Origin of the sequence: Pseudomonas sp. PvP025 (genome assembly GCF_017832155.1) — a bacterium.
Lineage (GTDB): Bacteria > Pseudomonadota > Gammaproteobacteria > Pseudomonadales > Pseudomonadaceae > Aquipseudomonas.
Genome location: NZ_JAFIBJ010000001.1, coordinates 1 through 229,730, shown reverse-complemented (window position 1 = coordinate 229,730; position 229,730 = coordinate 1). Strand labels below are relative to the sequence as shown.

Sequence of the window (229,730 nt, the reverse complement as noted above, 5' to 3'; positions counted from 1 at the left end):
CAACGACCGGTTGCGTCGCTGCGGCGAAATCACCGAGACCTTCCCCGGCCAGTTGATGACCCCGGCGCTCAAGCTGTTGCTCACCCGCCTGGAGCTCAACGTCAACCAGCGCCTGCTCAACCTCAACAGGTCCAGCGCGGCACTCAAGGCGCGGATCAGCGAACTCGATGCACTGATCGCCCAGGGCGAATCAATCCCGGTCGCCAACCCGCCCGCGCCGATCCAGACCGAAGCCAAGGCCAAGGACGTGCGCTTCCTCCTCGAAGCCTTGCACGGCCAAGTCACCCGCGCAGCTCAGGATGGGTTCCTGCCGGCCAACGAAGCCAAGCACTGGATCCGCGAAATTCGTCACCTCCTGGTGCTGCTGCATATCGAGTTCTTCAACAACCTCGGCCAGCACGCATTGCTGCAAGGCCAACCCGGCCAGGCACGCCTGGCCTTCGAGCGCGGCGTGCAATACCTGCGCAAACAACCGGAACCGGCGCTCTACAGCACCCAACTGAAAATGCTCGAATCCCAACTGGCCCGCGCCAACTCCACCGTCCTGACCAACAGCCAGCCCGCCGAAGACGAAGTCAACGAACTGACCGAAGGCCTGAAAGTCGACGACGCCGATGCAGCGTGGAAGAAGAAGGCAATCTACGACTGATCCGCTATTGCTCTTGATCTCAGGCGCCCCGTCAACCACGCTGGCCGAACGCAGGCTTGAATCCGTGGCTAAGCGAGGTGCCGAGAGGTGGGGCAAGAGCCTATGGCTACTTTTGCCTGGGCCGGCATTCCGGCGCTTTCCAAAAGTGACCTGCCGTAAGGGCGGAACCAATCTCCGCCGTTACCGCAGCAACGGAGATATACACAATAGGCCGCCATCGGCAGCAAGCCCCCTCTCACATTCGACCGGGCCCCACAAAATCTCCCCGTAAAAGCCCGCGCAGTGCCATCACTTTGCACCTATCCCCCCGCCCCCGACTAGCGTAAAAAAGTCCCCTAACTCCCGCCAGCCCGAGGCCCCCACATGCCTGTCGCCATAATTGATGGACAACCCCTCCACTACCTCGACCAGGGTGCCGGCCCAGTCGTCCTGCTGGGCTCAAGCTACCTCTGGGACTACACCATGTGGGCACCCCAGATCGAAGCCCTGTCGCAGCAATATCGCGTCATCGTCCCCGAACTATGGGGCCACGGCGAATCAGGCACGCTGCCCCCGCAAACCCAGTCCCTCGACGACCTGGCTCGCCAGACCCTGGCCCTGCTGGACCAGCTGGAAATCTCCCAGGTCAACCTCGTCGGCCTGTCGGTCGGCGGCATGTGGGGCGCACGCCTCGCATTGCGGGCCCCGGAGCGCATCAATAGCGTGGTGCTGATGGACACCTACCTCGGTGCCGAACCGGAAGCCACCCGCCAGTACTATTTCTCATTGTTCAAGATGATCGAAGACGCCGGCGCCATTCCCGAGCCATTGCTGGATGTGGTCGCGCCGATCTTCTTTCGTGCCGATATCGACCGCGAATCCGCGCTCTACCAGGGTTTTCGCAGCGCCTTGCAGGCTTTCCCCAGAGAGCGCCTGGTACACAGCATCGTGCCCCTGGGCCGCCTGATCTTCAGCCGTGAAGACATCCTGCAACAGCTGCCGCGCCTGGATGCCGATACCACGCTGGTGATGTGCGGCGAGCAAGACAAACCGCGCCCACCGGCCGAGTCCGCCGAAATGGCCGAGCTGATCGGCTGCGCCCTGACGCTGATCCCCGATGCCGGGCATATTTCGAGTCGGGAGAACCCGGATTTCGTCAATGAAGCGCTGCTGACGTTCCTCGCCAACCACGCCTGACTGCCCTCCCTCTTTAATCGCCGTGTTGCGCGGCGATCAAAGGCGGAAGTGCCCTACCATGCCCTTGAGTTCGGCCCCCAACTGCGCCAGCTGGATGCTCGACGCAGCGTTGCCCTGCATGCTCAATGCCGACTGATCGGCACTCGCCCGGATGCTGGTGACGCTGCGGTTGATCTCTTCGGCCACCGAGCTTTGCTCCTCGGCGGCAGCGGCAATCTGCTGGTTCATCTGCTGGATCAAGGACACGGCCGTCGCGATACTGCCCAGGGCACTTTCGGTTTCCAGCGCGTCACTCACCGCCAGCTTCACCAGTTCGCCACTCTGCTGGATCTGCTGCACCGACGACTGCGCCGCATTGCGCAAGGTACTCACCAGCCGCTCGATTTCTTCCGTCGATTGCTGGGTCCGTTTGGCCAACGCTCGCACCTCGTCGGCCACCACCGCAAAACCCCGCCCCTGCTCACCGGCGCGGGCGGCTTCGATGGCTGCGTTCAGGGCCAGCAGGTTGGTCTGCTCGGCCACGCTCTTGATCACGCTCAGAACCGTGCCGATGTGCTGGATCTCGGCACTGAGGCTTTCGATACTGGCGCTGGCACTGGTGCTGGAGGTGGCGAGCAATTCGATGCGCTGCAGACTCAGGCGTACCACCTGCTGGCCGCTGTCGACCTTCTCATCCGCGGTCTGCGCGGCTTGCGCAGCCTCTTCGGCATTGCGCGCCACGTCATGCACGGTGGCGGTCATCTGGTTCATCGCCGTGGCGACCTGCTCGGTTTCTTCCTTCTGGCTGCTGACTTCGATGTTGGTCTGTTCGGTAACGCTGGACAACGACTGCGCCGAACTGGCCAATTGCTCGATGCCGGCTTGTAGCCCGCTGACCATCTGGCTCAGGCCATTACCCATCTGCTGCATCGCCTGCATCAACTGGCCGATTTCATCGCGGCGGCTGACCTCCATGCGGCCAGTCAGGTCGCCGGCCGCAATCTGTCTGGCCACTGCGATCACGCTGCGCAGCGGCGCGACGATCAAACGGGTAATCAGCCACGCTGCCATCAGCCCCACCAGCAATGCCAGCGCAGACGAGCCGATGATCAGCAGCGTGCTTTTGACCAACTGCGCCTGCATCGACTGGTCTTCGGCGTCATACGCCTGGTTGACCCGGCTGACCACCTGATCGGCGCGCTCATGCAATTGTTTGTAGACCCCTTTTTCCTGGGCCAGCAGGTCGGTGTATTCACCGAGCTTTTCGCTGAACGCGGCGATATGCCCGGAGACCTCATTGAGTACAGTCTGATAGCCGGCGTCCTTGACCGACGTTTTCAACTGCTCGACCTGGGCCAGCGCCTGCTCGGCCTGTTCGATCTTGCCCTGCTCGGCGTCCTCGGCATCCGCGCGGCGGCTCTGGTCCAAACGCAGCCGGGCTTCGTTCATCGCCTGCAGCATCAAGCGCGATACCTGACTGATCTGCCCCGCCTGCTGAATCAGCTCGGCGCCTTCGCGGCCCTGACTCTCCTTGAGGCCTTCGGCGCCATCGTCCGCCAGGCCCGACTGCAACACGTCGAGGTTGTTGGCCACGCTGGACACCGACCAAGTGGCCATTTCCAGCGCCAGGTCCTTGGTCTGGGTCAGTTCGACAAACTCGTCGAATGCCTTGCGGTAGGCGCCAAGGGCCTGCTCGACATCGGTCATCACCGGCCCATTGGCCGCCGACTGCACCTTGAGACTGGCCGCCAGCGCGGCCAGTGCATCGACGCGTTCATGCAGGGCATCCACCGCTTTGGGGTCGGCGTGCAGCGCGTAGTCCTGCTCGATCAAACGCACCTTGAGCAAGCCGTCGTTGAGTGACGACATACGCTTGAGCCCATCGAAACGCTGGCCAACGGTGTGCAGGGACCACACGCCAATCGCAGCCACCAGCGCCGTCAGCAGCAATACCAGCGCAAAACCCAAGCCCAGCTTCTTCGCCATACCGAGGTTGGCGAAACGTCGTTGCACGCCCGAAATCATTGCACTTGCCCCTCCAGCAATGGCGGATGCCACACGCCCGGTTTATCAGCAGCGAGATTGGCAACCACAGGGCCCTGAACACAAGTCATTGACGCCACAATAATGGCAAAAAGCTACGTACTGGTCGTTTTCAGAATGGTCGAGGTCGATCTGGCCGGCCCCATCGCGCGGAATAACGCCAGCGCGCGCTGATCACCCGCATGGGCCACATTGATGCGCAGCCAATCGCTGGGCTCACCCGCCGGATTGAACAGCGCGCCTGGCGTCAACAGCACACCCAACTGCCGGGCGCAGGCCTGCACCCGCGAGGGGTCGCCCAACCCTGGCCGTGCCCATAGAAACATGCCGCCAGCGGGCACGGTGAACACTTGCCATTCCTCGTCTTCCAGCACTTGCAGGGTGGCGGCCATCTGCGCGTTCAAGCGCTTGCGCAAGCGTTGCGCCCACTTTCGGTAAGTGCCGTTGGCCAGCAACGTCGTCACGACGGCTTCGGCGAAACGCGAGGTGCCGATGCCCGTCAGCGTCTTGAGGTGAGCCAGTTGCGCAATGAGCGAGGCGCCCGCGCTCAGATAGCCCACGCGCAAGGCGCTGCTCAGGGTCTTGGAAAAGCTCGATACATAGATGACGCGATCAGCATGGGGCAGTGCCGCCAGCCGTGTGCAACTGGCATGTTGCAGGTCACCGTAGACGTCCTCCTCGATAATCAGGAAGTCGTTGCGGCGCGCAAGTGCCAGCAAGCGCTCGGCCACATCGCGGCTCAGGCTGGACCCGGTGGGGTTGTGATAGAGGCTGCTGGTGAACAGGCACTTGGGCCGATGACGTTGCAGCAGCGCTTCCAGCGCAGGAATATCCGGGCCGGAACAGGTGCGGGGTACCTCCAGCCGCGTGACGCCGTGAAACGCCAATTGACGGTAAAGGTTGCCATAGCCCGGCGTCTCGACCACCACCGCATCCCCGGCCTTGAGCAGCGTGCGGATGAGCAGGTCCTGGGCATGGCTGGCACCGTGGGTGGTGAGAATGCACTCCAGGTTGCTGCTCACCTGAATCTGGTTCAGGCGCTTGAGCAATTGCTCACGCAACGCCGGCAACCCCAGGGGCGTGCTGTAGTTGAACAGGCCGGCGGTATCGGTACGGCTGACTTCGCGGATCGCATAACTGAGGTCATCACTTTCGCGCCAGTCGTCCGGCAACCAGCCGCAGCCCAGTTTCAGTTCCCCCAGAGGACTGTCGGTGAAGGCCCCCCACTCGCGTTCCGCACCTTCATGCCACGCAGGTTCGTAAAATACCGGCGGCGGCGCCACCACAAACCCGGAGCCTTTGCTGGAGGCCAGCAGCCCCTGAGCCACCAGCCGCTCAAGCGCCTCGACCACGTTGGACTGGCTGAGCAGGTTGTCGAGGGCCAATTGCCGAATGGAGGGCAGACGCGTGCCGGGGCTGACTCCATTACTGCGGATCCACTCGGCCACCGCGCTGACGATTTGCTGCACCACCGGTACAAGGGCTTGTCGATCGATCCCTAAATCCATGAGCCACTCACTTGAACTGTCAGTTATTCAACCCGAGCAGTTAAGCACAGAAGCCTCTTCAGGCCCTTTTTGAATTCTTATTAAAGTATTGATTTTATTGAATTATTTACCTGATGACACACATTCGAAGCGGCGTTCGTCCGTTCTGGAAACGCCCCACAACCACCCCCGGCGTTTTCGAATGGCCGGCGGGATCACGTCCTAGATCGCCGTCGCGCCACCGTCCACCGCCAAGGCCTGCCCCGTGGTAAAGGCCGCGCCATCACTGCACAGGTACAACACGGCGCTGGCAATTTCCTCGACCTTGCCGATGCGCCCCACCGGGTGCATGGCTGCGGCAAACTCGGCTTTGCGTGGGTCGGCTTCCCACGCACGGCGGAACATGTCGGTGTCGATCACCGCCGGGCACACCGCGTTGACGCGGATTTTCTTTTTCGCGTACTCAATCGCCGCCGACTTCGTCAGGCCGATCACCGCATGCTTGGAGGCCGCATAAATGCTCATCTTCGGCGCCGCGCCCAGCCCGGCCACCGACGCGGTGTTGACGATCGCCCCGCCGCCCTGGGCCAGCAGCAGCGGCAACTGGTGCTTCATGCACAGCCACACGCCCTTGACGTTGACCCCCATGATGGCATCGAACTCGTCCAGGCTACCGTCCGCCAGCTTGCCCTTCTCGATTTCGATGCCGGCATTATTGAACGCGTAATCCAGCCGGCCATAGGCGGCGATGGTGTGCGCCATCAACTGCTGCACATCCTCTTCGAGGGTAACGTTGCAGCGCACAAACACCGCTTCACCACCGGCCTGACGAATCAGCGTGACCGTACCCTCGCCGCCCGCCACATCCAGATCAGCGACCACCACCTGCAAACCCTCGGCGGCAAACGCCAGCGCGGTGGCGCGGCCGATACCGGCGGCGGCGCCGGTCACCAGGGCGACCTGGCCGGAAAATGTCATGCTCATGGCAAAGATCCTGTGGGAGAGATAACTGTAGGGCGAGTCTAGCCAAGGCCAGACCTGGCGCGTCAGCACTATCAAAAGCCCGGTTGTGGCGGCATGGATCGCAGTGATAAGTGCACCGGCAGCACTATCATTCCGGCCTATCGGCGAGCATTCGCACGTCGGGCAAACACTTGCATTCACGCCACCGCAGGTCTATCACTCGGGGTTCATTTCTCAAGAGTCCCTGCCATGACTGACCAGACCAACCGCCAGTTCCTGCTCGCCAAACGCCCGGTCGGCGCGGCCACGCGTGACACCTTCACCTATCAGGAAGTCCCGGTGGGGACGCCTGGCGACGGTCAGGTGCTGGTACACAACGAATACCTGTCCCTGGACCCGGCGATGCGTGGCTGGATGAACGAGGGCAAGTCCTACATTCCGCCGGTCGGCCTTGGTGAAGTGATGCGCGCGTTGGGCGTGGGCAAGGTGATTGCCTCGAACAACCCGACATTTGCCGTCGGCGATTACGTGAACGGCGCGCTGGGTGTGCAGGACTACTTCGTCGGCGAGCCACGTGGCTTCTATAAGGTCGATCCGACCCTGGCACCATTGCCGCGATACCTGTCGGCCCTGGGCATGACCGGCATGACCGCTTACTTCGCGCTGCTGGACACCGGCGCGCCGAAGGCCGGCGAAACCGTGGTGATCTCGGGCGCCGCCGGCGCAGTAGGCAGCATTGCCGGGCAGATCGCCAAGCTCAAGGGCTGCCGTGTGATCGGCATCGCCGGTGGCGCCGACAAGTGCAGGTTCCTGGTGGATGAGCTGGGTTTCGACGCGGCCATCGATTACAAAAGCGAAGACGTGCCCGCCGCCCTCAAGCGCGAGTGCCCCAAAGGCGTGGACGTGTATTTCGATAACGTCGGCGGCGATATTCTCGATGCCGTCCTCAGCCGTCTGGCGCTGAAAGCGCGGGTGGTGATTTGCGGCGCCATCAGCCAGTACAACAACAAGGAAGCGGTGAAAGGCCCGGCCAACTACCTGTCATTGCTGGTCAATCGCGCGCGCATGGAAGGCTTCGTGGTGATGGACCATGCCGCCAACTTCGCCGCCGCCGGGCAGGAAATGGCCGGTTGGATGGCTCAGGGCAAGCTCAAGAGCAAGGAGGATATCGTCGAGGGGCTGGAGACATTCCCCGAGACGTTGATGAAGCTGTTCAATGGCGAGAACTTCGGCAAGCTGGTGCTCAAGGTCAGCTGAGGCACTCTCTCTGAGACCTGAGTACACCTGTGGGAGGGGGCTTGCGCCCGATAGCGGTGGATCAGTCGATGCCTGTGTCGACTGTCACACTGCAATCGGGAGCAAGCCCCCTCCCACATTTTTTCTGTGCTTGCCTTGAGTATCAGGCGATTTCAGCGACGACCGCTGCCAGCGCCTTGGCCGGATCGGCGGCCTGGCTGATCGGACGGCCGATTACCAGGTAGTCCGAGCCCGCGTCCAGGGCCTGGCGCGGGGTGAGGATGCGCCGCTGGTCGTCTTGCGCGCTGCCCGCCGGACGAATCCCTGGCGTCACCAATTGCAGTGACGGGTGCGCCGTCTTCAGCGCCTGGGCTTCCAGGGCCGAACAGACCAAACCGTCGAGCCCGGCTTTTTGCGCCAGGGCCGCCAGGCGCAACACTTGCTCCTGGGGCTCGATATCCAGGCCGATGCCGGCCAGGTCTTCACGCTCCATGCTGGTGAGGACGGTCACGCCGATCAACAGCGGTTTGGCGCCGCTGCGCTGTTCCAGCACTTCACGGCAGGCGCTCATCATGCGCAGACCGCCGGAGCAGTGCACATTGACCATCCACACGCCCATCTCGGCCGCCGCCTTGACCGCCATGGCGGTGGTGTTGGGAATGTCGTGGAATTTAAGGTCGAGGAACACCTCGAAACCCTTGTCGCGCAGGGTACCGACGATGTCTGCCGCACAACTGGTGAACAGCTCCTTGCCGACCTTGACCCGGCAAAGCCTGGGGTCCAACTGGTCGGCCAGCTGCAGTGCGGCTTCACGGGTAGGGTAATCCAGGGCGACGATGATAGGCGTCTGGCAGACGGACATTGGCATGGGCTCTCAGGCAAGTCGAAATCGGCGCGGATTGTAGCGCAAGCGGCGCCGTTGCGGGATCCGGTGATCGGTAAATACCGACGGTACTGGCTGTTCTGCATTTGTGTCGGCGCCGATACATTCACGACATGCCCTCAACACGCCCCGGCGCTAGCCTCGCGCCCACGACCGAGCGTCCAGCACTTCCAGCCATGGGGCTGGGCGCCTATGCTGAGCGTATCCACCAGGCAGATGACCGCACTATGCAGACCCCCTCCGCCATAAACGACGCGCCCAAAGACGCGGTAATTGCCGACGACAAGCGCTGGAATACCCGTGCCCTGATTGTCGATGATGATGTGCCGATCCGCGAACTGCTGATCGATTACCTGGCGCGCTTCAATATTCTCGCCACCGGCGTCAATGACGGCGCCGCGATGCGCGTGGCCATGCAGGCCGGCACCTTCGATGTGGTGGTGCTCGACCTGATGCTGCCGGGCGAGGACGGCCTGTCGCTGTGCCGCTGGCTGCGCGCCGAGTCGGACATCCCGATCCTGATGCTGACCGCACGCTGCGAGCCCACCGACCGCATCATCGGCCTGGAACTGGGCGCCGACGATTACATGTCCAAGCCGTTCGAGCCCCGTGAGCTGGTGGCACGCATCCAGACCATCCTGCGCCGGGTGCGCGATGACCGCACCGAGCAGCGCGCGAATATCCGCTTCGACAACTGGCGCCTCAACAGCGTCCTGCGCCAGTTGGTGGCCGACGACGGCCTGGTGGTGCCGCTGTCCAATGCCGAGTTCCGCCTGCTGTGGGTGTTCATCGAGCGTCCGCGTCGCGTACTCAGTCGCGAGCAATTGCTGGACGCTGCGCGCGGTCGCTCCATCGAAGCCTTCGACCGCAGCATCGACCTGCTGGTGTCGCGCCTGCGCCAGAAACTGGGCGACGATCCAAAAGCGCCGCAGTTGATCAAGACCGTGCGCGGTGAAGGCTACCTGTTCGACGCACGGGATATCGGCTGATGCGCAACGCCTTCAACACGCTGTTCGGGCGGCTGTTCGGGGTGCTGCTGGTGGCCATTGTGCTGGCCCACGGGCTGACGATTTTCTGGTTTCACCACTATGGCCCGCCCCCGCCGCCCACCGGCGACCTGTATGTGCAGATGGCCGATGGCAGTTTCACGCCCGTGCACCAGAAGCGCCAACGCCCGTGGTTTGGCGGCCCGGTCGTGCCGCTGACGTTTCAGGTCATCACGTTGATCATCGCCGCATGGTACGGCGCCAAACTGCTGAGCCGGCCGATCCAGCGCCTGAGCGAAGCGGCCGAGCGCCTGAGCCTGGACCTCGACAGCCCGCCGCTCAACGAGTCCGGCCCCCGCGAGGCACGACAGGCGGCCTCGACCTTCAACCTCATGCAACGGCGCATTCGCGAGCAGGTTAGCCAGCGCGCGCGCATGCTCGGCGCCGTGTCCCATGACCTGCGCACGCCACTGTCGCGCCTAAAGTTGCGCCTGGAACAGATCGAAGACACCCGCCTGCAAGGCCAGATGCGCCAGGACCTGGACGACATGATCGGCATGCTCGACGCCACCCTGAGTTACCTGCACGAACAGCGCACCAGCGAAACCCGGCACTGGCTCGATGTGCAGGCGCTGGTGGAGTCACTGAGCGAAAACGCCCAGGACCAGGGGTGCGACGTGCAATATGCGGGTTCATGCACGCCGCTGCAGGTGCAGCCGATGGCCCTGCGTTCGGGCCTCAACAACCTGATCGACAACGCGCTGCGCTACGCCGGCGGCGCACGCGTGGAACTGACGGACAGCCGCGAGGCCCTGATGATTCGTGTCATCGACCACGGCCCGGGGATCGCGGCGGATCAGCGCGAGGCCGTGTTCGAGCCATTCTTTCGCCTGGAAGGCTCGCGCAACCGCAACTCTGGCGGCGTCGGCCTGGGCATGACGATTGCCAGGGAAGCCGTCGAACGCCTCGGCGGCCGCCTGAGCCTGGAGGAAACCCCAGGGGGTGGTTTGACGGCGGTGATGTGGCTGCCTCGGGCTTGAATCCTGGTAGGAAGGTGGCGCAGCAAACGGGAGCCTCTGCGGCAGGCCGCTCTGTTGTGGCGAGCGGGCTTGCCCTAATGCCAGTCAGTTAAGCGCAGCTCCCCTGTGCGAGCGGCGGTGCGACGATTCGACTTGCCCGCGAAAGCGGTGTGTCTTCAACATCAATGTTTGCTGGGCCGACGCCATCGGGAGCAAGCCCCCTCCCACATTTTGTACAGCGTTCGCAAACCATTCCGGTCGGCTCTCAGGCCGCCGCGCTTTTGATCTTGATCTTAGGCACACCGAGCCTGGGCGAGGTGCCGAGTGTTGGGGCAAGAGCGTTTTGCTTACTTTTGCGCTTTTCAAAAGTGAGCCGCCGTAAGGGCGGAACCCTAAGTCGCCGTTACCGCACAAACCGATATATACACCGAAAAGTCGCACCGCTCATTGCTTCGAGCATCACACTGGCTTAACTGAACGGCATTAGGGCTAGCCCCGCGTTGGGGTGCGCAGCGCCCCCCATCAAGGTAAACGCGCTGTACCTGACACTGCGCAGAGCATGGTTTTGGGGCTGCTGCGCACCCCAGCGCGGGGCAAGCCCGCTCGCCACAACAAGCCCGCTCACGGCGCCCCCCCCCCACAGTGTAATTTGCAGACTTATGTTTCCCGCCGCTCCTGGGCCTGGCTCGCGCTCCAGTCCATCAGCAGGCTGTACGCCACTGCCAGCAAGGTAGGGCCGATGAACAGGCCGATAAAGCCAAAGGCGATGAGGCCGCCGAACACGCCAAGCAGCACGATCACCAACGGCAGGTTGCCGCCGCGGCTGATCAGGTAGGGTTTGAGCACGTTATCCACGCCGCTGATGATGAACGTGCCCCAGATGCCGAGGAATATCGCGTGGCTGTAGTCGCCTTTCCACGCCAGCCATGCCGTAGCCGGGATCCACACCAACGGCGGGCCCATGGGAATCAGGCTGAGCAGGAAGGTGACGATGCCCAGTACCAGCGCGCCGGGCACGCCGGCGATCAGGAAGCCGATCAGCGCCAGCAGCGCCTGGGCGGCGGCCGTGCCGATCACGCCATTGACCACCCGTTGCACGGTGCCGGCCACCAGTTCGATGTAGTAGCCGGCCCGCTCTCCGATCAGGCGTTCCAGCAGGCGGTGGGCGAACATCGCCAGGCGTGGGCCGTCGCGGTAGAAAAAGAACACGAAGACCAGGCTCAAGGTCAGTTCGAGAATGCCGCCGCCTATTTGCGCACTGCGCGCCAGCAGCCAGTTGCCCACCTGGCCAAGGTACGGCTTGATGCTGATCATCAGCGCGGCCCCCTGCTCGTCGATGCTGTCCCACATGCCCACCAGCCGCTCGCCCACCAGCGGGATAGAACCCAGCCAGGTGGGCGCTTCGGGCAGGCCATCGACCTGGATATCCTTGATCAATACCGTGGCATCGCGCACATGGTCGGCCAGGTTGAAGCCCAGCCACACCAGCGGCAGCGCCACCAACAGCATCCAGCCCAGGGTCAGGATGCCGGCGGCCAGCGACTCGCGCCCGCCCAGCGCACGGGTCAGCAGACGCATCAGCGGCCAACTGGCAAAAGCCAGCACCGCGCCCCAGAACAGCGCCGACCAGAACGGCGCCATCACCCAGAAGCTGGCACCAAACAGCACCAGCAGCAGGATTTGCACCAGCAGGCGATCATTATTGGGCATGGAAAATCTCGAAAGGAAGGTCTCAGGAACATAGCTTAGGCGAACGGCACGGGTCCGTTCGCCCGGGGACGCTCAGCGTATCAGATGCAGGTGCAAGCCTTTAGTGTCACCGCTGCCGGTTTCCAGGCGGGCTGCGCGTACGCCGCTGCCAACCAGCGCCTGGCGCCAGGCCTCGGCCGAAGCGCCGCTCAAGCTGATGCGCAAGTTGGTGTCGAGGTTAAGTGCTCGGGAAATCAGCGTCAGCCAGGTGGCATCCGGCTCGGCGGCCAGCGCGGGAAAGTCCAGTTCGCCGGTGCTTTTCAACTCACGCAGCAGTGTTGCGGAGGTGGGCAGCAGCGTACCCAGCGGCGTGGCGGAATCGAGTTGCTCGACGTGGAGATAGGCGCGGCGATTGCCTCGCGTGATGCCATACAGCGCCACCAGGGAATTGTCCTGCGGGGCTGCCAGGCGCAACAGCAGGTATTCCTGCTGACCGTCGGCGCCCACCAGCTTGGCGTTGCCGAACACTTCATTGGCCCACAGGCTGCTCTCGCCGCAGTCACGGGCCTGGCACCAGAACAGCAATTGCGCGCCGTTGGCCTGCAACGCTTCGCGCGTGGCGGTAAACGCGGCGCTCGATGTGTGTTCGGCGGGCAGTTCATAGGTGATGGCCGTGGCTTGTCCACGGGCGGTGGCCTGGCCCTCGGAACGCAATTGGCCGCTGATCCTGCGGATCGCGCCCATGGGGTAGATGCGCTCTTTCTCTTCAGCCGGGCGGTAATCGACGATCTGCGCGTCGACCTGACGGGCGACGGCAGGCAGATCCTGACTGCCCGGTACATCGGCGGCGAATACCAGCGGGCTGAACATACCCAGCCCCAGAACACGGAAACATCGTTTACCCAGGCTCATCGGATCGGTGAGCCTGGGCCAGTGCAAGCAGGCGTTATGTTTGGATTGTTCATGGTTGACTCCCTTTCAATCCGCCCAGCCTCGGCAGTTGACCGCACCAAGTCAAGGCGCGGAGAAGAACCGATTGAAACAGTCTGCAACAAGAACCGCGCCGGGCTCATCATTCAGGTGTAAATGATGGCCGCCCGGCAGCGTGGTCGCCGAGAAAGGCAGCTGGGAAAGCAATTCGGGATGTTTCGCCAGCATGCCCTCTGCCGCCACGATCAACTGCGCAGGGCAAGCCACGCGACGTACGAACGCCATCGCCTGCTCGTCGGTCAGGCGCATCGGCGAAGCCAGGGTCAGGCGGCTGTCGGTGCGCCAGGTGTAACCGCCAGGCACCGGCATCAGGCCCCGCTGGGCCAGCAATTCGGCGGCTTCGCGGCTGACGGCCACCAGGCCTTTCATGCGCGCCTCAACCGCACGGTCCAGGGTGGTGTAGACCGGTTTGCGCTTGTCCTGCAGGCTCAGTTGCGCCTGCAACGCCATGCCCAGGCGCTCGGCGGCATGCTCGCCGCTGGCGGTTGGCGGGATCACGCCGTCGATCAAGCCCAGGTGCGTGACCCGTTCCGGCAAAGCCCCGGCCAGGGCGGTGGACACGACGGCGCCGAGGGAGTGGCCAAGTAATGCAAAACGTTTCCAGCCCAGTTGTTCGGCCACCTGCAGCACATCGAACACGTAATCCCACAAGGCATAACCGGCGCCCGTCGGGCGATGCGCCGAGTGACCATGGCCGGCCATATCAATGGCGACGATGCGCAAGCCGGTGAGTTTCGGCGCCAGACGCGCAAAGCTGTTGGCGTTGTCCAGCCAGCCATGCAGGGCGATCACCGGCAAGCCGTCCTCGGGGCCGAACAGATGGGCGGCCAATTCGATATGCGGCAGGCTCAGACGTACTTCTTCGACGGGCGTGCTCATGCGCAACTGCGCTCACGGTTTTCCCAGCGGGCGAACAGGGTTTTGATCAAGGCAGCGGTGTCCTGTGGGTGTTCGAGGGGGAACATATGGCCACCAGGCACGGTGAGCGTTTCGCCCATGGGCAGGCGGTCGACGCCGCTGGCATGGTGACGCATCACCACCCGGCTCTGGCGGCCACGCACCATCGCCAACGGCACCCGCAATTGACGCACCTGTCCCGGGCTGGTGTGGGGCACGCCGCGGTAGATGCTGATTTCGGTGGCCGGGTCGAAGCGCAGCCGCAGGCGATCGCCCACCGGGTACAGGCCATGCTGCAGATAAGCCTCGAAGCAGTCCGGGTCGAACCCGCGAAACAGCGTCTTGGTTGCAAAATAACTGCGCGCAGCAGCCAGGTCGGTAAATTCTTCGCGGCGACCCAGAGTGCGCCCGGCTGGCGTGAGACGGTCGATAAAGCCAAAACGCTTGGCCGCGCGGATCACCCAGCGGTCGGCACGCGTGAGTACCGGCGAGTCGAGCATCACCACCCCGCGATACAGCTGCGGGCAGCGCATGGCCGCATGCAGATGCAGCACGCCACCCAGTGAATGGCCCACGCCCCACACCGGTTGGGGTTGCTGCTCAACATGATGGATCAACTCATCCACCAGATTCTGCCAGTTGTCATCCACCGGGAACCTGGGATCGTGACCGTGCTGGGGCAAGTGAGCCACTTCGTATTCCGGCGCCAGGCCGGCAAACAACTTGCCATAGGTGGCCGACGGGAAACCATTGGCGTGGGCAAAAAACACGTGCTGCGACATACCGAACCCTCTGCACAGACAGTGGAGCGATTGTCCCCATGCCTGGCGTGTACGGCAATGACCGTAACTGCCAGGAATGATGGCACTCACGCCACGCCTATCGCGCCGGCGGGTTCTCGCCCAGGGGCACGACGGCCATGGTCAGACGCGATACGCAACTGGCCTTGCCCTCGTCGCTGGTCAGGCGAATGTCCCATACCTGGGTGGTGCGTCCGATATGAATCGCCGTGGCGACCGCCGTCACCCGCCCGCTGCGCACACCGCGCAGGTGGTTGGCGTTGACCTCCAGGCCCACGCAATAGAACTTGCTGGCATCGATGCACAGGTAGGCGGCCATGGAGCCGACGCTTTCGGCCAGCACCACCGACGCGCCGCCGTGCAGCAGGCCGTAGGGCTGATGGGTGCGGTGGTCGACCACCATGCTTGCAGTCAGGGAGTGCTCATCGAAGCTTTCGAAGCGGATGTCCAGCAGTTCACCGATGGTGTTTTTCTGCAGGGTATTGAGGTGTTCGATGTTCGGTTGGGTGCGCCACAGGCTCATTGGGAGTGTCCTTTCTGTTGTTGTTATCAGGATGACCTACGGATTTTTCACGCTGACCAGACTCATCAGCCCCGCCAGCGGAAAATCGCCTTCCAGTTCCGCGAGGCTCGCGGTGTGCATCGGCTGCGACTGACGCAGATGGCCGTGCTGCAAAAAGCTGATCAGGCTGCCCACCAGAGGCTGATGGCTGACCAGCAGCACATTGTCATCGGTGTCGAGGTGTTCCAGCACCTGGGGCGGATTAGCGTCCGGCGTCAACCACGGCACTGTGCGGATATCGGCCTGAAAACCGAGGGCCTCGCGCACCAGCTGCGCGGTTTGCTGCGCCCGTACGTAAGGGCTGGCAATGATGGCGCTGATGGGCTGGCCGATCAGGTGCGCAGCACTGCGCAACACTTCGCCACGGCCGTGCTCGGTGAGGTTACGCTCGGCGTCGCTGCGCGCGTGGGCTTGGGCCTCGCCGTGGCGCAGAATCCACAGCTTCACAGCTTTGGCTCCTCATCGCGCACCGGGTGCGGCGCCGGTGGCACACTGTGGGCGGCCTCGCCTTCGGGTGCACGCGGGGTCGGCCAATCGGCGAAGGGCCAGGGCTTGTGCTCGGTATGGAAGCTGCCGAAGCGGCCGATCTGCGCCAGGAACTGGCTGAGGCTGTCGCCGAAGTTCATCAGGCCCAGGTTCGGCGCGCCGTAGACCAGACGGTATACCAGCTGCACCACCACCAGCGCGCCGAGCAGAAACTGCGCGACCTGCCACACCAGGGCGAACACCAGCATCCAAAGGATGCGCAGCACAATGGACTCATACTTGGGGGCTGCTTTGGGATCGTTCATGACGCGTTCCTCAGTTGAAACCACTGGTGGAAATAAAGTCGACATCGGTTTTCGGCTCGGCGCGCATCAGCAGCTCAATCACCTGCTCCAGGGTGCGACCCTCGAACAGAATCGCATGCAAGCCAGCCACCAGCGGCATATAGACGCCCACTTCCTGAGCCTTGGCCTTGAGCACCTTGAGGGTGTTGACCCCTTCGGCCACCTCACCCAGGCGCGTCACCGCGTCGTCCAGGCTCAGGCCCTGGCCCAGCGCGAAGCCGACCTGATAGTTGCGGCTTTTGGGCGAGGAGCAGGTGACGATCAGGTCGCCCACGCCCGCCAGGCCCAGGAAGGTCATGGGATTGGCGCCCTGATTGACCGCAAAGCGGGTCATTTCCGCCAGGGCGCGGGTGATCAGCATGCTCTTGGTGTTTTCGCCCATGCCCAGGGCCACGGCCATGCCGGCGATGATGGCGTAGACGTTTTTCAGCGCCCCGCCCAGCTCGACGCCAAACCGATCGCCGCTGGCGTACACGCGAAACGTACGGCCATGCAGCACGGCCTGGACGCGTTCGCACAAGTGCTCGTCCTCACTGGCGACCACCGTGGCGGTCAGCGCGTGCTCGGCCACTTCCCGCGCCAGGTTCGGCCCGGACAGCACGCCGATGCGTGCCTGTGGAGCGATCTCCTGGAGGATTTCGCTCATCAGTTTGAAGGTCTGCGCCTCGATGCCCTTGGTCAGGCTGACCAGCAGCTTGCCGGCCAGGCGTTCGGCGTGGGGGGCCAGCACCGAGCGCAGGGCGCTGGAGGGCAGCGCGACAAAACACAGGTCGCAGGCCTCCAGGGTCGCCAGCAGGTCGGTGACGGGCTCGACCGCCTCATGAATTTTGATGCCTTTAAGGTAACGGGGATTTTCCCGGTGCACGCGAATGGCCTCGGCCTGCTCGGGATCTCGCATCCACTGGCGCACCGCGTGGCCATTCTCGGCCAGCAGGTTAGCCACGGCGGTACCAAAACTTCCGCCTCCCAGGACCGCGATAGGGCGCTGTTCAGTCATATGCAATCCGTTAATCCATACCAGTGGCAATGGCCGCATTATACGGAGCGGCTCAATTGCAGCCAGCCCCCGCGTCAATTCGTACGCCTGTCGGAAAATGCCACAATTGGATGAACGAATTGCAATTTCAACGACTGGCATAAGGCCTCACCTCAGTTACCATGGGCGGCTATCCGCAATGATCAAGGCCGTGCCGTGTATCCGGGCCCTCCTCCCCGCTCATCCCTGTTGTTGATGCTGTTGTGCAGCGCTGCTGCATGCGCCGATGACCTGTTCCTCGACATCCAGCCGTTGCCGCAGGTGCTCACCGCCACACGTCTTAAACAATCGGCCGCCGCCGTGCCCGGCAGCATGACGGTGATCGACAGCGAATTGATCAAGGCCAGCGGCGCACGGGATATCGCCGAGCTGCTGCGGCTGGTGCCGGGCATGATGGTCGGCTACACCACCGGCAATCAGGCCGCCGTGAATTATCACGGCACCAGCGCCAGCGATGCGCGGCGCATGCAGGTGCTGATCGACGGCCGTTCGGTGTACCGCGCGGGCCTCGCCACCGTCGACTGGAGCGATATTCCGGTGGTCATGGAAGATATCGAGCGCATCGAAGTGTTCCGTGGCCCCAACACCGTCAGCTATGGCGCCAATGCGCTGATGGCGGTGGTCAACATCCTCACGCGCTCACCGGCCAACAGCCGGGGCACACGGGTGAAGGTGCAGCGCGGCGAACGGGGGATCAACGATGTCTACGCCAGCCAGGGCCTGGGCTGGGAAACCGGCGATTTGCGCGTGTCGATGTCCGGCCAGCAGGATGATGGCTTCGACAGCGACGCCACAGGCGCCGACCGCCGCGACAGTCGCCGCCTGAGCCGCTTCAGCCTGGCCGTGAGCCAGACGCTGAATGCGCAACAGAGCCTCGACTGGCAGTTGAACGCCAAGGAGGGCACCAACCAGCGTCCTTATACCTACACACCGGTGTTCGCCGGGATTACCGAAGGCGGCAATAACTCCGACGTCAATGCCAGGGACTACGCCGGCTCACTGCGCTGGAACATCGATTTCAACCCCGACCACAGTCTGTATATCCAGGGCTCGGCCCAGCAGTGGGAGCGCCGCCAGGTCTGGAAGGCCTGCGATGCGAAAGTCTCGTTCAGCCCGGAGCTGACCCGCCTGTGGCAACTCAATCCCAATTACGCCGAACTGCTGGCGCGGCACATGGACACCTACAGCCAGGGCAGCGCACCGCCGGGCAGCACCGCCGAACAGGCGCTGGGCAACCAGGTGCTGGACCAATGGCGCAATGGTGCCAGCCAGAACGTGTGCGGCGACATCGACCAGAGCACCCGCGAAAGCCGCTACGATCTGGAGATTCAGGACACCCTCAGCCTGTCCGACAGCCTGCGCCTGGTCAGCGGTATGAATTATCGCTATGACCGTGCCGATTCCGACACCTACTTCAACGGCACTCTCGACGACGTCACCTGGCGCCTGTTCGGCCAACTCGAATGGCGTGCCAGCGAACACTGGCTGCTGCAGGGCGGCGCCATGTATGAAGACACGCGCCTGAGCGGTCACTCACTGACGCCCCGAGTGGCGCTGAACTACCTGATCAACCCGCGCCACGGCCTGCGCGCGGTGTACTCCGAGGCCATCCGCTCGCCGGACATGTTCGAGAACAACGTCAACTGGAGCTACCGCGTCAACCATCTCAGCTCGCCGGCCTATGGGCAGAACGCCGGGCAATATTTTGTGGTGACACGGGGGCCGGGCAACCTCGATAAAGAGCTGATGAAATCGCGGGAACTGGGCTATAACGGCTTCTTTGCCGACCTCGGGTTGAACCTGGACGTGAAGCTGTTCTATGACGAAATCACTGACATGATCAGCTCGCCGCTACGCAACAACCAATACATTGCGAGCAATGGCAACAGCTCGCGTTTTGTCGGCGCCGAGTCGCAATTTGACTGGCGACTGAGTAACGCCGACCGTCTGCGGTTCACCTACGCCTACGTCGACGCCAGCGCGAGCAACCCGCTGGACAAGGCTCAGACCGCGCGCAACAGCGGCTCCGCCGGCTGGCTGCGCGAGTGGGGTCGCGGCTGGTCCAGCGCGCTGTTCTATTACGGTGACGATGCGCTCAACCAATATCGCTTCGAACGGGTCGACCTGCGGGTGGCCAAGCGCATTGCCGTGGGCAACGCCAACGTGGAGCTGGCGGGCATGCTGCAACAACGCCTCGACCATCAGCCGACCACCTGGGCCGACAATATTTATGACCATCGTCATGTCCTTTACTTCAGCGCGGAGCTGGAGTTCTGACATGGCCAATCAGTCACGGACGACCTACTTCTCTTTCGCCAGGCTTTGGCAGCGGGCCCTGCTGCTGATCGGCCTGCTGCTGACCGCGCCGGCGTGGAGTGCCAACATCCTGCTGACCGCCGCCGAAGACAGCGTCGGCGTGCAGGACTTCGCCCAGGCACTGGCCCGGCAGCGTCCCGCAGACCAGGTCACCTTCACCCCGCTCAAGGACCTGCCGGCGCCGCACCAACTGCCTGCCGACACGCGCCTGATCCTGCTCGACCTGCCCGGCCTCGACTGGCGCCTGCAGGATGCCGAAGGTCCGCCGACCCTGGTGCTGCGCATTAGCCGCCTGCAAGCGCGCCAGCGCCTGGGCACCCGCCTGCCGGCGCACATCAGCCTGCTGTGGAGCGACCCGCCGCTGGACCGTCAGTTACGCCTGATCACCGGCATTCTGCCGCAGGCCCGGCGCATCGGCGTGCTCTACGGCAGCGACAGTGAGTTCCTGCTGCGCGAGCTGAGCCAATACGCCGCGCCCCTGGGTCTGCAAATCGTGCCTCAACTGTGGAATAACATTAACGACAGTCGCCCGCTGCAAAGCCTGTTCAGGACCAGCGACGTATTGCTCGGCCTCGACGACCCGCAACTGTACAACCCGAAGACCGCAAAGAACCTGCTGCTGAGCAGCTACGCCCAGCAACTGCCGCTGGTGGGGCCCAATGCCGGCTTCGTCAAGGCCGGCAGCCTGGCCAGCACCTACAGCGACCAGACCGACTGGCTGGGCGTGCTCGACCGTTTGCTTGACCGCCCGCCGGCCAGTTGGCCGCGCACGTTGTACCCGCACCATTTCAAAGTCGTGGGCAACCCGCAGGTCGCGCGCTCACTGGGCATCGAACAGGTCGATGAAAGCAACGTCGCCGCGCGGCTCGCCGAAGGAGAAAAACGCCCATGACCTTGCGTCGTCGTTGGGACATCAACACCCGTACCCAGCTCATCACCCTGGGCCCGGCGCTGTTGCTGACGCTGCTGTTGATCAGCTTCTTTACCTTTGTGCGCATCCAGGACCTGCGCCAGGAACTGGACCATACCGGCCAACTGATTGCCAACCAACTGGCGCCCGCCACCGAGTACGGCGTCATTTCCGGCAACAACGATGTGCTCGACAGCCTGCTGCGCGCCACGCTGGCCACGCCCCACGTGCGCTTTCTGGAGATTCAGGACGCCGCCGAAAATATTCTGGTGTACGTCGAGCAACCGTCGGAAAAGCACGACCGCTCGTTGTCGGTGAAAGTGTTCCAGGCGCCGATCCGCCTGCAGCATATCCAGCTGGGCAGCGATTTTTTCCAGGACAACCTCAACGAATCCAAGGCGCCGCGCGCCGATTATCTGGGGCGCGTGATCGTCGGCATGTCCAACGATGCCTTCAGTCAGCGTCAGCAGGAGATTCTCTTCAAGGCCGGCATCCTGGCGCTGTTCGCCCTGCTGTTTACCTTCCTGCTGGCGCGGCGCCTGGCGGCCAGCCTGTCGCAGCCGATAAGCGCAATGGGCCATGCGGTGAAGGCCATCCAGCAAGGCGACTACAAGACCCCGCTGCCAATCGTGGATGATTCGGAACTGGGCGACCTGTCACGCCACATCAACAATCTGGCCGCTGGCCTGCAACAGGCCAGCCGCGAACAGCAGCAGGCCATGGCGCAGTTGATTCAGACCCGCGAGGAAGCCGAGCGGGCCAACAATGCCAAGTCGGATTTTTTGGCGATGATGAGCCACGAGCTGCGCACGCCGATGAACGGGGTGCTGGGCATGCTGCAATTGCTGGAAACCACCGAGATGACCGAGGAGCAGACCGAATACGCCGCGCTGGCCTCCGAGTCCACCGAGCATCTGCTGAAGGTCATCAACGACATCCTCGATTTCTCGCGCATCGAGCGCGCGGCGCTGGAGCTGGAGCATATTGCGTTCAACCTCGCCGACCTGGTCAACAGCAGCGCCCATGCCTTCCGGCACAGCGCCCAGCAGCGCGGGCTGACGCTCAACCTGCCGATGCCGCCGGGCCTGGATACGCTGCGAGTCAAGGGCGACCCCACGCGTATCCGCCAGATTCTGGTGAACCTGATCGGCAATGCACTCAAGTTCACCGAGCAGGGCAGCGTGAGTGTCGAGCCCCACTGGCAGCCTCTCGACCATGAGTTGGTGTGGTTCACCTGCAGCGTGCGCGACAGCGGCATCGGTATTGGCGCCGAACACTTGGAGTCGATGTTCGACGCATTCCAGCAGGCTGACAGCTCGATTTCCAGACGTTACGGCGGCACCGGCCTGGGCCTGCCCATCGCGCGCACGCTGGCCGAACGCATGGGCGGCACCCTGCGTGCGCAAAGCGAAGAAGGCCATGGTTCGGTGTTTACCCTGGAAATCCCCCTGGCCATCGACCAGCACAGCCTGCCGACGATTGCCCAGGATGCCCAAAGCAAGCACGGCGCCGGTGATGGCCGCCATGTGTTGCTGGTGGAGGACAACCCCGTCAACCGCACGGTGGTGGAAGCCATGTTGCGCAGCCTCGGCTTTGAAGTCAGCCTGGCCACCGACGGCGCCGAGGCAATAAGTAGTGCAGAAAGCCTGATATTCACCGCGATCCTGATGGATTGCCGGTTACCGGTGATCGACGGCTACGAGGCTACCCGGCAGATTCGCCAACTGCCGGGCTGCGCCGATCTGCCGATCATTGCGCTCACCGCCAACGCGTTGCAGGGCGACCGTGAAGCGTGCCTCGCGGCCGGAATGAACGATTACCTGGCCAAGCCGTTCAAACGTACGGATTTGCAGCAGATCCTGCAGCGCTGGGTGCAATAGCGCCGCGCCATCAGGCATCTGCGACTGGCGTGAAACACGAAAGTGCGGCAGTCTTAGGCACCCAAACGGGCTGATAAACAGGCCCGGTTTAAAATTTCAGTGAACAAGTGTACATTGAGTACCTTGACGCTGTGACTTTCACTACAACGCAATAGTCTACGTGTAGGCTGCCGGCATGAGGCATGAACGCTTCATTCGGTTCGGGAAGATTTGCCCTGCCCCGCCGCATGGGATTATTGAGGAGCTCGCATGACCAAACAAAACGCCTTTACTCGGGAAGACCTGCTGCGCTGCAGTCGCGGTGAGCTGTTCGGCCCAGGTAACGCGCAACTGCCCGCCCCGAACATGCTGATGGTGGATCGCATCACCCATATCAGCGAAGAGGGTGGCAAGTACGGCAAAGGTGAATTGGTCGCCGAGCTGGATATCACTCCGGACCTGTGGTTCTTCGCCTGCCATTTCGAAGGCGACCCGGTAATGCCAGGCTGCCTGGGCCTCGACGCCATGTGGCAACTGGTCGGCTTCTACCTGGGCTGGCAAGGCCTGCCGGGTCGCGGCCGTGCGCTGGGTTCCGGCGAAGTGAAGTTCTTCGGCCAGGTCCTGCCGACCGCCAAGAAAGTCACCTACAACATTCAAATCAAGCGCGTCCTCAAGGGCAAGCTGAACCTGGCCATTGCCGATGGTTCGGTGACTGTCGACGGTCGCGAGATTTATACTGCCGAAGGCCTTCGGGTCGGCGTATTCACTTCCACTGACAACTTTTAAGGGTTATCCGCATGCGCCGCGTCGTTATCACTGGTCTGGGCATCGTTTCTTGCCTGGGCAATGACAAAGAGACCGTCACCGCTAACCTGCGTGCAAGTCGCCCTGGCATCCGCTTCAACCCGGAATATGCCGAAATGGGTTTGCGTAGCCAGGTTTCCGGCTCCATCGACCTGCCCCTCGAAGAGCTGATCGATCGCAAGATCTATCGCTTCGTCGGCCACGCTGCCGCCTACGCCTACCTGGCCATGAAAGACGCGATCGTCGACTCCGGCCTCAGCGAAGACCAGGTATCGAACGTACGCACCGGCCTGATCGCCGGTTCCGGCGGCGCATCCACCCTCAACCAGATGGAAGCGCTGGACATCCTGCGCGAGAAAGGCGTGAAGCGCGTCGGCCCGTACCGTGTCACACGGACCATGGGCAGCACCGTGTCGGCCTGCCTGGCCACGCCGTTCGCCATCAAGGGCGTCAACTACTCGATCTCCTCGGCCTGCGCCACCAGCGCCCACTGCATCGGTACTGCCGTTGAGCAGATCCAGCTGGGCAAGCAGGACATCGTCTTCGCCGGCGGCGGTGAAGAAGAGCATTGGAGCCAGTCGTTCCTGTTCGACGCCATGGGCGCCCTCTCCACCCAGTACAACGAAACCCCGGAAAAGGCCTCCCGCGCCTACGACGCCAAGCGTGACGGTTTCGTCATCGCCGGCGGTGGCGGCATGGTCGTGGTCGAAGAGCTGGAACACGCTCTGGCCCGTGGTGCGAAGATCTACGCGGAAATCGTCGGCTACGGCGCCACTTCCGACGGCTACGACATGGTTGCGCCAAGCGGCGAAGGCGCCATCCGTTGCATGCAGATGGCCATGTCCACCGTTGACACGCCGATCGACTACCTGAACACCCACGGCACCTCCACTCCGGTCGGCGACGCCAAGGAAATGGAAGGCGTGCGTGCGGTATTCGGCGACAAGGCACCGGCCATCAGCTCTACCAAGAGCCTGTCGGGTCACTCCCTGGGCGCCGCCGGCGTTCACGAAGCGATCTACTGCCTGCTGATGATGGAAGGCAACTTCATGGCCGGTTCGGCCAACATCGACGAGATCGATCCGGTTGTGGCAGATATGCCGATCCTGACCAAGACCGTTGAGAACGCCACCATCAATACCGTGATGAGCAACAGCTTCGGTTTTGGCGGCACCAACGCGACGCTGGTGCTCAAGCGCTGGCAGGGCAAGTAAGGCCTGCAGCTTGACCCCACAAAAAAGCCCCGACTGGTTCGGGGCTTTTTTGTGGGTGATGTCCCGCCCTGAATAAGGTTTACACCTTCTGACCTTTCTTCAGGAGGACTCAATGGATACGGGAAAAAGGCGCAGCCAACGCGATTACACGCTAGCTTTTAAATTGTCGGTCGTAGACCAAGTCGAAAAAGGCGAGTTGAGTTATAAAGAGGCTCAACGGCGCTTTGGCATTCAGGGCCGGTCCACGGTACTGGTTTGGCTACGCAAGCATGGCCGACAGGACTGGAGCCAAGGCGCCTCAATCCGAACGCCGCGGAGCAGGCCGATGACCGACCCCAACCTCCCGCTGACACCCGAGCAGCGGATTAAAGAGCTTGAAGAACAGTTGGCGCTGAGCAATCAAAAGGCCCAGTTCTTTGAAGCTGTCGTGAACGTCTTGAAAAATGATTACGGTGTGTCCATCGTAAAAAAGCGACCCGGCAAGTCCTCTCGCAAGGGCAAATCCAAGACCTGAGCATTACCAGGGCTTGCCTGTTCATGGGAATTTCGCGCCAAGCGTATTACAAACGTAACCGAGCCGTTGATGCGAGAGCTCACCAAGACCAGCAAGTAGTGGACTTTGTTCTGGAAAAGCGGCGTCGCCAGCCGAGGTTAGGCACGCGCAAGCTGCATTATCTGATGAGCACTGAGGCTGAAGTGCAGGTAATTGTTGGTCGAGACCGTCTTTTTTCCATCTTGCGCGAAGCGCGAGAGCTGGTTCCTCGAAAGCGTGCTTATCATAAAACTACGCATAGCCATCATCGGTTCCGCCGCCATCCCAACCTGCTCAAAGCAGGCCCGGAACAAGTTGTCGCTGGCAGGCCCGAGCAGGTTTGGGTTGCAGATATTACCTATCTGCCCACGCGGGAAAGTGTCGTTTACGTCAGCCTGATAACAGACGCGTACTCACGCAAGATCGTGGGTCATCATGTACATGACAGCCTGCATACGGAGTCGGTGGTCAAAGCATTGCAGAAAGCTGTTAGCCAGCGAAAATCCAAGCAATCGCTGATCCATCACTCGGATCGCGGGGCCCAATACTGCTCCGACCTGTACCAGCAAATGCACGCCAAGCATGGGATCAAGTGCTCAATGACGGACGGCTACGATTGCTATCAGAACGCGATGGCAGAGCGGGTAAACGGGATTTTGAAAACTGAGTTTTTGCTGCACCGGCCCAAAGATTTGGCGGATGCCGTAAAAATGGTGGATGAGTCGGTGCTGATCTACAACGGGGAGCGGCCGCACTTATCCCTGAAATACAAAACGCCCGATGCGGTGCATCAGGCGTTTTGAGACTGAAACAGGTGTAAACCTATTTCAGGACTAGACATGATGATCACCAGATAACAAAAATCAAATATGGCAGGGGCCTTGCTCCCTCCCACATTGGATACTGCGCTCAGCGAGAGGTCTTGGGCAGCACGGCCAGGAAATTGTCCCGCGCAACCTTGCGGGCCACGTCCTCGGGCAGCGCATCGAGGAAGGGATCAAAGCGGCGCATTTCCTTACCCAGCTTGTTGAAGCGCCCGACTACGTCGGAGCCGAGCATGAAGCGCTCCGGGAAGCGCTCCACCAGCTTTACCCACTCGGGCCTGGGCGTGCCCGCCTCGTCCAGCAGATAAGGCGTGAGCATGCTCCAGGAGAGGTCGATGTAGAGGTTGGGGTAGGCCTCCAGCATGCGCGTCAAGGTGGGCAGCAAAAAATCCATTTGCACCTGATGACGGTGGATCTCCATGCTGGTGCCGGCATGCGCCCAGATAAACCGCGTGTGCGGGTGATTGCGCAGCGGCTCCTCGACCTCCGCCAGGTACAACGGGTTACGTTCGCGCTTTGACGTAATGTTGGAATGCAGCATCACCGGCAAATCGTTTTCGGCCGCCAGGTGGTAGATGCGCGTCATGGCTTCGTTGTTGGCACGCGGGGTGTCCCCCGCCGTCAGGGCTGTCAGGTCGTCATGGCGGGTGAACACTTCACCGATGCCCTGCCACAGGCCCGGGTTGAGGTCGAGCATGCGCTGGATATGCGCATCGGAATTCTTGTCATTGGGGTTGAAGCCGGACAGGAAAGGATGAAAGCGCAGGCGCTGCTCAGGCGTGAGTTTATTGACCGCCGCCGCGACGATCACGTCGGTGGCGCTGTACCAGTAGGCATCGGCATCGTCACCGGCGTAATAGCGCGGACGCTTGGGCTCGTCTTCATGCCATTTTTTCGCCACGGGAATGCCGGAAATCATCACATGCTCGATGCGATTGTCCGCCATGGCCTTGAGCAGCTTGTCCATGCCGGCGGTTTCCTGAAAGAAATCCACGTAATGCAGGTGGGCGTCGCTGTAGGCATAGTCGCGGGCCTGTGCGGCAAGGCTGGCGGCGGTGAGCACCAGGGCGAGGCTCAGGCGAGTCCAGGGCACGGGGCGATCTCCATCGAGGTGAGTCAGGGGGAATAGGGTTGCCTGTCAGATAGCTATCGGGAGCAAGCCCCCTCCCACATTTTGATCGTGTTCACCGATCCGACTGTGGGAGGGAGCCTGCTCCCGCTGAGGCCCGGACAGACGCCGAAGCATCAGCCCCTGAACACTTCATCCAGCAGGTTATGCATGGACTGAAACGCGCGCGCGGAGGTCTTCGCGTCGTACATCATCTTGCCCGGCACGTTCGCGTGCGGGTCGGTGAAGGAATGCACCGCGCCGCCGTAGCTCAGCAGTTGCCAATCCACGCCGGCCGCGTTCATTTCATCCTCGAACGCCGGCAGTTGCTCCTTGGGCACCAACGGGTCAGAGGCGCCGTGCAGCACCAGCACCGAGCCCTTGATGTGCTTCGCATCCGCAGGGTTTGGCGTGTCGAGGGTGCCATGGAACGACACGGCGGCTTTCAATGGCGCGCCGGTACGCGCCAGCTCCAGGGAGCAGCAGCCGCCGAAACAGAAACCAAAGGTCGCGAGCTTCGAGGTATCCACTGCCGCTTCGGTCTGGCCTTGCAGTTGCTCGAACGCCACCTGCATGCGTTTGTTGAGCAACGGGCGGTCGTTCTTCAACGGCATCATCGCTGCGCCAGCTTCATCGCCGTTCGATGGACGCACGGTTTGTCCGTACAGGTCGGCAATCAGCACCACGTAGCCCTTGGCGGCGACGCTCCTGGCGATCTCTTCGGCGCCCGCACTCACGCCCATCCAGTTCGGCGCCATCAACAGGCCCGGCAGTGGCCCCTTGTGGCTGGCGTCGAACGCCAGGCGGCTTTCATAAGACTGGCCATCAATCTGATAGACCACGGAACGCACGGTGACTTGGCTCATCATTTACTCCAGTTGAGGTGCACTAAAATGAAAAAACCCGCCGAAGCGGGTTTTTCCTGCAGCGGTGTTAAACCGACAGTTCAACCAACAGCTTGTTCAGTCGACGCACGTAGGCGGCCGGATCTTTCAGGCTGTCGCCAGCGGCCAGCGCCGCCTGGTCGAAGAGGATGTGCGACAGGTCGCCAAACCGCTCTTCGCTCTGCTCGCCATCGAGTTTCTCGATCAGCGGGTGCGCCGGGTTGAATTCGAAAATCGGCTTGGAATCAGGAACCTTCTGGCCGCTGGCTTCGAGGATCTGGCGCATCTGCATGCCCAGGTCCTGCTCGCCGATGGCCAGGATCGCCGGCGAGTCGGTCAGGCGGTGGGAAACCCGCACTTCGCTGACGGCCTCGCCCAGGGACGCCTTGATCCGCTCAACCAGACCCTCTTTGGACTTGGCGACCTCTTCGGCTTCCTTCTTCTCTTCTTCGGAGTCGAGGTTACCCAGGTCCAGATCACCACGGGCCACGTCGACGAACGACTTGCCGTCGAACTCGGTGAGGTAGCTCATCAGCCACTCATCGATACGGTCGGTCAGCAGCAGCACTTCGATGCCCTTCTTGCGGAAGACTTCCAGGTGCGGACTGTTCTTGACCTGAGCGTAGGTTTCGCCGGTCAGGTAGTAGATCTTGTCCTGACCTTCCTTGGCGCGCGCCAGGTAGTCGGCCAGCGACACAACCTGCTCGCCGTCTTCGCCCTGAGTGGAAGCAAAGCGCAGCAGGCCGGCAATCTTCTCTTTGTTGGCGAAGTCTTCGGCCGGGCCTTCTTTCATGACCTGACCGAAGTTTTTCCAGAAGCCCTTGTATTGCTCAGGCTCGTTCTTCGCCAGTTTCTCCAGCATGTCGAGGACACGCTTGGTCAGCGCCGACTTCATGGAGTCGATGATCGGGTCTTTCTGCAGGATTTCCCGCGACACGTTCAGCGACAGGTCATTGGAGTCGACCACGCCCTTGATGAAGCGCAGGTACAACGGCAGGAAAGATTCCGCCTGGTCCATCACGAACACGCGCTGCACGTAGAGCTTCAGGCCCTTGGGGGCTTCGCGCTGGTACAGGTCGAACGGAGCGCGGGCCGGTACGTACAGCAGCGAGCTGTATTCGAGCTTGCCTTCAACCTTGTTGTGGCTCCAGCTCAGCGGGTTCTCGTAGTCGTGACCGATGTGCTTGTAGAACTCCTGGTATTCCTCGTCCTTGATCTCGGTACGCGGACGGGTCCACAGGGCACTGGCGCGGTTGACGGTTTCCCATTCCTCGGCAGGCTTCTCTTCGCCTTCGGCCGCGGCCTGTTCCTTGGGCAACTCGATCGGCAATGCGATGTGATCGGAGTATTTCTTGATGATGTTGCGCAGGCGCCAGCCATCGGCGAATTCGTCTTCACCGGACTTGAGGTGCAGCACGATGCGGGTACCACGGTCGGCCTTGTCGATCGTGGCGATTTCAAACTCGCCCTCGCCTTTGGAGGCCCAGTGCACGCCTTCGCTGGCCGGGAGACCGGCACGGCGGCTGAACACTTCAACCTTGTCGGCGACGATGAAGGCCGAGTAGAAGCCCACACCGAACTGGCCGATCAGGTGCGAATCCTTCTTCTGATCGCCCGACAGGTTCTTCATGAAATCGGCGGTGCCGGATTTGGCGATGGTCCCCAGGTGGGTAATCGCATCGTCACGGCTCATGCCGATACCGTTGTCTTCGAGGGTGACGGTCTTCGCGTCCTTGTCGTAGCTCACGCGGATTTTCAGCTCCGCGCCACCTTCCAGCAACTCAGGCTTGGACAGGGCTTCGAAGCGTAATTTGTCGACAGCGTCAGAGGCGTTCGAGATCAATTCGCGAAGGAAAATTTCCTTGTTGGAATACAGCGAATGGATCATGAGGTGCAGCAGTTGCTTCACCTCGGTCTGGAAGCCCAGGGTTTCCTTTTGAGTTTCCACACTCATGGTCATCAAACTCCAATTGGATGGCAATGGCCGCGCCCGAAAGGGTTGGCGGCGGGTTGTCATCAAAGTTGGGGGCTAACGGGAGGATTTCAAGGGGCGCAAGGCGCCTCGATCTTGAAATGCGCACGGGCCGTGGCAATCGGTTCTGCCGCCGTGCTTTGCCAGGCGGTGACCGAAACGTTGGCCACCCGCCGGCCCTGACGCCATACCTGACAGGTGGCGTAGGTGTCGCGAAACTGCCCGGCGCGCAGGTAATCCAGGGAAAAATCGATGATTTTCGGCAGACCCGGCGCGCCGGTAGACACCAGCAAATGCAGCGCCGCCGACAGCTCCATGAAGCCGGCAATCACCCCGCCATGCAGCGCCGGCAATATAGGGTTACCAATGTTGTCCTTGTTGGCCGGCAACCGGAACAGCAATTCATCACCTTGGCGGGTGCATTCGATGCCGATCAGTTTGGCGTAAGGGATCAGTTCGAGCAGCGCCGCGTAATCGCCGCGCACGTGGGCCTGTTCGAGGCGGGTCTGGAAGCGGTGCATCATGCCTGCTCTCCGTCGAGGGTGGCGCTCAGGCCCTGTGCGCCCTTGAGCAGCTTGCCCATGCGCATGAACGTGCCCACCACATGGGCGATGGGTTGCTGCGGATCGTCCTGGTAGGCGAAGCCGCGGGTGAAGATCACGTCGGCGGTGACCCGATAGCACTGGGCAAACCCATAGACCGGCTGGTGCGGTGCGGCCGGGTGCATATAGTCGATGCGCAGGTCGAGGGTCGGGCACACCTCGAATTCGGGCAGTACGCACAGGGTGGCGATGCCGCAGGTGGTGTCCATCAGGGAGGTGAGCGCGCCACCGTGGATGATCCCGGTCTCGGGATCGCCCACGATAGCTGGCCCATAGGGCAGCCGCAGCGTCATGCCCGTGTCGTTGGCGTCATGCACGGTAATGCCGAGTATCTGGCAATGGCGCAATGCGTAAACAAAGCGTGTCGCACGCTCCAGCAGTGAATTTCCGGTCATTGGTCTAGACTCTTGTTTTCAGTAATCCGCGGAACAGGCAGTGCGGGTTTAAGTTCCTTGGCAGCCTTTGTTTATATATCTGCGCAATAAAAGGAACTAATGCTGAATCCTCAGGCTCGAAAGGCCAGAAGATATCTTCAATAAGGAGAAACACCCCATGCGCAAGACTTTAGCTGTTTCCATGATGTTGGCTGCTGCCCTTGGCCTCGCTGCCTGCGACAAGAAATCCGAAGACAAAGCACAAGATGCCGCTTCGCACTCTGAGCAAGCTCAGAAAGATATGGCGAAGGCTCAGGATAAAGTGAACGACGCTGCAAAAGAAAACGCCGAAGCTGCCAAAGCTCAGGCCGAATCGAACGCAGCCGCTGCAAAAGAAGCCACGCCTTCGACCGGTTCCTGATACCGCGGTCTGATGTAGCCTGGTTGTAAAAGAGAGCCCGCTTCAATAGCGGGCTTTTCTTTGTCCGGCGTTTTTAAAATTCGACGTGCCCCACACTAGACTGCGTCCTTGAGCGCCTCCGGCGGCGTGTCCGTCTGCGTATACACCATCACTTGCAGCACATCGGAATGAAACTCGCGGCGATACAACACCACCACTACCCCGGCACTCATCAACATGAACAGCCAGGGGCTGACAAACCACGCCAGCATGGTCATGCCAAAGTAATAAGCGCGCAGGCCGAAGTTGAACTGGTTGGCGGCCATGGAGATAACCCGCGCCGCCCGTAGCGCAAATGCCTTGCGCTCCTGTTCGGACACCTGGCGCTCACCAATCATCGGCGCCGACCCCACCAGCACCGCTGCGAAGTTGTACTGGCGCATGCACCAGCTGAACGTAAAAAACGCGTAGACGAACACCAGCGCCAGGCACAGCAGCTTGATTTCCGACATGCCCTGGGACGCCTGCTGCACCATGGGAATGTCCGCCAGCAGCGACACGGCGCGCTCCGAGGCGCCCAGCACGGTGAGGATGCCGGCGAGGATGATCAAGGTGCTGGAGGCGAAGAACGAGGCGTTGCGCTCCAGATTGCCGATCACGCTGGCGTCGGCAATGCGGTTGTCGCGCAGCAGCATGCGGCGCATCCAGTCTTCGCGATACAGATGCAGCACACTGGCCAGGCATGCGGTATCGCGTGCTTTCCAGAGGGCATAACGGGTGTACCCGCCCCAGCACAGCACGAACCAGAGGGCGGCGAGCATATGGACTTGGTTGGTTTCGATGAACGACATAGGGGTCCTGATAAACAAGAAAATATGGGCAACACAGTCAAAATGTGGGCGCGAGCAAGCCCGCTCCCACACTGAGCGCGTTGCAACTCTAGAACCTTGTCCATAAGCAGGCAAAAAAATGCCCCATATCGATTGATACGGGGCATTTCTGTGCAACCGTGTCGCCGTGTCAGGCGATCGCTTCGCTGCGCTTGCCAAGCATGCGATCCACCACCACCGCCACGACCAGCGTCATCACCGACGGCACCAGCCACGCCAACCCCTGCTCGCTCAATGGCAGGTGCGTCAGCTGCGCGGGCATCCAATCGGCAAGGCCGGCCCCCTTGAGCGCGTCGATGCCGCCAAAAATGAACGACACCAGCATCACCGGGCCGACGATACGGCCCTGCTCCTGCCAGAAGTCTTTGCAGAAGCTCAGCGCCACCAGCACGATGCACGGCGGGTAGATGGCGGTGAGTACCGGAATGGAGAACGCAATCAGCTTGGTCAGGCCCAGGTTGGACACGAACAGCGAGAACAGCGCCAGGATCACCACCAGTGTCTTATAGGACAGCGGCAGGACTTTGCTGAAGTATTCGGCGCACGCGCAGGTCAGGCCCACGGCCGTCACCAGGCACGCCAGGGAGATCAGCACAGCCAAAAAGCCGCTGCCCAGCGAGCCGAAAGTGCTTTGCACATAGGCATGCAGCACGGCCGCGCCATTGCTGGCGCCCGCCGCCACGGCATGGCTGCCCGAGCCCAGGCGGAACAGGCTGATGTACACCAGCGCCAGGCCGACACCGGCTATCAGCCCGGCGATGATCGCGTAGCGGGTAATCAGCTTGGGCGATTCGACGCCGCGGGAGCGGATCGCGTTGACGATGACGATACCAAACACCAGTGCACCCAGGGTGTCCATGGTCAGGTAGCCGTTGATAAAGCCCTGGGAGAACGGTGCGGCGACATATTCCGGGGTGGCGACGCCCACTTCACCGGCTGGCAAGGCAAACGCGGCAATGCCGAGGATCGCCAGCGCGATGATCTTCAATGGCGCAAGGAAACGGCCGACGGTATCCAGCAGACGCCCTGGATACAAAGACACGAAGAACACCACAAGGAAATACACAGAGCTGTAGAGGAACAGCGCCAGTGGGCTTTCGCCGGTCAGCGGCGCCAGGCCGACTTCAAACGACACGGTCGCAGTACGCGGAGTGGCGAACAGCGGGCCTACCGCCAGGTACGCCGCTGCCGCGAGCAGGCCGCCGGCGATCTTGCCGATGGGACTGCTCAATGCGTCCATGCCGCCGCCGACCTTGGCCAGGGCAATCACGGTGACCACCGGCAAACCCACTGCGGTGATGAGGAACCCCAGCGCCGCCATCCAGACGTGAGGCCCGGACTGCAAACCAACGATAGGCGGGAAGATGATGTTGCCGGCGCCCACGAACAGCGCAAACGTCATGAAGCCCAGCGCCAGGATATCCTGGCTTTTCAACACTTTCATTTGAGGAAATACCACACTACTGAATCGGAATTTAGAGAGGGCTTCCCTGTGGATGAGGGAAAGGCTGCCGGCCCTGATGGGGGCCGACCTGTCCAGCGCGCGGCTTCCTTTTGGGAGGCGGGCGCATAAAGAGGCCGTCAGGGTACAGAAATAGGCTGACAAACGCACTGTTGCGGGGCGCACTGTCCGATAAGCGACATTTTAATGTCGCGTTTTCACACTTAATTTGGCGATACCGGTCCAGGTGGGAGGGGGCTTGCTCCCGATAGCGGTGTGTCAGTCACTGTATCTGTCACTGGCACACCGCTATCGGGAGCAAGCCCCCTCCCACCCTGGATCGAGTACATTTCGATAAATGGGTCTTTCCAGAACGCACAAAGGCCACCCGAAGGTGGCCTTTGTGTGGTGAAGCGTCAGTTAAGCGCGAGGCTTACTTGACAGCCCAACCGGTCAGCTCGGCCAGGGCCTTGCCGATATCTGCCAGCGAACGCACGGTTTTAACGCCTGCGTCCTGCAGTGCAGCGAATTTCTCGTCTGCAGTGCCTTTGCCGCCGGAGATGATTGCGCCCGCATGGCCCATGCGCTTGCCCGCAGGGGCAGTCACACCAGCGATGTAGGAAACAACCGGCTTGGTCACGTGGGCCTTGATGTAGGCCGCCGCTTCTTCTTCAGCCGAACCGCCGATCTCACCGATCATCACGATCGCTTCGGTCTTCGGGTCTTCCTGGAACAGCTTCAGGATGTCGATGAAGTTCGAACCCGGGATCGGGTCACCGCCGATGCCGACGCAAGTCGACTGACCGAAACCGGCGTCAGTGGTCTGCTTCACAGCTTCGTAGGTCAGGGTGCCGGAACGGGAAACGATACCGACTTTACCTGGCAAGTGAATGTGACCTGGCATGATGCCGATCTTGCATTCGCCTGGGGTGATCACACCTGGGCAGTTAGGGCCGATCAGGACTACGCCCAGCTCGTCGCACTTAACCTTGGCGTCCAGCATGTCCAGGGTAGGAATGCCTTCGGTGATGCAGACGATCAGCTTGATGCCGCCGAATGCCGCTTCCAGGATGGAGTCCTTGCAGAAAGGCGCAGGAACGTAGATCACGCTGGCGGTAGCGCCAGTTTTTTCTACAGCGTCTTTCACGGTGTTGAACACTGGCAGGCCCAGGTGCTCGGTGCCGCCTTTGCCTGGCGTTACGCCGCCAACCATCTTGGTGCCGTATTCGATGGCTTGCTGGGTGTGGAAGCTACCTTGCGAACCGGTAATACCCTGGCAGATAACTTTGGTGTCTTTATTGATCAGGACGCTCATTACTTGCCCTCCGCAGCTTTGACAACTTGTTGAGCAGCGTCGGTCAGGCTGGTAGCCGCGATGATGTTCAAACCGCTTTCTGCCAGTACTTTGGCGCCCAGTTCAGCGTTGTTACCTTCAAGGCGCACAACAACCGGGATTTTAACGCCGACTTCTTTCACTGCGCCGATGATGCCTTCGGCAATCATGTCGCAACGAACGATGCCGCCGAAGATGTTGACCAATACTGCGGCGACGTTGGAGTCGGACAGGATGATCTTGAACGCTTCGGTTACGCGTTCTTTGGTGGCACCGCCGCCTACGTCGAGGAAGTTGGCTGGTTTGCCGCCATGCAGGTTGACGATGTCCATGGTACCCATGGCCAGACCGGCACCGTTGACCATGCAACCGATGTTACCTTCCAGGGCTACGTAGTTCAGTTCGAACTTGGCAGCGTGCGCTTCGCGCGGATCGTCCTGCGACGGATCGTGGAAAGTCTTCAGCTTTGGCTGACGGTACATGGCGTTGGCGTCGATGTTGATCTTCGCGTCCAGGCAGTGCAGATCGCCGTCAGCCTTGATCACCAGCGGGTTCACTTCCAGCAGGGCCAGATCGTGATCCTGGAACAGTTTGGCCAGACCTACGAAGATCTTGGCGAACTGGGCAACTTGCTTGCCTTCCAGGCCCAGCTGGAAAGCCAGCTCGCGACCCTGGAACGGCTGAGCGCCAACCAGTGGATCGATGGTGGCTTTCAGAATTTTTTCTGGGGTTTCGTGAGCGATTTTTTCGATGTCCACGCCACCTTCGGTGGAAGCCATGAACACGATGCGACGGCTCGAACGGTCAACGACAGCGCCCAGGTACAGCTCTTTAGCGATATCAGTGCACGATTCAACCAGGATCTTGGTGACTGGCTGGCCATTGGCATCAGTCTGGTAAGTCACCAGACGCTTGCCCAGCCACTGCTGTGCGAAGGCCTTGGCGTCTTCTTTGCTGCGAACCAGCTTGACGCCGCCCGCTTTACCGCGACCACCAGCGTGGACCTGGGCTTTGACCACCCATTCAGTGCCGCCGATCTTGTCGCAAGCTTCTGCTGCTGCTTCCGGGGTGTCTACTGCGTAGCCCTTGGATACTGGCAGGCCGTATTCAGCGAACAGCTGCTTACCCTGATACTCGTGAAGATTCATGCTTTTTACCGTCTTCGTTAGGTACTGCGCATTCGGCGCTGCGCTCATTATGAGTGCCGCGCCACCTGTGACTGCTGCTTGCGCAACCTGCGGGGCTCATGGCCCGTAAAGCTGCACAAGGCTGCGTCCAGCGGATATTCCGCGGTGAGCCTTGCGCGCAAGACTCACGACGGGCAACTCCGCCGTGGTTTCTTATTATCTCGCTTAGCGCTTCTTGCGGTTGGCGATGTGGATGGCGCCGCCATTCACCGCCAACGCTGCTTCGTGCAACGCTTCGGACAGGGTCGGATGGGAGAAGACCATCATGCCCAGGTCTTCGGCACTGGTGCCGAATTCCATACCGATTGCGCCTTGCTGAACCAGTTCTGCAGCGCTCGGGCCAATCACGTGGACGCCCAATACGCGGTCAGTCTTGGCATCAGCGATGACTTTGACAAAACCACCGGTGTCGTTGGCTGCCATGGCACGGCCAGAAGCGGCAAACGGGAAGGTGCCGACGTTAACTTCTACGCCTTCAGCTTTCAACTGCTGTTCGTTCTTGCCGACCCATGCAATTTCCGGGTGGGTGTAGATAACCGATGGCACCAGGTCGTAGTTCATCTGGGTTTTGTGACCCTTGATGCGCTCGACAACCATGATGCCTTCTTCGGACGCCTTGTGCGCCAGCATCATGCCGCGTACCACGTCGCCGATGGCGTAAACGCCAGGCACGGTGGTGGCGCAATGATCGTCAACGTGGATGAAACCACGCTCATCGATGTTCACGCCGCTGTCGGAAGCCAGCAGGTCGGTGGTTACCGGACGACGGCCTACGGCCACGATCAGCTTGTCGAAGGTGATGGTCTGCTCGCCGTCTTTATCGGTGTAGGTCACCACGACTTCTTCGCCGTTGACCTTGGAACCGGTCACGCGGGCGCCCAGCTTGATGTCCAGACCCTGTTTGGTCAGGGTCTTGTAGGCTTCCTTGGAAACGGCGGTGTCGGCAGCCAGCAGGAATGTGTCCAGGGCTTCCAGCACGGTGACTTCGGAACCCAGACGGGACCAGACCGAACCCAGTTCCAGGCCGATAACGCCGGCGCCGATCACGCCCAGACGCTTTGGCACAGCCTGGAATTCCAGGGCGCCGGTCGAATCAACGATCACGTTCTGGTCGACGGGAGCCGGTGGAATGTCAATTGGACGCGAGCCAGGGGCCAGGATCACGTTCTCGGCTTCGATGACTTCGACCGAACCGTCCGGCTTGGTGATTTCAACCTTCTTGCCGGCCAGCAATTTGCCGTGACCTTGCAAGGAAGTGACGCCGTTGGCCTTGAACAGGGTGGCAACGCCGGAGGTCAGGCCTTTGACGATGTTGGCCTTGCGGCCGATCATCGCCGGCACGTCCATGGTAACGCCGGCATGGTTGATGCCGTGGATCGCGAAACCGTCCTGGGCTTCGTGGAATTTCCAGGAGCTGTCCAGCAGCGCCTTGGAAGGAATGCAACCGACGTTCAGGCAGGTACCGCCCAATGCCAGTTTGTCTTCCTTGTCGGTGTATTTTTCGATGCAAGCAGTCGAGAGGCCCAATTGTGCGGCCTTGATGGCGGCAACATAGCCGCCAGGACCTGCACCAATCACTACGACGTCAAATTTCTGTGTCATGAAAATAGATCCTCTATTAGCTTCAAGCGTCAAGCTTCAAGCTGCAAGCCAAACTGCATTTACTTGCAACTTGCAGCTCGCAACTTGAAGCTGCTCCAATCAGATATCCAGGAGCAAGCGAGCCGGGTCTTCCAGCAGGTTCTTGATGGTCACCAGGAAAGTCACGGCTTCTTTACCATCGATCAGGCGGTGATCGTACGACAGCGCCAGGTACATCATCGGGCGGATCACAACCTGGCCGTTGATGGCCATCGGACGCTGGAGGATGTTGTGCATGCCCAGGATCGCGGCTTGCGGCGGGTTGACGATCGGCGTCGACATCATGGAACCGAAGGTACCACCGTTGGTGATGGTGAAGGTACCACCGGTCATCTCGTCGATGGTCAGCTTGCCGTCACGGGCTTTCTTGCCGAAGCCGGCGATGCCGCCTTCGATTTCAGCCAGGCTCATCAGTTCGGCGTTACGCAGTACCGGCACCACCAGGCCGCGGTCGCTGGACACGGCAACGCCGACGTCTGCATAGCCGTGGTAAACGATATCGGTGCCGTCGATGGAAGCGTTGACTGCCGGGTAGCGCTTCAGCGCCTCGGTGGCCGCTTTCACGAAGAACGACATGAAGCCCAGGCGCACGCCGTTGTGGCTCTTCTCGAACAGGTCCTTGTACTTCGAACGCAGGGCCATGACTTCGGTCATGTCGACTTCGTTGAAGGTGGTCAGCATCGCCATGTTCGACTGTGCTTCAACCAAGCGCTTGGCCACGGTGGCACGCACACGGGTCATCGGCACGCGCTTCTCGGTGCGGTCGCCGGCGGCGAACACTGGCGCAGCGGCGGCCGGAGCGGCAGCCTTGGCCGGTGCTGCAGCAGGTGCGTTTTTCTTGGCTTCAACAGCGGCAACCACGTCTTCCTTGGTCACACGGCCATCTTTACCGGTGCCCTTGACGGACGCCAGGTTGATGCCGTTTTCTTCGGCCAATTGACGCGCAGCCGGGGCTGCGATTGGATCTTCGCCAGCGGCAGCCGGTGCGGCAGCAGCAGGTGCAGCAGCCGGTGCAGCAGCGGCAGCAGGCGCCGGAGCGGCAGCGCCGCCCTCTTCGATCGAACCCAGTACCTGGTTCGAGAGAACGGTATCGCCCTCTTGCGCAACGATGGCGCCCAGTACGCCGTCGGCTTCGGCCAACACTTCCAGTACGACCTTGTCAGTCTCGATGTCGACGATCAGGTCGTCACGCTTGACGGCCTCGCCTGGTTTCTTGTGCCAGGTGGCAACGGTGCCATCGGCAACCGATTCCGGGAATGACGGGGCTTTGATTTCGATAGCCATTATCTGTGGGTCCTTAAAATTCGGTTTCAGTCAGCGCGAAGGCGTTAAACAGTGAAAGCATCTTGCAGCAGTTTTTCCTGCTGCTCGGCGTGCATCGACGCATAACCACACGCAGGTGCAGCAGAAGCATCACGACCGGCATACTCCAGGTTCAGCGCCCGGTTGTGGTTGCCGATACTGCGACGCAAATGATGCTGGCTGCTGTACCAGGCGCCCTGGTTCATCGGTTCTTCCTGACACCACACCACATTCGTGAGCTGGGTGTAAGGCGCGATGATCTCCATGAGGTCATCTTCCGGGAACGGGTAAAGCTGCTCGATACGCACGATGGCGATGTCTTCGCGGCCTTCGGCACGGCGTTTTTCCAGCAGGTCGTAGTAGACCTTGCCACTGCACAGGATCAGGCGTGTCACCTTGGCCGGATCGAGTGTGTCGATTTCTGGAATAACGGTCTGGAACGAACCTTCGGCCAGGTCTTCCAGGGTCGAAATGGCCAGCTTGTGGCGCAACAGCGATTTCGGCGTCAGCACGATCAACGGCTTGCGCAGCGGACGGATCACCTGGCGACGCAGCAAGTGGTAGATCTGCGCCGGGGTCGTCGGCACGCATACCTGAATGTTGTGCTCGGCGCACAGTTGCAGGTAACGCTCCAGACGGGCCGAAGAGTGCTCCGGACCCTGGCCTTCATAACCGTGCGGCAGCAGCATGGTCAGACCGCACAGGCGGCCCCACTTGTGCTCGCCGCTGGTGATGAACTGGTCGATCACCACCTGGGCACCGTTGGCGAAGTCGCCGAACTGGGCTTCCCAGATCACCAGCGCCTGCGGCGTGGTGGTGGAGTAACCGTATTCGAACGCCAGCACGGCTTCTTCCGACAGGAACGAGTCGTACAGGTCGAAACGCGGCTGACCTTCGTACAGGTTCTGCAGCGGAACGTAGGTGCCCGCGTCTTTCTGGTTGTGCAACACAGCATGACGGTGCGAGAACGTACCACGGCCAATGTCCTGGCCGGTCATGCGGATTGGGTGACCTTCGAACGCCAGGGTCGCGTACGCCATGGTTTCAGCGTAACCCCAGTTGATCGGCAGGCCGCCGACTTGCATCTTCTGACGGTCTTCGTAGATCTTCGACACTTGGCGCTGTACGACGAAGCCATCCGGAATTTCCAGCAGCTTGGCCGACAGTTCCTGCAGGGTCTTGAGGTCGAACGAAGTGTCGTGACGCGCCGTCCAGGTGTGACCCAGGTATGGACGCCAGTCGACGAACAGCTCTTTGTTCGGTTCCTTGACCAGGCTTTTCACCACGTGCAGGCCGTTGTCCAGCGCGTTGCGGTATTCGTCGATCTTCGCCTGCACACGGGCTTCGTCAACGATGCCTGCCTTGGTCAGGCTTTCGGCATACAGTTCACGGGTGGTGCGCTGCTTGGTGATCTGCTGGTACATCAACGGCTGGGTGCCGCTTGGCTCATCCGCTTCGTTGTGACCGCGACGGCGGTAGCACACGAGGTCGATCACCACGTCACGCTTGAACTGCATGCGGTAGTCGACGGCCAGTTGGGTCACGAACAGCACGGCTTCCGGATCATCGCCATTTACATGGAGAATCGGCGCCTGAATCATCTTGGCAACGTCGGTGGCGTACTCGGTAGAGCGCGCGTCCAGCGGGTTGCTGATGGTGAAACCTACCTGGTTGTTGATGACGATGTGTACGGTGCCGCCCGTCTTGAAGCCACGGGTCTGCGACATCTGGAAGGTTTCCAGGACCACGCCTTGACCGGCGAATGCCGCGTCACCGTGGATGGAAATAGGCAGCACTTTCTCACCGGTGGCGTCGTTGCGACGGTCCTGGCGAGCACGCACCGAACCCTCGACCACTGGAGAAACGATTTCCAGGTGGGAGGGGTTGAACGCCATGGCCAGGTGAACTTCACCGCCCGAGGTCATGACGTTGGACGAGAAGCCCTGGTGGTATTTGACGTCACCGGAACCCAGCTCGACCTTTTTCTTGCCTTCGAACTCGTCGAACAGCTCGCGCGGGTTCTTGCCGAAGGTGTTGACCAACACGTTCAGGCGACCACGGTGAGCCATGCCGATCACGACTTCCTTGGTGCCGTAGGAACCGGAACGCTGGATCAGTTCGTCGAGCATCGGAATCAGGCTTTCGCCGCCTTCCAGGCCGAAACGCTTGGTGCCCGGGTATTTGGTGCCCAGGTATTTTTCCAGACCTTCAGCAGCGGTCACGCGTTCGAGCAGGTGGCTGCGTACATCGGCGGACAGCACCGGACGGCCACGCACGCCTTCGAGGCGATGCTGGAACCAGTGGCGTTGCTCGGAATCGGTGATGTGCGTGAATTCAGCGCCGATGGTGCGGCAATATGTCTGCTGCAACGCTTCGTGAATTTCGCGTAGGCTCGCTTCCTCTTTGCCGATGAACAGGTCGCCGGCACGGAAGGTCGTATCAAGATCGGCATTGGTCAAGCCGTAATGATTGATCGACAGGTCAGCCGGTGCAGGACGCTTCCAGAGCCCCAGCGGGTCAAGCTGGGCCGCCTGGTGGCCACGCATCCGGTAAGCCTGGATCAGTCGCAGTACTTCAACTTGCTTCTTCTCGTGCTCACTGCTCACGCTGCCGGCGGAAACCGGTTGGGCGCGGCGCTGGTTCTTGGCCAGCAGCACGAACTGATCGCGAATTGTTGCGTGCGATACATCGGTGGCAGCGTTGCCGTCTGAAGACAACGTCTGAAATTTGGTGCGCCATTCTTCTGGCACAGCGTTAGGGTCGTGCAGGTAGAGCTCATAAAGCTCTTCCACATAGGCAGCGTTACCACCTGAAAGATAGCCGCTGTTCCACATGCGCTGCATCACGCTTTCTTGCATGCTTGGTCACCCTCGATTTGGGGACACCACCGGCGAAAACACCGAGTTTGCTTGCAAAAGGCCAAGTGCAGCGACCAAAACAAGCCACTTAGGATCACGCTGATAGTTCGGGTACCAACCCGAATGCCCCTGCTTGTCTCATTTCTTCAAAATAAGAGCTGCGGCTTTGTAAGTCGCTGCTCAAGTTAAAACTACGGCGCCGGTTGAAGCCTGCGCCGCAGCATTTACGGGCACAACGGTCCTGCCTTGTTACAACGCCGGTTACACGCCGCTTTGCAGCAGCATGTTGCGGATGTGACCAATGGCCTTAGTCGGGTTCAGGCCTTTGGGACATACGTTGACGCAGTTCATGATCCCGCGGCAGCGGAAGACGCTGAACGGGTCATCCAGCGAAGCCAGACGCTCGGATGTCTTGGTGTCACGGCTGTCTGCCAGGAAGCGATACGCTTGCAGCAGAGCGGCTGGACCCAGGAACTTGTCCGGGTTCCACCAGAAGGACGGGCACGAGGTCGAGCAGCAGGCGCACAGGATGCACTCGTACAGACCGTCGAGCTTTTCACGCTCTTCAGGGGACTGCAGACGCTCGATGGCCGGAGCCGGCGTGTCGTTCTGCAGGAACGGCTTAACTTTCTCGTATTGCTTGTAGAAGATGCTCATATCGACAACCAGGTCACGGATAACCGGCAAACCTGGCAGTGGACGAACGATCAGCTTGTTGCCTTTAACCACGGCCGACAGTGGCGTGATGCACGCCAGACCGTTTTTGCCGTTGATGTTCATGCCATCGGAACCGCAGACACCTTCACGGCAAGAGCGACGATACGAGAAACCCTCGTCCTGCTCTTTGATCAGGGCCAGCACGTCCAGCACCATCAGGTCCTTACCACCGGTATCGACCTGGAATTCCTGCATGAACGGCGCAGCGTCCTGATCAGGGTTGTAGCGGTAAACACTGACTTTCAACATGGCAGCCACCCTTAGTAAGTCCGAATTTTCGGTTCAAACGTCGGAACAGTCTTCGGCGAGAAGTTCACGGCACGCTTGGTTACGCGCTTGTCACCCGGGAAGTACAGGGTGTGGCACAACCAGTTTTCGTCGTCACGGTCTTCAAAGTCTTCACGGGCATGAGCACCACGGGATTCTTTACGAACCTCGGCGGCGATCGCCGTCGCTTCAGCCACTTCCAACAGGTTTTGCAGCTCAAGGGCTTCGATACGAGCAGTGTTGAATGCCTGGCTCTTGTCGTTGATCTTGACGTTGCCGATGCGCTGGCGCAGATCCGCCAACTGGGCGATGCCCTTCTGCATGTATTCGCCGGTACGGAACACACCGAAGTAGTTCTGCATGCAGCTTTGCAGCTCGCGACGCAGGGTAGCGACGTCTTCGCCATCGGTGCGCTCGTTCAGCGCGTTCAGGCGCGACAGGGCCGCTTCGATGTTGGCGTCGGTGGCGTCATCGTATTCGATGCCGTCGGTCAACGCTTTTTCCAGGTGCAGGCCGGCCGCACGGCCGAATACCACCAGGTCGAGCAGCGAGTTGCCGCCCAGACGGTTGGCACCGTGTACCGATACGCAAGCCACTTCGCCTACCGCGAACAGGCCGTGGATGATTTCGTCCACGCCGTCGGCGTTCTGGGTGATCGCCTGGCCATGAATGTTGGTCGGCACGCCGCCCATCATATAGTGGCAGGTTGGAACGACCGGCACCGGCGCAACCACCGGGTCAACGTGTGCGAAGGTCTTGGACAATTCGCAGATACCTGGCAGACGGCTGTGCAGCACTTCTTCGCCCAGGTGATCGAGCTTGAGCAGTACGTGGTCGCCGTTCGGGCCACAGCCGTTGCCGGCGATGATCTCTTTAACCATCGAACGGGCCACAACGTCACGACCGGCAAGGTCCTTGGCGTTGGGAGCATAACGCTCCATGAAACGCTCGCCGTGCTTGTTGATCAGGTAACCACCTTCACCACGGCAACCTTCGGTTACCAGTACACCGGCGCCGGCGATGCCGGTCGGGTGGAACTGCCACATTTCGATGTCTTGCACTGGCACGCCGGCACGCAGCGCCATGCCAACGCCGTCACCGGTGTTGATCAGGGCATTGGTGGTGGATGCGTAGATACGGCCTGCACCGCCCGTCGCCAGCACGGTAGCCTTGGCGCGGATGTAGGTGGTTTCACCGGTTTCGATACAGATGGCGATCACGCCGACGAACTCGCCCTTGCCGTTCTTCACCAGATCGACAGCGTAGTACTCGTTCAGGAACGTGGTGCCGGCTTTCAGGTTGCCCTGATAAAGCGTGTGCAGCAGCGCGTGACCGGTACGGTCGGATGCGGCGCAGGTACGGGCAGCCTGCCCGCCTTTACCGTAATCCTTCGACTGGCCGCCGAATGGACGCTGGTAGATACGACCTTGCTCGGTACGGGAGAACGGCAGACCCATGTGGTCCAGCTCGAACACCGCAGCCGGGCCTTCCTGACACATGTATTCGATAGCGTCCTGGTCACCGATGTAGTCGGAACCCTTGACGGTATCGTACATGTGCCAGCGCCAGTCATCGTTCGGGTCGGCGGAAGCGATGGCGCAGGTGATGCCACCCTGGGCCGATACGGTGTGGGAACGGGTCGGGAACACCTTGGTGATCACGGCAGTCTTGTGACCGCCCTGGGCCAGCTGCAGCGCAGCGCGCATGCCGGCACCGCCGCCACCAATAATGATGGCATCAAAGGAAATAGTTGGAATGTTAGCCATGAATCAGATACCCCAAAGAATCTGCACACCCCAGACGAAGTAAGCGAACATCGCGATGCCGCAGACTGCCTGAAAGAGAAAACGGACTGCGGTCGCGGACTTGCCCAGCGCCATCGGCGTCAGGTAGTCGGTCGCGATGGTCCACATGCCGACCCAGGCGTGAGCGCCCAGGGCCACAAGGGCCAGCAGACTGAAGATTCGCATCGCATTGTGGGCGAACAGGCCGTGCCATTGCTCATAGCCGATGCCCGGGTGTGCGACGAGGTATCCGATCAGAAAAATGAAATAAGCCGCGAGAACGACCGCAGACACACGCTGTGCCATCCAGTCATAGAGGCCTGAACGGGACAGATTCGTTACGCTGGTTACCATATCCAAACTCCTGCCAGAACGATCAGCACCACGGAAATGGCGATGATGATTTTCGAGCCCAGGCGGCCGCCTTCCAGCGTCTCACCGATGCCTGCATCCATGATCAAGTGGCGCACGCCGGCTACCAGGTGATAAAGCAGAGCGGACAGGAGGCCCCATGCTACGAACTTGGCCAGCGGGCTGGTCAAGTATGCCTTCACCTCGGCGTAACCTTCCGCGGACTCCAGGGATTTGCTCAATGCGTAAAGCATGATGCCCAGGCCGAGGAACAGGATGATGCCGGAAACACGGTGCAGGAACGACGTAACGCCGGTGATGGGGAGTTTGATGGTCCTTAGGTCTAGGTTTACAGGTCGTTGGCTATTCACGGCTTTTTTTCACACTGAAGAGCCCCTAACAATCAGGGCAAAGTTGTTGGGGAGTGCGACTGGTCAGGTAAGCACCACCCAGGGAGTGCGACCCCCAATGAAAGCAAGCCCAAAAGCCCTTGGCGGTCGGTGGCCGAGTATAGACAGTTAGGCTACTAATGACAACGCGCGCTCCTCACCCTAATAGCGGATTGCGCTGGCGGTATAAAAGGCGTAAACGGCAGTCAATTTCGACGAAAAAGTATGGTTAAAGCCTTCTGGAGCAAGACTTTAGGCAAATTGACTTCTGAATTTATCTCACTATAGTGGTGCGGGCCCTGCGTGGGGGGCTGTCTGATGATTTGAAGCATAAATAGGAGGCCACATGGCTGACAAAAAAGCGCAGTTGATCATCGAGGGCGCAGCCCCCGTCGAGCTGCCCATTTTAACCGGCACCGTTGGTCCCGATGTTATCGACGTACGGGGCCTGACGGCCACGGGCCGTTTCACTTTCGACCCAGGCTTCATGTCGACCGCTTCCTGCGAGTCGAAGATCACCTATATCGATGGCGACAATGGCATTCTGCTGCACCGGGGCTACCCGATCGAGCAACTCGCTGAACAGTCGGACTACCTGGAAACCTGCTACCTGCTGCTAAATGGCGAACTGCCAACAGCCGAGCAGAAAGCCCAGTTCGTCAGCACCGTGAAGAACCACACCATGGTTCATGAGCAATTGAAGACCTTCTTCAACGGCTTCCGTCGCGACGCCCACCCGATGGCCGTCATGTGCGGCGTGGTCGGCGCCCTCTCGGCCTTCTATCACGACTCTTTGGACATCAATAACCCGCAGCATCGCGAAATTTCCGCGATCCGCCTGGTTGCCAAGATGCCGACCCTGGCCGCGATGGTCTACAAGTACTCCATGGGCCAACCCATGATGTACCCGCGCAACGACCTGACGTATGCAGAAAACTTCCTGCACATGATGTTCAACACCCCGTGCGAGATCAAACCGATCAGCCCGGTGCTCGCCAAGGCCATGGACCGGATCTTCATCCTCCACGCCGACCACGAGCAGAACGCCTCGACGTCCACCGTGCGCCTGGCAGGCTCCTCGGGTGCCAACCCGTTTGCCTGTATCGCCGCCGGTATCGCCGCACTCTGGGGCCCTGCCCACGGCGGTGCGAACGAAGCCGTGCTGACCATGCTCGATGAAATCGGCGATGTGTCCAACATCGACAAATTCATCGCCAAGGCCAAGGACAAGAACGATCCGTTCAAGTTGATGGGCTTCGGTCACCGGGTCTACAAGAACCGCGACCCGCGCGCCACCGTGATGAAGCAGACCTGCGACGAAGTACTGAAAGAGCTTGGCATCAAGAACGATCCGCAACTCGAACTGGCCATGCGCCTGGAAGAGATCGCCCTGACCGACCCGTACTTCATCGAACGCTCGCTGTACCCGAACGTCGACTTCTACTCGGGGATCATCCTCAAGGCCATCGGCATTCCAACCAGCATGTTCACCGTGATCTTCGCCCTGGCGCGGACCGTGGGCTGGATCTCCCACTGGAAGGAAATGCTCTCCAGCCCGTACAAGATTGGCCGCCCGCGCCAGCTGTACACCGGCTACGAGTCGCGTGACATTACCAAGCTGGAAGATCGGCACTAAATCCCAGCCAGAAAAAACGGCCTCTTGATGAGGCCGTTTTTTTTGGCTGGGATTTAGTGAGCTGCAAGCTTCCAGCTATAAGCCGCAAGCAAAAAAAATACCCCTGCATCTTTACAGGGGTATCTCTCTACACAGCACTGCTTCTAACTTGCAGCTTGTAGCTTGCCACGTGCAACTGCATCAATGATTCACCGCCCCACTCGCCCCCAGGCCAGTCTGCGAACGCACAAACTGCGGGAAGTACAGCGCACGCTCTTTCTCTGCCGCCGCCGACTTGTCGGTGATGGAGAAGAACCAGATCCCCACGAACGCGATGATCATCGAGAACAACGCCGGGTACTCGTACGGGAAGATGGCTTTTTCATGATGCAGGATCGACACCCAGATGGTCGGGCCCAGCACCATCAGGCCCACCGCACTGATCAAGCCCAGCCAGCCACCGATCATGGCGCCACGGGTGGTGAGGTTTTTCCAGTACATGGAAAGCAGCAGCACCGGGAAGTTACAGCTGGCAGCAATCGAGAACGCCAGGCCCACCATGAACGCGATGTTCTGGCTTTCGAACAGGATACCCAGGCCAATCGCCAATACACCCAGGGCCACGGTGGTGATCTTCGACACGCGAATCTCATCCTTTTCGTTGGCCTTGCCCTTCTTGATCACGCTGGCATACAGGTCATGGGACACCGCCGACGCACCGGCCAGGGTCAAGCCGGCCACCACCGCGAGGATGGTGGCAAACGCCACGGCCGAGATGAAGCCCAGGAAGATACTGCCGCCCACCGCGTTGGCCAGGTGCACCGCCGCCATGTTGTTGCCGCCCAGCAGAGCGCCAGCCGCATCCTTGAACGCCGGGTTGGTGCTGACCAGCAGGATTGCGCCAAAACCGATGATGAAGGTGAGGATGTAGAAGTAGCCGATGAAGCCGGTTGCGTACAACACGCTCTTGCGCGCTTCCTTGGCGTCACTCACGGTGAAGAAGCGCATCAGGATGTGCGGCAGGCCGGCGGTACCGAACATCAGTGCCAGGCCCAGGGAGAATGCCGAAATCGGGTCTTTCACCAGGCCGCCAGGGCTCATGATCGCTTCACCTTTGGGGTGAACCTTGATCGCCTCGGCAAACAGCATGTTGAAGTCGAAGTTGACGTGCTTCATCACCATCAGCGCCATGAACGAAGCACCGGACAGCAACAGCACCGCCTTGATGATCTGCACCCAGGTGGTCGCCAGCATGCCGCCGAACAGCACATACATGCACATCAGGATGCCGACCAGGATCACCGCTACGTGGTAGTCCAGACCGAACAGCAACTGGATCAGCTTGCCCGCGCCCACCATCTGCGCGATCAGGTAGAACGCCACCACCACCAGCGAACCACAGGCCGACAGGCTGCGGATCTGGGTTTGCCCGAGGCGATAGGACGCCACGTCGGCAAAGGTGTATTTGCCCAGGTTACGCAGGCGCTCGGCGATCAGGAACAGAATGATCGGCCAGCCCACCAGGAAGCCGATCGAATAGATCAGGCCGTCGTAGCCGGAGGTGAACACCAGGGCGGAAATCCCCAGGAAGGACGCCGCCGACATGTAGTCGCCGGCGATCGCCAGGCCGTTCTGAAAACCGGTGATCTTGCCGCCGGCCGCGTAGTAGTCGGCCGCCGACTTGTTGCGCTTGGACGCCCAGTAGGTGATGCACAGGGTGGCACCGACGAACGCGACAAACATCACGATGGCGGAGACGTTGAGGGGTTGCTTGTGCACTTCGCCGGTCAATGCGTCAGCCGCCCAAAGGGCGGGAGCAAACAGCGAAGCGCCGAAGAGTGCCAGTAGACGCCGGATCATTGCGCAGCCTCCTTGAGAATCGCATTGTTCAGGTCATCAAACTCGCCATTGGCCCGGCGCACGTAAATGCCGGTCAGGATGAAGGCGGACACAATCAACCCGACGCCCAGGGGAATGCCCCAGGTAATCGACGAACCGGGGCTGATCTTGGCCCCCAGCACTTGTGGCCCGTAGGCGATCAACAGGATGAAAGCGGAGTAGAGCCCGAGCATGATCGCCGAGAGAATCCAGGCGAACCTTTCCCTTTTTCTCACCAGCTCCTTGAAGCGCGGGCTGTTTTGAATCGAGAGGTAAATGCTGTCGTTCATTATTTTTATCCTCGCAGCACAGCTTTTTTATTATTGGAACATGGCCACTGTATGCGGCTCTGGAACAGGTTCCAGACGACCTTAGTAGTAGAGGGAGTGTAGCGAGGGATTGGGAGGGTGCAGAAACATTTGCGGGGCACGAAAATAATGTGGGAGGGGGCGTGTTCCCGATTGCGGTGGGTCAGCCAAAACATCGGTGGCCGACATGTCGCAATCGGGAGCAAGCCCCCTCCCACAAGGGGTTGCATCAAGGCCGGGGGTTATTTAGCGGTCCATTCAGCGACGCGGTCCGGGTGCTTGGCGACCCAGTCCTTGGCCGCAGCATCTGGCTTGGCGCCTTCCTGGATCGCGAGCATGACCTCGCCGATTTCATCCTTGGAGGCCCACTGGAATTTCTTCAGGAAGGCTGCGACTTCCGGCGCTTTCTTCTCCAGGCCCTTGCTGCCGATGCTGTTGACGGTTTCAGCAGCCCCATAAATCCCTTTTGGATCTTCCAGGAAACGCAGTTTCCACTTGGCGAACATCCAGTGTGGCACCCAACCGGTGACCGCAATGGACTCCTGCTTGTCTTCGGCACGGGTCAGTTCGGCGATCATTGCTGCGCCGGAGCTGGCCTGCAGCTTGTAGTCCAGGCCGTAGGCCTTGATCGCTTCGTCGGTCTTGAGCATCACGCCTGAACCGGCGTCGATGCCGACGATCTTGTTCTTGAAGGTGGTGTCGGTCTTGAGGTCTTCGATGGACTTGGCCTTGACGTACTCCGGCACGATCAGGCCGATCTTCGCATCCTTGAAGTTGGGGCCGTAGTCGACCACCTTGTCCTTGTTCTTGGTCCAGTATTCACCGTGGGTCACCGGCAGCCAGGCGGAGAGCATGGCATCGAGCTTGCCGGTGGCGACGCCCTGCCACATGATCCCGGTGGCGACCGCTTGCAGTTTTACGTCGTAGCCGAGCTTCTGCTTGATCACCTCAGCCGCCACGTGAGTGGTGGCAACGCTGTCGGACCAGCCGTCCACGTAGCCGATACTCAGGGTCTTGCTGTCGGCACTGGCAAGTGTGGAGCCCATCGCAACTACCAGAGTGGCAGCTGCGCCCAAGAGTCGTCGCATCTTCATAGTACTTCCCCGAAAGTGCTGCGCCCGGCGGATGCCGAGCGACGTCAACCTGTTGTTATAGGGTGCACCGCGCCCCCATCACGCGCGTCGATCACGGTGGTACGCCATCAGTGGAGTGCTGACGTTTTGATCATCAACCTGAGCGGGCATTCGACCTGCTCTGTCAGCGACCTTGGGTAAGCAAGAAACGACATCACATAGCCAGTAGGACGCTTTGTAGGGTTTAACGCCAATATCCCGCTCGAACTTTGCATGTCAAAAGTATGCAGCCCCACTGGGACGGGACAAATCCGGGTAAGATGCGCGCCTTTGCTCCCCCAGAAAAGCCGACCATGCCCGCCACTGCCCGCTTCCCTGCCCTGCCCTATTGCCTTGCCTTGCTCCTCGGCCTGCTGGCCCTCGTTGGTTACTGGTACGGCCTGGGCCGTTCCGTGGTGCTGCCGGACGTCGCCAGCGCCAGCCACAAGCTGCAATGCGCGTCCTACACGCCGTTCGACAAGGACCAATCGCCTTACGACCAACCGTTCACGCTGCGCCCCGAGCGCGTGGACGCCGACCTCGCCCTGCTGGCCACGCGCTTTGAGTGCATCCGCACTTATTCGATGTACGGCCTTGAGGCCATACCGGCGCTGGCACGCAAGCACGGGCTGAAGCTGATGATTGGCGCCTGGGTCAGCAGTGACCCGATCGCCACCAGAAAAGAAGTCGAGTTGCTGATCGCCGCCGCCAACGCCAACCCAGACGTAGTGACGTCAGTGATCGTCGGCAACGAAGCGCTGCTGCGCAAGGAAGTCACCGCCACGCAACTGGTGAAGCTGATCCACACCGTCAAAAGCCAGATCAAACAGCCAGTGACCTATGCCGATGTGTGGGAATTCTGGCTGCAGCACCCGGAAATCGCTCCGGCCGTGGATTTCCTCACCATTCACCTGCTGCCGTACTGGGAAGATGACCCATCCGGCATCGACCAGGCCCTCAAGCATGTGGGCGATGTGCGCCAGACCTTCGGTCACAACTTCCCCGACAAGGACATACTGATCGGCGAAACCGGCTGGCCCAGCCAGGGCCGCCAGCGCGAGACTGCCGTGCCGAGTCGGGTCAACCAGGCGAAGTTCATGCGCGGCTTCGTCGCCATGGCCGAAGCCAATGGCTGGCACTACAACCTGATCGAAGCCTTTGACCAGCCGTGGAAACGTCTCAATGAAGGTGCCGTGGGCGGCTATTGGGGGCTGTTCGATGCCGATCGCCAGGAAAAGGGCATCCTCGCCGGACCGGTGAGCAATGTGCCGTACTGGCGAGTGTGGCTGGGCGTCGGAGGCGTCATTTTGTTAGCTGCGTTGGTACTGGGCGGCCGCGTACGCAGCACGCGCAACGCACTTGCGCTGCCACTGCTGGGCGCCGTCGCCGCATGCTCAATCGGCACCTGGGCTGAGCTGGCCCGCGTCACGGCACGCTCTACCGATGAATGGGCCTGGGCCGCCGTGCTGGTGGTGTTGAACCTGCTGGTGCTGACTCACGCGGCCCTCGCCCTGAGTGCCCGCGAGGGTTGGCGTGAGCGGGCGTTCGCCTGGATGGAGCGACGTGGAGGCTGGCTGGTGGCAATGGCCGGGTTCGCCGGCGCGGTGATGATGCTCGCCATGGTGTTCGACCCGCGCTATCGCAGCTTTCCCAGCGCGGCACTGGTGCTGCCGGCTTTGGTGTACCTGGTGCGCCCGGTGGGCGGGCCACGTCGGGAGATGCTGCTGCTGGCCCTGATCATCGGTGTCGGCATTGCGCCGCAATTGTACCGAGAGGGTTTGCTGAACCAGCAGGCTTGGGGTTGGGCGGTGGTCAGCCTGCTGATGGTTGTGGCGTTGTGGCGGTGCCTGAGGGTGCGCAAGGTCTGAAACCGCTATCGCAGGCACGCCAGCTCCCACATTTTAACCGCGTTCACAGCGAGCAATATGTGAACCCAATCAAATGTGGGAGCGGGCTTGCCCGCGATGAGGCCTGTCAGGCACCGCGCGGCGTCCTGACCAACCGCAACCCCGCAATCACCAGCGCAAACACTGCAAAACTGGCGTTGTACAACACCAGCGCGGGCACCCCGAACAGCAAGGCCAACAGCGCCAACCCCAGCCCCGTGCGTCCCGGCACGAAGAACGCCAGTACCGCCGGCACCAATGTCAGCCAGCCAAGCACCTGGAAGTGAATCATCAACCCAAGGTTCGAACGCACCTGGCATTCCCAGCGACTGGCCTCGTCGGCGCAGAGGCCGACCCACTGCGCATCTTCCATAAAACCATAGCGTGCGCCATAACTGGCAGCCAGCCATAACGGCAGGGCAATCAGTAGCAAAATCAACGGGAAGCGGCGGGACATGGGGCACTCCGATAGGCGAAAACGGCGCTCAGCTTAATCCCCCGCCGGCCGTTGGCAAGGGACATACACACAATTAGTGTTCACCAATGCGTGGCAAAGTGTATCTTCTGCCTGCTATAGCCCAATTCTGATGTAATTTTCCGACATTTTGGTGCCGAGTGATGGCACTTCGGCGATTACGTGGTGGTCATAGCCTGCGAACTTCATTCAGTACCTTTTCCTCTTAGGGATCCAGTCATGCTCCGTTCCTTGCGCTGCGCTGCCTTGCTGGGCAGCCTATTTTTGAGTGCGTCAGCACTGGCCGTCGATATCGACCAGGCCAGCTATGGCTACCCTTTGACCAACCCGTTCGAAGCGACCATCGCGACCACCCCGCCTGATCTTCGGCCCACCCTGCCGAGCGACGACGAGATCAACCAGTCCGACCACACCCTGAACATGCGCCCCGAGCGCGAGTTCAGCCTGCCGGACAACTTCTGGGCGGTGAAGAAACTCACCTATCGCATCGCCAAGCAGGACCACGCCGCGCCGCTGATCTTCCTGATCGCCGGCACCGGCGCGCGGTTCGACAGCAGCATCAACGAATACCTGAAAAAACTGTATTACCAGGCCGGCTACCACGTGGTGCAACTCTCGTCGCCCACCAGCTTCGACTTCATCAGCGCCGCCTCGCGCTTCGCCACCCCGGGCATCACCCAGGAAGACGCCGAAGACATGTACCGCGTGATGCAGGCCGTGCGTGCGCAGAATGCCTCGCTGCCAGTGACCGACTTCTACCTCACCGGTTACAGCCTGGGTGCGCTGGATGCGGCATTCGTCAGCAAGCTCGACGAGACCCGCCGCAGCTTCAACTTCAAGAAAGTGCTGCTGCTCAACCCGCCGGTCAACCTCTATACCTCGATCACCAACCTCGACAAGCTGGTGCAGACCGAGGTCAAGGGCATCAACAACACCACCACCTTCTATGAGCTGGTGCTGAACAAGCTCACCCGTTACTTCCAGCAAAAGGGCTACATCGACCTCAACGACGCCCTGCTCTACGACTTCCAGCAATCCAAGCAGCACCTGACCAACGAACAGATGGCCATGCTGATCGGCACCTCGTTCCGTTTCTCGGCCGCCGACATTGCCTTTACCTCGGACCTGATCAACCGCCGTGGCCTGATCATTCCACCCAAATATCCGATCACCGAAGGCACCAGCCTCACGCCGTTCCTCAAGCGCGCGCTGCAATGCGACTTCGATTGCTACCTCACCGAGCAAGTCATTCCGATGTGGCGTGCGCGCTCCGATGGCGGCAGCCTGCTGCAACTGGTCGATCAGGTCAGCCTGTACGCGCTGAAGGACTACCTGCATGACAGCCCGAAAATCGCGGTGATGCACAATGCCGATGACGTGATCCTCGGCCCTGGCGACCTGGGTTTCCTGCGTAAAACCTTCGGTGATCGCTTGACCGTCTACCCGCTGGGCGGCCACTGCGGCAACCTTAATTACCGCGTCAACGCCGACGCCATGCTGGAGTTCTTCCGTGGCTAAATATCTTCTGCTGCTTGCCGCCCTGATGTGCGCAGGCGTGGCCAATGCCGACAACAGCAAGGCCCATGAGCCAGTCAAGGTCGACGCCGATGGCTTCAAGGAACCGCTGACCAAGCTCAAGTTCAACCCGGGCCTGGACCAGCGCGAGTTCGAGCGTTCGTCGCTCACCGCCCTCAACGTGTACGACCCGCTGGAATCGTGGAACCGCCGCGTGTACCACTTTAATTACCGCTTCGACCAATGGGTGTTCCTGCCGGTGGTCGACGGTTATCGCTACGTCACGCCCAGTTTCCTGCGCACCGGCGTGAGCAACTTCTTCAACAACCTGGGCGATGTGCCCAACCTGCTCAACAGCCTGCTGCAGCTCAAGGGCCACCGCTCGCTGGAAACCACCGGGCGTCTGCTGGTCAACACCACCATCGGCATCGCCGGCCTATGGGACCCGGCCACCTCCATGGGCCTGCCGCGCCAGAGCGAAGACTTCGGCCAGACCCTGGGTTTCTACGGCGTGCCCGGCGGCGCGTACCTGGTGCTGCCGATCTTCGGTCCGTCGAACCTGCGTGACACTACCGGGCTACTGGTGGACTACACCGCCGAAAACCAGATCAACTTCCTGAACGTGGCCGAAGTCAGCTCCAACCATCCGGAAATCTGGGCGTTGCGAGCAGTAGACCGGCGTTATCAGACCAGCTTCCGCTACGGTCAGATGAACTCGCCGTTCGAGTATGAGAAGGTGCGGTATATCTACACCGAATCGCGCAAGTTGCAGATTGCCGAGTAAACCGCGTCGATAAAAAAAGGCCATTCAACCGAATGGCCTTTTTTTGCCTTTTAAACAGACAAGTACCCAATTAAATATTCCGCCACGACCACCCTTGAGCAGCCTTTCAAAGTGAACGCGATGCAGACTCAGGCGCCACCCTTGGGGGGCACATTGTTGAGGCTCGCGGATGGCCGGTGCTACCATGCGCAACCGCCTGTCCTGGCAAGGAAATCTCTGGTTTATGAGCACCATTCGCGAGCGCAATAAAGAAAAGATCCTGCGGGCGGCGAGCGAGGAGTTTGCCGACAAGGGCTTCGCCGCAACCAAAACCAGCGACATCGCCGCCAAGGCCGGGCTGCCCAAGCCCAACGTCTACTACTACTTCAAGTCCAAGGACAACCTCTACCGCGAGGTGCTCGAGAGCATCATCGAGCCGATATTGGCCGCCTCCACGCCGTTCAATCCCCAAGGCGACCCCAAGGAGGTATTGAGCAACTACATCCGCTCGAAAATCCGCATCTCCCGCGACCTGCCCTTCGCCTCCAAAGTATTCGCCAGCGAAATCATGCACGGCGCGCCGCACCTGAGCGGGGAGCAAGTCGAACAACTGAATGCCCAGGCCAGGCACAATATCGACTGCATCCAGAGCTGGGTGGATCGCGGGTTGATCGCAGCGATCGATCCCCATCACCTGATGTTCAGCATCTGGGCGGCCACCCAGACCTATGCGGATTTCGACTGGCAGATTTCAGCCGTGACCGGCAAGGCCAGGCTGGATGAGGCCGACTATGAGGCGGCGGCGCAGACGATTATCCGGTTGGTGTTGAAGGGATGTGAGCCGGACTGATAGATCCGGGCGAGGCCATCGCAGGCAAGCCAGCTCTTATCAAACACAAAATAACGTATTGATTTTAAACCTTAAGTTCCAGGCAGCCACATTCCTGTGGCGAGCGGGCTTGCCCTAATGCCGTTCAGTTAAGCGCAGATTCCCTGTGGCGAGCAGGCTTGTCCTGCGTTGGGCTGCGCAGCAGCCCCAAAGCCAGGCGCTGAGCCGTATCAGGTACACCGCGTTTTGCTCGATTGGGGACGCTTCGCACCCCAACGCGGGGCAAGCCCGCTCGCCACAATACGCCCACACATTTTCCTTAACTGAACGGCATTAGGGCGAGCCCGCTCGCCACAGAGGCCCCAGTTTGCTGCGCGACAGCGCTACGTCGAAGAGGTAGTGGGGACTCCCACAGGATTACACCGCCCAATGTGGGGGCTGGCTTGCCTGCGATGGGGCCCTGAAGATAATCCAGTCAATCTGGCACCCCCGCGTCCGCCAGCAACCCCAGCCCCTCAATCGCCGTAATCGCGCACCGCTCATCAATATCCGACGTATCCCCGCTGATCCCGATCGCCCCCAGCACCACGCCCGCTCCATCCCGAATCAACACCCCGCCCGGTGCCGGCACCACGCTGCCGCGTCCCAGGCTGTTCAATGCGGCGATAAACGCCGGGCGCTGCTGTGCGTCCAACGCCAGCAGGCGTGAGCCCTTGCCCATTGCAATAGCCCCCCAGGCCTTGCCGGTGGCGATCTGCGGGCGCAGCAGGCTGGCGCCGTCTTCACGTTGAAGGGTGATCAGGTGGCCGCCGCTGTCGAGTACCGCGATGGTCAGCGGTGCGGCGGACATCGCACGGCCGGCGGCGATGGCGTGGCAGGTCAATTGAGTAGCGAGTTTCAAGCTTAACGCGCTCATGGTGCCGTCCTTTTTCTTGTTATCAGGATGCGCTCAAGGCCTGTTTGATCAAGCCGCGAATAAAAACAGAATACATTTACTATTATTTTTGTATACAAAAAACTCCAACAAAGCCTCTAAACACCGCACATAAAACGTCGAAAGACGTAAAAGCCTGCTCATAAAATGCATTGACCTGCACAGCCCGCCGTGAATAAACTCCGACAAAACGCAATTTGTATACAATTATAAAAATACGAGGCGACAAAAAAATGAGCAGAATGAGAGCAATCGAAGCCGCCGTACTGGTGATGCGTAGCGAGGGCGTGAACACCGCCTTCGGTATCCCGGGCGCCGCGATCAACCCGCTGTATTCGGCCTTGCAGAAAATTGGCGGCATCGATCACATCCTTGCTCGCCATGTTGAAGGCGCCTCGCACATGGCCGAGGGCTATACCCGCACCAAGGCCGGCAATATCGGCGTGTGTATCGGCACTTCGGGTCCGGCGGGCACCGACATGGTCACCGGCCTCTACAGCGCGTCAGCCGACTCCATCCCTATCCTGTGCATCACCGGCCAGGCGCCCCGTGCCCGCCTGCACAAGGAAGACTTCCAGGCCGTCGACATCACCAGCATCGTCAAGCCGCTGACCAAGTGGGCGACCACCGTGCTGGAGCCGGGCCAGGTGCCCTACGCGTTCCAGAAGGCCTTTTATGAAATGCGCTCCGGCCGCCCCGGCCCGGTATTGATCGACCTGCCGTTCGATGTGCAGATGGCCGAGATCGAATTCGACATCGACGCCTACCAGCCGCTGCCCCTGGCCAAGCCGCTGGCCACCCGCCTTCAGGTGGAAAAGGCCCTGGCTCTGCTCGATGCGGCCGAACGCCCGTTACTGGTGAGCGGCGGCGGCGTGATCAATGCCGACGCCAGCGACTTGCTGGTGGCGTTCGCCGAACTGACCGGCATCCCGGTGATTCCGACCCTGATGGGCTGGGGCACCCTCCCGGATGATCACCCGCAGATGGTGGGCATGGTCGGCCTGCAAACCTCGCACCGGTATGGCAACGCGACCCTGCTCAAGTCAGACCTGGTGCTGGGCATCGGCAACCGCTGGGCCAACCGCCATACCGGCTCGGTGGAGGTGTACACCGAGGGGCGCACGTTCATCCATGTCGACATCGAACCGATGCAGATCGGCCGCGTATTCACCCCGGACCTGGGTATTGTTTCCGACGCCGGCGCCGCACTGACGATGTTCATCGAGGTGGCCCGCGAATGGAAAGCCGCCGGCAAACTCAAGGACCGCAGCGCCTGGTTGCATGACTGCCAGCAACGCAAGGCCACCCTGCAGCGCAAGACCCACTTCGATAACGTGCCGGTCAAGCCGCAGCGGGTGTACGAAGAGATGAACCAGGTGTTCGGCAAAGACACCTGCTACGTCAGCACCATCGGCCTGTCGCAGATTGCCGGCGCGCAATTCCTGCACGTTTATAAACCCCGCCACTGGATCAACTGCGGCCAGGCCGGCCCCCTGGGCTGGACCATTCCGGCGGCCCTCGGCGTGGTCAAAGCTGACCCGAGCCGCAGGGTGGTGGCGCTGTCGGGCGACTATGATTTCCAGTTCATGATCGAAGAACTCGCGGTGGGCGCACAGTTCAAGCTGCCGTATATCCATGTGGTGGTGAACAATTCCTACCTGGGCTTGATACGCCAGGCCCAGCGCGGCTTTGACATGGATTATTGCGTGCAGCTGTCTTTCGACAACCTCAACGCGCCGGAGCTGAACGGCTATGGCGTCGACCATGTGGCCGTCGCCGAAGGCCTGGGCTGCAAGGCGCTGCGGGTGTTCGAGCCGGGCCAGATCCAGCCGGCGCTGCGCAAGGCGCAGGAAATGATCGAAGAATTCAAGGTACCGGTGATCGTTGAGATTATTCTGGAGCGCGTGACCAATATTTCCATGGGCACCGAGATCAACGCCGTCAATGAATTCGAAGACCTGGCGCTGGTCGGCAACGATGCGCCGACTGCCATTGCCCTGCTCGATTAAGGAGAACCCTATGCCGCGCTTTGCCGCCAACCTGTCCATGCTGTTTACCGAACAGGATTTCCTCGCCCGTTTCAAGGCGGCCGCCGACGCCGGTTTCACCGGCGTCGAATACCTGTTCCCGTACGAGTTCGGCTCCACCGAAATCAAGACGCAGCTCGAGGCCAACGGCCTCACGCAGGTGCTGTTCAATCTGCCGGCCGGTGACTGGGCCAAGGGTGAGCGCGGCATCGCGTGCCACCCTGACCGGGTCGAGGAGTTCCGCGCCGGGGTCACGCTCGCCATCGCCTACGCCCAGGTGCTGGGCAATACCCAGGTCAACTGCCTGGCGGGCATTCGCCCCGAAGGGGTGGACGATAAAACCGTGGAGCAGACTTTTGTCGCCAACCTCAAGTACGCCGCCGAACACCTTCAGGCGGCGGGCATCCGGCTGGTGATGGAAATGATCAACACCCGCGATATCCCGGGGTTCTACCTCAACAACAGCGCGCAAGCCCTGGCGACCCGCGAGCAGGTGGGCAGTGACAATCTGTTCCTGCAATACGACATCTACCACATGCAAATCATGGAGGGCGACCTGGCCCGAACCATGGCCACTCACCTGGAGGTGATCAACCACATCCAACTGGCCGACAACCCAGGGCGCAACGAGCCGGGCACCGGCGAGATCAACTACCGCTTCCTGTTCGAACATCTGGACCGCATCGGGTACCAGGGTTGGGTCGGCTGTGAATACAAGCCGTCGACCACCACCGAAGCTGGTTTGGGTTGGCTCAAAACTCACAACGCGATCTAACAAACACAACACAGAACCAAATGTGGGAGGGGGCAAGCCCCCTCCCACATGGGACCTGCTGTGTAATAAAAAGAGGATTTTTTCATGGCTAACATCGGTTTTATCGGCACCGGCATCATGGGCCTGCCCATGGCTGCGAACCTGCAAAAGGCTGGTCATCAATTGTTTCTCTGCGAACACCACAGCAAGGCGCCGGCTGAACTGATCAGCGCCGGCGCCGTGGCCCTGGCCACCCCGCAGCAGGTGGCGCGGGAGGCCGAGTTCATCATCGTGATGGTGCCCGACACGCCGCAGGTCGAGGACGTGCTGTTCGGTGCCAACGGCGTGGCCACCGGGCTGTCGCCAGACAAGGTGGTAATCGACATGAGTTCGATCTCCCCCACCGCCACCAAAGCCTTTGCGGCGAAGATCAATGAGACCGGCGCGCACTACCTCGACGCACCGGTGTCCGGCGGTGAAGTCGGCGCCAGGGCCGGCAGCCTGAGCATCATGGTCGGTGGTCAGCCGCAGACCTTTGAGCGCGCCCTGCCGCTGCTGCAGAGCCTGGGCAAGAACATCACGCTGGTCGGCGGCAATGGCGATGGCCAGACGGCCAAGGTGGCCAACCAGATCATCGTGGCGCTGAACATCCAGGCGGTGGCCGAAGCATTGCTGTTCGCGGCAAAAAACGGCGCCGACCCGGCCAGGGTGCGCGAAGCGCTGATGGGTGGCTTTGCCGCCTCCCGAATCCTCGAAGTGCACGGTGAACGCATGATCAACGGCACCTTCGACCCGGGCTTTCGTATCAACCTGCACCAGAAGGATTTGAACCTGGCGCTGGCCGGGGCAAAGGAGCTGGGGATCAACCTGCCCAATACCGCCGCCACCCAGCAGGTGTTCAGTACCTGCAAGGCACTCGGCGGTGGCAACTGGGACCATTCGGCACTGATCAAGGGCCTCGAGCACATGGCGAACTTCTCGATTCGCGAAGGATAAATGCAGTCCCTGTGGGAGGGGCTTGTTCGCGATGGGTCCACCACGGTCGCTCTGACTCACCCAAAACCCGCCGCCGCATGGACAGCCCCTTCGAATCCCCATAGGCTTGCCCGACCTTCGATTCGGGCGTTCTTTATGCACAGCAATAACGATTGGCGTCAGCGGCTCTACGTCATGGTTTTCCAGAGCGACACCGTGGCCGGGCGGCGCTTTGACGGCATCCTGCTGCTGATCATTCTCGCCAGCCTGGTGATCGTGATGCTCGACAGCATCGACCAGGTCCACCAGAACTACGCCAATGTGCTGGCCTATATCGAGTGGGGCTTCACGCTGATCTTCGCCGTCGAGTACTGCCTGCGCCTGTATTGCTCGCCCAAGCCGTTGCGTTATGCCTTCAGTTTTTATGGGCTGGTGGACCTGCTGGCCATCGTGCCCGGCATCCTCGCGCTGTATTACAGCGACGCGCAGTACCTGTTGATCATCCGCATCATCCGCATGCTGCGGATTTTCCGCGTACTCAAGCTCAGCCCCTACCTCAAGCAGGCCAACTACCTGATGGCGGCGCTGCGCGGCAGCAAGCAGAAGATCGTGGTGTTCCTGGTCAGCGTGTGCACCCTGGTGACCGTGTTCGGCACCCTGATGTACGTGATCGAAGGCCCGGAACACGGCTTTACCAGCATTCCCAAGGGCATCTACTGGGCGATCGTGACGCTGACCACCGTGGGCTTTGGCGATATCGTGCCCAGGACCCCGCTGGGCCAGGTGATTTCGTCACTGGTGATGATCACCGGTTACTCGATCATCGCCGTGCCCACCGGGATTTTCACCGCTGAACTGGCCAGCGCGATGCGCGGTGAACAGCTGCAAACCGACTGCCCGGTGTGCAAGAAAGACAGCCATGAGCCCAACGCAGCGTTCTGTTCGCGCTGTGGCAGCAATCTTTTCAAGAAAGTGGAATAAGCAAAGTTCTTTTTAATCTTTAAGGCGCTATGCGGGTGCCGCTATAGTCGCTGGCAAAGTGCCTCCCCTCTTCTCGAACAACAAGGAATGAGCAGTGAAAAAACTCGTTAGCGCCTCTCTGCTGGCCGCCGGCCTTGCCCTCGCGGGCGCCGTGCAGGCAGCCCCCGTCACACTGCTCAACGTCTCCTACGACGTGATGCGCGATTTCTACAAGGACTACAACGCAGCCTTCCAGAAGCACTGGGACAGCGAGCACCCGAACGACAAGCTGACCCTGCAGATGTCCTTCGGCGGCTCCAGCAAACAGGCGCGCTCGGTCATCGATGGGCTGCCGGCCGACGTGATCACCATGAACATGGCCACCGACATCAATGCCCTGGTCGATAACGGCAAACTGGTGCCGGACAACTGGGTCACGCGCCTGCCGAACAACAGCGCGCCGTTCACCTCGGCCACCGTGTTCATCGTGCGCAAGGGCAACCCGAAAGCCCTGAAAGACTGGCCGGACCTGTTGAAAGACGGTGTGCAAGTGATCGTGCCCAACCCCAAGACGTCCGGTAACGGCCGCTACACCTACCTGTCGGCCTGGGGCTATGTACTCAAGAACGGTGGTGACGAAGACAAGGCCAAGGCGTTTGTCGGCAAGCTGTTCAAACAGGCGCCAGTGCTGGACACCGGTGGCCGCGCCGCGACCACCACGTTCATGACCAACCAGATCGGCGACGTGCTGGTGACCTTCGAGAACGAAGCGGAAATGATCGCCCGTGAATTCGGCCGCGATCAGTTCGAAGTGATCTACCCAAGCGTCTCCGCCGAGGCCGAGCCGCCAGTGTCGGTGGTCGACAAGGTCGTCGACAAGAAAGGCACCCGCGCAGCCGCCGAAGACTACCTGAAGTACCTGTGGTCGCCCGAAGGCCAGGAAATTGCCGCCAACAACTACCTGCGCCCACGTGACCCGGCAGTGCTGGCCAAGTACACCGACCGTTTCCCGAAAGTCGACTTCCTGTCGGTGGAGAAGACCTTTGGCGACTGGCGCACCGTGCAGAAGACCCACTTCAATGATGGCGGCGTGTTTGACCAGATCTACTCCGGTCAATAATCAAACGCGGTCATAACTGTGGGAGCTGGCTTGCCTGCTCCCACATTGGTTTTGCATTCGCCAATTACATCGGCGGTGTCACGCCATCCTTCCCGGCAGAGATCGCCTGGGCAGTGACTTTCCCGCCCGCCCCCTGCGACGCGAACAACACCACCTTCACGCCCGGCTTGAGCAACGTGCGATCCCCAGGCTCCAGGTTGACGATCGGCACATCATCCGGCACCACGATCTTCTGCTCGCCGCCCTTGTATCTGACGGTCAACGTGCGCCCGTTGCTGACCACCAGGTCGCCGACGGTGCCATTGGTCATGCTGCTGCCTTCCTTTAAATCGAACGCGCGATGCCCTTCACCCGTGCCGGCCATGGCCGGGGGGAATACGTGGACTTCAAGGGCGGTCAGGGTGCCGTCGGCATTGGGCATGGCAGCCGAGCCGATGTAGCTGCCCGGCTTGATCTGATCAATTTTGGTCAGGGTCACAGCGCGTACCTGGGTGGCCGGGGTGAGGTGCACGACGACGTCTTCGCCGCTGTTGACCTTGACGTGCATGGCATCCCCGTCCATCGCAGTGATGGCGCCGCGGACGCCAACGCGCGGGGCCTCGGCCGCGTGCGCCAGGCCCACCGCCATGGCAGCGGCGAGGGTTGAGGCCAAAATCATCTTGTTCAACGTGATCTTCATCGCAGTGGATTTCCTGTTTCGGCAGTTGTGACTGAATGTATCATTGCCCGACATAAGTAATATCACGCCGAACAGCCTACTCGTCCCAGGGCGTTGTCTCTACTCTCGCTCGCCATCCTCCCTTGCTTTATGAGAACACCATGAACGCTACGTCCCACGCTACAAGCAGCATGACCCGAGGCATGGTGATGCTGTTTGCGTTTTGCTGCGGCGCCATTGTGGCCAACATCTACTACGCACAACCGATCATCGAACTGATCGCGCCGGACATCGGCCTGACGCCCGCGATGGCGAGCCTGATCGTGTCGCTGACGCAGATCGGCTATGCCCTGGGCCTGTTTTTTCTGGTGCCGTTGGGTGACCTGCTGGAAAACCGCAAGCTGATGATCACCACCACCGTGGTCGCCATCGCCAGCCTGCTGGGCGCGGCATTTACCGAGCAGCCGAACCTGTTCCTGCTGGTGTCGCTGCTGATCGGCTTCAGTTCGGTGTCGGTGCAGATCCTGATCCCGCTGGCCGCGCACCTCGCGCCCGCCGAATCGCGTGGCCGGGTGGTGGGCAGCATCATGGGCGGCTTGCTACTCGGCATTTTGCTCGCACGGCCGGTGTCCAGCCTGGTGGCCGACCACTTCGGCTGGCGCGCGATGTTCATGGCGGCCGCCGCGTTGATGGCGTTTATCAGCGTGGTGCTGATGCTGACCATTCCCAAGCGTCAACCCGACCACAGCGCCAGCTACGGCCAATTACTGCGCTCCCTGGGCACCCTGCTGCGTGAACAACCGCTACTGCGCCAGCGCGCGTTTTACCAGGGCTGCCTGTTCGCCACCTTCAGCCTGTTCTGGACCGCCGCTCCGCTGGAGCTGGTGCGCAGCCACGGTCTGAGCCAGACACAGATCGCACTCTTCGCCCTGGTGGGCGCCATCGGCGCCATCGCCGCGCCCATTGCCGGCCGTCTGGCCGACGCGGGCCACACCCATCGCGCCTCGCTGCTGGCCATGCTGTTTGCCGCGTTGAGCTTCCTGCCGGCCCTGGTGCATCCGTTGTACAGCGTCATCGGCCTGGCCGTGACCGGCGTGGTGCTGGATTTCTGCGTGCAGATGAACATGGTGCTCGGCCAGCGCGCCATCTACGCCCTCGACGCCAATAGTCGCAGCCGCCTGAATGCGTTGTACATGACCAGCATCTTCATCGGCGGCGCCTTCGGCTCGGCGATTGCCAGCAGCGTGTATGAACACGGCGGCTGGCTGGGCGTCATGCTGGTGGGCAGCGCATTCCCGTTGCTGGCGTTGCTGCGCTTTTTGAGTGCATCACGGCACGCGGCGGTCGCTACCGCCTAGGAACGCACCAACTTCTCCAAGGCCGCGTCCGCCAGAAATGACGAGCGGCTTTTGACCTTGTGCTCGCGCACATAGCGGTCGATACGCTGGATGACATAACCGGGCAAGGTCACATTGACCTTCTCGGTCCGGCCCAGATAGGGCGAAATGTCCAGCTCCAGCATCCCCCAGCCCATGCCGGCGTACGCTTCGTCGGCGTGGTGATTGGCCACCGACGTCGGCATTGGAATCACCCCACCCTCTGCGGCAATCTCCTGCAGCATGATGTGCGCGACTTCCACCGCTGCGTTGTACGCCTCTTCAAAACTGTCTCCGGCGGTAACAGCGCCGGGAATGTCTGGGATCTGGATGCCGGTGGCGGTGAAGTCATCGCCCCATTCGATACAGATTGGGTATTGCATGCATGCTCTCCTTAAAACTGAAACAGACCGGCGCGTTTTCTGATGCTGCTGACGGTGCCAAGCGGCAGATCCTTTTTGGGATGGGGCACCGGGATCGTGTACGGGTTATAGCGGTGGGTAAAAATATGATGGCTGCCCGTGACGCGATCCAGCACCCAACCTGCTTCCTGCAGTTCCTTGATCAACACCCTGCTTTGCACCTCGGCCTCCTTGGCTTGGCTCGATTAAAAATAACCCTAGAGTTATCTTTACTCAAGCACAACATTCACTTGGGTGACTGCCGGTTATGTGACGGGATATTGGGATAGCGAAGGACGATGCAGATCCAGTGCGGGAGGGGGCTTGCTCGGTCAGTCAATTCATCAGGCGACGGTTCCACCGCCATCGGGAGCAAGCCCCCTCCCACGCTGGATTTTCAGCAGGACTGACAAGAGATGTTCGACGGTATCTTCCAGAGCGCCGGAATTGTCGAGTACGTACAACCCGGCGTCATTGCCGGCGATCATCTGCGCCGTGAACCGCGCATTGCGCGCCAGCCGTTCCTCAATATCGGCCAACGACTCACGCCCCCGCGCGATCAGGCGCTGGCGCAACAGGGTGTGATCCACCGTCAGCAACAGCACCCCCATGCCCGGGTAGCGCTCGCGGGTTTGCGCCAGATGCGCACGGGAGCCGTTGACCAGCACGTCCTCCCCCGCCGCCAGCCAATCGTCGATCTCGCGCGGGATGCCGTAGGACAACCCATTGGCCTGCCAACTGAGGGCAAATGCGCCCTGCGCCTGCAGCGCGGCAAACTGCTCCGGGGTCACACCCTGCGCCGCCTCGCCCACCGCCTCCGCCGAACGCGTGATGACGCGGCGCACGATGCGACAACCGCGCTCGGCCAGGCGTGAGCGTGCGGCGTCCAACAGGCTGTCCTTGCCCGAACCCGACGGCCCGATGAGATAGATCAACCTGCCGGCCATCAATACACCCTGTTTGCTTGTTTTCCAGACATGGGAGCTACCTTACCGGAGCGCGGACCGCCATACACCCATTGGCAGGCGGAGTCGGGAATACCTCGGTTTGATGGCCGAATAGAATTTCCTGTGGGAACTGGCTTGCGGGATGGAAAAAGCGACCCGAAGGTCGCCTTTTGTCATTGTGCGTACTGCTTGCTCAAGCCCGGCGGCACGCCCTGCACGTCGGTTTCTTCCCATGGCCCGTTCGGGCTGATGGAGCGGCTCCAGCCGTTGCTCCAGCGGTAGTAGGTGCGCTGGCGGTAGAAGGTGTCGGGCTGCTCTTCCAGCACATACACCTGCATCTTGCCGTCCCAGTGGCTGGCGGCGCCAGGTGGCGGGGCGAAGGTTGGGGATTTGCTCGGCACAGGCTTGGGCTGTGGCGTGACCGGGCCGGAAGGTTGAGTGCTCGGCTGCGTCGACGGGCCCGTTGGCGGGATGGTCGGGCCGGTGGGCACCGGAGGTGGGCGGTGGACCGCGCAGGCACTCAAGCCGAGTACGAGGCTGAGCAGGGTGATGCGTGCAATGGCGGTCATGGGCGTTTCCTCGAAGTTACGGGTCCGGACTGTCGATGGTCAGCGGCTGCAACGCAGTGGTGCTGCTGGCCAGGGGTTGGCTGCGGCCGATCCACTCGCCGGCGGTTGGAATACCTGCCCGGGATATGCGCGCAACCAGTTGGACTTCAGGGAAGTTGGACAGTTTCAACGACGCCATCATCGCGTCGGCATCCCCCAGTTCAACGGTGATCGGCAGCTCGGCGACGGTCACACGCTTGACCGCCAGCGGCGCGGGCGGGCCCTTTACCGCGCGGGCGAAGATGAACACGCTGTCGGTGGGCAGGACGTTGGCTTTTACCTCGGCGGACAGGTCCACGCGCACCGTCATCACCGACTTTTGCGCCACCACGCCGCCGCCCTCCTTGAGTTTCTGCGCCGCGCGGTCGATGCCACCCTGCAGTGCGGCGCGGGAGTTGTCTTCGGCCGGCAACTGCGCCAACAGGCGGTTCCAGTAGTCGATGGCTGCCTGATAGCGCTGGCCCTCGAACGCGGCGATGCCAAGCAGGCCGAGGCTGGTGACTTCCTTCGGGTCCAGCTTCAACGCTTCGTCCGTGAGTGCCTGAATCCTGGGCGACCATTGTTTGTTGTCGGCAAAATACTGCGCCTGCGCCCACTGCCCGAGCAGTTCCGGCCGGCGCCCGGCGAGGGCCACGGTGCGTTCGAACACCCGGGCGGCATCGGCAGAACGGCCCTGACCCATATAGGCGCGGCCAAGGAAATACAGGCCTTCGGCCGAGTCGGGCTGGGCCGCAGCGGCGCGCTCCAGGCGGTGGGTCATGTCTTCCATGGACACCGGCGGCCGCGAGAATTCGCGGGTCAGTTCAACCTTGTCGCTGGCGCCGTAGTGCAAGTACAGCGCAACGCCCAGCACCGGGACCAGAAACGCCGCCAACAATGGCAGCGGTTTGCCCAGGCGCGACTCGCGGGGCGGCTGCACGCCTTCGGTGTCGGCCAATAATTCGCGCGCAGCTTCGGCACGGCCGGTCTCCAATTGCGCAGCGTTAAGTACGCCTTCCTGCTGCTGCACTTGCAGCTCGGCGAGGCGCTCCTGATACAGCGCGACGTTCAGGGCGGTGCGATCCTCTTCACGCTGGGCACGCCGGTCGCGCAACACGGGAATCAACAGAAAACTCAGGGCGGTCAACAGCAGCAAGCCGGCGGCGAGCCAGAAATCAATCATCGGTCTTGGCATCCAGCAAGTGGTCGAGACGTTTGCGCTCCTCAGGGGACAGCGCGTCGGATCCATCGGTCGGTGCAGCACGCCGACGACGCACGATCACCGCCATGACGACCAGCCCCGTCAGCAACAACCCGGCAGGCCCGAACCAGAGCAGCGCGGTTTTGGCGTTGAGGGCCGGTTTGTAGCGCACGAAATCACCGTAGCGGTCGACCATGAAGTCGATAATCTGCTGGTCGTCCTTGCCCTCCCCCAGCATGCGGAAGATCTCTTTGCGCAGGTCGGCGGCGATGGGCGCGTTGGAGTCGGCGATGTCCTGGTTCTGGCACTTGGGGCAGCGCAGTTCTTTGGTCAGTTCGCGAAACCGCGTGCGCTCGGCGTCACTGGCAAATTCATAGGTATCGATGGCAGCGTGGGCCACACCGGCCAATCCCAGGACCAGCACGGCAGCGGCAAGCAGGCGCTTCATGGCTTGGCCTCATCGACCAGTGCCTGGTACTTGGCGGCCAGTTGCTCGCGCCACACCGCCTCGTCAATCACGCCGACGTACTTGTCGCGGATCACGCCCCTGGCATCGATGAAGAAGGTTTCCGGAGCGCCGTACACGCCAAGGTTCAACCCGAGGTTGCCGTCGTCATCGCGAATATTCAGTTGATAAGGGTTGTGAAACTCGGCCAACCATTTCAGCGCGGCGGCGTTGTCGTCCTTGTAATCGATGCCGTAGATCACCACGCCCTGCTCGGCCAGCTTGTTCAACACCGGGTGCTCGACGCGGCAGGAGATGCACCAGGTGCCCCACACGTTGACCAGCGCCGGCTTGCCCAGCAGGTCGGCGCGGGTCAGGGTTTTATCGCCCTGCACGCTGGCCAACGAGAAGTCGGGAAACGGCTTGCCGATCATGGCCGACGGCAACTCGGCGGGGTTCAGGTACAGCCCGCGATAGAGAAACACCGCCACCAGCAGAAACAGCACCAGTGGCACCAGCATCAACCCTCGCTTCATACCGCAGCTCCTTGCAGGCCGAGGGCTTCGCGCACCCGGGTTTTGACTTTGATGCGATAACGCCGGTCAAGCGCCGCCAGCAAACCGCCTGCGCCGGTGAGCAGGCCGCCGAACCAGATCCAGCGCACGAACGGTTTGACGTGCACGCGCACCGCCCAGGCGCCCTCGCCCAACGGTTCGCCCAGGGCCACATACAGGTCTCGGGTAAAACCGGCGTCGATGCCGGCTTCGGTCATCATCGAACTCTGCACCGTGTACAGGCGTTTTTCCGGGTGCAGCACGGCCACTTCCTTGCCGCTGCGGATGACGCGCACGGTGCCTCTGTCGGAGGTGAAGTTCGGCCCCTCGAAGTGCCTGGCGCCTTCGAAAATGAACTGGTAACCGGCCAGGTCCATCGATTCGCCCGGCGCCAGGCGCAGGTCGCGCTCGGCGCTGTTCTGGCTGGACAGCACTACGCCCAGCGCGCACACCGCAATGCCCAGGTGCGCAATCTGCATGCCCCAGTAACTGCGAGTGAGGCCCGGCAGGCCTTTGATCAAGCCTTTGTGGCGCGTCTTGTCGACGAGGTCACGCACACCGGCGAGCAATACCCAGCCCGCCAGCAGGAAGGTGGCGAGCACCGCCCAATTGAAGTCGCCATAGGCAATGCCTGCGATCACCGCCAGGGCCACGCTGCCCAGCAGCACCGGCAACAGCATGCCGGCCAGCCACTTCAGCGGGGTGTCTTTCCAGCGCACCAGCATGCCGATTGCCATCACCACCATCAGCAGGCCCATCAATGGAATGAACAACGCGTTGAAATACGGCGGGCCAACTGACAGCTTGGCGCCGCTCAGGGCATCCAGCACCAGCGGATACAGGGTGCCGAGCAGGATCATCGAGGCGGCCACCACCAGCACCAGGTTATTGCCCAGCAGCAGGGTTTCCCGCGACCACAGGTTGAAGCCCACCTGGCTCTTGACCACCGGTGCGCGCAGGGCGAACAGGGTCAGAGAGCCGCCGACCACGAACAGCAGGAAGATCAGGATGAACACGCCCCGCGCTGGGTCGGACGCGAACGCGTGCACCGACGTCAGCACCCCCGAACGCACGAGGAACGTGCCGAGCAGGCTGAGGGAAAACGCGGCGATTGCCAGCAACACCGTCCAGCTTTTGAACACGCCGCGCTTTTCCGTGACCGCCAGCGAGTGAATCAGCGCAGTGCCCACCAGCCAAGGCATAAACGAGGCGTTTTCCACGGGGTCCCAGAACCACCAGCCGCCCCAGCCGAGTTCGTAGTAGGCCCACCACGAACCCAGCGTAATGCCGATGCCGAGGAAGGCCCAGGCGACGATGGTCCATGGCCGCGACCAGCGTGCCCAGGCCGCATCGAGGCGTCCGCCGAGCAAGGCAGCGATGGCGAAGGCGAAGGCCACGGAGAACCCGACGTAGCCCATGTAGAGCATCGGCGGGTGCACGATCAGGCCGATGTCCTGCAGCAACGGATTAAGGTCGCGCCCGTCCATCGGGATCTGCGGCAGGATGCGGCTGAACGGGTTGGAGGTCATGATCAGGAACAGCAGGAAACCGATGCTGATCATGCCCATCACCGCCAGCACGCGGGCCAGCATCACCTGCGGCAATTGGCGCGAGAACACCGACACGGCGAAGGTCCAGCCGCCGAGGATCAAGGCCCACAGCAACAGCGAGCCTTCGTGGGCACCCCACACGGCGCTGAACTTGTAGTACCAGGGCAAGGCGCTGTTGGAGTTGTTGGCGACGTAGGCGACGGAAAAGTCGTCGGTCATGAAGGCGTAGGTCAGGCAACCGAACGCGAACAGCAGGAAGGCAAACTGGCCCCAGGCGGCCGGCTGCGCCAGGCTCATCCACAGCCGGTCGCCGCGCCAGGCGCCGAGCAACGGCACCACGGCCTGCACGACGGCGAAGCACAGGGCGAGGATCATCGCCAACTGGCCAAGCTCCGGAATAAACAATGCGGACGTCATGGCTTAACCTCCCTGGCCGGGGTTGGCGCGGATTGGCCGCTGTCTTTAAGGGCTTTGGTCACCTCGGGCGGCATGTATTTCTCGTCGTGCTTGGCCAGCACTTCATCGGCCACCACCACGCCCCTGGCGTCGAGCTTGCCCAAGGCAACGATGCCCTGGCCTTCACGGAACAGGTCCGGGAGGATACCGCGATAGGTGATGGTCACGGCCTTGTTGAAGTCGGTGACCACGAAGGTCACGTCCAGGGAGTCGCCGGAACGTTTCAACGAGCCCTTTTCCACCATGCCGCCGGCGCGGATCCGCGTGTCCAGAGGCGCTTCGCCGTTGGCGATCTGGGTCGGCGTATAGAAGAGGTTGATGTTCTGCTGCAGCGCACTCAATGCCAGACCCACGGCAATGCCGACGCCGGCCATGATGGCGAGGATGATCAACAGGCGCTTTCTACGCAGCGGATTCACTTTTCGGTCTCCCGGCGCAAACGACGCGCCTCTTGTTGCAGGTAACGCTTGCGGGCCAGGATCGGCGCGCCGACGTTGAGGGCCAGCACCGCCAGGCAGATGCCGTAGGCCGTCCACACATACAGGCCGTGGTGGCCCATCGCGAGAAAATCACTGAACGAGGCAAAGCTCACGGGCGTACTCCCAGGCAGCGCTGTATTTCGGCCTTGGCCCAACTGGCGCGGGCCTCACGCTTGAGCACTTCAAGGCGCATGCGCAGCAGCAACACGGCGCCGAAGAAGCAGTAGAAGCCCAGCACCATCAGCAGCAGTGGCGCCCACATTTCCACGGGCATTGCCGGTTTTTCGGTGAGGGTGAAGGTGGCGCCCTGGTGCAGGGTGTTCCACCACTCAACCGAGTATTTGATGATCGGGATGTTGATCACGCCGACAATGGCCAGCACCGCGCAGGCCTTGGCCGCGCTGTCACGGTTGCTGATCGCGTTGCCCAGGGCAATCAGGCCGAAATACAGGAACAGCAGGATCAGCATCGAGGTCAGGCGCGCATCCCACACCCACCACGAACCCCAGGTGGGTTTGCCCCAGATCGCACCCGTCACCAATGCCACGCCGGTCATCCACGCACCGATGGGCGCAGCGCATTGCAGGGCCACGTCGGCCAGCTTCATCTTCCACACCAGGCCGACGATGCCGCACACCGCCAGCATCACGTAGCAGGACTGCGCCAGCATGGCGGCGGGTACGTGGATATAGATGATGCGAAAACTGTTGCCTTGCTGATAGTCCGGCGGTGCGAAGGCCAGACCCCAGACCAGGCCGATGCCGATCAGCAGGAGTGCGGCGATGCTCAACGCCGGCAGCAGCTTGCCGCTGATGCCGTAAAACCATTTGGGCGAGCCGAGCTTGTGAAACCAGGTCCAGTTCATTGCTGTTTCTCACGGTTGCGTCTTGCCGTGGCAAAACGCTTAGGGTCTTTACTGGCCGAGCCAGACCTCATTATTCGCCAACGCTGATTTTCAGGCCGGCCGCTATGGCAAAGGGTGTCAGGGTTACCGCCAGGGCGGTCAGGCTGCCCAGCCACAACAGGTAACCGCTGGCCGGCAGCCCCATGAGCGCGGCCTGCAACGCGCCGCTGCCGAGGATCAACACCGGGATATACAACGGCAGAATCAACAGGGCCAGCAGCAGGCCGCCGCGCTTCAAACCGACGGTCAACGCAGCGCCCACCGCCCCCAGCAGGCTGAGCACCGGCGTGCCGAGCAACAAAGACAGTAACAATACCGGCAGACACTCGACGGGCAAGCCCAGCATCATCGCCAGAAGCGGCGCAAGCAACACCAGCGCCAGGCCGGAAAACACCCAGTGTGCCAGCACCTTGGCCAATACCAGAAGCGGCAACGGGTGCGGCGAAAGGACCCACTGCTCCAGGGAGCCGTCTTCGAAATCACTGCGAAACAGCCCGTCCAGCGACAGCAGCACGGATAACAGCGCGGCCACCCACACCAGTCCCGGGGACAAGGTTTGCAATAGCCCGGTCTCGGGGCCGACTGCCAACGGGAACAGCGCAATGACGATGGCGAAGAATACCAGGGGGTTGGCCAACTCGGCCGGGCGACGGCACAACAGCCGCGCCTCGCGGGCGACCAGCAGGGCGAACACACTCATGCCGGCCACCGGCTCAGGTCCAGCTCGCGGTAACCGGCGGGCGTGTGCGCGAGGGTGTGGTGCGTGGTGAGCACTACGCTGCCGCCCTGCTCACAGTGCCTGGCCAGGTGCTTTTCGAGTTGGGCGACGCCTTGTGTGTCCAGGGCGGTGAACGGCTCGTCGAGGATCCACAACGGCGGGCCGGGCAGATACAGACGCGCCAGCGCCACGCGACGTTGCTGGCCGGCGGACAGGGTGTGGCACGGCACGTCTTCAAAGCCCTTGAGGCCGACAGCGGCCAGGGCCTGCCAGATCGCGTCGCGACTGGCCGGGCGATGCAGGGCGCAGAGCCAGCCGAGGTTTTCTTCAGCGCTGAGCACATCCTTGATCCCGGCGGCGTGGCCGATCCAGATCAGGTTGCGTGCAAGCTCGCGGCGTTGCTCGTCCAGCGGTTTGCCGTTGAGCCGCACCACGCCTGCAGTCGGCTGCATCAACCCCGCGAGCAGGCGCAGCAGACTGGTCTTGCCGCTGCCGTTGGGGCCGCTGACCTGCACCATGTCGCCCGCCGCGATCCGCAATTCGAGGTGTTCGAACAGCAGGCGCAGGTCGCGTTCACAGGCAAGCGCTATGGCTTCAAGAAGAGGGCTGGTCAAAAGATCGTGGGCCTTTACGGTTCAAGTCGGCGGTGCGGCGGCCGTTATAGAGAGCAGCACAATAACGGCTTTGGCGACTGATTTAGAGAGCGGGATCAAATGGTTGTGAGGTTTTTAGCGCTCTCTGTGCGCACGGGCGGCATTATACATGCGATGTCCTACGCTAAAGAGGGCAATTTCCCCAGAGATGGCGCGCACGATGACCGGTGAAATCAACCTTCCCACGCTTGCTCCCGTCCCGGCGGCAGGGCCCAGCGCTGCGCCCGCGGTGGGCCAGTTGCTGAAACTGCTGGAGCCACAGGTCGGGCTGATCGACGCGGGAAAAACCGCGAATGCCGAAGTCATCGCGCTCAAACAAGGCGGTGAGGCGTTTCAGTTGCTGCTCAAGCTGACGCTCGACGGCGGCCGCCAGACGCTGGTGCAGGCCAGCAGCCCGCAACCGCTGCCGTTGGGCAGTAACGTCGCAGTCAGCCAGACGCAGGCAGGCAACCTGACGTTGAGTCTGCAGCAGGCCATGAGCGCCAATGTCGCCGCCCTGACCAGTCTCGACACCGAGCAGTTGCCGGTCGGCACGCTGTTGCAGGCCAAGGTGCTGACCACCCAGGTGCTGCCCCAGGGCACTGCGCAACCGGCGGTCTACCGCTCGCTGGTCACGGTGCTCAATAATGCCTTGGCTGGCGCCACCCTGACCGTAGAGAGCCCGCAGCCGTTGCGGGTGGGCAGCTTGCTCAGCGCCGTGGTGCAGAATGCGCAAACGCTGAATTTTGTGCCGCTGAGCGGGCTTCAGGACCAACTGGCCGTCACCCAGCAGCTCGCGACCCAGCAAAGTCGTCAGGGCTCGCTGGATGCGGTGTTCACCGCCCTGCAGAACCTGCCCCGTGGCGACAGCGTCTCAGCCGATCTGCGCGCAGCGGCCGACCGCTTGTTGGCGGCATTGCCGGATCTGGCCCAGGTGAGCAATCCCAAGGTGCTGGCGCAAGTGATCCAGAACAGCGGCGCTTTTCTTGAAGCCAGATTACTGGTCGGGCAAAACCCGCAGATTCCGCCGCTGGATATGAAAGGCGCGCTGCTGCGCCTGGTCGCCGACCTGCTGCCCGTCCTGCCCGCGTCCACCCACCTGGGCGCCATTCTTGCCGCCAACACACTGGCCCAGGCCATGCCGAATTTCGTGCGCAGCCCGCTCGGTACGCTCGGACAGGTCGGCGCGCGCCAGGCGCCCGCCGGCTTCCCGTTGCCCGAGCGGCTGATGGCGAAACTGGAAGGCGAAGGCGATCTGGAAAACCTGCTACGCCTGGCGGCCGGAGCGATTTCCCGGCTACAGAGCCATCAACTGTCGAGCCTGGAACAAACCGGCCTCACCGCCGATGGCCGCCTGCAAAGCACCTGGCAAATGGAAATCCCCATGCGCAACCTGCAGGACATCGTGCCGTTGCAGGTCAAGTTCCAGCGCGAAGAGCCCGCGCCGGACAAGGATGAGCCCGAACGCAAGGCCAGCAAGGACGCCAGGCAGATGCTCTGGCGCGTCGAGCTGGCGTTCGACATGGAGCCGCTGGGGCCGTTGCAGGTCCAGGCGCAGTTGAGCCAGGGCAAACTGTCCAGCCAGTTGTGGGCGACACGGCCGTTTACGGCCAGCCTGATCGAAAGCCATCTGGGCACGTTGCGCGAACGCCTGGTGACATCCGGCATCAACGTCGGCGACCTCGATTGCCATTTGGGCACACCGCCACGCGGCCCCAAAACCGGACTGGAACAACGCTGGGTGGATGAAACCGCATGAATGACGCCCACTCACCCCGCCAGGCGATTGCCCTCAAGTACGACGGCCAGCAGGCACCGACCCTCACCGCCAAGGGCGACGACGCCCTGGCCGAAGCCATTCTCAAGCTGGCCCGGGAAAACGAGGTGCCCATTTATGAGAATGCCGAGCTGGTGAAGCTGCTGGCGCGCATGGAACTGGGCGACAGTATTCCCGAAGAGTTGTACCGCACCATCGCGGAGATCATCGCGTTTGCGTGGACGCTGAAAGGTAAATTCCCGGTGGGCTACGACCCGGATGCAGGGCCGGTGGAGCGCGACGTTACCGAACGCGGCGACGATTACTGAAGCACCCATAACTCAATGTGGGAGGCTCAGCCAAATCTTCGACTTAGCACGTTTGCGCAGCAAACTGGCGCCTCTGTGGCGGGCGCGTTCTCTGTGGCGAGCGGGCTTGCCCTAATGCCGTTCAGTTAAGCGCAGATTCCCTGTGGCGAGCAGGCTTGTCCTGCGTTGGGTTGCGCAGCAGCCCCAAAGCCAGGCGCTGAGCCGTATCAGGTACACCGCGTTTTGCTCGATTGGGGGGCGCTTCGCACCCCAACGCGGGGCAAGCCCGCTCGCCACAATAAGCCCACAAATTTTCCTTAACTGAACGGCATTAGGGCTTGCCCCGCGTTGGGCTGCGAAGCAGCCCCCAATAAGCAGTACGCGTTATACCTGACACTGCTCAGCGCATGGTTTTGGGGCTGCTGCGCAGCCCAACGCGGGGCAAGCCCGCTCGCCACAGAGATTGGGTCACTTGAAATTTCAGGCTTTAAAATCAACAGGTTATTTTTTATTTGATACAAGCGAGGGCTTACCCTCGCCCACAGTGGGATCGGTGGTCAGTTCAAGACTTCGCTCAAAGGGATGAAGCTGACGCGGTCTCCGAGAGCCAGCGTGGTGCCTTCCAGCACTTCCACAAAACCCTCGGCCCACGCCGCACTGCGCAGCACGCCGGAGCTCTGGTTGCGGTAGATGATCGCCTGGCCCTGCTCGATGCGCCCGCGCAGGTATTCGCGGCGGTTGCCGGGCTTGGGCCAGACGAATCCCGCCGGTACGTTGAAACGCAGCGGCTCGACGTCAGGCACGCCCTGGCGGCGCAACAGGTAAGGCCGGGCCAGCAGCGCGAAGGTCACCAGGGTCGACGCTGGATTGCCGGGCAGGCCGATCACCGGCACGCCACGAAAATGTCCGAACGTCAGCGGCTTGCCGGGTTTGATCGCAAGCTTCCACAGGGCCAGTTCGCCCTCTTCACGCAGAGCGATGCCAAGGAAGTCCGCTTCGCCTACGGAAACACCGCCGGTGGACAGGATCAGGTCGACGTTGCCAAGGCCTGCCAGGCGCGTACGGGTCTGTTCAAGATCATCCGGGAGGATGCCGGCGTCGATCACTTCACAGCCCATGCGCGTCAGCCAACTGCACAATACGCGGCGATTGCTGTTGTAGATCTGGCCTGGGCCCAGGGGCAGCCCGGGTTCGATCAACTCATCACCGGTCGACAACACGGCCACGCGCACGCGGCGCACCACGTCCAGGCGATCAAGCCCAAGCGACGCAGCCAGCCCCAGCTCTATGGGGCCCAGGCGCGTGCCGGCGGTGAGGACCTTCTCGCCGACGGTGGTTTCCTGGCCCTGGGGGCGGATGTTCTGCTGCGCCTGCAACGGCTCGCTGAAACTCACGCGCTCATCGGCGTGAACCACCGCGTTTTCCTGCATTTCCACGCAGTCGGCGCCCTCCGGCAGCGGCGCACCGGTGAAGATCCGTGCACAAGTGCCTGCCGCCAGCGGCGTCGGCGCCTGGCCGGCGAAGATGCGCTGGCTCACCGCCAATGGCTCGCCATTCCAGTCCGCCAGACGCAGCGCGTAGCCGTCCATGGCGCTGTTGGGCCAGGGTGGCAGGTCGAGGGTGGACACCAAATCCTGCGCCAGCACACGGCCATCGCCGTCAGCCAGCATCAGCACTTCACGCTCGCTAATGCGCGCTGCGTCAGCCATGTCCAGCAAGCGTTGCAGGGCTTCTTCCACCGGCATCAGGGCGCCGGTCTTGCCGGGCTTACCCACGTGATTCACAGGGCTCGGCCTGCTTCAAATGGGGCACGAAGTTGCAGGGCCGATGGCGGTTATCCAGTTGCTCGGCGAGGATGCCGTCCCAGCCGGTGCGCACCGCGTTGGTGGAACCCGGCAGGCAGCACACCAGCGTGCCATTGGCCAGGCCGGCGAGGGCGCGGGACTGCACGGTGGAGGTGCCGATATCGGCCACGGAAATCTGGCGGAACAGTTCGCCAAAGCCATCGACCTGCTTGTCGAGCAGGCAGCTTACGGCTTCGGGGGTGCTGTCGCGGCCGGTGAAGCCGGTGCCGCCGGTGATCAATACCACTTGCACCACGTCTTCGGCGATCCAGTGGGCCACCTGGGCGCGAATCTTGTAGAGGTCGTCCTTGAGCAATACGCGTTCGGCCAGACGGTGGCCGGCGGCGGTGAGACGGTCAACGAAGACCTGGCCCGAGGTGTCGGTGTCCAGGGTGCGGGTGTCGCTGACAGTCAGTACGGCAATATTCAGGGGTACGAAAGGCGCATCAGCCTTGGCTTTCATGGCTCGGTCCGGTTGTCGAAGGAACAGCCCGGTGTTATATCACAGGCCCCTGTTGAGCTGCCGCTGCGGAGCCGCCATGTCTGTTGATTCTTCCCCACTGCCCTGCTCGGTCCTGCTGCTGGCCGGAGGCCGCGGCCAGCGCATGGGCGGTCAGGACAAGGGCCTGCTGGACTGGCGCGGCCAGCCCCTGATCGCCCACCTGCAGCGCCTGACGCGACCGCTCACCGATGACCTGATCATCTCGTGCAACCGTAACCATGAACGGTACGCGCCGTATGCCGATCAACTGGTGAGCGACGACGATGCGGATTTTTCCGGGCCTTTGGCAGGCATTCGTGTGGGACTGGCCGCCGCACGTCATGCGCATTTGCTGATACTCCCGTGCGACGTACCGCAGATCGATGCGCGATTGCTTGCCGACCTTCGTGAGACGGCGCAACGCAATCCTCGGCTGCCGGTCATGGTGCGCCATGGCGAATACTGGGAACCCTTGATCTGCATTATTCCCACGGCGCTCGGAGCCGAAGTGCAACGGGCCTGGGACGCCGGTGAGCGCAGCCCACGCAGAATCTTCCTGCAATGCGGTGCAATCGGCCTGCAGTGCCCGACTGATGACCCGCGCCTGGCCAACCTGAATACGCCGAACCTGTTGCTTCAAAGGTCCGGCGTGTCAGAATGAGCCTCGCACAAGGAACTTGCAGGCGTCTTACACGTCTCAAGGTCAGCCATTAAGAAGCAGTATTCTCTCGGAGACAAACTCATGACTCAACGGACCATCGCCGCTCTCATGCTTGCACTGGGCCTTGCCACCCTCGCCGGTTGCGCCTCGCCGACAGTGATCACCCTGAATGACGGTCGCGAAATCCAGGCCGTCGATACCCCGTCGTTCGACAAGTCGTCGGGCTTCTACGAGTTCGAACAACTGGACGGCAAGCGCACCCGCCTGAATAAAGACCAGGTTCGTACCGTTAAAGAGCTGTAAGCCCACGGCTTGCACACAAGGCCCGCCTCGCGCGGGCCTTTTTGTTTGTGCGGGTTACCAGTCGAGGGTAATACCGCTGCGAAAACTGCGTTGCTGTCCGGTGACCGGGTCGATAAACCGCACGCCCTGGGCCAGCAGTTTGAGGGGGTTGGCATAGTCGTCTTCGGCATCCTTGATCACGTCCGGATAGAACGGATCGTTGCAGATACTCGCGCCGAGCGCCGTCATGTGCACGCGCAACTGGTGCTTCTTGCCGGTGACGGGAAACAGGCCGTAGCGCCACAATCCGGCGTTTTTTTCGCGCACTTCAACCGCCGTTTCGGTATTGCTGACGCCAGGTCCTTCCTGCATGCGAAAGAACGGCTGGCCCTCCACCAGGCGACTTTTGTGCACCAGGGGAAAGACGAGGTCGGGTAAGGCCGGGGCAATGGCTTCGTAGAATTTGTCGATGCGCCGCGTGGGAAACAGTTGCTGATAGGCCGAGCGGCTGCGGGGGTTGGCAGAAAACAGCACCAGCCCGGCGGTGTGTCGGTCAATCCGATGCAGGGGCACCAGCGAAGGGTTGTCCAGGCGATGAATCAGACGGCGTAACAGGGTCTGTTCGACGTACTCACCGGCAGGCGTCACCGGCAAAAAATGCGGTTTGTCGGCCACCACCAGATGTTCGTCGGCGTAGAGGATGGTTTCCTGCACCGGGATCACTTTCTCGTTGGGCACTTCACGAAAGTAATGGATGCACAAGCCCTCTCTGTAGGGCAGTTGCGTGTCGATCGCCTTGCCGTCGCTGTCCAGCACCCTGCCACGGGCGATACGGTCCAGCCATTGCTCACGACTGATCGCCGGAAAATGCGCACACAGGCATTCGAGCACCGTAGGCCAACGGCCAGGAGGCAAATACAAGGTACTGGCTTGGTGCCGGGAAGCGGAAAAACCGGAAGTGGACATGCGTGAGACCTTGGCTGAAACAGGCCGGCATTATCCCGCATGGAGCGGGATTGAGCCTAGGGCAGATCTCAGGCCTTGGCCAACTGCGTGCGCAGAATCGGCGAGGCACTGGCGGCTTCGGTGAACTCCTTGAGCCAGCGCAACACGTCTACCGCTTCCCAGCGGCCAGGATCATAGAGCGCGTACAACAAGCCCTGGTAACCCACCACATCCAACTGTTTGTGATAACCGGCACGCTGAAACAATGCCTCGATTTCCGCAAAGCAGGTGTTGAAGTGCACTTTGTTGAACGGCGTCTTGCCTTCCGTGACCAGGCCGTCCAGGCGCAGCTCGCTTACCGCATCGCGCACAATGTCGACGGACATGCGATTGACGCTGCTTTTCAGTTGTTCAACATTCACCACGGGCGTTCCCTCAATTCAATCGCTGTACAAACATACAGTAAAGTAATATTCGGAAATCCGCCATGGCCTGTATGTCAGCCGAGGAAGGCAATCACCTGGGCAGTGTCGAACGGCCAGTCGAGTTCGGCCCCCGTGTCCACCCGGCGAAGTACCGGAATCCTTAGGCCGTAGAGGTCGGTAAGGTCCTTGGGAGCGGTGATATCCACCCGTTCGACCCACAACCCGTGTTCGACCAACGGCATGATTTCGGCCTCGGCTATCTCACAAAGATGGCAACTCAGGGTGCCGAACAGCTGGCATTCAGGCAGCATGATGTGGGGACCTGATCAAAAAACAGGCACTCATTCTAAGCGTTTCAGGTGCACGGCACAGCCTTGCAAGGCTCACGGCCCCACCGCCCGCATTCAGCGCAACCGCGAGGCCCGCGCACCAAGGTGCGGCAAAAGCGTCGGCACACAATTACACTGAACCTTCGGCACCGCCCGCGACTCGAAACCACACGTACCGATCAGCCCATCACGGAGATAACCATGGCCAGAAAAACAGCACAGACCGCCCAAGAGATACTCATGGCGGATTTTCAAACCCTGGTAAGCGATACCGAAAAGCTGCTGGACGACACCGCCATCCTCGCCGGCGACCAGGCTGACGAGCTGCGCAGCAAGATCCACGAGAGCCTGCTCAAGGCTCGCGAAACCCTGCAAACCACCGAAGATTCCCTGCGCGAGCGCGGGCAGGCGGCCGTCACCGCGACTGAAGATTACGTGCAGGCCAACCCCTGGCAGTCTGTCGGCATCGCTGCCGGCGTAGGCTTTTTGATCGGTCTGCTGGCTACAAGGCGCTAAATCATGGCTATCGGCGAAAGCGGCTCGTCCACGGGCCAAGGTTCGACTTCACGACGTCTGGGCGCAGCCGTACTGGGCTTGCTGCACAGTCACGTCGAGTTGTTTGGCATCGAATTGCAGGAACAGAAAGCCCGTACCGTCAGCCTGCTGCTGTTCGCCGGCCTGGCGCTGGTGTTTGCGCTGCTATTACTGGTGGGGCTGTCGACCCTGGTGATGATCCTGGTGTGGGACACCGGTTATCGTCTGACCGGCATTATCTGCCTGTGTGTGTTCTACAGCCTGGCTGCAGCCTTCTGCGGGGTGCGTTTGAAAGCGGCGGTGTTCGACGAATCCACGCCGTTCCACGCCACCCTCGAAGAGCTGGCCAATGATCGGGAGCGCCTGTTGCCATGAGCCGCAATGAAGTTGTGAACACCGACTCCCGCCGTGACATGCGCAAGGCGTTGATTCGCCTGCGCATGGAAATGCACCGCCAGGAGATTCGCCACGAGTCCCAGCAATTGATGGCGCCCCTGCACAAAATGCGCGACATGCGTCATAACTGGCAGGACAGCCTGGGCGTCAAGCACGCGCCACTGTGGGGTATGGCAGCGGTGACCCTGATGGGATTCTTCACCGGCAAGGGTGCCAAAAGCGGCAGCATCAGCAGCGTGACACGCTTGGTGCGGCTGGGCGCCGGCTTGATCCCGCTGATCAAACTGGCGATGGCAGGCGCTTCACGCAAACGCTAAGCGTTGCTGGCTGCAATCTTGCAAGTATCGTCAAAGATAGAAACGGCCCGGCCCTCGATATCGAGGGTCGGGTCTTTTTTTGCCCACGTGCTAAGGAGGCCCCGTGATCGACGGGCAACCGCTCGCCTGTTTCCAACCGTTTATCGATACCGCAACCGGGCGCATTGCCGGCGTCGAAGCCTTGGGTCGCCTGCGCCAGGCTGACGGGAGCCTGCAATCGGTAGGCCCGCTGTTCGCCGACCCACGCACGCCGGGAGCGGCGTTGCGTCGCCTGGACCGGCGGATCCGCGATAACGCCCTGAGCCGCCTGCATGAAGCGCCGCAGGACTGGTTCCTGAGCCTGAATATCTCGCCTCGCTGGATCAATCGCCTGCGCCCGGGCCAGGCACTGCCGAGCCTGAAGCAGCTGCAGACCCACGGTGTCGACCCACGACGCATTGTGTTCGAGATCACCGAGCTGGGCGGCAATATCCAGCGCCTGGCCGATGTAGTGGTGCGTTATCGCGAGGCCGGTGCGCGTATCGCCATTGATGACTTTGGCGCCGGCTATTCCCAGCTCGACCGGGTGCTGGCGCTGCAGCCGGACATCCTCAAGCTGGACATGCGGCTGTTCCAGGCGGCGGCCGAAGGCGGGCCGAGCAGCGATGTCGTGCGGGCACTGGCGCAGATGGCGGAAAAGACCGGCTGCTGGATCATCGCCGAAGGCGTGGAAACCGAAGCCCAACTGAGCTTCGCCCTGGAATGTGGCTCGCGCTATGTGCAGGGCTACCTGTTTGCCCAGGCACAGTTGGACTGGTTTGCCACCGATACCTTCGTGCCGCGCTTTGCCCACCTGCGCAACGCGTACGTGCAGCAGAAGCTGGCAGAACGCGGGCGCGTCATGCACCTGCGCGAGCAATTGACGCAGCTGATGAGCATCCTGCAGGGCTGGGCCCAGGGCCAGGCGCCGCTGAACCAATTACCGCCGCTGACGGATTTCCCCTGGCTGTTGCGGTTCTACCAGTGCGACCGCCACGGCACCCAGCTCACACCCAATATCGAATGGCGCGAGTCTGCTTGGCACAGCGACAGCCACTACCTGGGCCACAACTGGTCATGGCGCCCGTACTTCTATCACTTGCTGGCCGAAGGCTGGGAAGAGCGGCGCCTGATCCTGTCCTCGACCTACCGCGACGCCACCACCAACCAGTACTGCCTCACGGCCGGACAATTCTTCGACAACGGTCAGCGTTTGCTGTTAATCGACATCGATGCAGCCGGTCTGTAGATTTTTGCTTGCCCCGCCAGGGCGGAACCGGGAAGCTGGGCGGGTCATTCACCGCACGGAGAGTAACCGCCTTGGATTGGCCTACCCTGCTGACCCGCGAACGTCTTGGAAAACCCCTGCACAGCCCCGAAGAACTAGGCCGCAGCCCGTTTCACAAAGACCATGACCGCATCATTTTCTCCGGCGCATTCCGCCGCCTGGGCCGCAAGACCCAGGTGCATCCGGTGTCGAGTAACGACCACATCCACACGCGCCTGACCCACTCCCTGGAAGTCAGTTGCGTCGGCCGCTCCCTGGGCATGCGCGTGGGCGAAACCCTGCGCAGCGCCCTGCCCGACTGGTGCGACCCGAGCGACCTGGGCATGGTGGTGCAATCGGCCTGCCTGGCCCACGACATCGGCAACCCGCCATTCGGTCATTCGGGCGAAGACGCCATCCGCCACTGGTTTCAGCAGGCCGCCGGGCGTGGCTGGCTGGACGACATGAGCGGCGCCGAGCGCAACGACTTCCTCAATTTCGAAGGCAATGCCCAGGGCTTTCGCGTACTCACCCAGCTGGAATACCACCAGTTCGACGGTGGCACTCGCCTGACCTACGCCACCCTGGGCACCTACCTGAAATACCCCTGGACCGCACGCCACGCCGATGCCCTGGGCTACAAGAAGCACAAGTTCGGCTGCTATCAGAGCGAGCTGCCGATCCTCGAACAGATCGCCCACAAGCTCGGCCTGCCGCAACTTGAGGAACAACGCTGGGCTCGCCATCCGCTGGTTTACCTGATGGAAGCCGCAGACGACATCTGCTATGCCTTGATCGACCTGGAAGACGGCCTGGAAATGGAGCTGCTGCAATACGCCGAGGTCGAGTCATTGCTGCTCGACCTGGTGGGCGACGACCTGCCGCAGACCTACCGGCAGCTGGGCGCCGAGGATTCGCGGCGGCGCAAGCTGGCAATCCTGCGCGGCAAGGCCATCGAGCACCTCACCAACGCAGCCGCGCGCGCCTTCGTTGAACAGCAGGACGCCTTGTTGGCCGGCACCCTGCCGGGCGATCTGGTGGAGCACATGCACGGCCCGGCCAAGCGCTGCGTACTGGATGCCAAGGACATGGCGCGCAAGAAAATATTCCAGGACAAGCGCAAGACCCTGCATGAAATCGGCGCCTACACCACGCTGGAAATCCTGCTGAACGCTTTTTGCGGTGCCGCCCTTGAGCAGCATGGCGGCCGTACGCCGTCGTTCAAGAACCGGCGCATCCTCGACCTGCTGGGCAACAGTGCGCCGGACCCGGCCTGGCCGCTGCACGCCTCGTTCCTGCGAATGATCGACTTTATCGCCGGCATGACCGACAGCTACGCCACGCAAATGGCACGGGAGATGACTGGGCGTTCGAGCCCGAAGTGAGCATGGGATCACGCCGCCTGTTATCTGAGCAGAAATTGCCTACGACGCTAACAGAGCGGCCTGATCGAATTCGCGCAGTTATCCAAAGAATAATCGCGCACGCTTCTGGCCGACTCAGCGAGTCATTCCCAAGCCCCCCTATCGCCGCTTGACTGCCCCGTGTGCCTTCCATGCCCGCTCGCACCGTTAGAATCCTGTTGGTGGAGGATCATCCCTTTCAACTCCTGGCCACCCAATGCCTGCTCAAAAGCTTCGGCTTCGAGCAACTGACCCTCGCAGAAAACGCTGAACAAGCCATCCATTCGATGTGCACCGCCACAGCCCCTTTCGATCTTATGCTCTGCGACCAGTGCCTGCCTGACCTGCCGGGGCTGGAGCTGGTGGAAATTGCCAGCCGCCAGCATTTCATCACCGGTGCCATTCTACTGAGCGGATTGCCGGCGATGGAGCTCTCCAACCTGACCCTGCAAGCCTTGCAACGCGGCCTGCCCATTCTTGGTTATTTACCGAAACCATTAAACAAAGACGAACTTTCAATGTTAATGGCGCCACTATTTCAACGCTGACTGTAGGATTTTAAACATCAGGCTGCGAAAAAAATTACTTGAAAAGCAACGTGAACTGCCTCGTGCCACCGGTTATTACTTTTCATCAAAATTTGCTTACACCAGATACCACAAAGCCTTAACGCTGCGTAGGTTGCCACCTTTTTTCATGTAGGAATTTTCCTGTTTTATACCTGTCTCCCCAAGGCTCATGCTCACCCCTCATCTTCTGAGCTAATGTGCCCGCTTTATTTGCACTTGCATGGAATGTGATTATGAACACCGTTTTTATCATTGATGACCATCCCGTTATCAGGCTGGCGATTCGAATGTTGCTGGAACATGAAGGTTATAAAGTCGTTGGTGAAACGGATAATGGCTGCGACGCCATACAGATGGTGCGCGAATGCATGCCCGACCTGATCATTCTGGATATCAGCATTCCGAAACTGGATGGCCTGGAAGTGCTCTGCCGTTTCAACGCCATGAACACGTCGATGAAGACTCTGATCCTCACCGCCCAATGCCCGACGCTGTTCGCCACGCGCTGTATGCGCTCGGGCGCCGACGGCTACGTGTGCAAAGAGGGTGACCTGAGTGAGCTGCTGAGTGCCATCCGCGCCGTACTGTCCGGCTACAACTATTTTCCCAGCCAGGCATTGAATGCCGGCAGCGCGGACGGCAACGACGCGGAGGAACTTGAATTATTTAAAATGGTAAATGACAGGGAACTGATGGTCTTGCAACTTTTTGCCCAGGGCCGTACTAACAAGGAAATAGCAAAAGGCATGTTTTTGAGTAATAAAACCGTGAGCACTTATAAAAAACGCCTTATGCAAAAACTGAAAGCCAAGTCCTTGGTAGAACTTATCGAGATGGCAAAACGAAACGCGCTAGTGTGAGAAAGCGGATGCCCAGCCGTATAAAGGACTATTTGGTTATATTAATTGCCGGCGTGTGCTTCAGCACGACCGCGCCCGCCGATCATCAAACCGGCCCGGAACACTTCACCTTACTGAGCCGTGCGGGTGCCGTTCAACTGGAGTCTCGACTGGACAGGACACAGCGCCAATGGTTGCAGAACAAACGCGAACTGGTGCTGGGGACTGCTGCGCCCGACTACCCGCCCTTCGACCTCACCTCCAGCGGTCGCGACTACGAGGGGTTGACCGCCGACTACGCAGGGCTGCTGGCCGATGCCCTGAACCTGCCCATCACAGTATTGCGCTATCCCACACGTGAGGCAGCAATCCGCGCCCTTGAATCGGGCGACATAGACCTGCTGGGCTCCGCCAATGGCTTCGAGGCCGCCAACGCGAACCTCGTGTTGTCGGAGCCGTACGCGGTGGATCAACCCGTGCTGGTGACCCGCGAGGGAGAAACCCGCAGCCTGAACGATAACCTGGCCGGGCTGCGCTTGAGCCTGGTGTATCACTACCTGCCGCTGGACGAAGTGGAAAAGCTGTACCCGCAAGCGCACATCAGCACCTATCCCTCGTACCAGAACGCCTTGAATGCAGTGGCGTTCGACCAGGCCGACGTGTTTCTGGGCGATACCATCTCCACCCATTACATGATCAATAAGGGCTACCTGAAGAATGTGCGCATGGCCAATTTCGGCAAACATGAAGCCTATGGTTTCAGCTTTGCGTTACGCCAGGACCAACGCATCCTGCTGTCCCTTGTCGATTCGGTACTGGCCGCGGTGCCGATCAACGAACGAGACAGTATCGCCAAGCGCTGGAGTGCCGGCAGCGATATCCTGCTGACGGACAAGAAGCTGCACCTGACGCCGCGCGAAGAGCGTTGGCTGCAGGAACATCCGGTGGTCAGCGTGCTGGTCAATGAAACCTTTGCGCCGCTGACCTTTTTTGACGCAGACGGCAAATTCCGTGGCGTCACCGCCGACTTGCTGGAACTGATTCAGCTGCGTACCGGCCTGCGCTTCGAGATTCGGCGCACACGTGAAGTCAGCACGATGATCGAAGAGGTCAGCACCGGAAAAGCCGACATCATCGGTGCAATTATTCCCAGCGATGAGCGGGAGAACCAACTGAACTTCAGCCGTCCCTATCTGGAAAACTCCTACGTGCTGTTGACACGCAAGGAGCCCAAAGCCCCACTGAACCTGGAACAGATGGCGGGCAAACGCCTGGCGATCACCCAAGGCAACCCGCTGGTCAACATGCTCGCCCAGGACTTCCCGCTGATTCAACAGGTGGAGGCCGGCGATACCTTCAAGGCCTCCGAACTGCTGGCACAGGGACAGGTGGACGGCGCAGTGAATTCGCTGGTGATCGCCAATTACCTGCTGTCTTCCCAGGTGTTCCAGGACAAGCTGCAGATCAGCACCAGCATTGGCACCCTTCCGGCCACCTTTGCCCTGGCCACGTCGCGCGAAGCCACCGAGCTGAGTTCGATCCTCGATAAAGCATTGCTCAGCATTGCCCCGGATGAACTGGGCATCATCAACAGCCGCTGGCGGGGATACTCCACAGCCTCCGACAGCTACTGGCGCAACTACCACCGTCTGATCACGCAAATCATCATCGGCGCCGGGCTGTTACTGCTCACGTCCCTGACCTGGAACGCCTACATGCGCCGCCAGATCACCCAGCGAAAACGCGCTGAGCGGGCGCTCAACGATCAGTTCGAATTCATGCGCGCACTGGTCAATGAAACCCCGCATCCGATCTATGTACGGGATCGCAGTGGTTTGCTGCAGACCTGCAACGACAGTTACCTGCAGGCGTTTGGCGTCCAGCGTGAAGACGTGATCGGCAAAAACGTGACCCAGATGAACATGGCCATCGAGGCGGAAGCTGCGCAGTACCACGCCGACTACCAGCGGGTCGTGGCGCAGGGCAACCCGCTGATTCTGGATCGCACCCTGCATATCCAGGGCAAAAAGCTGACGATCTATCACTGGATTCTTCCCTATCGCGACTCGGTCGGGGAGGTCCAGGGCATCATCGGTGGCTGGATCGATATCAGTGATCGCCGCCAATTGTTCGACGAGCTGCGCGCGGCCAAGGAGCGCGCCGACGAAGCCAATCGAGCAAAAAGTACCTTCCTTGCGACCATGAGTCATGAAATCCGCACGCCGATGAACGCGGTGATCGGCATGCTCGAACTGACGCTCAAGCGCGCCGACCAGGGCCATCTTGATCGTCCGGCCATCGAGGTGGCCTACAACTCGGCCAAGGACTTGCTGGAGTTGATCGGCGATATCCTTGACATCGCGCGTATCGAATCCGGACGTTTGAGCCTGGCACCGGAGCGCGTGAATCTGCGAGAAGTGATTGAGTCGGTGGTGCGCGTATTCGATGGACTGGCGCGGCAGAAAACCCTCAGCCTGCTGCTGGAGTTCAAGCCGGAGCAGGACGCTACCGAAGTGCTGATCGACCCGCTGCGCTTCAAACAGGTGCTGTCGAACCTGGTAAGCAATGCCATCAAGTTCACCGAACACGGGCAGGTAAAGATCAAGGTGGACGTGCAACCCACCGACCAGCCCCAGCAGGTGGAAATGAAGCTGGTGGTCGAGGACACCGGTATCGGCATCAGCCGTGACGACCAGATGCGCCTGTTCGAACCTTTCGCCCAGGCCGACAATTCCGGGCAACTGGCCAGGAGCGGTGCAGGTCTGGGGCTGGTGATATGCCGCAGCCTGTGCGCCATGATGGGCGGGCAACTGAGCCTGAGCAGTGTGCCGATGGTCGGCACCCAGGTGCATGTCCATTTGAAAATGCCGAGCCTGCAGCCGGTCGAGCGCGTGGACGAGCCAAAGCCGGCCGACCCCGCCCCTGCTGCGGTGCTCAACGTGCTGGTGGTGGATGACCACCCTGCCAACCGCTTGCTGATGTGCCAGCAACTGGGCTATCTGGGGCATCAGTTCACCGCTGCCCAACACGGTGCGGCCGGCTTCCAGGCGTGGCGTCAGGAACGCTTCGACCTGGTCATCGCCGACTGCAACATGCCCATCATGAACGGCTATGAGTTGAGCCGCTCGATCCGCGAATATGAACAGCGCGAGCAACTCCCCCCCTGTGTGGTGCTGGGCTTTACCGCCAATGCCCAGCCGGAGGAAAAACTGCGCTGCAAGGAGGCCGGCATGGACGATTGCCTGTTCAAGCCGATCAGCCTCACGGTGCTGGAGCGACAACTGGCGCAGGTCGAGCGACAATCCTGCGGCACGCCGCCGGCCTTCGCCAGCCTCGACCACTTGACGGGAGGTGACGCCCAATTGAGCCGCCGCCTGATGGAAGAGTTATTGAGCAGCAGTCGTGATGACCGTCAGGAGTTGATGGCCCTCACCGCGCAGCGCGCGAGCCTCCAGGCGTTCATCGAGCAGGCGCACAAGATCAAGGGCGCTGCACGCATCGTCCAGGCCGGCACTCTGGCCGCGCAGTGCGAGACCGTGGAACAGGCCTGTGCCCGGGAAGATGACTGGCCTGCAATCGAAGCGGCCATCAAAATCCTGGAAAAAGGCATGCTTGAGCTGGAGAGGACGCTGCTCATACAACTCAACAGCCTGAAGGCGCCAGGCTGATCAGCAATCCGTCAAACGTAGAAAAATCGCCGCCAGTTGTTCGATACCCGCCTGGTCCTGCTCGGTGAAGCGGGCCAGCGACGGGCTGTCGAGGTCGAGTACGCCAATCAACTGGCCATTCTTGACCAGCGGCACCACGAGTTCACTGTTCGAGGCGCTGTCGCAGGCAATATGGCCGGCAAACGCATGCACATCCTCCACCCGCTGGGTTTGTCGCGATGCCGCCGCCGCACCGCATACACCGCGGCCAAACGGAATACGCACACAGGCAATCTGGCCCTGGAACGGACCCAGCACCAGCTCTTCATTACGATTGAGGTAGAAACCGGCCCAGTTGAGGTCGTCCAACTGGTTGTACAGAAACGCGGAAAACTGTGCGCTGTTGGCGGTGAAATCACGCTCATCCGCCAGCAGCGACTCCAACTGCGCGCATAACATGGCGTAGCCGTCCAGGCCGGTGCCTGCGTGTTGCAAATCGATCATGGTTGACGCTCCAGCAATTTGAGACCCACCCAGTAGCGGGCGAATTGATACGCGCAACGGCCGTTGCGGTTACCCCGTCCGGTGGCCCAGCGTACGGCGAGAATGTCGAGGGCTTCATCGCGCTGCCACTGCAACCCGGACGTGCTTGCCAGCTCGCCGATCCAGTGTTCGACCACATCGAGGAAGTGCTCCTGGGTAAACGGATAGAACGACAGCCACAAGCCAAATCGGTCGGACAGGGCAATCTTGTCTTCAACCGCTTCGCTGGGGTGCAGCTCGCCGTCCACGCGTTTCCAGTTGTCATTGTCGCTCTGGTTTTCCGGGACCAGGTGACGGCGGTTCGAGGTGGCATACAGCAGCACGTTGTCAGGCGCCTGCTCGAGCGAGCCGTCGAGCACGCTCTTGAGGATGCGGTAGTCGCCCTCACCGGCTTCAAACGACAGGTCGTCGCAGAAGAGGATGAAACGCTGCGGCAGCTTGAGCAATTGCTCGACCACGCGCGGCAGATCGGCCAGGTGGTCGCGCTCGATCTCGATCAGGCGCAAGCCGGCCTTGGCGTGCTCGGCCAGCAGGGCACGCACCATGGAAGATTTACCGGTGCCCCGCGAGCCCCACAGCAACGCATGGTTGGCAGGCAGGCCGTTAATAAACTGCTGAGTGTTGCGCGCCAGTTGCTCGCGCTGTTTGTCGACGCCGATCAGGTCGGACAGGCGCATGTCGAGGCTGACCTCCAGCGGCAGCAGGAAGCCGCTGCGGCCTTCGCGCTGCCAACGGGCGGCCAGGCACTGATGCCAGTCGATGGCTTGGCGGGGCGCGGGTAACAAGGGTTCCAGCCGCGCGAGTACCGCGTCGGCACGCTCAAGAAAAGCGTTCAATCGAGAGTCCACGTCTATTCCTCTGGCAAGTTCCTGCAAAAGATGGCGTATTGGCAGCCGTGCTGCTGGCCGCAGCAGGCTGCACCTGTAAAAATAAACGATTCGTGCCGGGCAAGCCTTGGCTTGCGGATGTTCAGCTATGCTTGCCGGCGAAAGGAAACGTGAAGTGGTTCAACACTCGATGGATATCAGGTTCGCCCACCGCTTGTCTTATAAACAAGCCAAACTGACTGTGCTGGTAGGTTTCATCCTGGGAACCTTGCTCAGCCTTGGGCAAATTGGCATTGATTATGCCAGCGAAGACGCATCCATCAACCGTGAAATTCGCTCGCTGATCGAAATCAGCCATAACCCGGCGTCACGCATCGCCTACAACATCGACGCTGAACTGGCCAAGGAGTTGACGCTGGGCCTGCTGCACTCCCCCGCCATCATCCGCGCGCAACTGGTCGACAACAACGGCGTGATACTCGCGGACGTCAATCGGCCGCGCAGCGAAAGCACCTATCGTCCCATCAGCGATTTCCTGTTTGGCGCCAATCGCCAATTCGAAGACCGTCTGTTCCTCAGCCACATGCCCGACGAGTCACTCGGCGTGCTGTACCTGGACGTTGACACTTATGCCTTCGGCAGCCGCTTCCTGCGCCGCGCCGAAATCACTCTGCTCAACGGGTTCGTGCGCAGCCTCTTGCTGACCGGGATCCTGCTGGGCCTGTTCTACGTGATGCTGACGCAGCCACTGGTGCGCATCATCCGCGAATTGAGCGACCGCAAGCAGGCGCGTCTGGACTGCCCGCCAGGGCATGAGCAGGATGAGATCGGCGTGCTGGTCAACGTGGCCAACCAGCAATTTGACAACATGCAAACCGAAATCCAGCAGCGCCGCCACGCCGAGGATCGCCTCACCGAATACCTGGGGCAGCTGGAAGATATCGTTTCGGCGCGCACTCTGGAGCTCAAGGCCAGCAACCAGCGCCTGAGCCAATCCAACGATGAGCTGGAGGCGGCGAAGATGAACGCCCTGGGCATGGCACAGGCGCGGGCAGCGTTCCTGGCCAACATGAGCCACGAAATTCGTACGCCGCTCAATGGCTTGCTCGGCATGATCGCGTTGTCGCTGGACAGCCCGCTGAACGCCGAACAGCGCCAGCAATTGTCCATCGCCCACGACTCCGGCAAGGTGCTGGTGGACTTGCTCAACGATATTCTCGACCTCTCCAAGTTCGACGCGGGCCAGTTGGAACTGGAGCGCATCCCGTTCGACCTGGGTTCAATGGTGGAAGACACCGCTAACCTGCTGTCGCAGAATGCGGCGCCGAGCGTCGAGCTGACCTGCCTGATCGATCCGAAATTTCCGGCACAGGTGCTCGGTGACCCGACGCGGGTACGGCAGATCGTCAGCAACCTGCTCTCCAACGCCTTGAAGTTCACGCGCTTCGGCCGCGTGGATGTGCGGCTCAGCGCCCAGGGCGATCAGGTAAAAATCGAGGTCTGCGACACCGGCATCGGTATCGCCCAGGACGCGCAGGTAAAGATCTTCCAGCCGTTCACCCAGGCCGGCGCCGGCATCACCCGCCAGTTTGGCGGCACCGGGCTGGGCCTGGCGCTGACCCACAACCTGTGTGAAGCCATGCACGGAAGGTTGAGCATCAGTTCCGAGGTGGGCTTTGGCAGCCAGTTCTGCGCCGAACTGCCGTTGCCCACCCATTCACCCGCCAGCCGACAGGCGCCGCTCAAAGGTGAAGTGCTGGTGATCACCCATACCGGCAGCGGCCTGACGGAGCTGCTCACTTCGCTGCTGCCGCACTGGGGGCTGACCACGCGCTGTTTGACGATGGATGACGACATGACCGGGCAAACGCCCGACCTGCTGATCACCGACTGCCCGGAATGCCTGTTCCGCATCCGCCCGGGCATTACCGCGCCCATTCTCGTGGTCACCGCCTACGGCAATTTCATGCCCGGCGAAGAGGTCGCCGCGTTCGCGCCCTTGCAGCAACAGGCGCGCCCTTTGAGCCGCAATGCCTTGTACCAGATCCTGCAACGCAACCTGCGCAGCGACACGCAGTTGGCGCTCGATACCGTGCAGCGGGAAGCCGCGCCGCTGGCGCACCGGGCGCGCATCCTGCTGGTGGAGGACAACCCGGTCAATCAATTGGTGGCCAAAGGCATGCTCGCCAAGCTGGGTTGTGAAGTGATCGTGGCGGCCCATGGCGGCGAGGCGCTCAAGTTTCTTGAGGAACAGCGCTTTGACATGGTGTTGATGGACTGCAACATGCCGGTGATGGACGGCTACGAAGCCAGCCGCCAGATCCGCCGCAGTGGCCGCTGGCCGGATCTGCCGATTGTCGCGTTGACGGCCAATGCGCTGTCCGAAGAACGCGAGCGCTGCCGAGCGGCGGGGATGGATGACTACCTGGCCAAACCATTCCGCCGCGAGGAACTCAATGCGCTGCTGGACCTGTGGGTTCCCGAGGCGGCAGCGCGTTGAGTTGCGCAAGGCACATGCGCGTCGCATCGCTCATTTGAGCAGCGCTTCAATCTCCCGGGTCAGGTCCTGTGGCTTGGTGGTTGGACCAAACCGCTTGACCTGCCGGCCATCGCGGCCGATCAGGAACTTGGTGAAATTCCACTTGATGCCTTTGGAGCCCAACAGGCCGGGCGCCTGTTTTTTCAGCTGAACGAATAAGGGGTGGGCATCACTGCCGTTGACATCGACTTTCTTGAACAACGGGAAGCTGACGCCGAAGTTCAGCTCGCAGAACTCTGAAATCGCGCCTTCATCGCCCGGTTCCTGCTTGCCGAACTGATTACACGGAAACCCCAGCACCACCAGGCCCTGGTCCTTGTACTGCTGCCAGAGTTGTTCAAGGCCCTTGTACTGCGGGGTGAAGCCGCATTTGCTGGCGGTGTTGACCACCAGGATGGCCTTGCCGGCAAAATCGGCCAGGGTCTTCTGCTCACCCTTGATGGTGGTGCACGGGATGCTAAGCAGCGGGTCGGCCATGGCAAAGTCTCGATCAGTGGAAGGGTTTGAAAAATAGCGGGCAACTCAATCGTGCGCAATTTACATCGATGGCGCTGATGGAGCGCAATCAGCATGCGGGAGTGAGCAAGGCCCCTCCCGCATTGGACTTCAGCGCGGCACGAAGTCCAGGCACACCGAGTTGATGCAGTAACGCAGGCCGGTCGGCGGCGGGCCGTCCGGGAACACATGGCCCAGGTGCGCATCGCATTTGGCACAGGTGACTTCGGTACGGATCATGCCGTGGCTGACGTCGCGAACCTCGATCATCGCGCTGTCGGCAATCGGCGCGTAGAAGCTGGGCCAGCCGCAACCGGAGTCGAATTTGGTGGTGGAGTCGAACAACGCTTCATTGCAGCAGATGCAGTGATAGACGCCATCGGCTTTGGTGTCGTTGTACTTGCCGGTGAACGGACGCTCGGTGCCCTTGAGACGGCATACGTTGTATTGCTCCGGATCAAGCATCGCTTTCCATTCATCAACGGTTTTCTGCAACTTATCCATCGGTACACCTCGGTCACTGAAAAACCCTGATCTGTGTCTTTTCCATGGATCAGGCGGCACGTATGATTGCGCCTCTTCAAAACGCCAGTCTGGCACCCGCGCCACCGCCATTCAAACGTATTTACAGGTGCGGACCGCGCAGGATTCACAGTACGGTAGTGTCTTCGCCGTCTGGATCGTTCATTTTCAGGATCACATCGCCATGCAGGTCAGCAAATCGAACAAGCTCGCCAACGTCTGCTACGACATTCGCGGCCCCGTGCTCAAGCACGCCAAACGCCTGGAAGAGGAAGGCCATCGCATCCTCAAGCTGAACATCGGCAACCCGGCCCCCTTTGGTTTCGAAGCGCCGGAAGAAATCCTCCAGGACGTGATCCGCAACCTGCCGACAGCCCAGGGCTACAGTGACTCCAAAGGCCTGTTCAGCGCGCGCAAGGCGGTGATGCAGTACTACCAGCAGAAGCAGGTAGAAGGTGTCGGCATCGAGGACATTTACCTGGGCAACGGGGTGTCCGAGCTGATCGTGATGTCCATGCAGGCCCTGCTCAACAACGGCGACGAAGTGCTTGTACCCGCGCCGGATTATCCGCTGTGGACCGCCGCTGTGACCCTCGCCGGCGGCCACCCGGTGCACTATCTGTGCGATGAAGGCGCCGACTGGTTCCCGGACCTGGCCGATATCAAAGCCAAGATCACTCCCAATACCAAAGCCCTGGTGATCATCAACCCGAACAACCCCACCGGTGCCGTGTACTCCAGGGAAGTGTTGCTGGGCATGCTCGAACTGGCACGCCAGCACAACCTGGTGGTGTTCTCCGACGAGATCTACGACAAGATCCTCTACGACGACGCCGTGCACATTTGCACCGGCTCCCTGGCCCCGGACCTGTTGTGCCTGACGTTCAACGGCCTGTCCAAGTCCTATCGAGTGGCGGGTTTCCGCTCCGGCTGGATCGCGATTTCCGGGCCCAAGCACAATGCCCAGAGCTACATCGAAGGCATCGACATACTGGCCAACATGCGCCTGTGCGCCAACGTGCCAAGCCAGCACGCGATCCAGACCGCCCTCGGCGGCTACCAGAGCATCAACGATCTGGTATTGCCCCAGGGCCGCCTGCTGGAACAGCGCAACCGTACCTGGGAGCTGCTCAACGACATTCCCGGCGTGAGCTGCGTCAAACCCATGGGTGCGCTGTATGCCTTCCCGCGTATCGACCCGAAGGTGTGCCCGATCCTCAACGACGAAAAGTTCGTGCTCGACCTGCTGCTGTCGGAAAAGCTGCTGGTAGTCCAGGGCACCGCGTTCAACTGGCCGTGGCCGGATCACTTCCGTGTGGTGACCCTGCCGCGTGTGGATGACCTGGAAATGGCCATTGGCCGTATCGGCAACTTCCTCAAGTCTTATCGCCAGTAACGAAAATGACACTGTACGGCCAGCTTTTGGTCGTACAGCGATTATCTGGCAACACTTCTCTGGCCGGCCCTGGGTCTGACCCATCCCTTGAACTCTCGGCAACCGCCAGGCCCCGTAAACACTAGGCCGCAAGGCGATTGAAAGCGCGTGCCGAGCGGTTTGTCAGGTAGGAAAATCCCTTCAAGGGTTTACATAAAAGGTGTAGGACACAGTTTGAAATAGTCGCCCGGTTGAATCACCCCAGGCTGCACCTTATATACCCCGCAGTACGCGACATATTAAGCATGAGGAGAACTCTACAACCATGATGCGCATCCTGCTGTTTCTGGCCACTAACCTGGCGGTCGTGCTGATTGCCAGCATCACCCTGAGCCTTTTTGGCTTCAACGGGTTCATGGCGGCCAACGGGGTTGACCTGAACCTCAATCAGCTGCTGGTTTTCTGTGCGGTCTTTGGTTTTGCCGGCTCGCTGTTTTCGCTGTTCATCTCCAAGTGGATGGCGAAAATGAGCACCAGTACCCAGGTGATCACCCAGCCCCGTACCCGACATGAGCAATGGTTGCTGCAGACCGTCGAGCAATTGTCCCGCGAGGCCGGCATCAAGATGCCCGAAGTCGGGATCTTCCCGGCCTATGAAGCGAACGCCTTCGCCACCGGCTGGAACAAGAACGATGCGCTCGTTGCGGTCAGCCAGGGCATGCTGGAACGCTTTTCCTACGATGAAGTGAAGGCGGTACTGGCCCACGAGATCGGCCATGTAGCCAACGGCGACATGGTTACCCTGGCGCTGGTACAGGGCGTAGTAAACACCTTTGTGATGTTCTTCGCGCGGATCATCGGCAATTTTGTCGACAAGGTGATCTTCAAGAACGAAGAGGGTCGCGGCATCGCCTACTTCGTGGCGACCATTTTCGCCGAGCTGGTGCTGGGTTTCCTGGCCAGTGCGATCACCATGTGGTTCTCGCGCAAACGCGAATTCCGTGCAGACGAAGCCGGTGCGCGTCTGGCCGGTACCGGGGCGATGATTGCAGCCTTGCAGCACCTGCGCTCCGAACAGGGCCTGCCGGTGCATATGCCGGACAGCCTGACCGCCTTCGGTATCAACGGCGGCATCAAACAGGGCATGGCGCGCTTGTTCATGAGCCATCCACCGCTGGAAGAGCGAATCGACGCACTGCGCCGTCGCGGCTGACGGTCAGGCAGTGACACTGAAAAGGGGCGACTTGATCGCTCCTTTTTTGTGGGTGCTTGAAACGCCATCGCGGGTAAGCCCTAATGTCAGTCAGTTAAGCGCAGATCCCCTGTGGGAGCGCCGGCGCGACAATTCGACTTACCCGCGAAGGCGTTGGCATGAACAGCGCAGACCTCAGCGCCGGTCCAGCCGATAGGCGCGCTCCTCCAGTCGCGTGACGCCGTCCTGCACGAACTTCCAGCTCTCGCCCAAGATGTCCTGCTCTTGCAGCACATCCACGCTCCAGCCCTCACACAACAACGTGCGCACTTCGTCATCATTCACCGCAAAGGGCGGGCCGGCCTTTTGCACCTGGTCATAGTCGAGCGTGACCAACAGGCCTTTTGTGCCGGCCCCCAGCAGCGCAGTGAGATGCCCGGCATACTGCGCACGCATCAACGGCGGCAAGGCGATCAGCGCCGCGCGGTCATACAGCGCACTGCAATCACCCAGCGCCTGCGCATCCAGGACGAAGAAATCACCGCACCACAGCTCGATCAGTCCCGTCTGATAAACCTTGAAGGCGCCCTTCTCAACGACCTGTGGCGTCAGGCCCTGCTCACTGAAGAACGCCTGAACCGCCTGCTCCGACAGCTCCACGCCCATCACGCGATACCCCTGCGCGGCCAGCCAGATCAAATCCAGGCTTTTACCGCATAACGGCACCAGCACTTTTGCAGCCTCGGCCACGCCCAGCCTCGGCCAGTGGCGTTGCAGGTACGGGTTGACCTCGGGCAGGTGAAAGCCGATCTGATTGCGCGCCCAACGCGCTTGCCAAAATTCAGGCTGCATAAATCCCCCGGGAAATTCGATCAAAAAGCGCTAAAACTTATATTGGATTTAGATCAATGACCTGACTGAAGATGGCAGCATCTTAACCCTCAGGACCCTACGCATGTTGCCCAGCCTGTTCATCTCCCACGGTTCGCCCATGCTCGCCCTGCAACCGGGCGCCAGCGGCCCTGCTCTGCAGCGGCTGGCGGCAGAGCTGCCCAAGCCTGAGGCGATCGTGGTGGTGTCGGCGCACTGGGAAAGCGCCGGGCTGCTGGTCAGCGGCAGTGCGGCGCCGCAAACCTGGCACGACTTCGGCGGCTTCCCTCGCGAATTGTTCGCGGTGCAATACCCGGCGCCGGGCGATCCGCAGTTGGCGAGCGCCATTGTCGAGCGGCTTCACGCAGACGGCCTGGAGGCGCAGATCGACGAGCGTCGCCCATTCGATCACGGCACCTGGGTGCCGCTGTCGTTGATGTATCCGGCGGCGGATATCCCGGTGGTGCAAGTCTCGCTGCCCAGCCGCATGGGCCCGGCCCTGCAAACCCGTGTCGGGCGTGCGCTGGCCAGCCTGCGCGAGCAAGGTGTGCTGTTGATCGGTTCCGGCAGCATCACCCATAACCTGGGTGAACTGGACTGGCGCGCCGGACCGGACAGCATCGAGCCGTGGGCCAGGGAGTTTCGTGACTGGATGGTGGAGACCCTCGCCGCCGATGACGAGGCAATACTGCACGACTATCGCCGCCTGGCGCCGCATGCGCTGCGCAGCCATCCCAGCGATGAACATTTGCTACCGCTGTATTTCGCTCGCGGTGCGGGTGGCCCTTTCAGCATCGAGCACCAGGGCTTCACCCTGGGTGCGCTTGGAATGGACATCTACCGCTTCGGTTGACGCCGGGTTTGCTCAGCCTTGCAGGTATTGGCCCCTGTACCGCCATCGGGAGCACGCCCCCCTCCCACAGTTGACCGGGGACTGATCCAAAAAAATATCAGGCAAAAAAAATCCCCGAACCAGTCGGGGATTTTTTATGGGCGATCAATCAGCCAGCGGCAGATCAATCTTCGCGGTAGCGACGCAGCTTCAGCTGCTTACCGGCAACGCGCGTGTCTTTCAACTTGGTCAGCAGTTTTTCCAGGCCGTCTTCCGGCAGCTCTACCAGAGAGAAGCTGTCACGCACCTGGATGCGACCGATGGCTTCACGTGCCAGGCCACCCTCGTTGAGGATAGCGCCCAGCAGGTTCTTGGCAGCGATACCGTCACGCGCGCCCAGCGCGGTACGGCAACGAGCGCGGCCTTCAGCCAATGGAACCGGAGCACGACGCTCACGATCACCACGGTCCGGACGGTCGCCGGTACGCTCTGGACGATCACCGCGCGGGGCGTTGTTCGGCACCAGTGGGCGTTCTTTCTCGATGGCTGCCAGGGTCAGGGCTTGACCGTTGGTAGCCTTGCGCAGCAAAGCTGCAGCCAGGGCACGTGGGGTGCAGCCGATATCGGCAGTCAGGCGGTCGAGCAGTTCGCCGTGGGTCGATTCAGCGTCAGCCACCAATGGCGACAGGCTGTTGGTGAGTTTCTTGATGCGCGCATCGAGAACAGCCTGAGCATCCGGCAGGCGGACTTCGGCAACTTTCTGACCGGTTACACGCTCGATCACCTGCAGCATGCGGCGCTCACGCGGAGTCACCAGCAGCAATGCACGGCCTTCGCGACCGGCACGGCCAGTACGGCCGATACGGTGAACGTAGGACTCGGGATCGTAAGGCATGTCAACGTTGAACACGTGGGTGATACGTGGAACGTCGAGGCCACGAGCAGCAACGTCGGTTGCCACAACGATGTCCAGACGGCCATCCTTGAGGGAATCGATCACGCGCTCGCGTTGGTTCTGGGCGATGTCACCGTTCAGCGCAGCGGCTTTGTAGCCTTTGGCTTCCAGGGCACTGGCCAGGTCCAGGGTCGCTTGCTTGGTGCGCACGAACATGATCAGGGCGTCGAAGTCTTCGACTTCCAGCAGGCTCAATACAGCCGAGGTCTTCTGGTCAGCGTGAACCAACAGGTGAGCCTGTTCGATCGCGGTAACGGTCTGGGTCTTGGTCTGGATTTTCACGTGTTGCGGATCGCGCAGGTGGCGTTCGGCAATGGCACGGATAGACTGCGGCAGGGTGGCCGAGAACAGTACGGTCTGACGGGTCGCAGGCAGTGCCTTGAAGATGACTTCCAGGTCATCCATAAAGCCCAGCTTCAACATTTCGTCAGCTTCGTCCAGCACCAGGTGGTTCACGGTGGACAGGACTTTCTCGTCGCGACGCAGGTGGTCGCAGAGACGGCCCGGGGTGGCGACAACGATCTGTGCGCCGTTACGGATGGCTTTCAGTTGTGGGCCCATGGGCGCGCCGCCGTAAACGGCCACAACGGTAACGCCTGGCATTTGCTTGGCGTAGGTTTCGAAAGCGGTTGCTACTTGCAGCGCCAACTCACGGGTTGGCGCCAGGATCAGGGCTTGCGGTTCGCGCTTGGCAGGATCGATGCAGTGCAGGATAGGCAGGGCGAACGCGGCGGTTTTACCGGTACCGGTTTGCGCCTGGCCAATCATGTCCTGGCCGGCCATGATGATCGGGATCGATTGCTGCTGAATCGCCGAAGGTTCTTCGTAGCCGGTCGCGATGACGGCAGCGAGAATGTTCGGGTTAAGATTAAAAGCGGCGAAGCCGCCGGTTTCCTGGGTCATGGGTCTGCCTCTAAGTGCATCCGCAAAGACCCATGCTCCAAAGCTGCGCATGCCGTGTTGAGACTCAAGAGTCGCCCTGGCTGCTTTGTCGGCGGGGATTTGCGAAAACGAATGAATGAAAAAGATTCGTCAAGGAAGAGTCCGCTGTGCGGACGTGCAGCCGAAGCTGGCTTCGGGGAATTGCGCTACCTGAACGCGGCCCGGTTAAAGGCCGGCGCGCACTATACCGGAAATACCTGAAAAAGGGAGCTTTTTTTCGCGCAACGCACCGATGTACCGCGCTGCGTCACAGGTTTTGCAGATACCCGCAGCAGGGTCTGTTTTGCAAACGCCCGGCCCTGCTGGGCATAACGCTTAAACGATTCACCGATTGGATCGCACCTTCGGTCCGAAACCTTAACTCCCGCGCCCGAGGGCACACCCGATGAATCAAGCCAGCAGTAGCCGCGTCAGCCGTGAACTCCGGGGTCATGTCCTGCTGTTGGGCCTGGACCGGGTGGCCAAGCGCAACGCCTTTGACCTCGATTTGCTCAATGACCTGAGCCTGGCGTATGGCGAATTTGATCGAAACGACGACGCGCGGGTGGCCGTGGTATTCGCCCATGGCGACCATTTTACCGCCGGGCTGGACCTGGCCAATGTCAGCGGCGTGATGGCCGGCGGCTGGCAACCGCCGCCGGGGGGCTGCGATCCCTGGGGCGTGTTTGCCGGACCAAGGGTCAGCAAGCCGGTGATTATCGCGGCCCAAGGTTATTGCCTGACCCTCGGCATCGAGCTGATGCTGGCGGCGGACATCAACCTTTGCGCCAGCAATACCCGCTTTGCGCAAATGGAAGTGCAGCGCGGGATCTTTCCGTTCGGTGGCGCGACGCTGCGTTTTCACCAGCTCGCGGGCTGGGGCAATGCCATGCGCTGGCTGCTCACCGGCGACGAGTTCGACGCCCATGAAGCCCTGCGCCTGGGGCTGGTGCAGGAGGTGATGGCCAGCGAAGACCTGTTGCCGCGCGCCATCGAACTGGCCAGCCGCATCGCCCGCCAGGCGCCACTTGGGGTTCAGGCCACGCTGACCTCGGCGCGTCTGGCCCGCATGGAAGGCGAAACCGTGGCGGCCGCCGCCTTGCCCGCGGTGGTGGATCAATTGCTTAACAGTGAGGATGCCAGGGAAGGCGTGCGGGCGATGATCGAGAAGCGGCCGGGGGTGTTCAAGGGGATTTGATGGCGGCACTGAGGGCCTCATCGGGGGCATGCCCTAATGCCGTTCAGTTAAGGAAAATGTGTGGGCTTATTGTGGCGAGCGGGCTTGCCCCGCGTTGGGGTGCGAAGCGCCCCCAATCGAGCAAAACGCGGTGTACCTGATACGGCTCAGCGCCTGGTTTTGGGGCTGCTGCGCAGCCCAACGCAGGACAAGCCTGCTCGCCACAGGGAATCTGCGCTTAACTGAACGGCATTAGGGCAAGCCCCCGATGAGGCTCTGATAGTCACCTAAGTCGCCGGCCGAATCGCCTTGATCAACGGCTGCAACGAATACCCCAATCGCGGCGCCAAGGCCTCGGCACGCGCCGAGAGCGCCTCCAGCTCCAGTTCCTGATCCAGCTCCGAAGGCACCAGCAAGATCACATTGCCCTCCTTCACCGGCAGCTCCCAGTAATGCCGGTGATACAGCCCGCGCAACAGCGCTGCCCCCAACGGTTTGCCATCGTCGGTGGCCCATTGGTTGATCACCAGCCAACCGCCCGGGTTGAGCTTTTTCTGGCAGTTTTCCAGAAACGTCCACGCCAGGTGCCCGACGCCGGGGCCGACATCGGTGTAGAGGTCGACGAAAATCAAGTCAGCCGGCTCAGCGCTTTCCAGCAACTGCAAGGCATCGCCGATGCGGATATACAGGCGTGGATCATCGTCCAGCCCCAGGTACTCGATGGCGAGGCGCGGCACATCGGGGCGCAGCTCGATGGCTTCGACGTCTTCCAGCGGCAGGAACTTGAGGCATGCCTGGGTCAGGGTGCCGGCGCCCAGGCCGAGAAACAGCGCGCTGTCCGGCTGCTCATGGCACAACGCGCCAACCAGCATGGCGCGGGTGTAGTCGTACTCCAGCCAGCTCGGGTCGGCGGTGAACACGCAGCTTTGCTCGATGGCGTCGCCAAACTCGAGAAAGCGGTAATCGGCCACTTCCAGCACACGGATCATGCCGAAGTCATCATGGACCTCGGCCAGCAGGCGCTCGACACGCTCCTCGGTCATCACTACTCCTAAAGGGTTTACCGCACGGCAAAGGCGCGATTGTCGGCCAACCGGCGGCAACAGGTCACGCACTAATTGCTGATAACATTGGCGCCCGACCGTCAATCAGCCAATCGAGTTCATGATGAGCCAACCCTGGAGCCCCGACAGCTGGCGCGCCCTGCCGATCCAGCAACAACCCCGGTACCCGGACGCTGCGCACTTGCTGCAAGTGGAGCAGAACCTCGCCAGCTACCCCCCACTGGTGTTTGCCGGGGAAGCCCGCGAGTTGCGCCGTCAGTTTGCCGAAGTCACCGAGGGCCGCGCGTTCCTGCTGCAAGGCGGCGACTGCGCCGAGAGCTTTGCCGAGTTCTCCGCTGCCAAAATCCGCGACACCTTCAAGGTACTCTTGCAGATGGCGATCGTGATGACCTTCGCCGCCGGCTGCCCGGTGGTGAAAGTCGGGCGCATGGCCGGCCAGTTCGCCAAGCCGCGCTCGTCCAACGATGAAACCATCGACGGCATCACCCTGCCCGCCTACCGCGGCGATATCGTCAACGGCATCGGCTTCGATGAAAAAAGCCGCGTGCCCGACCCGGACCGTCTGCTGCAGTCCTATCACCAGTCCACCGCCACCCTCAACCTGCTGCGCGCCTTTGCCCAGGGCGGTTTCGCCGACCTGCACCAGGTGCACAAGTGGAATTTGGACTTCATCGCCAACTCCGCCCTGGCTGAAAAATACAGCCAGTTGGCCGACCGCATCGACGAAACCCTGGCGTTCATGCGCGCCTGTGGCATGGACAGCTCGCCGCAGTTGCGCGAAACCAGCTTCTTCACCGCCCACGAAGCGCTGCTGCTCAATTACGAGCAAGCCTTCGTACGCCGCGACAGCCTGACCAACGATTACTACGACTGCTCGGCCCACATGCTGTGGATCGGCGACCGCACCCGTCAGCTCGACGGCGCCCACGTCGAGTTCCTGCGCGGGGTGAACAATCCGATTGGCGTCAAGGTCGGCCCGAGCATGAACCCTGACGACCTGATCCGCCTGATCGACATTCTCAACCCGGACAACGATCCCGGCCGCCTCAACCTGATCGCGCGCATGGGCGCAGGCAAGGTCGGCGACCACCTGCCCCACCTGATCCGCGCCGTGCAGCGTGAAGGCAAGCAGGTGCTGTGGAGTTCGGACCCGATGCATGGCAACACCATCAAGGCCAGCAGCGGCTACAAGACCCGCGACTTTGCGCAGATCCTCGGCGAAGTGAAGGAATTCTTCCAGGTGCACCAGGCCGAGGGCAGCTATGCCGGCGGGATTCATATCGAGATGACCGGGCAGAACGTCACCGAGTGCATCGGCGGCGCACGGCCGATTACCGAAGACGGTTTGTCGGACCGCTACCACACCCACTGCGACCCTCGGATGAATGCCGATCAGTCGCTTGAGCTGGCGTTCCTGATTGCCGAAACACTGAAGCAGGTCAAGCGCTAAGGCCGTAGCTGGAAATGCCTGCTGACGGACTGCCGGTGGCGAGCGGGCTTGCCCCGCGTTGGGGTGCGAAGCGCCCCCAAACGAGCAAAACGCGGTGTACCTGATACGGCTCAGCGCCTGGTTTTGGGGCTGCTGCGCAGCCCAACGCAGGACAAGCCTGCTCGCCACAGGGAATCTGCGCTTAACTGAACGGCATTAGGGCTTGCCACAGTCAAGCACAAGCAAGCCCTCCAACCACAACCCAAGTTACTTTCGCAAAGGGTCATCCCAAAAATGCCGTTGGCTTTCCTGCTCCACGTCAGCGCGGCTGAGCCCAATGTCCTTGAGCGCGTCGTCGTTCAGGGTCGCCAGTAACCGGCGCTCCCGGTACACCGTGTGCCAACGCACAATGCCCTGAAACAGCCCGGCCAAAGGCCGCTTCGCGATCAGCACAAAACCTTTTTGACCTTTCATCTTCTCGCCCTCCTGTGGGGATGACGAAAGTGTGTGCCTGGCTCTATGATCAATCCAACGAATGTTTCTTATGCAATACATCTCGGAGATTGATCAATTGTCCGACTACCCGAGCATCGACACTGACGTGCTGCGCACCTTCGTCGCCATCGCCGACCAGGGCGGCTTTACCCGCGCCGCCGAACGGGTGAATCGCACCCAGTCGGCGGTGAGCATGCAGATGAAACGCCTTGAAGAGGATGTGCTGCAACGCAAGCTGTTCGAACGTGACGGTCGACAGGTACGCCTGACGCCCGAGGGCCAGGTGCTGCTGGGCTATGCGCGGCGCATCCTGAAACTGCACAGCGAGGTGTTCAATACCCTGCGCGAGCCGCATATGGTGGGGCTGGTACGCATCGGCACGCCGGATGACTACGTGATGCGCTACCTGCCGGGGATTCTCACGCGGTTTTCCAAGGCTTATCCGCTGATCCAGATCGAGATGCACTGCGAGGCCTCGAACGTGCTGATGCAGCGCCGCGACCTGGCCTTGACGGTGATCAGCCGCCAGCCCGGCGACGATGTCGGTGAACTGCTGCGCACTGAACGAATGGTGTGGGCCGCCGCCGCGTGCTTTTGCGTGGACGAACACGATACCCTGCCCCTGGCGGTGTCCGGCGTTGAGTGCTTCGGCACCCAGTGGAGCCAGGCCGCGCTGGACAGCGTCGGGCTCGATTACCGGCTGGCGTATCACAGCTCCAATGTGGCGGCGATCCAGGCCGTGGTCAGCGCCGGCCTGGCGGTGATGGTCAGCCTGGAAAGCCTGGTGACCGAAGACCTGCGCATACTCGGCAGCGAAGACGGCTTTCCGCCGCTGCCGTCGATGAACCTGCGGCTGCTGCGCAACCCGGCGATGGCCTCGCCCATCACCGAGTGCCTGGCGCAATACATCCTCGAAGGCTTCAGACTTTAAAGGTCAGCATCACCGCACACACCACCAGAAATCCGCAGAACAGCCCGCGCAGCACGCGCTCCGGCAGCGCATGGGCGACCTTCACACCCCAGCTGATACTCAGCAGGCCGCCGACTGCCAGTGGCACGCCGATCATCCAGTCCACCTCGTGGTGCCACGCGTAGGTGACCAGGGTGACGCCGGTGCTCGGCAACGCCAAGGCCAGGGACAGACCTTGGGCGACCACCTGGGTGGTGCCGAACAGGCTGGTCAGCACCGGCGTCGCAACCACCGCGCCCCCCACGCCGAACAAACCGCCCATGGAACCTGAAGCAGCGCCCAACACACCGAGCCACGGCCAGGAATAACGCATGTGCGCAGTCGGCGGCGCATTGCGCGTGAACATGCGCAGCAGGTTGTAGGCCGAAAGCGTCAGCAGGAAAACGATAAAACCGATGCGCATCGCGCCTGCGTCCAGCCCCACCGCCCAGATCGAACCGAGCCAGGCAAAACTGAAACCCATCACGCCCAGCGGCAAGGCATGCCGCAATTCAATGCGATTACGTTGGTGGTAGCGCCACAGGGCCAGCATTACATTCGGCACCACCATCACCAGCGCCGTGCCCTGGGCGAGTTGCTGGTCCAGGCCGAACAACACGCCGAGCACCGGGATGGCAATCAGCCCGCCGCCGATCCCGAACAAGCCGCCCACCGTGCCGAGGGCTGCGCCCAATACCAGGTATATCGCTAAATCCAACACCGCTCGTTACTCCACAATCTCAAGCCTTGCATGCTACGCAGTCGGCTCTGGCGTGGAAACGCACAGCAACGCACAATGGCTATGCCAATCTTGCATAAGCCTTCGCCCATGAACCCGAACACCCTGACCGATCAACTGGGCCTCTTTCTCGACGTACTGGAAACCGGCAGCTTTTCTGCCGCCGCACGGCGCCATCCGCTGACGCCTTCGGCAGTGGCTCGGCGCATCGACAGCCTGGAAAGCTCGGTGGGCAGCCGCTTGTTTCAGCGCAGCACCCATGCGGTGGTGCCCACCCCCGCGGGCCTGGCTTTTGCCGAACGAGCGCGCAGGATTGTCACCGAGTTGCAATTGGCACGGGCCGAGGCGGTGTCCCTGAGCCATGCGCCGGAAGGCCTGATTCGCGTAGACGCGCCGGCAGCCTTCGGCCGACGCCACTTGGCGCCAGTAATCGCTGACTTTTTGAACGTGTACCCTGGGCTGGACGTGCACCTGCATTTGATCGACAGTTTTGTTGATATGCAGGGCGCGCACCTGGGTAAGGTCGACCTGGTGCTGCGTGCCGGGCATATCGTCGATACCCGGCTGATCGCTACGCCCCTGGCGAGCATCGTGCGTATCGCTTGCGCCAGCCCGGCGTACCTGAAAAGCCGCGGCACGCCCACCCACCCTCGCGAGCTGAGCGAGCATGACGGCCTGGACTGGGACGGCCTGGCACCGATGTTCGCTTGGCGCTTCGAACTGGACGGGCGCCGCGCCACCTGTCGCCCGCAGCGCATCCGCATGAGCGCCAACAATGCCGAAGCACTGTTGTCCGGCGCGCTCGCCGGGCTGGGGATCGCCCACCTGCCGACCTGGCTGGCCAGTGAGTACCTGGTGCGCGGCGAGCTCTTGCCGCTGTTCTGCGAAGGCGGCCTGCCTAGCCCGGAAACCACCGGGATTTACGCGCTGCGTCTGGAGCAACAGCCCAATGCGCGCAGTCGATTGTTGCTGGAATACCTGAAATCCCGATTCAGCCCGGTCCCTCCCTGGGATCTGGCCCTACAAAGTGGCTTGGTCTGACCGACTGGACAGAATTATCTGGCGCATTAAAGGTTTGCCCGCTAGATTCCAGGCCAGATACGCTTTTTTCGAGGCACCGCCATGAGCAAAAATCCTGACCCTTGCGAATCCCTGCTGCTGGATAACCAGCTGTGTTTCGCCCTGCACTCCACCTCGCTGCTGATGACCAAGGTCTACAAGCCTCTGCTGCAAGCCCTCGGCCTGACGTACCCGCAGTACCTGGCGATGATGGTGCTGTGGGAAGAGGATGGTTTGACCGTCGGCGAAATCAGCAGCCGCCTGTTGACCGACCCGGGCTCCCTCACCCCGCTGCTCAAGCGCCTGGAAGCCGAAGGCCTGCTTAGCCGCACGCGCAGCCGTGAAGACGAGCGCGTGGTGGTGGTGGAATTGACTGCCGCCGGCCGCGCCTTGCAGGAAAAAGCCATGGGCATTCCGCAGTGCATCCTCGGCGCCAGCGGCCTCGAGCTTGAGCAATTGCGCCAGTTGCAGGCTGACTTGGTTGCTCTGCGCAGTCATCTGCAGAACGCAATCTAAAGGCACCAAAGCACCAAAAATGTGGGAGCGGGCTTGCTGGCGAAGGCGCAGTGTCAGTCACTGAATTTATTCACTGATACACCGTTTTCGCGAGCAAGCCCGCTCCCACATTGGGTTCTGCGGCGCGTCATTATTCAAAACCTAAAACATTTTTTGTAAATTTATCTTGCGCTCTAAAAATTAGCGCTATACATTCACCTCACCAACTAATTAGCGCGCAAACATTTAGCGCATAACATCCAGAGGACGACACCATGCAAACTCTCTATACCGCAGTAGCCACCGCCACCGGCGGCCGTGATGGTCGTGCTGTTTCCAGCGACAACATCCTCGACGTAAAACTCTCCACGCCCAAGGAATTGGGCGGCGCCGGTGGCCAGGCCACCAACCCTGAACAATTGTTCGCTGCCGGCTATTCGGCCTGCTTTATCGGTGCACTGAAATTCGTCGCCAGCCAGACCAAACGCAAAATCCCGGATGACGCTTCGATCACTGCCCACGTCGGCATCGGCCAGATCCCTGGCGGTTTCGGCCTGGACATCGACCTGCACATCAGCCTGCCGGGCCTGGCCCAGGACGATGCGCAAAGCCTGGTCGACGCGGCTCACCAAGTCTGCCCGTACTCCAACGCCACCCGTGGCAACGTCGATGTGCGCCTGCACGTAACCGTCTAAATGACCTCGGCCGCCCCTGGAGAAAGAAATGAACACAATTGGTAAAGCGCTCACCGGCACCCTGCTCGCCCTGTCCATCACCAACGCCTTTGCGGCGACCGGTGAGGTCGAACACAACACCCAGGCCTTTCTGGATGTGTTGAACGCAGGCACCGGTAAACCGATGGAACAACTGACGCCGAAGGACGCCCGCGCTGTACTGACCGGCGCCCAGGCCGGTGTGAAGCTGACCCTGCCCAAGGCGGATGTGAGCCAGAAGACCATCCAGGTCGATGGCCAGCCGCTGGACCTGACCATCGTGCGGCCAGCCGGGGTCAAGGGTACATTGCCGGTGTTCATGTTTTTCCACGGCGGCGGCTGGGTGCTGGGGGATTACCCGACCCATGAACGCCTGGTGCGGGATTTGGTGGTGGGTTCGGGGGCTGTCGCGGTGTTTGTCAATTACACGCCTTCGCCGGAAGCGCATTACCCGGTGGCGATCAACCAGGCCTACGGCGCAACGAAGTGGGTCGCCGAACACGGCAAAGAGATCAACGTCGACGGCAAGCGCCTGGCGGTTGCGGGCAACAGTGTCGGCGGCAACATGGCGGCGGTGGTCAGCCTGATGGCCAAGGACAAGGGCACGCCGGCGATCAAGTTCCAGCTGTTGCTGTGGCCAGTGACCGACGCCAACTTTGACACCGGTTCCTACAACCAGTATGCCGAAGGGCATTTCCTCACCCGCAACATGATGAAGTGGTTCTGGGACAACTACACCACCGACGCCAACCAGCGCGCCGAGGTCTATGCCTCGCCACTGCGGGCCACGACTGATCAGCTCAAAGGGCTGCCACCCGCGCTGATCCAGACCGCCGGTGCGGACGTGCTGCGTGATGAAGGCGAAGCCTATGCACGCAAGTTGGACCAGGCCGGTGTACCGGTCACCGCCGTGCGCTACAACGGCATGATCCACGACTACGGCCTGCTTAACGTGGTCAGCCAGGTGCCGGCGGTACGTTCGGCCTTGCTGCAAGCGTCGGACGAACTCAAGCAACACCTCAAGTAAGCCCGGCGAAGTAAAGATGACGCCCATGAAAAAGCCCGACTCAAGGTCGGGCTTTTTTTCGTATCGGCAGGGCCAGAATTACTTCTTGGCGCGACCTTTGTACGAACCACCTTCACGGGTGTCGATCTCGATCAGGTCGTCGATTTCGATGAAATCGGCCACTTGCAGCTCGGTACCGTTAGCCAGTTTGGCAGGCTTCATCACCTTGCCGGAAGTGTCGCCGCGAGCGGAACCTTCGGTGTAGGCAACTTTACGCACGATGGTGGTCGGCAGCTCTACGGAAACCAGGCGCTCTTCGAAGAAGATCGCTTCGCAGACGTCTTCCATGCCTTCTTCGATGAACGGCAGAACGGCTTCGATATCTTCAGCGTTCAGCTCGTACATGGTGTAGTCGGTGGTGTCCATGAACGTGTAGGTGTCGCCGCTGATGAAGGACAGGGTCGCTTCCTTGCGGTCGAGGATCACGTCGTCCAGTTTGTCATCGGCGCTGTAGACGATCTCGGTCTTGTAGCCGGTCAGCAGGTTCTTCAGCTTGGTCTTCATGATTGCGCTGTTACGACCAGACTTGGTGAACTCAGCTTTCTGAACCAACCAAGGGTCGTTTTCGAGCTTGATGACGGTACCGGGTTTCAGCTCTTTACCAGTTTTCATTGCGTATATCCGAAATTTGGATGGGATTTACAAAAATCAAGGTGGCGTATCATATCCAACTTTCATAAAACTGTACCAGCGCCGTCGCAAGATCGGCCTGCAAGCCTTGTTCCAGACACCAGGATTCAGCGTGTCGACTGACTTCAGGCCAGTGTTCCAGCAGTTTTTTCCACGCCTGGGCCATATCGCCCCCGGCGTTCCAGACTTGCCACATCTCGATCAGCGCAGTCCTTGCGGCCGGTGACAACGCGGCGGTGTAGAGCGCCAGGAAGGCATCGAGCTTGTCGAGGTGAATGTCTTCATCCTGGCGGTAGATGTGCCACAACAACGGGCGCCCGGCCCATTGGGCACGCACGAACGAGTCTTCGCCGCGCACCGCATTGAAGTCGCAGCACCACAGCAGTCGGTCGTAGTGCGCCTGGGGCACGAACGGCAGCACTTGCACGGTCAGCGCGCCGCGCTGATGCACAGCCCCCGCCGCCAGCCCCTGCACGCCGAGCCAGCGCTGCACGTCGCCGAGGATGCGCCCTTCAGGCACCAACAGATGGGTGGCACGCCCGTCCGTCGACAACACGTCGAGCCAAGCGGCCAGCCCGGCGTTTTCGTAGGCGAACAGCGAGATCAGTTGCGCATCGGTGGCGGGAAATACGCCCATATCCTGCAGGAAAGTTTCCCGTGCCACGGCATCCCGCTGAAACGCCTGACGCTGGTCCAGCAATCCAGCCTCACGCAACAGGCCCCCGGTGCCCGGACGAAAGCCCGGGAAAAAGAAATACTTCTGCACGCCCTTGAACTTCACCGATGGCAGCCGATGACACCCCACCACCCAGTCTTCGGCGCTCAGGTAATCCAGGTTCATCCACAACGGCGTGCGTGCGCAGGCAGCCATGGCTTCCATATAGTCCGGTGGCAACTGGCAGGCGAACGCGGCAATCACCACATCGGCTGCCGACGTTGCCGGCCACTCGGCCGGCCAGTGGCGCACGTCAACGCCCGCTTGCCATTGCTGACTCAACTGCACATCGATCTCGGGGCACATGCGCTCGAACGCGCGCAAGTCGTCGACCCACAGGCGCACATCACACGCGTGTTCGGCCACCAATTGCCGGGCCAGGCGCCAGGTCACGCCGATGTCGCCGTAGTTGTCGACGACACTGCAAAATATATCCCAGCGGGCTTTCATTCCGGGCTCCAACGCTCAAAGGCTCGATTGTCCGCATAAATGCCCGGATGCAGAAGGCTTGATCGCGATTATTCTGCACAGTGGCTGTGCGACAATCGCCGCTACGCCGTCAATGCCCGCCGGGAGGCCACCATGACTGATCGTCCGTTGTCGCTGCTCAAGCTCTGCATCGCCATCGCCCTGGGCATGTGGCTGGGGTTCATCGCCATTGCGCTGACCACCTGGCTGGCGTCCCGCTACCTCTTCCCGCAGAGCCTCGCGCCTGTGGCCGAGGCGGTCCAACAGTTGGGCAAACCGGCGGCCGCTGCGCCGGAGCCGCCCAACCGCATGTTCGAGCAGTACCAGCAGAACCTGCAGAGACAGGAACAGCAACAGACCCTGGAGCAGGCGCGCAGCAACCCGCGCAACCTGTCCAACCCCAAATGCCAGTTCTGGCTGCAACAGGACCAGAATGCACCGACTGAAAAGACCCGCGCCAATGTGCTGCAACTCTGCGACTGATCACCATGAATAAACACGCTGTGCTCCAGCTGATTCTGGACAAGCTCGCCGTCGACCTGGACATCGCCCAGCGCGCCGCGCAGACCGCTTACGAAACCGCAACCCACGAAGAAAATATCGCCGAGAACAAGTACGACACCCTGGGCCTGGAGGCGTCCTACCTGGCGGCCGGGCAGGCCCGGCGGGTCGAGGAAATCAAACAATCGCTGGCGCTGTGCCAGAACCTGCCACTGCGAGCCTACGATGATCGACGTGGGGTGGAGGTCGGCGCGCTGCTGGGCCTGGAAGACGAAAACGGACGCCAGCAATGGCTGTTCCTCGCACCGGATGCGGCGGGCCTGAAGGTGGATGTGGTCGGGCAACCGGTGACCGTCATCACCCCGCGCTCGCCCTTGGGCAAAAGCCTGCTGGGCAAGTTCGAAGGGGATGAGGTGGAGATTCTGGTGGCAGGCGCCCGGCAACACTTTACGGTTACCGAGGCCAGATAAACGCTTTAATGAACGGGCAATTCAACGCCGGCGAACAACTCTTCCAGTTCCTGCTTGTTGTGGCACTGAATGGCCTTGGCCATGACCTCGCGGGTCAGGTGCGGCGCAAACTTCTCGATGAAGTCGCACATGAAACCGCGCAGGAAGGTGCCACGGCGGAAACCGATCTTGGTCACGCTGGACTCGAACAACTCGCTGGCATCAAGCACCACAAGGTCTTTGTCGAGCTGGGTGTCGACCGCCATTTTTGCCACGATCCCCACGCCCAGGCCAAGGCGCACGTAAGTTTTGATCACGTCGGCATCGGCGGCGGTGAAGACCACTTTCGGCGTCAGGCCGCGATGGCTGAACGCCTCGTCGAGCTTGGAGCGGCCGGTGAAGCCGAACACGTAAGTCACGATCGGGTATTCGGCCAGGGCCTCAAGGGTCAATTTCGGCAGCTTGGCCAATGGATGGCCCTGAGGCACTACCACGCAGCGGTTCCAGCGGTAGCACGGCATCATCACCAGGTCGCCGAACAGTTCCAGCGCCTCAGTGGCAATCGCGAAATCAACGGTCCCGTCAGCGGCCATCTCGGCGATCTGCATCGGCGAGCCCTGGTGCATGTGCAGCGCGACGTCCGGGTACTGCTTGATGAAGTCGCGGATCACCGGCGGCAAGGCATAGCGTGCCTGGGTATGGGTGGTGGCGATGGAAAGCGTGCCCTTCTTCTCGTTGGAGAACTCCTGGGCGATCTGCTTGATGCTTTCGACTTTGCGCAGGATCTCGCCGGCAGTGGTGATAATGCGCTCACCGGCGGGAGTGACGCGGGTCAGGTGCTTGCCACTGCGTGCGAACACTTCCACGCCCAGCTCGTCTTCGAGCAGGCGGATCTGCTTGCTGATACCCGGTTGCGAGGTGTAAAGGCTTTGAGCGGTAGCGGAAACGTTGAGGTCGTGGTGCGCCACTTCCCAGATGTAGCGCAGTTGTTGGAGCTTCATATGTGTCCCTCAAAGCAGATAGACGCCACGGGTATCAGCGACGGTATATAACTATATTAAAGGTCAGAAAGATAAATCTAGAACTTTTTATGTATTCCAGCGATCATATTTCTTCACTGCGTCGACGCCGCAGCGACGGCACCATGTAAACGGGAACCGTCGACAGCTGCAATACCCGCGTGGCGGTGCGACCCAAAGGCGTCGCCGCCGTCGTTGCATGGCTGTGACTGCCGAGGATAAGCAGGTCGACGGACAGTTTGCGCAACTGGTCGAGTATCACGTCGCAAGGATCGCCCTGGATCACCTTTACCGAGCGGATCACCTTCAGGTCCTGTTCCCCATCCCCCAACTCCTCGCGAAAACTGTCCTGCACGCGCTGTTCGATGGTCGCTATCACAGTGGTCAGCCCCTGGTTCTGCCATTCACTTAAAGCCTGCTCGTCAAGGTAGCTTTGCAGCACCGACTCGGCGAACAGCCCGATGGGCTCGACCACATGAATCACATACAAGTCAGCCTTGAACGTGCGCGCCAGTGCCAACGCATGTTGCATCACGTAAGGCGCATACAGGCCGAGGTCCGTGGCGTACAGCATCGAACGAATCATAGAACCCCCTGGGCTGCCAGGATGGCGAAGATTGACTCAGCTTAGCAGCGCCGCACAGAGTTCGGCCGACTCACACCTTGACCTCGTTGCTGATGCCGTGGGGCACGTGCCCGGTGGCCACCACCTCCCTGGCCTTCTCGCAATGACCGGCCTGGTCATCGAAAAACACATCGGCGGCAAACGCTTCGAGAAACGCGGCTTTTTCCAGGCCGCCGAGGAACAGCGACTCGTCCAGGCGGATGTCCCATTCACGCAGGGTGCGAATCACCCGCTCATGGGACGGCGCCGAACGCGCGGTGACCAGCGCAGTGCGGATCGGACAGGCTTCGTCAGGAAACTCGCGTTGCAATAAATTGAGTGCCGCCAGAAAGCCCTTGAACGGCCCGCCATGCAACGGCTGGCGCGCCGACTCGCGCTCATTGGCCTGGAACGCCGCCAACCCACCGCTCTGGTAAACCCGCTCGGACTCATCGGAAAACAGCACCGCGTCGCCGTCGAACGCGATGCGCAGCTCCTCGCTCATGGCCCGACGCGGGCCGCCGGACAGGATCGTCGCCGCAGCGAACCCGGCATCGAGGGCACTGCGCACATCTTCAGCATGGGTGGAAAGAAACAGATGGCAACCAAAGGCGGCCAGATAAGGATAGGGGCTACGCCCGCCTGCGAAAGCGGCGCGGGAAATATCCAGACCGTAATGCTGGATCGAGTTGAACACGCGCAGGCCGGTGTCGGCGCTGTTGCGCGACACCAGCACCACTTCAACCCGAGCCCGGCCCAGGCGGGCATTGAGGCTGAGCAACTTGTTCACCAGCGGGAAGGCATCGCCGGGTTCGAGGATTTCCTCCTCGTGCTCGATCTGGTACTTACGGTACGGCTCGACCCCTTCGGCGAGGTAGACCTTGTGGCTCTCGCTCAGGTCGAACAGTGCCCGCGATGAAATCGCCAGCACCAGTTTGTCGCCCAATCCCTTCGCCATCTGCTCTCCCCCCCCAATCAGCGGTTATGCCGATCAATAAAACTCAAGGCCTGGTACAGCGCCTGCATGCGCGGCAGCTCGCAGCCGGCTGCCTTGGCGGCCGCCAGTGGCCGGGCGTAGATCGCCGCCAGTTCCAGCGGGCGCTTGTGCAGGTGGTCGTGATACATGCTGGGCAGGTAATCGTCCATGGTTTCGGTCATGGCGAACATCTGCCCGGCATAGCTGGCCGGGATATCGTGGCCGCAGGCATGCGCGCCCTTGATCACTTCGACCATCAGGGCCTGGATCAACTCGCGGCTGGACTCATCCGCCATCAGCGCCGTGGTCCCCGTGCCCAGCAACACCGAAAGACCATTGAACGGCACGTTCCACACCAGCTTGTGCCAACGCGCCAGGTGCACACTGGCCATGGCCTGGGACTCGATGCCTGCCTGATGGAACAGCGCCGCGCCCTCTTCCACGATCATTTGCTGAAGGGCCTCGTCGTTGGCGGCCGTACCGCTGTGATAGCCCAGATTGACCCGGCCCAATGCCTGATGCTCGATCACCCCGGGCGCGGAGCGGTACACGCCGATATAACACAGGCCGCCGAGCAGATGCAGTGAGGCCGGCAAATGTTCGCGCAGGCTGTCTTCCACATCCAGGCCGTTTTGCAGCAGCACCACCTTGGCACCCGGCGCGGCCACCTGGGCCAGCGTGGGCGCCAGTTCGACATTGCCGGTGGACTTGGTGCCCACCAGCAGCCAGTCGCACTGCGGCATGTCGGCGGCATTGGCGTAGGCCTGCACCGGATGCAGTTTCAATGCTCCATGGATGCTGCTGTTGACGTGCAGGCCACGGTCTCTGACGGCGGCGTATTCACTGCGCAACAGGAAGTGCACGTCGAATCCGGCGCGGGCCAGCATCAGGCCATAAAAACCGCCGATGGCACCGGTGCCGATAATGCCTATACGTGGCGACTGTGCTGTCATGGCAAATCCTCCGGAGTGCGACTGAGCGCTGTCGTGATGGCTTCGCTGATGTCGACGGGCGCAAGACGTGTATGAATCTGCCCAAGGAACTGACCCTCGCACACCACGAACAGCGCGGGCAAATGAAAGATCTGGTAGCGCTCGACCGCGCCGCCATTGTGCCCGGCATCGACCCAGCACAACCGCGCCACCGGCAGATTCCAGCCTGGCAACTGCTGGCGCGCCCAGCGACAACTGGAGCAGCCGTCGCCAGTGAATATCAGCAGCGATGCCCCCGGCAGCGCCAGCAATTGACGATCAATATCAAAATCGGACAGCTGCAACTCTTCCACGCGATCTCCTGTGGGGGGCCTCAAGCAGGCCATACACTAGCAGGCCGGCCCGCGCGGCGCACAATTGCCCATTGTCGCGCAGCCCGGTTACGCGCTAAGGTTCCTCCCCCCTTGCATCCAAATCATGCTGTGCTCCGCCGCACGGGGATGGCTGGCGGCCGGCACCCGTGACCCTGACGAGTAACACGATGGCTGATTTACCGATCAACGACCTGAACGTCGAATCCAACGAGACCCTGATCACGCCCGATCAGCTCAAGCGCGAAATCCCCCTGAGCGACGCTGCCCTGCAGACCGTCACCAAGGGTCGCGAAGTCATCCGTGACATTCTCGACGGCACCGACCACCGCCTCTTCGTGGTGATCGGCCCCTGCTCGATCCACGACCTCAAGGCTGCCCACGAATACGCCGAGCGTCTCAAGGTACTGGCGGCGGAAGTGTCCGACACCCTGTACCTGGTCATGCGCGTGTATTTCGAGAAGCCGCGTACCACCGTCGGCTGGAAAGGCTTGATCAACGACCCGTACCTGGACGACTCGTTCAAGATCCAGGACGGCTTGCACATCGGTCGCAAGTTGCTGCTGGACCTGGCCGAAATGGGCCTGCCGACCGCGACCGAAGCGCTCGACCCGATCTCCCCGCAGTACCTGCAGGACCTGATCAGCTGGTCGGCCATTGGCGCGCGTACCACCGAATCCCAGACCCACCGGGAAATGGCGTCCGGCCTGTCCTCGGCCGTGGGCTTCAAGAACGGCACCGACGGCGGTCTGACCGTGGCGATCAACGCGCTGCAGTCGGTGTCCAGCCCGCACCGTTTCCTGGGCATCAACCAGGAAGGTGGCGTGTCCATCGTCACCACCAAGGGCAATGCCTACGGCCATGTGGTGCTGCGCGGCGGCAACGGCAAGCCCAACTATGATTCGGTCAGCGTTGCCCTGTGCGAGCAGGCGCTGAACAAGGCCAGCATCAAGCCGAACATCATGGTCGATTGCAGCCACGCCAACTCCAACAAGGACCCGGCCCTGCAACCATTGGTGATGGAGAACGTCGCCAACCAGATCCTCGAAGGCAATCAGTCGATCATCGGCCTGATGGTCGAAAGCCATCTGAACTGGGGTTGCCAGGCGATTCCAAAAGACCTCGCCGACCTGCAATACGGCGTGTCGATCACCGACGCCTGCATCGACTGGTCTGCCACCGAGACCACTCTGCGCAGCATGCATGCCAAGCTCAAGGATGTATTGCCCAAGCGCAAACGCACCTGAAGCTGAACTGCGCACACAAAAACGCCGGGGTTTACCCGGCGTTTTTTATGGCGGCTCGCTCAGAGCTTGGCGGCATGGCGCTGGTGACGCTCCATGTAGCGCTCCACATAGGAGCAAGACGGAATGACTGTATAGCCGGACTCTTCGGCGAACTTCAACGCCTCTTCGGTCAACGCCGCGGCGATGCCACGACCGCGCAGCGCGTTGGGCACGAAGGTGCGATAGATATCCAGGGTCTGCTTCCCGAGGTCCATGTAGGTCAGGTAGGCACGATGACCGTCCACATTGGTCTCGAACTGATGACCAGCCTGGTCATGGTGGATGGACAACGCCTCGCTCATCACTACTCCTCGCGGGTCTTTGATTCTGACCCCTACCTTACCGATGTTTTTCCGGCGAAGAAACATCTACGCCACCCCGTGCCGGTTTCGACAACGAGAAAACCTCTGGAGCTCACACCCTGCACGTGGAAATAGTAGGCACCAAACCTGCCATTGCTCAAGGTGCACTCGTCATTCCCTGCCATGGGCGGATATAGACTGGGCTTCGATACCTGTGACCGAAAGCCTGAACAACGCCGGCAGTTGAACCTTAAGACGAACTGCCGCTCTTAAAGTCACCTCTAGAGGCGTGAAAGATGCAGCCGGCGGTAAAGGCACACGGCACGAAAGTACCGAGCTGGATATATAAAATTTCATCTACATACACGGTTTGAAGCATGCGGGCCGGCCCTTTCAGGCTGGATCCAATGTTAGGCAGACTGTAAGGCAGCGGACGTTTGTTATACGAACCGCCACATGACCAGCCAGCACAGATTCCGCGCAAGAATTTTTTCTGCTTCTTGCGCAACGTCAGTTTACTTACTACAAGTAATGGGTAGTATGTACGCCGGCTATTAGCTCACTCTGAGACAATAGTCATTTAATAGAAAGTCCTTGAAGGGGAACACGATGAACAACGTTCTGAAATTCTCTGCTCTGGCTCTGGCCGCAGTTCTGGCTACCGGTTGCAGCAGCGTCTCCAAAGAAACCGAAGCTCGTCTGACTGCAACTGAAGACGCAGCAGCTCGCTCCCAGGCTCGTGCAGACGAAGCCTACCGTAAAGCTGATGAAGCGCTGGCTGCTGCTCAAAAAGCACAACAGACTGCTGACGAAGCTAACGAGCGCGCTCTGCGCATGCTTGAAAAAGCAAGCCGCAAGTAATAATCCTTCGGGGTTGTTATCAAGCCGATCCCTGTTTGGATCGGCTTTTTTATTGCCCGGATTTCCTGTGTAAGGTTCCGGACTTGCACCGGTCCCCTCCCACAGGTTTTTTTATTGCTGCAGATCGATCGGCGTACTCGACGCCATCGGCGCCCCACCCGGTACACCGATTTCAGTCGGCAGGCCATCCTCTGCGGCAACCACGTCACGCACCTGATCCCAGTTCACCCGCAACGTGTTGGCCAGGTCTTCGCGCTTGAGCAGGGCATTGATCACCGCCGTGTGCTTGTCGACCACCGATGGCGTGCCGTCGTCGTTCAGCGGCGTATGCGCCTCGAGATAGACCTTGCCGCCGCTGCTGCCGAACTTGTAGGCATCATTGATGATGCGCACTGAAGTGCCCACCGGCACCATGTCCGCCATTTCCAGCACATTGTTATTGAACATGCGGAAGCAACCGTGGCTGGTGCGGGTGCCGATGCCGAACTTCATGTTGGACCCGTGGATCAGGTAACCCGGTGTGCCGAGGGTGAACTTGAACGGCCCCAAAGGGTTGTCCGGCCCCGCAGGCACCACGTTGGGCAACGGATCACCGTTGGCGGCGTGCTCGGCCTTGATCGACGCGGGCGGCGTCCAGGTCGGGTTCGGCGTCTTGGCGATGATGCTGGTGTGAGCAATCGGTGAGCCCCAGCCTTCACGTCCAATCCCCAGCGGGAAGGTGTAGACCACGTTCTGGCCCTTGGGGAAATAGTAGAGACGGTACTCAGCCAGGTTGATCACAATGCCTTCGCGCGGGCCCGGCGGCAGGATGAAGCGGGTCGGCAGCACGATTTCGGTGCCCGCTCCCGGCAACCACGCATCCACCCCCGGGTTGGCGGCGACCATCTCCGAGTAACCCAGGTCGTAGGTGGTGCCCAGGTCGGCGAAGGTGTCTTCATACTTGGCCTTGATCACCTGGACCTGGCCGACAATGTCTTCGCCCGACGGCGGCAAGGGCAACTGCAACGCCGCTGCGGAACCGGCCACGCAGAGGGCAGCAAGAGACAGGCAGCAGGTGACGACGGAGAGGCGCGACAACATCCGGAAAATCCTTCGCAGAACGACGGGGAGGTAAAGTTCGATTGTATACGTGAAGCGGGCGCCTAGCTGCAAGCCTGTGGCAGCGCCTACAACTCAAAACGCAGCTCGGGCCAGATCGGCGGCGTGCCGCGCTTCTGCGATTCGAGGATCGCCCGGCACAAGGGGCACAGGCGCTGGTCCTGGAAAACCATCCGATCCACCGCCGACCAGCGCGGCTGGGCAGGCAGCAGCGTGCCGCACAGCGTGCGATCGATCGAGCCGCCCAGTTCCAGTTGACGCGCCACCAGATGCACCCGCACTTCCTGGCAGGCAAACAGGTCCAACTGCTCGTCCGGCTCGATCAGTTGGTAATTAAACAGGGACCAGGCAGGACGCGACATCGGGGGCTCCAGATCGGGGGGGCGCCACCTTAGCCGAAAGCCTGCCGGTAGAAAAGCGTCAAAGCAGCGGTTTTAGCGTCGGCCAGACATTTTCCAGCAACTTGCCCTGGGCGCCGACCGCCGGGTGCAGTTGGTCCGCCTGCATCAGCTCGGGATGCCCGCCCACGCCTTCAAGGAAAAACGGCACCAGCGGGATGTCTTTTTCCTTGGCCAGCGTGCCATAGACTTCGGCAAACGCCGTGGTGTATCGCGGGCCGTAATTGGGCGGCAACTGCATGCCCAGCAGCAGCACTTTCGCACCGCCTGCCCTGGACTGGTCAATCATCGACGCAAGATTTTGTTTCAATTGCGCTGGCGGCTGCCCGCGCAGGCCATCGTTGCCACCAAGCTCGATCACCACCACGTCCGGCTTATGCTCTGCAAGCGCCGCCGGCAGCCGCGCCAGGCCTCCGGCACTGGTGTCGCCACTGATCGAGGCGTTGACCACTTTATCGTCGAAACCCTCCTGCTTGAGCCGCTGCTCGAGCAGGGCCACCCACCCTTTGCGGGTATCCAGCCCGAAACCGGCACTGATACTATCGCCAACGATCAGGACTGTACCCGCCGCTGCGTTCTGGGCCATGCACATCAAGGCCAAGCCAGCACTCAAAAACCACATTCGCATCGGATTCTCCATGGGCGCAAGCATTCTCACCGCGCGGAACCTCAGCAAAGTGGTTCCCAGCGCGGAAGGTGATCTGACTATCCTGCACGAACTGAGCCTGGAACTGAACAAGGGCGATAGCCTGGCTATCGTCGGCAGCTCCGGTTCCGGCAAATCCACCCTGCTCGGTCTGCTGGCCGGCCTCGACCTGCCCAGCAGTGGCGAAGTCACCCTCGCCGGGCAAGCCCTGAGCACACTCGACGAAGACCAGCGCGCGCGCATCCGCGCCGAGCACGTGGGCTTCGTATTCCAGTCATTCCAATTGCTCGACAGCCTCAATGCGCTGGAAAACGTCATGCTGCCGCTGGAGCTGGACGGCCGCAAGGACGCCCGCGAGCGCGCCAGGCATTTGCTCGAGCGGGTCGGCCTGGGCCAGCGACTGACTCACTCGCCGCGCCAGTTGTCCGGTGGCGAGCAGCAACGCGTGGCGATTGCCCGCGCATTCGCCGCCGAACCGGACGTGCTGTTTGCCGACGAGCCCACCGGCAACCTCGACAGCCACACCGGCGAGCGCATCAGCGACCTGCTGTTCGAACTCAATAAAGAGAGCGGCACGACCCTGGTGCTGGTCACCCATGACGAACGCCTGGCGCACCGTTGCCGGCGCCTGATCCGCCTTGAAGCCGGCCTGATGGTCGCGCCCCTGGAGCCTTGATGGCACGTTTGCCGCTGTTGCGTCTGTTCAGCCTTGCCATGCGTCAATTACTGCGCGATGCCCGCGCCGGTGAATTGCGCGTGTTGTTCTTCGCCCTGCTGGTGGCCGTGGCGGCGAGTACCGCCATCGGCTACTTCGGCGCACGCCTGAATGGCGCGATGCTGCTGCGTGCCACCGAGTTCCTCGGCGCCGATCTGGTGCTCGAGGGCAGCTCACCCGCCCGCGAGGAGCAAATCCGTTCCGGCACCGAGCTGGGCCTGGATCACGCGCGAATCGTGGAGTTCTCCAGCGTCATCGCCACCGACAACGGTATCCAGCTCTCCAGCATCAAGGCGGTCAACGAGCAGTACCCGTTGCGCGGCCAACTCAAAAGCGCTGCGGTGCCCTTCGGTGATGAAACCTCCGGCGGCGAACCGAAGCCCGGTGAAGCCTGGGTGGAGGCGCGGCTGCTGACCGCGCTGGACCTGAAAGTAGGCGACAGCATCGACGTGGGCATGAAAACCCTGCGCCTGAGCCGCATCCTGACCTACGAGCCGGACCGCGCCGGCAATTTCTACAGCCTCACGCCGCGAGTCATGATCAACCTGGCCGATCTGGACGCCACGGGCGTGGTGCAGCCCGGCAGCCGCGTGAGCTACCGCGAACTGTGGCGCGCACCGCAAGGCAGCACAGCGCTGCAAACCTACCGCGACCTGATCAAGCCGGGCCTTGCGGCCAACCAGCGCCTGCAGGATTCACGGGACGGTAACCAGCAGATCGGCGGCGCCCTGGGCAAGGCCGAGCGCTACCTGAACATGGCCAGCCTGGTCGCGGTACTGCTGGCAGGCGTGGCGGTGGCGCTGTCGGCCAACCGCTTTGCCAGTCGCCGTTTCGATGCCAGCGCGCTGCTGCGCTGTCTCGGGCTGTCACGTCGCGAAGCGATGTTGCTGTTCAGCCTGCAACTGAGCGTACTGGGCCTATTGGCCAGCCTGACCGGCGCCTTGCTGGGCTGGTTGGCGCAGTTTGGCCTGTTCTACTTCCTGCACGACCTGCTGCCGGCCGATGTGCCGCCCGGCGGGCTGCTGCCGGCCGTAGCCGGTATCGGCACCGGGCTGGTCGCCCTCGCCGGCTTCGCCCTGCCTCCCCTGGCGGCGCTGGGCCGCGTGCCACCGCTGCGGGTATTGCGGCGCGACCTGCTGCCGATTCCTTCCAGCACCTGGATGGTGTACGGCGCCGCCCTGTTTGCCCTTGGCCTGATCATGTGGCGCCTGAGCCTGGACCTGGTACTCACCTTCGCCCTGCTCGGAGGCGGTGTCGTCGCTGCGCTGATCCTCGGCGGTCTGCTCCTGCTGTTACTGCAAAGCCTGCGTCGCCTGCTGGCCCGCGCCTCCCTGCCCTGGCGCCTGGGCCTGGGCCAATTGTTGCGCCACCCGCTGGCGGCGGCGGGCCAGTCGCTGGCGTTCGGGTTGATCCTGCTGTCCATGGGTTTGATCGCCCTGTTGCGCGGCGAACTGCTCGACACCTGGCAAAACCAGTTGCCCAAGGACGCGCCCAATTATTTTGCGTTGAACATTCTGCCCGCCGACAAGGACGCCTTCAGCGCCCGCCTCATGGAGGTGCAGGCGCACTCGGCGCCACTGTATCCGGTGGTGCCCGGCCGCTTGATCAGCATCAATGGCGAGGCAGTGCAGGATATTGTCAGCAAGGATTCCAGTGGCGACCGCGCCGTGCAGCGTGACCTTAGTCTGACCTGGGCTGCCGACCTCCCGCCGGGCAATGCCCTGACGGCAGGCGCCTGGTGGTCGTCGCAACCCACGGATGAAGTGCCGGGGGTATCGGTGGAAGCCAAAGTCGCTGAAAGCCTGAAGCTCAAGCTCGATGACCATCTGGTGTTTACCATTGCCGGGGAAAACCGTGAAGCGCGGGTTACCAGCCTGCGCACCATCAACTGGGATAATTTCCAGCCCAACTTCTTCATGATTTTCCAGCCTGGCACGCTGAAGGACCTGCCTGCTACCTACCTGACCAGCTTCTACCTGGCGCCCGGCCACGACCAGCAGGTCGTCGACCTGTCGCGGGCCTTCCCGGCCGTCTCTATCCTGCAGGTCGAAGCCCTGCTGGAACAGCTGCGCAGCATCCTCGCCCAGGTCACCCTGGCCGTCGAATACGTATTGCTGTTTGTGTTGGCGGCGGGAATGGCCGTGCTGTTTTCCGGCTTGCAGGCCACCCTCGATGAGCGGATTCGCCAGGGGGCGTTGCTGCGTGCGCTGGGAGCGGAACGCAGGTTGCTGGTGAAGGCGCGGCGCATCGAGTTCGGTTTGCTGGGGGCGGTCAGCGGGGTGCTGGCAGCGTTGGGCACCGAACTGGTTACCTGGGCGCTGTATCGCTACGCTTTTGACCTGGCCTGGCAACCGCACCCATGGTTGTTGCTGCTGCCGGTGATTGGCGCGGTTCTGATCGGCGGCGCCGGCGTATTCGGTACCCGCCGGGCGCTGAACGCCAGCCCGTTGACGGTATTGCGCGAAGGCTGAAACTCAATGGTCCGCCGTCAGGACAGACGGCGGGCCATGCATGCCTACTTCACGTATTCAATAGCGGTAATCCACCAGCAGACTTCGCCGCCCGGGGTTTGCACTATAGCCTCGTCATCGACTTGCTTGCGCAACAATGCACGGGCCATGGGGGAGTCGATGGAGATATAGTCCATCCGCTCATAAATCTCGTCATAGCCCACGATACGAAAGCGCTTGGTCTCGCCCTGCTCGTTCTCGATATCGACCCACGCGCCGAAAAATACCCGCCCTTCCTGTTCAGGCATGTACTCGACCACGCGCATGTCTTCCAGACGTTTGCGCAAATAGCGCACGCGTCGGTCAATCTCACGCAGCAGCTTCTTGTTGTACTGGTAATCCGCGTTCTCGCTGCGATCCCCCAAGGAAGCAGCCCAGGTCACCTTGCGCGTGGTGTCCGGGCGCTTTTCCCGCCAGAGGTAATCCAGCTCTTTCTTCAGCGCTTCGTGGCCTTCTTTGGTAATCAGCTTGGTGCTCAAACCCTTGCATCCCCAGGCAATGTCCAATGGTGCCGATATGCCCCAGCTTCATGCCCTGGCATCGACCGGCAAGGGCAGATGATAAATGAACCGTGGAAAACACGTGAGGGAACATCCTGACCCCGGGCTAGCTCTCCAGTGACCGGTCCAGCTCAAGGAGCACATCCTGCAGGTGCTGTCGCATGTCCGACACCTGTGCTGTCGCCTGCGAGAGTCGTCCGGCCTTCTGGTCGACCTGCAGATTTCGCTGGTGCAATTGCGTTTCGCGCTGCTCCAGGTCAAGGCTTTTTTCATCATGGGCGGCCTGCGCCTGCTGCAATCGAGCTTCCCATTGCTCAAGCATCTGTTCTCGTTCGACAACTGCAAGCTGCTTTTGCGCCAGCTCCTGAGCGACCTTGGCCAGATTGGTCAGCGTATTGTCCACCTCAACCAGCGTGGCATGTTCCGTCTGTGCCGCAGGGTGGCGCGATGCCGACTCATCTGGCTCAAATTGAGTGACCGCTGTGGGCTCAACCCGGGTCGGAACTTTCGCCACTGCGAGTGGAGCCTGCAACGACGCGTTAACAGCCGGCTCGCTCACCTGCTCTGCTGCTTGCCTTGACGGCTTGGCGATTCTGGGAGGCGAGACCATTTGCGACGAGAAGCGAATGGACGGCACGATCAACGTAGCACTTTCGATCGCCGGCAACACGGGTGCAGAGATGCCCAAGGTAATGACCTTCATCACCAGAGCCTTCTTGATGATCATCGAGTGATGATCCTCGGGCCTGGCGGGAGGCAACTTGCAACCTTTCATATCAATGAAATGATACGGGACCGCAGCCTCGGCAGAGCCCGTCCTGCTAGAGGAAGCCGCTGCCGCCATCAGAATTTGTTTGAACGCCTGCATAGCCACTTGCAGGTCTTCACTGGACTCGACGCCACTCAGAAAGTGACGATCGGCTTTTTTACGTAAAGCTGCGATATAGACTCTGGAATTACCGGGTTCCACTTCCTCATCCAGGCTATAGACCAGAAAGTTGGATTGGATCTGCGCCACGGCAAATCCACACAGGAGCGCACCGTTGACCGGAGCTCCCTGATCGCCATGTTCAAGAACAAGCGTACGTAACAGCATCATGATAATCAGGCCTCACTGAAAAAGAGCAAACCTTATATAAATAAAACACCAGACAGACATCCGGCCATTGACAAGCCAACGTCAATTTATTGTTTCAGTTAGCCAGGCAGCCGAGCGTAGGACTTATCTTATTGATCCACCCCTACGTTCCCAAGCATCAGGTTTAAACGTACCCTTTTTCAGGCGCTGAACGATGCCTGCACGGCATTACCTACATTAGGTTCTGTAAAAATACTCGGTAAGAAAATGCTCGAGATAGACGGTATTACAAAGTACTTGGGCAAAAGAAAACTTATCCATAATCTCTCGTTTTCCGCTCAACGCCAGGAATGCATTGGCCTGTTCGGGAGCAGCGGTGCGGGAAAGACGACACTGTTGAATTTGATCGCCGGCTTATCGAATCTGTCGGGCGGACGAATCAGCGTTGCAGGTTTCAATACTCAAACCCACCCGTATCAAGCTCAGGAAGCCCTCGGCTATCAACTCCAGGGTGGCCTCAATCATCACCGTATGTCAGTCAAAAGCGTCCTCAACTTCATTGCTGCCCTTCGAGGGTTCAGCGGCTCCGAAAAGCGCGAGCGGATAAATAATACCGCCACGCGCCTGGAATTATTCCCGGTGATGGACGCTCCCCTGGCCGTGCTGTCCACGCAATGGAAGCGCAAGGTCGCAATCGCCCAGGCCATCCTGCACACACCTCGCCTTTTGCTGCTGGACGAGCCGACTGAGGGCATGTCACCAGACCAACTGCTCCCATTCAAAATGCTCATCAAATCCTTGAGCGACGAGATGACCATCATCATTGCCTCTCGCCGCTGCGACGAACTGTCCACCCTCTGCGCGCGCGCGCTGGTTATGGCAGACGGCCAACTAGTGGCTGACACGCCGCTGCCCGAGTTGCAGCGCAACTCCCGGCATCACCATGCGGTAACCCTGGCTGCGCAAGCACCGCTGGATTTACTGGCGCTCGCCGTTTTACCCGGTGTTGCGGGCATCGAAGAGGACCTCCATGCGCCCGGTACGGTGACCGTTCTCGCCCTGCCGGGGCAAACCATTTATCCCCATATCAACGCCCTCATTGTCAGCCGCGGCTGGAATATAACCTCGCTAAGCCTGGAGCAGGGTCGCCTGAATGATGTCATTCACAACCTTAGTCAGGAGGTGCGTCCTTGAAACGGCTTCCGGTTATTTTTACGCATCAGCTCACCCGGTATGCGTGCTCGCCCAGCACTTACCTGAGTGCAGCGGTTTTTTTGGTGCTGTGCGCGGGACTGGGGTTGCAGTTGGGTCAGTGGCTTGAGCGGGACAGCAGCGACTTGCAGGCTTTTTTCCAGTTTCATCCCTGGCTGTACCTGCTGCTGATTCCAGCGTTATCGATCCAGCTATGGTCGGATGAGCACGACGTGGGCTTTCGCACGCTGATAAAAACCCTGCCCATTACCCCATTCGAGTGTGTGTTCGGCAAATTCCTGGCCGCCTGGTTCGTCTGCGCGATTGTTCTGATGCTGATGCTGCCCATCGTGCTCATCGCCAATCACCTGGGCGAGGCGGACAACAGCGTAATCCGCTCACAATTTCTGTCGAGCTGGTTACTGGCCGGGAGTTATTTATCCGCAGCGTGTTTCATCTGTACGTTGATCCGCCAACAGGTCGTTATTTTCCTGTTAACCATAGGCTTACTGCTCACTGTCAGCGGACTGTATTCGGTCATTGAGGCGCTTGACCATCAAATGCCGATTTGGGTCATTGACAGTTTAATCTCCCTAGATCCGCTCTCACGCTTTGACACTATTGATAATGGGAAACTGACACTGAGTGACAGTTTATTCTTCATTAGCATGATCCTTGCCTTTCTATCGGCATCTACGGTCACGCTCAATTATAAAAGCCGTTGAGAAGCGAAATACCGTATGCGATCCGCTCTTCTTCCGGGTATGACGCTAATCGTCATATCATTGCTGTTCCTGGCATTTAACCTGGTGTGGATCAAACACATCCCCGACATCCGCTGGGACGCCTCTCAACAAAAAGTCCACACCTTATCGCTACCCGCACGGCAGTTACTCGCCACACTGGAAAGCCCGCTCGACCTGTATTATTTCAACTCAAGAAATGACCCGAGAAGAAGCCAGGTGTTAAACCGTTATGGCGAACGTGTGGAGGACCTGCTCAAGCAGTACGAAAAGGCGGCGAAAGGCATGCTCAACCTGCACATCATTGACCCGGCGCCCTATTCGGAAGACGCCTACAAAGCCGCGCTGTACGGCCTTGACGACCAACACGGTTTTCTCGGCCTCATAGGCGCCCGCGCAGGCATCGGCACTCAGCGTATCAGTGCATTCAACCCTGATCATGAAGCATTGCTTGAATATGAAATCGGCCATTTGATCCACACATTGACGCGTTCCGAGCCGCCGACCGTTGGTGTGCTGTCAGGGTTTAAACTTCAAACCGCTGCCGGACAGTTGCTGGAGCAGATGCACAAGCATTTCAAGCTGGTGGAGTTGTCGCCGACTACCGGCCAGATTCCCTCCTCCATCGAGACGATGATGGTGGTGCACCCCCGTTTGCTGCCCGAGCGCGCGCTCTACGCGATTGAACAATTTGTCCTGCGGGGCGGCAAGCTGATGATTTTTGTCGATCCGTTGAGCGAGACGACACCGAGCCCGGCACCGGCAGATTCCGCACTGGACGGAATCCTTGCGGCCTGGGGCCTCCAGATGCCGAGCGAGCAGATGCTGATCGATAACGTGTCTGCCTCGTCCACCTTGTCAGGCCCGGGAACAACCACGGTACAACAGGCCGCCCGCTTGAACGTGCTCCGCCAGGGCATGAACACCCATGACATAAGCAGCTGGAATCTCAGCTCAGTGACGGTGTCGAGCAGCGGCGCACTGTCCCTTATCCGCAAAAGCCATACGACGTTGACACCGCTGCTGCAGAGCTCCAGGCGCTCAATAATGCTGGATACCAGGCGCTTCGCTGCAACGCTTGCGCTGGAATTACTCAATGACACGAATGCCCCCATGCAGTCCCATGTGATCGCTGCCCGCATCGAAGGGCCCGCCTACTCGGCATTCCCCGACGGCATCAAGGGCCTGCCCGCGGGCCTGCAGGACGCGACGCGGATCCAGGTCACAGTGATCGCGGACACCGATATGCTTACAGATACCGTCGTCAGCTCAACCGGCAACAGCAACGTGCGGTTTGTCTTGAATACGCTGGACAACCTGGCTGCACCCGCTGCACTTGCGAACATTCGCCCCCGCGCAATGAACAGCCCGACGCCACATCTGCTGGAGCAAATGCGTGAGGTCGCCGCACAAAGCTATTCCCGGAATGCCGGCGAACTCGAGCGAAGGTTCGCGCGCACGGAGCAGGCATGGCAACAGCTGAGTCCGCGCAACACGGGTGTTGTCACCCAAGCGGTGGACACCAGTGTCCAACTGCAGGCACTCAATAAAGAACGCCTGCGCCTGCCCATTGAAATGCACGCTTTGAAAGTCGAGGCCTACGCGAAGGTCCTGCGATTGAAGCGAGAGTTGGTATTGCTCATGGTCCTGGCGATACCGTTGCCGCTATGCCTGATTGCCTGGGCACTCGCGCTGCACCAGCGCCGACGCCGTTCAGCGCACGCGGCCGCCGCTTACTGATCAGTCAACGACGCGCAATCAACCCTTGCCGGGCAATACGCGTCAATTGGCGAATCACTTCAGGGGCGTCGTCGGCACTGGGTGCCTGGATAACCGCCAGGTCAAAGCTGTTGTTCGCAAAACGCGAGAGGGGATCGCCGTCTTCCACAAACTGGATAAGGAACGCCGAAGGCCGCCCCGTGCGACGCGGCCAGCCGTCCAGGTAACGAAGGAGTGTTGGCTGATGCTTGCCGCCGAGGAGAATTTTCGGATTGCGCTGGGTCAGGTCCGCAGTAATGGGAGCCAGATGTATCAGGGGGCGTAGTGCATTCATCGTGTCGTGTCTCTGCCTCAAAAGTCTGCGGGCAGGTGAGAGGCAACACCGAACCAGCGCTTTAGCGGTATTTCGAACCCTGCCTGCTGACGAGCGCAAAGTTCTGTCGGACTGCATTCAGTCCCGTGGCGCCCCGCAATTAGCTGTTTAAATCGGCGCATGAGCAGCATCCTAGAGAAGCCGGTAGGGCAGTGTCAAGAATCCCGAGCAACGAAAAAGCCCGCACGTGGCGGGCCTTTTGAAAGGGCTAAAGCAGGCCTCAGCGGATGATGGCGCGGTCAGCGGACAGCCTGCCCGCTCCTTCCAGCAACACCGCCAACGCGCCGCCAAGCAAGGCCAGGGCAAACTCATAACCGTTGTTGGCCATGAACAGGCCGTTATGGATGTGCACCGAGAAAATCGCCACCAGCGTCAGCACGCTCAGGCCCAAGGCTGCAGGACGTGCCAGCAGGCCGATGATCAGCGCCAGGCCGCCAAAAAACTCGGTGCCGCCCGACAGGAGGGCCATCAGCGTGCCGGGTGCCAGGCCGACGCTTTCCATGAACTGCGCGGTACCCGCCAGGCCACCGCCGCCAAACCAGCCGAAGAGTTTCTGCGAACCATGCGCCGCGAAGATGACGCCGACAAAGATGCGCAGAATCGTCAGGCCGTAGCCGGCGCGAGTGGACAGAATGCGTGTGATCAATGGGCTCATGGGTGTGAATCCTTTTGTGGGTAGAAGAGGGTTGGCCGCTATATTAATCAGATTAACCAATGATAAAAGCCGAAAAAATGCTTTATCAACATCTATAAAATCGATTATTTACGCGAGGCGACTTTCGGCGTCCGCGGCTCCAGCGACTCTCTCTCCCGATCGAACGCCAGGTAATACTTGTTGACGCTATTCACATAGCTCACGCCGCCCATCCCCACTTGCTCCATGGCAATGCGTTCAACCTGAAAAAACCACTGGTTGGGGTTCAATCCACGGCGTTTCGCCTCGGTGCGCATGCCCTGCACCCGCTCCGGGCCCATGTTGTAGGCCGCCAGCACAAAGGCCATGCGCTCACGCTCGTTGAGCTTGGGGCTGGAGAAGAATTTGCGGCGGATCATCGCCAGGTAACGCGCGCCCGCCTGCACATTGCTATCGAGCGTCTCGATATTATTCACGCCCACCCGCTGCGCAGCCGACGGTGTGATCTGCATCAGGCCGGTGGGGCCGCCGCTGTTGCGCGCGCCCGGATCCAGCGCCGACTCCTTGAACGCCAGCGCGGCAAGGTTCAACCAGTCCATGCCTTGCTCGCGCGCATGCTTTTGCAGGACCGGACGCAGTTTCTCCAGCCGTTGGCGGTCGGCACGCGCCAGTGGATTACGCACCTGGTAGAGCCGACGATAGATGCGCTGGAACGCCACGTCCTGGTCGGCCGGGGTTCGGTAGGTCTTGAGAAAGCGGTCAATGCTGGCGCGCAGCATGGATGCATCCTGACGGACGAACCAGTACTCGTCACCGGGCTCACTGATCACCACCTGCCTGTCGAAACGCAACCGGGGCAGGATCTTCGACCAGCGTTCGGCAATCGGTTTTTCCACGATGGTCAGGTGGAAGATCCCGGCCTGAACCATCTCCAGTACATCCTCCACGGCCAGGCTCGGATCGACCCATTCCACCTTGATCGGCGCCTGCTTGTGCAGGGCCAGCTTCTGGTTGACCTGGCTGATCGCGTCCGCTGCCGCGCTGCCGGTGGTGAGCGTCAAGGTGCGGCCGGACAACTGCTCAAGCCGGGTAAAGCGTCGTTCGCCCTTGACCCCGACCAGCCACAACGGCACATCACTGGCAATCGGGTCGCTGGTACTGATCTTGTGTGCGGCCTTCATGTCCAGCAGTTCGCCGGGCGCCACCAGATCGCCTTCGCCACGGGCCAGCGCGCCGAGCAGTTGGTCCTTGGCCTTGGGAATGATCTTGAGGTTGATTTCCTGGCCATCACGGGCGTGGCCATTGAGGTATTGCTCGAAGGCGCGCAGGCGATGATATTCGACGCCAATGGCCTGCCCCTGTACCTCGCCGGAGCTGTTACGACTCTGATTGACCAGCACGCGCAGGGTGCGACTGGAACGAATTTGCGCGAGGTCTCGCACCTTGCCGGGCTTGACCACTTCCACCGGCCCGTCCAGACGCGCCACCGCCGCCAGGGGCAGCAGCAGCGTGAGACACATCACAAGCATTGCCGAGGGTCGGATCATCCGCTCTCCGGAAAGAATACTGGCCAGCGCCCGTGCGAAAAACGCGGCGCTGGAGGTCAGAAACAGAGCGCTTTATGCGCAGGCTTTGCACGCAATGGCGGCAGCATGAAAGGCGCCCGGCCTATCACAATGTCGCGAGTGACGTTCAAAGACAGCTATAACCTGTTGTAGTTCTTAGATTTTCTTATAAATCTACAGCTCTGATATGCTTTCCGGCCGAAGGCGGAGATAGCACCATGCAACTCATTGATATCGGCGTCAACCTGACCAACCCCAGTTTCGACGGGAAGCATCAGGCCGTTCTCGAGCGTGCCTACGCCGCAGGCGTGCAGCAACTGGTGCTGACGGGCACCAGCGTCGACGGCAGCGAACAGGCGCTGGACCTGTGCGAGAAACTCGACGAAAGCGGACAATGCCTGTTCAGCACCGCTGGCCTGCACCCTCACTCCGCCAACGACTGGAACGGCGACAGCGCCCAGCGTTTGCGCGGGTTGCTCGGCCAACCACGCGTGCGCGCCGTGGGAGAATGCGGGCTCGACTTCAACCGGGACTTCTCCCCTCGCCCACAGCAGGAAAAAGTTCTCGAGGAACACCTGGCCCTGGCCATAGAGCTGAAACTGCCAGTGTTCCTGCACGAGCGCGACGCCAACGTACGCCTGCTGGAGATTCTCAAGGATTACCGTGATCACCTGACTGCTGCCGTGGTGCATTGTTTCACCGGCGAACAGGCAGCGCTGTTCAGCTACCTGGACCTCGACTTGCACATTGGCATCACCGGCTGGATCTGCGACGAACGCCGTGGGACGCACCTGCATCCGCTGGTCAGGGAAATTCCCCGTGGACGTCTGATGCTGGAAAGCGACGCGCCCTACCTGCTGCCGCGCAGCCTGCGCCCCAAGCCAAAAAACGGGCGCAATGAACCGGCCTATCTGCCAGAGGTGCTGCGCGAAGTCGCCCTACACCGCAACGAAAGCGCCGAAGACCTGGCCCGACACAGCACCGCCTGCGCCCGCGCCTTTTTCGGATTACCTGTCGTGGCGTGATACGGCGCATTGACCCATATCAACAAAGACGTTCCTGAGTAGCGGCACAATAATGGCACCTTGCCAATGCTGTTTCCGCTATCAGAGAAAACCTTCCATGGGTGCCTGGCTTAGCAATATCTCGCTGAAATACAAATTCTGGGCGGTCAACGCGGTCGCCTTCATCACCACCCTGCTGCTGGTGCTGTATGCCGTGCAGTTGGAGCAACAGGCGCGCAGCCAAGCGTCCCAGGCTTCGGCGCAGGCGCAAGGACGCTTGCTCAGCGCCTGGCCTGCCGATAAGCCGCTGCCTTCCGGCGAGTCATGGCTGACGTTTACCGACGATCAAATCCCACAGGATCTGTCAGCCTTGAAAGGCGCCAGCGGCTGGGTCGAACTGAAACACGAACCGTTGTTCGGCGAAAATCCGCTGACAGGCGCTGAAGTGATCAACCGCGCCAATGGCCAACACATAGCCATTTTGGCGTATGCACCCAGCCTGAGTCAGGTGCTGGGCGAACGCTTCACCCGCTACGCGGCGGCCGTGGCGATTCTGATGCTGGCCATGCTCGGCGCCTCGCAACTGTTGATCCGCTTCCTGCTCAGCCAGCTCAACACCCTCAAGGACATCATGTTGCACGTGGAGAAAACCGGCGACCTGTCGGCCCGTGTGCCGCTGGCGTGCAAGGACGAAGTCGGGCAGATGGCCAGTGCCTTTAACGCCATGCAGGCGGGCTATCAACGGGTGGTGAACACCGTCGCGCAGACTGCTCGGCAACTGGACGAAGGCGCCGCGCAACTGGCCAGCAGCATGAATGAAGTGCAGCATGGCATGCTCGGTCAGCAAAGCGAAACCGACCAGGCCGCCACCGCGATCAATGAAATGACGGCCACCGTTCACCATATCGCCCAGCACGCCGGCGCCACTCGCGACCTCTCGCAGACTGCCGACACCCTGGCCGGCAGCGGCCAGGCCGTGGTCACCCGCGTGCAGCATTCGATTGCAGGGCTGTCCACCGGCGTACAACAGACCGCCGAAATGATCCAGAAACTTGCCGAAGACAGTCACAAGATCAACAGCGTGGTCGGCGTCATTCACAGCATCGCCGAACAAACCAACCTGCTGGCGCTGAATGCCGCCATCGAAGCCGCCCGCGCCGGAGAAATGGGCCGTGGCTTTGCCGTGGTCGCCGACGAAGTGCGCAACCTGGCCAAACGCGTGCAAAGCTCCACGGACGAAATCACCCGCATGGTATCAGCCCTGCAAGCCGGCACCCGCGACGCGGTGGACTTCATGCAGGAAAGCTCGTTCAAGGCCGACGACTGCGTACAGCAAGCCCAGGAAGCCGGTGCCGCACTGGCCGACATCACCCGCGCCGTGGCGCAGATGCGCGAGAGCAACACCCAGATCGCCGTCGCCGCCGAGCAGCAAAGCCACGTCGCCGAAGAAATGAACCGTGCAGTGGTGAGCATTCGCGATGTGACCGAAAACACCGTACGGCAGACGGTGGGTTCGGCCACGACCAGCAGTGAGCTGGCGACGCTGGCGGGAGAGCTGAGCATGGCGATTGGGCAACTGAAGCTGTAGGGCTGTTCACCCCGTAATCCGGTTCCTACAACCGGGCCTCAGTTACCTTGAAGCTTTGGCGAAATTTCCTAGCTACCCCCGCGAATAAGGCCGACTTCTTTTATCTTCCAACCTCTGCAAAGTCCTTCGCCTGATCACACAGTGCGAGGGATTGCAGATGGAGTTGCTGGCTAAGGCCCCCGATTGCGGGGCTGCTTCATGATTCCGGTCATTGCCAAGCTGGTGCTGACGCCAATGGATGCCAAGGCACCGGACGTCGAAAGCGTTTTTCGTGATTTTCGCGATTGCCTGAACACCTTCGACGCATGGGCCGAGAGCTTCTGGAGCGGCTCGGCGCTGGCGCTTGAACAGATCTTCAAGGTCGGCGACGACATCACGCTGAGTGCACCGCTGTCTTCGCGCACGCCAAGCGCTGTTGTCGCGACCTGCCCCGCCCAGGGTTCGCTGACCCTGGTGCATCTGTTCGAAAGCACTCGCTTCGTGCCCATCGGCGATACGCCGGTGAGGGTGCAGGCCATCGCCCCGGATGGCAGCGCTGTGGGCGCCCCGCTCCATCGCACGATAGATGCCAGCGGCAGGCTTGAAATCCCGGAATGCACCCGCGGCCAGCCGTATCAAATTACCTTCTACCCCAATGTTTCCAAAGACCACATCAAGGCGCTGTATGCCTCTTATCAGTCGCTGACCGCCGGGCTGGAAACTCGCCTGCGCGAGGAATGGAAAGACACCTTCCAAGCGCAGTGGACTGAGTTCGCCAAAGTCCCACCCTTAAAGCGCAGCGCCCTGCAGGGCGCCGCCTTCGCGGGCGGTTTGGCCAAAGCCCTCTACAACCTGTGGGACAACATCACGCAGCTGTACGACCTGATCGCCAACCTCAAGGCCAACAGCGAGCAGTTATTGCGCTATGTCTCCCAAAGCGAGCTGGATGAGCTGCTCACACTGGGCAAGGACGCCATCGCCCACGGCCTGCTGGTGCTCAGTGATGAGCCGCTGCTGTTTATCTACCTGTCGGCGATGACCAGCTGGATCCGCCTGCTGCCGCCACCGCAGATGGTTGAGCTGGTGGGCGAAATCACCGGCGAGGTGCTGATCAATCTGTTGCTGATCTGGGCCACGCGGGGCATGGGCGTGAAGATTCGCCTGGGCGTGCAGGTGGTGGGTCATATCAAGTCCGGGCGGGTACGCCGCTGGCTGGAGATGCTCGCCGAGCAGTTGGCGCAGCCGGGGTTGGCGCGGCATGTTGAGGCGGCCAAGCCGTTGCTGCTGGGGAGCGCGGCCACGCCGATCAAGACGGTGGCGCCGCTGAAGGTGGGCGAGGAGCTGGTGCCGAACGCCGTGCCGGCAGTGCGCAGCAAGCAGCAGCGCACCGCACTCGTGCACGAATCGCCCGTGGATGACGTGCCGGTTTCGGCGAAAAACCCGGCGGGGGATGCGTCTGCTTCTTCCGATAAAACCGTGACCAACGGCTGCCCGGTGTCGATGGTCACCGGCGAGGAATTGCTCACCCTCACCGACGGCACGCTGGACGGGATTTTGCCGTTTGAGTGGACGCGCGTTTATCGCACCAGTGCCGTGGAAATCGACGTTGGGCTGGGGTTTGGCTGGAGTCACGCCCTGGCGCAGCGGCTGGTGGTGTCCGGCGATTCGGTGGTGTGGACCGACCATGAGAATCGTTCGACCGAGTTTCCGCTGCCGACCGCTTCGCGACCGGCGATCACCAACAGCCTGGCCGAAGCAGCGATCTTCCTGGGCGATTTACCGGATGAACTGGTGCTGGCCCAGGCGTCGCGGTTTTATCACTTTCGTGATGGCGTGCTGGTGTCGATCAGCGATGCGTATGACAACCGGCTGCGCATTTCCCGCGATGTGCTGGGGCGCATTGAACGGCTGGACAACGGCGCCGGGCGCTCGCTGTGGTTGCGTTATGCGCAGGGCCGGATTGGCGCGGTGGACTATCAGGTGCATCGCGCCAAGGGGCGTGAGCCTTACGAGTGGGTCACTGAGCAGACGGTTGTGTCCTACGCCTACGACGACACAGGCCGACTGGTGTCGGCGACCAATGCCGTAGGTGAATGCGAGACTTATCGGTACGACGAACAGCACGTGATTCTGGAGCGTGGGCTGGCCGGTGGGGCGAGTTTCTTCTGGGCGTGGGAACGTTCCGGCAAGGCGGCGCGCTGTGTACGGCACTGGGCCAGTTTTACGCAAATGGATACGCGCTATGTGTGGGGTGATGACGGACGCGTCACCGTGCATAACGCCGATGGCAGTCAGGAAGTGTATGTGCATGACCCGCGGGCGCGGCTGGTGCAACGGGTTGATCCGGATGGCGCTCAACACTTCAAATCCTACGATGAAAAAGGCCGGCTGACGGTTGAGCAGGACCCGCTGGGCGCGGTGACGGCGTACCAGTACGACGACGCTGGGCGCTTGGTGGCGCTGTTTCCGGGGGACGATGAGCCGACGTCCTACGAGCATGACAACGGGTTCGTACGGGTGGTGCGCCGGGGTGAGGCGGTTTGGAAGTACGAGCGCAACGAGCAAGGCGACATAACGCGTAAGACTGATCCAGACGGCCATGTCACCGACTACAGCTACAACAAACACGGGCAACTGATTGGCGTCTGGTATCCCGATCACAGTTGCCAACGGCTGGTGTGGAATGAGCGCGGGCAACTGCTTGAGGAACAGTTGCCCAATGGCGGGATCAAGCGCTATCGCTATGACGACCTGGGACGGGAGGTTGCCCGCGAGGATGAGCATGGGGCGCTGACCCAATGCCAATGGGACAGCGTCGGTCGGTTGGTTCGTCTGGTATTGCCGGGCGGTGCGTGTCGCGAATACAGCTACAACGCCTACGGAAAAATCACCGCCGAACGCGATGAACTGGGGAACGTCACCCGCTACGAGTATGCCGACGGGCTGCACCTGATCAGTCGACGGCTCAATGCCGACGGCACGCAGGTCCAGTACCGCTACGACAATACTCGGTTGCTGCTGACCGAGATTGAAAACGAGGTGGGCGAGACCTACCGGCTTGCCTACCATCCCAACGGCCTGATCGAGCAGGAAATCGGCTTTGACGGCCAGCGCACCGCTTACGTTTATGACCTCAACGGCAATCTGCAGGAAAAGACTGAACATGGCGACGATGGCAGTCAGTTGGTTACCCGCTACGCGCGCGACCACGCCGGACGTCTTGTCAGAAAAACCCTGCCCGATGGCGCCCTTGTTGACTATGCCTACGACCGCCAGGGCAATCTCCTCAGCGTCGTAGACGGTCACTGGGCGCTGGCCTACGAATACGATCGACAAAACCGCCTGACCGCCGAGCATCAAGGCTGGGGCACCTTGCGTTATGGCTATGACGCCTGCGGTCAACTGCAGCGCCTGCGCCTGCCGGATAACAACCGCATTACGTTTAACCACGATAAAGGCGGCCACCTCGGCACCGTCGAACTCAACGGCACGCTGCTGACGTCCCACTTGTTCAGTCACGGCCGCGAACGCCAGCGCCAGCAAGGCGACCTACTCAGCCACTACCACTACGACGACCAGAACCGCCTGCACGCCCACGCCATCACTCAACAGGAAAACCGCCACTACCGCCGCCAATACGACTACGACAAATCCGGCAACCTCGCCCGCATTCTCGATACGCGCAAAGGCGAACACCGCTACGCCTACGACCCGCTCCACCGTCTGACCCGCGCCGATCACTCGCAGGACTTACAGGAACGCTTCGGCCACAACCCAGCCGGCAACCTGCTGATGCACGACCGCCCCGGCCCGGACATCGTCGCCGGCAATCGCCTGATGATCCAGGGCGACCGGCATTACGACTACGACGCCTTCGGCAACCTGATCCGCGAACGCCGAGGCAAAGGCCACGCACTGGTCACCGAATACCGCTACGACTGTCAGCATCGGCTGATCGCCGTCAAAAAACCCAACGGCCAAACCGCCCACTACCGCTACGACCCCTTTGGCCGCCGCATCAGCAAAACCGTCGATGACAAAACCACCGAGTTCTTCTGGCAAGGCGACAAACTGATCGCCGAACACCACGCCGACCGCCACCGCAGCTACCTCTACGAACCCGACAGCTTCCGGCCTTTAGCCCTGCTGGAAGGCTTCGGTCCCAGCGCCACCCAGCCCTACCACTACCAACTCGACCACCTCGGCACCCCACAGGAACTCACCGCCGCAGACGGCGAAATCGTCTGGTCCGCGCACTACCGCGCCTACGGCCACATCAGCCGCCTCGACGTCGGAAAAGTCGACAACCCGCTGCGCTTTCAAGGTCAATACTTCGACGAAGAAAGCGGCCTGCACTACAACCGTCATCGCTACTACAATCCGGATGTTGGGCGCTATCTGACGCCGGACCCGGTGAAGCTGGCGGGCGGGATCAATGCGTACCAGTATGTGCCCAATCCTACGGGTTGGGTCGATCCACTGGGGCTGAACACTTGTCCTAGTGAAGACGACTGTAAGCCAAAGCTAGACGCTAATGATCCAATTAAGGCAGTGCGAGTTGATGAAGGTGATACCGAGTTACCAAAAACAGGAGGCGCACAGCGAGCAGCTCGATATTCTGCGAACTGGCAAACAGCGGATCTAAACGAAAATGTAATCAAATTCGCCGGTTCCGACTCAATAGTAACCACTACGAGCAAAGGCAAAAAGATATACAAAAACCCTGAAAGTGGTATTGAAGTAGTTGAGGACTTGAATGGAGCCTACTTTAGGATCTACGATCCGTCATTATCAGGTTCGAGGCGCTACCTGAGTTTGGCGGGGACAGTACCAAACAACAAAATCTCCCCTTCAGGAAAGCAAATGGGCAGGACACAAGCTGAGTACAATGAGGTCACACACTTTAAAAAAGGAAGAGAGCAGTGAAATTAATTTGCACCCCACTTTCTAAAAAAGCGATGTCTCTACTAGACGTTGATGCCTGCCCATCAACCCTGTTGGAACGTTTACTCCTTACAAACTCTGACTATCTGCAATTGGAAAAATCGGGATTATTCAACATTATCAACACATCTCTTAAAAAAAACATTGACGATTATGAAGATGAATATATTGTCGCTCACAAGGAGCTCGAACAAATGCTTGAAATACTAAAAAAGCATTCTTTACCCGAAAACCCTAAACTCCTGGAAAAACTAATCAGCATTAATGAATCAGCACTAGATAAGGAAACGGGAGTTTTTTTCTACTTCTAAGGAAACTCTGAAAAAGACTTCCTAATTTGGCAAAATCTTCGGACACCAGTCGCCGAGCTTTTCGATGATGAAACAGATGACCTTCGCCAACGCCGAATACGCCGGCAAGCACAAGCAGCCCCGTAAGGAATTGTTCCTGATCGAGATGAATCAGGTGGTGCCCTGGAAGGGTTTGATTGCCCTGAATGAGCCCTATTATCCAAAAGGCGAAGGTGGCCGTACGGCCTACCCACTGATGGCGATGCTGCGTGCTCATCTGATGCAGAACTGGTTCGGCTACAGCGATCCGGCGATGGAAGAAGCGCTGTATGAGACGACCATCCTGCGTCAGTTTTCAGGCCTGAGCCTGGAGCGTATTCCAGACGAAACCACCCTTCTCAACTTCCGTCGTCTGCAGGAAAAGCACGAGTTGGCGATCGGGATTCTCAGCGTAATTAATGGTTATCTGGGCGACCGTGGCTTGTCGTTGCGTCAAGGCACTATCGTCGATGCCACGCTGATTCATGAGCCCAGTTCGACCAAGAACAAAGATGGCAAACGCGACCCTGAGATGCATCAAACCAAGGAAGGTAACCAGTACTATTTCGGCGCCAAAGCTCACATCGGCGCCGACGACGAGTCAGGCCTGGTGCACAGCGTCGTGGTCACAGCGGCCAATATGGCAGACGTCACGCAGGTTGCCAAACTGCTGCACGGCGAGGAAAACGTAGTCTGCGCTGACGCAGGTTACACCGGGGTCGAGAAGCGCGAAGAACACGCTGGGCGCAAGGTCATTTGGCAGATTGCCGCTCGCCGCAGCACTTACAAAAAGCACGGAAAACGCAGTGTTTTGTACAAGTCGATCCGCAAAATCGAGAAGGCCAAGGCCTAGGTTCGCGCTAAGGTCGAGCACCCGTTTTGGGTGGTCCTCATACAGTAGAACCTAGACCACCCAGTGCAGCCATTCACTTTTTAAGTCACAGGGATCAGTTAAACGCTATCTACCGTGCACAGCTCATCTTCAAGCAGACAAATTTATCGGTATCTAAAAGACCAATGGACATGGGTAAAATTATTGGCGAAGGTTATAAAAAAGAAAACTACACATACGGAAAAACAAGAAACTCAAGAGTCTTTTTAAATGAAGATGGACAGCCTATCACTGCCTATGGTGACTTCGAATGAAATTTAAACCAGATTTACAAATCATCAAAGGTCTTCTATTCACTTATTGCATAGAAAACTCACGAGACTCTGAAAGAGAGGCGTTGATTTTTTCAAAAAACGTGAACAACGAACAAGAACTTATAAGCTTATTTGAAAGCCTTACAAAACCAGAGTTCATGAGATACAAGCCTGATGAAAGGCGCTGGCATATCGACACACTTCAATATTTTCTAGAAAAGGGAGATGACTTTGAGTCTGTATTTTATCTATTTGACACATACTTCGAAGACGAAATCTTAAACAAAAGGAAGTTTATGCTAACTTTACTCAACTGCCTAATCACTTATGATGCAGAAGCTACCGCAACAAAAACAGGCTCACTCAACACCGAATGAGCCCCCACTCACTGCTTCGAAAGCGCCATAATCATCCGATTCAAAAAATACCCCCGCGGCACCATGCTCTCCACCTCGGCATATTCCTCCGGCGTATGAATATTACCCACCCACAATCCCGAATCCATCCCCGCGAATAAGGCCGACTTCTTTTATCTTCCAACCTCTGCAAAGTCCTTCGCCTGATCACACAGTGCGAGGGATTGCAGATGGAGTTGCTGGCTAATGCCCAAGTTGCTGGGCTATTCAAGGGTAAAAATGAAATATTGGAACGAACTGGACAACACTATTTTTATGACCAAGAAAATGAAATTCTGGAATGATTTCGAAAGAAGTATTTTTTTTAATCGAGTATTCTCTACGTCGATCCCGATAGGAAAAATAACCCTTTTTTCCTTCAACATAGACAACAACAGACCCCACATAAACATGGAGTTTGACATATCTGAAATACCGGACAGACCGCCTGAAAAATGGATTAGAGAAGGCTTTAACACTTGCCGAATAGGCCTTAGCTGTGGCGGGATTACTGACCTCATCATAAAAAACTTACCCACATTGGATACGCTTAACATGTCAGTACACAAGCACGAAAACTTCTTTTCCGTAAGCGCGGAATCTACAGGATCATTAATTGAATTTAGAACTAAATATCCTGCTCTTAGCGGGCCATCCGTATACATGAATGATCCAGACTCAGCTTGCTATTGAACAAGGTTATCCATTCTGAGTGACCGATGGCAACCTCACGTTCCTGGTACACATGAACGACCATGACTGCGTCATTTGGGCCTGAAGACAGTTTACTCATGTCGTCTATGACCCCCATAGCCAACCCCAATTCGCCGCGCCCGCCCTGCCCCACCTAAACTCTGCCCATGTTGTTTAAACGGACAGAGGATTTACCATCATGGGCAAACGTCATCCTGATTTCCCCGCCTGGCAATGGCGCAACGACCCGCAAAACCAGCAACATGCCACTCACCAGGCGCTGCAGTTGATCGCTGTGCCGCTGTTTATCACCGGCTTTCTGCTGATCGCTTCGGGTGTGTTCAGCACCAGCCTGGCCAGTGTTGCCGTGGGTGTGGTCGGGATTCTGGCAGGTATGGGGTTGCAGCGTCGCTGAGGGTCAGGCGAACACGGTCACTGTCTGGCGGCTGATGGCGATCAGTGCGCCGTTCGGGCTCCAAAAGGCGGCGGCGGTGTGGCCGTAGCCGTCGCGGGCATGTTCGATGGTGACGTGGTACTGGCACCAGTCGAGGGTGGTGAGGTCCTGCAGGGGTTGAATGAACTCGATGGTCCAGGTGAGTGAACTGCCCGGTGCCGGTTTGCTCAGGTGCGGCAGCAAGGCCGGCGGCCAGGCGTCGACCAGTGCGAGGATATGCGCTTCGGTCAGGGGCTCCTCTTTCACGTCGCCACGCAAACGAATCCAGCCGCCCATGGTGCGGGATTTCTGACCGCTGAACGGCAGGCCGCCCACGGTCCAGCGCATCGACATGTGCCGCATGAACTCGGGGGTGACGCCCTTGATGTAGGGTAAGTCCTCGACTTCATCCCAATGTTTGAACACCGGTGCCGGTTCGCTGGCCACGTCAATTTCCGATACGCGGGAAGCGCCGAAACTGGCCTGCACCAAGGTCGCGACGTCGCCGTTCTGCACCACGCGACCGAGCAATTGGCTGACGGCCTTGCCTTCGCGCAACACTTCAACCTGATAGCTGGCCGACACATCCGGTGCCACCGGCCCCACAAAAGTGATCGCCAGGGAGCGCAACGGGCGTCCGGCCGGCACCTGGGCAATCATCGCTTCATACAGCAGCGCGGCAACCAGGCCGCCGAAGCTGGCGCGGCCCTGACCCCACTCGGCGGGGATGGTGACATCCAGCGGGTTGCGACGAACTGCGTCGATTAAATCACTAAAGCGCATGGCAGCCTCATATCAGGAAAATCGATCGACGCATCTTAACTATCACGCCTTTAAGGTACAGCGCCTGTTACTGCCAAAAACCGGACCTGCAGACGCGGGCGAAACGCGGTTCAGAAACAATCGGCGCGCAGTTTATCCAGCACACGATCAGCCTGCGCCTCGGCCTTTGTCATGGTGGTATGCCAGACCGGCACGCAGGGAAGCAGGTCAACCTGCTGTTCGGCCTGGGCCAGCCACTGCCAGCAATCATGCCAATCACCCAGGGCGCCCTGGGCTTTTTTCAGACGCGATAAGGCATTCGCCGGTAGCTTGTCCAACTCGGGGTAAGCCTCGGCCGCATAACGCACGCGCTTGATCAACAGCCGCAGGCGGTGGCGATCGTGGCTCGGATCGTTCAGCGCATCGCCCAGCTTGCGCCACTGCCTGGCCAGGCGCTTCTCGATAAGCGAACGCAGGCCCTTGAGCAATTTCTGACGCTGGGCGGCACGAATAAACCGTGGGAATGCATCGAGAATCTGCAGCAGGTGCGCGAGCTCCTGGCTCTGCGCCACCTGACGATAGGCGTCCGGCTGTAGACGCAGCCGACGCTCTGCAGCCGCTTGATACCCTTGCTGATGCAAATACGCCGCCAGCACCTCGCGGTCGCGTAACGGCGTGGTCAAGCGGCCCACCGTGCCGGCCGCCAGTTCAAGCTGCTCGACACCCGGCAATTCACGCAACGGGCGCAACAGACTGCGCAGGCGGCGCACGGTAGTGCGCAGATCGTGCAGGGCTTCATCGTCGGTGACGGCGGCAAGGCGAGCCTGGCAGCTCAGCAACCCTACTTCCAGGCCTATGACCTGGGCGACTAACTGATCAACCAACGCTGGCATCCTGTCCTCCCTTTTCGATGAAAACCCTGTTTAACCGATCAACGTCCGGCGCGCGACTCACGAATATAGAACCGCGCTTTTTCGGCTTTATTGGAGCAGCCCTCGAACGCTTCGAATTGCTGCTGGGTCTTGGCGCCCGTCAACAGCGACAAAGCCTTGGAGTAACTGACAGTGCCGGCAAAACCTTCGGCCTTGGCCAGGTCCAGCTCTTTCCAGGCGGCATCCAATTGCGACCCGCAGCTGTCGCGGTAAGCGGTTTTACCAGCGCAACCGGCCAGGGCCAACAGGATCACGGGCACACACATCCAGGCTTTCATCAATGACACCTCAAAATAAGAAAAACAGTCGTACGCTGTAGACGGTGCCTACGAAGAAAAGTGCCTTGTAGGACGGCCTGTAACGTGAAGCGCTGATTGCCAAAGCATACCCTAGCCCCGTCGCTATTCTGGAGAACTATTGTGAAGCAGCCGCGACGATTGAAGCGGCCCCCTCAATGGGTGCATTGTGGGCACCTGTTTTGTGTAGGACAGGGACTATGAAGAAACGTGTTGCCTTGGTGTTGGGGTCCGGCGGGGCCCGGGGTTACGCCCATATCGGTGTGATCGAGGAAATCGAACGACGCGACTATGACATCGCCTGTATCGCCGGTTGTTCCATGGGCGCGGTAGTGGGCGGGATCTACGCCGCCGGCAAGCTGAACGACTATCGCAACTGGATCGAAAGCCTCGACTACCTCGATGTGCTGCGCCTGGTGGACGTGAGCTTTCGCCTGGGGGCGATTCGTGGCGAGAAAGTGTTCGGGCAGATTCGCAAGATCGTCGGCGAGATCAATATCGAAGACCTGCGCATCCCCTACACCGCCGTCGCCACCGACCTGACCAACCAGCAGGAAATCTGGTTCCAGGAAGGCTGCCTGCACCAGGCCATGCGCGCCTCGGCGGCAATCCCCAGCCTGTTTACCCCGGTGATGCAGGGCAACCGCATGCTGGTGGACGGCGGCCTGCTCAACCCGTTGCCGATCGTGCCGGTGGTGTCGAGCCATTGCGACCTGATCATCGCGGTCAACCTCAACGCCACCAACCAGAAGCACTACCATTTGCCGGTGATCCAGCGCCCGCCGGCGTTCAAGAGCCGCTTCAACAGCCTGGCCAAATCACTCGGTTCGCACCTGCCGTTTCGCCGCAAGCAGGCCGAACAGTTGATGAAACTCGAGCAGGAAGCCCTGCAGGCCCATGCGGCGGAAATCAACCCGTGGCTGGAGTCGGCCGAGCCCGAATCCCAGCAGCCCGCCGCCGCGCCGGAAAAACCCGGCGCACCGAAGTCGGCCACCGGCTCGTTCATTATCGATAACGTCGGGCCGGCGTCGCTGCTGGACTTGATCAACCAGAGTTTCGAGGTAATGCAAACATCGCTGGCGCAGTACAAGATCGCCGGGTACCCGCCGGATGTGCTGATCAACGTGCCCAAGCGGGTGTGTCGTTTTTTCGAGTTTTACAAGGCGCCGGAGTTGATCGCGCTGGGGCGGGAGATTGCCAGCGATACGTTGGATCGGTATGAGAGTGAACAGGGTTGAGAGTGGCGGCTTGCCCGCGAAGAGGCCAGCCCAGACACAACGGCACTCAGCTGCTTAGCAACCGATACCCCACCCCCGGCTCCGTCAGGATAAATCGCGGCTGGGTCGGGTCATCCGCCAGCTTCTGCCGCAGGTGCCCCACCACGATACGCAGATAGTGGCTGTCCTCGGTATGGGTCGGGCCCCAGATGTCCTTGAGCAGTTGCTGCTGGGTGATCACCCGCCCCGGATGGCGCGCCAGTTGCGCCAGCACCGCGTACTCCTTGCGAGTCAACGCTACTTCGGCGCCGTCGAGCAATACCCGGCGATAGGCCAGGTCCACGGTGAGCGGGCCGAAGCGCAACGCGGCCTCCTGAGCCTCGCCCGCCGGCGCCTGACGCAACAACGCGCGGATACGGGCAAGGAATTCCTGGATGCCGAACGGTTTGGTCACATAGTCGTTGGCGCCACCGTCCAGGGCTTCGACTTTCTGCCCTTCACTGGCGCGGACCGACAGCACCAGCACCGGCACCGTGGACCATTCGCGAAACTCGCGCAGCACCTGTTGGCCGTCCATGTCCGGCAGGCCGAGGTCGAGCACCAGCAAGTCCGGCTTGTTCAGCGCCGCCTGGGCCAGGCCCTCGGTGCCGGTGCCGGCCTCAATCACTTTGTAGCCCTGGGAAGCCAGGCTGATGCGCAGAAACTTGCGGATCTGCGGCTCGTCATCAATGACCAAAATCGTCGCGGTCTGGCTCATGGTGTCCAATCATAAATCGTCGAGAACACAGGGTATCTCACGCCTCACGCTCCAGGCCAGGCTGGGCCGGCAGAGGCAGAAACAAGGTGATGCAGGTACCGCGTCCGTCGATGCCATCGGCCACGCGGATATGCCCGCCGTGCGCGCCAACCATACCCTGACAGATCGCCAGACCGAGGCCCGTGCCCTGCCCGCCCCGATCACCGCGGGCGGCGGTATAGAACATGTCGAAAATCTTCGCGCGTTCATCTTCGGGAATCCCCGGCCCCTCATCGGCCACGGCGAAAAACAGCTGGTCGTCCGCGACGCCGGCGCTCAACTGCAAGCGGCCTTGAACCGGTGAAAAGCGCGCGGCGTTTTCCAGCACGTTGACCAGCGCCTGTTCGATCAGCGCCGCGTGCACATACAGCAACGGCAGCTCCGCTGGCACATCGGTGGTCACCTGCAACGGCGCCAGCACCGCGCGCAGACGGCCAAGGGCGCTGCCGACGATATCGCCGGGCGCCACCCAGTCGCGCGCCAGCTTGAGTGCGCCGTGCCCCAGTCGGGTCATGTCGAGCAGGTTCTGGATATAGCGGTCCAGGCGCTCGGCTTCATCGCGGGTGCCTTCCAGCAGTTCGCGGCGGTCGTCCAGGGGAATCGCTTCGCCGAGCGCCAGCAGGCTGTCGATGCTGCCGCGCATGGAGGTCAACGGCGTGCGCAAGTCGTGGGACACCGAGGCGAGCAAGGCGCTGCGCAGTTGTTCGGTTTCGCCATGCAACCGCGCGGATTCGAGCTCCTGCGCCAACTGCGCGCGTGCCAGGGCCTGCGCCAGCGGTTGGCTCAAGGCCGTGAGCAGACGTCGACGCTGGCCGCTCAGCTCAAGGCCCGGCTTGGCGCTCACGCCGAGCAAGCCCAACGGACCTTCTTCGCCCGACAACGGCCACCACCACCAGCGCCCAAACGGCAAGGTGCCAGTGCCTCGCCCTGCCGGCTGGTCATGCTGCCAGGACCAGTCGGCGGCGGCGCGCTCGGCTTCGGTGAGCGTCAGCGGGCCGCCGGTTTCGACCGTCCAGCCGCCCTGCCCGTCGCGGTTGACCAGGCACAGATCGAGGTCGCTCCAACCCTGCAGGTGCAGGGTCGCCGCGCTGATCACCGCCTGGCGATCGGTGGCGGCGGTCAGCTTGCGGGACAGGTCCAGCAGTTCGCTGGTTTCTTCCTGGGTATCGCGCAGCGCCTGCAATTGCTGGCGCTGCCGCGCGGCCAGGTTGCCGGTGAGCGCGGCCATCAACAGGAAGAACAACAGCGTCAGCACGTCTTCTTCACGCTGGATGGCGAAAGAGAAATTCGGCGGAATAAACAGAAAGTCGTAAGCCATGAAGGAGAGCGCGGCACACACCAGCGACGGCCCAAGGCTGCTGCGCACCGCCACCAGCAACACCGCGGCAAGAAACACCAGCGAGATGTTCGGCAACGGCATCACGCTGGACACCCCCCAGGCCACGGCGGCCGCCACCAAAGTGGCCACCACTGCCAGGGCGTAATCGAACCAGCGCAGCCCCATCACCTGCGGCAAGCGCGGCGGCGCGGGCAACTCGTCGCTGTCGAGCACGTTGATTTCCAGCCCCCGCGCCTGGCGCAACAGGCGTGCGGCCAGCCCACCCCCCAGCAGCCGGCGGCGCCAGCGCATCCGCGACTGCCCCACCAGCAGCAGGCTGGCTCGACGTTCGGCGGCGTGCTGGATCAACGTCCTGGCCACCTCGCCGGCGCGCAACAACACCACCTCGCCGCCCAGGCGCTCGGCCAGTTGCTGCGCGTTTTGCAGACGCAGGCGCGACTGCTCATCGCGCGCCCGGCCGTTATCGATATGCACCAGGCTCCACGGCAAATGCCGGCGCTGGGCCACGCGACTGGCATGGCGCACCAGACGTTCGGCCTGCGCGTCGCCGTCCACGCCCACCAGCAAGCGGCCACGCACCGCCGGTGCGGCCTGGCCGAGTTGGCGATAGCCCTGGGCCAGGTCATCGTCGACATGGGCGGCGGCGGTTTGCATCGCCAACTCGCGCAGGGCCATCAGGTTGGTCTGGGTAAAAAACGCATCGATGGCGGCGCGGGCCTGTTCCGGCACATAGACCTTGCCGTCGCGCAGGCGCTCGAGCAATTCACGGGACGGCAGGTCGATCAGCAGCAGTTCGTCGGCTTCCTGCAGCACCCAGTCCGGCAGGGTTTCACGCACCTGCACGCCGGTGATACCGCGCACTTGATCATTAAGGCTTTCCAGGTGCTGGACGTTGACTGTGGTGAACACGTCGATACCGGCCGCGAGCAACTCCTGAATATCCTGCCAGCGTTTTTCATGACGGCTGCCGGGCGCATTGCTGTGGGCCAGTTCATCCACCAGCACCAACGCGGGCCGGGCCGCGAGCAAGCCGTCGAGGTCCATTTCTTCGAGCATCACGCCGCGGTATTCGCTGCGCAGCAACGGTTGCTGCGGCAGGCCGCCGAGCAAGGCTTCGGTCTCGGCGCGGCCATGGGTTTCGACCACCCCGGCGATCAGTCGCACGCCCTGGCGCAGTTGGGTATGGGCGGCCTGGAGCATGGCGTAGGTCTTGCCCACACCGGGCGCGGCGCCGAGGAAAACTTTCAGTCGGCCACGGCCATCCCGGGGCAGATCGGCTAACAGGGCGTCGGCGCGGCCGGAGTCGCTCATGCTTCAGGGTTCCTTCAGGTGTTTATGGAGGGGCTTTTACGGCCTTATCGCGGGAAGCCCTAATGCCGTTCAGTTAAGCGCAGATTCCCTGTGGCGAGCAGGCTTGTCCTGCGTTGGGCTGCGCAGCAGCCCCAAAGCCAGGCGCTGAGCCGTATCAGGTACACCGCGTTTTGCTCGATTGGGGGCGCTTCGCCCCCCAACGCGGGGCAAGCCCGCTCGCCACAATAAGCCCACACATTTTCCTTAACTGAACGGCATTAGGGCTTGCCCGCGATCACGGCGGCGCTGCCTACAACTTCTCCAGGGCCATGTTCAGGGCCAGGACGTTCACCACCGGCGGGCCCACCAACGGGCTTTCGATGTGTTCATCCAGCAAGCGTTGCAGGGTCGCCACCGGCACATTTCGCGCCGCGGCCACCCGCGCCAGTTGATAGGCAATCGCCGGCGGTGGCAAGTGCGGATCCAGGCCGCTGCCGGAGGTGGTCAGCGAGGCCAGCGGCACCGGGCCCTGGCCTGGCACCTGCTGCTTGGTCGCGTCGTCGAACACGCGCGTCGCCAGCGCCGGGTTGCTTGGGCCCAGGTTACTGGCGCTGCTGGATACCGTGGCGAAAGCCCCGGCCGAAGGCCGTGGGTGGAACCAGCCATCGCCGGTAAAGTCCTGGGCGATCAGGCTGGAGCCGCGCACCTTGCCGCTGGCATCGCGCACCAGACTGCCGTTGGCCTGGGCGGGGAACGCCACCTGGGCCACACCGGTGACCACCAGCGGATAGGCGACGCCGGTGATCAGGGTCATCAGCACCAACAGGCTCAAAGCCGGGCGGATCATGTTAGTCATGGTCAAATCCTCATTAAGTCGGGAAGGCGAGCGTTACACCAGGTGCAACGCCGTCAGCAGCATGTCGATCGCCTTGATGCCCACGAACGGCACCAGCAGGCCGCCCAGGCCGTAGATCAGCAGGTTACGCCGCAGCAACGCCGCAGCACTCGCCGCCTGCACGCGCACACCGCGCAGGGCCAGGGGAATCAGCACTACAATGATCAGCGCGTTGAACACAATCGCCGAAAGGATCGCGCTCTGCGGGCTCTGCAGGTGCATCACGTTGAGCACGCCCAACTGCGGGTAGATCGCGGCGAACAGCGCGGGCAGGATGGCGAAGTACTTGGCCACGTCGTTGGCGATGGAGAACGTCGTCAGCGCGCCTCGGGTCACCAGCAATTCCTTGCCGATCTGCACCACGTCCAGCAGCTTGGTGGGATCGCTGTCGAGGTCGACCATGTTGGCCGCTTCACGGGCGGCCTGGGTGCCATCGTTCATCGCCATGCCGACGTCTGCCTGGGCCAGCGCCGGAGCGTCGTTGGCGCCGTCGCCGCACATGGCAACCAGGCGCCCGTCATTTTGCTCGAGGCGGATGCGCGCGAGTTTTTTCTCCGGGGTGGCCTCGGCCAGCACGTCGTCCACGCCGGCTTCGGCGGCAATCGCGGCGGCCGTCAGCGGGTTGTCGCCGGTGACCATCACAGTGCGGATGCCCAGCTTGCGCAGCTCGGCGAAGCGCTCGCGGATACCGGGTTTGACCACATCTTTGAGGTGGATCGCGCCGAGCAGTTTGCCGTCGGCACACACCAGCAACGGCGTGCCACCGCTCTGGGCGATCTTGTCGATTTCCCGCGAGAGCGCCGGTAACAGGTCACTGCGTTGCAAACCGATAAACGCCAGCAACGAATCCACCGCGCCTTTGCGAAATACGCGGCCCTGGTAGTCGACACCGGACAGGCGGGTTTCGGCACTGAACGGCACGGCGGTCAATTCATCCAGCGACGGTTCGGCCTGGGGGTGCAAGGCGCGCAGGTATTCGACGATGGATTTGCCCTCCGCCGTGTCATCCGCCAGGGACGCGAACAAGGCACCTTCGGCTACCTCGCGGCCACTGACGCCTGGCGCGGCGACCACCGCCGAGCACCGGCGGTTGCCGAACGTGATGGTGCCGGTCTTGTCCAGCAACAGCACATGCACGTCCCCCGCCGCTTCCACGGCGCGGCCGGACTTGGCGATCACATTGAGGCGCACCAGACGGTCCATGCCGGCGATACCGATGGCCGACAACAAACCGCCAATGGTGGTAGGAATCAGCGTCACCAGCAGTGCGACGAGGAACACCAGGGGCAAGCTGCCATTGGCAAAGTGGGCAAACGGCTGCAGGGTGACCACGACCATCAGGAAGATCAGGGTCAGCCCGATCAGCAGGATGTCCAGCGCCACCTCGTTAGGGGTTTTCTGGCGCTTGGCACCCTCCACCAGGGCGATCATGCGGTCCAGGGTGGATTCGCCGGGGTTGGCGGTGATGCGCACCAGCAGCCAGTCGGACACCAGCCGCGTATTGCCGGTGACGGCCGAACGGTCGCCGCCGGATTCGCGGATGACCGGGGCGGATTCGCCAGTGATCGCGGCTTCGTTGACTGCGGCGATCCCTTCGATGACTTCACCGTCGCCGGGGATCATTTCGCCGACGACCACGCGCACCACGTCGCCCTTGCGCAGGCTCGCAGCGGGTACCATCTTGAAGGTGCCATCGGCCTCTTTGCGCCGTGCGCCAAGGCCTTCACTGCCGGCCTTGAGGCTGTCGGCGCGGGCCTTGCCACGCCCTTCAGCCAGCGCTTCGGCGAAGTTGGCGAACAGCACGGTGAACCACAGCCACAGCGCAATCTGCGCGGCGACAAAGGTAGGCACAGCGGTGTCGGGCACGAAGCACAGCACGGTGGTGAGGATGGCCGTCAATTCGACCACCAGCATCACCGGCGAGCGTTGCAGTTGCCGTGGGTCGAGCTTGACGAAGGCCTGGACCAGCGCCGGGCGCCATAGCGCGGAGATTGCGGTTTTGGCGGGTTCCTGGGGTTTGACCGGGGCCGCGTTGTTTGCAGGCATATTCATTTTCATATCCCTCAGAAGCCCATGCTCAGGTGTTCAGCGATAGGGCCCAATGCCAGCGTCGGCAGGAACGTCAGGCCGCCCACCAGCAGAATGGTCACGGTCAACAGGGTCACGAACAGCGGGCCGTGGGTGGGAAAGCTGTTCTGGCCAATCGGCGCGGTCTTCTTCATCGCCAGGCTGCCGGCCAGGGCCAGTACCGGGAGGATGTAGCCGAAGCGGCCGATCAACATGCCCAGGCTCAGCATCAGGTTATGGAATGGCGTGTTGCCACTGAAGCCGCCGAACGCCGAGCCGTTGTTGGCACTGGCCGAGGTGTAGGCGTAGAGCAACTGGCTGAAACCATGGGGTCCGGGGTTGCTGATTGCACCGGCCGGGCCTGGCAGGCTGGCGGCGATGGCGCCCAGCACGAGTACGCCAACCGGCATCACCAGCAGGGTCACCACGAGCAGTTGCACTTCCTTGGCCTGGAGTTTCTTGCCCAGGTATTCAGGCGTGCGGCCGATCATCAGGCCTGCGAGGAAGACTGCGATCAACACGTTGAGCAGCATGCCGTACATACCGGCGCCGACGCCGCCGAAGATCACTTCGCCGACCATCATGTTGACCAGCGCCACCATGCCGCTCAACGGATTGAGGCTGTCCTGCATACCGTTGACCGAACCGTTGGACGCCGCCGTAGTCGTCACCGACCAGAGCACGGTGCCGGTGGTGCCGAAGCGCGCTTCCTTGCCTTCCAGCGGTGCGGTCTGCTCCACGGCGGGGTTGTTCAAGGTGGGGTTGGGCTGGTATTCGGCCCACAGCGAGGTCGCGCCACCGATCAGGAACAGCGCGAGCATGCAGCCGAGGATCGCGCGGCTCTGGCGCAGGTCCTTGACGTAGTGGCCGAAGGTGAACACCAGCGCCACCGGAATCAGGATGATCGCCGCCAGCTCGAACAGATTGGCCCAGGCGGTCGGGTCCTCGAACGGGTGCGCCGAGTTGACGCCGAAGAAACCGCCGCCGTTGGTGCCCAGTTGCTTGATCGCAATCTGGCTGGCCGCAGGACCGAGCGGAATCACTTGATCCACGCCTTGCATTGTCACGGCATCGACGTAGTGGGCGAAGGTTTGCGGCACGCCCTGCCACACCAGGAACAGCGCCAGCACCAGGCACAACGGCAGTAGGCCGTAGAGGGTGGCGCGGGTCATGTCGACCCAGAAGTTACCCAATGTCGCGGTTGATTTGCGACCGATCCCACGGCAAAGAGCGACGAGGACTGCCAGCCCCGTGGCCGCACTGACGAAGTTCTGCACGGTCAGGCCGGCCATCTGGCTGAGGTAGCTCAGGGACGCCTCACCGCTGTAGGACTGCCAGTTGGTGTTGGTCATGAAACTGACCGCCGTGTTGAAGGCCAGCGTCCACTCCTGACCCGGCAGTTTCTGCGGATTGAGCGGCAGGTAGTCCTGAAACAGCAGGATCGCGAACAACAGCAGGAAACCCGCGAGGTTGAACGCGAGCAAGGCCAGCGTGTATTTCTGCCAGCTCTGTTCCTGTTGGTCATCCACGCCGGACAGGCGATAGCAGGCTCTTTCCACCGGCCCCAGCACAGGGGTCAGCCAGGTGCGCTGGTCTTCCATCACCTTGTAGTAGAAACGCCCGAGCAAGGGTGCCGGTACCAACACCACGGCAAAGAAGGCAATGATCAGCCAATAGTCATAACTGTGCATGCCCAACTCCTAGTTCCGATCCGCGCGTAACAGCGCAACCAGCAGATAAATGAACAGCGCCACGGCCAATAGCAGTGACACCCCGTCCAGAACGCTCATGGAAGTCTCTCCGTTGTGCGGCGAGTGCCGCGTGTGGGGCAATTGTCCGCAGGAGTGGTGTAAAGGAACGAGAGCGAGGGCGTGGGCGGGGCGTAAAGACGGCGTAAAGAGTGGGTTTATGCGGGGTTTACACCGCAGGCTTGCATTGCTTGAACGGGCCTCATCGCGGGCAAGCCCGACTCTCCCAGGGGATCGCATCTGACCTGCAGGAATGCGGTCAACTGTGGGAGCGGGCTTGCCCGCGAAAGCGTCAGCCCCATCAGCGCCGCACTTATCTGGTGCTGCTCAAACAGGATTTAACGCCAAAACCATTCCCCACACGACAGTTGCCCCCCTTTACGACACGGTTCTCCTGACTGGCATGCACGCTGCAACACCTTGAATCATTCCAAACCGTTCAAGGAGCGCAGCACAATGAACACACACCTCAAACCCACCTTGGGCACCCTGCATTTATGGGGTATTGCCGTCGGGCTGGTGATTTCCGGGGAGTACTTCGGCTGGAGCTACGGCTGGGGCGTGGCCGGCACCCTCGGGTTCCTGGTGACGTCATTGATGGTCGCCGCGATGTACACCTGCTTCATCTTCAGTTTCACCGAGTTGACGACTGCGATTCCTCACGCTGGAGGCCCCTTTGCCTACAGCCGCCGCGCCTTTGGTGAAAAAGGTGGTTTGATCGCCGGCCTCGCGACCCTGATCGAATTCGTGTTCGCGCCGCCCGCCATCGCCCTGGCCATCGGCGCCTACCTGAATGTGCAGTTCCCGGCCCTGGACCCGAAACACGCGGCCGTCGGTGCCTACATCGTGTTCATGGGCCTGAACATCCTTGGCGTGAAACTCGCCGCCACCTTCGAACTGGTGGTGTGCGTACTCGCCGTCGCCGAGCTGCTGGTGTTCATGGGCGTGGTCGCCCCCGCGTTCAGCTTCAGCAACTTCGCCCTCAATGGCTGGGCGGGGTCCGATACGTTTGGCGCACCGGCGATTGCCGGGATGTTTGCGGCGATCCCCTTCGCCATCTGGTTCTTCCTCGCCATCGAGGGCGCAGCCATGGCAGCCGAGGAAGCGAAAGACCCCAAGCGCACCATTCCAAAGGCCTACATCAGTGGCATCCTCACCCTGGTGATTCTGGCCATGGGCGTGATGTTCTTCGCCGGCGGCGTGGGTGACTGGCGCACCCTGGCGAACATCAACGACCCGCTGCCCCAAGCCATGAAAACCGTAGTGGGCGACCACTCCGGCTGGCTGCACATGCTGGTGTGGATCGGCCTGTTCGGCCTGGTGGCAAGCTTCCACGGCATCATCCTCGGCTACTCGCGGCAGTTCTTCGCCCTGGCGCGCGCCGGTTACCTGCCCTCCTTCCTCGCCAAACTGTCGCGTTTTCAGACACCGCACCGCGCAATCATCGCCGGCGGCGTTGTCGGCATCGCGGCCATCTACAGTGATGGCCTGATCAACCTCGGCGGCATGACCCTGACCGCCGCGATGATCACCATGGCTGTGTTCGGCGCCATCGTCATGTACATCATGAGCATGCTCAGCCTGTTCAAACTGCGCAAGACCGAACCGCTGCTGGAGCGCACCTTCCGCGCGCCGGGCTATCCACTGGTGCCCGGCATCGCACTGGTGCTGGCCGTGGTATGCCTGGTCGCGATGGCCTGGTTCAACACGTTGATCGGGCTTATCTTCCTCGGCTTCATGGCCGTCGGCTTTGTGTACTTCCAATTGACCGCACAAGACCGCGCCGATGCGCCGGCGGACGCAATGCTGACCGGCCTATAAGACGTGGGAGGCAGAACGGGCCTACACTGAACTACTCAGAAAGCCCGTCACTCAAAGCAGTTATTACCGTGGGAAAATTCTCCCACGGCGATCTGCCTCAAGGAGAGCGTTATGCCGTGGTATGCGTGGTTGATTATGGTAGTAGCGATCGGGTCGATCGTCGGTGGCCTCATGATGCTGCGTGACAGCGCCAACAAGGTGGAACTCACCGACGAACAACGCAAGCGCGTGGCCCAGCGCAATGCGCAAGCGGATGCCAAGGACGCGCAGGACCGCTGAACCGGGTTTACTCCCACTCCGCCCCGGCAATATGCAAACCGTGCTGACCTTTATAGGCAGCACGTTCCGGCTGGCTCCAGCCGCTCAGCAGCTCATCCTCCAGCCTGTAGATCTCGACACCCAACGGACGACACACCGTCAGCGGGTCCTGCGCCTGCGGGCCCCACATCGGCAACGACAAATCTCCACCCGGGCACGTCGATAGCGCGCACAACAGGTCAATCTCGGCGAAAAACTCAAGGTAGTCGCCCTTCTGCGCCGGGCAGGCTTTCATGAAATAGAGGTCATCGTGATTAAGCCCGGTGCACTGGAAAATATTCAGCACGTCGTGCACGTCGAATTCTGTCAGGCCGTGGGGCAATATTGCACGGGTCAGGTTCGAGTGGCAGTGATGATGGAAATCCTCGCCGGTCAGCATGCGGTTCACATAGGGATCGCAACGCGTGCCGAGCAGATCGTGCAGGCGGCCACCGTGTTCATCGATACCGTAGCCGGCCAGGCTGTCGTCGGTGATGGTGACCAGAGGCCTTAGAAAGGGCAGGTTCGACCATAGCCGGTCGTGGGTGCTGACGTGGGCGCCCTGCAATTGACGGGTGCGTGCCGCCCACAGGCGCTCGCGCGGGTCGTGGGCGTTCCAGACGTTGAAGTCGCCTACTTGCGGGCCTACCGGAGTGGTGACACGGAAGACGTGACCGGCGGGGACGTTCCATGCGCGTCCTGTGCGGATTGGGACTTCGAAGTGGTTGATCAGGGTGCGCAGGTCGGCACGATTGCGGATTCGTTCGTAGAAGGCGATGTCGACCTGCAGCGCGGAGCCTTTGCTGACCTGGTAAGCGGGTGGGTAGTTTTTGTACATGATGGACGCCTCGACTTGGGAATTTTCTGCATAAGAGATAATCACCATTCATGCCAGCGCTGTGCGCAGTATCAGGACTGAAGGGTTTTAAAGTGAGATCGGCAACCGCTTTTGTATGGGTATTTACCATACCCCGTGACATAATCGACCTTTTTCAAGCTATGGCTAGGGTTGCCAATCCAAAGCCACTTTGTGTCGAGTTACGCAGATGCACGGTGAACCAGAGAGCCCCCTTTCGATGAGAGACGCTGAAACCGAACGGACCTGACTCTTTGCAACTACACAGGTGGCCTGCTGCCTACGGTGGCCCTGTCGCGGCAGTAAAGGGGTCGACGTTAGTAACGGAAGTGACATGTATGGGTATGAAATTGAATTTATTTGCCTAACTATCATGGCTCGTCAGTGCGGGTAAACAGCATAAATTATGAGGCATGGAGGGTGAAATGGAATTGATCAGATGGCTGGATTTTGAGCGACTGGGCGATAACCGAGGGGAGCTGATTGCCATTGAAGTTGGCGTCGACAAGATCATCCCTTTTGAAATAAAGCGTGTTTATTACATCTACGCTACAGCCCCCGGCATCAGCAGGGGTTTTCATGCCCATCGAAATTTAAAGCAAATTGCGATCTGCGTATCCGGCACCTGCAAGATGGTGTTGGACAACGGAACTGTTCGCGAAGAAACCATTATGCACAGCGCTACACGCGGGCTGGTTATCGAGAGTATGGTATGGCGGGAAATGCATGACTTCAGCCCTGACTGCGTATTGCTGGTGCTGGCAAGTGAACATTATGAAGAATCCGACTATATAAGATCTTATGAGACTTTTCTTGAGGAGCAAGCATGTCTAAAAAGCTGATAATCGTTGGGGCGGGTGAGTTCGCCATGATTGCTTATGAGTACTTTACACATGACTCTGATTTTCAGGTCTGCGCTTTTTCCGTCGAGAAGGAATACCTCGAAAATACCACGCTGTACGATCTCCCCATTGTAGCGCTGGAATCAATCGAAACCACATATCCGCCCGCCGACTATGAAGTCTTCGTCGCGATACCGGCCTCACAACTCAATCGACTGAGAACCCGTCTCTATGAGATGGTCAAGTCCAAAGGTTATACGTGCGCCAGCTACATCAGTTCGCGTGCGTTCGTGTGGCGCAATGCTGAAATCGGTGAAAACTGCTTTATCTTCGAGAACAATACAGTTCAACCTTTCGTATCGATTGGGAACAACGTGATTCTCTGGAGCGGCAATCATATAGGGCATCGTTCACGTATCAATGACAACTGCTTTCTCTCTTCACATGTCGTGGTGTCAGGCTATTGCGATATCGGCGAGTCCTGCTTCCTCGGTGTCAATTCGACACTGAATGATCGCATCAGCATCCCCAAAGACTGCGTGATTGCCTCCGGCACCCTGGTTAATAAAAACCTGCCGGAGCCAGAGCGAATTTATTATGGCTCGCCCGCGCAGATGCTGCCGAAAAAAAGCAGTCTTAAAGTTAAATTGTAGGGTATTGACATGCTTTGGAAAAAGATAGGCCAGATCTTCGATGCTCGAACCCAGCTTCCTGATTGGGCAGAGAACTCAGCGCTTACACCAACACCTTTTTTATTGAACCCGGACGTCATCAGAATTTATGCCGGGTTTCGAGACAAGGCCGGCGTCAGCCGCATAGGTTATGTAGATGTGTCATCACATGACCCACGCAAGGTGCTGGGTGTTAGCAAAGAGCCAGTATTGACTGAGGGTGGCCCCGGATGTTTCGACGATAACGGCGTCATCATGGGCGATGTGGTGCGCGATGGCGACACCATCAGAATGTACTACGTTGGTTTCCAGATCGTCCAAAAAGCGAAGTTCCTTGCCTTCACTGGCCTGGCGACCAGCCAGGACGGACTTCGGTTCGACCGGGTTTCTGAAGCGCCTGTACTTGATCGCGTACACCAAGGTCGCACGATCCGCGCAATACATACTGCGATCTACGACGAAGGGCGTTGGAAGGTTTGGTATGCATTGGGAGATGGCTGGTGTGATATAAACGGCGTTCAATACCCTCGTTATAACATCTGGTACACAGAGTCGCCTGACGGTATCTCCTTTCCAGGGCCCCATCATCTTTGCATCGACAATGAAGGTGATGAATATAGAATAGGCAGGCCCTCCGTTTACAAGATAAACGGTCGCTATATGATGTTCTATACAAAAGGCGGAATTACCGGCAAGGATTATTTCCCAGGCGTTGCCTACTCCGAAGACGGCATCAACTGGACGCGCAAGGATGACGAATTAGGCATGTCACTTTCAGAGCACGCAGGATTTGACGACCAGCACCTGTGCTATCCGCGCCTGTGTGTCACGGCGGATAAAGTCTATGCTTTTTACAATGGCAACAATATGGGCGTTGAAGGTATTGGCCTGATGGAGTTGGTTCAATGGTGATTTGCGAGCTTTATCAGCAAGACGCCGAGAGCCAATGGAATGAGTTCGTCAGAACCAGCAAGACACCGCTGTTTATCTTCGAACGCCCCTTCATGGATTACCACGCCGATCGCTTTAATGACTTCTCTCTGCTGTTCAAAGAAGAAGATCAACTCCTTGCCGTGTTGCCCGCCAACATTGTGGACAATGTTGTGTATTCACATGGAGGTTTGACGTTCGGCGGCTTGATACTTTCGCACAAGGTCAAAGCAGAGAAGGTTCTTGAGATACTGCAGACGCTCAAAGTCTTCCTGAAAGAAAAGACTGTCAGCCGCCTTGAATACAAGTCAATTCCTTACATATTCGCCACTCACCCGGCTCAAGAAGACTTGTATGCGCTGAATATCGTTGGCGCCACCTTATTCCGGCGAGATATATCCAGCGTCATTGATATGGAGCGAGAGCCCAAGTTTTCAAAAGGCCGAAAATGGTTGATTGCAAGAGCGAAGAAGAACGGTCTGTGCGTAGAGGAGTCCACGGACTGGTCGGCCTATCACGCACTGCTTTCCAGCGTGCTATCGAAGCACAGTGCCACACCTACTCACTCGATCGATGAAATGGCTCTGCTCCACGAGCGCTTTCCTGAAAACATCCGTCTGAGGGTCGTGCGCAAGGATGGAGAGTTGATATGTGGTGTGCTGCTATTTGCTTATGAGCAGGTCTTGCATACTCAATACATCGCGGCAAACGAAGTCGGCAGGGAATCGGGGGCACTCGATCTGACCCTGGCAAGCTGCATTGATGAAGCCAAGCGCTCGGACAAAGCGTATTTCAGCTTCGGCATCTCGACTGAGCGTGGCGGGCTTTACTTGAACACCGGGCTGATCGCACAAAAAGAGAGCTTCAGCGCCCGGGCTATCGTGCATGATTTTTACAGGCTGGAATTGAATGATTAAGTTTTTGGATTTGAAGCAAGTCAACGATCAATACCAGGCAGAAATTCTGGCCGCCGCCGAGCGCGTGATAAAGTCCGGCTGGTATATCAAGGGCGAAGAACTCGAACAGTTTGAACAGGCATTTGCAGCGTACTGTGGTACCCAGTACTGCATCGGTGTGGGCAATGGCCTGGACGCGCTCACCCTTTCCCTGCGCGCCTGGAAAGAGCAAGGCCGGGTTAACGATGGCGATGAAGTCATCGTCCCAGCCAATACCTACATTGCTAGCATTCTGGCCATCATTGAAAGTGGGTTGACACCCGTTCTAGTGGAGCCATGCCTCGACACCTACAATATCGATCACCGACAAATTCAAAACAGGATCAGTGAAAAAACCAAGGTCTTGTTACCTGTCCATCTTTACGGTCAATTGGCCGAAATGGACAAAATCAATGACATCGCCAAGGCTCATAGTCTGCTGGTTCTGGAAGATGCCGCGCAGGCACACGGCGCAGAGGCTTTCGGAAGGAAGGCAGGAGCCTTCGGAGATGCTGCAGGCTTCAGTTTCTACCCCGGGAAAAACCTGGGTGCGCTGGGCGACGGCGGCGGGATCACTACCAATGATGCTGAGTTTGCCGACATTGTTCGATCCTTGGGCAACTACGGCAGCGAGGCGAAATATCAACATCGTTATGCGGGGATCAATAGCCGACTGGACGAACTGCAGGCGGCGATACTCTCTGTCAAGCTCAAGCACCTCGATAACGAAAACGCCCGCCGGCGAGCGATTGCAGCGAACTACGTTGCTAACATCGATAATCGATTGATCACGCTGCCGAACCTGGCTGATGGCAAAAGCCAGGCCTGGCACTTGTTCGTCATCCGATGTGACGACCGCAACGGGTTCATGTCCCATCTTTCCGATAACGGTGTGCAAGCACAAATCCATTACCCCACCGCTCCGCACAAACAAGTGGCGTTGCGCGGTATGACGACTGAAAGCTTCCCGATCACCGAGAACATCCACGACACAGTGGTGAGTCTGCCGTTGAATCCCACAATCAGTGATGATGAAGTTTCGCACGTCATCGAAGTGTGCAACGCCTACGTATCGTCATGAAGCTGATAAAAACAAGCCTGTTGAGTGGTATAGCGTCGCTGGTAAAAATATTTACGCTGCTCGGCATAAATAAGGTGCTCGCGATCTATACCGGTCCTTCGGGCTACGCACTCATAGGCCAGCTTCAAAATGCGGTACAGATTTTCTCGACATTCGCGAGCGGCGCGGTCAGCACCGGCGTTACCAAATACACCGCGGAGTATGGAGAGGATGCTTTAAAGCAGGAGAAGGTCTGGCGCACGGCTTTCAGCATCGCGTTATCGGGCAGTCTCATCAGTGCGATATTCATTATTGTGTTTGATAAAGAGCTCGCAGAGTTTTTTCTCGGGGACAGGGCCTACAGCAACCTTTTCATTGTGTTCGCCATCGGGTTGTTGCCGATGGTAGTGAACACGTTGCTCCTGGCCATACTCAACGGCAAGAAGGAGATCAAGGGCTATGTGATCGCAAATATTCTGGGCAGCCTGTTTTCGTTGCTCTTTACTGCGGTCCTGGCTTATTGCTTCGACTTTCTTGGGGCACTCATTGCTCTGGTGTCTTATCAGTCAATCGCCTGTTTGTTCACATTGGGCGTTTGCTTGAAAACCAGTTGGTTCAGGCTCGGTATATTTGCCTTCGAGTTTGATCGCAGTGCGCTGAGGAAACTCACCGGTTTTACATTTATGGCGCTGTGCTCTGCCATATGCGTTCCGCTGAGCTCCCTGTTTATCAGGACCTATCTGAATGACTCCTTGAGCGCCGAAGCCGCTGGCTATTGGGAGGCGATGACTCGGCTAAGCGGTGCATACATGATGGTGGTCACAATGACACTGAGCGTGTATTACCTGCCCAAGCTGTCGGAACTGACTTCGGCCAGCCAGATCAAACACGAAGTGATGTCCGGCTATAAAATAATTCTGCCTGCGGCCGCGCTGCTGTCGCTGGGCGTTTTTGTTTTTCGCGACCTTATTATCTGGATATTGTTTACCAAGGAGTTCGCACCCATGCGCCCGTTGTTTACGTGGCAACTGGTTGGCGACACCATGAAAATAGGCAGCTGGATTTTATCCTACTTGATGGTTAGCCGGGCGATGATCAAAGAGTTCATCATCTCTGAAATCATTTTCTCCATAACACTATGCCTACTGGTCGTGGCATTCTCCAACGCCTACGGTCTGATCGGGGCGACAATGGGCTACTGCGTAAACTACATGGCCTACTGGGTATTTTTGTATTTCTTCGTATGGCGGAAAATTAATTGAGCCTTAAGTCAAGCGTGATGCTGCCCTTATCTGAACAACCACTCGTCAGCGTTGTGGTCATCGTTTACAACCAATCGAACTATATCAAAGAGTGCATTCAATCAATCTTATCGCAAGATTACACAAATATTGAAATTATCATCAGTGATGACGCTTCCAAAGATGGTACCGACGCGCTCCTCCAGGAGATGCATGCCGCCAACCCTGAAAAAATAATACTTAACCTTGCTTCCGCTAACCAGGGGATAACAGGTAATTGCAATGCGGGCTTGCGTCTTGCAAAAGGCAAATATGTCGCCATGTTTGCGGGCGATGATTTGATGCTGCCTGGACGAATTAGCCAACAGGTCGAGTTCCTGGAGCAACATCCTGAGTTCTCCATCTGCGGGTCCTATGTGCAGGTTATTGACGGACAGGGACGTGCGGTAAAAATACAGAAAGACAAATTCAATAAACACAACCCTGTTTACAGGCTCGATGAGTTGATCGCCTCCAATAACTCCCTGGTGCCCGTGCCGGGCTTTATGGTGAGGGCTGATCGAATTCCAGCCTCTGGCTACGACTATCGCTTGCCTAAAGCATCAGACAGCCTGTTCTACTACCATATCGCCAGCAAAGGCGATATCTACATATTAAAAACACCGCTGACGCAATACCGCGTGCATCAGAGCCATGCGTCAAATATGGGCTACCTGGATGACAGCCTGGTTTCACTGGCACTGTGCGAGTTTTATTTCCCCGAACTGTACAGTGCTATAAAAAAAGGCAAAAGCAACCTGTACTATTCATACGCCCGGCACCTGCACAAGGTAAAGAAGGATTATAGCGGCGCATTGAAATATATTACTCGATCGCTTCTGGGCGACTTGAGCTTCAAAAAGTTGCTGGCATTGGCGCTGATTATATGTCGGGTTGATCGATGATTGAAATTTCAGAAACGCGTCTCACGCTGCAAAAAAAAACCTATCTCTGGGCGATGGCAACCTGGATCGTCATTGCATTGAACCCTTTCTATATCTGGGGGTATACACCTCAATTTCAGGCCCTGATCGCAGGTGTGTGCCTGGTGCTTTTTTTCCTCAAGAAAGATATTGCGCTACGTGAATACTTTTCTGGCCTGCTTTTCTCCGTAATGGTTTTCCTGTTTTACTATTTTTACGGCGCCAGTATTCTAGGCTGCTTATATTTCATGGCCGGCTATTTTGTTTTTTATTGCATACCCTCAAACGAAATCTTGAATATTTTTCGTAAATCAAAACGGCTGATCGCCATTCTTCTGCTTCCCGGTATATGCATCTGGTTTTTGCATCATCTGACCGGTGACAATAAATTATTCTTACTGGGCCCTCTGCCTGAGTACAAAATTCCCGATCAACTCAAAGCCCAAAATGGCGTAGGCTATTTTGTTTACCCTATGACCGTGGTTTTGGACTATATGCTGGACAATCCATTTTATCGGTTTTTTGGTTTTTTCGATGAGCCTGGTGCGCTGGGTACCTTCGCTGCCCTGCTGCTGGCGGCAGACAGGTTCAACCTGAGGTCACGCAGCAACTTCATCATATTCATTTCCGGAATTCTAAGTTTGTCCATGGCGTTTTTCATATTAAGCCTGGCTTACTTCGCCATCGAAGCGGTGCGCGGTAACAAACGTAACATAGTGCTATTAAGCGTTATGGTGGCACTCGTCATTCTGTCTGCACAAAATGATTATTTGAAGACCGTGATGTATGACCGCTTCGCCTATAAGTCGGAGGGGCTCGCAGGAGACAATCGCAATACCGATGGCTTCAACAAGCTATTTTCTGAGTGGGAATCGTCCGATGCGCGCTCACTCATGTTTGGCAGCGAGAAGGAAGACGACAGCGGCTCCGCCAGCTTCAAAAAAATCATCTTTCACTCGGGCATTCTAGGCACAGCATTCTTCGTACTGACGCTGTTGGGCTTTGCGCTGAGGCATAGAGTGCTCTTGAACTTCAATGGCATGGCTTTTTCGCTGCTATTGATATTGTCGATTGTTCAGAGACCCCTGGTTATCGCACCTGCGTTCCTGCTTCTGATTGCGGCTGCGGGCTGTAGGGAAATGTCACTTAAGAAAGCTCCACTATAGTCGGGAACAGGCCGGTCGATGACCGGCCTGTTTGATTGGGTTATTTGATCTCCAATCTGTCGCGGTTTTTCTCCATTAGCGCTTTGCCTATTCCCTTCACCTCAAGCAGTTCATCTACAGCTGTGAAAGGCCCATTGCTTTCTCGATAAGCCACAATCGCTTTGGCTTTGGCTGCACCAATACCAAACAGGTTGAGTCGCAACGTTTGCGCGTCGGCAGTGTTGAGATTGACCTTGGCATTTTGCGCAGCGATTTCTACCTGAGCGGAGACCGGGATTGGTGAAGCAACGTTGAGGGAGGGTGCAGGAGCAGCTGTTGCTGCAAGTGAGAAATTTGTAAGCAGGGTAAAGACGAGAGCGGAAATGTAGGCGTTTTGCATTGGTGACACTCCATGACATCTAAAAAGAGAAAGCAGCTTTCCGAAGCTGCTTTTTCAAATTAGAAGATCTTTGGAGAACGTCAAAAATGGCTGAGTAACAAGGTGTTTTCTCAGGGTTCCAAGCGGCGTTGCTGATAGATCCAATCGACAATTTCGCCGTCCGGGGAATAGCCGCTCACGGTGTCCCTCAGGAGCTGACGCACGCGCGTGTAATCGTGCTGTTCAACGGCGGCAAGCAGTTGCGTCAGCATATCCTTGAGCAGATCCCAGGAGAGGTGATCTTCGTTGGCACTCATGATCATCGGGTGCTGGGTGGCAACGACGTTGTCACCAATCAGTAACTCCTCGTAAAGCTTTTCACCAGGACGCAATCCCGTGAATTCAATCGCGATGTCACCGAGGGGATTTTTTTCGGACCGAACGCTAAGACCGGAGAGATGAATCATCTTTTCCGCCAGTTCGGTAATCTTTACCGGCTCCCCCATGTCAAGTACGAACACATCTCCGCCAAGCCCCATGGAGCCAGCCTGGATCACCAGTTGGGCGGCCTCGGGAATAGTCATGAAATAGCGCGTGATCTTCGGGTGAGTGACCGTCAGCGGCCCGCCGGATTTGATCTGCTTGTGGAACAACGGAATCACCGATCCCGACGACCCTAGAACATTACCAAAGCGAACCATGGTGAACCGGGTCTTGTTGACGCGCGATACATTGGCACTGTCACCAAACAACACCGGCGCCAGTTCACGACTGAGGGCCTGCAGTGTCAGTTCGGCGAGGCGTTTGGTGCTGCCCATCACGTTAGTTGGGCGAACCGCCTTATCGGTTGAAATCAGTACGAAGTTCAACACGCCGGCCTGCAGAGCAGCCTGGGCAGTGTTCAAGGTACCGATCACATTATTAAGCACACCTTCGGCAATATTGTGCTCGACCATCGGTACGTGCTTGTAGGCGGCTGCGTGGTAAACCGTGTCCACGCTCCAGGTTTTCATGATGTCGAGCAACTTCGCCTCATTGCGTATTGACCCGAGTATGGGCAATACACGAACCGGCAACGATTCACGAACGATCCGTTGTTCGAGCTCCGACAAAATGCTGTAGAGGTTGAACTCACTATGCTCGAACAACAACAAGGTGGTGGGCTGCAGTGACAGGATCTGTCGGCAGAGTTCGGAACCGATCGAACCACCCGCCCCTGTGACCAGCACGGACTGCCCCTTGATGCAGTGTTCCAGAAGCTCCTCCTGGGCCGGCACGGCGTCGCGCCCCAGCAGGTCGGCAATATCCACTTCCTGAATGTCGTCTACCTTTACACGGCCGCTTGCGAGGTCCATGAAGCCGGGGACGCTGCGTACATGCAGTGGGAAACCTTCAAGGAAGCCGAGAATTTCGCGGCGCCTGCCACGATTGGAAGACGGAATTGCCAGCAGGATTTCCTGCGCGCCCGTCGCGTCGATCATGCGTTGAATGTGCCGGGGTTTATACACTTGCAGCCCGGAGATGACACGATCAGAGATGCTGTCATCGTCGTCGATAAAAGCGACAGGACGCATGACTCGGCCCATGCGCAACGCAGCCACCAATTGGTTGCCCGCCGCGCCTGCACCGTAGATCGCGACCCGCGGCAAGCCGTCGTCACGGCTGGTGAACGGCACGTGCTGAGCCGCAGCGAACCAGTCGCCCAGAAAGTACTGCCGCATGGCCAGACGCAATCCGCCAACCATGATCAAGCTAAGCCACCAATAATTGAAGATGATGGAACGTGGCACCACGTTCTGGTGATTGCTGTACCAGTAAACCACTACACCTAGAATCAAAGATGAAAGACTGACGGCCTTGATGATCGCAATCAGGGCGTCGTTGCCAAAGTACCGCATGACAGCACGGTACATGCCAAAACGCACGAACAGTGGAATAGCGACAACCGGAGCGCAGAGGAACAACCATTGGTGAAGGGCCACCGGGTTGATCATGTCATCCACCCCTAGGCGCACGACAAACGCCATCCACAGGGCGAGCCAGACCAGGAGGATATCTGTGATGACCTGCAGGATGCGTTTGCGCCTGCGAGGAAGCGCCAGCAGGTAAGATCGAATTTTACTCATAACCCTTTAAACACCTCTAACGCTCCTGACCTGCTCTGCATGACCGGCATTGAACACTTGAATGGCCTTATTGTTCTGTACGCGAATTACGCCGAAGGTGAGACGGTTTTTTCCAACTCACCCGCACGGTATTTGATAGCCAGCAGCACCAGCGGTATATAGGCGATAAGCAAACCCGCCAAACCATTGAGACCCAATAAAGCCACAGAAAGTGCGATAGGTATCAACCATAATAAATTAATCGCGAGCACCGCCAGGGTGACAGGCAAATGTCGGCCAACCTGACGTGAGGCGAATTGATAGGCATGACTGCGATGAGCTTCATAAACCTTGTCGCCGCGCAGCAGGCGCCTGATAAGCGTGAAGGTGGCGTCTACAACGAATACGCCAAGCAGTATCAACCACACCCATAAAAATGCCATATCCTGCCACGCTGCCTGCAGCGAAAATATGCCCAGGATGATGCCGAGAAAGCCACTGCCGGCATCGCCCATGAAAATACGCGCCGGCGGAAAGTTCCAGTAAAGAAAGCCCAGGACTGCCATGCTCAACAATAATGGAGCCCAGATGAGCGCCTGATTCCCCGTCGCTGCATAGATCAGGCAGGCGCCCAGGCAGACGCACAACGCTTCGATACTGGCGAGCCCATCAATGCCGTCCATGAAGTTGTAGAGGTTGAGCAACCACACTAGGTAAAACGCAGCGAGTATGTGACCCAACCACCCGAGGTCAACGACCATGCCAGGCAAGCTGATGGGAGGGAGTCCGCCCAGCCAGAAAAGTGCCCAGATGGACGCGCCAAAATGGCCAAGTAGACGCCATCTTGCTGCGACATGCCCGTGATCATCGAGAAACCCAAGGATCGCAATGGCAGCGCCCGCCCCCATCAAAGCCCATGTAACCGAGCGTGAAATCTCGTCTCCCAGATACAGGATCGGCAGTGCGATCAGGAAGCTCAACACGATCGCCACACCGCCCCCGCGGGGGGTGGGAATGGAGTGGGAGCTACGGGCATTGGGTATATCGATCATGCTGTTTGCCAACGCATAGCGTCGCAGGATCCAGGTAAGCAGAAGTGCAAGGGCCGCCACAACGGGCGCAAGCCACAATAAGTGAATCATCCACAGCTCCAATTGGCGGTCCGGGGAACGGACCCTCCTTCTAAATCAAACTTCCTTGAAACTTGCCGCCGTCTTTTTCAGTGCTTCGGAAACAGACATGGGCGGCACCCACCCCAGCAGATCCCGTGCCTTTGTAATATCGACTTGTAAAGACCCGCACAGCCGCTGGCCGATAGACTTGCGACCAATCAATGCCGCCCCCCACTCCAGCAGCATGGCTGGCACCGGCAGCAGTCGTGCCGGCTTACCCAGCGCCGCCCCCATGCGCCTGAGCAACTGGGTGGTCGAGAGGTCTTCACCGTCACTGGCCAGAAACGTCTGGCCAGCCGCAGCCGGATGGGTCATGCAAGTTACGATAAGGTCCACCAGGTTATCCAGTGCGACCAGGCTGCGCTGGTTGCCAATGGCGCCCAGAGGCAGCACGACACCTTTGTTCAGCCAACTCATCATGCTGCGAAAATTGGCCTTGACCCCTGGACCATAAACGAGCACCGGACGAATTATGACGACTTCCATGCCCGTGTTCTGCGCCAGTAACCGAAGTTGCTGCTCGGCTTCCATCTTGGAAACGCCATAAGGATCACCTGGAGCCGGGACGTCATCTGCGGTGTAAGGCTGCCCTGGACGCGTGCCCTCGCCGTTGACCTTTATCGAACTGATGAACACAAAGCGTTTCACACCCGCTTGCGCAGCTTGTTCAGCCAGCTTCAAGGTGCCCACCACGTTGACCTTGCGATATTCGGTCAGCGGATCGCTGGAAGCATCGGACATTACGTGAACGCGTGCAGCGCAGTGCACCAGAACGTCAACACCGCAAAGAGGAAGCGGTTCGCCAGCCAGATAATCCGGGCCGGCTCTCACCGGGGAGACCGTTGCCGGCAGTGCAACACCATCGCGACGAATCAGAGCCATCACCGTGCAACCTGCCATCGAGGACAGCCGTTCGACCACTGCCGAACCTACGAAGCCGCTGGCACCCGTGACGAAGTATGTGTGTTGATGATTCAAGCCGTGTGCTCCAACTGACGATAGACCTCAAGATGTTGTTCCACGATTTTTTCGATCGCAAACGCCTGTACCGCCAGTTCTCGACCCGCAGCGCCCATCTGACGCCGCAGCGCCGGATCTTCAATGAGCAGTTGCAGTTGATCGGCCAACGCGTGTGCATCCCGTACCGGCACCAGCAGCCCGGTGACGCCGGGGTCAATTGCGTCACGACAGCCGGGAACATCGGTGGTAACCACAGCTCGACCACAGGCGGCAGCTTCAACCAGCACCTTCGGCAGCCCTTCACGGTAGGAGGGCAAGGTTACGATATTGGCGTCTGAAAACAGTTGCGCAATATCGTCGCGATATCCCAGCAACTCGACAATACCCTCCTGGCGCCACGCATCCAGTTCAGCCCTGGTGACTGTGGCAGGGTTACCAGGGTCGACATCGCCAATCAATTGAAAGCGGGCTTGTACCCCGCGCTTGGCCAATATCCTGGCAGCCTCAACATACTCCACCACGCCTTTATCGCGCAAAAGCCGCGCAGCGAGACAGACTACAGGTAGCCCCTGAGGTTCTGGAACGTGCGCATAAAGTGCCAGATCGACACCCGAGCCACGAATCATCACAACCTTGGCCTCGGTAAGCCCGCCCATCGCCAGCAACAGGTCTCGGTCGTCAGGGTTTTGAAAGATCGAGCGCAGATTACGCTTACCCAACGCCAGGCGATAAAAAGCACTGACCAGACGCCGAACCAGCGCAGCCTTGGTGCCCTTGGAAAGAAACACGAAACCCAACCCGGAGATGGCCGTGACGACGCCTTTAACGGGAGCGAAGCGCGCAGCAACGCCGCCATAAAGGACCGGCTTGATGGTCACCAGGTGAAGCACATCTGGCTTCAAGCGCCATAACAACTTCCAGATGGTGAACATCAGCCCCAGCTCCGCCAACGGATTGCGGCCACTGCGCGATAGCGGCAGAGGATGAAACTCAAAACCCTGTGCCGTGATTGCAGCAACCGCAGCACCTGGCATGCAGGCGACATGAACCTTATAGCCAGCCGCCTGCGCACCTTTGGCAACAGCCAGACGATGGGACAGAAAAAATCCCGGATCATTGACTATAAACAACAACGTTTTAATCATCACTGCTCATCCAACCACGCCTGGAACATAAGGATGGTCCACAGGTGAGACTGCCAATTACCTCGCCCCTGAAGATGCTCGCTCCACATTTTCCTGATGGGCTCAGGCCGAAAGTAGCCATCCCGGACCAGGCGAGCTTCATCAAGGAGGGATTCGGCCCATTCGCGCAAAGAACCGCGCAACCACTCACCCAGCGGGATACCAAACCCTTGCTTGGGACGCTCGATCAGCTCTTTCGGGACGTGGCGATAAAGGACCTGACGCAACAGCCATTTCCCCTGACCATTACGGATTTTCAGATCAAGCGGCATACGCCACGCCAATTCGACCACTCGGTGGTCGAGCATGGGAACACGCCCTTCTATGCTCGCCGCCATGGAGGCCCGATCCAGCTTGACCATGATGTCATCCGACATATAGGTCTGAGCATCCATCGCCATCATCCAATGCTCGAAAGAATCGGTCTTCGGCCAGCGGGATGCGTCGGTAAACATTGTCGCAGGCTCTTCACCGCCGATGACAACGCTGGCCGGATCGCTCCAATGGCTGTTCAGTTGAAGGTAGAATTCATGCCCGTCCGCCAGCTTCAACACGTTGGCCAGTTTGTGCGCCTTGTCCCCAGGCCCGCTCACATGAAACCTGCTGGGAAGCAGCGGCTTTGCCAGGTTGAAAAGACTGTCCCACGTGGTGGGAGATACCGATCGTAAAAGGCTCGCGCTGGCCTGTCGCGCGAACGACGGCACATGCTGCATCTTCGACCATATCTTTTTTGCGCTCAGGTACCGGTTGTAGCCACCGAACAATTCGTCACCGCCGTCCCCACTGAGTACAACCTTCAATTGTTGGCTGGCCAGTTGACTGACAAGGAAGGTGGGAATCTGCGAGCTATCGCTGAAAGGTTCGCAATACATGGAAGACAGGCGCGGTATTACCGCTGCAGCGTCCTGAGGACGTACATACAGCTCAGTGTGCTGGGTGCCCAGGTGCCTGGACACAGCCTTGGCATGTACCGCCTCGTCGAACCCTCCCTCATCGAAGCCGATGGTGAACGTGCGTACCGGCTGGGTGCTCTGTGTTTGCATAAGGGCCACAACCGCGCTGCTGTCCACGCCCCCGCTCAGGAAAGCGCCCACCGGTACATCGGCCAGCATTTGCTGACCAATGCTCGACCGCAATTGAGCCTCGAGCAGATCAGTCGCCGCCTCGGGGCTGCCGGTGAACGGATCAGCAAGCCCCTTGGCCACCGCATCATTAAAGCGCCAGTAAGGCTGAGCAATGGCAGCTTTCGCAGCTGAGAGATCAGTAAGAGGCAGGACAACATAATGACCGCTCTGAAGCTTGGCGATGCCCTTGTAAATGCTGTAAGGGGCCGGAATGCAATTGTGACGAAGCAGCAGCGTCAACGCATTGCGGTCAATTTCCGCGCGAAACGCCGGAAACGCCTTGATGGCTTTGAGCTCCGAGCCGAAGAGCAAGATGTCATCCTGCCAGCCATAATAAAGCGGCTTCTCGCCCATACGATCACGGCCCAGCGTCAGGACCTGCTCTTGCCGATCCCACAGCGCGAACGCAAACATGCCCACCGACGCACTCAAAGTCTTTTCAACGCCCCAGCTTGCAAGCCCGGCCAGAAGCACTTCGGTGTCCGAATGGCCTTTCAGGCCCGTCGAGATAAGACCATCGTCGTGCAACGCTTGCCGCAGTTCGGCATGGTTATAGATCTCGCCGTTGAAGACGATGACAAATCGTCCGCAACTGGAATGCATCGGTTGATGGCCAGCTTCAGAAAGGTCAACAATTGCAAGACGCCGATGCCCCAAAGCGATTCCCACATTCCCGTCGATCCACACACCGGAGTCGTCCGGGCCTCGATGGGTGAGCGACGTGTTCATCAACCGAACAACAGCCTCGAGTTCGCCGTTACGCGAGCTGAAAATACCGCTCAAACCACACATTTACTGGGCACCCTGATTCGAAAGAAAGCGATGATATAGGTCTTTGTATTGATACTCGGTACATTTCATTGTGAAATTTTCGGCGATGCGCTTATAAACGCTCTGCCCCATCGCGGCACGCTCTGACGCTGTTGCAGAAAGTACCGAGACGAATGCTTCGGATAGCCGCCGAGCATTCTGTGCAGGCACTACCGGACCCAATCCACCCAACAGGAATGCTGCATCGCCCACATCGGTGGTGACGCAAGGCAATGCCATACTCATGGCTTCGCCAAGAACGTTGGGGAAGCCTTCGGTGAATGAATGCAGGCAAAAAATATCCATGGCTTTGAAACAGGCAGCAACGTCCTTACGCTCACCGAGCAGGACAAACCGATCTGCGTGACCGGTGGAAGCAATATCGGCCATCAGCGCTGCATTATTCTGATCAACATCGCGCCCTACCATCAGAAACCTGACGTTCGCAAACTGACCAGCAACCATGCCTGCGGCTTTTACAAAGTTGGCGTGGTCCTTGACCGCGTTGAAACGGCCGAGACTGCCGATCACAAGCTCATCACGCCCAATGCCATGAGCTTCTCGAATGGCGTCACGCTCCGAGGGTGTGGCTACCAGTCGCGCAAGATCAAAGCCATTAGGTATGACCGTCATTCGATCCGGCGCATAGCCGACTTCAACATGGGTTTTTCGCGATGCTTGTGCAGCGCAGACAATCACGTCAGGGATGGATCTGGAGAGCCACGCACACAGTTTTCGAATGATAATCGTGGCCTTGCCCCCGCCGCTGCTTACATCCGTAGTCCTGACGCCCCATATGACACCTCTCACTCCGACCAGACGCGCTGCTATGCCTCCAACGAGATCAGAGTGGTACATCCAGGTTTGCACGATATCGGGCTTCTGCCGACGAAGATCACTGACCAACTTGATAGTAACGCCCAGCAAGTCCCACTTGCCGCGCATATGCAGGGTTTCGACGGCAATGCCGCTGGCTCGAAGCCGCACCCCCACTTCACCCAGGTCGGTCAGGGAGATCACGCGATGCTCATCCTCACCACGCGCCTTGAATGATTCACACAGGCGCAGCAGCATCAACTCCGCACCGCCAATATGCAGACCAACGATGATATGGGCTACTTTCAACGTCCCTGCTCCTCCAGCCAAGCTTGAAACATCAATACACCCCACAGCTTGCTCGAATGGTCGGCCCGGCCGCTCAGATGTTGCTCCCACACCCTTCGGATCACCGATGGGTGAAAAAATCCTTCTTGCTGTAGACGTTTTTCATTCAGCAACACTTCCGACCACTCTCTGAGAGGCCCGCGCAACCAGGCCGCAATCGGAATGGAAAAACCTTTTTTTGGTCGTTCTATCAACGCGCGTGGAACGTGGCGGTATAGAACCTCTTTCAACGCCCATTTACCAACCCCTCCACGAATTTTCATATCCAGAGGTATACGCCATGCCAACTCGACAACACGATGATCGAGCAACGGAACGCGTGTCTCCAGACTGTTAGCCATGGCAGCGCGATCCACCTTTACAAGGATATCGTCGACCATGTAGGTCTGAGCATCCATTGCCATCATCCACTCTTCAAAGCCCGTCACAGCCGGCCATTTGGCTGGCGTGTTGAGCAATGTCGGGCCTTCATTTCCACTGATTACCGCGTTCGAGGGGGTCTTCCAATGGCTGACAAGCTGGCAATAGAAGTCCTCGCGATTACGACAATCAAGAATATCAACCAGTTTTTCAGCCCTGCCTTTAAGCGGTAACTGCTTCAACGAACTCGCCGCCACGTGGCGCAGCCCGCTTGGTACTTTGCTGACCTTGCTCCATATGCGCGGCGCAAACTGGTAAGGGTTATACCCGCCAAACAGTTCATCACCTGCATCACCGCTCAACGTAACGGTGACATGCTCACGCGCCATTTGGCTGACAAGGAAGGTAGGTATTTGCGAACTGTCGGCAAACGGTTCGCAATAGATGCGCGGCAAGTCTGGAATGATATTCAGCGCATCCTTGGCTTGAATATAAATTTCACTGTGTTCGGTATGCAGGTGGCGAGAAACTGCGAGCGCATGCTCCGCTTCGTTAAAACCATCTTCGCTGAAACCTATCGTGAAGGTTTTCACCGGGCGCGAGCTTTGCTTCTGCATGAGTGACACGATCAAGCTGCTATCGACGCCGCCGCTCAAGAACGCGCCCAATGGGACATCGGCGAGCATTTGCATGCCAATACTCTGATCAAGCTGGGTCTCGAGCGTGTCCACTACAGTCTTGCTATCGGCTTGCAGTGGATTGCCGAGACCGGCCTTTACAGCAGCATTGAAAGACCAGAATGGAATCAAATCGACGGACGCTCGCTTTTGCCCAAGCGAGATCGCGACGTAATGTCCAGGCGCGAGTTTTTCAATACCCTGATAAATACTGTACGGCGCCGGAACATAATTGTGCCTCAGGTACAGTGCCAGAGCATCGCGATCGATATTGGCCGAAAAGGCCGGGTGTACCTTAAGCGCCTTGAGTTCCGATCCAAATAACAGAACATCGTTATGCCAGCCCCAATACAGCGGTTTCTCTCCCAATCGATCGCGGGCCAGTATCAACTGGCGCTCCTGCGTGTCCCATAACGCAATGGCAAACATTCCTACCGTCGCCTGCAGGGTTTTCTCCACGCCCCATCGCTCGAAGCAGGCCAGTAAGGTTTCCGTATCCGAGTGCCCACGCCAGGTTTCGCCGTACTCGGTGGTGAGGAGGCTGCGCAACGAAAGGTGGTTATAAATCTCGCCATTGAACGCCATGACGTAGCGTCCGCTGGAAGAATGCATGGGCTGATGGCCCGCGGCTGAAAGATCGACAATTGCAAGCCGACGGTGCGACAGGCCTATTCCAAGTGATGCGTCCGACCATGTTCCGGCATCATCGGGGCCGCGGCTGTAAATCGCGTTACCCATCGCCGCCAGGATGTCATTTGCGCCATCACCCAGAGGGGCTGATGCGAAGAAACCAGAAAACCCACACATGCCTCAATTCCCCTGAACGTATTTAATCGCGATCCTAGCTTACGAGATATCCCAAGCAGTCTCAGGATGTCACCAGCATCGTATGCCGTGAACAACTAAAGCAGGGGACGACCTATTGTTAACAAAATAAAAAACCTTTGAAATTTTATTAGAAATAAATGGGCGTACAGCACTCATCGACGCTGACTTCTTCGGTGAGCCGCCCGCAGGGACAATAAAACAAAAGGCTCGAGCGCCCCTAGATTGGGCGCCTGAGACACTCCGAAAATAAGGCAAGCAACCATTACTTCAGAAAAGTCGAATACCAGCCCATTGCTTTCGTAATACCCTGCTGAATATCAAACTTCGGCTCATAGCCCAACAGCGTTTTTATCTTTCCGATATCAGCCTGAGAATGCCGAACATCGCCTGCACGAAAATCACGATACACGGGCGATTTTTCATAACTTATCCCGTGCTGCGACAACGACTGGCGTAGCGCAGAAAACAGCATATTAAGGTCGGTACGCCCGCTGACCGCGACGTTATAAACTTGATTTCGCGCTGCGGACTCAGTCACGGTAGCGGCCAGCAGATTGGCTTGAACTGTGTTCTCGATAAAGCAGAAATCCCTGCTGGTTTCGCCGTCTCCATTAATAAAAACCTCTTGATTCTTAATCATGGAAGCGGCCCATTTAGGGATCACCGCAGCATAGGCACCCTCCGGATCCTGACGCTTACCAAACACGTTAAAGTAACGCAGACCGATGGTTTCAAAACCATAACACCTAGCGAATACTTCCGCGTAGAGCTCGTTGACATACTTGGTAACTGCGTACGGGGAGAGAGGTTTGCCAATAACGTCTTCCACTTTCGGCAAACCCGGGTGATCTCCGTAAGTAGAACTACTGGCAGCGTAAGTGAAACTTTTTACTTGCGCATCCCTGGCCGCCACCAACATGTTAAGGAACCCATCAATATTGGTAGCATTCGTAGCGATTGGATCATTGAGGGATCGTGGTACCGACCCAAGCGCCGCCTGGTGCAATACGTAATCCACCCCTCCACATGCGCGCTGACAGTCATCCAATACCTTGATGTCACCTTCGATGAAGCTAAAACGAGCCCACTGCTGCGCAGTGACCGTACCTTTAACCTCATCGAGATTGCGCTGATGGCCCGTCGCAAAGTTGTCAAGGCCGACAACAACTTGATTCAGGCCAAGCAAAGTCTCCAATAAATTGGAGCCAATAAATCCAGCCACTCCAGTGATCAACCACGTTTTAGGTGAAGCCTTGAGTGTTTCCAGGAGCGTTTCATAGCGGGACATAAATTGGCTCTTCGTTTATTGAAAAATAGAACGCATAAATAAAATTACAAACGAATATCAGACTCTTCACGGCTCAGCAGGTATTTCAGATCGTAGAGAACATGCTCAGCCTTACCAAACTTGCGAATTTTTTCAGCGCCCAGAGCCTTGAATTCATTATGCGCAACGGCCAGCACAATACCGTCATAGACATCAGTGCCCGGTTCGGCAATAGGCGTTATGCCATATTCATGGTTGGCCTCTTCAGGGCTGACCCATGGATCATAAATATCCACTGCAATGTTGTACTCTTTCAACTCATTGACAATATCCACGATTCGCGTGTTACGCAGGTCCGGGCAGTTTTCCTTGAACGCCAGGCCCATAATCAATACACGAGCGCCATCGACATGAATACGGCGCTTAACCATCGTTTTTACCAACTGGGAGACCACATACGCGCCCATTCCGTCATTGAGACGGCGTCCCGCAAGAATGATTTCGGGGTGATAGCCGATGGATTGAGCCTTGTGAGTCAGGTAGTAGGGGTCGACGCCGATGCAGTGCCCGCCCACCAAGCCTGGCCGGAATGGCAGGAAATTCCATTTCGTGCCCGCAGCCTGGAGCACTGACTCCGTATCAATACCCATTTTATTGAAAATAATGGCCAGCTCATTGATCAGAGCGATGTTTAAGTCACGCTGGGTGTTTTCAATAACTTTCGCCGCTTCGGCAACTTTAATGCTGCTTGCCTTGTGCGTGCCCGCAATGATGATCTGGTTGTAAAGAGCATCCACCAGATCGGCGATCTCAGGTGTGGATCCGGAAGTCACCTTCTTGATGGTAGTGACACGATGCTCCTTGTCTCCCGGATTAATACGCTCAGGGCTGTATCCGGCAAAGAAATCGACGTTGAATTTTAATCCGGAAAATTTCTCAAGGACGGGCACACAGTCTTCTTCAGTTGCGCCGGGATAGACGGTCGACTCATAAATAACCAGGTCGCCTTTCTTCAGCACCTTACCGATACTTTCTGATGCCTTGATCAGTGGCGTAAGGTCTGGTTGGTTGTACTCATCAATCGGCGTAGGCACTGTCACCACAAACGTATTGCAGCTGGACAATTCGTCCAGATTAAAACTGAAGCTGAGCTTACCGGCCTGCTTCAACTCCTCATCGCTCACTTCCAGCGTGGAGTCGTGCCCGGCTCTCAAGGCCTGGATACGCGGCTGGTTGATGTCAAACCCAACCACCGTCCGATGCTTGCCAAACTCCACCGCGAGGGGCAGGCCAACATATCCAAGACCTATAATGGCGAGCTTAATATCTTCCAGTTTTTGCATAATTAAAGCCTAATAATAAAATAAAATTTCACTGAACCATCTTCAGCGCTGAATACTTCAACATCCCCGTGAATCAAGACCTCTGACAGCAGGTCCCCCGCAAGCTGAGCTCGCCCACCGGCAAGAAATCTCCAGCTGCTTGCTGGCGCTTTCTGCGCGCCAACTGATTGATCGCTCAAGCCAATATCACTTTGCCATGCCTGTACCCGGATGGTTTAGCCGAGCTTAACCGTTCAAAAGTCAACACCTGCAAAAACAGCGTAAACCCGCTACACCCTTGAGCGAGGACGTTTGGTAAGCATAATACTACGAGATGCTTCACCAAATAAGCGCCAGCAGAACATAAACCGCACCACATGTATCTGCCAAAGCCAGATATGCTACCGGCACCATGAATGCGTGAGCGTTTTGGCTTCAGGTCAGCAAATCAACACCTGAAGCCAGCGCGCCTGGTAACCTCATATCAGCCTACCGCTCACTTTTTTCTACCTCTGCGTGTACAGGCGGTGAGTGAGATGACCTACCAACTGCGGCGCTACGCTTAATTAACAGCAGCGAACGCGCCAGGGCGATCAAAACACCGAGGACCCCGCCCATAATAAGACCAGACAGCAGAATAAGAGCCTTTTTTGGTTTAATCGGCTTAATCGGCTCGAGCGCCAGCTTATCTATGACGACCAATTTCAACTGCGCCATATCAAGATTCAGACTACGGAGCCGGGCCTGCTCCCCCCGAAGAGGCGCGACATTACTCAAAAACAAATCTTCGTTTTTACGATTGTTCAGCAATTCAATCTCGCGATTAGACTGCAGCAATTGAAGGTCCTTGGCGATTTGCGCGATACGGACATCGGTAAAGTCATCACTCTTACGCTGTAGCAGAGCGCTACGCTCTGCCTCCAGCGCCTCGACCCCCATGAAGTACAGAGGGAGTTGCTGATTATTGATTTCGGTACGAATGACGCTGGATGACCGATTATTGCTTTTATCACCTAATGACGAAAGCGTAGATGGTTTTTGTATTCCAAGTGATTTAGCAATTGCAATGGATTCACCCAACAGCGCCAGTCGATCGCTACGAGCGGCCTTTAGCTGAGCGCGCAGTGCCTTGAGCTCATCTTGCAATTGAGCACGACGAAGCACATCTTTCTCGGCCAACTTTGCAATCCTGGCCTCTTTATCCATTTCGTAACTTGAGCGAGCCGCGCTCAACTTTCCTTCAATTTCCGTTAATCGATTTTTAACAATCACACTCAAGTCAGCAGCAATCTGCTGCCGCTGCGCATTAATTGCGTATTCGACAAACCCATTGAGAATAGACACCCCATCTATCCCCTTGGGGTAGGTCATTTCAAGCTTAATATAGTTGCTTAATTCGTCCGATTTCTTGGAATCCGGAACTTCAAGATTTATTGAATTTTTGTTGAACTCCTCAAAACTCTGCTCCAATGTTCTCCCTGGGCGCGAGAAAGCCTTGAACAGATTTTGATGCGAGCGAAAGAAACCAAGACGAATATCGTAAGACTCAAGCGCCTCCCCCACTTTAATCAACGCCTGCGCCGGTGGAAGCGTATAAACTTCAGACCGATTCAAAGCGTCCAGTTCGTTAATTGCGGCAGGGCGCAGGACGCTGGTCACTTGATATTCTGGCGTAACTAAAAAGGCGTAAACAGCCGACAGAGCGCCGGCAAGCACGACGACGGCAAAAATTAGAACCTTATTTTGCCAGAGCCCATGAAAAAGCATTTCAAGGCCGAATTTTTCCGCAGGGGGTACCGGAATGACGCGAAGACTACTACTCACAACAAAAACCTGCCTTCAAGAAGAAACTGCGGGCTCGTTATGCAGACAAATTGTGTGTTTGTTCTAATTGGATGACCGCCTGAACCGAGCGTCTCTGCCAAATTCCGAGCGCACAAACTGCCTGTTATCGAGAACAGATTTCATTTTGCCATCTCTCTGGTTTATTACAAGACTTGACATGTCTGTAGGCCTTTACCTACAACGCCAAAAAAACCAATATCAGTCATGCTGGGCGACAACGAGGCGGAAGGAGAATTTCGGATCTGACAGATCACAGCCAATGATTTAACGAAACCCCAAGCCTCTAGGCACTCCCAAGTAGAAAAGCGCCTGGGGACCTGGACTTACCCGTAAACGATATTTTCTGACAGGCGGTCATGACCCTTTACTCAGTCTAATCCAAACAAGCGAGAGCAGACTTCAGCTTCGCCCGCCTGCCATAGACCTGCGATGACGACGCCCTACCAAAACACCCAGCAACGGCCCTATCACCATCCCAACAATCAACGCCACCACAACAAACACCGAAACAGGCAGCTCCCTAGTAGCCTGCCCCATAAACGAAAGCGATACGCCCTGCTGATTTTCCAATACAAACGCCAGGACTATCAAAGCAACGATCAGTACCGCGAATACCGCAACAACGCGCTTAACCCCACGCATAACCTTCTCCTACCTCAAAAACACTCAGACGCCTTCTTCCTCTTCTTCGTTCACCCGGTCACGCAACTCTTTGCCCGGTTTGAAGTGAGGGACGAATTTACCGTCGAGGCTGACGGATTGGCCTGTTTTTGGATTGCGGCCAACGCGGGGCGCGCGGTAGTGCAGGGAGAAACTGCCGAAGCCACGGATCTCGATGCGATCGCCGGTGGCCAGACACTGGGACATTTGCTCAAGCATAGTCTTGATAGCCAGCTCAACATCCTTGGATGAGAGCAGCCCTTGATGGGTGACAATTCGTTCGATCAACTCCGACTTCGTCATATTTTTCCCTTCTTTTTCAAGCAGCTAGGAAAAGCGCTCCGAAGGTTTTAGCATGACTTGATGAATTTGAACAGCCCACGCAATACTTATGTGCAGGTTAATAGCGCTGCCTGATGGGCACCGCCGTGGGTCATTTACAGATGACCAACATCGTTCGAGTGACTGCGCCGGCAGGATTCCAACCAAACAAGTAATCGCCCTCTTCATCCTTCGCGTCGCTGGACCGCGTGATCACCTTATAGCCCTGCATCTTGCATTCGCGAGCAGCGCGCTTCTCACACTTCTCCCAATTACCGCCAAGGCCCGAGCAGTCGATCTCTACCCCACTCACACCGCGCTTGACGTGCGTTTTTGCGCTGGTGACGGAACAGCCTGACAGCATCACCAATACGAGCACCAAAATAAGCCTGTTCATTCAAACCCTTATTGAAACAAAACGCCGAGAGCGCTTTTACAATGACTATAGTCAGTTCTGACACCGACCTGTAGACCAGAGCTCTACAAGGATGATTCAACGAATTTCAGGCACAAAAAAGGGCGACCGAAGTCGCCCTTTTTCTATGGTCTGACAGAACTTAGTTCTGTTTTTCCATTTGTGCACGCAACAGGTCGCCCAGAGTGGTAGGACCAGCAGCGATGCTATCCGAAGGCTTGTCTTTCAAGCTTTGGATGGCTTCTTTCTCTTCAGCATCGTCTTTCGACTTGATGGAGAGCTGGATTACACGGCTCTTGCGGTCAACGCTGATGATCTTGGCTTCTACTTCCTGGCCTTCTTTCAGAACGTTGCGCGCGTCTTCAACGCGGTCACGGCTGATTTCGGAGGCTTTCAGAGTCGCTTCGATATCGTCGGCCAACGTGATGATGGCGCCTTTAGCGTCAACTTCTTTCACGATGCCTTTAACGATTGCGCCTTTGTCGTTGTCCTGAACGAATTCAGAGAACGGATCGCTTTCCAGTTGCTTGATACCCAGGGAGATGCGCTCGCGCTCTGGGTCAACCGACAGGATAACGGTGTCCAGCTCGTCGCCCTTCTTGAAACGACGAACAGCTTCTTCGCCGACTTCGTTCCAGGAGATGTCGGACAGGTGAACCAGGCCGTCGATGCCGCCGTCCAGACCAATGAAGATACCGAAATCGGTGATCGACTTGATGGTGCCGGAGATCTTATCGCCCTTGTTGAACTGGCCGGAGAAATCTTCCCATGGGTTGGATTTGCACTGCTTGATACCCAGGGAGATACGACGACGCTCTTCGTCGATGTCCAGAACCATAACTTCCACTTCGTCGCCGACTTGTACGACTTTCGAAGGGTGGATGTTCTTGTTGGTCCAGTCCATTTCGGAAACGTGTACCAGGCCTTCCACGCCTTCTTCCAGCTCAGCGAAGCAGCCGTAGTCGGTCAGGTTGGTTACACGCGCGGTCACGCGGGTGCTTTCCGGGTAACGCGCTTTGATAGCAACCCATGGATCTTCACCCAGTTGCTTCAGGCCCAGGGAAACACGGTTGCGTTCGCGATCGTATTTCAGAACCTTGACATCGATCTCGTCGCCAACGTTGACGATTTCGGAAGGATGCTTGATACGCTTCCAGGCCATGTCGGTAATGTGCAGCAGGCCATCGACGCCACCCAGATCGACGAATGCGCCGTAATCGGTGAGGTTCTTGACGATACCTTTGACTTGTTGGCCTTCCTGCAGGGATTCCAGCAGAGCTTCACGCTCGGCGGAGTTCTCTGCTTCCAGGACGCTACGACGGGAAACGACAACGTTGTTGCGCTTCTGGTCGAGCTTGATGACCTTGAATTCGAGTTCCTTGCCTTCCAGGTGCGTGGTGTCGCGCACTGGACGAACGTCGACCAAAGAACCTGGCAGGAACGCACGGATGCCGTTAACGTCGACAGTGAAGCCGCCTTTAACCTTACCGTTGATAACGCCCTTGACCACTTCTTCAGCTGCGAAGGCTGCTTCGAGAACAATCCAGCATTCAGCGCGCTTGGCTTTTTCACGGGACAGCTTGGTTTCACCGAAACCGTCTTCAACCGAGTCCAGAGCAACGTGAACTTCGTCACCGACGTTGATGTTCAGCTCGCCAGCATCGTTGTAGAACTGTTCCAGCGGGATCAGAGCTTCAGACTTCAGACCAGCGTGAACGGTTACCCAGCGAGCTTGGTAATCGATATCAACGATAACACCGGTGATGATGGAGCCTGCCTGAAGGTTCAGGGTTTTTAGGCTTTCTTCAAAGAGTTCCGCAAAGCTTTCGCTCATTTTAATTCCTGTTGATAAGGGCGAAGAATACGCCCATCTCCACACCCCAGACGGTATGGGTCAGTTTCATTTAGAAGAAGCACCGCAGGACTTTGACTGGTCCCCTGCAGCCTTCTTGGTCACCCGGCGATATCGCGAATGGCGATCTCACTCATGATGCGTTCCAGCACCTGCTCGATGGACAGCTCCGTGGAATCCAGCTGTATGGCGTCAGCCGCCGGCTTGAGCGGGGCTACCGCACGCTGGGTATCACGCTCATCGCGTGCACGGATCTCATCTAGCAGACTCGACAGACTAACACCATCGACTTTGCCCTTCAACTGCAAGTAACGGCGGCGCGCACGCTCCTCGGCACTGGCGGTCAGGAAAATCTTCAGCGGCGCCTCAGGAAACACCACGGTGCCCATGTCGCGGCCATCCGCTACCAGGCCTGGCGGCTCCTGGAATGCACGCTGACGCTGCAGCAACGCATCACGCACCGCCGGCAGCGCGGCGACCTGGGACGCCCATGAGCCAACCTGCTCGTTACGCAGGTCATCGGTCACATCATCACCTTCAAGGATGATGCGCTGCGGATGCCCTTCGGTCGCGCCGACGAACTGCACGTCAAGATGTGCCGCCAGCAGTTTCAGGGATTCTTCGTTGGTAAGGTCGACGCCATGGTTGCGTGCGGCAAACGCCAGCAGGCGATACAGCGCGCCGGAGTCCAGCAGGCACCAGCCCAGGCGCTTGGCCAGGATGCCGGCGATAGTGCCTTTGCCCGAGCCGCTTGGCCCGTCGATGGTAATCACCGGTGCTTTGATATTCACAATTGAGCCTCTTGGGCAACACGCATGCCGACGTGGGCACACAGGGTAAGAAAATTCGGAAAAGACGTCGCTACATTGGCACAGTCATGGATACGAATCGGCGCCGCCGCTCGCAGGCCAGCCACGCTGAAGGCCATGGCAATCCGGTGGTCTGCATGGGCCTGCACCTCGCCGCCGCTTAACGGGCCGCCGTCGATGATAATCCCATCGGCGGTAGGTTCACACTTCACCCCGAGCATCAGCAGACCATCGGCCATAACCTGAATGCGGTCGGATTCCTTCACGCGCAGCTCCTGAGCACCGCGCAGCACCGTTCTACCTTCAGCGCAGGCTGCCGCGACAAACAACACCGGAAACTCATCAATCGCCAACGGAACCAGCGCCTCGGGAATTTCGATCCCCTTCAATGCAGCCGAACGCACGCGCAGATCCGCGACAGGCTCACCGCCCACCTCACGCTGGTTTTCCAGGCTGATATCAGCGCCCATCAATCGCAGGATATCAATCACGCCGGTGCGCGTCGGGTTAATGCCGACATGCTCCAGCAGCAGCTCGGCCTCGTCGGCAAGCGAAGCTGCCACCAGGAAAAACGCCGCCGAGGAGATATCCCCGGGCACATCTATAGGCGCTGCGCTGAGCACATGGCCCGACTCCACCGAAGCGGTCGCGCCCTCCACCACCACCGGGCAACCAAACCCGCGCAACAGGCGCTCGGTATGATCACGGGTCGGCGCAGGCTCGGTCACAGCGGTCTTGCCTTCGGCGTACAACCCCGCCAGCAGCAGACTGGATTTGACCTGGGCACTGGCCATCGGCAACGTGTAATTCAACCCTTTCAACGACTGACCACCACGAATGCTCAACGGCGGACGCCCTTCAGGCCCCGTCTCGATCACCGCGCCCATTTCCCGCAGCGGCTGGACCACACGATTCATCGGGCGCCGGGACAGCGAGGCGTCGCCGGTCAATACGCTGTCAAAGCGCTGCGCCGCGAGCAACCCGGCGAGCAGGCGCATCGAGGTGCCGGAGTTGCCGAGGTAGATCGGCCCCGGTGGCGCCTTCAGCCCCTGCAGACCGACGCCATGGATCGTTACGCGCCCATGGTGCGGACCTTCGATCACGACGCCCATGTCACGAAACGCCTGCAAGGTCGCCAGGGCATCCTCGCCCTCCAGGAAACCTTCCACTTCGGTGACCCCCTCGGCCAACGAGCCCAGCATGATCGAGCGATGGGAGATCGACTTGTCGCCCGGCACACGGATGCGCCCACTCAAGCGACCACCCGGGCTGGCCACGAAGACCACCTCATCAGCGCTCACAGCGGTTTCCATATAGGCCCGGCGCGCCAGGATCTTGCTGAAGTGCTCACGCGCCACCCGCGCACGCGTGAACACGCCCAGTAACTGATGACCATCTCCGGCATCGACCGCGTCGCGCAAGGCGTCGAGGTCGCTGCGGAAGGTATCCAGGGTGCGCAACACCGCTTCGCGATTGGCGAGAAAGATGTCGTGCCACATCACCGGGTCGCTGCCGGCAATCCGCGTGAAATCACGGAAGCCGCCAGCGGCGTAGCGGAAGATCTCCAGGTTTTCGTTGCGTTTGGCCAGCGAATCCACCAGACCAAACGCCAGCAGATGCGGCAGGTGGCTGGTCGCCGCCAGCACTTCGTCGTGACGCTCGACCTGCATATGCTCGACATCCGCCCCCAGTTCGCGCCACAGACGATCAACCACGGCCAGCGCCGCCGGATCGGTTTGCACCAGCGGCGTCAGAATCACTTTGTGCCGACGAAACAACTGCGCATTCGAGGCTTCCACCCCGCTCTGCTCGGAGCCGGCAATCGGGTGGCCCGGCACAAAACGCGCCGGCATGCCGCCAAACGCCTGTTGCGCCGCGCGCACCACATTGCCTTTGGCACTGCCGACGTCGGTGAGAATCGCCTGGCCCAGGTCCATGCCGGCCAATACCCCAAGCAGCTTTTCCATCGCGAGGATCGGCACCGCCAGCTGGATCACATCCGCGCCCTGGCAAGCCAGGGCCAGGTCCGCTTCACAGCGGTCGACCACGCCCAGCTCAACCGCCAGCGTGCGCGATTGCGGGTCCAGGTCCACACCGACCACTTCGCCACACAGCCCGCTTTCACGCAGGCCTTTGGCGAAGGAGCCACCGATCAACCCCAGGCCGACCACCACCAGGCGACCGATCATAGGCACAGCAGGTTGCAATGCAGTGACATCAACCACGAGCGAGAACCTTGGCCAGTGCCTCAAGGAAGCGGCTGTTCTCGGCCGGCAGGCCTATGGTGATACGCAGGTGGTTCGGCATGCCGTAGTTGGCCACCGGGCGCACGATCACGCCTTCGCGCAGCAGGCCCTGGAATACCGGGGCGGCCACCTGGCCGAGGTCGACGCAGATGAAATTGCCCTTGGACGGAATCCAGCCCAGGCCCAATTCACGGAAACCTTGCTGCAGTTGCAGCATGCCGCGTTCATTGATGCGACGGCCTTCCTCCAGGTACTCGGTGTCCTTAACCGCCGCGCAGGCTGCCGCGAGGGCGAGGCTGTTGACGTTGAAGGGCTGGCGCACGCGGTTCAGCACATCCGCAACCACCGCCGTCGACAGGCCGTAGCCAACGCGCAACGACGCCAGGCCATAGGCCTTGGAGAAGGTGCGCGACACCAGCAGGTTCGGGTAGGTCGCCAGGAAGTCGAGGCCGTTTGGCAACTCGCCGCCTTCAGCGTACTCGATATAGGCTTCGTCGAGCACCACCAGCACGTGCTCGGGCACGTCTTGCAGGAAGTCGTTCAACGCTTGGGCATCAAACCAGGTGCCGGTGGGGTTGTTCGGGTTGGCGATAAACACCACGCGTGTCTGCGCGTCGATGGCCGCCAGCATCGCCGGCAGGTCATGGCCCCAGTCCCTGGCCGGAATTATCCGCGCATCGGCGCCAACGGCCTGGGTCACGATGGGGTAGACCGCAAACGCATGCTCGCTGAACACCGCATTCAGGCCGGGCGCCAGGTAGGCACGACCGACCAGCTCAAGAATGTCGTTGGAGCCGTTGCCCAGGGTCACCTGGTTAAGTTCCACAGCGCAGTTTTGCGCCAGCAGCGACTTCAGCGCAAAGCCGTTGCCATCCGGATAACGGGTCAACTCGGCCAGCTCTTCACGAATCGCCGCCAGCACCTTGGGGCTCGGGCCCAGCGGGTTTTCGTTACTCGCCAGCTTGACGATCTTCGAAGGGTCCAGGTTCAACTCACGCGCCAGTTCGTCCACAGGCTTGCCCGGCACGTACGGCGAGAGTTGTTGCACGCCCGGCTGCGCCAGGGCGAGGAAGTTGCCACTCATGTCAAAGCCTCACAAAACCGCTTTCGGGTAAGAGCCGAGCACCTTGAGTGCTACCGCTTCCTGACTGATCTTCTCGAGCACGCCCTTGACCAGCGGGTCGCGGTGATGGCCGATGAAGTCGATAAAGAACACATAGGTCCATTTACCGCTGCGCGAAGGACGCGTCTCGATGCGCGTCAGGTCAATCCCGTTGTCGTGGAACGGCACCAGCAGTTCATGCAGGGCGCCTGGCTTGTTGCTCATGGACACGATGATCGAAGTCTTGTCGTCGCCGGTCGGCGGCACTTCCTGACTGCCGATCATCAGGAACCGCGTGGAGTTGTCCGGACGGTCCTCGATCTTTTCGGCCAGGCGCGTCAGCCCGTAAAGGCCCGCAGCCATGTCACCGGCGATCGCCGCCGAATTCCACTCACCCTTGACCCGCTTGGCGGCCTCGGCGTTGCTCGACACTGCCACGCGCTCGACATTCGGGTAATGGGCATCCAGCCACTTGCGGCACTGGGCCAGGGACTGAGCGTGAGAGTAGATACGGCTGATGCTGTCGGTCTTGGTGTTTTCGCCCACCAGCAGGTGATGGTGAATGCGCAGCTCGACTTCGCCGCAGATCACCATGTCGTGCTCGAGGAAGCTGTCGAGGGTGTGATTGACCGCGCCTTCAGTGGAGTTTTCCACCGGCACCACGCCAAAATTCACCGCACCGGCCGCCACTTCACGGAACACTTCATCGATGGCCGCCATCGGCTTGCTGATCACGGCGTGGCCGAAATGCTTCATGGCCGCCGCCTGGGTGAACGTGCCTTCAGGGCCGAGGTAAGCCACTTTCAGCGGCTGCTCGAGGGCCAGGCACGAGGACATGATTTCGCGGAACAACCGCGCCATCTCTTCGTTGCCCAATGGGCCCCTGTTGCGCTCCATCACACGCTTGAGCACCGCCGCTTCACGCTCGGGCCGATAGAACACCGGCACCTCGCCTTCGGCCAGTTCAGCCATCTTCACCCGCGCCACTTCCTGGGCGCAGCGCGCACGCTCACTGATCAGTTCCAGGACTTTCTCGTCCAGGCTATCGATGCGGACCCGCAGGGCCTTGAGTTCTTGCTCAGACATTAGCCGTGTTCCTTTTCGAACTCTGCCATGTAGGCAACCAGCGCGTTGATCGCGTGGATGTCCACAGCGTTGTAGATGGAGGCGCGCATGCCACCCACCGAGCGGTGGCCCTTGAGATTCAGCAGGCCGCGCGCGTCGGCACCGGCCAGGAATGGTTTGTCCAGGCGGTCGTCAGCCAGGCGGAACGGTACGTTCATCCACGAGCGGTTGCCGAGGTTGATCGGGTTGCTGTAGAGGCCGCTGGCGTCGATGAAGTCGTACAGGACGCGCTTCTTCTCTTCGTTGAGCTTGCCCATGGCAGCGACACCGCCCTGCTCTTTCAGCCACTCGAACACCAGGCCCGAGAGGTACCAGGCGAATGCCGGCGGGGTGTTGTACATCGAGCCGTTGTCGGCTGCGACCTTGTAGTTGAGCATCGTCGGGCACACCGCACGGGCGCGGCCCAGCAGGTCTTCACGGATGATGTTGACCAGGATGCCGCTCGGGCCGATGTTCTTCTGTGCACCGGCGTAGATCATGCCGTAGCGCGACACATCGATCGGGCGCGAAAGAATGTCCGAGGACATGTCACACACCAGCGGGACGTCGCCCACTTCAGGCACCCAGTCGAATTGCAGGCCACCGATGGTTTCGTTCGCCACGTAGTGCACGTAGGCCGCATCCTTCGTCAGCTTCCATTCGTTCTGACCGGGAATGGCGAAGTAGTCGTAGGGCTTGGCGGTGCCTGCAACATTGACGTTGCCGTAACGGGAGGCCTCCTCAATCGCCTTCTGCCCCCAGATGCCGGTGTCGATGTAGTCGGCCGTGCCGCCTTCGGGCAGCAGGTTCAGCGGGATCTGGGCGAACTGCTGACTGGCACCGCCTTGCAGGAACAGCACCTTGTAGTTTGAAGGGATGCCCAGCAGGTCGCGCAGGTCCTGCTCGGCCTTGGTGGCGATGGAGACGAACTCATCGCTGCGATGGCTCATTTCCATCACGGAGAGGCCTTTTCCATGCCAGTCGAGGAGTTCACCCTGCGCGCGCTGCAGGACTGCTTCAGGAAGCGCCGCGGGACCGGCACAGAAGTTATAGGCTCTCTTGCTCACATCCAATCTCACTCTGATCTGGTGGGGCTGCAATCATGTTCGGCAACAACCTTTCGCTGGAGCGAACCCTGGTGGGAGCGGGCTTGCCTGCGATACAGGCACTGCGGTGGTTCCAGTGATACCGCGGTGATGCTATCGCAGGCAAGCCAGCTCCCACAGGGATCGGTGCCAGACCAAGGATAGGTATTTCAAAGGGGACACAAACAACAAGGGGGCGAATCTTCATCCGCCCCCTGTGTGTCCGCTTATTCCTGCGGTTCTTCTTCGTCTGCGGCAGCATCGAGGGTGGGCTCGTCGATGTTGTCATCGCCGGTTGCGATCACCTCACCGTCAAATTCTTCGCCTTCCAGCTCTTCACCTTCAATTTCCGAAGGCTCCTGCACACGCTCAAGGCCTACCAGCTTCTCGTCCTTGGCCAGCTTGATCAGGGTGACGCCCTGAGTGTTACGGCCCAGGCTCGAGACTTCGGCCACACGGGTACGCACCAGCGTGCCCTGATCGGAAATCAGCATGATTTCCTCGCCGTCGAGCACCTGCACCGCGCCGACCAGACGGCCGTTGCGGTCGTTGCTGACCATAGCGATCACGCCCTGGCCGCCACGCTTGTACTCGGGGAACTCGCTGATGGCTGTGCGCTTGCCGTAACCACGCGCCGAAGCGGTGAGGATCTGGCTGCCTTCTTCCGGGATCAGCATCGAAATCAGCTTCTGCCCTTCCGGCAGACGCATGCCGCGTACACCACGGGCCGTACGGCCCATGGCACGCACGTCGGATTCCTTGAAGCGCGTGACCTTGCCGCCATCGGAGAACAGCATCACTTCACGCGCGCCATCGGTAATGGCGGCCGAGATCAATACGTCACCTTCATCCAGCTCCAGGGCGATCAGGCCCACGCTGCGCTGACGGCTGAAGGATTCCAGCGGGGTCTTCTTGACGGTGCCTTTGGCAGTCGCCATGAAGATGAAGTGACCTTCGGTGTACTCGTCGACCGGCAGCATGGTGGTGATGTATTCATCACTGTCCAGGGGCAGCAGGTTGACCAGCGGACGACCACGGGCGGCGCGGGACGCCTCGGGGATTTCGTAGGTTTTGAGCCAGTACACCTTGCCCTTGCTGGAGAACAGCAGCAGCGTGGTGTGACTGTTGGCGACCAACAGATGAGCGATGTAGTCCTCATCCTTCACGCCGGTAGCCGATTTGCCTTTACCGCCACGACGCTGGGCCTGGTATGCCGCCAGCGGCTGGGTCTTGGCATAGCCGCCGTGGGAGATGGTCACCACGCGGTCTTCTTCCGGAATCATGTCGCCCAGGGTCAGGTCGAGGCGGGCATCGAGGATTTCGGTGCGGCGCACGTCACCGTATTCGGCGCGGATCACTTCCAGCTCTTCGCGGATCACTTCCATCAAGCGCACGGCGCTGTTGAGGATGCGGATCAGCTCGCCGATCTGGTTGAGAATCTCCTGGTACTCGGCCAGCAGTTTCTCGTGTTCCAGGCCGGTCAGACGGTGCAGACGCAGTTCCAGGATGGCCTGGGCCTGTTCCGGCGACAGGAAGTACTTGCCATCACGCAGACCGTATTGCGGATCCAGGGTCTCCGGACGACAGGAGTCGGCACCGGCGCGCTCAACCATTGCCACAACGGCGCTGGATTCCCACGGCATCTTGATCAGCGCTTCCTTGGCTTCCGACGGCGTCGGCGAAGCCTTGATCAGCGCGATGACCGGGTCGATGTTCGACAGGGCAACCGCCTGGCCTTCCAGGATGTGGCCGCGCTCGCGGGCCTTGCGCAGTTCGAACACGGTACGGCGGGTGACCACTTCGCGACGGTGACGCACGAAGGCTTCCAACAAATCCTTGAGGTTCAGGATGCGTGGGCGGCCGTCGATCAGTGCAACCACGTTGATACCAAACACGCTTTGCAGCTGGGTCTGGGCGTAGAGGTTGTTGAGGATCACCTCAGGCACTTCGCCACGACGCAGCTCGATCACCACGCGCATACCGTCTTTGTCGGACTCGTCGCGCAGCTCGGTGATGCCTTCCAGTTTCTTCTCTTTAACCAGCTCGGCGATCTTCTCGATCAGACGCGCCTTGTTGAGCTGGTACGGCAGTTCGGTGATAACGATCTGCTGGCGGCCACCGACCTTGTCAATGTCTTCGATGATCGAGCGGGCGCGCATGTAAATGCGGCCGCGACCGGTGCGATAGGCTTCGATGATGCCGGCACGACCGTTGATGATCGCGGCGGTCGGGAAGTCCGGACCGGGGATGTATTGCATCAGCTCATCGACGGTCAGCTCGGGGTTGTCGATGAGGGCCAGGCAACCGTCGATGACTTCACCGAGGTTGTGCGGCGGAATGTTGGTGGCCATGCCCACGGCAATACCGCTGGAACCGTTGACCAGCAGGTTGGGAATACGGGTCGGCATGACGGCCGGGATCATTTCGGTGCCGTCGTAGTTCGGCACCCAGTCCACGGTTTCCTTGTGCAGGTCGGCCAGCAACTCGTGCGCCAGCTTGGTCATGCGCACTTCGGTGTATCGCATGGCCGCGGCGTTGTCGCCGTCGACCGAACCGAAGTTGCCCTGGCCGTCTACCAGCAGGTAGCGCAGGGAAAATGGCTGGGCCATCCGAACAATGGTGTCGTACACCGCAGTGTCGCCGTGCGGGTGATACTTACCGATCACGTCACCGACAACACGGGCAGATTTCTTGTACGGCTTGTTCCAGTCGTTACCCAGCTCGCTCATCGCGAACAGCACACGCCGGTGCACGGGCTTCAAGCCATCGCGCGCATCAGGCAGTGCCCGACCCACGATTACGCTCATTGCGTAGTCAAGGTAGGACTGTTTCAGCTCGTCTTCGATATTGACCGGGAGGATTTCTTTGGCCAGTTCGCCCATGAGAAGCCTGATTCCTTTTTCGGGTGAAACCTCGTCACATCCATTCGGGATGAACGAAGCTCGCCGCTGCCGGCAGGGTGCCTGACAACGACTTACGACAAATCAACGAGTTATGACACGGATCTGCACGTTACAGGCAACCCCTTTGGGTGGCCCTGGAAACCGCCGGATGTTATCACAATCGCCGCCACGCACCTATCCCCCTCATGCGCATGGAGGCCAGTAATTTGACCGGTGACAGGCTTGAGGGGGACGAGAGGGGCTCAGAGGTGGGGTGGTGGTGTTTTTTGAGGGTGAATCCGGGAGTTTTATTGACTTTGAGGGCCAATCGGGGGCAAGCCCCCTCCCACACTTGAAGGGTGAACACAGTCAAACATGTGGCAGGGGGGCTTGCCCCCGATAGCAATGACACAGACACCACAGCCTTCAATGCAGTCGTTTGCGGCACATCAGCCTGGCCAGCTTCGCCGTATCCGGCCGCTCCACAACACCTTTTTCAGTGACGATCACATCAATCAGGTCAGCCGGCGTCACGTCGAACGCCGGATTCAACGCCGGCACCTCCAGGCGCTGGCCGCCAATGTCCAGCAACTCCTCGACATCGCGCTCTTCCAGCGCCACCTCCTCGCCGGTGGCCATCATCAAGTCGACCGTCGAACTCGGCGCCACCACCATAAAGCGCACGCCATGGTGCATGGCGCACACGGCCAACTGGTAGGTGCCAATGGTGCTGATCACATCACCATTGGCCGCAATGCAGTCGGCGCCGACGACCACCCAGGTCACACCCTTGGTCTTGAGGATATGTGCGCCGGCAGAGTCGGCATTCACCGTGACCGGGACCCCGTCGCCGGCCAGCTCCCAGGCGGTCAGTCGCGAGCCTTGCAGCCAGGGGCGGGTCTCATTGGCATAAACCTGCTCGACCAGGCCCTCCAAAAAGGCCGCGCGAATCACACCGAGTGCCGTGCCGACGCCGCCCGTCGCCAGGGCGCCAGCGTTGCCATGGGTGAGGATCGCCTGGACATTGCCCTGATGCTTGCGAATCCGCTCCATGCCCAATTGGGCCATGACGACATTGGCTTCGCGGTCGCTCTCATGGATCGTGATCGCTTCGGCTTCCAGCGCCGCCAGGGGGTCGGCGTGCTTCTTGAGGCGGTCCAGGCGGTCGCGCATGCGCTTGAGTGCCCAGAACAGGTTGGCGGCGGTCGGACGGGTATCGGCCAGCAGCGCGTAGTCTTCCTCCCACGCCGCCTGCCAGTCATCGCCTTCGGTGATACGCGCACGGGCGGCCAGCACCAGACCGTAGGCGGCGCTGATGCCGATGGCCGATGCCCCGCGCACCACCCTCGCGCGAATGGCCGTGGCCACTTCCTCCGCTGTCGAGCAGGCCACCCAGCTCTGGCGGGCCGGCAAGGTACGCTGATCGAGCAGGTACAGTGCGCCATCCCGCCACTCGATGGCCTTCACTTTCTCCGCAGCCAACAGTCGGTCGCGCATCCCTAACCCCGCACTCATGAACAAAAGCCGCCGATTATAGCGATCCGCCAGCCAGGACGCTCGGGTATACTTCGCCCTTCTTTTTATAGCTGCCAGGGAAGAAGCCTGCGATGACCGCCACTGCCGCCCCGCTCGACTTATTGCTGCTGCCGACCTGGCTGGTACCTGTCGAACCCGCCGGTGTGGTGCTCAAGGAGCATGCGCTGGGCATTCGCGATGGCTGCATTGCGTTTATCGGGCCACGGGCGGCCGCGTTGAAGCTGGCGGCCAACGAAGTGCGCGAGCTGCCGGGCATGCTGCTCAGTCCCGGCCTGATCAACGCCCACGGGCACGCGGCGATGAGCCTGTTTCGCGGCCTGGCCGACGACCTGCCGCTGATGACCTGGCTGGAAAAACACATCTGGCCCGCCGAGGCCAAGTGGGTCGATGAAGCCTTCGTACGCGACGGCACCGATCTGGCGATCGCCGAGCAGCTCATGGGCGGCATCACCTGCTTTGCCGACATGTACTTCCACCCCAAGGTCGCCAGCGACTGCGTGCACAACAGTGGCATGCGCGCGCAGATCGCGATCCCGATCCTCGACTTCCCGATCCCCGGCGCCAGCAGCGCCGACGAGGCGATCCGCCAGGGCATCGAACTGTTCGGCGACCTCAAGCACCACCCACGCATCAAGATCGCCTTCGGCCCCCACGCCCCCTACACGGTGTGCGACGCCAACCTGGAAAAGGTCCGGGTCATCGCCGAAGAGCTCGACGCCGTCATCCAGATGCACGTGCACGAAACCGCCTTCGAGGTGCAGCAGGCCGTCGAACAGACCGGCGAGCGGCCATTGGCGCGCCTGGGCCGTCTCGGTTTGCTTGGTCCGCGCTTCCAGGCCGTGCACATGACGCAGATCAGCGAGGACGACCTGGCCTTGCTGGTCGAGAGCAACACCAGCCTCATCCATTGCCCCGAATCCAACCTGAAACTGGCCAGCGGCTTTTGCCCGGTGGAGCGCCTGTGGCAGGCCGGGGTCAATGTGGCCATCGGCACCGACGGCGCGGCCAGCAACAATGACCTGGACCTGCTCGGCGAAACCCGCACCGCCGCGCTGCTGGCCAAAGCCGTGGCCGGCTCGGCCACCGCGCTGGACGCCCACCGCGCCTTGCGCATGGCCACCCTCAACGGCGCGCGGGCCATGGGCCTGGAAAGCCAGATCGGCTCACTGGAAGTAGGCAAGGCCGCCGACATGGTCGCCTTCGATCTTTCAGGCCTGGCGCAACAACCGATCTTTGACCCGGTCTCACAACTTATCTATGCCACCGGGCGCGAGTGCGTGAAACACCTGTGGGTCGCCGGCAAGCAGTTGCTCGACAACCGGCAACTGACCCGCATGGATGAACAACAGTTGACCGCCAAGGCCATCGCCTGGGGCCAACGCATCAGCGGGCATAACGAATAACGAAGGGGCTGGGCCGTACCTCCAGCACCGACCAACCGATTATCAGATTCAGAGGATTGACCATGAGCAACGTCGACCACGCCGAAATCGCTAAATTCGAAGCCCTGGCCCATCGCTGGTGGGACCGCGAAAGCGAATTCAAACCCCTGCACGACATCAACCCGCTACGGGTCAACTGGATTGATGAACGCGTCAACCTGGCCGGCAAGAAAGTGCTGGACGTGGGCTGCGGCGGCGGCATTCTCAGTGAAGCCATGGCCCTGCGCGGCGCCACCGTGACCGGCATCGACATGGGCGAAGCGCCGCTGGCCGTGGCCCAGTTGCACCAGCTGGAGTCGGGCGTCAGCGTCGAATACCGCCAGATCACCGCCGAAGCATTGGCCGAAGAGATGCCCGAGCAATTCGACGTGGTCACCTGCCTTGAGATGCTGGAGCACGTGCCGGACCCGTCGTCGGTGATCCGCGCCTGTTTCCGCATGGTCAAGCCCGGCGGCCAGGTGTTCTTCTCCACCATCAACCGCAACCCCAAGGCTTACCTGTTCGCGATCATCGGCGCCGAATACATCATGAAGCTGCTGCCGCGCGGCACCCATGACTTCAAGAAATTCATCCGCCCGAGCGAACTGGGCGCCTGGAGCCGTCAGGCCGGCCTGACCGTCAAGGACATCATCGGCCTGACCTACAACCCGCTGACCAAGCACTACAAGCTGGCCAACGACGTTGACGTCAACTACATGATCCAGACCCTGCGCGAGGAGTGAGCCTGTGAAGCTGCGAGCGGTTCTCTTCGATATGGACGGTACCCTGCTGGACACCGCGCCGGACTTTATCGCCATCTGCCAGGCCATGCGCGCCGACCGCGGCCTGGCGCCGATCAACCCCGAGCATGTGCGTGATGAAATCTCCGGCGGCGCACGGGCGATGGTCGCGGTGACCTTCTCGATGGACCCGGAATCTCCAGGCTTTGAAGACCTGCGCCAGGAATTCCTCGAGCGCTACCTCAAGGGCTGCGCCATCCACAGCACGTTGTTCGACGGCATGGAGCAGCTGCTGCAGGACATCGAGAAGTCCAAACTGATCTGGGGCGTGGTCACCAACAAGCCGCTGCGCTTCGCCGAGCCGATCATGCAGCAACTGGGGCTGGCCGAGCGCTCGGCCTTGCTGATCTGCCCGGACCACGTGAAAAACAGCAAACCGGACCCGGAGCCGCTGATCCTGGCGTGCAAAATGCTCAACCTCGACCCGGCCAGCGTGCTGTTCGTGGGCGATGACCTGCGCGATATCGAATCCGGCCGTGATGCCGGCACGCGTACCGCTGCGGTCACCTACGGCTACATTCACCCGGACGACAACCCGCGTCACTGGGGCGCCGATGTGGTGGTGGACCACCCGCTGGAACTGCGCAAGGTGCTGGATAACGCACTGTGCAGTTGCTGAGCGTTGCAAGGTCTTGTTGCCCCATGAACATCCCCTGTGGGAGGGGGCTTGCTCCCGATCGCAGTGTGTCATTCAACACAGGCGCTGACTGATCCGCCGCCATCGGGAGCAAGCCCCCTCCCACAAGGGATCGTCAGTGTTTTCAACGTCGAGGTTGTTTATGTTTGATTACTCAGCACGCCCGGAACTGCTCAAAGGCCGGGTGATCCTGGTAACCGGTGCCGGTCGCGGGATCGGCGCTGCAGCGGCGAAAACCTATGCGGCCCATGGCGCTACCGTGCTGCTGCTGGGCAAGACCGAAGCCAACCTGGCCGAGGTGTATGACCACATCGAAGCCGCTGGCCAGCCACAACCGGTGGTGATTCCGTTCAACCTGGAGACCGCCCTGCCCCATCAATACGATGAGCTGGCGGTAATGATCGAAAAGGCCTTCGGCCGCCTCGACGGTTTGTTGCACAACGCCTCCATCATCGGCCCGCGCACGCCGCTCGAGCAGTTGTCCGGCGAACACTTCATGCAGGTGATGCAGGTGAACGTCAACGCGATGTTCATGCTGACCCGCGCCCTGCTGCCGCTGCTCAAGCTGTCCCAGGATGCGTCGGTGGTGTTCACCTCCAGCAGCGTTGGACGCAAGGGCCGGGCCTATTGGGGCGCCTATGGGGTGTCGAAGTTCGCCACCGAAGGCTTGATGCAAACCCTGGCCGATGAACTGGAAGACGTGGCGGCGGTACGCGCCAACAGCATCAACCCGGGCGGCACGCGCACCAGCATGCGCGCCCAGGCGTATCCCGGGGAAAACCCGATGGACAGGCCGGCACCGGAAGAGATCATGCCGGTGTACCTGTACCTGATGGGCCCGGACAGTGCCGGGGTAAGTGGGCAGGCATTCGACGCGCAGTAATCCCAGTTTGGGAGGGGGCTTTGTGGCGAGCGGGCTTGCCCCGCGTTGGGCCGCGAAGCGCCCCCAGTAAAGTCACCGCGATCTCAACGAGAGTCCACGGTGGCAGGTTTTGGGGCCGCTTCGCGGCCCAACGCGGGGCAAGCCCGCTCGCCACAGGTACCCTGTCAAATCGGGTTTGCAAGGTCAGTTCTTCACCACCTCTTCGAGGGTGAAGCGGCCCAGAGGATTTTGCAGGAAGTTGCTCACGTTCTTGCGCGAGATATTGATGTACGGGCTGTAATACAGATCGATCCAGTTCACATCCTGTTTAGCCAACTTTTGCAACTCGACATACATCTGCCCGCGCTTGACCGGGTCAGCCTCGATCCGCGCGGCGGCTACCAGTTCCCTGACCTTGTCGCTTTTGTAGCGGGTCATGTAGTTCTGGTTGGTGTCGTGGCCCAGCACGAACGTGGTCTTCTGGTCCGGGTCGAGGATGTCGTTGGTCCAGTACATCACCGAAATATCGTATTCACCGTCCACCAGCATCTGCCAGCTCTGGGTCGGGTCGACCTTCTGCAGGTTGGCGGTGACGCCGACTTTGGCCAACTGGTCCTTGATGATCACCGCAATCTGCTCGTCGGCTTCGTTGCCGGCGTTGACCACGTAGTTGAGCTTCAAGTCCTTGGCACCGGCCGCTTCCAGGAGCTTTTTGGCAGCGGTCGGGTCGTACGGGCGTTGCAGGTTGTCGGCGTAGTGGTACAGCGAACCTTTGGGAATGTAGGAATAGGCCACGGTGCCCTGACCGTAGGTGGCGGCCTTCACCAGCGACTGCTTGTCGATGGCCATGTCCAGCGCTTCACGGACTTGCTGTTTGGCCAGCAGACCGTGGGCGTGGTTGATCAGCAGGTGATCCTCACGGGTGGACGGGTCGGCGTGGATCACTACGTTGCTGTCTTTCTTCAGCTCTTCAACCCGTGAAAACGGGACGAAGATCGCCGTGTCCAGCTCGTTGTTCTGCACCATGCGCATGCGCGTGTTGTCGTCGGTCACCGACACCCATTCCACGCCATCGAGGCTGACGTTTTTGGCCTGCCAGAAGTTCGGGTTCTTTTTCAGGATCACACGGTCGCCCTTGCGCCACTCCTCCACGGTGAACGCGCCGGAGGTCACCGGGTTTTCCGAGTAGGCGTCTTCGCCCATCTCGGTCATGGCTTTTTCCGACAGGATCGACACGGTTGGCGACGCCAGCTGCGAGAGGAAGGCCACGGCGGGGGTCTTCAGGGTGACAATCAGGGTTTTCGCGTCGGCGGCCTTGGCGGTGTTGATCAGGTTGAACGGGTCGGCCCACAGCGAGGCTTTGTTGTCACGGATGCGCAGCAGGCTGAACGCTGCGTCGGCAGCGGTGATTGCCGAGCCGTCGGAGAATTTCGCGTCACGCAGCTTGAAGGTGTAGGTCAGGCCATCCCTGGAAATCTCCCAGCTTTCGGCCAGGCCAGGTTCCATTTTGGTGCCCAGGTTATCCACCCGCACCAGGGTGTCATAAACGTTGGCGAACACCCAGGTGTCGCGGTTCTGTGCACTCTTGATCGGGTCGAACGTGGTGCTGTCCTCGCGGCAGCCGATGGTCAGCACCCCGGCGGCCTGGGCGAGCCCGGCGGTGAGGGACCAGGCGGTCAATGTGGCGGCGGCAAGCAACTTCAAGTGGCGTGATTGCATGTCATAACTCCTTGTCTATGAATGGCAGGGGTGGGTCAAAGCAAAGGTTCTTCAAGCACGCAACTGTACCGATGCTCGTGCAGGAAATGGGTCGGCGGCAACACCACGGAACACATGGCCCGCGCATGCCGGCAACGCGGGTGAAACGCGCAGCCGTCGGGCAGGTTCAGCGGGCTGGGTGGCTCGCCCGGCAGCGGCTCGGCAGGCAACGGCCGATGAGGATCGATCTCCGGGATCGCCTGGATCAGCGCCGCTGTGTACGGATGACGGGGCGCGGTGAACACTGCTTCCACCGGTCCTTCCTCCACGATTTTGCCCAGGTACATCACCGCCACGCGGTCGCACAGACGGCGCACGATGGCGAGGTCGTGGGCGATAAACAGAATCGCCAGGTTCATGCGCTGCTGCAGTTCCAGCAGCAGGTTGATGATCTGGCCCTGGATCGACACATCCAGCGCCGCCACACACTCGTCGGCAATGATCAGGCGCGGCTCCACCGCCAGCGCGCGGGCGATGCCGACGCGCTGGCACTGGCCGCCGCTGAGGGCGCCAGGCTTGCGTGACGCCAGCTCGGGGCGCAGGCCGACCAGATCGAGCAATTCATTCACCCGCGACGGGATCTGCTGCGGCGCGACTTTGCGCTGCACCCGCAACACTTCGGCGAGGGTTTCGCCGATGGTGTGGCGCGGGTTCAACGCCGCGTACGGGTCCTGGAAGATCATCGCGGTTTCATGGCGCAGGCGGGCGATGTCGATGGCGCTGCCGTGGGCCATGTCGATGCCATCGAACAGCACCTGACCACCACTGATGGGGTTGAGGTGCAAAATCGCGCGGCCCAGGGTGCTTTTGCCGCTGCCGGACTCGCCCACCAGACCGAGGGTTTGCCCGGCCTCCAGGTTCAGCGACACCCCGTTCACCGCCCTCACCCACTGCGTGTTCAAGCCGAACAAGCCGGTGCCGGACGCGGCAAACTTCACCTCCAGGTCCTTGATCTGCAGCAGGCTCATGGGTGCTCTCCCAGTGGATAGTGGCACGCCACCCGCGCGCCCTCGGGCAGCACTTCGGTGCATAACGCGCCCACCTGCGGGCAGCGTGGGTTGAAACGGCAACCGGACGGCAGCGCATCCAGCAACGGCGGCTGGCCGGGGATGGTGCGCAGCAAGGCATGACCACTGCTGTGGGCGGGCTGGCAGTCGATCAGGCCGGCGGTGTACGGATGCTGCGGACGGGCCAGCAGCGCGTACTTGCTGCCGTGTTCGCACAGGCGACCGGCATACATCACGGCGATGGAGTCACAGGTCTGCGCCACCACGCCGAGGTCGTGGGTGATCATGATGAGCGACAGGCCGCGCGTGTCACGCAGGTCCAGCAACAGGCGCAGGATCTGCGCCTGTACCGTCACGTCGAGCGCCGTGGTCGGCTCGTCGGCGATCAGCACCTTCGGGTTGCAGCCCAGGGCCACGGCGATCATCGCGCGCTGGCGCATGCCGCCGGAAAACTCATGGGGAAAGTTGTCGACCCGCGCCTGCGGGTCGGGAATGCCCACCTGGCGCAACACCTCGATGGCCTGAAGGCGCGCCTCCTTTTTCGATGCCCCTTGATGCAGGCGGATGCCTTCGGCGATCTGCTCGCCGATACGCATCAACGGGTCGAGGTGACTGCTGGGGTTCTGGAAGATCATGCCCAGTTGTCCACCACGCACCGCGCGCATGCCGGCATCGTCAAGCTGCAACAGGTCCTGGCCGGCCAGCCGCACGGCGCCGCCTTGTACCCGCAGGTTCGGCGACGGCAGCAGGCGCATCAAGCCGCGACAGGCCATAGTCTTGCCCGAGCCGCTCTCGCCCACCAGGCCGAGGATTTCGCCTTCGGCCAGGTCGAAGGACACGCGGTCGACCAGCGTGACATCGCGCCCGGCGTTGTTGGCGATCACGCTGAGGTCGCGCACCTGCAGCAGGCTCATGTGCGGTCTCCCAATACCTGCGCCACGCCGTCGGCCAGCAGGCTGAAGCCCATGGCCAGGGTCACGATGGCCAGCCCTGGAAAGGTGCAGATCCACCAGGCCGTGGTGATGAATGCCTGCCCTTCCGCCACCATGGTGCCCCACTCGGCCGTCGGCGGCTGCACGCCCAGGCCCAGGTAACTCACGGCAGCGCCGTTGAGCAGCACCAGCACCGCATCCGACATGGAAAACACAATCGAGCCAAACATCGCGTTGGGCAGCAAATGCCGGAACAGGATGCGCCCATGACCAAAGCCCAGGCTTCTGGCAGCCAGGGCAAACTCGCTTTCCTTGAGCACCAGAATCTGCGAGCGGATCAGCCGCGCGTATGACACCCAGCCCACCAGCGCCATGGCGATATAAAAACTTTTCAGGCCCGGGCCGAGGATGGCCATGATCGCCAGCATCAACACCAGGAACGGAAACGCCAGGATCACGTCGATCACGCGCATGCAGACGCTGTCGAAGCGCCCGCCGATATAGCCGGACACTGCGCCGACGAAGGTGCCGATCATGAACGGGAAGATCACGCCGACAATGGCCAGTTGCAGGTCAATCCGCGCGCCCCAGATCACCCGGGACAGAATGTCGCGCCCATAGTTGTCGGTGCCGAACGGGTGCGCCAGGCTCGGCGCCAGCAGGCTGAATTCGGTGTTCTGCGCAATCGGGTCATAGGGCGCGACCCAGGGCGCAAACAGCGCCAGAGCCAGCCACACCAGCAATACCAAAAGCCCCCACGCGGCGGTCAGCCGGCCATTGCGAAAGCCCAGCCGCAGGCGCAGGCGCCATGGCGCAATCATCGGGGCGCTGCTCATTGCATCTTCACCCGTGGGTCGAGGGTCACGGTCACTATGTCCGCGATGAAGTTAACCAGCACCGTCGCGCACGCCAGCACCATCGCCACGCCCTGCACCACCATGTAATCGCGGGTAAAAATGCCGCGTACCAGCAACTGGCCGATGCCGGGAATGGCGAACAGGCTTTCGATAACCACCGTGCCACTGATCAACCAGCCGATATTCACCGCCAGCAGGTTGACCGCCGGTACCAGGGAATTGGGCAGCACATGCCGGCGAAACACCGCCGCTTCCGACAGCCCACGGGCCCGGGCGGCGGTGACATGGTCGGCCTGCAACTCCATCAACATGCTCGCCCGCAGGTTGCGCACCAGCACCGCCGAGAGCGCCAGGGCAATGGTCAGGCACGGCAGCACCATGTGGTGCGCCTTGTCCAGCCAGGTACGGCCGTAACCGGACACCGGGAACAGCCCCCATTGCACGCTCAGCACAAGAATCAGCATCAGCCCCAGCCAGAACGCCGGCATGCCCAGGCCCAGCGTGGTGAACACGCGGATCAGGTTGTCCGCCCAGCCACCTTTGCGACGCGCCGCCACCGTGGCCAGCGGCACCGCGATCAGCAGCGCCAGCAGCACGCTGCCGAGCACCAGCACCAGGGTCGGTTCGATGCGGGTCACGATCAGCTTCAGGGCATCGACCTTGTACAGCAGCGACTGGCCGAGGTCGCCCTTGAGCAGGTTTTTCAGGAAGTAGAAATATTGCAGCCACAGCGGCTGATCGAGGCCGAACTGCGCGCGAATCTTCAGCAACGCATCCGGCGTGCTGCGCGAGCCGAGCAAGGCCCGCGCCGGGTCGCCGGGGATCGAGCGCACCAGCACAAAGGTGATCAGGCTGATGCCAAACAGCACCGGCAGCAATTGCAGCGGCCGGGACAGCACGAAACGGTAGCGCGCAAGGTTCATTCGTCAGCCTCGATGACGCGCGAGAAAGTCCAGCAGCACCGGAAAATACGCCTGGGATTCTTCGTAGAACGGCATATGGCTGCTGTTGGGGAACACATGCAATTCGGCGTGCCGGGCCGCCAGTTTCATGCGCAGTGCGCAGGCCGGCGTGAGTTCGTCGTGCTGGCCGGTGGTGATCAGGATCGGCATGCTGAAGGCGGCCATCTCCTCAAGGCGGTTCCAGTCCTTGAGGTTGCCGATATAGAGGAATTCGTTGGGGCCCTGCATGGTTTCGTAAGGCCCCATGTTCCAGTCGCCAAGGGAGCGTTTGACCGGTTCCGGCCACTCGTCCAGGCGGCACACATGGCGATAGTTGAGCAAGGTGATTGCCGCCTGGTATTGCGGGTGGTCGAGGGTGCCCATGGCTTCGTGGCGCTGCATCATCGCCACGGTCTCGCTGCCGAGGGCGCCGCGCAGCCGTTGCAGTTCCTGGGACAGGTGCGGGATATCGCCGACGGTATTTTCCAGGATCAGGCTTTTCAACGCGTGCGGGTAATGAATGGCGTATTCGATGCCGAGCCAGCCGCCCCAGGAATGGCCAAGCAAGTGCACGCGGCCCAGGCCAAGGGTGTGGCGTACGGTTTCGACTTCCTCGACATAACGGCCGATTTCCCACAAGGAGACGTCGGTGGGTCTGGCAGAAGCGCCCGTGCCAAGCTGGTCGAATGCAACCACTCGCAGGTTATGGTCCTTGAGCCAGCCATGGGCGTCGCGCAAGTAGTCACACGGCAGGCCCGGGCCGCCGTTGAGGCACAGCAACACCTCATCGCCTTCGCCAAAGCTGTAGACCACGAGGTTGTGGCCGTCGACTTGCACGTTGTACTGCTGGTCGGGGGCAATTTCACGCCACATGCGTACATTCCTTGTGTGGTATCGGCCTGGCTGGCAGTGGCCGCTGATCAGGCCAACACTACCGAGGATGCCGCGTGTCCATAACCTAGTATTTCTTATAGGTTTGGTCTGGCAGTCCTTCGCCGGGGCGTGGCATTCTACTTGCCGCAAGTCGAGATTCAAATGAATTCGGGAGCAGAACGGATGCTGGCCAAGCTAACTGCCATCAACAATCGTCTGATGCCGGGCAGGAGCCTGGATGAGCAGATGGACAATACGTTTGTTCTTGCCCAGCAGTTGGGTTTCGATGCGCTGGTCTACGACTACACCCCGGTGCCGATCGACCACGACGGCAGCCTGATCACCCCCTCGGTGCTGGAACTGCGCAATACCCCGCCCGACTGGCATGCCTTGTGGTGCAGCGAAGGGTTCTACCAGATCGATCCGGTGCAGCACCTGGCCCTGCGCACGGTGTCGCCGTTCGTGTGGTCCTACGAGGCCAAGGCCGAAACCGCGCTGCAAACCATCATCGACCCCTGCCACGCCCCGGTGTCCTCTTACCTGCACGACCAGCAACTGACCTGCGGCGTCAGCGTGCCTATCCACTTGCCGCGCGGCGGCTTCGCTTCACTGACCGGCCTGCGCACCGGCAGCGCCGGCGCGGTGCTGCAGGATGCCCGGCACACGCTGCCGGACTTCAGCCTGATTACCCACGCCTTGCAGGAAGCGGCCTACCCGCTGTTCAGCAAAGAGCTGCGCACCTACCCGCATGTTCACCTGACCAAACGCGAGCGCGAGTGCCTCAAATGGGCCGCCGAGGGCATGACCGCCGCCGAAATCGCTGCGCAGTTGAGCCGCTCACTGGCGGTGGTCACCTTGCACCTGGCCTCGGCGATGCACAAGCTGGGGGCCAGGAATCGCGTGCAGGCGGTGGTGCGTGCCAGCCATTACCGTTTGCTGGAAGATTGACCGCTCGGCAAAACCTAGCTGTTTTGCTAGTTACCGGAATCGCCCAGGCCAATTATCGTAGCCCTGATCATTTTTTCAGAGCAGGGTACGAAATGGAATTCATCGACAAAATCCGCGAAGGCTACGCGGCCTTCGGCGCCTACCAGACCTGGTACCGCGTCACCGGCGACCTGAGCAACGGGCGTACGCCGCTGGTCATCCTTCATGGCGGCCCCGGTTGCACCCATGATTACGTCGACGCGTTCAAGGACGTTGCCGCCAGCGGCCACGCGGTGATCCACTACGATCAACTGGGCAATGGCCGCTCCACCCACCTGCCCGACAAGCCCCCCTCCTTCTGGACCGTCAGCCTGTTCCTCGATGAGTTGAACAACCTGCTGGACCACCTGCAAATCAGCAATGACTACGCAATCCTCGGGCAATCCTGGGGCGGCATGCTCGGCAGCGAGCACGCCATTGCGCAACCCAAAGGCTTGCGCGCATTCATCCCGGCCAACTCGCCCACCTGCATGCGCACCTGGGTCAGCGAAGCCAACAGGCTGCGCAAACTGTTGCCCGAAGGTGTCGATGAAACCCTGCTCAAGCACGAAGCAGCCGGCACCTACCAGGACCCGGAATACCTCACCGCCTCGCGAATTTTCTATGACCAGCACGTGTGCCGCGTCAACCCGTGGCCCGAAGAAGTGGCGCGCACCTTCGCCCAGGTCGACGCCGACCCGACGGTGTACCACGCCATGAGCGGCCCGACCGAGTTCCACGTGATCGGCAGCTTGAAGGACTGGAACGTGATCGGCCGGCTGTCGGCGATCAACGTGCCGACGCTGGTGATCTCCGGGCGGCACGATGAGGCCACGCCGCTGGTGGTCAAGCCGTTCCTGGATGAGATCGCCGATGTGCGCTGGGCACTGTTTGAAGACTCCAGCCACATGCCCCATGTGGAAGAACGCCAGGCGTGCATGGGCACGGTGGTGAAGTTTCTGGATGAGGTGTGTTCGGTACGGCACGCTGAACTCAAGGCCGGTTGAACAGGTGATGCGAGGGGTGGGGCAATCCCCCTCTCACATTCAGACCTCAGTGATTTCAGGTTTCGCTGTTTTCCCTGGAATGTCGGCCAACAACGGAACCTCCTTCCCCTCGGCATCAAACAGCTTGCCGCCGCGGAAATAATCGCCATCACGCAACGCCGCCACATCGTGAAAACACAGCCTGCGCTCGGTGCCGGCCACGAATACAGACTGCTGGTCCGAGTTGCCGGCGGTGAAGTGATTGAACGCCAGGTTCAGCACAATCGCCATGATCGCCGACGAACTTATCCCTGAATGAAAAATGGTCGCGAACCAGCCGGGGAACTGGTCATAGAAGCTCGGCGCGGCAATCGGAATCATGCCAAAACCGATGGACGTGGCGACGATTATCAGGTTCATGTTGTTGCGGTAATCCACCTTCGACAGCGTGCGAATACCGCTGGCCGCCACAGTGCCAAACAACACGATGCCCGCGCCGCCCAGCACCGACGTGGGCACGGCGGCAATCACCCGGCCCATGAACGGCAGCAGGCCAAGGATCACCAGGAACGCCCCGCCCGTCGCCACCACAAAGCGGCTCTTCACTCCGGTAACGGCCACCAGACCCACGTTCTGGGCGAACGCGCTTTGGGTGAACGAGCCGAAGATCGGCGCGAACAGGCTCGACAGCATGTCGGCACGCAGGCCATTGCCCAGGCGTTTGGAGTCGACCCGGGTGTCGATGATCTCACCCACCGCAAGGATGTCCGCCGAGGTTTCCACCAGCGTCACCATCACCACGATGCACATGGAAAGGATCGCGGCCACCTGAAAGGTGGGCATGCCGAAGTGCAAGGGCACGGGAAAACCAAACATCGGCCCCTGGGTCACGCCGGAAAAATCCGCCATGCCGAGCAGCACCGCGATCACGGTGCCGATGACCATCGCCAGCAGGATCGACAACCGTGAGATGGCCGCGCTGCCGATCTTGCTCAGCAACAGCACCAATACCAGGGTCAGCGCAGCCAGGCCGATATTCGGCACGCTGCCGAAGTCTGCCGCCTGGCTGTTGCCGCCCATGGCCCAGCGCGCGGCCACGGGCATCAGGGTCAGGCCGATGGTGGTGATCACGATGCCGGTCACCAGCGGCGGAAAAAAACGCGTAATCCGCGAGAACACCGGGGTGATCAACAAGCCGATAAGCGACGCAGCCATCACCGCTCCGAGCACCGCCGGCAGCCCCGCCGGGCCGTCGTTGCCGATAATCGCCACCATGGTTGCCACGCCCGCGAACGACACGCCCTGCACCAGTGGCAACTGGCAGCCGAAAAACGGCACACCCAGGGTCTGCAACAGGGTCGCCAAGCCACCGGCAAACAGCGATGCGGCGATCAACAGGCCGACCTCCGCCGGCGCCAAGCCGGCCGCCTGGCCAACGATCAGCGGCACGGCAACGATGCCGCCGTACATGGTCAACACATGCTGCAGGCCGTACGCCAGGTTGGCGGCGACGCCCAGATTCTCATCTTCTGGCCGCTGCGGTGATGCCTTCGGGGTAGTCATGGTGAGAGGGTCTCTGTTTTTGTTGTGAGACCACTGTATGCAATGTAAAGACTATATGTCCATAGAGTTGTATACAATCAACCGGACATGTCACTCGCCAGCATGCTGCACTCAGCGCTCGGCCGCGCCAGCCAATAACCCAACACCGCCAACGGCGCGGTTGCCAGCATCACGCTCACGGTGATCATCAGCGGCTGGTCGAGCAGCGACGACACCAGCAGGCTGCCGAAAAAACACAGGCCCAGCTGCAACGTGTTTTGCAGCGCCGCCGCCTTGCCGGAATTTTCCGCGAACGACATCAGCGCGTTCGCCACCACGATGGGATAGCTCGCACCGTTGACCAGCGCCATGAGGCAAAAGGGAATCAGCAAGGTGGTGAGGGTCGGCACGGTAAAGGTGGCGACCAGGTACAGCGCCACCATGCTGATGCAGTACGCCACCAGCAGCCACGGCAGCAGCGCCTTGCCCTCGAAGCGTTGCAGGGCACTGCGGCAACTGTAGCCACCGATCAGGAAGGCCAGCGTCGGCACCCCATAGCTCAGGCCAATATCGCTGGGGCTGTAGCCCATGCCCCCGAGAATGAACGGCGAAGCGGTGAGCCAGGCAAAGAAGCTCGCGGAGCACGCGGCAAAGATCATCACATTGCCGGTGAACACTCGCGAGCTGAGCAACTGCCCGTAGCCGAGGCGTACCGCCGGTTTGTCTGCAGGGCGTTTCGGCGGGCTGCGCAGGAACAAGGTGGGCAGCAGCAACAACAGCGACACCCCGAGCAATACCGCGAAAATCGCCTGCCAGCCGAAATGGTTCAACACCATCGCCCCCAGCAGCGGCGCCAGGGCGGGCGACAGCGACATCAGCGGCATGATGCTGGCAAACACGCGATGGGCCTTGTCGGCCGGGTAGCGGTCGATCACCAGCGCTTGCCAGCTCACGGCGGCGGCACACACGCCAATGGCCTGGATGAAACGCAAGGCCAGCAACTGCGGCGCGGTCTCGACCCAGAACATCCCGGCACAACCCAGCACGAACAGGCTCAGACCTGTCAGCAGGATCGGCTTGCGCCCCAGGCGGTCCGACAGCGGCCCCCACAGCAGCTGCCCCACGGCAAACCCTGCGAGGAAAACACTCAGACTGGCGCCCACTGCGCCCGCGCCGATCTGCAACTGCTCGCCCATGGCGCCGAACGCCGGCAAGTACATGTCCATGGCGAGATAACCGAGCATGCTCAGCCCCGCCAGATACCCGATAAAACCAAACGAATTTTTCATTGAAGCCTTTTCTACCTTGCCATCAAACTATTTGCTGACTGGCGCCCATTATGAAGCTGACAGATCCTGTGTGAAGCGAGAATAATTGGACATTCCTATCAACTAATTTGAAGGCATCCGCTCATGTGGTCCGAATACTCCCTGGATGTGGTGGACGCCGTGGCGCGTCATGGCAGTTTCAGCGCCGCTGCCCAGGAACTGCACCGCGTGCCGTCTGCCATCAGCTACACCGTGCGGCAGCTCGAAGAATGGCTGGCGGTGCCGCTGTTCATCCGCCGCCACCGGGATGTGGAACTGACCCCCGCCGGCCGTCTGTTTATTGATGAAGCCCGTGGCGTGATGAAAAAAATGCTCGGCACCCGGCGCTTGTGCCAGCAGGTGGCCAATGGCTGGAGCGGTCAGTTGAAGGTAGCGGTGGATTCCATCGTCAAACCGCAGCGCTGTCGGCAGTTGGTGCTGGATTTCTACCGGCAGTTTCCCGACGTGGAGTTATTGCTGGAATACGAGGTGTACAACGGCGTGTGGGACGCCCTCGCCGATGAGCGCACCGACATCGTGATCGGCGCCACCAGTGCGGTGCCGGTGGCCAGCCATTTCACCTTTCGTGACATGGGCCTTATGAACTGGCTGTGCGTGGTCAGCGCCAGGCATCCGTTGGCGGCGGTGGACGGCTTGCTCAGCGACGATCAACTGCGCCCGTTCGCCTCGCTGTGCATGACCGATACCTCCCGCAACCTGCCCAAGCGCGACACCTGGACCCTGGACAATCAACGGCGGCTGGTGGTGCCCAACTGGTCCTCGGCCATCGACTGCCTGCGCGACGGTTTGTGCGTTGGCATGGCACCGGCGCATCAGGTGTTGCCGTGGATCGAGCGTGGCGAGTTGATGGCGCTGCAACTGCACCGGCCCTTCCCCGCCAGCCCGTCGTGCGTGGCCTGGGCGCAGAACAGACTGTCGCCGGCCATGGCGTGGTTGCTGGAGTACCTGGGAGACACCGAGACGCTGAACCAGGAGTGGCTCAATGGCGCTGACCTTTGAGCATCACGCTGTTCCCCTGTGGGAGGGGGATTGCTGCCTCCCACCGTGAGACTGCATTTTTTCAGTTCAGCAGCCGGGTGATGGCACGCACGATCATCTCCACTTCCTTGCCGTCCAAGGTCAACGGAGGCAACAGACGGATGATCTTGCCCCGGGTCACGTTGATCAGCAGCCCATGTTCATGGGCGGCGCGCCGGGCCAGGTCACGATGGGGACTGGCCAGTTCGATACCAATCATCAAGCCTTTGCCGCGAATCGCCACCACCTGCGCGCACTCGTCCAACTCCATGCGCAACCGCGCCAGCAGGTGTTCGCCCTGGCGCGCCGCGTTGTGCAGCAGACCTTGTTCTTCGATGATGTCCAGCACCGTGCAACCCACACGGCACGCCAGCGGGTTGCCACCAAAGGTGCTGCCGTGACTGCCCGGCGTGAACAATTGAGCGACCGAGGCCTTGGCCAGGCAGGCGCCGATGGGCACGCCGTTGCCGAGGCCTTTGGCCAGGGTCATCACGTCCGGCACGATGCCTTCATGCTCAAAGGCAAACCAGGTGCCGGTGCGGCTGATGCCGGTCTGAATCTCGTCGAGCATCATCAGCCAGCCGTGGCGTGTGCAGTGGTCGCGCAGGGTTTTCAGATAGCCCGGCGGCGCCATCAGCACACCGCTTTCGCCCTGGATCGGCTCCAGTAAAACCGCCGCGATACGCGTGCCCCACTGTGCAGTGATCGTGTCCAGGGCGGCCAGGTCGCCAAAGCCGACCTTGATGAAATCTCCCGGCAGACGCTGAAACCCCAGGCGCACCGAAGGCCCGTCACTGGCCGCCATGGTGCCGAGGGTGCGGCCGTGAAAGGCGTTTTCCATCACCACCACCAACGGCTGCTCAATGCCCTTTTTCCAGCCATGCAGGCGGGCAAGCTTGAGTGCCGTCTCGTTGGCCTCGGCGCCCGAGTTGTTGAAAAACGCCCGGTCCAGGCCGGACAACTGCGTCAGCCGCCGGGCCAACCGCTGTTGCCAATCGATGCTGTAGAGGTTGGAAGTGTGCAACAACAGTCCTGCCTGTTCGCTGATGGCGCTCACCAGTTTGGGATGGGAGTGCCCGACGTTGGTCACTGCCACGCCCGCCACCGCGTCCAGGTACTCACGGCCCTGCGGGTCCCAAAGACGCGTGCCAAGGCCACGGGTGAAGCTCAGGGCCAGGGGTTGATAAGTGCTCATCAGGCAGGCGGCGGTCATGGTGGCGGGCTCCAGTGTCTTGTTGGGGTGGCTTGAAGTATCGTTAGCCACCTCAGCTGGATAAACTCCGCTTTCGTGCAATGACTTTAAAGCAGGGCTTGATAATGGATTTATTCCAGGCAATGTCGGTGTACGTGAAGGTGGTCGAAAGCGGCAGCATGACCGCCGCCGCCCAGGCGTGCGGCCTGTCGACCACCATGGTCGGCAACCACCTGCGCGCACTGGAGCAGCGCCTGGGCGTGAGTCTGCTCAAGCGCACCACACGCAAGCAAAGCCTCACGGAATTCGGCGGCCAGTATTACCAGCGCTGCCTGGAAGTGCTGGGGCGGGTGGCCGACTCCGAGCACCTGGCCGAACAGGCGCACAGCGAGATTCCCAAAGGCACCTTGCGCATCACCGCGCCGCCGGCCTTTGGCACCGAGCGCCTCGCGCCGGCGCTGAGTGAGTTCTCCCGCCGCTACCCGCTGATCAAGCTGTATGTGGTGCTCAGCAACGAGCGTATGGACCTGATCGACAGCGGCTTCGATGTCGCCATCCGCCTGGGCGAACTGGAAACCTCCGGCCTGATCGCTCGCCCATTACAGGACTACACCATCACTCTGTGCGCATCACCGGATTACCTGGCACGCCAGGGCACCCCGCAGACACCCGAAGACCTGCGGCAACACGACTGCCTCGCCTTCGCCTACCCCGCCGCTGACGATTGGCGCAACGCCGACAAACTCTGGCGCATGACCGGCGCCGAAGGGGAAATCGAGGTCGAGGTGTCGGGCTCACTGACCCTCAACAGCTCACAAGGCCTGCGTCAGGCGGCCATACACGGCATGGGCATCGTCATGTTGCCCGATGCGCTGGTGCGGCCGGACCTGGAGGCCGGCAAGCTGGTGGCCTTGCTGCCCACCTACCAACTGCCCAGCCGCCCCATGCACCTGGTGTATCGCCAGGACCGCTATCGTTTGCCGAAGCTGCGCGCGTTCGTCGACTTTGTGGTGGAACAGTTCGCGCGCTAAAAGCCCACCCCCAACCCACGCAACTGCGCGGCAGTGCGCTCGGCTGACACATGATGAATGCCCTGCCAGCCCAGAGCGATGGCGGCCTCGACATTGCCGGCCACATCATCGATAAACACCACTTCTCCTGCCTGGATATCCGGCAGATGGGCGCGCACCTGTTCGAGGCTGGCGTGGTAGATCGCGGGATCGGGCTTGATCAGCTTCAACTCGCCGGACACGACGATATCGCGCAGACACTGCAGGAACGGGTAGTTGGCGCGGGCGTAGGGGAAGGTTTCAGCGGACCAGTTGGTAAGCCCGAACAGCGGCATATTGACGGCGTGCAAGGCCTTGAGAATCGCCACGCCTTCGGGCAACGGGCCACGCAGCATTTCCGGCCAGCGGTCGTAGTAGGCGCGGATCAGGGGTTCGTGGCGCGGGTATTGATCAATCAGTGTGCGGGTGGCCTCGGCCAGGGGGCGGCCGGCATCCTGCTCGGTGTTCCAGTCCTGGGTGCAGATGTTGTCCAGGAACCACTGGCGTTCATCGTCGTCGGCAATCAGCTTGCGGTACAGGTGCAGCGGGCTCCAGTCGAACAGGACACCGCCGAAATCGAAAACTACTGCACGAATCGTCATCAGATCCTCCGTTGGCATGGCGTGATAGCCGAAGGATTCTGGCAGAGTTTGTCAGGCGGGAGCTGCGCGTCAGCACGTAGGACGCTTCTGAAAAACACCCAAAGCAACTGTGGGAGGAGGCCTGCTGCCGATGGCTGAGTGTCAGTCAACGTGTGTGGCTGACACCTCGCTATCGGGAGCAAACCCCCTCCCACATTGTTTAAACCGTGTCTCAGGCCTGGATCAAACCATTGATCTTCACGGTCGGGTTCACGTCGGCCTCGTAGTCCACGCCGTCGACCTCAAAACCGAACAAGCGCAGGAACTCAGCCTTGTAGCCGGCGAAATCGCTGATCTCGTTGACGTTGTCGTCGGTCACCTGATTCCACAATGCGGCCACGGCGTCCTGAACCTTCGGTTCCAGCTCGGCCAGGTCGGCGCGCAGACGGCCATCGGCGTCCAGCTTGGGCTCGTTGCCGTACAGGCTGTCCTTGAACAGGCCATAGACCTGCTCGATGCAGCCTTCGTGGGTGCCCTGCTCTTTCATCACCTTGAACAGCAGCGACAGGTACAGCGGCATGATCGGGATCGCCGAGCTGGCCTGGGTGACCACGGCCTTGAGCACCGACACACGGGCATCGCCCTTGAGCGCCGCGAGGTTGTCGCGCAGGGTCAGGACTTTTTTATCCAGGTCTTTCTTGGCTTCGCCGATGGAACCGTTCCAGTAGATGTCCTGGGTCAGCTTCTCGCCGAGGTAGGTGAACGCTGTGGTCTTCGCGCCTTCGGCCAGTACGTCGGCGTCGCGCAGGGCGTCGATCCACAACTGCCAGTCTTCGCCGCCCATGACTTTCACGGTGCCGTCGATTTCTTCCTGGGTGGCCGGTTCAAGCGTGGTGTCGACCACGACGCCCTTGTCGGTGTTGATGCCGCGCAGGGTCACGGCCTTGCCGATCGGTTTGAGGGTGGAGGTGTGCACCACGCCCTGCGGGTCGGTACGGCGCGGCGCGGCCAGGCTGTAGACCACGAGGTCGATCTTGCCCAGGTCTTTCCTGATGGTGTCGATGGTCAGGCGCTTGATCTCGTCGGAGAACGCGTCGCCGTTGATGCTCTTGGCGTACAGGCCTTTCTCGACGGCAAACTTCTCGAACGCCGCGCTGTTGTACCAGCCGGCGGAACTGAGTTTGCCCTCTTCGCCTTCTTTCTCAAAAAACACGCCCAGGGTGTCGGCGCCACAGCCAAACGCAGCACTGATGCGCGCGGCCAGGCCGTAGCCAGTGGAAGCACCGAGTACCAGCACCTTTTTGGGGCCGCCCTCGATGACGCCATGTTGAGTCACGTAGTCGATCTGCTCTTTGACATTCGCTTCACAGCCAACAGGGTGAGCGGTCACACAGATGAAGCCACGAACCCGCGGTTTGATGATCATAAAAATTCTGCCTCTTCCAAGGTGTCGAAGGCCAATGGTGGCCATTCAACTTAATCGTACCGGTCTATGACGCCCAAAAAACCGAAGCGTCACGATAGTCGCAAATCTTCCGTTTACAAAATCCAATCCGCACAGCGGGCCAAGTGCGGCTAGGGTTAGAACTGAGCGCATTCTTCACAATTTCCCACTACTTAAAACGCCCGCGAACGGTAGAACGCCTTTATCATGAACGGATTGTTTCAATATGTTTCAAAACCAACCACTCGCGGCCATGGATCCGGACCTGTCGAATGGCGTCCAGCTGGAGCTGAGTTTGATGAGCAAGTCGGTTTTACGTAAAAGAGCAGTGTCGCTCGCCTGGGTAGCAGGCGTCCTGCTGATCATTGGTCTGTTCCCCCTGACCTCGGCGGTATTCCTTGGGCTGGTACTGGTGTGCGGTGTGTACGACTTCCTGCGCAACGGCCTGTACGACCGCGACACCATCAAGAAATATTTCATCGGAAACGGACGCAACACCTGGGTGCTGGCACCGTTCAACACCCTGCTCGACCTGCTGAGCCGCCGTAATCGCCATGTTTATACGATGCATGATCTGCCGCCGGCCTGGCGCGAGGACCTGCAACAGGTGATCGACGACGCCATGGCCCACAAGGACGAAATCATCGGCTACCTGGATACGCGCATGGCCGAGAAAAAGCGCGGCATGCTGTTTTTCCAGTGGTACGGCCGTCCGATCGAAACCACGTTGGATATTCCGCAACTGCGCAAGAAACTACCGTTCGTGAAGACCATCGGCGTATCGGTGTTCAACGAAAACCGCTCCACCTCGTTTCACTTCGGCCCGCTGCGCATGATGTTTCGCGTGCTCTACAACATGGCGCCGGCACCGCACCACGAAGGCGTGTACATCCAGGTCGGCAAACACAAACACTACTGGCACGACGACCCGCTGTTTATTTTCGATGACACGCTGATGCACGCCTCCTTCAACAAGAACGACGCAAAGCGTTACTGCCTGTTTATCGACATCGTGCGGCCGACAATGCTGCCCTCGGTGCTGAACGCCGTGATTGCCGGTTTTGCCGGCCTGGTCTTTACCCTGCGTCGGGTTTTCTACAAAAACTGGAAGCTGATTCAGTAGGTTCTGCGGCATGATGGGGGTGGACGGTATTTGCGCTCGGCCTTGCGCCTGAGGTAAATATTCGGCTCGCGCGCCGTCAACGGCGCCCACTCTTTCTCAAGCCAACGCATCCCAAAGGATGCGGTGGCTGTGCTTTCAAGGAATCAGAATGCCCCAACGTCACGTCATCAACGCCTCCGTCAGCCCCAAGGGCAGCCTCGAAACCCTCTCCCAACGCGAAGTCCAGCAACTGAGCGCCGCCGGCACCGGCAGCATCTACACCCTGTTTCGCCAGTGCGCCCTGGCCATCCTCAACACCGGCGCGCACATCGACAACGCCAAGACCATCCTCGACGCCTACAAAGATTTTGAAGTGCGTATCCATCAGCAGGACCGCGGCGTACGCCTCGAACTGGTGAACGCGCCGGCAGACGCATTCGTCGACGGCGAAATGATCGCCAGCACCCGTGAGATGCTGTTCAGCGCCCTGCGCGACATCGTCTACACCGAGAACGAACTCGGCAGCCAGCGCATCGACCTGAGCGACTCACAGGGCATCACCGACTACGTATTCCACCTGCTGCGCAACGCCCGTACGCTGCGCCCGGGCGTCGAGCCGAAAATCGTGGTGTGCTGGGGCGGGCACTCGATCAACACCGAAGAATACAAATACACCAAGAAAGTCGGCCACGAACTGGGCCTGCGCAGCCTCGACGTGTGCACCGGCTGCGGCCCCGGCGTGATGAAAGGGCCGATGAAGGGCGCGACCATTTCCCACGCCAAGCAACGCATCACCGGCGGGCGCTACCTGGGTTTGACCGAGCCTGGCATCATCGCCGCCGAGGCACCGAACCCCATCGTCAACGAACTGGTGATCCTGCCGGACATCGAAAAGCGCCTGGAAGCTTTTGTGCGCGTGGGCCACGGCATCATCATCTTCCCGGGCGGGGCAGGCACGGCCGAAGAGTTCCTGTACCTGCTGGGCATTCTGATGCACCCGGACAACCGCGACGTGCCGTTCCCGGTAGTGCTTACCGGGCCCAAACACGCGGCGCCCTATCTGGAACAACTGCATGCGTTCGTCGGCGCCACCCTGGGTGAAGCCGCGCAACAGCATTACCAGATCATCATCGACGATCCAGCCGAAGTGGCGCGCCAGATGACCGCCGGCCTCAAGGCGGTGAAGCAGTTCCGTCGCGAGCGCAACGATGCGTTTCACTTCAACTGGCTGCTCAAGATCGACGAGGGCTTCCAGCGTCCGTTCGATCCCACCCACGAAAACATGGCCAGCCTGCAGTTGAGTCATGCGCTGGCACCCCATGAGTTGGCGGCCAACCTGCGTCGTGCGTTCTCGGGAATCGTGGCGGGCAACGTGAAGGACAAGGGCATTCGCCTGATCGAGGAAAACGGTCCTTACGAAATTAACGGCGACCCGGCGATCATGAAACCACTGGATGAGCTGCTGAAGGCATTCGTGGCCCAGCACCGGATGAAACTGCCGGGCGGCGCAGCGTATGTGCCGTGCTATCGCGTGGTGCAATAAGCCCCGCGCGCGGTGGGTCATAGTTTGTAGCGCTTTAGGGCACGAGCGAGCGTGTGAGGATCCTGCGTTCGGACTAGGGTTTTCCTATTCCAACTCACTTCTGCGAGCAACCTATGGACCAACGGATCTTGTCCTTCAGCACTCCTTACTCTAGGGTAAGGGGCATTATGTTGGAGGTATTAACCATGGCAACCGCCACACTGACGTCGAAGGGGCAAATCACTATTCCTGTCCAGGTCAGGACCGCCCTGGGCCTGGAAACAGGCGACCGGGTGGAGTTCGTCGAGATGGAAGACGGCAAGTTTTCCATGATTGCCGCGAGCAAAACCGTCAAGGATCTCAAGGGGCTGATCAACACGCCTGCCAGGCCCGTATCCATCGAGGACATGAATCAGGCCATCGCGGCCCGGGGAGCAAAAGCGCGATGATCGGCCTGGATACCAATGTGCTGGTGCGCTACGTCACCCAGGACGATGCGGTGCAGTCGGCCAAGGCATCGCACCTGATTGAATCACTGACTGCCGCATCGCCAGGTTTTGTCAGCGTGGTGTCCATCGTGGAATTGGTGTGGGTCCTGCAGTCCTGCTACCAATCGGCCAAGGCCGACGTGGTACTGGTGCTGGAGACCCTGCTGCACACCCGCGAACTGACCGTCGAACACGCCGATATCGTCTGGAAGGCACTGCGCAAGTTCATCGCCAGCAAGGCCGACTTTGCGGACTGCCTGATCGAGCGTTGCGCCCACGCGGCCGGCTGCGAATACACCGCCACATTCGACCTCGACGCCGCCAAAACGACGGGCATGAAGCGACTGGGCTGAGCCGCGGCGTTGCAGCCGACGGCGAGCTTTGGTAAAAAATCGACTGTCCCCTTGATCAAGAGAACACCGAACGTGCGCACGCTTCTGCTCACAGCCGTGACCCTACTGCCTGCCCTCGCCTTGGGCGATGCCATCGTCTGGCCCGACTTGCCGCAGAGCTGCTTCGTCAGCGGCCGCTCAGCCACCAATGAGGACGTGGACAGCGGGTGCGCGGCGTTCCTGATCAATGTGAAGGGCAAGGCCGCAGGTACGCCGATAGCGCTGGATATTCCGCAGTACGCGATGCATATGGACGAAACATCGGGTAAGGAAACACCGGTGATCATTATCCAGGCGGAGGAAAACGGCGACGTTAAGGCGGTGGGATATCGCGAGCTGGGCACCGATCAACTCGGGGCGGCACTGCTGCGAGAGGTTCGGCTCCTGGGTACCCAGAAGCCGATTTAACCAGGCTCAGCGCACCCAGCCACCCACCTGCCAGTGGAAACCATCGCTGTGCTGCACCCAGTGCGGATGCACATAACGATAACCCTCGCGAACCGGCTCCCAATGACCGTGCACCGCGACATACCGCCCGCCCGTCCAGCGCCAGTAACCGCGCGACCATACATAGCCATAACGTGGCGCCGGCTCGACCTCGATCACCTGCACCGGCGGCGGTTGTGGCGCGACCACTTCAACGTAATCACGCTGCATCGGAACGCGCTCATGAACCACGCGCTCCTGTACACATCCAGATGCTGCGACGACCACTGCCGCCAATGCCGCATAACGTAACAACATACAAAACCCTCGGGCGCTTACACCCTGCAATGGTAAAAATCCCCCCTTGCTGCAACCACGCTCCTGCATGGCCCTGGGTATTTTTTAACAGGATGTGTCTGTCAGCTTGCTGAACCTGCACGCCTTACGAGGTGCATGCGACTGTCGGTCGTTTCACGATCGCCACGCCGACAAAACTGACCAACAGCCCTACCCCCTGCCAGCCGCCGCTGCGCTCGGTATCGCTGCCGGTGGACAGTGCCGCCGTCATCAGCGGCTGCAGCGCGGCGATGATGGCCGCAATGCCAGGGGGCAAGCCATTCTGCCTGCATGAGCAGGTCAGGCATTTCAAGGTGTGAACGTCGCCCATAAAAAAGCCCGCTGACCGTCACCGGTTCAGCGGGCTTTTTCTTCAGCGATGCGTGTTGCTGAGCAGCTTACAGCGCCAGGTCGGACGCCGGCTTGCTCGGCTCAGCCGCAGGTTTGGCAGCCTCGGTGGCCTTTGGCGCCGCCATTTGCGGGATCGCAGGCGGTGGCGTCAATTGCAGAACACCGGCGGTGTAGGCCCATTCCTTGGCAACCGCTTCCGGGCTGTCGTTCAGCTTGGTGCCGTAGCTCGGTACGATCTGGTGCAGCTTGGCCTGCCACTCAGGGGTCGCCACCTTGTCCTTGAACACTTTCTGCAGCACGGTCAGCATGATCGGAGCCGCGGTGGACGCGCCTGGCGATGCACCCAGCAGGCCTGCGATGGTGTTATCGGCGGAGCTGACCACTTCGGTACCGAGTTTCAGGACGCCGCCCTGTTCTTCGTCACGCTTGATGATCTGCACGCGCTGACCGGCTTGCCACAGGCGCCAGTCGGACTGCTTGGCGTTCGGGAAGTATTCCTGCAGTGCCTTGAAGCGGTCGTCGTCCGACAGCATCAGTTGGCCGGCAAGGTACTCGACCAGCGGGTATTCACGAATACCGACTTTGGTCATGGGCCAGATGTTGTGAGTGGTGGTGCTGGTCAGCAGGTCCAGGTACGAGCCTTCCTTCAGGAACTTGGTGGAGAAGGTCGCGAATGGGCCAAACAGGATCACGCGCTTGCCGTCCAGCACGCGGGTGTCCAGGTGCGGAACCGACATCGGCGGTGCGCCAACCGAGGCCTTACCGTAGGCCTTGGCCATGTGCTGCTCGGCGATGGCCGGGTTATCGGTCACCAGGAACGAGCCGCCAACCGGGAAGCCTGCGTATTCCTTGGCTTCAGGAATGCCCGACTTCTGCAGCAGGTGCAGTGCACCGCCGCCCGCGCCGATGAACACGAACTTGGCGTCGGTTTCGGTCTTGGTGCCGTCTTTCAGGTTTTTGTAGCTCACACGCCACGAGCCGTCGGCGTTCTTGGTGATGTCCTGCACTTCGCTCGACAGTTTCAGGTCGAACTTCGGCGTGGTTTGCAGGTGGGCTACGAACTGGCGGGTGATCTCGCCGAAGTTCACGTCGGTGCCGATCGGGGTCCAGGTGGCCGCGATTTTCTGGCTCGGGTCACGCCCTTGCATCATCAGCGGAACCCACTTGGCGATCTGCGCCGGGTCTTCGGAGTACTGCATGCCGGCGAACAGCGGGCTCGCTTTCAGGGCTTCGTAGCGTTTTTTCAGGAACTTGATGTTGTCATCGCCCCACACAAAGCTCATGTGCGGTGTGGAGTTGATGAACGAACGCGGGTTCTTCAGCACGCCCTGCTGGACCTGCCAGGACCAGAACTGACGGGAGATCTGGAACGCTTCGTTGATCTCGACCGCTTTCGGGATCTCAACGTTGCCGTTCTTGTCTTCCGGGGTGTAGTTCAGCTCAGCCAGGGCCGAGTGACCGGTACCGGCGTTGTTCCAGCCATTGGAGCTTTCTTCGGCCACGCCATCGAGGCGCTCGACCATCTCCATCGACCAGTCCGGCTGCAGCTCGTTGAGCCACACACCCAGGGTTGCACTCATGATGCCGCCGCCGATCAGCAGCACATCGACTTTCTTTGCCTCTTCCGCGTGAACGGACGTGATCCCCATCGACAAAGCCAGCCCCAGCAGGGCAGTGTTTACTTTTTTAAACATCAGTAGCACCTATGATAAAACGCCATCCGCCCTACCGCCCCTGACTCTGCAGACCGTAGGGTGGGCACACAAGGCCGACGTATCGACCTCACTTTTGTCCCTTCTGCGCTGACTTTTTATCATTATTGGCTTCAGCTACCTGGGCGACAGCCCACCGCCGGGACGTATACGGATGTACGCACCCGGGAAAGACCTGTCCAGAACGGCGCGCAGAATATCATGCCAAACAGCGTTTATGGGTCGTTTGGCCAATTGACAGCATTAAATCGCGGCTTTTATTGCGCAGGTGTCAAGGCTGGCAGGCGCGACCTGAGGTCACAGGCCTGGAACTCTCGGACAAGCGGCTGTTCTAGACACCTTCACCGTCGCGTGCGTAGCATCGACGACTGTCTTTTGTGCACCCATTCAAACAGAGCCATCCATGTCTATCCAGCAAACACCCGGGCACCTGCTGCCCGCGCGCAGTGCCGCCAAAATGGAAGCGGCCATGGCCGTGGGCGCTTTCGCAATCGGCACCGGCGAATTCGCCATCATGGGCCTGATGCCCGACATCGCCCAAAACCTCAACCTGAGCGAACCCCAGGTCGGCCACGCCATCAGCGCCTACGCCCTGGGCGTGATGGTCGGCGCCCCACTGCTGGCGATCCTCGGTGCCAAACTGCTGCGCAAACATATGCTGCTGTTACTGATGGCGCTTTACGCCTTGGGCAACCTCGCCACCGCCTTCACCCCGAGCTTCAGCTCACTGGTGGCCTTCCGCTTCATCAGCGGCCTGCCCCACGGCGCCTACTTCGGCATCGCCGCGGTGGTCGCCTCGAGCATGGTGCCCTCGGATAAACGCGCCGGCGCCGTCGCCCGCGTGATGATGGGCCTGACCCTCGCCATGTTGCTGGGCAACCCCATCGCTACCTTCCTCGGCCAACACTTGGGCTGGCGCTCGGCCTTCGCCCTGGTCAGCGTGATCGCCCTGTGCACCATCGCGCTGGTCTGGCAATTCGTGCCCCACCGCCACGACGAAGAACGCAGCGACCCGCGCAAGGAAATGCGCGCCTTCACCAAACCGCAGGTGTGGATGGCCCTGTCCATCGGCGCGATTGGCTTTGCCGGGATGTTCTGCGTATTCAGCTACCTGGCGCCGACCATGCTGGAAGTGACCAAGGTGTCGCCACAGTGGATTCCGTTTGGCCTCGCGGCGTTTGGTGTCGGCGGGATTATCGGCAACATCGCAGGCGGCAAACTGTTTGATCGCATGCAGTTTCGCGCGGTGGGGCTGATATTGGTGTGGTCGATTGCCGTGCTGCTGTTCTTCCCGTTCGCCGCATCGTCGCTGTCGGGCGTGCTGCTGAGCATGGGCCTGGTCGGCACCATGGTGTCGCTGGCGGCACCGTTGCAGATCCGCCTGATGGACATCGCCCACGAAGCCCCAAGCCTGGCGGCCGCGTCCAACCACGCGGCGTTCAACCTGGCGAACGCGCTGGGGCCGTGGTTTGGGGGAATGGCGATTACAGCGGGATTTGGCTGGACCAGCACTGGCTACATCGGCGCAGCGACCGCACTGCTCGGCCTGGGCCTTTACCTCATCGCCCGACGCATGAAAGGCGGGCACTAACTCGCCAACCTGCGCAGTACCACTGTGGGAGGGGGCTTGCTCCCGATAGCAATGGGTCAGTCACCACAAAACTGGCTGGCCCAGTGCCGCATCAATCATCATGCAACAACCCCGAACCATACTCTCCATAACTGCTACCCAGCCCGCTGCCGCCAAAACTCATTTTGGCGGCTTTACTCGGGCTATGGTCGCCAAACGCCTGGCATCCACCCGAGAAGCATGGGTCGCTGCTGACGTTCGCGCCCGAGGAGCAGGCGCTCAATAGCAATGTGCCGCTGATCAGCAAAAGTTTGACGAGGTTTGAGGTCATTTCCTGGGTTCTCTGCGGGCTGGAGGCGTTGGGCCTCTCTTGCAGAGAATCGTAAACCTCAACACTGCAGAGAATGATGAAATTTTGCCTGGGGACAGGATGCGTCCAGGGCGCCGACCTGGGAAACGCTCACACCCGCTGTAACACGTAGCTGTTCTCAAAACCATGCACGCTTCCCAGCACGTTGAAGTCTCTGAAGAACCCCGTAGCCCTGAGCAGATCGACCGCAGGCCCCACCTCAGGCGAGTGTTTAAAGTCGCGATAATCGTCCAGCACAATAAAACCGCCCGGCACCACGCTCGGCGAATACAGCAGGAAATCCAGCAACACGTTGCGCATGGTGTGACCGCCATCGATATGCAACAGCGCAACCCTGGGCGCCAGATTGTAGAAACGCTCGGCACTGAGTTCCGAGAAGCCGCGAATTACCACCGCATCAGGCAGCATCAACGCTTGATAGTGACTGAACTCCTCAAACTGGTTCGGCAACTCAAACGGGTCAATACCGATGACACGCCGCTCGCCATTGCACACCTCGTTCATCAGCATCAACGACTTGCCCTTCCACACGCCGATTTCCACCACGTCACCCGGCAGCTCGGCCACCAAAAGCGACAGGTAGCCCAGCAGGCGTACGTGATCATGGAACGACAACTCACGACGCTCCATCGCCTGCTCAGGCAGCAGGCTAGCCTGGGCCTGTTCGAAATGCTGGCCGATCAATTCCCACACCTGGGCGATGCTGGCAGTCAACTCCGGGTTGCTGGTGAACTCGTTGAGTTCCTGGATAGTTATCATTGTTTTCTGATCACTCCGAACGGCTAGAGGGACATAGGTTGGCTGCGTCCTGGCGGTCAGGCCGGGAACCGATGATGGGCATCAAGAACGTCGCGGCAATTTCGGCGAGAAATAAGCGCTGACTTTTTAAGACCACATCCTTCAATACTAGCTCGGATCCTACCGACGCGTGATAAGGCGTCGCTCAGCGTCAGAACGCGACCCGGGCGACAGAGGCGCTTTGCGTCCTTGCCCAGCACTGTCGTGAAACGGGCAATATACGCCGCTCCGACAGCCAGCATGCATCCCTGATAAACTGCGCGTCATTCGCCATGATCCAGATCCCTCCAATGCCCCTACAAACCGCCCCACTCTCCCGCTGCTTCTCCGTTGCTCCGATGATGGATTGGACCTACTCAATCTAGAGCGCTGGCAAGACAAGACCTCCAGCCATAACATGAGCTAACCCGTACCATTTTTGTACCACTCTACATAGATCATAGATTTAGGAGCTCGCGTCTGCTGGCTAACCGAGCAATCTACTAAGCCATCAGGGATCGGCTTGTATCAGCTCTGGAGATGTACTGAAAAAACGGGTGACATTGACTGCCGAGGAGAAAACAGGCAAATTGCCATCCATGCAAAGATAGCCTGGCACTGGCAGTCAATAAAATTGAAACTGCACATTAAGGGAACTAGTGTGAAACTATTAGCTGATGACTATTACCTACGGCAAAAACGTATATCCCAGCAACGCAATCGACCAAAAAAAATACAAAAAGGCAAACCAACCAACATCACGCAACAAAATTCAGACGACTCTATTAAAATTGAAGCACCTGCGCATATTGGTTTGCATAACAGGGATATGCACACGCAACTGGCAAAGTTTCTGAGTATTTTAAGAAAAGAATCACTACGCAGAAAACTAATCAAGATAGATTTCAGCAAAACAACGAACGTTTTTAGCGCCGGCATGCTTTTAATGCTTGCCGAAATAGACAGAATTTGTCTCACGCTAGGAGAAAAATGCAAATTAACGTGCAGCTACCCGAAAGATGAAACTGTTGAAAAAGTATTTCAACAAATTGGTTTTTTCAATATTCTGGGAAAACCACATCGCCTGCAAATAGAAGAAGAAGACGTTACCGTTAATAGCTGGCGCTATGCTTCCGGCGTAAGCGTAAATCCACAAGATGCTGATATTTTACTTAAAGCAATTAAAGGTAAGATACCCCAAGGCTACCTCCGCTTAGTTACCGGAGTTAGCGAAGCAATGGATAACGCCGTTCATCACGCGTACATCAGACCTAGAGAAGATAGGATAGGCGGAAGCGGACTAGAGAAAGCCAACGACAAAAGATGGTGGGTTTTCGCGCAAGTCCATGAAGGGAGGCTGGGTGTGATTTTTTGTGATCTCGGCTTGGGCATACCAGTGACCCTCCCCGAAAGGTGGGAGGAATACATTGGAGACATTCTGCGGCTCACCACGCTCTCTCCTGGCAAGCGTGACATGAAAATGATACGCCGCTCGCTCGAGCTAGGGAGAACCAGAACGGATCAAGGACACCGGGGTAAAGGCTTGGCGCGCAACGTGATGAAGGCCGCAGAGGAACTGCGCGGAAAGCTGCAGGTCTACAGCAACAGGGGGGTCGTAGGGGTTGATTTCTCTAGCGGCAGCCCCAGATATACCCAAGGCGGCAACAATCGATCTATACTTGGTACCGTCATACAGTGGTCCGTACCGATCACAGGCGCGCAGGAACTGGAAGATGAACATGGCCCGAATTAGCATATCAAAAGATTTTAGCGAATATCCTGCCGGCAGATATAGGGTCGACGGCAAAAATTCCGGTGAGGTTTTTCGCGACGACTTACTCGTTCCGACATTGGAGAAAAATGATATTGTCGAAATCAATTTCGACGGTTCTATGGGGTACGGCTCATCTTTCCTTGAAGAAGCTTTTGGGGGACTTGTCAGACTTAAGAAATTCAGCAAACAAGTCTTACATCAAAAACTTCGACTGAGCTACAAAGAAGACCCCTTCATCATTGAAGAGGTTTGGCATTATATAGACGAAGCGCGCGCGCAGGCCTAACATGTCAAGCTCATTCATGGACATTGGAGATATTCCAGCTTGGATTGCACTTGCTGTATCAGTCTTCACACTTATCAACCAAAACAGACAGAACACTAAAGCCAATTTAGAGCGAGAAACTTCCAAAGCAGAGTCTGAAGTCAAACTTAGAGACCTTCAAAGAAAACTACGCCTAGAGCAGATGATCAAAGACATAGATGATCTAATGATGCTTACCATTGATTACTGGACTCAGCCAGAAGGTATGGGCGGCACCTCTGCACTAATGATGAAGTCGAAGTCCCAAGACATCTCCTACCGATGTATCGACTACCACCAATTCCTGTGGAGCTCGGCAGCACCCGAATTTGCTGGAATAAGAAGAATAATTACCGGTGGAGATTTTGAAGTCAAATCTCGTCAACCTATCACGACGACCTCCCCCCTCATTCGAGAATCTTCAACCATGGTCTCGAGTTTCAAAACGAAGTTACGTCAAGCTTGCGATGACTTAGACGGCTTCAGATAGCATTCCCTTTGAGGTTTATAAATTCCTTTCCAGCACCATTTCCAAAAACCTAGAGTCTGCCTCTTCTCTCTGGCTATAGCAGTGGCGAGCATTTCACCGCTATGCTTGATTTCTTTGAAATCGAGTCGGGAACCATGGCGAACCAATACTCATTGGCAGATGTGCTGGAACGGTTTTATCAAAATCAGCTGGCCTTGGAGGCGGCACTGATGGAGCTGACTCTCTGGGCTGAGCAGCAAAACGCTTTAGAGCTGGGAACTAATGTCCGGGGGACTCTTCACACGATCGGTGAAAATGCGGGCCACATCAAACAAGGCCTGGCTCGATTAAGAGGGGCAGATCTCAGTTAGCTGGCAGTCATCGGCCAATAGCAACCCTTCACGTCCGTCCGCTTTGGGCTAGAGTGCGTTGAAACTCATTAGCCGGTTCTATTCTGGAGCGTTTTGCCTAGAAGGCCGGAGGAGGTAACTGGTGAGCAAGGAATATTATCGGATCGACCAAGGGCAACTGCCAACCGACTATCCCACTCACAGGCATTTGGGCGAGTTCTGGGAGCAACTGGGTCGTACCGTTGCAACCTACGGCTTTCTGGAGCAGGTATTGGGCCGGGCAATCTTCGCCCTGACTGCCACGCGCAGATATGCTCAGGATGAGCTAGAGCAGGCATACAGCGATTGGCCGGGCCAGCTTGAACGGGCGCTATCAGATCCGCTCGGAGGGCTCATTGATGCGTACGGCAATGCCCTACGCAACTACCATAAACTGCCCGTCAGCAATCTTGATCAATTGGTTGACGACTTACGACAATCTGCCCAGTTGCGCAATGTGCTATGCCATGGCGCTTGGCAGGTACCGGATGCCAACGGTAAGTCTGTGCCATTGTTCGTTGATCGAAAGCAAAGGATCTTCGCCACGAGCATCGATGTTGCCTACCTTCAACAGGTCCGCGCTCAAGTGGCCTGCCTTGCCTGTGAGATTATTAATTCCATCGGGAGCATTGGCTTACAATTCCCTGGATCAGGCGGCCCGGGCGAGAGCATCCTACAGCCTAGTTTAGCGAGCTAAGCTTAAGCCCATGATAAGGATGCGTCAGAGCGATCGCTGCCTACCGCGAACGTCAAATATGGGTCGATTGCTCGTACACTGATACGAAGCCAGCCAGCACCAGCACCAAACGAATCCCAGGTATCTCACTCCGCGAGTGCCTGTCGCACCAATCCCGAAACTATCCACACGCCTCCCCAACACCAAGCATCCCCCACGAATCATCGCAGACAACAACTGCCCCATCCGTACGCGTGTGACTCACACGTGTAGAGGTCTGAAATCCGAATTCTGGGGGGGGGGCAAAAAAAAGAGTAACATAAGTAATCTTGACCGCTTTTCAGACTTAAGTCATTGAAATTAAATAGTTTTATCCTTAAGCCAAAAAGTAATCTTTATGTAATATTGAAGTAATCTGATTACTCTTTATAAATGTAATTCTCTATTTTTATAAAACTCTTTAAAATCAATAGCTTGGCAGAAAATTACCTTTCCCATTACTTCTCTGTTACTCCTTTTTGTAATCTCACAACCCACGGAATACGTGGCCTCCAGACCCTTTCTGTAGGGAGATTACTGAAATTACTCTTTCTGAGACTCCCCCCTCCCCCTCAACATCAGAGCCTCTAGACGCCTTCAACGAAATACCCCCCTCGGTGCAGGGTTCCGCAGGCTTTTGACCCCCCCCACAACACCGAGCAGCCCCCCTGCCGGTGCCGCGTTGAGTTGTCCGCAGGGTCGCAGAAAAAACGACCCATTTAGCCCGCAGGCGAGGTGGGGGGACGACGGCGCGCGCCGTAATGATCAGTAGACTCTGGTTTCGTAGCTCGTCTAGAGCGTGAGTAGTCGGCAAGGCAGAGGGCCTGGTCAGTTAAGAGAGGCAGCGCGTCTTTTATGATTGTGTGAAACCGTGTGACAGGAGAGAATGCCAACAAACAAGGATGTGGCGAGCAGTACTCCCGTGAATCTACGGCGCGTTGCCCATCCTTGGCGTGATCTCGAAGATAGTGAGATCATCCAATGATAAGTAGCCAGTTGGAGTCAGGAATTGCTTAGCCAAGAAGAAAAAATACGCGTTAAATCTATACTTGAACTCTTAAGAGAAGCTACTACCCAACAAGTAGTGAAAGAGTTCCTTAAAGAAAAGGACATCCATTTCAGCTCGGCTAACTGGGAGGATCTAGTTGACTCTAGAATCTTGCCAGCACTAGAAAACAAAAAACTAGCCCTTATTGATCTAGAGTCATTACTTCGCGATGTCGAAGAGCATGGCCGCCAGCACATATTCTTATTTAACTGCAAAACTGCTGACGCAGCTAAAATACTTTCTGAAAGACGCATAGTTCAAATTGCAAAAGAAGAAAACTTCAGCGACCTATTAGAGCAACCAATATACGTAAACATGCCAGACGATCCAAAAATCGTCGACATCCGACTGAATAAAGCCCCGAACGGAGCAGGCATACTTGGGCTCACAATCAAAGTAATTGAGTGCCGAGAAAGCAGCAAACTTGTTGATGATGACTTTGACCCGGATACTGGCAGACGAACTAAGGTATGGGAAGTTACGAAAAAGCGTGCTGCCAGTGTCGCCCACCTCAGCCACGAGGGTCTTCTAGAGATACGCCTAGCATCTAGAGAGAACTCAACCAAGTACCATGAACAAGTTTCTCAACTTATCAGACTTATCAACAAATTTATTCCAATGGATTCTTTTGAGCCAGTCTCACTCAGCAAGTCAAAGGCAACTTTGCACGAAAAGAAAGATGAATTCGAAGGAGTAATACGCTACACCAGTACTACCGCCACCAATGACATGGGCATATCGATGAACTTGTCGGCAGCGAACATGTCAAACAATCTCATGCAAGATGACGGATCCGCAGGCGCAATGTCAGTATTCCTTGCGAAAAAAGGTTATGTGACGGGAAGTAATATTTGGTTTATAATGCCCGATAACGCCGCCCGCGAAATTCACGTTTTATTAAGCGGGGAAGTTAACGAGTTTGCAGTTACGGCAGCCTGCACACCAAGGGATTACTCATATGTTCTCGGAAAAATTCTCTCCCTTAATTAACGCCAATCCTCAAGAGGCTGATGCGCTCAGGAGATTGGCTAATCATTTCGCGGCAATTGAGCGCGAGGAAGGCGAGAAAGTAATGCAGGTAATTATGCAACCGAGCAGACTTTATGACATATCCCAGGCGGGCAGTACTGCACACTTTGCGAAGGTTACTACGATCCTCGTTGAGGCAGGTATTTTTGAGCGTAAGGTTATAGTGCGCTCCCCTGGAGGTCCAGCGATCCACGAATTTGATAATTGGTTCGATTGCCCGCTGGAAGTGTATGACCCAGTCAGGGACGTAACGATGGAAGTAACTGATAGCGACCTAGAAACATTATACCGTGTGGCTAAACATGGAGAAGACTAAAGTTATTGAGTTAGTAAGAGTCCTATGGGAAGGCACTACTACAAACAAAAGAAAAAAAGTGTTTCAGACGGTACACAAGAGTATACCTGAGGAACATCAGACTCTATTCCGAGAGCTTTCTTCACATTATTTCAATGGAACTATCGACCTTAAAGAGTCTCGCGTCATAATCTTAGTTCATGGAATACATACCAACGGCTCTTGGCAGCAAGATGTTCAAGAACAGATGTTTGGCATTCCATGTCTTCGTGTACAGGAGTTAGGCTACGAGCTAGTTACGGGCTTTCACTTCGCACTTTTCTCAAGATCTGGTCCAATAAATAAAATACACAATGAAATTCGCACCATCCAACGTGAAGAACCCTTAGCTAAAATCTCTGTCATCGCCCATAGCTTCGGAACGTATATTATTTCTAAAATCTTAGAAAAAGATCAAAATATTCGCTTTGAAAAAATAATAACATGCGGATCTGTTATTCCGCGAGATTTTAACTGGCAAAAACACGCACCACATACTGACAGCATCAACATCATAAATGATGTTGGAACTAAAGATTTGTGGCCGGTGATAGCCAACTGTTCAACTTTAGGTTATGGCGCTTCTGGCAATCAAGGTTTTAGAACAGCATCCGTTACCGATCGTTACTTTAACTATGGGCATAGTGATTTTTTCGAATCTATAAACGAACACATCCTGAAGTATTGGAGGCCGATATTTGAAGACGATACCGTTCCCAAGTCCAATTCAAAATTACCAAAATCTAGTGTTTTACTACTTTGGTTTTGTCATTCGCGGAAAGGTAAAATCTTACCGTTCGCG

At 59.8% G+C, this 229,730-nt stretch carries 219 protein-coding genes and 3 pseudogenes (1 of these 222 running past the window's edge); 97 read left to right on the top strand and 125 right to left on the bottom strand.

What is annotated here, in order from left to right; translation table 11 throughout:
• Together JOE32_RS01105 and JOE32_RS01100 are read left to right on the top strand one after the other, a co-directional pair.
• Positions 1–649, top strand: partial view of a hypothetical protein gene (locus JOE32_RS01105; protein ID WP_231423310.1) — the 3' portion only. It extends 110 nt beyond the left edge of the window; 649 of the gene's 759 nt are visible here — the last part of the coding sequence; its start codon lies off the left edge, out of view; its stop codon occupies positions 647–649.
• A 363-nt stretch (positions 650–1,012) separates the two neighbouring features.
• Positions 1,013–1,825 (top strand): alpha/beta fold hydrolase, encoded by an 813-nt coding sequence (locus JOE32_RS01100; protein WP_209980677.1) that lies wholly within the window; start codon positions 1,013–1,015, stop codon positions 1,823–1,825.
• Between the two features lie 36 nt (positions 1,826–1,861).
• On the opposite strand, the gene JOE32_RS01095 is transcribed toward JOE32_RS01100, so the two are convergent.
• From JOE32_RS01095 to JOE32_RS01085, 3 genes are all read right to left on the bottom strand, one after another.
• Complete coding sequence (locus JOE32_RS01095) at positions 1,862–3,829, bottom strand: methyl-accepting chemotaxis protein (protein ID WP_209980675.1); 1,968 nt, start codon at positions 3,827–3,829, stop codon at positions 1,862–1,864.
• 113 nt (positions 3,830–3,942) lie between these two features.
• Positions 3,943–5,355, bottom strand: a complete 1,413-nt coding sequence (locus JOE32_RS01090; protein WP_209980674.1) for a PLP-dependent aminotransferase family protein — start codon at positions 5,353–5,355, stop codon at positions 3,943–3,945.
• A gap of 201 nt (positions 5,356–5,556) precedes the next feature.
• The gene (locus tag JOE32_RS01085) at positions 5,557–6,318 is read right to left on the bottom strand and encodes an SDR family oxidoreductase (RefSeq protein WP_209980672.1); all 762 of its coding nucleotides are present in this window, start codon (positions 6,316–6,318) and stop codon (positions 5,557–5,559) included.
• A 228-nt stretch (positions 6,319–6,546) separates the two neighbouring features.
• Between JOE32_RS01085 and JOE32_RS01080 the strand changes: the two genes are divergently transcribed.
• A complete protein-coding gene (locus tag JOE32_RS01080) occupies positions 6,547–7,554 on the top strand; it encodes an NADP-dependent oxidoreductase (RefSeq protein ID WP_209980670.1) in 1,008 nt (335 codons plus the stop codon).
• 142 nt (positions 7,555–7,696) lie between these two features.
• Here JOE32_RS01080 and pyrF read toward each other — a convergent pair whose 3' ends face one another.
• Positions 7,697–8,395 carry an orotidine-5'-phosphate decarboxylase gene (gene pyrF / locus JOE32_RS01075; RefSeq protein ID WP_209990247.1) on the bottom strand — a complete coding sequence of 233 codons (699 nt, stop codon included), beginning with the start codon at positions 8,393–8,395 and terminating at the stop codon, positions 7,697–7,699.
• A 248-nt stretch (positions 8,396–8,643) separates the two neighbouring features.
• Here pyrF and JOE32_RS01070 point away from each other — a divergent pair, with 248 nt between their 5' ends.
• Together JOE32_RS01070 and JOE32_RS01065 are read left to right on the top strand one after the other, a co-directional pair.
• A complete protein-coding gene (locus JOE32_RS01070; RefSeq protein ID WP_209980668.1) occupies positions 8,644–9,405 on the top strand; it encodes a response regulator transcription factor in 762 nt (253 codons plus the stop codon).
• Positions 9,405–10,442 carry an ATP-binding protein gene (locus tag JOE32_RS01065; protein ID WP_209980666.1) on the top strand — a complete coding sequence of 346 codons (1,038 nt, stop codon included), beginning with the start codon at positions 9,405–9,407 and terminating at the stop codon, positions 10,440–10,442. The genes JOE32_RS01070 and JOE32_RS01065 overlap by 1 nt, the downstream gene beginning before the upstream one ends.
• A gap of 636 nt (positions 10,443–11,078) precedes the next feature.
• On the opposite strand, the gene JOE32_RS01060 is transcribed toward JOE32_RS01065, so the two are convergent.
• The 8 genes from JOE32_RS01060 to JOE32_RS01025 form a co-directional block, all read right to left on the bottom strand.
• Positions 11,079–12,131, bottom strand: a complete 1,053-nt coding sequence (locus JOE32_RS01060; protein WP_209980664.1) for an AI-2E family transporter — start codon at positions 12,129–12,131, stop codon at positions 11,079–11,081.
• Between the two features lie 72 nt (positions 12,132–12,203).
• Positions 12,204–13,022 carry a DUF4892 domain-containing protein gene (locus tag JOE32_RS01055; RefSeq protein WP_209980662.1) on the bottom strand — a complete coding sequence of 273 codons (819 nt, stop codon included), beginning with the start codon at positions 13,020–13,022 and terminating at the stop codon, positions 12,204–12,206.
• 102 nt (positions 13,023–13,124) lie between these two features.
• Positions 13,125–13,979: an alpha/beta fold hydrolase gene (locus tag JOE32_RS01050; RefSeq protein WP_209980659.1), complete on the bottom strand. Its 855-nt coding sequence runs from the start codon at positions 13,977–13,979 to the stop codon at positions 13,125–13,127.
• Positions 13,976–14,779: an alpha/beta hydrolase gene (locus tag JOE32_RS01045; protein ID WP_209980656.1), complete on the bottom strand. Its 804-nt coding sequence runs from the start codon at positions 14,777–14,779 to the stop codon at positions 13,976–13,978. The genes JOE32_RS01050 and JOE32_RS01045 overlap by 4 nt, the downstream gene beginning before the upstream one ends.
• Before the next feature lie 97 nt (positions 14,780–14,876).
• The gene (locus tag JOE32_RS01040) at positions 14,877–15,320 is read right to left on the bottom strand and encodes a hotdog fold thioesterase (RefSeq protein WP_209980654.1); all 444 of its coding nucleotides are present in this window, start codon (positions 15,318–15,320) and stop codon (positions 14,877–14,879) included.
• 36 nt (positions 15,321–15,356) lie between these two features.
• Positions 15,357–15,806: a phosphohistidine phosphatase SixA gene (sixA, locus tag JOE32_RS01035; protein WP_209980651.1), complete on the bottom strand. Its 450-nt coding sequence runs from the start codon at positions 15,804–15,806 to the stop codon at positions 15,357–15,359.
• A complete protein-coding gene (locus JOE32_RS01030) occupies positions 15,803–16,150 on the bottom strand; it encodes a DUF4389 domain-containing protein (protein ID WP_209980648.1) in 348 nt (115 codons plus the stop codon). Before JOE32_RS01030 ends, sixA begins: the two co-directional genes overlap by 4 nt.
• Positions 16,151–16,160: 10 nt before the next feature.
• Positions 16,161–17,186, bottom strand: a complete 1,026-nt coding sequence (locus tag JOE32_RS01025) for an NAD(P)H-dependent glycerol-3-phosphate dehydrogenase (protein WP_209980646.1) — start codon at positions 17,184–17,186, stop codon at positions 16,161–16,163.
• Positions 17,187–17,381: 195 nt separating this feature from the next.
• Between JOE32_RS01025 and JOE32_RS01020 the strand changes: the two genes are divergently transcribed.
• The 6 genes from JOE32_RS01020 (at position 17,382) to JOE32_RS00995 (ending at position 25,663) form a co-directional block, all read left to right on the top strand.
• Positions 17,382–19,502, top strand: coding sequence for a TonB-dependent receptor (locus JOE32_RS01020; protein WP_348532565.1), 2,121 nt, complete (start codon positions 17,382–17,384; stop codon positions 19,500–19,502).
• A gap of 1 nt (position 19,503) precedes the next feature.
• The gene (locus JOE32_RS01015; RefSeq protein WP_209980642.1) at positions 19,504–20,433 is read left to right on the top strand and encodes an ABC transporter substrate binding protein; all 930 of its coding nucleotides are present in this window, start codon (positions 19,504–19,506) and stop codon (positions 20,431–20,433) included.
• Complete coding sequence (locus JOE32_RS01010) at positions 20,430–22,331, top strand: ATP-binding protein (protein ID WP_209980640.1); 1,902 nt, start codon at positions 20,430–20,432, stop codon at positions 22,329–22,331. Before JOE32_RS01015 ends, JOE32_RS01010 begins: the two co-directional genes overlap by 4 nt.
• Before the next feature lie 249 nt (positions 22,332–22,580).
• Positions 22,581–23,096, top strand: a complete 516-nt coding sequence (gene fabA / locus JOE32_RS01005; RefSeq protein WP_003210552.1) for a 3-hydroxyacyl-[acyl-carrier-protein] dehydratase FabA — start codon at positions 22,581–22,583, stop codon at positions 23,094–23,096.
• Between the two features lie 11 nt (positions 23,097–23,107).
• A complete protein-coding gene (gene fabB / locus JOE32_RS01000) occupies positions 23,108–24,328 on the top strand; it encodes a beta-ketoacyl-ACP synthase I (RefSeq protein ID WP_209980638.1) in 1,221 nt (406 codons plus the stop codon).
• A gap of 112 nt (positions 24,329–24,440) precedes the next feature.
• Positions 24,441–25,663 (top strand): IS3 family transposase gene (locus JOE32_RS00995; protein WP_209980636.1). Its coding sequence is split into 2 segments (ribosomal slippage): positions 24,441–24,792 and positions 24,792–25,663, totalling 1,224 coding nucleotides; the frame shifts between segments, so codons are not numbered across the junction.
• A gap of 106 nt (positions 25,664–25,769) precedes the next feature.
• Here the strand turns inward: JOE32_RS00995 and JOE32_RS00990 are convergent.
• From JOE32_RS00990 to JOE32_RS00970, 5 genes are all read right to left on the bottom strand, one after another.
• On the bottom strand, positions 25,770–26,777 hold the full coding sequence (locus JOE32_RS00990) for an amidohydrolase family protein (RefSeq protein ID WP_209980634.1): 1,008 nt from the start codon (positions 26,775–26,777) through the stop codon (positions 25,770–25,772).
• A 152-nt stretch (positions 26,778–26,929) separates the two neighbouring features.
• The gene (locus JOE32_RS00985; RefSeq protein ID WP_209980632.1) at positions 26,930–27,658 is read right to left on the bottom strand and encodes a dienelactone hydrolase family protein; all 729 of its coding nucleotides are present in this window, start codon (positions 27,656–27,658) and stop codon (positions 26,930–26,932) included.
• 67 nt (positions 27,659–27,725) lie between these two features.
• A complete protein-coding gene (htpG, locus tag JOE32_RS00980) occupies positions 27,726–29,630 on the bottom strand; it encodes a molecular chaperone HtpG (protein ID WP_057008441.1) in 1,905 nt (634 codons plus the stop codon).
• Between the two features lie 89 nt (positions 29,631–29,719).
• Positions 29,720–30,172: a PaaI family thioesterase gene (locus JOE32_RS00975; protein ID WP_209980630.1), complete on the bottom strand. Its 453-nt coding sequence runs from the start codon at positions 30,170–30,172 to the stop codon at positions 29,720–29,722.
• Positions 30,169–30,645 carry a PaaI family thioesterase gene (locus JOE32_RS00970; RefSeq protein ID WP_209980626.1) on the bottom strand — a complete coding sequence of 159 codons (477 nt, stop codon included), beginning with the start codon at positions 30,643–30,645 and terminating at the stop codon, positions 30,169–30,171. The genes JOE32_RS00975 and JOE32_RS00970 overlap by 4 nt, the downstream gene beginning before the upstream one ends.
• Positions 30,646–30,802: 157 nt before the next feature.
• Between JOE32_RS00970 and JOE32_RS00965 the strand changes: the two genes are divergently transcribed.
• Positions 30,803–31,045 (top strand): hypothetical protein, encoded by a 243-nt coding sequence (locus JOE32_RS00965; protein WP_003233227.1) that lies wholly within the window; start codon positions 30,803–30,805, stop codon positions 31,043–31,045.
• 95 nt (positions 31,046–31,140) lie between these two features.
• Here JOE32_RS00965 and JOE32_RS00960 read toward each other — a convergent pair whose 3' ends face one another.
• From JOE32_RS00960 to sdhC, 11 genes are all read right to left on the bottom strand, one after another.
• Complete coding sequence (locus JOE32_RS00960; RefSeq protein ID WP_209980625.1) at positions 31,141–31,875, bottom strand: DUF599 family protein; 735 nt, start codon at positions 31,873–31,875, stop codon at positions 31,141–31,143.
• Between the two features lie 169 nt (positions 31,876–32,044).
• A complete protein-coding gene (gene brnQ / locus JOE32_RS00955) occupies positions 32,045–33,358 on the bottom strand; it encodes a branched-chain amino acid transport system II carrier protein (protein WP_057008332.1) in 1,314 nt (437 codons plus the stop codon).
• 430 nt (positions 33,359–33,788) lie between these two features.
• Positions 33,789–34,670 carry a succinate--CoA ligase subunit alpha gene (sucD, locus tag JOE32_RS00950; RefSeq protein WP_003233233.1) on the bottom strand — a complete coding sequence of 294 codons (882 nt, stop codon included), beginning with the start codon at positions 34,668–34,670 and terminating at the stop codon, positions 33,789–33,791.
• Positions 34,670–35,836: an ADP-forming succinate--CoA ligase subunit beta gene (sucC, locus tag JOE32_RS00945; RefSeq protein WP_003233235.1), complete on the bottom strand. Its 1,167-nt coding sequence runs from the start codon at positions 35,834–35,836 to the stop codon at positions 34,670–34,672. The genes sucD and sucC overlap by 1 nt, the downstream gene beginning before the upstream one ends.
• Before the next feature lie 204 nt (positions 35,837–36,040).
• Complete coding sequence (gene lpdA, locus JOE32_RS00940; RefSeq protein ID WP_209980623.1) at positions 36,041–37,477, bottom strand: dihydrolipoyl dehydrogenase; 1,437 nt, start codon at positions 37,475–37,477, stop codon at positions 36,041–36,043.
• Positions 37,478–37,576: 99 nt separating this feature from the next.
• A complete protein-coding gene (gene odhB, locus JOE32_RS00935; RefSeq protein WP_209980621.1) occupies positions 37,577–38,800 on the bottom strand; it encodes a 2-oxoglutarate dehydrogenase complex dihydrolipoyllysine-residue succinyltransferase in 1,224 nt (407 codons plus the stop codon).
• Positions 38,801–38,844: 44 nt separating this feature from the next.
• Complete coding sequence (locus tag JOE32_RS00930; RefSeq protein ID WP_003233241.1) at positions 38,845–41,676, bottom strand: 2-oxoglutarate dehydrogenase E1 component; 2,832 nt, start codon at positions 41,674–41,676, stop codon at positions 38,845–38,847.
• A gap of 261 nt (positions 41,677–41,937) precedes the next feature.
• On the bottom strand, positions 41,938–42,642 hold the full coding sequence (locus tag JOE32_RS00925; protein ID WP_003172807.1) for a succinate dehydrogenase iron-sulfur subunit: 705 nt from the start codon (positions 42,640–42,642) through the stop codon (positions 41,938–41,940).
• A gap of 11 nt (positions 42,643–42,653) precedes the next feature.
• On the bottom strand, positions 42,654–44,426 hold the full coding sequence (gene sdhA, locus JOE32_RS00920; protein WP_209980618.1) for a succinate dehydrogenase flavoprotein subunit: 1,773 nt from the start codon (positions 44,424–44,426) through the stop codon (positions 42,654–42,656).
• Positions 44,427–44,429: 3 nt separating this feature from the next.
• Positions 44,430–44,798 carry a succinate dehydrogenase, hydrophobic membrane anchor protein gene (sdhD, locus tag JOE32_RS00915; RefSeq protein ID WP_209980616.1) on the bottom strand — a complete coding sequence of 123 codons (369 nt, stop codon included), beginning with the start codon at positions 44,796–44,798 and terminating at the stop codon, positions 44,430–44,432.
• Complete coding sequence (sdhC, locus tag JOE32_RS00910; protein ID WP_057008337.1) at positions 44,792–45,166, bottom strand: succinate dehydrogenase, cytochrome b556 subunit; 375 nt, start codon at positions 45,164–45,166, stop codon at positions 44,792–44,794. Before sdhC ends, sdhD begins: the two co-directional genes overlap by 7 nt.
• Positions 45,167–45,530: 364 nt before the next feature.
• On the opposite strand from sdhC, the gene gltA reads away from it, so the two are divergent.
• Positions 45,531–46,820, top strand: a complete 1,290-nt coding sequence (gltA, locus tag JOE32_RS00905) for a citrate synthase (RefSeq protein ID WP_090407109.1) — start codon at positions 45,531–45,533, stop codon at positions 46,818–46,820.
• 180 nt (positions 46,821–47,000) lie between these two features.
• Here the strand turns inward: gltA and JOE32_RS00900 are convergent, their stop codons facing one another.
• The 3 genes from JOE32_RS00900 to JOE32_RS00890 all read right to left on the bottom strand — a co-directional run bounded on the left by JOE32_RS00900 (position 47,001) and on the right by JOE32_RS00890 (position 50,079).
• Positions 47,001–48,659 (bottom strand): cation acetate symporter, encoded by a 1,659-nt coding sequence (locus JOE32_RS00900; protein WP_209980614.1) that lies wholly within the window; start codon positions 48,657–48,659, stop codon positions 47,001–47,003.
• Positions 48,656–48,967, bottom strand: a complete 312-nt coding sequence (locus tag JOE32_RS00895; protein WP_003190001.1) for a DUF485 domain-containing protein — start codon at positions 48,965–48,967, stop codon at positions 48,656–48,658. The genes JOE32_RS00900 and JOE32_RS00895 overlap by 4 nt, the downstream gene beginning before the upstream one ends.
• Positions 48,968–49,227: 260 nt before the next feature.
• Positions 49,228–50,079: a glycine betaine ABC transporter substrate-binding protein gene (locus JOE32_RS00890; RefSeq protein ID WP_209980612.1), complete on the bottom strand. Its 852-nt coding sequence runs from the start codon at positions 50,077–50,079 to the stop codon at positions 49,228–49,230.
• Between the two features lie 332 nt (positions 50,080–50,411).
• Between JOE32_RS00890 and JOE32_RS00885 the strand changes: the two genes are divergently transcribed.
• Entirely contained in the window at positions 50,412–51,965 is a 1,554-nt protein-coding gene (locus JOE32_RS00885; RefSeq protein WP_209980610.1) for a glycosyl hydrolase family 17 protein, read from the top strand.
• Positions 51,966–52,071: 106 nt separating this feature from the next.
• On the opposite strand, the gene JOE32_RS00880 is transcribed toward JOE32_RS00885, so the two are convergent.
• Complete coding sequence (locus JOE32_RS00880; RefSeq protein ID WP_209980608.1) at positions 52,072–52,440, bottom strand: hypothetical protein; 369 nt, start codon at positions 52,438–52,440, stop codon at positions 52,072–52,074.
• A gap of 237 nt (positions 52,441–52,677) precedes the next feature.
• Here JOE32_RS00880 and JOE32_RS00875 point away from each other — a divergent pair, with 237 nt between their 5' ends.
• The 3 genes from JOE32_RS00875 (at position 52,678) to JOE32_RS00865 (ending at position 55,586) form a co-directional block, all read left to right on the top strand.
• A complete protein-coding gene (locus JOE32_RS00875) occupies positions 52,678–53,976 on the top strand; it encodes a serine/threonine protein kinase (protein ID WP_209980607.1) in 1,299 nt (432 codons plus the stop codon).
• On the top strand, positions 53,969–54,757 hold the full coding sequence (locus JOE32_RS00870) for a VacJ family lipoprotein (RefSeq protein ID WP_209980604.1): 789 nt from the start codon (positions 53,969–53,971) through the stop codon (positions 54,755–54,757). The genes JOE32_RS00875 and JOE32_RS00870 overlap by 8 nt, the downstream gene beginning before the upstream one ends.
• A 223-nt stretch (positions 54,758–54,980) precedes the next feature.
• Positions 54,981–55,586 (top strand): TetR/AcrR family transcriptional regulator, encoded by a 606-nt coding sequence (locus JOE32_RS00865; protein ID WP_057008345.1) that lies wholly within the window; start codon positions 54,981–54,983, stop codon positions 55,584–55,586.
• A 454-nt stretch (positions 55,587–56,040) separates the two neighbouring features.
• Here the strand turns inward: JOE32_RS00865 and JOE32_RS00860 are convergent, their stop codons facing one another.
• On the bottom strand, positions 56,041–56,481 hold the full coding sequence (locus tag JOE32_RS00860) for a heme-binding protein (protein WP_209980602.1): 441 nt from the start codon (positions 56,479–56,481) through the stop codon (positions 56,041–56,043).
• A gap of 251 nt (positions 56,482–56,732) precedes the next feature.
• Between JOE32_RS00860 and gcl the strand changes: the two genes are divergently transcribed.
• The 5 genes from gcl (at position 56,733) to JOE32_RS00835 (ending at position 62,335) form a co-directional block, all read left to right on the top strand.
• A complete protein-coding gene (gene gcl, locus JOE32_RS00855; protein ID WP_209980599.1) occupies positions 56,733–58,508 on the top strand; it encodes a glyoxylate carboligase in 1,776 nt (591 codons plus the stop codon).
• Positions 58,509–58,518: 10 nt separating this feature from the next.
• Positions 58,519–59,301, top strand: coding sequence for a hydroxypyruvate isomerase (hyi, locus tag JOE32_RS00850; RefSeq protein ID WP_209980596.1), 783 nt, complete (start codon positions 58,519–58,521; stop codon positions 59,299–59,301).
• A gap of 84 nt (positions 59,302–59,385) precedes the next feature.
• Entirely contained in the window at positions 59,386–60,276 is an 891-nt protein-coding gene (locus JOE32_RS00845) for a 2-hydroxy-3-oxopropionate reductase (protein WP_209980594.1), read from the top strand.
• Positions 60,277–60,411: 135 nt separating this feature from the next.
• Positions 60,412–61,236: an ion transporter gene (locus JOE32_RS00840; protein ID WP_209980591.1), complete on the top strand. Its 825-nt coding sequence runs from the start codon at positions 60,412–60,414 to the stop codon at positions 61,234–61,236.
• A gap of 94 nt (positions 61,237–61,330) precedes the next feature.
• Positions 61,331–62,335, top strand: coding sequence for a sulfate ABC transporter substrate-binding protein (locus JOE32_RS00835; RefSeq protein WP_209980589.1), 1,005 nt, complete (start codon positions 61,331–61,333; stop codon positions 62,333–62,335).
• Positions 62,336–62,399: 64 nt separating this feature from the next.
• Here the strand turns inward: JOE32_RS00835 and JOE32_RS00830 are convergent, their stop codons facing one another.
• Entirely contained in the window at positions 62,400–63,014 is a 615-nt protein-coding gene (locus JOE32_RS00830; protein ID WP_209980587.1) for a DUF5666 domain-containing protein, read from the bottom strand.
• 140 nt (positions 63,015–63,154) lie between these two features.
• On the opposite strand from JOE32_RS00830, the gene JOE32_RS00825 reads away from it, so the two are divergent.
• Positions 63,155–64,351: an MFS transporter gene (locus JOE32_RS00825; protein WP_209980585.1), complete on the top strand. Its 1,197-nt coding sequence runs from the start codon at positions 63,155–63,157 to the stop codon at positions 64,349–64,351.
• On the opposite strand, the gene JOE32_RS00820 is transcribed toward JOE32_RS00825, so the two are convergent.
• The 13 genes from JOE32_RS00820 to ccmA all read right to left on the bottom strand — a co-directional run bounded on the left by JOE32_RS00820 (position 64,348) and on the right by ccmA (position 73,225).
• Positions 64,348–64,752, bottom strand: a complete 405-nt coding sequence (locus JOE32_RS00820) for a type II toxin-antitoxin system HicB family antitoxin (RefSeq protein ID WP_209980583.1) — start codon at positions 64,750–64,752, stop codon at positions 64,348–64,350. The genes JOE32_RS00825 and JOE32_RS00820 overlap by 4 nt on opposite strands.
• A gap of 11 nt (positions 64,753–64,763) precedes the next feature.
• A complete protein-coding gene (locus JOE32_RS00815) occupies positions 64,764–64,952 on the bottom strand; it encodes a type II toxin-antitoxin system HicA family toxin (protein ID WP_209980571.1) in 189 nt (62 codons plus the stop codon).
• Positions 64,953–65,114: 162 nt separating this feature from the next.
• On the bottom strand, positions 65,115–65,717 hold the full coding sequence (phnN, locus tag JOE32_RS00810; RefSeq protein WP_209980569.1) for a phosphonate metabolism protein/1,5-bisphosphokinase (PRPP-forming) PhnN: 603 nt from the start codon (positions 65,715–65,717) through the stop codon (positions 65,115–65,117).
• Positions 65,718–65,890: 173 nt separating this feature from the next.
• The gene (locus JOE32_RS00805; RefSeq protein ID WP_209980567.1) at positions 65,891–66,286 is read right to left on the bottom strand and encodes a hypothetical protein; all 396 of its coding nucleotides are present in this window, start codon (positions 66,284–66,286) and stop codon (positions 65,891–65,893) included.
• A gap of 16 nt (positions 66,287–66,302) precedes the next feature.
• Positions 66,303–67,487 carry a c-type cytochrome biogenesis protein CcmI gene (gene ccmI / locus JOE32_RS00800; protein WP_209980564.1) on the bottom strand — a complete coding sequence of 395 codons (1,185 nt, stop codon included), beginning with the start codon at positions 67,485–67,487 and terminating at the stop codon, positions 66,303–66,305.
• Complete coding sequence (locus tag JOE32_RS00795) at positions 67,480–67,953, bottom strand: cytochrome c-type biogenesis protein (protein WP_209980563.1); 474 nt, start codon at positions 67,951–67,953, stop codon at positions 67,480–67,482. The genes ccmI and JOE32_RS00795 overlap by 8 nt, the downstream gene beginning before the upstream one ends.
• Complete coding sequence (locus tag JOE32_RS00790; protein ID WP_209980561.1) at positions 67,950–68,486, bottom strand: DsbE family thiol:disulfide interchange protein; 537 nt, start codon at positions 68,484–68,486, stop codon at positions 67,950–67,952. The genes JOE32_RS00795 and JOE32_RS00790 overlap by 4 nt, the downstream gene beginning before the upstream one ends.
• Positions 68,483–70,471: a heme lyase CcmF/NrfE family subunit gene (locus tag JOE32_RS00785; protein WP_209980559.1), complete on the bottom strand. Its 1,989-nt coding sequence runs from the start codon at positions 70,469–70,471 to the stop codon at positions 68,483–68,485. The genes JOE32_RS00790 and JOE32_RS00785 overlap by 4 nt, the downstream gene beginning before the upstream one ends.
• On the bottom strand, positions 70,468–70,929 hold the full coding sequence (ccmE, locus tag JOE32_RS00780) for a cytochrome c maturation protein CcmE (RefSeq protein ID WP_209980556.1): 462 nt from the start codon (positions 70,927–70,929) through the stop codon (positions 70,468–70,470). The genes JOE32_RS00785 and ccmE overlap by 4 nt, the downstream gene beginning before the upstream one ends.
• Complete coding sequence (ccmD, locus tag JOE32_RS00775) at positions 70,926–71,102, bottom strand: heme exporter protein CcmD (protein ID WP_057008363.1); 177 nt, start codon at positions 71,100–71,102, stop codon at positions 70,926–70,928. The genes ccmE and ccmD overlap by 4 nt, the downstream gene beginning before the upstream one ends.
• Positions 71,099–71,854 (bottom strand): heme ABC transporter permease, encoded by a 756-nt coding sequence (locus JOE32_RS00770; protein ID WP_209980554.1) that lies wholly within the window; start codon positions 71,852–71,854, stop codon positions 71,099–71,101. Before JOE32_RS00770 ends, ccmD begins: the two co-directional genes overlap by 4 nt.
• A 70-nt stretch (positions 71,855–71,924) precedes the next feature.
• Positions 71,925–72,593 (bottom strand): heme exporter protein CcmB, encoded by a 669-nt coding sequence (ccmB, locus tag JOE32_RS00765; protein ID WP_209980551.1) that lies wholly within the window; start codon positions 72,591–72,593, stop codon positions 71,925–71,927.
• Complete coding sequence (ccmA, locus tag JOE32_RS00760; RefSeq protein WP_209980549.1) at positions 72,590–73,225, bottom strand: cytochrome c biogenesis heme-transporting ATPase CcmA; 636 nt, start codon at positions 73,223–73,225, stop codon at positions 72,590–72,592. The genes ccmB and ccmA overlap by 4 nt, the downstream gene beginning before the upstream one ends.
• A gap of 199 nt (positions 73,226–73,424) precedes the next feature.
• On the opposite strand from ccmA, the gene JOE32_RS00755 reads away from it, so the two are divergent.
• Complete coding sequence (locus JOE32_RS00755) at positions 73,425–75,002, top strand: flagellar hook-length control protein FliK (protein WP_209980547.1); 1,578 nt, start codon at positions 73,425–73,427, stop codon at positions 75,000–75,002.
• Entirely contained in the window at positions 74,999–75,328 is a 330-nt protein-coding gene (locus JOE32_RS00750) for an EscU/YscU/HrcU family type III secretion system export apparatus switch protein (protein WP_209980545.1), read from the top strand. The genes JOE32_RS00755 and JOE32_RS00750 overlap by 4 nt, the downstream gene beginning before the upstream one ends.
• Before the next feature lie 536 nt (positions 75,329–75,864).
• On the opposite strand, the gene glp is transcribed toward JOE32_RS00750, so the two are convergent.
• The gene (glp, locus tag JOE32_RS00745; protein WP_209980542.1) at positions 75,865–77,091 is read right to left on the bottom strand and encodes a gephyrin-like molybdotransferase Glp; all 1,227 of its coding nucleotides are present in this window, start codon (positions 77,089–77,091) and stop codon (positions 75,865–75,867) included.
• Positions 77,075–77,614 carry a molybdenum cofactor biosynthesis protein B gene (gene moaB / locus JOE32_RS00740; protein ID WP_057008368.1) on the bottom strand — a complete coding sequence of 180 codons (540 nt, stop codon included), beginning with the start codon at positions 77,612–77,614 and terminating at the stop codon, positions 77,075–77,077. Before moaB ends, glp begins: the two co-directional genes overlap by 17 nt.
• A gap of 76 nt (positions 77,615–77,690) precedes the next feature.
• Between moaB and mobA the strand changes: the two genes are divergently transcribed.
• Positions 77,691–78,293 carry a molybdenum cofactor guanylyltransferase MobA gene (gene mobA, locus JOE32_RS00735; RefSeq protein WP_209980539.1) on the top strand — a complete coding sequence of 201 codons (603 nt, stop codon included), beginning with the start codon at positions 77,691–77,693 and terminating at the stop codon, positions 78,291–78,293.
• 81 nt (positions 78,294–78,374) lie between these two features.
• Complete coding sequence (locus JOE32_RS00730) at positions 78,375–78,596, top strand: YgdI/YgdR family lipoprotein (RefSeq protein WP_015371619.1); 222 nt, start codon at positions 78,375–78,377, stop codon at positions 78,594–78,596.
• A gap of 54 nt (positions 78,597–78,650) precedes the next feature.
• Here JOE32_RS00730 and JOE32_RS00725 read toward each other — a convergent pair whose 3' ends face one another.
• The 3 genes from JOE32_RS00725 to JOE32_RS00715 form a co-directional block, all read right to left on the bottom strand.
• Positions 78,651–79,541 carry a pseudouridine synthase gene (locus JOE32_RS00725; RefSeq protein ID WP_209980537.1) on the bottom strand — a complete coding sequence of 297 codons (891 nt, stop codon included), beginning with the start codon at positions 79,539–79,541 and terminating at the stop codon, positions 78,651–78,653.
• A gap of 68 nt (positions 79,542–79,609) precedes the next feature.
• The gene (locus JOE32_RS00720; protein WP_209980536.1) at positions 79,610–79,945 is read right to left on the bottom strand and encodes a transcriptional regulator; all 336 of its coding nucleotides are present in this window, start codon (positions 79,943–79,945) and stop codon (positions 79,610–79,612) included.
• Positions 79,946–80,019: 74 nt separating this feature from the next.
• The gene (locus JOE32_RS00715; RefSeq protein ID WP_209980535.1) at positions 80,020–80,256 is read right to left on the bottom strand and encodes a glutaredoxin family protein; all 237 of its coding nucleotides are present in this window, start codon (positions 80,254–80,256) and stop codon (positions 80,020–80,022) included.
• 219 nt (positions 80,257–80,475) lie between these two features.
• Here JOE32_RS00715 and JOE32_RS00710 point away from each other — a divergent pair, with 219 nt between their 5' ends.
• The 8 genes from JOE32_RS00710 to JOE32_RS00675 all read left to right on the top strand — a co-directional run bounded on the left by JOE32_RS00710 (position 80,476) and on the right by JOE32_RS00675 (position 89,285).
• Complete coding sequence (locus JOE32_RS00710; RefSeq protein WP_057008372.1) at positions 80,476–80,790, top strand: YqjD family protein; 315 nt, start codon at positions 80,476–80,478, stop codon at positions 80,788–80,790.
• 3 nt (positions 80,791–80,793) lie between these two features.
• Positions 80,794–81,183 (top strand): phage holin family protein, encoded by a 390-nt coding sequence (locus JOE32_RS00705; RefSeq protein WP_057008373.1) that lies wholly within the window; start codon positions 80,794–80,796, stop codon positions 81,181–81,183.
• Positions 81,180–81,521 carry a hypothetical protein gene (locus JOE32_RS00700; protein ID WP_003233325.1) on the top strand — a complete coding sequence of 114 codons (342 nt, stop codon included), beginning with the start codon at positions 81,180–81,182 and terminating at the stop codon, positions 81,519–81,521. Before JOE32_RS00705 ends, JOE32_RS00700 begins: the two co-directional genes overlap by 4 nt.
• 103 nt (positions 81,522–81,624) lie before the next feature.
• Positions 81,625–82,788, top strand: coding sequence for an EAL domain-containing protein (locus tag JOE32_RS00695; RefSeq protein WP_209980534.1), 1,164 nt, complete (start codon positions 81,625–81,627; stop codon positions 82,786–82,788).
• A 71-nt stretch (positions 82,789–82,859) separates the two neighbouring features.
• A complete protein-coding gene (locus JOE32_RS00690; protein WP_209980532.1) occupies positions 82,860–84,191 on the top strand; it encodes a deoxyguanosinetriphosphate triphosphohydrolase in 1,332 nt (443 codons plus the stop codon).
• Positions 84,192–84,361: 170 nt separating this feature from the next.
• Complete coding sequence (locus JOE32_RS00685; protein WP_209980530.1) at positions 84,362–84,757, top strand: response regulator; 396 nt, start codon at positions 84,362–84,364, stop codon at positions 84,755–84,757.
• Between the two features lie 254 nt (positions 84,758–85,011).
• Positions 85,012–85,638 carry a response regulator transcription factor gene (locus JOE32_RS00680; RefSeq protein ID WP_209980529.1) on the top strand — a complete coding sequence of 209 codons (627 nt, stop codon included), beginning with the start codon at positions 85,012–85,014 and terminating at the stop codon, positions 85,636–85,638.
• A gap of 8 nt (positions 85,639–85,646) precedes the next feature.
• Complete coding sequence (locus JOE32_RS00675) at positions 85,647–89,285, top strand: transporter substrate-binding domain-containing protein (RefSeq protein ID WP_209980527.1); 3,639 nt, start codon at positions 85,647–85,649, stop codon at positions 89,283–89,285.
• Here the strand turns inward: JOE32_RS00675 and JOE32_RS00670 are convergent, their stop codons facing one another.
• Both JOE32_RS00670 and JOE32_RS00665 read right to left on the bottom strand, forming a co-directional pair.
• The gene (locus JOE32_RS00670; protein WP_209980524.1) at positions 89,286–89,768 is read right to left on the bottom strand and encodes a GAF domain-containing protein; all 483 of its coding nucleotides are present in this window, start codon (positions 89,766–89,768) and stop codon (positions 89,286–89,288) included.
• On the bottom strand, positions 89,765–90,655 hold the full coding sequence (locus JOE32_RS00665) for an ATP-binding protein (RefSeq protein WP_209980523.1): 891 nt from the start codon (positions 90,653–90,655) through the stop codon (positions 89,765–89,767). Before JOE32_RS00665 ends, JOE32_RS00670 begins: the two co-directional genes overlap by 4 nt.
• 169 nt (positions 90,656–90,824) lie before the next feature.
• Between JOE32_RS00665 and JOE32_RS00660 the strand changes: the two genes are divergently transcribed.
• Positions 90,825–93,134 carry a response regulator gene (locus JOE32_RS00660; RefSeq protein WP_209990245.1) on the top strand — a complete coding sequence of 770 codons (2,310 nt, stop codon included), beginning with the start codon at positions 90,825–90,827 and terminating at the stop codon, positions 93,132–93,134.
• Between the two features lie 30 nt (positions 93,135–93,164).
• On the opposite strand, the gene JOE32_RS00655 is transcribed toward JOE32_RS00660, so the two are convergent.
• Positions 93,165–93,650 (bottom strand): glutathione peroxidase, encoded by a 486-nt coding sequence (locus JOE32_RS00655; RefSeq protein WP_209980520.1) that lies wholly within the window; start codon positions 93,648–93,650, stop codon positions 93,165–93,167.
• Between the two features lie 129 nt (positions 93,651–93,779).
• Positions 93,780–94,172: a peptide-methionine (R)-S-oxide reductase MsrB gene (gene msrB, locus JOE32_RS00650; protein ID WP_209980518.1), complete on the bottom strand. Its 393-nt coding sequence runs from the start codon at positions 94,170–94,172 to the stop codon at positions 93,780–93,782.
• A 202-nt stretch (positions 94,173–94,374) separates the two neighbouring features.
• Here msrB and JOE32_RS00645 point away from each other — a divergent pair, with 202 nt between their 5' ends.
• Both JOE32_RS00645 and htpX read left to right on the top strand, forming a co-directional pair.
• Positions 94,375–95,586 (top strand): pyridoxal phosphate-dependent aminotransferase, encoded by a 1,212-nt coding sequence (locus tag JOE32_RS00645; RefSeq protein WP_209980516.1) that lies wholly within the window; start codon positions 94,375–94,377, stop codon positions 95,584–95,586.
• Between the two features lie 304 nt (positions 95,587–95,890).
• Positions 95,891–96,778 (top strand): protease HtpX, encoded by an 888-nt coding sequence (gene htpX, locus JOE32_RS00640; protein ID WP_043050458.1) that lies wholly within the window; start codon positions 95,891–95,893, stop codon positions 96,776–96,778.
• A gap of 174 nt (positions 96,779–96,952) precedes the next feature.
• Here htpX and JOE32_RS00635 read toward each other — a convergent pair whose 3' ends face one another.
• Positions 96,953–97,609 (bottom strand): thiopurine S-methyltransferase, encoded by a 657-nt coding sequence (locus JOE32_RS00635; protein ID WP_209980513.1) that lies wholly within the window; start codon positions 97,607–97,609, stop codon positions 96,953–96,955.
• Between the two features lie 103 nt (positions 97,610–97,712).
• Here JOE32_RS00635 and JOE32_RS00630 point away from each other — a divergent pair, with 103 nt between their 5' ends.
• Complete coding sequence (locus JOE32_RS00630; protein WP_209980511.1) at positions 97,713–98,480, top strand: class III extradiol ring-cleavage dioxygenase; 768 nt, start codon at positions 97,713–97,715, stop codon at positions 98,478–98,480.
• A 163-nt stretch (positions 98,481–98,643) separates the two neighbouring features.
• On the opposite strand, the gene JOE32_RS00625 is transcribed toward JOE32_RS00630, so the two are convergent.
• On the bottom strand, positions 98,644–100,317 hold the full coding sequence (locus JOE32_RS00625) for a DEAD/DEAH box helicase (RefSeq protein WP_209980508.1): 1,674 nt from the start codon (positions 100,315–100,317) through the stop codon (positions 98,644–98,646).
• 424 nt (positions 100,318–100,741) lie between these two features.
• Here JOE32_RS00625 and JOE32_RS00620 point away from each other — a divergent pair, with 424 nt between their 5' ends.
• Complete coding sequence (locus JOE32_RS00620) at positions 100,742–101,533, top strand: crotonase/enoyl-CoA hydratase family protein (protein WP_209980507.1); 792 nt, start codon at positions 100,742–100,744, stop codon at positions 101,531–101,533.
• 266 nt (positions 101,534–101,799) lie between these two features.
• On the opposite strand, the gene JOE32_RS00615 is transcribed toward JOE32_RS00620, so the two are convergent.
• Complete coding sequence (locus tag JOE32_RS00615) at positions 101,800–102,555, bottom strand: spermidine synthase (RefSeq protein WP_209980505.1); 756 nt, start codon at positions 102,553–102,555, stop codon at positions 101,800–101,802.
• A 124-nt stretch (positions 102,556–102,679) separates the two neighbouring features.
• On the opposite strand from JOE32_RS00615, the gene JOE32_RS00610 reads away from it, so the two are divergent.
• Positions 102,680–104,026, top strand: coding sequence for a 3-deoxy-7-phosphoheptulonate synthase class II (locus JOE32_RS00610; RefSeq protein WP_057008388.1), 1,347 nt, complete (start codon positions 102,680–102,682; stop codon positions 104,024–104,026).
• A gap of 246 nt (positions 104,027–104,272) precedes the next feature.
• Here JOE32_RS00610 and JOE32_RS00605 read toward each other — a convergent pair whose 3' ends face one another.
• Positions 104,273–104,479 (bottom strand): DUF1127 domain-containing protein, encoded by a 207-nt coding sequence (locus tag JOE32_RS00605; RefSeq protein ID WP_057008389.1) that lies wholly within the window; start codon positions 104,477–104,479, stop codon positions 104,273–104,275.
• 70 nt (positions 104,480–104,549) lie between these two features.
• On the opposite strand from JOE32_RS00605, the gene JOE32_RS00600 reads away from it, so the two are divergent.
• Positions 104,550–105,431 (top strand): LysR family transcriptional regulator, encoded by an 882-nt coding sequence (locus tag JOE32_RS00600; RefSeq protein WP_209980503.1) that lies wholly within the window; start codon positions 104,550–104,552, stop codon positions 105,429–105,431.
• Here JOE32_RS00600 and JOE32_RS00595 read toward each other — a convergent pair.
• Entirely contained in the window at positions 105,421–106,170 is a 750-nt protein-coding gene (locus JOE32_RS00595) for a sulfite exporter TauE/SafE family protein (RefSeq protein ID WP_209980500.1), read from the bottom strand. The genes JOE32_RS00600 and JOE32_RS00595 overlap by 11 nt on opposite strands.
• A gap of 108 nt (positions 106,171–106,278) precedes the next feature.
• Between JOE32_RS00595 and JOE32_RS00590 the strand changes: the two genes are divergently transcribed.
• From JOE32_RS00590 to JOE32_RS00575, 4 genes are all read left to right on the top strand, one after another.
• Positions 106,279–107,229: a LysR family transcriptional regulator gene (locus JOE32_RS00590; protein WP_209990242.1), complete on the top strand. Its 951-nt coding sequence runs from the start codon at positions 106,279–106,281 to the stop codon at positions 107,227–107,229.
• Between the two features lie 81 nt (positions 107,230–107,310).
• Positions 107,311–107,763, top strand: a complete 453-nt coding sequence (locus JOE32_RS00585) for a MarR family transcriptional regulator (protein ID WP_209980498.1) — start codon at positions 107,311–107,313, stop codon at positions 107,761–107,763.
• Positions 107,764–108,017: 254 nt separating this feature from the next.
• Positions 108,018–108,437 carry an organic hydroperoxide resistance protein gene (locus JOE32_RS00580; RefSeq protein ID WP_010176159.1) on the top strand — a complete coding sequence of 140 codons (420 nt, stop codon included), beginning with the start codon at positions 108,018–108,020 and terminating at the stop codon, positions 108,435–108,437.
• A 28-nt stretch (positions 108,438–108,465) separates the two neighbouring features.
• The gene (locus JOE32_RS00575) at positions 108,466–109,482 is read left to right on the top strand and encodes an alpha/beta hydrolase (protein ID WP_209980496.1); all 1,017 of its coding nucleotides are present in this window, start codon (positions 108,466–108,468) and stop codon (positions 109,480–109,482) included.
• Positions 109,483–109,560: 78 nt separating this feature from the next.
• On the opposite strand, the gene JOE32_RS00570 is transcribed toward JOE32_RS00575, so the two are convergent.
• Both JOE32_RS00570 and earP read right to left on the bottom strand, forming a co-directional pair.
• Positions 109,561–110,133 carry an elongation factor P gene (locus JOE32_RS00570; protein ID WP_209980494.1) on the bottom strand — a complete coding sequence of 191 codons (573 nt, stop codon included), beginning with the start codon at positions 110,131–110,133 and terminating at the stop codon, positions 109,561–109,563.
• 49 nt (positions 110,134–110,182) lie between these two features.
• The gene (gene earP, locus JOE32_RS00565) at positions 110,183–111,316 is read right to left on the bottom strand and encodes an elongation factor P maturation arginine rhamnosyltransferase EarP (RefSeq protein WP_209980491.1); all 1,134 of its coding nucleotides are present in this window, start codon (positions 111,314–111,316) and stop codon (positions 110,183–110,185) included.
• Positions 111,317–111,448: 132 nt separating this feature from the next.
• On the opposite strand from earP, the gene JOE32_RS00560 reads away from it, so the two are divergent.
• Positions 111,449–111,817: a hypothetical protein gene (locus tag JOE32_RS00560; RefSeq protein ID WP_209980489.1), complete on the top strand. Its 369-nt coding sequence runs from the start codon at positions 111,449–111,451 to the stop codon at positions 111,815–111,817.
• Between the two features lie 5 nt (positions 111,818–111,822).
• Entirely contained in the window at positions 111,823–112,305 is a 483-nt protein-coding gene (locus JOE32_RS00555; protein ID WP_209980487.1) for a GreA/GreB family elongation factor, read from the top strand.
• Between the two features lie 5 nt (positions 112,306–112,310).
• Here the strand turns inward: JOE32_RS00555 and cysB are convergent, their stop codons facing one another.
• The 5 genes from cysB to JOE32_RS00530 all read right to left on the bottom strand — a co-directional run bounded on the left by cysB (position 112,311) and on the right by JOE32_RS00530 (position 116,201).
• Entirely contained in the window at positions 112,311–113,285 is a 975-nt protein-coding gene (cysB, locus tag JOE32_RS00550) for an HTH-type transcriptional regulator CysB (RefSeq protein WP_209980485.1), read from the bottom strand.
• A 103-nt stretch (positions 113,286–113,388) separates the two neighbouring features.
• The gene (locus tag JOE32_RS00545; protein WP_209980483.1) at positions 113,389–113,889 is read right to left on the bottom strand and encodes a universal stress protein; all 501 of its coding nucleotides are present in this window, start codon (positions 113,887–113,889) and stop codon (positions 113,389–113,391) included.
• Between the two features lie 70 nt (positions 113,890–113,959).
• Positions 113,960–114,865 carry a 5'-nucleotidase gene (locus JOE32_RS00540; protein ID WP_209980481.1) on the bottom strand — a complete coding sequence of 302 codons (906 nt, stop codon included), beginning with the start codon at positions 114,863–114,865 and terminating at the stop codon, positions 113,960–113,962.
• Positions 114,866–114,882: 17 nt separating this feature from the next.
• Entirely contained in the window at positions 114,883–115,836 is a 954-nt protein-coding gene (locus JOE32_RS00535; protein ID WP_209980479.1) for a putative 2-dehydropantoate 2-reductase, read from the bottom strand.
• Positions 115,833–116,201, bottom strand: a complete 369-nt coding sequence (locus JOE32_RS00530; RefSeq protein WP_209980477.1) for a thioredoxin — start codon at positions 116,199–116,201, stop codon at positions 115,833–115,835. The genes JOE32_RS00535 and JOE32_RS00530 overlap by 4 nt, the downstream gene beginning before the upstream one ends.
• Before the next feature lie 155 nt (positions 116,202–116,356).
• On the opposite strand from JOE32_RS00530, the gene JOE32_RS00525 reads away from it, so the two are divergent.
• Positions 116,357–117,433 carry a 3-deoxy-7-phosphoheptulonate synthase gene (locus JOE32_RS00525; protein ID WP_209980475.1) on the top strand — a complete coding sequence of 359 codons (1,077 nt, stop codon included), beginning with the start codon at positions 116,357–116,359 and terminating at the stop codon, positions 117,431–117,433.
• 59 nt (positions 117,434–117,492) lie between these two features.
• On the opposite strand, the gene JOE32_RS00520 is transcribed toward JOE32_RS00525, so the two are convergent.
• Positions 117,493–117,774: a GNAT family N-acetyltransferase gene (locus JOE32_RS00520; RefSeq protein ID WP_003233387.1), complete on the bottom strand. Its 282-nt coding sequence runs from the start codon at positions 117,772–117,774 to the stop codon at positions 117,493–117,495.
• Positions 117,775–118,383: 609 nt separating this feature from the next.
• Here JOE32_RS00520 and oprI point away from each other — a divergent pair.
• Positions 118,384–118,635, top strand: coding sequence for an outer membrane lipoprotei OprI (oprI, locus tag JOE32_RS00515; protein ID WP_003172710.1), 252 nt, complete (start codon positions 118,384–118,386; stop codon positions 118,633–118,635).
• Positions 118,636–118,746: 111 nt separating this feature from the next.
• Here the strand turns inward: oprI and JOE32_RS00510 are convergent, their stop codons facing one another.
• The 3 genes from JOE32_RS00510 to JOE32_RS00500 form a co-directional block, all read right to left on the bottom strand.
• On the bottom strand, positions 118,747–119,715 hold the full coding sequence (locus JOE32_RS00510; RefSeq protein ID WP_209980473.1) for a L,D-transpeptidase family protein: 969 nt from the start codon (positions 119,713–119,715) through the stop codon (positions 118,747–118,749).
• An 86-nt stretch (positions 119,716–119,801) separates the two neighbouring features.
• Complete coding sequence (locus tag JOE32_RS00505) at positions 119,802–120,095, bottom strand: hypothetical protein (RefSeq protein ID WP_209980471.1); 294 nt, start codon at positions 120,093–120,095, stop codon at positions 119,802–119,804.
• Positions 120,096–120,153: 58 nt separating this feature from the next.
• Positions 120,154–120,759 carry an arylesterase gene (locus JOE32_RS00500; protein ID WP_209980468.1) on the bottom strand — a complete coding sequence of 202 codons (606 nt, stop codon included), beginning with the start codon at positions 120,757–120,759 and terminating at the stop codon, positions 120,154–120,156.
• A 10-nt stretch (positions 120,760–120,769) separates the two neighbouring features.
• Here JOE32_RS00500 and JOE32_RS00495 point away from each other — a divergent pair, with 10 nt between their 5' ends.
• The gene (locus tag JOE32_RS00495; RefSeq protein WP_003233397.1) at positions 120,770–121,453 is read left to right on the top strand and encodes an ABC transporter ATP-binding protein; all 684 of its coding nucleotides are present in this window, start codon (positions 120,770–120,772) and stop codon (positions 121,451–121,453) included.
• Positions 121,453–123,963 carry an ABC transporter permease gene (locus JOE32_RS00490; protein ID WP_209980466.1) on the top strand — a complete coding sequence of 837 codons (2,511 nt, stop codon included), beginning with the start codon at positions 121,453–121,455 and terminating at the stop codon, positions 123,961–123,963. The genes JOE32_RS00495 and JOE32_RS00490 overlap by 1 nt, the downstream gene beginning before the upstream one ends.
• A gap of 44 nt (positions 123,964–124,007) precedes the next feature.
• Here the strand turns inward: JOE32_RS00490 and greB are convergent, their stop codons facing one another.
• Together greB and JOE32_RS00480 are read right to left on the bottom strand one after the other, a co-directional pair.
• Positions 124,008–124,481, bottom strand: a complete 474-nt coding sequence (greB, locus tag JOE32_RS00485; protein ID WP_209980463.1) for a transcription elongation factor GreB — start codon at positions 124,479–124,481, stop codon at positions 124,008–124,010.
• Between the two features lie 127 nt (positions 124,482–124,608).
• Positions 124,609–125,601, bottom strand: coding sequence for a hypothetical protein (locus JOE32_RS00480; RefSeq protein ID WP_209980461.1), 993 nt, complete (start codon positions 125,599–125,601; stop codon positions 124,609–124,611).
• A 246-nt stretch (positions 125,602–125,847) separates the two neighbouring features.
• Here JOE32_RS00480 and JOE32_RS00475 point away from each other — a divergent pair, with 246 nt between their 5' ends.
• Genes JOE32_RS00475 through JOE32_RS00465 form a run of 3 tightly spaced genes read left to right on the top strand, consistent with a single transcriptional unit; the run spans position 125,848 to position 129,254 of the window.
• Positions 125,848–126,774 (top strand): ABC transporter ATP-binding protein, encoded by a 927-nt coding sequence (locus tag JOE32_RS00475; RefSeq protein ID WP_209980459.1) that lies wholly within the window; start codon positions 125,848–125,850, stop codon positions 126,772–126,774.
• Entirely contained in the window at positions 126,771–127,496 is a 726-nt protein-coding gene (locus JOE32_RS00470) for an ABC transporter permease (protein ID WP_209980457.1), read from the top strand. Before JOE32_RS00475 ends, JOE32_RS00470 begins: the two co-directional genes overlap by 4 nt.
• A 15-nt stretch (positions 127,497–127,511) precedes the next feature.
• Positions 127,512–129,254, top strand: a complete 1,743-nt coding sequence (locus JOE32_RS00465; RefSeq protein ID WP_209980454.1) for a GldG family protein — start codon at positions 127,512–127,514, stop codon at positions 129,252–129,254.
• Positions 129,255–129,258: 4 nt separating this feature from the next.
• On the opposite strand, the gene JOE32_RS00460 is transcribed toward JOE32_RS00465, so the two are convergent.
• From JOE32_RS00460 to JOE32_RS00450, 3 genes are all read right to left on the bottom strand, one after another.
• Entirely contained in the window at positions 129,259–129,567 is a 309-nt protein-coding gene (locus JOE32_RS00460) for a class I SAM-dependent methyltransferase (protein ID WP_209980452.1), read from the bottom strand.
• Between the two features lie 259 nt (positions 129,568–129,826).
• A complete protein-coding gene (locus JOE32_RS00455; protein ID WP_209980450.1) occupies positions 129,827–130,261 on the bottom strand; it encodes a DoxX family protein in 435 nt (144 codons plus the stop codon).
• Positions 130,262–130,365: 104 nt separating this feature from the next.
• The gene (locus JOE32_RS00450) at positions 130,366–131,787 is read right to left on the bottom strand and encodes a transglycosylase SLT domain-containing protein (protein WP_209980448.1); all 1,422 of its coding nucleotides are present in this window, start codon (positions 131,785–131,787) and stop codon (positions 130,366–130,368) included.
• Between the two features lie 236 nt (positions 131,788–132,023).
• Here JOE32_RS00450 and JOE32_RS00445 point away from each other — a divergent pair, with 236 nt between their 5' ends.
• The 9 genes and pseudogenes from JOE32_RS00445 to JOE32_RS00410 all read left to right on the top strand — a co-directional run.
• Positions 132,024–132,830 carry a TatD family hydrolase gene (locus tag JOE32_RS00445; protein WP_209980446.1) on the top strand — a complete coding sequence of 269 codons (807 nt, stop codon included), beginning with the start codon at positions 132,024–132,026 and terminating at the stop codon, positions 132,828–132,830.
• A 97-nt stretch (positions 132,831–132,927) separates the two neighbouring features.
• Positions 132,928–134,397 carry a methyl-accepting chemotaxis protein gene (locus tag JOE32_RS00440; RefSeq protein ID WP_209980444.1) on the top strand — a complete coding sequence of 490 codons (1,470 nt, stop codon included), beginning with the start codon at positions 132,928–132,930 and terminating at the stop codon, positions 134,395–134,397.
• Between the two features lie 198 nt (positions 134,398–134,595).
• A complete protein-coding gene (locus JOE32_RS00435) occupies positions 134,596–139,302 on the top strand; it encodes an RHS repeat-associated core domain-containing protein (RefSeq protein WP_209980443.1) in 4,707 nt (1,568 codons plus the stop codon).
• Positions 139,299–139,631 carry a hypothetical protein gene (locus JOE32_RS00430; protein WP_209980441.1) on the top strand — a complete coding sequence of 111 codons (333 nt, stop codon included), beginning with the start codon at positions 139,299–139,301 and terminating at the stop codon, positions 139,629–139,631. Before JOE32_RS00435 ends, JOE32_RS00430 begins: the two co-directional genes overlap by 4 nt.
• 67 nt (positions 139,632–139,698) lie before the next feature.
• A pseudogene (locus tag JOE32_RS00425) lies at positions 139,699–140,499 on the top strand (IS5 family transposase); the annotation flags it as partial.
• Positions 140,500–140,672: 173 nt separating this feature from the next.
• Positions 140,673–140,795, top strand: coding sequence for a hypothetical protein (locus tag JOE32_RS25085; RefSeq protein WP_280922744.1), 123 nt, complete (start codon positions 140,673–140,675; stop codon positions 140,793–140,795).
• Positions 140,792–141,172, top strand: coding sequence for a hypothetical protein (locus tag JOE32_RS00420; RefSeq protein WP_209980439.1), 381 nt, complete (start codon positions 140,792–140,794; stop codon positions 141,170–141,172). Before JOE32_RS25085 ends, JOE32_RS00420 begins: the two co-directional genes overlap by 4 nt.
• 225 nt (positions 141,173–141,397) lie before the next feature.
• The gene (locus JOE32_RS00415) at positions 141,398–141,883 is read left to right on the top strand and encodes an Imm50 family immunity protein (protein ID WP_245228915.1); all 486 of its coding nucleotides are present in this window, start codon (positions 141,398–141,400) and stop codon (positions 141,881–141,883) included.
• A 199-nt stretch (positions 141,884–142,082) separates the two neighbouring features.
• A pseudogene (locus JOE32_RS00410) lies at positions 142,083–142,292 on the top strand (terminase); the annotation flags it as partial.
• A 9-nt stretch (positions 142,293–142,301) separates the two neighbouring features.
• Here JOE32_RS00410 and JOE32_RS00405 read toward each other — a convergent pair.
• The 3 genes from JOE32_RS00405 to JOE32_RS00395 form a co-directional block, all read right to left on the bottom strand.
• Complete coding sequence (locus JOE32_RS00405; protein WP_209980434.1) at positions 142,302–143,099, bottom strand: thioesterase family protein; 798 nt, start codon at positions 143,097–143,099, stop codon at positions 142,302–142,304.
• Positions 143,100–143,209: 110 nt separating this feature from the next.
• Positions 143,210–143,971, bottom strand: coding sequence for a CHAD domain-containing protein (locus JOE32_RS00400; protein ID WP_209980432.1), 762 nt, complete (start codon positions 143,969–143,971; stop codon positions 143,210–143,212).
• A gap of 38 nt (positions 143,972–144,009) precedes the next feature.
• Complete coding sequence (locus JOE32_RS00395) at positions 144,010–144,288, bottom strand: hypothetical protein (RefSeq protein ID WP_003238638.1); 279 nt, start codon at positions 144,286–144,288, stop codon at positions 144,010–144,012.
• A 218-nt stretch (positions 144,289–144,506) separates the two neighbouring features.
• Between JOE32_RS00395 and JOE32_RS00390 the strand changes: the two genes are divergently transcribed.
• Positions 144,507–145,544: a patatin-like phospholipase family protein gene (locus JOE32_RS00390; RefSeq protein ID WP_209980430.1), complete on the top strand. Its 1,038-nt coding sequence runs from the start codon at positions 144,507–144,509 to the stop codon at positions 145,542–145,544.
• A 46-nt stretch (positions 145,545–145,590) separates the two neighbouring features.
• Here the strand turns inward: JOE32_RS00390 and JOE32_RS00385 are convergent, their stop codons facing one another.
• From JOE32_RS00385 to kdpF, 6 genes are all read right to left on the bottom strand, one after another.
• A complete protein-coding gene (locus JOE32_RS00385) occupies positions 145,591–146,280 on the bottom strand; it encodes a response regulator (RefSeq protein WP_015371591.1) in 690 nt (229 codons plus the stop codon).
• A gap of 37 nt (positions 146,281–146,317) precedes the next feature.
• On the bottom strand, positions 146,318–148,969 hold the full coding sequence (locus JOE32_RS00380) for a sensor histidine kinase KdpD (protein ID WP_209980429.1): 2,652 nt from the start codon (positions 148,967–148,969) through the stop codon (positions 146,318–146,320).
• Positions 148,970–149,258: 289 nt separating this feature from the next.
• Positions 149,259–149,804 (bottom strand): potassium-transporting ATPase subunit KdpC, encoded by a 546-nt coding sequence (gene kdpC / locus JOE32_RS00375; protein WP_057009635.1) that lies wholly within the window; start codon positions 149,802–149,804, stop codon positions 149,259–149,261.
• A gap of 33 nt (positions 149,805–149,837) precedes the next feature.
• Positions 149,838–151,895 (bottom strand): potassium-transporting ATPase subunit KdpB, encoded by a 2,058-nt coding sequence (kdpB, locus tag JOE32_RS00370; RefSeq protein ID WP_209980427.1) that lies wholly within the window; start codon positions 151,893–151,895, stop codon positions 149,838–149,840.
• Between the two features lie 11 nt (positions 151,896–151,906).
• Positions 151,907–153,601, bottom strand: coding sequence for a potassium-transporting ATPase subunit KdpA (gene kdpA / locus JOE32_RS00365; RefSeq protein ID WP_209980425.1), 1,695 nt, complete (start codon positions 153,599–153,601; stop codon positions 151,907–151,909).
• A gap of 9 nt (positions 153,602–153,610) precedes the next feature.
• Entirely contained in the window at positions 153,611–153,700 is a 90-nt protein-coding gene (gene kdpF, locus JOE32_RS00360; protein ID WP_003218754.1) for a K(+)-transporting ATPase subunit F, read from the bottom strand.
• 414 nt (positions 153,701–154,114) lie between these two features.
• Between kdpF and eat the strand changes: the two genes are divergently transcribed.
• Positions 154,115–155,479: an ethanolamine permease gene (gene eat, locus JOE32_RS00355; RefSeq protein WP_209980423.1), complete on the top strand. Its 1,365-nt coding sequence runs from the start codon at positions 154,115–154,117 to the stop codon at positions 155,477–155,479.
• 111 nt (positions 155,480–155,590) lie between these two features.
• Positions 155,591–155,758, top strand: coding sequence for a DUF2897 family protein (locus JOE32_RS00350; protein WP_069665401.1), 168 nt, complete (start codon positions 155,591–155,593; stop codon positions 155,756–155,758).
• Between the two features lie 7 nt (positions 155,759–155,765).
• Here JOE32_RS00350 and JOE32_RS00345 read toward each other — a convergent pair whose 3' ends face one another.
• Positions 155,766–156,614 carry a DUF1989 domain-containing protein gene (locus JOE32_RS00345; RefSeq protein WP_209980421.1) on the bottom strand — a complete coding sequence of 283 codons (849 nt, stop codon included), beginning with the start codon at positions 156,612–156,614 and terminating at the stop codon, positions 155,766–155,768.
• A 443-nt stretch (positions 156,615–157,057) separates the two neighbouring features.
• On the opposite strand from JOE32_RS00345, the gene JOE32_RS00340 reads away from it, so the two are divergent.
• The 8 genes from JOE32_RS00340 to JOE32_RS00305 are packed head-to-tail and all read left to right on the top strand — an operon-like array spanning position 157,058 to position 164,439.
• Positions 157,058–157,474 carry an FdtA/QdtA family cupin domain-containing protein gene (locus JOE32_RS00340; protein ID WP_209980418.1) on the top strand — a complete coding sequence of 139 codons (417 nt, stop codon included), beginning with the start codon at positions 157,058–157,060 and terminating at the stop codon, positions 157,472–157,474.
• Complete coding sequence (locus JOE32_RS00335) at positions 157,459–158,127, top strand: acetyltransferase (protein WP_209980416.1); 669 nt, start codon at positions 157,459–157,461, stop codon at positions 158,125–158,127. Before JOE32_RS00340 ends, JOE32_RS00335 begins: the two co-directional genes overlap by 16 nt.
• Positions 158,128–158,136: 9 nt before the next feature.
• Complete coding sequence (locus tag JOE32_RS00330; protein ID WP_209980414.1) at positions 158,137–159,057, top strand: hypothetical protein; 921 nt, start codon at positions 158,137–158,139, stop codon at positions 159,055–159,057.
• A complete protein-coding gene (locus tag JOE32_RS00325; protein ID WP_209980412.1) occupies positions 159,051–159,992 on the top strand; it encodes a GNAT family N-acetyltransferase in 942 nt (313 codons plus the stop codon). The genes JOE32_RS00330 and JOE32_RS00325 overlap by 7 nt, the downstream gene beginning before the upstream one ends.
• Positions 159,985–161,091: a DegT/DnrJ/EryC1/StrS family aminotransferase gene (locus JOE32_RS00320; RefSeq protein WP_209980411.1), complete on the top strand. Its 1,107-nt coding sequence runs from the start codon at positions 159,985–159,987 to the stop codon at positions 161,089–161,091. The genes JOE32_RS00325 and JOE32_RS00320 overlap by 8 nt, the downstream gene beginning before the upstream one ends.
• Positions 161,088–162,332 (top strand): O-antigen translocase, encoded by a 1,245-nt coding sequence (locus JOE32_RS00315; protein WP_209980409.1) that lies wholly within the window; start codon positions 161,088–161,090, stop codon positions 162,330–162,332. Before JOE32_RS00320 ends, JOE32_RS00315 begins: the two co-directional genes overlap by 4 nt.
• Complete coding sequence (locus JOE32_RS00310; RefSeq protein ID WP_209980407.1) at positions 162,329–163,255, top strand: glycosyltransferase; 927 nt, start codon at positions 162,329–162,331, stop codon at positions 163,253–163,255. The genes JOE32_RS00315 and JOE32_RS00310 overlap by 4 nt, the downstream gene beginning before the upstream one ends.
• Positions 163,252–164,439: a hypothetical protein gene (locus tag JOE32_RS00305; protein ID WP_209980405.1), complete on the top strand. Its 1,188-nt coding sequence runs from the start codon at positions 163,252–163,254 to the stop codon at positions 164,437–164,439. Before JOE32_RS00310 ends, JOE32_RS00305 begins: the two co-directional genes overlap by 4 nt.
• Before the next feature lie 40 nt (positions 164,440–164,479).
• On the opposite strand, the gene JOE32_RS00300 is transcribed toward JOE32_RS00305, so the two are convergent.
• The 22 genes from JOE32_RS00300 to mtnA form a co-directional block, all read right to left on the bottom strand.
• On the bottom strand, positions 164,480–164,818 hold the full coding sequence (locus tag JOE32_RS00300) for a ComEA family DNA-binding protein (protein WP_209980403.1): 339 nt from the start codon (positions 164,816–164,818) through the stop codon (positions 164,480–164,482).
• A gap of 110 nt (positions 164,819–164,928) precedes the next feature.
• Entirely contained in the window at positions 164,929–166,923 is a 1,995-nt protein-coding gene (locus JOE32_RS00295; protein WP_209980401.1) for a nucleoside-diphosphate sugar epimerase/dehydratase, read from the bottom strand.
• A gap of 86 nt (positions 166,924–167,009) precedes the next feature.
• A complete protein-coding gene (locus tag JOE32_RS00290; RefSeq protein ID WP_209980398.1) occupies positions 167,010–168,044 on the bottom strand; it encodes a glycosyltransferase family 4 protein in 1,035 nt (344 codons plus the stop codon).
• Between the two features lie 45 nt (positions 168,045–168,089).
• Entirely contained in the window at positions 168,090–169,052 is a 963-nt protein-coding gene (locus tag JOE32_RS00285) for an SDR family oxidoreductase (protein ID WP_209980396.1), read from the bottom strand.
• On the bottom strand, positions 169,049–170,179 hold the full coding sequence (locus tag JOE32_RS00280; RefSeq protein ID WP_209980394.1) for a glycosyltransferase family 4 protein: 1,131 nt from the start codon (positions 170,177–170,179) through the stop codon (positions 169,049–169,051). The genes JOE32_RS00285 and JOE32_RS00280 overlap by 4 nt, the downstream gene beginning before the upstream one ends.
• On the bottom strand, positions 170,179–172,134 hold the full coding sequence (gene asnB, locus JOE32_RS00275) for an asparagine synthase (glutamine-hydrolyzing) (protein WP_209980392.1): 1,956 nt from the start codon (positions 172,132–172,134) through the stop codon (positions 170,179–170,181). The genes JOE32_RS00280 and asnB (JOE32_RS00275) overlap by 1 nt, the downstream gene beginning before the upstream one ends.
• A complete protein-coding gene (locus JOE32_RS00270) occupies positions 172,135–173,277 on the bottom strand; it encodes a glycosyltransferase (protein ID WP_209980389.1) in 1,143 nt (380 codons plus the stop codon).
• The gene (gene asnB / locus JOE32_RS00265) at positions 173,274–175,160 is read right to left on the bottom strand and encodes an asparagine synthase (glutamine-hydrolyzing) (protein ID WP_209980385.1); all 1,887 of its coding nucleotides are present in this window, start codon (positions 175,158–175,160) and stop codon (positions 173,274–173,276) included. Before asnB (JOE32_RS00265) ends, JOE32_RS00270 begins: the two co-directional genes overlap by 4 nt.
• Before the next feature lie 283 nt (positions 175,161–175,443).
• On the bottom strand, positions 175,444–176,469 hold the full coding sequence (locus JOE32_RS00260; protein WP_209980382.1) for an NAD-dependent epimerase/dehydratase family protein: 1,026 nt from the start codon (positions 176,467–176,469) through the stop codon (positions 175,444–175,446).
• Between the two features lie 44 nt (positions 176,470–176,513).
• Positions 176,514–177,791 (bottom strand): Vi polysaccharide biosynthesis UDP-N-acetylglucosamine C-6 dehydrogenase TviB, encoded by a 1,278-nt coding sequence (tviB, locus tag JOE32_RS00255; protein ID WP_209980379.1) that lies wholly within the window; start codon positions 177,789–177,791, stop codon positions 176,514–176,516.
• Between the two features lie 468 nt (positions 177,792–178,259).
• Positions 178,260–179,537, bottom strand: coding sequence for a Wzz/FepE/Etk N-terminal domain-containing protein (locus tag JOE32_RS00250; RefSeq protein ID WP_209990237.1), 1,278 nt, complete (start codon positions 179,535–179,537; stop codon positions 178,260–178,262).
• A gap of 477 nt (positions 179,538–180,014) precedes the next feature.
• Entirely contained in the window at positions 180,015–180,257 is a 243-nt protein-coding gene (locus JOE32_RS00245; protein WP_209980376.1) for a LapA family protein, read from the bottom strand.
• A 24-nt stretch (positions 180,258–180,281) separates the two neighbouring features.
• A complete protein-coding gene (gene ihfB, locus JOE32_RS00240) occupies positions 180,282–180,578 on the bottom strand; it encodes an integration host factor subunit beta (RefSeq protein WP_003189779.1) in 297 nt (98 codons plus the stop codon).
• A 130-nt stretch (positions 180,579–180,708) separates the two neighbouring features.
• A complete protein-coding gene (locus tag JOE32_RS00235; protein ID WP_209980374.1) occupies positions 180,709–180,993 on the bottom strand; it encodes a hypothetical protein in 285 nt (94 codons plus the stop codon).
• 160 nt (positions 180,994–181,153) lie between these two features.
• Complete coding sequence (gene rpsA / locus JOE32_RS00230) at positions 181,154–182,845, bottom strand: 30S ribosomal protein S1 (protein ID WP_003235361.1); 1,692 nt, start codon at positions 182,843–182,845, stop codon at positions 181,154–181,156.
• Between the two features lie 119 nt (positions 182,846–182,964).
• Positions 182,965–183,654 carry a (d)CMP kinase gene (cmk, locus tag JOE32_RS00225; protein WP_012722932.1) on the bottom strand — a complete coding sequence of 230 codons (690 nt, stop codon included), beginning with the start codon at positions 183,652–183,654 and terminating at the stop codon, positions 182,965–182,967.
• The gene (locus tag JOE32_RS00220; RefSeq protein WP_245229124.1) at positions 183,651–185,861 is read right to left on the bottom strand and encodes a bifunctional prephenate dehydrogenase/3-phosphoshikimate 1-carboxyvinyltransferase; all 2,211 of its coding nucleotides are present in this window, start codon (positions 185,859–185,861) and stop codon (positions 183,651–183,653) included. The genes cmk and JOE32_RS00220 overlap by 4 nt, the downstream gene beginning before the upstream one ends.
• A 28-nt stretch (positions 185,862–185,889) precedes the next feature.
• Positions 185,890–187,002: a histidinol-phosphate transaminase gene (gene hisC / locus JOE32_RS00215; protein ID WP_209980369.1), complete on the bottom strand. Its 1,113-nt coding sequence runs from the start codon at positions 187,000–187,002 to the stop codon at positions 185,890–185,892.
• Positions 187,003–187,011: 9 nt separating this feature from the next.
• A complete protein-coding gene (pheA, locus tag JOE32_RS00210; RefSeq protein ID WP_057009614.1) occupies positions 187,012–188,106 on the bottom strand; it encodes a prephenate dehydratase in 1,095 nt (364 codons plus the stop codon).
• On the bottom strand, positions 188,106–189,191 hold the full coding sequence (gene serC, locus JOE32_RS00205) for a 3-phosphoserine/phosphohydroxythreonine transaminase (RefSeq protein ID WP_209980367.1): 1,086 nt from the start codon (positions 189,189–189,191) through the stop codon (positions 188,106–188,108). The genes pheA and serC overlap by 1 nt, the downstream gene beginning before the upstream one ends.
• Before the next feature lie 245 nt (positions 189,192–189,436).
• The gene (gene gyrA / locus JOE32_RS00200) at positions 189,437–192,091 is read right to left on the bottom strand and encodes a DNA gyrase subunit A (RefSeq protein ID WP_209980365.1); all 2,655 of its coding nucleotides are present in this window, start codon (positions 192,089–192,091) and stop codon (positions 189,437–189,439) included.
• Positions 192,092–192,517: 426 nt separating this feature from the next.
• On the bottom strand, positions 192,518–193,588 hold the full coding sequence (gene mtnA / locus JOE32_RS00195) for an S-methyl-5-thioribose-1-phosphate isomerase (protein ID WP_209980363.1): 1,071 nt from the start codon (positions 193,586–193,588) through the stop codon (positions 192,518–192,520).
• A gap of 110 nt (positions 193,589–193,698) precedes the next feature.
• Between mtnA and JOE32_RS00190 the strand changes: the two genes are divergently transcribed.
• The 4 genes from JOE32_RS00190 (at position 193,699) to JOE32_RS00175 (ending at position 197,368) form a co-directional block, all read left to right on the top strand.
• Complete coding sequence (locus tag JOE32_RS00190; protein ID WP_209980361.1) at positions 193,699–195,030, top strand: TRZ/ATZ family hydrolase; 1,332 nt, start codon at positions 193,699–193,701, stop codon at positions 195,028–195,030.
• A 62-nt stretch (positions 195,031–195,092) separates the two neighbouring features.
• Positions 195,093–195,791 (top strand): bifunctional 2-polyprenyl-6-hydroxyphenol methylase/3-demethylubiquinol 3-O-methyltransferase UbiG, encoded by a 699-nt coding sequence (ubiG, locus tag JOE32_RS00185; RefSeq protein WP_057009609.1) that lies wholly within the window; start codon positions 195,093–195,095, stop codon positions 195,789–195,791.
• Positions 195,792–195,795: 4 nt separating this feature from the next.
• Positions 195,796–196,467 carry an N-acetylmuramic acid 6-phosphate phosphatase MupP gene (gene mupP / locus JOE32_RS00180; protein ID WP_209980359.1) on the top strand — a complete coding sequence of 224 codons (672 nt, stop codon included), beginning with the start codon at positions 195,796–195,798 and terminating at the stop codon, positions 196,465–196,467.
• Positions 196,468–196,627: 160 nt separating this feature from the next.
• Entirely contained in the window at positions 196,628–197,368 is a 741-nt protein-coding gene (locus tag JOE32_RS00175) for a YciK family oxidoreductase (RefSeq protein ID WP_209980357.1), read from the top strand.
• 183 nt (positions 197,369–197,551) lie between these two features.
• Here JOE32_RS00175 and JOE32_RS00170 read toward each other — a convergent pair whose 3' ends face one another.
• From JOE32_RS00170 to JOE32_RS00145, 6 genes are read right to left on the bottom strand one after another with little or no spacing between them, the layout of a single operon-like run.
• Positions 197,552–199,066: an ABC transporter substrate-binding protein gene (locus JOE32_RS00170; RefSeq protein WP_209980355.1), complete on the bottom strand. Its 1,515-nt coding sequence runs from the start codon at positions 199,064–199,066 to the stop codon at positions 197,552–197,554.
• 35 nt (positions 199,067–199,101) lie between these two features.
• Complete coding sequence (locus tag JOE32_RS00165) at positions 199,102–200,073, bottom strand: ABC transporter ATP-binding protein (RefSeq protein WP_209980354.1); 972 nt, start codon at positions 200,071–200,073, stop codon at positions 199,102–199,104.
• Complete coding sequence (locus JOE32_RS00160; protein WP_209980352.1) at positions 200,070–201,026, bottom strand: ABC transporter ATP-binding protein; 957 nt, start codon at positions 201,024–201,026, stop codon at positions 200,070–200,072. Before JOE32_RS00160 ends, JOE32_RS00165 begins: the two co-directional genes overlap by 4 nt.
• A complete protein-coding gene (locus tag JOE32_RS00155; protein WP_209980350.1) occupies positions 201,023–201,880 on the bottom strand; it encodes an ABC transporter permease in 858 nt (285 codons plus the stop codon). Before JOE32_RS00155 ends, JOE32_RS00160 begins: the two co-directional genes overlap by 4 nt.
• Entirely contained in the window at positions 201,877–202,824 is a 948-nt protein-coding gene (locus JOE32_RS00150) for an ABC transporter permease (protein WP_003235320.1), read from the bottom strand. Before JOE32_RS00150 ends, JOE32_RS00155 begins: the two co-directional genes overlap by 4 nt.
• A 3-nt stretch (positions 202,825–202,827) precedes the next feature.
• Positions 202,828–203,715: a proline iminopeptidase-family hydrolase gene (locus JOE32_RS00145; RefSeq protein WP_209980349.1), complete on the bottom strand. Its 888-nt coding sequence runs from the start codon at positions 203,713–203,715 to the stop codon at positions 202,828–202,830.
• Between the two features lie 183 nt (positions 203,716–203,898).
• Between JOE32_RS00145 and JOE32_RS00140 the strand changes: the two genes are divergently transcribed.
• Together JOE32_RS00140 and JOE32_RS00135 are read left to right on the top strand one after the other, a co-directional pair.
• Positions 203,899–204,663, top strand: coding sequence for a LuxR family transcriptional regulator (locus JOE32_RS00140; protein ID WP_209980347.1), 765 nt, complete (start codon positions 203,899–203,901; stop codon positions 204,661–204,663).
• A gap of 92 nt (positions 204,664–204,755) precedes the next feature.
• On the top strand, positions 204,756–205,688 hold the full coding sequence (locus tag JOE32_RS00135; RefSeq protein ID WP_209980345.1) for a proline iminopeptidase-family hydrolase: 933 nt from the start codon (positions 204,756–204,758) through the stop codon (positions 205,686–205,688).
• 39 nt (positions 205,689–205,727) lie between these two features.
• On the opposite strand, the gene JOE32_RS00130 is transcribed toward JOE32_RS00135, so the two are convergent.
• Positions 205,728–207,230, bottom strand: a complete 1,503-nt coding sequence (locus JOE32_RS00130) for a nucleobase:cation symporter-2 family protein (protein ID WP_209980343.1) — start codon at positions 207,228–207,230, stop codon at positions 205,728–205,730.
• Positions 207,231–207,307: 77 nt separating this feature from the next.
• Complete coding sequence (gene punC / locus JOE32_RS00125) at positions 207,308–208,498, bottom strand: purine nucleoside transporter PunC (RefSeq protein ID WP_209980341.1); 1,191 nt, start codon at positions 208,496–208,498, stop codon at positions 207,308–207,310.
• A gap of 123 nt (positions 208,499–208,621) precedes the next feature.
• On the opposite strand from punC, the gene punR reads away from it, so the two are divergent.
• Positions 208,622–209,536, top strand: coding sequence for a DNA-binding transcriptional activator PunR (gene punR / locus JOE32_RS00120; protein ID WP_209980339.1), 915 nt, complete (start codon positions 208,622–208,624; stop codon positions 209,534–209,536).
• Between the two features lie 61 nt (positions 209,537–209,597).
• On the opposite strand, the gene JOE32_RS00115 is transcribed toward punR, so the two are convergent.
• A complete protein-coding gene (locus JOE32_RS00115) occupies positions 209,598–210,767 on the bottom strand; it encodes an aspartate aminotransferase family protein (protein ID WP_209980337.1) in 1,170 nt (389 codons plus the stop codon).
• 104 nt (positions 210,768–210,871) lie between these two features.
• On the opposite strand from JOE32_RS00115, the gene JOE32_RS00110 reads away from it, so the two are divergent.
• A complete protein-coding gene (locus tag JOE32_RS00110) occupies positions 210,872–211,777 on the top strand; it encodes a LysR family transcriptional regulator (RefSeq protein WP_209980335.1) in 906 nt (301 codons plus the stop codon).
• On the opposite strand, the gene JOE32_RS00105 is transcribed toward JOE32_RS00110, so the two are convergent.
• Together JOE32_RS00105 and fabV are read right to left on the bottom strand one after the other, a co-directional pair.
• Positions 211,774–212,397 carry an HAD family phosphatase gene (locus JOE32_RS00105; RefSeq protein WP_209980333.1) on the bottom strand — a complete coding sequence of 208 codons (624 nt, stop codon included), beginning with the start codon at positions 212,395–212,397 and terminating at the stop codon, positions 211,774–211,776. The two genes, JOE32_RS00110 and JOE32_RS00105, sit on opposite strands and share 4 nt — an antisense overlap.
• A gap of 211 nt (positions 212,398–212,608) precedes the next feature.
• Complete coding sequence (gene fabV / locus JOE32_RS00100; protein ID WP_209980331.1) at positions 212,609–213,802, bottom strand: enoyl-ACP reductase FabV; 1,194 nt, start codon at positions 213,800–213,802, stop codon at positions 212,609–212,611.
• Between the two features lie 316 nt (positions 213,803–214,118).
• On the opposite strand from fabV, the gene JOE32_RS00095 reads away from it, so the two are divergent.
• The 5 genes from JOE32_RS00095 (at position 214,119) to JOE32_RS00075 (ending at position 217,732) form a co-directional block, all read left to right on the top strand.
• Entirely contained in the window at positions 214,119–214,943 is an 825-nt protein-coding gene (locus JOE32_RS00095) for an aspartyl/asparaginyl beta-hydroxylase domain-containing protein (RefSeq protein WP_209980329.1), read from the top strand.
• 148 nt (positions 214,944–215,091) lie between these two features.
• Positions 215,092–216,465 (top strand): nucleotide 5'-monophosphate nucleosidase PpnN, encoded by a 1,374-nt coding sequence (ppnN, locus tag JOE32_RS00090; RefSeq protein WP_209980327.1) that lies wholly within the window; start codon positions 215,092–215,094, stop codon positions 216,463–216,465.
• A gap of 113 nt (positions 216,466–216,578) precedes the next feature.
• Positions 216,579–216,893, top strand: a complete 315-nt coding sequence (locus JOE32_RS00085) for an AbrB/MazE/SpoVT family DNA-binding domain-containing protein (RefSeq protein ID WP_209980324.1) — start codon at positions 216,579–216,581, stop codon at positions 216,891–216,893.
• Positions 216,890–217,285: a type II toxin-antitoxin system VapC family toxin gene (locus JOE32_RS00080; protein WP_209980322.1), complete on the top strand. Its 396-nt coding sequence runs from the start codon at positions 216,890–216,892 to the stop codon at positions 217,283–217,285. The genes JOE32_RS00085 and JOE32_RS00080 overlap by 4 nt, the downstream gene beginning before the upstream one ends.
• 72 nt (positions 217,286–217,357) lie before the next feature.
• Complete coding sequence (locus tag JOE32_RS00075; protein WP_209980320.1) at positions 217,358–217,732, top strand: hypothetical protein; 375 nt, start codon at positions 217,358–217,360, stop codon at positions 217,730–217,732.
• A 6-nt stretch (positions 217,733–217,738) separates the two neighbouring features.
• On the opposite strand, the gene JOE32_RS00070 is transcribed toward JOE32_RS00075, so the two are convergent.
• From JOE32_RS00070 to mqo, 3 genes and pseudogenes are all read right to left on the bottom strand, one after another.
• A complete protein-coding gene (locus JOE32_RS00070) occupies positions 217,739–218,068 on the bottom strand; it encodes a YXWGXW repeat-containing protein (RefSeq protein ID WP_057009591.1) in 330 nt (109 codons plus the stop codon).
• 154 nt (positions 218,069–218,222) lie between these two features.
• A pseudogene (locus tag JOE32_RS00065) lies at positions 218,223–218,372 on the bottom strand (EamA/RhaT family transporter); the annotation flags it as partial.
• Between the two features lie 112 nt (positions 218,373–218,484).
• A complete protein-coding gene (gene mqo, locus JOE32_RS00060) occupies positions 218,485–220,131 on the bottom strand; it encodes a malate dehydrogenase (quinone) (RefSeq protein ID WP_209980318.1) in 1,647 nt (548 codons plus the stop codon).
• A 421-nt stretch (positions 220,132–220,552) separates the two neighbouring features.
• On the opposite strand from mqo, the gene JOE32_RS00055 reads away from it, so the two are divergent.
• Positions 220,553–221,740 carry an MFS transporter gene (locus JOE32_RS00055; RefSeq protein WP_209980316.1) on the top strand — a complete coding sequence of 396 codons (1,188 nt, stop codon included), beginning with the start codon at positions 220,553–220,555 and terminating at the stop codon, positions 221,738–221,740.
• 91 nt (positions 221,741–221,831) lie between these two features.
• Here the strand turns inward: JOE32_RS00055 and JOE32_RS00050 are convergent, their stop codons facing one another.
• Together JOE32_RS00050 and JOE32_RS00045 are read right to left on the bottom strand one after the other, a co-directional pair.
• Positions 221,832–222,050, bottom strand: coding sequence for a hypothetical protein (locus JOE32_RS00050; protein WP_209980313.1), 219 nt, complete (start codon positions 222,048–222,050; stop codon positions 221,832–221,834).
• Between the two features lie 129 nt (positions 222,051–222,179).
• Positions 222,180–222,848 (bottom strand): class I SAM-dependent methyltransferase, encoded by a 669-nt coding sequence (locus tag JOE32_RS00045; RefSeq protein WP_209980311.1) that lies wholly within the window; start codon positions 222,846–222,848, stop codon positions 222,180–222,182.
• A 541-nt stretch (positions 222,849–223,389) separates the two neighbouring features.
• Here JOE32_RS00045 and JOE32_RS00040 point away from each other — a divergent pair.
• The 8 genes from JOE32_RS00040 to JOE32_RS00005 all read left to right on the top strand — a co-directional run.
• On the top strand, positions 223,390–224,619 hold the full coding sequence (locus JOE32_RS00040) for an ATP-binding protein (protein WP_245228911.1): 1,230 nt from the start codon (positions 223,390–223,392) through the stop codon (positions 224,617–224,619).
• Complete coding sequence (locus JOE32_RS00035; protein WP_209980309.1) at positions 224,606–224,926, top strand: STAS-like domain-containing protein; 321 nt, start codon at positions 224,606–224,608, stop codon at positions 224,924–224,926. Before JOE32_RS00040 ends, JOE32_RS00035 begins: the two co-directional genes overlap by 14 nt.
• Positions 224,927–224,942: 16 nt before the next feature.
• Entirely contained in the window at positions 224,943–225,434 is a 492-nt protein-coding gene (locus JOE32_RS00030; RefSeq protein WP_209980306.1) for a hypothetical protein, read from the top strand.
• Positions 225,435–225,568: 134 nt separating this feature from the next.
• Positions 225,569–225,784, top strand: coding sequence for a hypothetical protein (locus tag JOE32_RS00025; RefSeq protein WP_209990231.1), 216 nt, complete (start codon positions 225,569–225,571; stop codon positions 225,782–225,784).
• 121 nt (positions 225,785–225,905) lie between these two features.
• The gene (locus tag JOE32_RS00020) at positions 225,906–226,499 is read left to right on the top strand and encodes a hypothetical protein (protein WP_209980304.1); all 594 of its coding nucleotides are present in this window, start codon (positions 225,906–225,908) and stop codon (positions 226,497–226,499) included.
• Positions 226,500–227,526: 1,027 nt separating this feature from the next.
• On the top strand, positions 227,527–228,555 hold the full coding sequence (locus tag JOE32_RS00015; protein ID WP_209980302.1) for a hypothetical protein: 1,029 nt from the start codon (positions 227,527–227,529) through the stop codon (positions 228,553–228,555).
• Positions 228,524–228,910 carry a hypothetical protein gene (locus JOE32_RS00010; protein WP_209980300.1) on the top strand — a complete coding sequence of 129 codons (387 nt, stop codon included), beginning with the start codon at positions 228,524–228,526 and terminating at the stop codon, positions 228,908–228,910. The genes JOE32_RS00015 and JOE32_RS00010 overlap by 32 nt, the downstream gene beginning before the upstream one ends.
• Positions 228,897–229,730 (top strand): alpha/beta hydrolase (locus JOE32_RS00005; RefSeq protein ID WP_209980298.1); only part of this gene is annotated, 834 nt, incomplete at its 3' end. The genes JOE32_RS00010 and JOE32_RS00005, both read left to right, overlap by 14 nt.

Bases quoted from the DNA above. Each gene is read 5' to 3' on its own strand.
- JOE32_RS01100 (WP_209980677.1), top strand. From the start codon at position 1,013: ATGCCTGTCGCCATAATTGATGGACAACCCCTCCACTACCTCGACCAG.
- JOE32_RS01095 (WP_209980675.1), bottom strand. From the start codon at position 3,829: ATGATTTCGGGCGTGCAACGACGTTTCGCCAACCTCGGTATGGCGAAG.
- JOE32_RS01090 (WP_209980674.1), bottom strand. From the start codon at position 5,355: ATGGATTTAGGGATCGATCGACAAGCCCTTGTACCGGTGGTGCAGCAA.
- JOE32_RS01085 (WP_209980672.1), bottom strand. From the start codon at position 6,318: ATGAGCATGACATTTTCCGGCCAGGTCGCCCTGGTGACCGGCGCCGCC.
- JOE32_RS01080 (WP_209980670.1), top strand. From the start codon at position 6,547: ATGACTGACCAGACCAACCGCCAGTTCCTGCTCGCCAAACGCCCGGTC.
- pyrF (WP_209990247.1), bottom strand. From the start codon at position 8,395: ATGTCCGTCTGCCAGACGCCTATCATCGTCGCCCTGGATTACCCTACC.
- JOE32_RS01070 (WP_209980668.1), top strand. From the start codon at position 8,644: ATGCAGACCCCCTCCGCCATAAACGACGCGCCCAAAGACGCGGTAATT.
- JOE32_RS01065 (WP_209980666.1), top strand. From the start codon at position 9,405: ATGCGCAACGCCTTCAACACGCTGTTCGGGCGGCTGTTCGGGGTGCTG.
- JOE32_RS01060 (WP_209980664.1), bottom strand. From the start codon at position 12,131: ATGCCCAATAATGATCGCCTGCTGGTGCAAATCCTGCTGCTGGTGCTG.
- JOE32_RS01055 (WP_209980662.1), bottom strand. From the start codon at position 13,022: ATGAGCCTGGGTAAACGATGTTTCCGTGTTCTGGGGCTGGGTATGTTC.
- JOE32_RS01050 (WP_209980659.1), bottom strand. From the start codon at position 13,979: ATGAGCACGCCCGTCGAAGAAGTACGTCTGAGCCTGCCGCATATCGAA.
- JOE32_RS01045 (WP_209980656.1), bottom strand. From the start codon at position 14,779: ATGTCGCAGCACGTGTTTTTTGCCCACGCCAATGGTTTCCCGTCGGCC.
- JOE32_RS01040 (WP_209980654.1), bottom strand. From the start codon at position 15,320: ATGAGCCTGTGGCGCACCCAACCGAACATCGAACACCTCAATACCCTG.
- JOE32_RS01030 (WP_209980648.1), bottom strand. From the start codon at position 16,150: ATGAACGATCCCAAAGCAGCCCCCAAGTATGAGTCCATTGTGCTGCGC.
- JOE32_RS01025 (WP_209980646.1), bottom strand. From the start codon at position 17,186: ATGACTGAACAGCGCCCTATCGCGGTCCTGGGAGGCGGAAGTTTTGGT.
- JOE32_RS01015 (WP_209980642.1), top strand. From the start codon at position 19,504: ATGGCCAATCAGTCACGGACGACCTACTTCTCTTTCGCCAGGCTTTGG.
- JOE32_RS01010 (WP_209980640.1), top strand. From the start codon at position 20,430: ATGACCTTGCGTCGTCGTTGGGACATCAACACCCGTACCCAGCTCATC.
- fabA (WP_003210552.1), top strand. From the start codon at position 22,581: ATGACCAAACAAAACGCCTTTACTCGGGAAGACCTGCTGCGCTGCAGT.
- fabB (WP_209980638.1), top strand. From the start codon at position 23,108: ATGCGCCGCGTCGTTATCACTGGTCTGGGCATCGTTTCTTGCCTGGGC.
- JOE32_RS00985 (WP_209980632.1), bottom strand. From the start codon at position 27,658: ATGAGCCAAGTCACCGTGCGTTCCGTGGTCTATCAGATTGATGGCCAG.
- htpG (WP_057008441.1), bottom strand. From the start codon at position 29,630: ATGAGTGTGGAAACTCAAAAGGAAACCCTGGGCTTCCAGACCGAGGTG.
- JOE32_RS00975 (WP_209980630.1), bottom strand. From the start codon at position 30,172: ATGATGCACCGCTTCCAGACCCGCCTCGAACAGGCCCACGTGCGCGGC.
- JOE32_RS00970 (WP_209980626.1), bottom strand. From the start codon at position 30,645: ATGACCGGAAATTCACTGCTGGAGCGTGCGACACGCTTTGTTTACGCA.
- JOE32_RS00965 (WP_003233227.1), top strand. From the start codon at position 30,803: ATGCGCAAGACTTTAGCTGTTTCCATGATGTTGGCTGCTGCCCTTGGC.
- JOE32_RS00960 (WP_209980625.1), bottom strand. From the start codon at position 31,875: ATGTCGTTCATCGAAACCAACCAAGTCCATATGCTCGCCGCCCTCTGG.
- brnQ (WP_057008332.1), bottom strand. From the start codon at position 33,358: ATGAAAGTGTTGAAAAGCCAGGATATCCTGGCGCTGGGCTTCATGACG.
- sucD (WP_003233233.1), bottom strand. From the start codon at position 34,670: ATGAGCGTCCTGATCAATAAAGACACCAAAGTTATCTGCCAGGGTATT.
- sucC (WP_003233235.1), bottom strand. From the start codon at position 35,836: ATGAATCTTCACGAGTATCAGGGTAAGCAGCTGTTCGCTGAATACGGC.
- lpdA (WP_209980623.1), bottom strand. From the start codon at position 37,477: ATGACACAGAAATTTGACGTCGTAGTGATTGGTGCAGGTCCTGGCGGC.
- odhB (WP_209980621.1), bottom strand. From the start codon at position 38,800: ATGGCTATCGAAATCAAAGCCCCGTCATTCCCGGAATCGGTTGCCGAT.
- JOE32_RS00930 (WP_003233241.1), bottom strand. From the start codon at position 41,676: ATGCAAGAAAGCGTGATGCAGCGCATGTGGAACAGCGGCTATCTTTCA.
- JOE32_RS00925 (WP_003172807.1), bottom strand. From the start codon at position 42,642: ATGTTGAAAGTCAGTGTTTACCGCTACAACCCTGATCAGGACGCTGCG.
- sdhA (WP_209980618.1), bottom strand. From the start codon at position 44,426: ATGGCTAACATTCCAACTATTTCCTTTGATGCCATCATTATTGGTGGC.
- sdhD (WP_209980616.1), bottom strand. From the start codon at position 44,798: ATGGTAACCAGCGTAACGAATCTGTCCCGTTCAGGCCTCTATGACTGG.
- gltA (WP_090407109.1), top strand. From the start codon at position 45,531: ATGGCTGACAAAAAAGCGCAGTTGATCATCGAGGGCGCAGCCCCCGTC.
- JOE32_RS00900 (WP_209980614.1), bottom strand. From the start codon at position 48,659: ATGATCCGGCGTCTACTGGCACTCTTCGGCGCTTCGCTGTTTGCTCCC.
- JOE32_RS00895 (WP_003190001.1), bottom strand. From the start codon at position 48,967: ATGAACGACAGCATTTACCTCTCGATTCAAAACAGCCCGCGCTTCAAG.
- JOE32_RS00890 (WP_209980612.1), bottom strand. From the start codon at position 50,079: ATGAAGATGCGACGACTCTTGGGCGCAGCTGCCACTCTGGTAGTTGCG.
- JOE32_RS00885 (WP_209980610.1), top strand. From the start codon at position 50,412: ATGCCCGCCACTGCCCGCTTCCCTGCCCTGCCCTATTGCCTTGCCTTG.
- JOE32_RS00880 (WP_209980608.1), bottom strand. From the start codon at position 52,440: ATGTCCCGCCGCTTCCCGTTGATTTTGCTACTGATTGCCCTGCCGTTA.
- JOE32_RS00875 (WP_209980607.1), top strand. From the start codon at position 52,678: ATGCTCCGTTCCTTGCGCTGCGCTGCCTTGCTGGGCAGCCTATTTTTG.
- JOE32_RS00865 (WP_057008345.1), top strand. From the start codon at position 54,981: ATGAGCACCATTCGCGAGCGCAATAAAGAAAAGATCCTGCGGGCGGCG.
- JOE32_RS00860 (WP_209980602.1), bottom strand. From the start codon at position 56,481: ATGAGCGCGTTAAGCTTGAAACTCGCTACTCAATTGACCTGCCACGCC.
- gcl (WP_209980599.1), top strand. From the start codon at position 56,733: ATGAGCAGAATGAGAGCAATCGAAGCCGCCGTACTGGTGATGCGTAGC.
- hyi (WP_209980596.1), top strand. From the start codon at position 58,519: ATGCCGCGCTTTGCCGCCAACCTGTCCATGCTGTTTACCGAACAGGAT.
- JOE32_RS00845 (WP_209980594.1), top strand. From the start codon at position 59,386: ATGGCTAACATCGGTTTTATCGGCACCGGCATCATGGGCCTGCCCATG.
- JOE32_RS00840 (WP_209980591.1), top strand. From the start codon at position 60,412: ATGCACAGCAATAACGATTGGCGTCAGCGGCTCTACGTCATGGTTTTC.
- JOE32_RS00830 (WP_209980587.1), bottom strand. From the start codon at position 63,014: ATGAAGATCACGTTGAACAAGATGATTTTGGCCTCAACCCTCGCCGCT.
- JOE32_RS00825 (WP_209980585.1), top strand. From the start codon at position 63,155: ATGAACGCTACGTCCCACGCTACAAGCAGCATGACCCGAGGCATGGTG.
- JOE32_RS00820 (WP_209980583.1), bottom strand. From the start codon at position 64,752: ATGCAATACCCAATCTGTATCGAATGGGGCGATGACTTCACCGCCACC.
- phnN (WP_209980569.1), bottom strand. From the start codon at position 65,717: ATGGCCGGCAGGTTGATCTATCTCATCGGGCCGTCGGGTTCGGGCAAG.
- JOE32_RS00805 (WP_209980567.1), bottom strand. From the start codon at position 66,286: ATGACCGCCATTGCACGCATCACCCTGCTCAGCCTCGTACTCGGCTTG.
- ccmI (WP_209980564.1), bottom strand. From the start codon at position 67,487: ATGATTGATTTCTGGCTCGCCGCCGGCTTGCTGCTGTTGACCGCCCTG.
- JOE32_RS00795 (WP_209980563.1), bottom strand. From the start codon at position 67,953: ATGAAGCGCCTGCTTGCCGCTGCCGTGCTGGTCCTGGGATTGGCCGGT.
- JOE32_RS00790 (WP_209980561.1), bottom strand. From the start codon at position 68,486: ATGAAGCGAGGGTTGATGCTGGTGCCACTGGTGCTGTTTCTGCTGGTG.
- JOE32_RS00785 (WP_209980559.1), bottom strand. From the start codon at position 70,471: ATGACGTCCGCATTGTTTATTCCGGAGCTTGGCCAGTTGGCGATGATC.
- JOE32_RS00770 (WP_209980554.1), bottom strand. From the start codon at position 71,854: ATGAACTGGACCTGGTTTCACAAGCTCGGCTCGCCCAAATGGTTTTAC.
- ccmB (WP_209980551.1), bottom strand. From the start codon at position 72,593: ATGAGTGTGTTCGCCCTGCTGGTCGCCCGCGAGGCGCGGCTGTTGTGC.
- JOE32_RS00755 (WP_209980547.1), top strand. From the start codon at position 73,425: ATGACCGGTGAAATCAACCTTCCCACGCTTGCTCCCGTCCCGGCGGCA.
- JOE32_RS00750 (WP_209980545.1), top strand. From the start codon at position 74,999: ATGAATGACGCCCACTCACCCCGCCAGGCGATTGCCCTCAAGTACGAC.
- moaB (WP_057008368.1), bottom strand. From the start codon at position 77,614: ATGAAAGCCAAGGCTGATGCGCCTTTCGTACCCCTGAATATTGCCGTA.
- mobA (WP_209980539.1), top strand. From the start codon at position 77,691: ATGTCTGTTGATTCTTCCCCACTGCCCTGCTCGGTCCTGCTGCTGGCC.
- JOE32_RS00730 (WP_015371619.1), top strand. From the start codon at position 78,375: ATGACTCAACGGACCATCGCCGCTCTCATGCTTGCACTGGGCCTTGCC.
- JOE32_RS00725 (WP_209980537.1), bottom strand. From the start codon at position 79,541: ATGTCCACTTCCGGTTTTTCCGCTTCCCGGCACCAAGCCAGTACCTTG.
- JOE32_RS00715 (WP_209980535.1), bottom strand. From the start codon at position 80,256: ATGCTGCCTGAATGCCAGCTGTTCGGCACCCTGAGTTGCCATCTTTGT.
- JOE32_RS00710 (WP_057008372.1), top strand. From the start codon at position 80,476: ATGGCCAGAAAAACAGCACAGACCGCCCAAGAGATACTCATGGCGGAT.
- JOE32_RS00705 (WP_057008373.1), top strand. From the start codon at position 80,794: ATGGCTATCGGCGAAAGCGGCTCGTCCACGGGCCAAGGTTCGACTTCA.
- JOE32_RS00700 (WP_003233325.1), top strand. From the start codon at position 81,180: ATGAGCCGCAATGAAGTTGTGAACACCGACTCCCGCCGTGACATGCGC.
- JOE32_RS00685 (WP_209980530.1), top strand. From the start codon at position 84,362: ATGCCCGCTCGCACCGTTAGAATCCTGTTGGTGGAGGATCATCCCTTT.
- JOE32_RS00680 (WP_209980529.1), top strand. From the start codon at position 85,012: ATGAACACCGTTTTTATCATTGATGACCATCCCGTTATCAGGCTGGCG.
- JOE32_RS00675 (WP_209980527.1), top strand. From the start codon at position 85,647: ATGCCCAGCCGTATAAAGGACTATTTGGTTATATTAATTGCCGGCGTG.
- JOE32_RS00670 (WP_209980524.1), bottom strand. From the start codon at position 89,768: ATGATCGATTTGCAACACGCAGGCACCGGCCTGGACGGCTACGCCATG.
- JOE32_RS00660 (WP_209990245.1), top strand. From the start codon at position 90,825: ATGGATATCAGGTTCGCCCACCGCTTGTCTTATAAACAAGCCAAACTG.
- JOE32_RS00655 (WP_209980520.1), bottom strand. From the start codon at position 93,650: ATGGCCGACCCGCTGCTTAGCATCCCGTGCACCACCATCAAGGGTGAG.
- msrB (WP_209980518.1), bottom strand. From the start codon at position 94,172: ATGGATAAGTTGCAGAAAACCGTTGATGAATGGAAAGCGATGCTTGAT.
- JOE32_RS00645 (WP_209980516.1), top strand. From the start codon at position 94,375: ATGCAGGTCAGCAAATCGAACAAGCTCGCCAACGTCTGCTACGACATT.
- htpX (WP_043050458.1), top strand. From the start codon at position 95,891: ATGATGCGCATCCTGCTGTTTCTGGCCACTAACCTGGCGGTCGTGCTG.
- JOE32_RS00635 (WP_209980513.1), bottom strand. From the start codon at position 97,609: ATGCAGCCTGAATTTTGGCAAGCGCGTTGGGCGCGCAATCAGATCGGC.
- JOE32_RS00630 (WP_209980511.1), top strand. From the start codon at position 97,713: ATGTTGCCCAGCCTGTTCATCTCCCACGGTTCGCCCATGCTCGCCCTG.
- JOE32_RS00625 (WP_209980508.1), bottom strand. From the start codon at position 100,317: ATGACCCAGGAAACCGGCGGCTTCGCCGCTTTTAATCTTAACCCGAAC.
- JOE32_RS00620 (WP_209980507.1), top strand. From the start codon at position 100,742: ATGAATCAAGCCAGCAGTAGCCGCGTCAGCCGTGAACTCCGGGGTCAT.
- JOE32_RS00615 (WP_209980505.1), bottom strand. From the start codon at position 102,555: ATGACCGAGGAGCGTGTCGAGCGCCTGCTGGCCGAGGTCCATGATGAC.
- JOE32_RS00610 (WP_057008388.1), top strand. From the start codon at position 102,680: ATGAGCCAACCCTGGAGCCCCGACAGCTGGCGCGCCCTGCCGATCCAG.
- JOE32_RS00605 (WP_057008389.1), bottom strand. From the start codon at position 104,479: ATGAAAGGTCAAAAAGGTTTTGTGCTGATCGCGAAGCGGCCTTTGGCC.
- JOE32_RS00600 (WP_209980503.1), top strand. From the start codon at position 104,550: ATGCAATACATCTCGGAGATTGATCAATTGTCCGACTACCCGAGCATC.
- JOE32_RS00590 (WP_209990242.1), top strand. From the start codon at position 106,279: ATGAACCCGAACACCCTGACCGATCAACTGGGCCTCTTTCTCGACGTA.
- JOE32_RS00585 (WP_209980498.1), top strand. From the start codon at position 107,311: ATGAGCAAAAATCCTGACCCTTGCGAATCCCTGCTGCTGGATAACCAG.
- JOE32_RS00580 (WP_010176159.1), top strand. From the start codon at position 108,018: ATGCAAACTCTCTATACCGCAGTAGCCACCGCCACCGGCGGCCGTGAT.
- JOE32_RS00575 (WP_209980496.1), top strand. From the start codon at position 108,466: ATGAACACAATTGGTAAAGCGCTCACCGGCACCCTGCTCGCCCTGTCC.
- JOE32_RS00570 (WP_209980494.1), bottom strand. From the start codon at position 110,133: ATGAAAACTGGTAAAGAGCTGAAACCCGGTACCGTCATCAAGCTCGAA.
- earP (WP_209980491.1), bottom strand. From the start codon at position 111,316: ATGAAAGCCCGCTGGGATATATTTTGCAGTGTCGTCGACAACTACGGC.
- JOE32_RS00560 (WP_209980489.1), top strand. From the start codon at position 111,449: ATGACTGATCGTCCGTTGTCGCTGCTCAAGCTCTGCATCGCCATCGCC.
- JOE32_RS00555 (WP_209980487.1), top strand. From the start codon at position 111,823: ATGAATAAACACGCTGTGCTCCAGCTGATTCTGGACAAGCTCGCCGTC.
- cysB (WP_209980485.1), bottom strand. From the start codon at position 113,285: ATGAAGCTCCAACAACTGCGCTACATCTGGGAAGTGGCGCACCACGAC.
- JOE32_RS00545 (WP_209980483.1), bottom strand. From the start codon at position 113,889: ATGATTCGTTCGATGCTGTACGCCACGGACCTCGGCCTGTATGCGCCT.
- JOE32_RS00540 (WP_209980481.1), bottom strand. From the start codon at position 114,865: ATGGCGAAGGGATTGGGCGACAAACTGGTGCTGGCGATTTCATCGCGG.
- JOE32_RS00535 (WP_209980479.1), bottom strand. From the start codon at position 115,836: ATGACAGCACAGTCGCCACGTATAGGCATTATCGGCACCGGTGCCATC.
- JOE32_RS00530 (WP_209980477.1), bottom strand. From the start codon at position 116,201: ATGGCCTGCTTGAGGCCCCCCACAGGAGATCGCGTGGAAGAGTTGCAG.
- JOE32_RS00525 (WP_209980475.1), top strand. From the start codon at position 116,357: ATGGCTGATTTACCGATCAACGACCTGAACGTCGAATCCAACGAGACC.
- JOE32_RS00520 (WP_003233387.1), bottom strand. From the start codon at position 117,774: ATGAGCGAGGCGTTGTCCATCCACCATGACCAGGCTGGTCATCAGTTC.
- oprI (WP_003172710.1), top strand. From the start codon at position 118,384: ATGAACAACGTTCTGAAATTCTCTGCTCTGGCTCTGGCCGCAGTTCTG.
- JOE32_RS00510 (WP_209980473.1), bottom strand. From the start codon at position 119,715: ATGTTGTCGCGCCTCTCCGTCGTCACCTGCTGCCTGTCTCTTGCTGCC.
- JOE32_RS00505 (WP_209980471.1), bottom strand. From the start codon at position 120,095: ATGTCGCGTCCTGCCTGGTCCCTGTTTAATTACCAACTGATCGAGCCG.
- JOE32_RS00500 (WP_209980468.1), bottom strand. From the start codon at position 120,759: ATGCGAATGTGGTTTTTGAGTGCTGGCTTGGCCTTGATGTGCATGGCC.
- JOE32_RS00495 (WP_003233397.1), top strand. From the start codon at position 120,770: ATGGGCGCAAGCATTCTCACCGCGCGGAACCTCAGCAAAGTGGTTCCC.
- JOE32_RS00490 (WP_209980466.1), top strand. From the start codon at position 121,453: ATGGCACGTTTGCCGCTGTTGCGTCTGTTCAGCCTTGCCATGCGTCAA.
- JOE32_RS00480 (WP_209980461.1), bottom strand. From the start codon at position 125,601: ATGATGCTGTTACGTACGCTTGTTCTTGAACATGGCGATCAGGGAGCT.
- JOE32_RS00475 (WP_209980459.1), top strand. From the start codon at position 125,848: ATGCTCGAGATAGACGGTATTACAAAGTACTTGGGCAAAAGAAAACTT.
- JOE32_RS00465 (WP_209980454.1), top strand. From the start codon at position 127,512: ATGCGATCCGCTCTTCTTCCGGGTATGACGCTAATCGTCATATCATTG.
- JOE32_RS00460 (WP_209980452.1), bottom strand. From the start codon at position 129,567: ATGAATGCACTACGCCCCCTGATACATCTGGCTCCCATTACTGCGGAC.
- JOE32_RS00455 (WP_209980450.1), bottom strand. From the start codon at position 130,261: ATGAGCCCATTGATCACACGCATTCTGTCCACTCGCGCCGGCTACGGC.
- JOE32_RS00450 (WP_209980448.1), bottom strand. From the start codon at position 131,787: ATGATCCGACCCTCGGCAATGCTTGTGATGTGTCTCACGCTGCTGCTG.
- JOE32_RS00445 (WP_209980446.1), top strand. From the start codon at position 132,024: ATGCAACTCATTGATATCGGCGTCAACCTGACCAACCCCAGTTTCGAC.
- JOE32_RS00440 (WP_209980444.1), top strand. From the start codon at position 132,928: ATGGGTGCCTGGCTTAGCAATATCTCGCTGAAATACAAATTCTGGGCG.
- JOE32_RS00435 (WP_209980443.1), top strand. From the start codon at position 134,596: ATGATTCCGGTCATTGCCAAGCTGGTGCTGACGCCAATGGATGCCAAG.
- JOE32_RS25085 (WP_280922744.1), top strand. From the start codon at position 140,673: ATGGGTAAAATTATTGGCGAAGGTTATAAAAAAGAAAACTACACATAC.
- JOE32_RS00420 (WP_209980439.1), top strand. From the start codon at position 140,792: ATGAAATTTAAACCAGATTTACAAATCATCAAAGGTCTTCTATTCACT.
- JOE32_RS00415 (WP_245228915.1), top strand. From the start codon at position 141,398: ATGCCCAAGTTGCTGGGCTATTCAAGGGTAAAAATGAAATATTGGAAC.
- JOE32_RS00405 (WP_209980434.1), bottom strand. From the start codon at position 143,099: ATGCGCTTTAGTGATTTAATCGACGCAGTTCGTCGCAACCCGCTGGAT.
- JOE32_RS00400 (WP_209980432.1), bottom strand. From the start codon at position 143,971: ATGCCAGCGTTGGTTGATCAGTTAGTCGCCCAGGTCATAGGCCTGGAA.
- JOE32_RS00395 (WP_003238638.1), bottom strand. From the start codon at position 144,288: ATGAAAGCCTGGATGTGTGTGCCCGTGATCCTGTTGGCCCTGGCCGGT.
- JOE32_RS00390 (WP_209980430.1), top strand. From the start codon at position 144,507: ATGAAGAAACGTGTTGCCTTGGTGTTGGGGTCCGGCGGGGCCCGGGGT.
- JOE32_RS00385 (WP_015371591.1), bottom strand. From the start codon at position 146,280: ATGAGCCAGACCGCGACGATTTTGGTCATTGATGACGAGCCGCAGATC.
- JOE32_RS00380 (WP_209980429.1), bottom strand. From the start codon at position 148,969: ATGAGCGACTCCGGCCGCGCCGACGCCCTGTTAGCCGATCTGCCCCGG.
- kdpC (WP_057009635.1), bottom strand. From the start codon at position 149,804: ATGACTAACATGATCCGCCCGGCTTTGAGCCTGTTGGTGCTGATGACC.
- kdpB (WP_209980427.1), bottom strand. From the start codon at position 151,895: ATGAATATGCCTGCAAACAACGCGGCCCCGGTCAAACCCCAGGAACCC.
- kdpA (WP_209980425.1), bottom strand. From the start codon at position 153,601: ATGCACAGTTATGACTATTGGCTGATCATTGCCTTCTTTGCCGTGGTG.
- kdpF (WP_003218754.1), bottom strand. From the start codon at position 153,700: ATGAGCGTTCTGGACGGGGTGTCACTGCTATTGGCCGTGGCGCTGTTC.
- eat (WP_209980423.1), top strand. From the start codon at position 154,115: ATGAACACACACCTCAAACCCACCTTGGGCACCCTGCATTTATGGGGT.
- JOE32_RS00350 (WP_069665401.1), top strand. From the start codon at position 155,591: ATGCCGTGGTATGCGTGGTTGATTATGGTAGTAGCGATCGGGTCGATC.
- JOE32_RS00345 (WP_209980421.1), bottom strand. From the start codon at position 156,614: ATGTACAAAAACTACCCACCCGCTTACCAGGTCAGCAAAGGCTCCGCG.
- JOE32_RS00340 (WP_209980418.1), top strand. From the start codon at position 157,058: ATGGAATTGATCAGATGGCTGGATTTTGAGCGACTGGGCGATAACCGA.
- JOE32_RS00335 (WP_209980416.1), top strand. From the start codon at position 157,459: ATGTCTAAAAAGCTGATAATCGTTGGGGCGGGTGAGTTCGCCATGATT.
- JOE32_RS00330 (WP_209980414.1), top strand. From the start codon at position 158,137: ATGCTTTGGAAAAAGATAGGCCAGATCTTCGATGCTCGAACCCAGCTT.
- JOE32_RS00325 (WP_209980412.1), top strand. From the start codon at position 159,051: ATGGTGATTTGCGAGCTTTATCAGCAAGACGCCGAGAGCCAATGGAAT.
- JOE32_RS00320 (WP_209980411.1), top strand. From the start codon at position 159,985: ATGATTAAGTTTTTGGATTTGAAGCAAGTCAACGATCAATACCAGGCA.
- JOE32_RS00315 (WP_209980409.1), top strand. From the start codon at position 161,088: ATGAAGCTGATAAAAACAAGCCTGTTGAGTGGTATAGCGTCGCTGGTA.
- JOE32_RS00305 (WP_209980405.1), top strand. From the start codon at position 163,252: ATGATTGAAATTTCAGAAACGCGTCTCACGCTGCAAAAAAAAACCTAT.
- JOE32_RS00300 (WP_209980403.1), bottom strand. From the start codon at position 164,818: ATGCAAAACGCCTACATTTCCGCTCTCGTCTTTACCCTGCTTACAAAT.
- JOE32_RS00295 (WP_209980401.1), bottom strand. From the start codon at position 166,923: ATGAGTAAAATTCGATCTTACCTGCTGGCGCTTCCTCGCAGGCGCAAA.
- JOE32_RS00290 (WP_209980398.1), bottom strand. From the start codon at position 168,044: ATGATTCACTTATTGTGGCTTGCGCCCGTTGTGGCGGCCCTTGCACTT.
- JOE32_RS00280 (WP_209980394.1), bottom strand. From the start codon at position 170,179: ATGATTAAAACGTTGTTGTTTATAGTCAATGATCCGGGATTTTTTCTG.
- asnB (WP_209980392.1), bottom strand. From the start codon at position 172,134: ATGTGTGGTTTGAGCGGTATTTTCAGCTCGCGTAACGGCGAACTCGAG.
- asnB (WP_209980385.1), bottom strand. From the start codon at position 175,160: ATGTGTGGGTTTTCTGGTTTCTTCGCATCAGCCCCTCTGGGTGATGGC.
- JOE32_RS00260 (WP_209980382.1), bottom strand. From the start codon at position 176,469: ATGTCCCGCTATGAAACGCTCCTGGAAACACTCAAGGCTTCACCTAAA.
- tviB (WP_209980379.1), bottom strand. From the start codon at position 177,791: ATGCAAAAACTGGAAGATATTAAGCTCGCCATTATAGGTCTTGGATAT.
- JOE32_RS00250 (WP_209990237.1), bottom strand. From the start codon at position 179,537: ATGCTTTTTCATGGGCTCTGGCAAAATAAGGTTCTAATTTTTGCCGTC.
- JOE32_RS00245 (WP_209980376.1), bottom strand. From the start codon at position 180,257: ATGCGTGGGGTTAAGCGCGTTGTTGCGGTATTCGCGGTACTGATCGTT.
- ihfB (WP_003189779.1), bottom strand. From the start codon at position 180,578: ATGACGAAGTCGGAGTTGATCGAACGAATTGTCACCCATCAAGGGCTG.
- JOE32_RS00235 (WP_209980374.1), bottom strand. From the start codon at position 180,993: ATGAACAGGCTTATTTTGGTGCTCGTATTGGTGATGCTGTCAGGCTGT.
- rpsA (WP_003235361.1), bottom strand. From the start codon at position 182,845: ATGAGCGAAAGCTTTGCGGAACTCTTTGAAGAAAGCCTAAAAACCCTG.
- JOE32_RS00220 (WP_245229124.1), bottom strand. From the start codon at position 185,861: ATGATCGGTCGCCTGGTGGTGGTCGGCCTGGGGTTGATCGGTGGCTCC.
- hisC (WP_209980369.1), bottom strand. From the start codon at position 187,002: ATGAGTGGCAACTTCCTCGCCCTGGCGCAGCCGGGCGTGCAACAACTC.
- pheA (WP_057009614.1), bottom strand. From the start codon at position 188,106: ATGTCTGAGCAAGAACTCAAGGCCCTGCGGGTCCGCATCGATAGCCTG.
- gyrA (WP_209980365.1), bottom strand. From the start codon at position 192,091: ATGGGCGAACTGGCCAAAGAAATCCTCCCGGTCAATATCGAAGACGAG.
- mtnA (WP_209980363.1), bottom strand. From the start codon at position 193,588: ATGCGCGACCGACTGTTGGCTGCGGAGAAAGTGAAGGCCATCGAGTGG.
- JOE32_RS00190 (WP_209980361.1), top strand. From the start codon at position 193,699: ATGACCGCCACTGCCGCCCCGCTCGACTTATTGCTGCTGCCGACCTGG.
- ubiG (WP_057009609.1), top strand. From the start codon at position 195,093: ATGAGCAACGTCGACCACGCCGAAATCGCTAAATTCGAAGCCCTGGCC.
- JOE32_RS00175 (WP_209980357.1), top strand. From the start codon at position 196,628: ATGTTTGATTACTCAGCACGCCCGGAACTGCTCAAAGGCCGGGTGATC.
- JOE32_RS00170 (WP_209980355.1), bottom strand. From the start codon at position 199,066: ATGCAATCACGCCACTTGAAGTTGCTTGCCGCCGCCACATTGACCGCC.
- JOE32_RS00165 (WP_209980354.1), bottom strand. From the start codon at position 200,073: ATGAGCCTGCTGCAGATCAAGGACCTGGAGGTGAAGTTTGCCGCGTCC.
- JOE32_RS00160 (WP_209980352.1), bottom strand. From the start codon at position 201,026: ATGAGCCTGCTGCAGGTGCGCGACCTCAGCGTGATCGCCAACAACGCC.
- JOE32_RS00155 (WP_209980350.1), bottom strand. From the start codon at position 201,880: ATGAGCAGCGCCCCGATGATTGCGCCATGGCGCCTGCGCCTGCGGCTG.
- JOE32_RS00150 (WP_003235320.1), bottom strand. From the start codon at position 202,824: ATGAACCTTGCGCGCTACCGTTTCGTGCTGTCCCGGCCGCTGCAATTG.
- JOE32_RS00145 (WP_209980349.1), bottom strand. From the start codon at position 203,715: ATGTGGCGTGAAATTGCCCCCGACCAGCAGTACAACGTGCAAGTCGAC.
- JOE32_RS00140 (WP_209980347.1), top strand. From the start codon at position 203,899: ATGCTGGCCAAGCTAACTGCCATCAACAATCGTCTGATGCCGGGCAGG.
- JOE32_RS00135 (WP_209980345.1), top strand. From the start codon at position 204,756: ATGGAATTCATCGACAAAATCCGCGAAGGCTACGCGGCCTTCGGCGCC.
- JOE32_RS00130 (WP_209980343.1), bottom strand. From the start codon at position 207,230: ATGACTACCCCGAAGGCATCACCGCAGCGGCCAGAAGATGAGAATCTG.
- punC (WP_209980341.1), bottom strand. From the start codon at position 208,498: ATGAAAAATTCGTTTGGTTTTATCGGGTATCTGGCGGGGCTGAGCATG.
- punR (WP_209980339.1), top strand. From the start codon at position 208,622: ATGTGGTCCGAATACTCCCTGGATGTGGTGGACGCCGTGGCGCGTCAT.
- JOE32_RS00115 (WP_209980337.1), bottom strand. From the start codon at position 210,767: ATGACCGCCGCCTGCCTGATGAGCACTTATCAACCCCTGGCCCTGAGC.
- JOE32_RS00110 (WP_209980335.1), top strand. From the start codon at position 210,872: ATGGATTTATTCCAGGCAATGTCGGTGTACGTGAAGGTGGTCGAAAGC.
- JOE32_RS00105 (WP_209980333.1), bottom strand. From the start codon at position 212,397: ATGACGATTCGTGCAGTAGTTTTCGATTTCGGCGGTGTCCTGTTCGAC.
- fabV (WP_209980331.1), bottom strand. From the start codon at position 213,802: ATGATCATCAAACCGCGGGTTCGTGGCTTCATCTGTGTGACCGCTCAC.
- JOE32_RS00095 (WP_209980329.1), top strand. From the start codon at position 214,119: ATGAGCAAGTCGGTTTTACGTAAAAGAGCAGTGTCGCTCGCCTGGGTA.
- ppnN (WP_209980327.1), top strand. From the start codon at position 215,092: ATGCCCCAACGTCACGTCATCAACGCCTCCGTCAGCCCCAAGGGCAGC.
- JOE32_RS00085 (WP_209980324.1), top strand. From the start codon at position 216,579: ATGGACCAACGGATCTTGTCCTTCAGCACTCCTTACTCTAGGGTAAGG.
- JOE32_RS00080 (WP_209980322.1), top strand. From the start codon at position 216,890: ATGATCGGCCTGGATACCAATGTGCTGGTGCGCTACGTCACCCAGGAC.
- JOE32_RS00070 (WP_057009591.1), bottom strand. From the start codon at position 218,068: ATGTTGTTACGTTATGCGGCATTGGCGGCAGTGGTCGTCGCAGCATCT.
- mqo (WP_209980318.1), bottom strand. From the start codon at position 220,131: ATGTTTAAAAAAGTAAACACTGCCCTGCTGGGGCTGGCTTTGTCGATG.
- JOE32_RS00055 (WP_209980316.1), top strand. From the start codon at position 220,553: ATGTCTATCCAGCAAACACCCGGGCACCTGCTGCCCGCGCGCAGTGCC.
- JOE32_RS00050 (WP_209980313.1), bottom strand. From the start codon at position 222,050: ATGACCTCAAACCTCGTCAAACTTTTGCTGATCAGCGGCACATTGCTA.
- JOE32_RS00045 (WP_209980311.1), bottom strand. From the start codon at position 222,848: ATGATAACTATCCAGGAACTCAACGAGTTCACCAGCAACCCGGAGTTG.
- JOE32_RS00035 (WP_209980309.1), top strand. From the start codon at position 224,606: ATGGCCCGAATTAGCATATCAAAAGATTTTAGCGAATATCCTGCCGGC.
- JOE32_RS00030 (WP_209980306.1), top strand. From the start codon at position 224,943: ATGGACATTGGAGATATTCCAGCTTGGATTGCACTTGCTGTATCAGTC.
- JOE32_RS00025 (WP_209990231.1), top strand. From the start codon at position 225,569: ATGGCGAACCAATACTCATTGGCAGATGTGCTGGAACGGTTTTATCAA.
- JOE32_RS00010 (WP_209980300.1), top strand. From the start codon at position 228,524: ATGTTCTCGGAAAAATTCTCTCCCTTAATTAACGCCAATCCTCAAGAG.